This is a genomic window from Xanthomonas cannabis, from assembly GCF_040616535.1.
In the GTDB taxonomy this organism is placed as follows: domain Bacteria; phylum Pseudomonadota; class Gammaproteobacteria; order Xanthomonadales; family Xanthomonadaceae; genus Xanthomonas; species Xanthomonas cannabis.
On sequence record NZ_CP136580.1, the window covers coordinates 1,894,270 to 2,124,955 of the forward strand.

The following is a 230,686-nucleotide window of genomic DNA, read 5'->3' on the forward strand; positions in this document are numbered from 1 at the left end:
CCAAGTACCAGCGTCAGCTGGCCACGGCCGTCAAGCGCTCGCGTTTCCTGGCGCTGATCCCGTACACGGACAACCACGACGTCTAAGCAGTTCCGCGCAGGAGTCCGCAGTCATGCGGCTCCTTGCGCAAGACCCACACGTGTTTTGTGTGAGTCCCTAACCCGCACATCCATGTGCGGGTTATCAAAAATTAGAGGCCGGTCATTCGAGATGCGGTGTTGATCGTTTTCTTGCGATTCCCAAATCCCGATTCCCGAATCCCGTCTTTTCGGACAGCACCCGTTGCGCCCGCCCACCGGCCGGCGCTAACGAATAACGGAGCACCACCATGGATCTGATTCTTCTGCAGAAAGTGACCAACCTGGGCAACCTGGGCGACAAGGTCAGCGTCAAGCCGGGCTACGGCCGTAATTTCCTCGTGCCGCAGGGCAAGGCCGTTCCGGCTACCGCTGCGAACGTCGAGGCGTTTGAAACCAAGCGCGCCGAGTACGAAGCCAAGGCCAACACCATCCTGGCCGACGCACAGAGCCGCGCCACCAAGTTCGAAGGCGCCAGCGTCACCATCGGCGCGCATGCGTCGACCGAAGGCAAGCTGTACGGCTCGGTTGGCCCGCGTGACATCGCCGAGGCGTTCACCGCCGCCGGCCTGCCGCTGGAAAAGAGCGAAGTGATCCTGGGCGAAGGCGCATTCCGCAATGTCGGCGAATACGACGTTGTGCTGCACCTGCACGCCGATGTGGAAACCTCGGTCAAGGTCATCGTCGAATCCGACGCCTGATCCAGGCCGTCAGTGTCACCCGAAGGGCGCCTTGTTAGGCGCCCTTTGTTTTTGGGGCGCCGCCGCCAGCGCAGGCATGCCCGTTATACTCATGCCCCATTGCCGGTTCCACGGCCCGCAGATCTTATGGATCAAGGGCTTGGGCGCTGGCTTCACAGGAAAAGTACCTACCGGCTTCGTCCGCGCGGTGCCCGGAATCTCCAGTCCCCATGCGCCTGTCCACGATCAAACTGTCTGGTTTCAAGTCGTTCGTCGACCCGACCACGTTGCACCTGCCCACCAACATGACCGGCATCGTCGGCCCCAACGGTTGCGGCAAGTCCAACATCATCGATGCGGTGCGCTGGGTGATGGGCGAAAGCTCGGCCAGCCGCCTGCGCGGCGACTCGCTGACCGACGTGATCTTCTCCGGCTCCTCGGCGCGCAAGCCGGTGTCGCAGGCGACGGTGGAGCTGATCTTCGACAATTCCGATCACACCATCACCGGTGAGTTCGCCTCGTTCAACGAGATTTCGGTCAAGCGCCTGGTCAGCCGCGACGGCAACAGCGCCTATTACCTCAACGGCACCAAATGCCGGCGCCGCGACATCACCGACCTGTTCCTGGGGACCGGTCTGGGCCCGCGCAGCTACTCGATCATCGAGCAGGGCATGATCAGCCAGATCATCGAGGCGCGCCCGGAAGACCTGCGCGTGTATCTGGAAGAGGCCGCCGGCATTTCCAAGTACAAGGAGCGCCGCAAGGAAACCGAAACGCGCATCCGCCACACGCGCGAAAATCTCGACCGGTTGGGCGACCTGCGCGAGGAAATCACCAAGCAGCTGGCGCATCTGCAGCGCCAGGCGCGTCAGGCCGAGCAATACCAGGCCCTGCAGGAAGAGCGCCGGATCAAGGATGCCGAGTGGAAGGCGCTGGAATACCGCGGCCTGGACGGGCAGTTGCAGGGCCTGCGCGAAAAATTGAATCAGGAAGAAACCCGCCTGCAGCAACTGATCGCCGATCAGCGCGATGCCGAAGCGCGCATCGAAACCGGGCGCGTACGCCGCGAGGAGGCCGCCGAGGCGGTGGCCAAGGCGCAGGCCGACGTGTACCAGGTGGGCAGCGCGCTGGCGCGCATCGAACAGCAGATCCAGCATCAGCGCGAGCTCTCGCACCGCCTGCACAAGGCGCGCGACGAGGCGCAGAGCCAGCTGCAGGAATTGACCCAGCACATCAGTGGCGATTCGGCCAAATTGGCCGTGCTGCGCGAGGCGGTGGCCAATGCCGAGCCGCAGCTGGAACAACTGCGCGAAGACCACGAATTCCGTCAGGAAGCGCTGCGTGAAGCCGAGGCGCGGCTAGCCGACTGGCAGCAGCGTTGGGAAGCCCATAACCGCGACACCGGCGAAGCCTCGCGTGCCGGCGAAGTGGAGCGTACGCGCGTCGATTACCTGGACCGCCAATCGCTGGAAGCCGACCGCCGCCGCGAAGCGCTGGTCAACGAGCGTGCCGGGCTGGATCTGGATGCGCTGGCCGAAGCGTTCGAGCAGATCGAACTGCGCCACGAAACGCAAAAGGCGTCGCTGGATGGGCTGACCGAGCAGGTGGAAGCGCGCAAGCACGCACTCGGCGGCCTGCAGGAACAGCAGCGGGCAAGCCAGGGCGAGCTGGCGGAAGTACGCAAGCAGGCGCAGGCCGCGCGCGGCCGGCTGTCCTCGCTGGAAACCCTGCAACAGGCCGCGCTCGGCCAGGAGCAGGGCGCGGCGGTGGCGTGGCTGAAGTCGCGTGGGCTGGACTCGGCGGCGCGGGTAGGCGAGCGCATCAGCGTGGAAAGCGGTTGGGAAAACACCGTCGAAAGCGCGCTGGGGCAATTGATCGAAGGCGTGCTGGTGGAGGCGCCCGAGCAGCTGGTGGACGCCCTGGGCGAGTTGGGCGAAGGCCGCATCGCGCTGGTGTCCGATGCCACCGACACCGCCACGTTCGCGCCGACCTCCCTGGCCGCCAAGGTGCAGGGGCCGATCGCGATCCGTCGCCTGCTGGCGCGCCTGCACGTCGCCGACGATCTGGCGGCCGCGCGCGCGCTGCAGCGCAGCCTGCCCGAGGGCGACTCGGTCATCACCCGCAATGGCGAGCGGCTGGGCGAGGGCTGGGTGCGCGTGTCGCGCTCCGGCGCCGCCAAGCAGGGCGCCTTGCTGCGCGAGCGCGAAATTCAGGACCTGCGCACCCAGATCGAAACCCTGCAGGAGCGCGAAGCCGAGCTCGAACACCAACTCACCAGCTTCCGCGAGCAATCGCTGGCGGCCGAGCAGCAGCGCGAAGATGCGCAGCGCCAGTTGTACATGGCGCACCGCAGCGTGTCCGAGCTGGCCGGCCAGTTACAGAGCCAGCAGGGCAAGGTCGACGCGGCGCGCACGCGCATCGACCGCATCGAAAGCGAACTGGCGCAATTGCTGGAAACGCTCGATACCAGCCGCGAGCAGGCCCGCGAAGCGCGCGCAAAACTCGAAGATGCGGTCACCTTGATGGGCGATCTGCAGGGCACGCGCGAAGCTTTGGAAAACGAGCGCCGCCAGCTCACCGACGCGCGCGACCAGGCCCGCGACGCTGCGCGCGGCGTGCGCGATGCGATGCATGCCCTGGCGCTGACGCTGGAGTCGCAACGCACCCAGATCACCTCGCTCAGCCAGACGCTGGAGCGCATGGACAGCCAGCGCGGCCAGCTCGACACGCGCCTGGAAGATCTGGTCGCCCAGCTCAGCGACGGCGATTCGCCGGTGGAAACGCTGGAACACGAACATCAGGCCGCATTGAGCGAGCGCGTGCGCACCGAGCGCGCGCTGGGCGAGGCGCGCACCCTGCTCGACAGCATCGACAGCGAACTCCGCAGCTTCGAACAAACCCGTCAGCAGCGCGACGAACAGGCGCTGGCGCAGCGCGAACGTATTTCGCAGCGCAAGCTCGATCAGCAGGCGCTGGTGCTCAGTGCCGAACAGTTGTCGGCTGCCGTGGTCAAGGCCGGCTTCGTGCTCGAAGACGTGGTCAACGGCCTGCCCGAGGCGGCAAATGCGGCCGAATGGGAAGCAGCGGTGGGCCAGATCGATGGGCGCATGCGGCGCCTGGAGCCGGTGAATCTGGCCGCCATCCAGGAATACGGCGAAGCTGCGCAGCGTTCGGAATATCTGGACGCGCAGAACCTGGACCTCAATACCGCGCTGGAAACGCTGGAAGAAGCCATCCGCAAGATCGACCGCGAAACCCGCGGCCGTTTCAAGGACACCTTCGACCGCGTCAACTCGGGCGTGCAGGCGCTGTATCCGCGCCTGTTCGGCGGCGGTCACGCCTATCTGGAACTCACCGGCGAAGACCTGCTCGACACCGGCGTGACCATCATGGCGCGCCCGCCGGGCAAGCGTGTGTCCAGCATTTCGCTGCTCTCCGGCGGCGAAAAGGCGATGACCGCCGTGGCGCTGGTGTTTGCGATCTTCCAGCTCAACCCCGCGCCGTTCTGCCTGCTGGACGAGGTGGACGCGCCGCTGGACGAGGCCAACGTCGGCCGCCTGGCCAACATGGTGCGCGAGATGAGCGAGAAGGTGCAGTTCCTGTTCGTCAGCCACAACAAGGCCACGATGGAAGCGGCGCGTCAGCTCTCCGGCGTGACCATGCGCGAACCGGGTGTCAGCCGCCTGGTCAGCGTGGACCTGGAAGAAGCCGCACGTTTGGCGGGTGCGGCATGACGTGCCATGCTTGTTGGAATGATTCCACCCGTCACTTTTACGCGGAGGCACGCTGAATGTCCGACATGGCCATGATCCGGATCGGGATCCTGATCGCTGGACTGCTGCTGGTCGCGGCCATCTTCCTGTTCGGCCGCCCGAAGAAATCGCCGCAGGGCCGTCGCGTCGACAAGGACGAGGGCCAGCCGCGCGAGCGGCGCGAGCCGGTGATTTCCGGCGATGCAGATGTCGACGGTGCTGCCTTCGAGCGCAGCGAGGGCAGTGCCGAACAGAGCGAGCTGTCGCTGGATGCGCAGGACGCGGCCGGCGGTAACGATGTCGGCAAGCGCCCGAACCAGGATTTCGACAAGATCGTGTCGCTGTTCGTGGCCGCCAAGGCCGGGCAGATCCTGCGTGGCGAGGATGTGGTGGTGGCCGCGGAAAAGACCGGGCTGGTGTTCGGCCACATGAATGTCTTTCACCGTCTGGTGGAAGGGCACCCCGAGCGCGGGCCGATCTTCAGCATGGCCAGCATCCTCAAGCCCGGCAGCTTCGACATGGCCAACATCCGCGAGATGCAGACGCCGGCGATCGCGTTCTTCCTGACCCTGCCGGCGCCGATGACGGCGCTGGATGCCTGGGAAAAGATGCTGCCGACCGTGCAGCGCATGGCCGAGCTGCTGGACGGCGTGGTGCTGGATGACAGCCGCAACGCATTGGGCCGGCAGCGTGTGGCGCATATCCGCGATGAGCTGCGCGCCTACGACCGTCAGCACCAGGCACCGCCGCTGACCAAATCGCCGCGCTGGTGAGTTGAGCGATGTTGAGCCTGCAGGGCGTGTTGGCAGTGGCGCTACTGCTGGTGCTGTGGGCAATCCTGGCGATGCCGCTGCTGTGGGTCTTTAGCAGAATCGCCGCACGGCTGCGCAAGCGCCCGCGCAACTCGCCGGGGGTGATTGGCGGTTTTGCAGCCGCCATCACCTTGCTGGTGGCGCCGGTACCGACGCCCTTCATCAGCGTGTTCCTGCCGCATGCGATCGCGCTGTTCGACCGCCGTTACTACACGCACATCCTGCAAGGCTCGCCGATGCTGCGCGAGCTGCTGCTATGGAACGCCGGCTCGATGGCACTGACCTTCGTCATCAGCTACCTGTGGATCCGGCACACGTTACGCGCACCGCAGAGCGAGGCGTCGGAGCAGTAGTTCTAAGCCCATCTCCCGCCGGGAGAGGGGTTGGGGTGAGGGTACGTGGCGAAGCCACTTGTGGCGTCTCATTTCTGAAGGCGCGTAGCGACGCGCTTGACCTCCGAGGCGGTGACCACTTCGCGATGCGCCCCTCATCCGCCCCTGGCGGGGCACCTTCTCCCCCATAAAGGAGGACAATGTCCCGATGGGAGAAGGGTCCGCGTGGGCTTTATCGAACGCTTTGCGTGTTAGCGCTTGGCTTTGCCGAATGCTTCGCGAAACCGGACCATTTCCGCCTCGGTGCCTACGCTGACACGCACGCGCTTGGGCCAGATCGGCCAGCTGCGGCCGACGATGACGCCCTGCTTCTGCATCGAATCGGCGAACACGCCAGCGTCACGTTTGACGTCCAGCAGGAAGCAGTTGGCTTGCGAGGGCAGGCAGGTGTAGCCCTTGCCCTTGAGCCAGGCGATGGTTTCGTCGCGCACGCGGGCGTTGTCTGCACGGCGGGTCTGCACCAGCAGTGGGTCGCGCAGGCTGGCGATGCCGGCGGCCATCGCCGGTACCGACAACGGGTTGCTGCCGAACGCGGCAAGTTTGGTCTGCAGGCCCGGCGGGGCCAGGGCGGCGCCCAGACGCAGGCCGGCCATGCCGTAGAGCTTGGAGAAGCTGCGCAGCACGATCAGGTCCTGGCGCTGCCGCACCAGATCGGCCACCGAGGGCTCGTTGCTGTAATGGATATACGCCTCGTCGACCACCAGCACCGCGCTGGACGGCTTGTTGGCCAGCAGCCACTCGATGTCGGCGCGCGGGGTGATGGAACCGGTGACATTGCCGGGGTTGCACATATAGATCAGACCGGCGGTCGGGTCCGCCTTGGCCATCGCCTTGACGTCGTGCGCGCCATCGGCACGCAGCGGCACCTTGCGCACGGCCACGCCTCGGGCAGTGGCGCTTTCGATCAGCGGGTCGAAGCTCGGGTCGGCCACCACCAGCCCGGCGCGCGCGGAGGTGAACAGGCTGCCGGCCCGGTTCAGCGCGTCGCGCGAGCCGGGAAACAACGACAGATGATCGTTGGGCAACTGCAGCTCGCCGGTCATCAGGTTGCGCAGGTCCTGCTCCATCTCGAACAGGTAGCGGCCCGAGCGCGCCAGCGAACGCGTGGCAGCGTCAACCGCCGCCGGGGCAGGCCCAAGCGGGTGCTCGTTGAGGTTGAGGTACACGGTGCCGGCCGCGGCGGCCACGCCCGGCGTTGCCGGCGCCGCGGCGCGCTTGCGGGCCGCCTCGGCCGCGGGTGCCAGCCCCAGTGCGGAAACCGCCACGCCGGTGGTGGCGAGGCTGAGAAACGAGCGGCGCGAAACGGGCAACGACACGGGTGAGCTCCAGAGGCGGCGGGCAAAGAGGGCGCCACGCTAGCCGGTTTGGGCGTGTCTGCCTATCGGGAAATACCCGCAGGGCCGGTCGCGCAGGTGCGCGCGCTGCAATCAGGTGGCAGCGACGGTGGTGTTTCCCGCGTTTGCGTACATAGGTCAGGTAACCGCCGGGCCCGCTTCTAACGGGCTCCGGGCTGTGGCTGAAGCACCTGCTTCGCTCCGATGCCGACACCCTGGCAAGGTGCGGGTTACACATGGCCACCGCGGCCGACGCCGCCAATGCCAACGACTTCATCCATCGATTAATTCGCGCGACCGAAGGCGCTGCCGCCAACGCTTGGCATCGGCACGGCCCGTTAGAATGGGCGGCCCAGAGCCAGCCCCGCGATCATGACTGCCAGCCCGGATCCCGCTCAGCGCATCGCTGCCTTGCGTCGCCGCATCGACGATGCCAACTACCGCTATCACGTGCTCGACGAGCCGCAGCTGGCCGACGTCGACTACGACCGTCTGATGCGGGAGCTGGAGGCGCTGGAAGCCGAGCACCCGTCGTTGGCCAGTGCCGATTCGCCAACGCAGCGGGTTGGCTATCTGGCCGCCTCGCGCTTTGCCGAGGTACGGCATGCCTTGCCGATGTTGTCGCTGGGCAATGCCTTCAGCGACGAGGAAGTGCGTGAGTTCGTGCGGCGCATCAGCGAGCGCCTGGAGATCAAGCAACCGGTCTTCTCGGCCGAGCCCAAGCTGGATGGGCTGGCGATCAGCCTGCGCTACGAAAACGGCGAGTTCGTGCAGGGTGCCACGCGCGGCGATGGCGCCACCGGCGAGGATGTCAGCGCCAATCTGCGCACGGTCAAGGCGATTCCGCTGCGCCTGCGCGGCCAGGGCTGGCCGCAGGTGCTGGAAGTGCGCGGTGAGGTCTACATGCCGCGCGCCGCGTTCGAAGCCTACAACGCGCAGATGCGCGCGCAGGGCGGCAAGGTGCTGGCCAATCCGCGCAACGGCGCGGCCGGTTCGTTGCGCCAGCTGGACGCGCGCATCACGGCACAGCGCCCGCTGAGTTTCTTTGCCTACGGCGTCGGCGAGGTGAGCGAAGGCGCATTGCCGCAGACGCATTCGGCCATCCTGGCGCAGCTGCGCGACTGGGGCTTTCCGGTCAGCCAGCTGGTCGAGGTGGTGCAGGGCAGTGAGGGCCTGTTGGCGTACTACCAACGCATCGGCGAAGCGCGCGATGGATTGCCATTCGATATCGATGGCGTGGTCTACAAGCTCGACGATCTTGCCGGGCAACGCGAGATGGGCTTCGTGTCGCGCGCGCCGCGTTGGGCGATTGCGCACAAGTTCCCGGCGCAGGAGCAATCCACCACGGTGGAGGCGATCGAGATCCAGATCGGCCGCACCGGTGCGGCGACGCCGGTCGCACGTCTGAAGCCGGTACACGTGGCCGGCGTCGTGGTCACCAATGCGACCTTGCACAACGCCGACCAGATCGCGCGGCTGGATGTGCGCGTGGGCGACACGGTCATCGTGCGCCGCGCCGGCGATGTGATTCCCGAAGTGGCCGGTGTGGTCGCCGACCAGCGACCGGCCGGCACGCAGGAATGGCGCATGCCCACGCAGTGCCCGGTGTGCGGTTCGGAGATCGTGCGCGAGGAAGGCCAGGCGGTGTGGCGTTGCTCGGGTGAGTTGACCTGCCCGGCGCAGCGCAAGGAAGCGTTCCGGCATTTCGTTTCGCGTCGTGCGATGGACGTCGATGGTCTCGGCGAAAAATTCATCGAGGTGCTGGTCGACAGCGGGCTGGTGCAGGGCGTGGCCGATCTGTATCTGCTCACCGTGGATCAGTTGTTGCAGCTGCGCCTGATCAGCAACGCCGAGAGCCCGCATGCGTTCCTGCGCGAGGCGCGCGAGCATCTGGCCAGCGGTGCGTATGCGCAGCTGGAAACCCGTGTGGTCGGCATCGGCGTGGACCTGGCCGGGGAGCGCGAGGTGCCGCAGACCTGGCAGGCCGATCTGCTGCGCGCAGGCCTGCCGAGCTTTGACTGGAACCGCAGGAAGATCGCCACCAAGTGGGCCGAGAACCTGATCGAGGCGATCGAGACATCGCGCGACACCACGCTGGAGCGCTTCCTGTTTGCGCTGGGCATCGAACATGTGGGCGAGAGCACGGCCAAGGCCTTGTCGGCCTGGTTCGGCGATCTGGAACTGATCCGCCATCTGCCGTGGCCGCTGTTCAAGCGCGTGCCGGATATCGGTGGCGAAGTGGCGCGTTCGCTCGGGCACTTCCTCGACCAGCCCGGTAATCAGCAGGCCATCGACGACCTGCTGCAACGTGGCGTGCGTATCGGCGATGCGCATCCGCCATCGCCCAAGCTGCGCGAGGCGTTGAGTTTTGCCAGCGTGCTGGAAGACATGGACATCCCCAAGGTGACCCCGGTGCGTGCGCAGCAGCTTGCTGCCGCGGTGCCGTCGTTCGCTGCGTTGCGCACGGCAGGCGCCGATGCCTTGCAACAGGCCGGCGTTCCCGCGCCCGTGGTGGCCGCGTTGCTGCAATGGCTGGATCGCCCGGAAAACGCCGCGTTGGCAAGCGCGGCGCAACAGGCGATGGAAACGGTGCTGACGCGGCTGCCGGAGGCCGAGGCCGTGCAGGCCGGTCCACTCGACGGCCAGACGGTGGTGATCACCGGCACCCTGGCCGCGTTGACGCGCGATGCCGCCAAGCAACGCCTCGAAGCATTGGGCGCCAAGGTCGCCGGCAGCGTCTCCAAGAAGACTGCGTTCCTGGTGGCCGGCGAAGAAGCCGGTTCCAAGCTCGACAAGGCGCAATCGCTGGGCGTGGAGATCTGGGACGAAGCACGGCTGCTGGCCTTCCTGGGTGAACACGGGCAGCAGCCGTGACGGCAGCGACACTGGATCTGGCTGCACTGCAACTGCGCGCGCAGCTCAACGCGGCGATTCGTGCGTTTTTTGCCGAGCGCGGCGTGCTGGAAGTGGAAACGCCGGTGCTCTCGCAGGCCGGCAATACCGAGCCGAACATCGAGAGTTTCAGCACCCGCTTCAGCGGGCACGTGGATGCCGGCCCGCCCGTGCGCTGGTTGCGCACCTCGCCGGAATACCCGCTCAAGCGCCTGCTTGCCGCCGGCCTGGGCGATTGCTACGAGCTGGGGCGTGTGTTTCGCAATGGCGAGGCCGGCGGCCGGCACAACCCGGAATTCAGCATGCTCGAGTGGTACCGGGTGGGCTGGGACGACCGCGCGCTGGCGCAGGAAACCGTTGCGCTGGTGCAGCGGGCGCTTGCGTTGGTCGGGCGTGCGGCTGCGGTGCAGGTGCTCAGCTACCGCGAGCTGTTCGTGCAGCGGCTGGGCATCGACCCGCTGCTGGCGCCGGAACAGGCGTTGCGTGCGCCGCTGCACGACATCGCCATCGACCCGCAGGGGCTCACGCGCGATGACTGGCTGGACCTGCTGATGACCCATCGCCTGCAGCCGGGGTTTTCCGGCGACACGCTCACCGTGGTGCACGACTGGCCGGCCAGCCAGTGCGCGCTGGCGCGGATCCGCCACGACAACCCGCCGGTGGCCGAACGGTTCGAGCTGTATCTGGGCGCCTACGAGGTCGCCAACGGCTACCACGAGTTGAACGACCCGCAGGAGCAACGCGCGCGTTTCCTGCGCGACAACGCGCGGCGCGTGTCGCGCGGTTTGCCGCAGCTGCCGCTGGACGAGGAGCTGCTTGCGGTGTTGTCGCAGCTGCCGGACTGCGCGGGAGTGGCGGTGGGCGTGGACCGTTTGTTGATGGCCTTGCGCGGCACCGCGCAGATCGCCGACGTGCTGGCCTTCGAGTTCGCGCGTGCCTGAGGACGGGGGCGGCCGGCGTCGCGCTGGATCGCACCACGCAGATCGCGGACGTGCTGACGTTCGAGTTCGCGCGCCTGAGCCTCGGCGCGGCGGGCATTGCGCTTGACCGCCAAGGCGTTCCCGAACGCAGGTGCTCCGCCGCAGCTTGCTGCGCACCAGGCCGGCGCGGCGCATCACAGACGTGGCGGATCCGTCAACGACACCGCTCCACGCGTACCGCGCGACAGTGCGCGTGCAGCGCGCTGCCATGCCGCTGTCACCTGCGCCGTATTGCTATCTTCACATCGATGATGCTCTCATCTTCACGTCCACGGGGGCGCGACGTAGATCGTTTCGGGGTGAGGATTGTTGGCATGAAGTGGCTGATCAGCTTATGCGGTTTGTGGTGCCTGCCGCTGCTGATGTTCGCCGATGCGCGTGCTTCCGAGCGTGCGGCCGGTGTGGTGCGCTGCGAGTCCAAGGACATGGCGCGCGTGCATTGCGCGATGAACATTGCCAATGGCGTTCAGCTGGTGCGCCAGCTCTCCGAGACCAGCTGTATCCGCGGCAGCGAATGGGACGTCGAAGACGATGGCGTGTGGGTCGAACAGGGCTGCCGCGCCGAATTCGCCGCGTCCCGCGTGCAGACCGCAACGGTGATGCGCCGCGTGGTGCGCTGCGATTCCAATGGCGGCAAGGTGGCGTGCCCGGTGGTGTTGCGTGGCGCGCCGGTGCGGCTGCTGCGGCAACGTTCGATGTGGCCGTGCAAGGAAGGCCGCACCTGGGGCGTTCGCCGTAACGAGATCTGGGTGTCGCGTGGGTGCGATGGCGAGTTCGAAGTGGGTGCCGAAGACGGCTCCGGCTTCGTGACGGTGCCGCGCATGGTCACCTGCGAATCCAAGAAAAGCGCGCGCCGCACCTGCGGGGTGTCGGTGGAGCGTGCGGTACGGCTGGGCCGGCAGATGTCCAGGACGCCTTGCGTGGAAGGCCAGACCTGGGGCTGGAGCCGCGACGGTGTCTGGGTGAACGACGGTTGCCGCGCCGAGTTCATCGTCGACTGAGCGGTTATCAGGACTGCTGCGCGATTGCGTGCTGGTCTAGTGCTGGCGGGAGGATTTAGGTCGTCGTGCGCGGCGGCTGCCCTGCGGTCGGGCTGCAGGGCCCTTGCACGCCCACCGTCGCGGGATACGCTGCAAGTACATCATGGCTCGCTACGGACAGATCAGGCGCAGAGCGGATCATCTGCTACTTTGCTGCAGGGCCCTTGCCCGCCCACCATCGCGGGACACGCTGCAAGTACGTCCATGTAGCTCCTTGGCGGCATCCATGCCGCCAAGGGTCCCGCGACGGTGGGCGGGCAAGGACCAGTCTAGATGGTCGGTGTGCAGAGCTATCAGCAGAGCAACCAGCAACCCATGCGATGCGGTGTCTTCGCTCTTCAGTAAAACCACCAGCCAACTGTCTGGCGTGGTGTCCTCGCCGATTGCGGGACCGTGTGGCGGCATGGATGCCGCCACCGAGCCTCCACGGACGGATTCACGGCGTGTCCCGCGAGCGGTGAGGGCACCGCGCCCTCGACCGGACTTGAAGACAGCCAAGCGCTCGCGACACGCACGATGCAGGCGTCGCTACCTGATTGCTCAATACTGGTAGATCAGGCGAAAAGCGGATCATCTGCGCCTTTGCTGCAGAGCCCTTGCCCGCCCACCATCGCAGGACCCGCTGCAAGTGCGTCCATGTAGCTCCGTGTCGGCATCCATTCCGCCAAGGGTCCCGTGACGGTGGGCAGGCAAGGACCAGTCAAGTTGGTCAGTGCGCAGGGTTTTCAATCAGCAACGGCAAGCTGCGCGACGCGGCATTTTCGTTTTCAGCAAGACCGCCAGCCAACCGTCTGGGATGAGGGTGCCGCGATCTCGACCAACCGGGCGGTTGCGCCTGATGCATTGCTGCGCGGTCTGCGATCTGGGCGACGCCTTCCACTGACTGCACCGCCCCTGCGCCTTACAATGGACGCATGAACGACAGCGCCCATATCGATTACGCCCGCTACGACCACATCCGGCCGCTACTGTGGACCGGCGATGCCCTGGAATTGCTCGACCAACGCAAGCTGCCCTTCGTGGTGGAGCATGTGCGTTGCGACACCAGCGACGCGGTGGCCGACGCGATCCATTCGCTGGCCGTGCGTGGGGCGCCGGCGATCGGCATTGCGGCCGGGTGGGGCGTGGTGCTGGCCGCGCGCGACATCGACGCCGATGACGGCAGCGCCGCGCTGCAGAAGCTCGAACCGGCGCTGCTGCGGCTCAATGCCGCACGCCCGACCGCGGTCAACCTGGCCTGGGCGCTGATGCGCATGCGTCGGGTGTTGGGCGCGGCCGGCGCGGACTGGCGCGAGGTGATCGCGCGCGAGGCGCAGGCAATCGCGGATGAGGATCTGGCGGCCAACCGCCATATGGGTGCGCTCGGCGCCGACCTGATCGCCCCCGGCAGTGGCGTGCTGACCCACTGCAATACCGGCTCGCTGGCCACTGCGGGCTTCGGCACGGCCCTAGGCGTGATTCGCGCCGGCATGGCGCAGCAACGCATCGCCAAGGTGTTTGCCGGCGAAACCCGGCCCTGGCTGCAGGGCGCGCGCCTGACCGTGTGGGAGCTGCAGCAGGACGGCATCGACGCCACCCTCATCGCCGATTCGGCGGCCTCGCATCTGATGAAGTCCGGCCTGGTGCAGTGGGTGATCGTCGGCGCTGATCGCATCTGCGCCAATGGCGATACCGCCAACAAGATCGGCACCTATCAGCTGGCCATTGCCGCGCGCCACCACGGGGTCAAGTTCATGGTGGTGGCGCCGTCGTCGACCGTGGACATGGCCACCGCCAGTGGCGACCAGATCGAGATCGAGCAGCGCGATCCGGGCGAATTGTTCGGTGTGGGCGGGGTGCGTACGGTGGCCGACGGCATCCATGCCTGGAACCCGGTATTCGACGTCACCCCCGGCAGCCTGATCGATGCCATCGTCACCGAGCGCGGGGTAATCGTGCAGCCGGACCTGGCGCGGATGCAGGCAGCCTTCGGCGCCTGAGCCCGGCGCGGCGCACCTGCGCCGCAAACGTCCGGCAAAGTCCTGCAAGTGCTTGTTTCTGGCTGGTAAACCGGAGGCGTCGGGCTGCCCCTTCGTGGTACAATCCGGGGCTTGAATCGATCGGCGGGAGCGTGGGGTCGGCAGCCTGTGGGTAAGGCGCCCCCGACGCGGCTTTCCGGCTCGCCCGCCACCTCACTTACGGAACCCGAATGGCAGAAACCGCCAAGGAAATCATCCAGGTCAACCTGGAAGACGAGATGCGCAAGAGCTATCTCGATTACGCGATGAGCGTGATCGTGGGCCGCGCACTCCCCGATGCCCGTGATGGCCTCAAGCCTGTGCACCGTCGCGTGTTGTTCGCGATGCACGAGCTGGGCGCCCACAGCAACAAGGCCTACTTCAAGTCGGCGCGTATCGTCGGCGACGTCATCGGTAAGTACCACCCGCACGGCGACCAGTCGGTGTACGACACGCTGGTGCGCATGGCGCAGCCGTTCTCGCTGCGCTACATGATGGTGGACGGCCAGGGTAACTTCGGTTCGGTCGACGGCGACTCCGCGGCGGCGATGCGTTACACCGAGTCGCGCATGTCGCGGCTGGCGCATGAGTTGATGGCCGACATCGACAAGGAAACCGTCGATTTCCAGCCCAATTACGACGAAAAGGAACTGGAACCGACGGTCATGCCGACCCGGTTCCCGAGCCTGCTGGTCAACGGTTCGGCCGGTATCGCGGTGGGCATGGCCACCAACATCCCGCCGCATAACCTGACCGAGGCGATCAACGCCTGCATCGCGCTGATCGACACCCCGGAGCTGGATGTCGAAGGCCTGATGGAATACATCCCGGGCCCGGATTTCCCCACCGCGGGCATCATCAACGGCACCGCCGGCATCGCCGCCGGTTATCGCACCGGCCGTGGCCGCGTGCGCATCCGTGCCAAGGCCGATGTGGAAGTGGCCGACAACGGCCGCGAGGCGATCGTCGTCACCGAGATCCCGTACCAGGTGAACAAGGCGCGGTTGATCGAAAAGATCGCCGAGCTGGTCAAGGAAAAGAAGCTCGAAGGCATCAGCGAGCTGCGCGATGAGTCCGACAAGGACGGCATGCGCATCTATATCGAAATCAAGCGCGGCGAGTCGGCCGAGGTTGTGCTCAACAACCTGTATCAGCAGACCCAGATGGAGTCGGTGTTCGGTATCAACATGGTGGCGTTGATCGACGGCCGCCCGCAGTTGATGAACCTCAAGCAGATGCTGGAGGCGTTCATCCGCCACCGCCGCGAGGTGGTCACCCGCCGCACCATCTACGAACTGCGCAAGGCGCGTGCGCGTGCGCACGTGCTGGAAGGCCTGACCGTTGCATTGGCCAACATCGATGAAATGATCGAGTTGATCAAGACCTCGGCCAACCCGCAGGAAGCGCGCGAGCGCATGCTGGCCAAGACCTGGCAACCGGGTCTGGTGGGCGCGCTGCTGGGCGCGGCCGGTGCCGAGGCGTCCAAGCCGGAAGATCTGCCGCCGGGCGTGGGCCTGATCAAGGGCTTTTACCAGCTCAGCGAAGTGCAGGCGTCGCAGATCCTGGAAATGCGTCTGCATCGCCTGACCGGCCTGGAACAGGAAAAGCTGACCGACGAGTACAAGCAGTTGCTCGGCGTCATCGAAGGCCTGATCCGCATCCTGGAAAACCCGGACGTGCTGCTGCAGGTGATCCGCGACGAGCTGATCAATATCCGCGAAGAGTACGGCGACGAACGCCGCACCGAAATCCGTCACAGCGAAGAAGATCTGGACATCCTGGATCTGATCGCGCCGGAAGACGTGGTGGTGACGTTGTCGCATGCCGGCTATGCCAAGCGCCAGCCGGTGAGCGCTTATCGTGCGCAGCGCCGTGGCGGCCGTGGCCGGTCTGCCGCCGCGACCAAGGAAGAAGATTTCATCGACCAGCTGTGGCTGGTCAACACGCACGATACGCTGTTGACCTTCACCAGCAGCGGCAAGGTGTTCTGGCTGCCGGTGCATCAGCTGCCTGAAGCCGGCTCCAATGCGCGTGGCCGCCCGATCATCAACTGGATTCCGCTGGAATCCGGCGAGCGCGTGCAGGCGGTGCTGCCGGTGCGCGAGTACGCCGACAACCGCTATGTGTTCTTCGCTACCCGCAACGGTACGGTCAAGAAGACGCCGCTGAGCGAATTCGCCTTCCGTCTGGCGCGCGGCAAGATCGCGATCAATCTGGACGAAGGCGATGCGCTGGTGGGCGTGGCGTTGACCGATGGCGACCGCGACGTGTTGCTGTTCGCCTCCAACGGCAAGACCGTGCGCTTTGGCGAATCCACCGTGCGTTCGATGGGCCGTACCGCCACCGGTGTGCGCGGTATCCGCCTGACCAAGGGCGAGGAAGTGGTCAGCCTGATCGTGGCCGAGCGTGCCGGCGGTGTCGAAGAAGAGATCGAAGGCGACGAGGTCGATGACGTGGTGGAAGCCACCGATGGCGGCGAGCCTGCCGTGATCGAGGTCGCCGACGACGGCAACGTGGCCTACATCCTGACCGCCACCGAGAACGGCTACGGCAAGCGCACCCCGCTGGCCGAATATCCGCGCAAGGGGCGTGGCACCCAGGGCGTGATCGGCATCCAGACCACCGAGCGCAACGGCAAGCTGGTGCGTGCAGTGCTGCTGGGCGCCACCGACGAAGTGTTGCTGATTTCCGATGGCGGCACGCTGGTGCGCACACGCGGTTCGGAAATCTCGCGCGTGGGCCGCAACACCCAGGGCGTGACGCTGATCCGTCTGTCCAAGGGCGAAAAGCTGCAGGCGGTCGAACGCCTGGATGCATCGCTGGATGAAGTGGACGATGTGGTGGAAGACGCAGCTGCGCAGGCCACCGTAGTGCCGCCGGCAACCGAAGAATGATCGGTTGATCGTGCAGCGGCATTGCTGCAGCTGACCAAAAACGCCGGCGGAAGCCGGCGTTTTTTTTATGCCCGTCATGGTTGCAGGCCATGACATCTGCAACGCAGTGTCCTCGACCGATTGTCGCGAAAAAGGCGGCTCTTTCACCCGCGCGGGCCGAAGGTGGTTGGCGGTGCGGCGGCGTTGCGTTGCCGCTGAGTCGAAGAGGAACAAGTGATGACGATTCTGGATCGTCCTTCCGGTCGCGGCCATTGGGCGCTGGCGATATTGGGAGGTGTGATTGCCGTGCTGGGCGCAGTACTGCTGGCCGGTGGCGTGTGGTTGGCCGCGCTGGGTGGCTCCTGGTATTACCTGCCGGCCGGTGCGGCAATGGTGATTGCCGGCGTCTTGCTGGTGTGGGGCCGCAATGCGGGCGCATGGTGGTTTGCTGCGGTGGTGGTGGGTTCGCTGCTGTGGACATGGTGGGAATCGGGCAGCGATTACTGGCGCTGGGTGCCGCGCCTGGGCCTGATCGTCGGCCTGGCATTCGTGCTCGCGCTGTTGCTCCCGAAATTGCAACGCCCGGTGTCGCGCGCGGTCTCGCGCAGCGTGGCGGGCGCGTTGGCGGCAGTGTTCGTGGTCGCCTTCGTGCTGGCCTTCGTGCCGCACGGCGTTACCGAAGCCGATGGCGCGCTGGCGCAGGCGGCCGGCATGGTGGGTGGTCTGCTCAATCGCACTGCATCCGCCCCGGGTGCGGCACCTGGCGCACAGCCGGCGAACGCACCTGCCGACGGCGACTGGGCTGCCTACGGGCGCAGCCAGGCCGGGCAACGTTACTCGCCGCTGCAGCAGATCAATCGCGACAATGTGGCGCAGTTGCAGCAGGCGTGGGTATTCCATACCGGCGATCTGCCGAGCAAGCGCTGGGGCGCGGAGACCACGCCGCTGAAGGTAGGCGACAGCCTGTACCTGTGCACCGCGCGCAACCAGGTGATCGCACTGGATGCCGCCAGCGGCAAGCAACGCTGGCGCTACGATCCCAAGGTCAAGGACGAGGCGATTCCATACACCGCGGCCTGCCGTGGGGTGTCGTATTACGAAGTGCCGGCAGCCGCCAACACTGCAGACGCAACGGCAACGGCAACGGCAGCGCTGTGCCGCACGCGGGTGATCGAAGGCACGCTGGACGGCCGCTTGATCGCACTGGATGCACGCAGCGGTACGCCATGCCCGGACTTCGGCAGCAATGGGCAGGTCGATATCACCGTCGGCATGGGGCAGACGCCGCCGGGCTATGTGTCGATCAATTCGCCACCGGCCATCGTGCGTGGCGTGGTGGTCACCGGCCATCAGGTGCTCGACGGGCAGAGGCGTTACGAGCCTTCCGGTGTGATCGAAGGCTTCGATGCAGTGACCGGCAAGTTGCGCTGGGCCTGGGATATGACGCATCCGGACTGGAACGGTGCACCGCCGCCGGGCCAGAGCTGGACGCGTGGCACACCCAACATGTGGACCACGGCGGCCGCCGATGAGCAGCTGGGCTATGTGTATTTGCCGATGGGCAATTCCACCGCAGATTACTGGAGCAGCTCGCGCACGCCGCAGGAGAATCGCTACGCGACCTCGCTGGTGGCGCTGGATGTGACCACGGGCAAGCCGGCGTGGAATTTCCAGACCACCCACATCGATGCCTGGGATTACGACCTTGGCTCGCAGCCAAGCCTGATCGATTTCCCCAAGGACGGCGTCAACGTGCCGGCGGTCTTGCTGCCGAGCAAGCAGGGCGAGTTGTATGTGCTGGACCGGCGCACCGGCAAGCCGCTGGTGGGCGTGCAAGAACGTGCGGTGCCGGGCGGCGGCGTGGAGCCGCAGATGCGCGCCAAGACCCAGCCGTTTTCGCTGTATCACACGCTGCGCAAGCCGGATCTGACCGAGCGCGACATGTGGGGCATGACCCCGATCGACCAGCTGGTTTGTCGCATCCAGTTCCGCACCGCCAGCTACAAGGGCATCTACACGCCGCCGGAAGCGGAGCGCCATTCGATCGAATACCCCGGCTATAACGGCGGTTCGGATTGGGGTAGCGTGGCGGTCGACCCGCAGCGCGGCGTGATCGTGGCCAACTACAACGACATGCCCAATTACAACCTGCTGGTGCCGCGCGCCAAGGCCGACAAACTGGGCTGGGCACCGCGCGACGAGGTACGTGGCGATGCCGGTGGCGCAGAAGGCGCGGGCGACCCGCAGGCGGGTACGCCGTATGCGATCAACGTCAACGCCGGCTGGCGGCTGCCGTTCACCAAATTGCTGTGCAAGGAACCGCCGTACGGCGGCATCCGCGCCATCGATCTGGCCAGCGGCAAGACGCTGTGGGACCGCCCGTTCGGCAGCGCACGCGGCAATGGCCCGTTCGGCATCCGCTCCGGGTTGCCGATCGAGATCGGCACGCCCAACAACGGCGGCGCTGTGGTGACGGCAGGCGGTTTGATCTTCATCGCCGCCGCCACCGACGACCTGATCCGCGCCATCGATCTGGCCACCGGCAAGGAGCTGTGGCATGCCAAGTTGCCAGCCGGCGGCCAGGCCAACCCGATGGTGTACGCGTATGGCGGCCGCGAATATCTGGTCATCATGGCCGGCGGGCATCATTTCATGGAGACCCCGGCAGGCGATGCGTTGGTGGCCTACGCGCTACCGCAGCAGGCGCCATGATGCTGGGGGCGATCGAAGATCGCTGGTAAAGCCGGCGATGACACGGCTGCGTGGCTGCCGAGCCGCGCGGCCGGTGTCTGAAATCGGAATGCGCCGATGCATATATGGCGCGACCAGGCGCACGGCCGCCCGCAACCACGCTCGTCTGCATCACTCGTCGGCTGCTCCAGAATGCCCAAGCATGAAACAAAGAAAGCGCACCGCAAGCGGTGCGCTTTTTGCAGAAAATCACGGGGGCTAAAACGCTTGATTCGCTCGAGACGCCATCCTCGTGGAGAGGCGCAACGCCACATCAGCGATGCATCAGGCCGTACGCTCCTGCGATTCCCGATTCACTGTTAATTCGCACGGTACGCATCCTCGGCAATAGGCGTAACGCCACATCGGGATGCATCAGGCCGTACGCTCTTACGATTCCCGATTCCCGATTCCCGATTCCCGATTCCCGATTCAGCCAACGTTCGCCGCCACCTCATCGTCCCGCACCGCATCGCGCACATCCTGCGCCAGCGTCGCCTTGACGATGATGGAACGGATGGCATCGGTGGCTTCGGAGAGTGGTACATCGCTGCTCAGGCGCTGGAAGGTGTCACGGCTGTTGTAGCCGGAGCCGTCCTTCAAATAATGGTCGTACATCGACAGCAGATCCTGGCACGCGGTGATCAAGGCCGCCACATTGCCGCGTACCAGCGCGTGGCCGATCTGATCGAAGCTGTGCAGGCAGTCCGCCAGCCAGTGCAGGTCGTAGCGCGCGGTGCTCGGCTCCGGCGCGCTGTGGCCGCGGCTGTAGGCGCTGTAGCGACGCAGGCTGCGTGCCACGCGGGCGACATGCGCAAACAGGGTGCCGATCTCGTTGGCGATATCCAGCCGCTGCACCATCACCATCGGGATCACCTCGGTGGCCGCGGCGTCCTGCTGCCCGGCTGCGTTCTGCTCCTGCTGGTCCAGCGACTGCTTGAGCACAGCGTAGCTGCGCTGCAGCGATTCCAGCTCCAGCGCGCTGGCCGCCGCACGCGCCTTCAGCTGCGACAGCGCTGCCTGGTAGCGGCCAAGGCTGTCCTGGGTGCTGGCAAGCTGGCCGGACTCGGCGCGCAGCTGGCGGCCGCGGACGAATGCCAGTGCCGTGGCGATCAGGGCCCAGAGTGCGAATGCAGGCACCAGGTAGATCAAGATGCCCATGGAGATTCCTCGAAACGTTGCATACCTTGTCGGCCAGGCAGCGGCGTTCTTGAGGGCAATCGCCGGGAGTGTGATGCGGTGGTCAGGCGTGAGGTCGGCCTTGCCCACGCCGAGCGCGTTCAGCCCCGCCCGCGAGGGGCGAGGGATCAGTCGACGCCGGTGCGGCCATAACCCCCCGTGGGAAGGGCGGCGGCTCCATGCCCGGCCGCTGGCGCAATCCGTGGCTATTCAAACGATCGCAGATCTCATTGACCTCTTTTGCCCGTAATCCCGGGCAAATCCAGTCCCTGTGCGTCTGCGCAATCCCGTGCAATCGCATAACCGGCGTCGGCGTGCCGCATCACGCCGGTGGCGGGGTCGTTCCAGAGCACGCGCTCCAGGCGCTTGTCGGCCGCCTCGCTGCCGTCGCAGACAATGACCATGCCGGCATGCTGCGAAAAGCCCATGCCGACGCCGCCGCCATGGTGCAGCGACACCCAGGTGGCGCCGCTGGCAGTGTTGAGCAGGGCATTGAGTAAGGGCCAGTCGGACACGGCATCGGAGCCGTCGGCCATCGCCTCGGTTTCGCGGTTGGGCGAGGCCACGCTGCCCGAATCCAGATGGTCGCGGCCGATCACCACCGGCGCCTTGAGCTCGCCAGTGCGCACCATCGCATTGAAGGCCAGCCCCAGCCGATGGCGGTCGCCCAGCCCGACCCAGCAGATGCGCGCGGGCAAGCCCTGGAAGGCGATCTTGTCGGCCGCCATGTCCAGCCAGCGATGCAGGTGCGCATCGTTGGGGATGAGTTCCTTGACCTTGGCATCGGTCCTGGCAATGTCTTCCGGGTCGCCGGACAGCGCGACCCAGCGGAACGGGCCGATGCCGCGACAGAACAGCGGGCGGATGTAGGCGGGGACGAAGCCGGGGAAGTCGAACGCATCGTCGACCCCTTGTTCCAGCGCCATCTGGCGCAGGTTGTTGCCGTAGTCCACGGTGGGCACACCGAGCGCGTGGAAGGTGAGCATGGCGCGGATGTGGTTGGCCATCGTCTCGCGCGCGGCGGCTTCCACCTCCTTCGGTGCGCTCACGCGCTTTGCGTCCCACTCTTCCACGCTCCAGCCTTGCGGCAGGTAGCCGTTGACCGGGTCGTGTGCGGAGGTCTGGTCGGTCAGCAGGTCCGGCTTGATCCCGCGCAGCAGCAGTTCGTCCAGGACGTCGGCGACATTGCCGAGCAGGCCGACCGACAGCGGCGTCTTCGCTGTGCACGATTCCTCGATCAGCCTTAGCGCTTCGTCCAGCGAATCGGTCCAGGTATCCAGATACCCGGTGCGCAGGCGCATGTCGATGCTGGAACGGCGGCATTCCACGGCCAGGCAGGACGCGCCGGCCATCACCGCCGCCAGCGGTTGCGCGCCGCCCATGCCGCCCAGGCCACCGGTAAACAGCCACTTGCCGGCCAGGCTGCCGCCGTAGTGCTGGCGGCCCATTTCCACGAAGGTTTCGTAGGTGCCCTGCACGATGCCCTGCGCGCCGATGTAGATCCAGCTGCCGGCGGTCATCTGCCCGTACATCGCCAGGCCTTTTTGATCCAGCGCGTTGAAGTGGTCCCAATTGGCCCAGCGCGGTACCAGATTGGAGTTGGCGATCAGCACGCGCGGCGCATCGGCGTGGGTGCGGAACACGCCGACCGGTTTGCCCGATTGCACCAGCAGGGTTTGATCATCTTCCAGTCGCGTGAGCGCAGCCACGATCGCATCGAAGGATTCCCAGTCGCGCGCGGCGCGGCCGATGCCGCCGTACACCACCAGTTCCTGCGGGCGCTCGGCCACGTCCGGGTCCAGGTTGTTCATCAGCATGCGCAGCGGGGCTTCGGTGAGCCAGCTCCTGGCGGTGAGCGTGGTGCCGGTGGCAGCGCGGATGACGCGGGTAGCATCGTGACGGGTCATGCCGGGTTCCTTGCAATCAACGGTGGGCCGCGTGCGGCGTGGTGTCGGTTCGGGGTGCGTTGGCGAATGCCAGACAGGCCAGCAGCACGTGCCGCAATACCGCGCGCAAGGCAGCGGCGTGCACCGGCTGCCACGGAGTGGGCCAGTTGTCCGGGGTGATGGTGTCGGGTTCGCGCATGTAGCCGCGGCAGGCCAGCTCCATCTGCAGGGCGTGCACGCCTTGGTCGGGTTGCCCGTAATGGCGGGTGATCCAGCCGCCCTTGAAACGCCCGTTGCGTACCGTACTGGAGCCGCTGCTGCGGCACAGTTGCTCCACCGCGTCGGCCAGCGCCTGGTCGCAGCTGCGGTCGTCGTTGCTGCCGATGTTGAACTGCGGCAATTCGCCGTCGAACAGGTGCGGGATGAAGGAGCGAATCGAATGCGCGTCGTACACCACGATGCTTGCGTGCTGCTGGCGCAGGCGCGCAATCTCGTCGGCTAGCGCGGCGTGGTACGGGTCGAACCAGCGGGTGCGGCGCAGGTCGATCTGTGCCTGATCCGGCGCCTGGCCTTCGGCATAGAGCGGTTGATTGTCGAAGGTGGTCAGCGGACACAGGCCGGTGGTGTTCTGGCCCGGATACAACGAAACGCCGCTGGGGTCGCGATTGACGTCGATCACCGAGCGGCTGATCGTGGTGCGCACCGTAGTGGCGCCCAGCGACTGCGCAAAATCGTAGAGCTGATGCACCCACCAGTCTGCATCGCGGCGCGCCAGCCACGGCGAGGCAAACTGGCCGGCAACCAGATCGGGTAACTCGGTTCCGGTGTGCGGGAAACTGATCAGCAGGGGGGCGTTGCCGCGGTGGATCTCCAGCCAGCCGGGCAGGGCACTCATCGTTGCGCTCCGGTGATGCGCGCAGCGGCGAGCGAGTGCGGCCGGCGGCAGCAATCAGTGGCATGCAGGCCGGCTTCGCGCTGGACGCAGCAGCCAAACGCAGTGCCCGCAGATCCTGCGCATGCGCGCGCGGCTGCATCGCATGGCGCCGGAATGTTGCACAGGTAAGCTGCAACGCGCCGCATCATGCCTGCGGCTCCACACCCGGCAACGCAATCGCCACCGCCTCGGCCAGGGCGCCCGACCGCACCAGTGCGCTGGCGGCCAGCATGTCCGGGTGGAAGTAGCGATCGTCCTGCAACGTGGGCACCTGCGCCCGCAGCAATGCGCGTGCCGCTTCCAGTGCGTCACTGGAGCGCAGCGGCGCATGGAAGTCGCAGCCTTGCACCGCCGCCAGCAGCTCGATGCCGATCACGTGCGCGGCGTTTTCCGCCATGGCCAGCAGACGGCGCGCACCATGCGCGGCCATCGACACATGATCTTCCTGGTTGGCGGAGGTTGGAATCGAATCCACGCTGGCCGGGTAGGCGCGCTGTTTGTTCTCCGACACCAGGGCCGCGGCGGTGACCTGCGGAATCATGAAGCCGGAGTTCAAACCCGGGCGCGGGGTGAGAAACGCCGGCAGACCGGACAAGGCCGGATCGACCAGCATCGCGGTGCGGCGCTCGCTGATCGAGCCGATCTCGCACACCGCCATCGCCAGCATGTCGGCGGCAAAGGCCACCGGCTCGGCATGGAAGTTGCCGCCCGACAGCGCCTCGCCGGTGTCGCTGAATACCAACGGATTATCGGACACGCCGTTGGCTTCGATTTCCAGCGTGCGCGCGGCCTGCCGCATGATGTCCAGCGCTGCCCCCATCACCTGCGGCTGGCAGCGCAGGCAATACGGGTCCTGCACGCGCACATCGCCGCGCCGGTGCGATTCGCGGATCGCCGAATCGGCCATCAATGCGCGCAACGCCGCGGCGGTCGCGATCTGCCCCGGCTGCCCGCGCAGTGCGTGGATGCGTGCATCGAACGGCGTATCCGAGCCCTTGGCCGCTTCCACCGACAGCGCACCGGTCACCAGTGCGGCCTGCAACACGGTTTCGATCTCGAACAGGCCGGCCAGCGCGCAGGCGGTGGAGAATTGCGTGCCGTTGAGCAGCGCCAGGCCTTCCTTTGCGCCAAGCACGCGCGGTTGCAGTTGCGCGTGTGCAAGCGCGTCGGCAGCAGGTAACCGTTGCCCGCCGACGAAGGCTTCGCCAACGCCGATCATCACTGCCGCCAGATGCGACAGCGGCGCCAGATCGCCGGACGCCCCGACCGACCCCTGGCACGGCACCACCGGAGTGATGCCCGCATGCAGCATCGCGTCCAGCAATGCCAGCGTGCCCGGTTGCACGCCGGACGCACCCTGCGCCAGGCTGGTGAGCTTGAGCGCCATCATCAGCCGCACCACCGGCACCGGCGTGGGCTCGCCGACGCCGGCCGCATGCGACAGCACGATATTGCGCTGCAGGGTCTGCAGGTCGTCGCGCTCGATGCGCACGCTGGCCAGCTTGCCGAAGCCGGTGTTGACGCCATAGACCGGCTCGCCACGCGCGACGATGGCCTCCACCGTCTGTGCGCTGCGCAGCACCGCAGCCGCGCAGGCGTCGTCCATCCTCACCTCGGCGCCGCGATACAGCGCACGCCACTGCGCCAGCGTCACGTGGCCGGGTTGCAAGACAACAGAAGCACTCATGACAACTCCAGTGAATCAGGTCGAATGCCCGCGCCAGACGCGGGCGTGAAGCGGGTTGAAGCCCATGCGATAGACCAGGTCGGCCGGCGCATCGATGTCCCAGATCGCCAGGTCGCAGTCCAGGCCGGCGCGCAACCGGCCCAACCGCGCGCTGCGGCCGAGCGCACGCGCAGCCTCGCGGGTGAAGCCGGCGATGCATTCGTCCACGGTCATGCGGAACAACGTGGCCGCCATGTTCATCGCCAGCAGCGGGCTGGTCAGCGGCGAAGTGCCGGGGTTGCAGTCGGTGGCCAGGGCCAGTGGCACCCCCGCCGTGCGCAGGGCGTCGATCGGCGGCAACTGGGTGTCGCGGGTGAAATAGAACGCACCGGGCAGCAGTACCGCCACGGTGCCGGCAGCGGCCATGGCGGCCACGCCGTCCTGGTCCAGGTATTCGATGTGGTCGGCCGACAACGCCCCATGGCGCGCGGCCAGCGCCGCGCCATGCTGGTTACTCAGCTGCTCGGCATGGATCTTGATGCCCAGCCCGTGCGCCTGCGCGGCGATAAAGACCTGTTCGGCCTGGGCAGGCGTGAACGCCAGGTGCTCGCAGAACACGTCGACCGCTTCGGCCAGGCCATGCGCGGCAATCGCCGGAATCATCCGGGTGCAGACCGCATCGATGTAAGGCTGCGCATCGCTGCCCGGCGGCACCGCATGCGCACCGAGAAACGTCGGTACCACCTCGACCTGACGCAGGCCGGCGAGCGCGCGCGCCACGCGCAGTTGCTTGGTTTCGTCCTCCAGCGTCAGCCCGTAGCCGGATTTGATTTCCAGCGTGGTCACTCCTTCGGAAAGCAGTGCATCCAGGCGCGGCAGGCTGGCAGCGAGCAGGGCGGCATCGTCGGCAGCGCGGGTGGCCCGCACGGTCGCCACGATGCCACCACCGGCTGCGGCGATATCGGCGTAGCTGGCGCCGCGCAGACGTTGCTCGAATTCGTTGGCGCGGTTGCCGGCATACACCAGGTGCGTGTGGCAATCGATCAGGCCCGGGCTGATCCAGCGTCGTTGGCAGTCGTGCGTGGTGGCCGCTGCGAACCCCGGCGCCTGCGCGGCCGGGCCGGCATACACGATGCGGCCGTCCAGGCAGGCGACCACGCCATCGTCCACCCGCCCCAGACCGCCGCCTGGAGCATCCAGGGTCATCAGCTGCGCGTTGTGCCAGAGAACGTCGCAATGCATGGCGCAGGCTCGTGGTGTCTGATATGTATATACAATAAGTTCGTCAATCGAGGGTGTCCAGTGGCAGACCAGCCGGTACAAGCGTTGTGGGCAGCGCGGGCCCTGTTGCCAGGCGGCTGGGCCAGCGGTGTGCGCATCGGCCTGGCGCAGGGGCGCATCGTGTCGGTGCAGGCCGATACCGCGGTGGCTGCCACCGATACACGCGCCGGGGCGCTGCTGCCCGGCCTGGGCAACCTGCACAGCCACGCCTTCCAGCGCGGCATGGCCGGCCTGACCGAAGTGGGTGGGCGTCGCGGTGACAGCTTCTGGAGCTGGCGCGAGCTGATGTACCGCTTTGTCGACCGGCTCGACCCGGACAGCCTGCAGGCGATCGCCGAGCAGGCGTATGTGGAGATGCTGGAAAGCGGCTTCACCCGCGTCGGCGAATTCCATTACCTGCACCACAGCCCCGGCGGCGCGCCTTACGCGCATGCCGGCGAAATGTCCGGGCGCATCGTCGCTGCCGCTGCCAGTACCGGCATCGGGCTGAGCCTGCTGCCGGTGTTCTACGCGCACTCGGATTTTGGCGGCGCCGCACCCAGCGCGGCGCAGAAGCGCCTGATCCACGACATCGACGGCTTCGCACGGCTGCTCGACGATTGCAGGCAAAGCCTCACTGCGCTGCCCGACGGCGTGCTCGGCCTGGCGCCGCACAGCCTGCGCGCGGTCACGCCGCACCAGCTGATGGCACTGCTGCCGCTGACCGATGGCCCGGTGCACATCCACATTGCCGAGCAGCAGCGCGAGGTCGATGCCTGCCTGGCCTGGTCGGGCCAGCGCCCGGTTGACTGGTTGCTGGCCAATGCGCCGGTGGACGCGCGCTGGTGCCTGGTGCACGCCACGCATGTCACCGGCAGTGAAGTGCAGGCCATTGCCGATCGCGGCGCGGTGGTCGGGCTATGCCCGATCACCGAGGCGAATCTGGGTGATGGGATCTTCCCGATGCAGGTGTTCGCCGCCGCAGGTGGCCGCTTCGGTGTGGGTTCGGATTCCAATGTGCTGATCGATGCCGCCGAAGAGCTGCGCCTGCTCGAATATGGCCAGCGGCTCAGCGTGCAGGCGCGCAACGTGCTGGCGCCCGCCGATGTGTCGAGCGGGCGCTGGTTGTACGACCAGGCCGGCAGGGGTGCGGCACAGGCACTGGGCAGCGCGGTGCACGGAATCCAGACAGGCGCCGCGGCCGATCTGGTGGAGCTGGAGACCTCGCACCCGGCCTTGCTCGCGCGCGACGACGACGCGCTGTTGGACAGCTGGGTGTTCGCCACGCGCGCGGGGGCGGTCCGTACCGTCTGGCGCGCCGGGCGTGCGGTGGTGCGCGATGGCCGGCATATCGACCGCGCACGCATCGCCGCGCGGTTTGCACAGGTGTTGCGCACAGTGCTGGGCAAGGGAGCCGATGCGCGCACAATGCAGGTCTGACCGGAGACCTCCGCTTTGACCGCCACCCCCATCGCCGCGCCCGGCACCTTGCATCACCGCATCCGGCAGGATCTGGAGCAACGCATTCATAGCGGCGACTGGCCACCCGGGCACCGCATCCCGCCCGAGCATGAACTGATGGCGCAGTACGGCTGCTCGCGCATGACCGTCAACAAGGTGCTCGGCCTGCTGGCCGACGCCGGCATGATCGAGCGTCGCCGCCGCACCGGCTCGTTCGTGGCGCGCCCGCATCCGCATCTGGAGCAGGTGGCGCTCTCGATCCCGGATATTGAAGTGGAGATGACCACGCGCGGACATCGCTACGCGTTTTCGCTGTTGTCGCGGCGGCTGCGCACTGTGCGCCGGCGCGTGCCGCAGGAGCGCGCGCTGGGCAGCACCGGCAAGCTGCTCGCGCTGGACAGCCTGCATCTGGCCGATGGCAGCCCTTTTGCGCTGGAACAGCGCGTGATCGATGTCACCACCGTCCCCGAGGCCCTGCATGAGCCATTCACCACGCTCGCTCCCGGCAGCTGGCTGTTGCGCAACGTACCGTGGACGCGTGCCGAACACCGCATCAGCGCAGTCAGCGCCGATGCCGCGCAGGCACGCAGCCTGCAGGTGGACGAAGGCGCGGCCTGTCTGGTGATCGACCGCCACACCTGGCGTGGCGAGCAACCGGTGACCTATGTGCGCCAGCTGTTTCTGGGCGGCTCCTACGATCTGGTGGCGCGGTTTGCGCCGGGCATGCGCTGACGCTGTACTGGAGCCTCGCGCGCGGCTCCCGCGTAGGGCCTATCGCGTTGCAGAACGCAGTCGCTGCAACGCCGGTGTGCACGGCGGCATCGAGAGCCCGGCTCGCCTGGCCCAGCTGTCGTAAATGGCAGGCCGCTGCATGCGCAATGACGGGAGGCGCGTCGCAGTCATCGCCCAGCCGCGCCCACAGATCAGCGCGGGATCGACTGGACTCGCGCGTGCCCACATCCGACGTCCCGATATGTTTACCGGCGGGTTGGCAGACCATCGCGGTGCACCCGCATCAGATCGTGGTGCATTGCCGCCAGCGCACCGGCTCGTCCACGCCCGGTCGGGGGTTGAGCTGCACGCGCACCGTGCGCAGATAGGGGTAACGCTGCAGTTCGCGGCAGATCAGCGGCCATGCCGCGCCATCGTCCACCGCGCGATCCACCGCAAGCGTCGCCTGGGTGATCCAGATCCCGCGCACCAGGCCCGGCGTCTGCGCCAATGCCCTCGACACCTCGCGCCGATAGCCTTGCAGGGTGTCGGCATCCGGCTCTGCGCTGGTTGCCGTCGCGGCGCCGACTGGCGCTGCCGTCGCTGCGGGCTGTGCAGCGTTCATGGCGGCTGCAACGGGAGGGCTCGGCGGCGTTGCGCCCGCCCGCGAGGCCGCAACGGGCGGTGCCGGCTGTGGCTCGGGCGGGTGCAGTGCCAGCACCGCCACCAGGGCAAGCGTGGCCAGGGCGGCACCGGCAATGACGCTGTGGCGGAGCGCGCGGCGCCGCGCCAGGGTCACCACGCGGGTCTCCACATCGCCTGGCAGATAGGGTTTGAGCAAGGGCCACAGGCGCGTGCCGTCCAGCACTTCGATGGATTGCTTGTCTGCCGCAGCCAGGCCTTCGCGCTCCATGCGGCCTTCGGTCACCATCACCCCGCCGCCAGCGCCGGCCAGCCGTGCCATCGCCCCGAGTTCGTTCACTGCAGCCACGCCGATGCGATAGCCGCGGCCATGCTTGCAGGCCACCAGGCGGGTGCCGTGATCGGTCTGCATCATGAAATCGGCGGTGGGCAGGCCGTCCTGCGGTAGCTGGGTCGGTTGCCAGCCACGTTGGTCCTGCAGCACCCGCAGCACCACTGCGGAGAAGTCGCGCCAATGCAGGGCGGCCAGCGCACGGATGCCTTCGTCGGTTTCGTTGGCGCGACGCCGCACCAGCCAGAAGTAAGCGCACACCGCCAACCACAGCAGCAGTGCAGCCAGGAGCGCCAGAATCCAGGAAGGCATAAGCATCAAGCGAAGGGATGGCGCGTATTACGAGTCGATGCGCCTAGAAGAATCCTTCGTACCGGATTCGTCAATGGATCGCGGGCGGCGATGTCACGAGCCGTGACCCAGGCAACGAAAGACCCGCCAGTCTGAAGCCGTGAGGGGAGGGGAGCAAACGGACTTCGTAATACAGGACTGGCGGGTCGTCCCCGATTGTCTGTAAAACCATGCTGCTTTGCAACACGGTGGCGGCGCGGCTATCGCTTGACCCCGGTGCGGTCCGGGGCGACCCGGCTCCGCATGACGTCGGCCGTGGACGGGCGTCTGTGCGACGCCCTGCATGTAGTTCTCCAGGCCAACCCCTTCCCGCAGTTCACTCCCCGTCGAAAGCCGCCGAATTGCCGGTCTGCGAGGTGCCGGCGGTGGTGCCTGCGCTGGTCGTCTCGCTGCTGGCAGCCTGCGCGGCCTGGTTGGCCGTGCGGTTGGCCCGCTTGGTCGCGGCGGTATTGGCCCGCACCTGTGCCTTCAGCGACTCCACTTCACGGCGAAGTGTTTCCAGTTCTTCCTGCTCGGGGATGTTGAGCGTGCGCAGCACGCCCTTGACGCGCTCGTCGAAGGCCTTGCCCAACTTGTCCCAGCCGCGCACCGCAGTGTCGCGTGCCTGCTCGAACTGGGTCTCCACTTCTTCGCGCAGCTCGTCCACGCCTTCGGCCGCCTTGCGCTGGCCGGTGCGCTCGTAGGCAGCGCCCTCGCGGACCAGCGAGTCGAACAATTTACCGCCTTCGCTCTGCACGCGGCCCAGCGCGCCGAGTCCCGCCAGCCACACGGTCTGCGCCGATTCGCCGAGCCGGCGCGAGATCTGTTCTGCCTGGGCCTGGAAGCCCGACGCCGTGTGGTCGCGATTGCCGTTCTGGTCGTATCCGGTCGTCATGGAATGCTCCTGTCGATTGCCAAAGTGACGTTGCGTTCACCCTAGTGCCGGTCCTGCATCGGGCAGGTGAAGCGCCACCCGATCAGGCCTGGCCCAAGCATCCGCCCATCGCATGCTGGGCGGGTGACTTGTCGCTGAAGCGGCAAACCTGCGCGAAGCGCTGGCTCAGGCGAGTTTTTCCGCCAGCAGGCGGCGGATTTCCGATTCCACCATCGGCTGCACGGCAGACAGCAGGAAGCCGAGCTCGGCCGTCACGTGCACCTGCTGCGGCAGCAAGGTGATCGCACCATCCACACCGGCGCGGGCGATGCGCAAGGTGTCGCCTTCCCAATGCGAGGCGACGCCGTAGCGATCGGTCAGCTTGCGCGCCGCCTCGTCGATCGCCGCGCGGGCCTGGGCCGGCGGCAGGGAATGGTCGTGGCGGATATCGATGCTGGACATGAGCTGCCTGGGTGAGACGAAAGTAGGCGCGCATTGTGCGCATGCGCGCGTCCGGCTCCAAGTGCGACCGCTCGCGCCGCGCTTCAGGCGGCATCGTGGAGACATATGCGTCGGTGCCGATGCGCGCATTTCCAGCGCGTACGCTTCGCTGCACAACAGCCTGACGCCGCCCTCCGGCGGTGTGCAAGGTGCCGGGTTGGCCGCTGCTGGCGGCAAACCTGCTAGGCTGCGGCGGGTGCGCGACCTGCAAGTTCATTTCACCCACCGGCAGCAGCCGGATCATTCCCTCACGCCCGGCGTCCACCGGATCGTCCGTCATGCCTCCGGCAGCGTGCGGGTGGTCGCCGATGCGCAGGGTGCGCTGCTGTTGGCGCAGTTCTGCCTGGACCAGCGTGGCCTGTGGCTGCAGGTGGCCAATGGCATCCGCGGCATCCACGTCAACGGACGCCCGGTGCGGCGCATGGCCTTGCTGCGTCCCGGCGATGCGATCTACGCCGACGGTGTGGAGATGCTGTTGCGCAGCGCGCCGTCGAGCGCGCCGGCCAACGATGCGCCGGAGGACAATGCCGGCCTGAGCGAGGTCTGCCTGCTGCTGCGCGGGTTGGGCGGGCGTCACCACGGACGCAGCTTCACCCTGGACCGCTCACGCCTGGTCGGCAGCGACCCGGCGTCGGACATCGTCATCGACGACCCCGCGTTCGCCGCCCAGCACGCGCGCCTGGAACGCCATGGCGACCGCGTGCTGATGCGCGACCTGGGGTCGGAAGAGGGCAGCTGGATCAATGGCGTGCAGGTGCGCGATGGTTGGTTGCAGGCCGGCGACCAGGTCGTGTTCGATGCGCGTCACCGCTTCGTGGTGGAAGTCCCGCGCATCCATCACGGCACCACCTGGGACATTCCCGATTCCGAACCGCCGCCGCCGCCGCGTGCCACCGCCGCGCCGGCGCGCGCACCGATGAAGGTCGCACGCTGGCCCTGGCTGCTGCTCAGCGCGGTGTTGCTGGCGGCGGCGCTGAGCGCCTTGCTGTGGTTCGGCGCGCGCTGAGCTTTTTCCAGATCCGCCAGCCCAGCAGCACGGTCAGGATGCCGGCATACAGTGCCGGTTCGCGGATGTCGGACTTCACCAGCCACCAGAAATGCAGCACCGCCAGCACGCCGATCGGATAGATCAACTGGTGCAGGCGGCCCCAGTTGCGCTTGAGCCGGCGCATCCAGCCCTGGGTCGAGGTGATCGCCAGCGGCAGCAACAGCAGCCAGGCCGCAAACCCCACCGTGATGTAGGGACGCTTGAGAATCTCTTCGAAGATCTGCGTCCAGAAGCCGCGCAGGTCCAGGGTCAGGTATACCAGCAGATGCACGCTGGCGTAGAAGAATGCGTAGAGCCCCAGCATGCGGCGGAAGCGGATCACCACCGCCTGGCCGGTGAGCTGGCGCAACGGCGTGAGTGCCAGCGTGAGCAGAAGAAACCGTAATGCCCACAGGCCGGTGCGGTGCTCGATCTCGGCCACCGGGTCGGCGCCCAGTGCATCGCTGCCGTTCTGCCACACCTGCCAGAACTGCCAACAGAGCAGCGCCATCGGCGCCAGTGCGGCAACGTGTACCGCAGTCTTTGCGGCGATCAATGCAATGGAGGTCTTGGCCATGCCATCTCGAAGAAGGGGAGCGACGCCGCGTGGGCATGAAGCGTAGGAGCGCGTCCGGGCGCGACGGGCCTTACCGGTAAGGCCTGTCGCGCCCGGGTGCGCTCCTACGACCGGTCGATACCGGAGTGCGTGTTGCCTAGAACCACTTCTTCAGATCCATGCCTGCGTACAACGACGCCACCTGATCGGCATAGCCATTGAACGGCTTGGTCGCGATGCGTTCGGCAAACAGCTTGCTGGCAGTGCCGGCGATGCGGCGCTCGGTCTTCTGGCTCCAGCGCGGATGATCCACCGCCGGGTTGACGTTGGAAAAGAAGCCGTATTCGGAGGGTTGCAGTTCGTGCCAGGCGGTCTCGGGCATCTTCTCGACGAAGCGGATTTCCACGATCGACTTGATGCTCTTGAAGCCGTACTTCCATGGCACCACCAGGCGCAGCGGCGCCCCGTTCTGCTGCGGCAACGGCTTGCCGTACAGGCCGGTGGCCAGCAAGGTCAGCGGGTGCATCGCTTCGTCGATCCGCAGGCCCTCGCGATACGGCCAGTTGATCGAGCGATAGCGCACACCCGGCATCTGCTGCGGGTCGGCCAGCGTGGTGAACGCCACATACTTGGCCTTGGAGGTCGGCGCGAAACGCTTGAGCACCTCGCCCAGCGGCACGCCGGTCCACGGGATCACCATCGACCAGCCTTCCACGCAACGCAGCCGGTAGATGCGTTCTTCCGGCGTGACGCCCTTGAGCAATTCATCCAGCGACAGGCTGCCGGGCTTTTCGCATTCGCCGCCCACCTTCACCGACCACGGCGACAGCTTCAGTGTCTTGGCGGCCTTCGACGGGTCGGTCTTGTCGGTACCGAATTCGTAGAAATTGTTGTAGCTGGTGACATCTTCAAGCTTGGTCAACTCCTCGGCGGTGCGAAATCCGCTGCGCGCCTGCGCCGGGGTCACCACCGTCTTGGGCGGTGGCGGCGGGTCGGCCTCGGCGCAGCCGGCCACGCCCAGTGCCGGCGTCAGCGCAAGCAGTTGCAGCAGCCGACGACGGTCGCGGTAAACGGCCTCATCGGTGATCTCGCTGGACGGCAGATTGAAAGCAGTGCGAAACGACATGGCAGGCTCCGGCAATGGCTGCAGCGTGAGAGTAGCCGACCGGGGCAGAAGTTCGTCCCGCGGCTGTCACCACGTTACGTCAGGCTCAGTCAAAAGGATGCAGCTGCAACTTTTTTGCCCGCTGCCAAGGCCGATGCGCTGCGGCATACTAGAAGGCTAGCTCGACAAGGTGTGCCATGACACGCGCGTTCAATTTCAGTGCCGGCCCTGCGACATTGCCGGAATCGGTCCTGCGGCAGGCGCAGGCGGAGATGGTCGAGTGGAACGGCGCTGGTGCCTCGATCGTTGAAATCAGCCATCGCAGCGCAGATTTCATGGCGGTCGCGGCCGCGGCCGAAGCCGATCTGCGCACCTTGCTGTCGATCCCTGACGACTATGCGGTGCTGTTCACGGCCGGTGGCGCCACCACCATCCAGGCGCTGCTGCCGCTGAACTTCGCCGCGCCCGGCCAGGCGGCCGACTATGTGCTCAGCGGCCACTGGGGCAAGACCGCGATCAAGCAGGCGGCACCTTACGTGGACGCACGCATTGCCGCCGATGCACAGGCGGGCGGTTTTACCGAGATTCCGCCGGTAGCCAGCTGGACCTTGTCGCCGCACTCGGCCTATGTGCACATCACCGCCAACGAAACCATCCACGGTGTCGAATTCCGTGAGACACCGGATGTGGGCACACTGCCGTTGTTTGCCGATTTCAGCTCATCCATTGCGTCCGAGCCGCTGGATATCTCGCGTTACGGGCTGATCTATGCCGGTGCGCAGAAGAACCTGGGGCCGGTGGGGATTTCGGTGCTGATCGTGCGGCGCGACCTGCTCGAGCGCGCCGGGCAGCCGCGTGCGGACATCTTCAATTACGCCTCGCATGCGGCACGCGATTCGATGCTCAACACGCCGCCAACCTGGAACTGGTATCTGCTCGGGCTGACCGTGAAGTGGATGCTGGAGCAGGGCGGGGTGACCGAATTTGCGCGGCGCAATGCGGAAAAGGCCGGCCTGGTGTATGCGGCCATCGATCGTTCCGGCGGCTTCTATCGCAACCTGGTCACACCGGCGGTGCGCTCGCGCATGAACATCCCGTTCTTCCTGCCGGACGAGCAGCTGGATGCGTTGTTCGTGAGCGAATCCAAGGCCGCCGGGTTGCTTGCGTTGAAGGGCCACAAAGCCGTCGGCGGTATCCGTGCATCGCTGTACAACGCGATGCCGGTGGCCGGTGCGCAGGCACTGGTGGCCTTCATGCACGACTTCCAGCAGCGTCACGGCTGAGTCCAACTTCGACCGCGGCGCATGCCGCGCAGGCGCGTGCGCCGTCTTTTCAAGGAATGCCCAGCGATGGCACCCAAGTCCAACAAGCCCAAGGCCGCCAATGGCGGCAAACACAGCCCGGCGAGCACGTCTGCCGACACGTCTGCACGTGCGCCCGGCAGCAAACCTGCCAAGGTGGCCGCCAAATCCGTCGCCAAGCCGGCCAAGGCCGTCGCCAAGCCTGTCGCGGCCGCACCGGTGCTGGCCGATGTGCGCGCCAAGATCGACGAGATCGACCGCAACATCCAGGCATTGATCGCCGAGCGGGCCAACTTCGCGCACCAGGTCGGCAAGGCCAAGGGCAAACTGGCAGCGGCGGTGGACTACTACCGCCCCGAGCGCGAAGCGCAGGTGCTGCGCATGGTGGTGGACCGCAACGAGGGCCCGCTCAGCGATGAAGTGCTGGTGCACGTGTATCGCGAAATCATGTCTGCGTGTCTGGCCCAGCAGGAGCCATTGAAGATCGGTTACCTGGGGCCGGAAGGCACCTTCAGCCAGCAGGCCGTGCTCAAGCATTTCGGGCGCTCGGCGGTGGGTCTGCCGATGGCGACCATCGAGGAAGTGTTCCAGGAAGTGGAAGCCGGCAATGCCGATTTCGGCGTGGTGCCGGTGGAGAATTCCGGGCAGGGCACCATCCAGGTCACGCTGGACATGTTCCTGACCTCCAACCTGAAAATCTGCGGCGAAGTCGAACTGCGCGTGCATCAGTATCTGCTCTCGCGCAACGGCCGGCTGGACGACATCGAGCGCATCTACGCGCATTCGCAGTCCTTCGCGCAGACCGCCGGCTGGTTGCGGTCGCATCTGCCCAAGGTGGAGAAGATTGCCGTTTCCAGCAACGCCGAGGGTGCACGGCGCGCGCGTAACGCCGAAGACGCTGCGGCGATCGGCGGCGAGAGCGCGGCGCACGTGTATGGCCTGAAGAAGGTCATCATGAAGTCGATCGAAGACGACGACGACAACACCACGCGCTTCCTGGTGATCGGCCGGCAGATCTTTCCCTCGTCCGGGCACGACCGCACCTCGGTGCTGGTGTTCATCCATGACAAGCCGGGTGCGTTGTTCGATGTGCTCAGCCCGTTCGCACGCCACGGCATCAGCATGAACCGCATCGAGTCGCGGCCCTCGCACCAGGCCAAGTGGGAGTACGGCTTCTTCATCGATCTGGTCGGCCATGTGGAAGACGAGGCGATGAAGCAGGCACTCGCCGAGCTGGAAGCGCATTCGGCACAGATCAAGGTGCTGGGGTCGTATCCGGTCGCGATTCCCTAAGCGCACGAACAGCCGCCGCCATCGGCGCGTTGCGTTGGTGTCGGCAACGCGGCCCCTCTTTCAAAGCGCATCGCCACCGCCTGTGGCGATGCGCAGCATTCGGATCATTCGCATGAGCAACAGCACGCAACACTGGATCGCCCGGCAAGGCAGCGCCTTGCGTGGCACCTTGGCCATTCCCGGCGACAAGTCGGTCTCGCACCGTGCGGTGATGTTTGCCGCGCTCGCCGATGGCGTCTCGCAGATCGACGGCTTCCTCGAAGGTGAAGACACGCGCTCCACCGCGGCCATTTTCGCCAAGCTCGGCGTGCGTATCGAAACGCCATCGGCGTCGCAGCGCATCGTGCATGGCGTCGGTGTGGATGGCTTGCAGCCGCCGTCCGAGGCGCTGGACTGCGGCAATGCCGGCACCGGCATGCGTCTGCTGGCCGGCGTGCTTGCCGCGCAGCGCTTCGACAGCGTGCTGGTCGGTGATGACTCGTTGTCCAAGCGGCCGATGCGGCGGGTGACCGGCCCGTTGGCGCAGATGGGCGCCAGGATCGACACCCAGGATGACGGCACGCCGCCGCTGCGGGTGCACGGTGGCCAGACATTGCAGGGCATTGCATTCGTTTCGCCGGTGGCCAGCGCCCAGGTCAAGTCGGCGGTGCTGCTGGCCGGTCTGTACGCACAGGGTGAGACCTCGGTGACCGAGCCGCATCCCACACGCGATTACACCGAGCGGATGTTGTCGGCGTTCGGCGTGGAGATCGATTTCGCTCCCGGCACCGCGCGTCTGCGCGGCGGCCAGCGACTGCGCGCCACCGATATCGCGGTGCCTGCCGACTTTTCGTCGGCGGCGTTCTTCATCGTGGCTGCCAGCATCATCCCCGGCTCGGAGGTCGTATTGCGCGCGGTGGGATTGAACCCGCGGCGCACCGGGCTGCTGGCGGCGCTCCGCCTGATGGGCGCCGACATCATCGAAGAACGTCATGCCGAACACGGCGGCGAACCGGTGGCCGACCTGCGCGTGCGTTACGCGCCGTTGCAGGGCGCACACATCCCCGAAGCATTGGTGCCGGACATGATCGACGAGTTTCCGGCCTTGTTCGTGGCTGCGGCTGCGGCAAGCGGACAGACCGTGGTCACCGGCGCTGCCGAATTGCGGGTCAAGGAATCGGATCGGCTGGCCGCCATGGCCACTGGCCTGCGCACCTTGGGCGTGCAGGTCGATGAAACGCCGGATGGCGCCACCATCCACGGCGGCAGCATCGGCAGTGGCGTGATTGAAAGCCATGGCGACCACCGCATTGCCATGGCGTTCGCCATCGCCGGCCAGCTGTCCAACGGCAGCGTGCAGGTCAACGATGTAGCGAATGTCGCGACCTCGTTCCCGTGTTTCGACACCCTGGCGCGGGATGCCGGTTTCGGGCTCAGCGCGCTGCGCTGAAGTCCACCGGCACCTGCACGCTGCTGATCACGGCATGGCCATCACGCGTGGCCGGCGCGAAGCGCCACTGGCGCAGGCTGTCGGTCACCGCCGCATCCAGGCGCGGGTCGTTGCTGCCGGTGCGTTCGACAATGACTACCTCGCGCACCCGGCCCTGCACATCCAGCTGCAGGCGCACGGTACGGCTGCCCTGGATGCCGGCGCGCGCCAGTTCGGCGGGATAGCTGGGCATTGCATTGCCGGGTAACGGTTGGGCCTCGATGCTGGTGGTGGCCGCGCGTGCCGGTGCATGCGCCACCATCGTCATCGCGCGGGGGCCATCGGCACTGGGCAGAATCTGGCGGCTCGCGACGGGAGCGGGGCCGGTATCGGTCGCAAACGACTCGTCGCTATGCCGGTTCCACCACCAGGCAGGGATTACCACCAGCAGAGCCAGCAGCGTCGCCCACAGCCATGGCGAGGCGCCATCGTCTGCCGCATCCGGCCCCCGGCCCTTAACAGGCGGAGTGCCGCGCGACATCGCTGGCGCCTGGGGCGTTGAAGGGTTCGAGATGAAGGACATGGCCGACCTCCTGGCGCATCTTTGGGATGACGCGGCCAGTCTGGTCGGCACTGCCTGAGGCGCAGCTAAGGCGCGGGGCCTGGCGGCGGTTGCCGGCGTGCAGATGTTCAGGTTAGTGACGGTGGCGGCCGTTGCAACCGGGCGAATCGATGGCCGTGTACGGGCTCGATCAGTGCATATCGACGGCTGCCGTCTGCCCGATCGGCAGCACCGGGCGATGCCGATCAGCGCTGCCGTCAGTGGCGCTTACTGACCAGGCTTGAACTCGAACGGAACATCCAGACTGCCCGCCACCGGCTGGCCATTGCGCTGTGCCGGGTGGAAGCGCCAGTGGCGGACCGCCTCCATCGCTGCGCGGTCCAGATCCCGCGAACCACTGCGCTGCACCAGGGTGACGCCGCCGGGATTGCCGGCGGCATCCACGTCCACGCGCACCACCACATCGCCCGCATCGCCACGGCGCAACGCAGCGGAGGGGTAGCGCGGCGGCGGCATCTGGCCCTGGATCGGCACCGGGCGGTTGCCGCCGGCCACCGGGGCCGGGGCCGGCGCTGCGGTTCCTGGTGCACCGGGGACGGCCTCTTCCGGGAGTGGCGCAGGCGCGGGCGGAGCCGCCGGCGCGGTGTCGACCAACGTGGGCGCTTCTTCCTGCGGCTTGGCCTGTGGCATGTCGCTGGCGCCATCCTGGGCGGGCAGCGGCGCTGGCAGCGGTTGAATGGCGTCGTCCGCCGCCGGCGTGCCGGCGCTCGGTTGGGTGGGGGAGGCCTTGTAGAAATCGTCCTTGCGGCCGGTCGCCCACACCAACAGGAACAGCAGCAGGCCGGCAGCGAACGCGATACCGGCAATTTTCAGCGTGTGGCGGGGCAGGCGCAAAACGATCTGGCGGTCGGACGCAGGGCGGGGCGCGGGCATAGGGCTCACCTGAAGGATCGCCATAATTCTTGCATAGCCCCGGTGAATCGATCGCAGCAGGTGGCGGAACAGGCGATAATCCCGCGCTCCTCACCGACACACAGACTTCCGATGCTAGATCCGGCCCTGCTTCGCCAACATCCCGCCGACCTTGCCGAGCGCCTGCGCAGCACCCGCAGTTTCTCGCTGGACACTGCGGAACTGGAGTCGCTGGAAAGCGAGCGCAAGCGCATCCAGGTGCGTACGCAGGAACTGCAGAGCCAGCGCAATGCCAAGTCCAAGGCGATCGGGCAGGCCAAGGCGAAAGGCGAGGATGTCGCCGCGCTGATGGCCGAAGTGGCCGGGTTCGGCGATGAGCTCAAGGCGTCGGAAGAGGCGCTGGATGCGATTCGCGCCAAGCTCGACACCATTGCGTTGGGGTTGCCCAATCTGCCGGCAAGCGACGTGCCGCTGGGCAAGGACGAAGGCGACAACGTCGAGCAGTCGCGCTGGGGCACGCCGCGGCAGTTCGACTTTGCGGTCAAGGACCATGTGGAACTTGGCGCGCCGCACGGCTGGCTGGATGGCGAGACGGCGGCCAAGTTGTCGGGCGCGCGCTTCACCGTGCTGCGCGGGCCGATCGCGCGCCTGCATCGCGCACTGGCGCAGTTCATGCTGGACCTGCATGTGGGTGCGCACGGCTACGAAGAAACCAACGTGCCGCTGCTGGTCAATGCCGATTCGATGCGCGGCACCGGGCAGCTGCCGAAGTTCGAAGACGATTTGTTCCAGACCGAAGTGGGTGAGTCGCGCCGCTATCTGATCCCCACCTCGGAAGTGCCGCTGACCAATATCGTGCGCGACGAGATCATCGATGCCGAGCGCCTGCCGCTGCGCATGACGGCGCATTCGATGTGCTTCCGTGCCGAGGCCGGCAGCGGTGGTCGCGATACGCGCGGCATGATCCGTCAGCACCAGTTCGAAAAAGTGGAGTTGGTCACCGCCTGCGCGCCGGAGGACAGCGATGCCGAACACCAGCGCATGACGCGCTGTGCCGAGGTGGTGCTGGAACAACTCGGCCTGCCCTATCGCAAGGTACTGCTGTGTACCGGCGACATGGGCTTTTCGGCGATCAAGACCTACGACCTGGAGGTCTGGCTGCCGTCGCAGAACACCTATCGTGAAATCTCCTCGTGCTCCAATTGCGGCGACTTCCAGGCGCGGCGCATGCAGGCACGCTGGCGCAACCCGGCCAGCGGCAAGCCGGAATTGCTGCATACGCTCAACGGCTCCGGTACTGCAGTGGGCCGCGCCATGATTGCGGTGATGGAGAACTACCAGAACGCCGACGGCTCGATCGATGTGCCGCAGGTGTTGCGCCCGTATATGGGTGGGCTGGAAAAGATCGGTTGACGTCGGCGTGGCCGGTGCAGCCGGCGAGCGCTGTGCAGCGGCGGAGAGACGTCGAGTGATCTCGGCATACACGCGCGCAGTCTGGAGTGGTCGTTGGACCGGCAGCACGTACGCACTTGCGCGAGCAAGTGCAGTGTCTCTTGCAGACTAACGGTGCAGGTTCAACACGCAAACGGGGCCAGCAGTGGCCCCGTTTCGCGTTGTACGCGGCTGGCTGGTCGTATGGCGTAGTGCGTGGCGCGAGTCACGGGATGACGCAGCACGCTCAGGATTGCAGCGCGTTGCGCCCACCCAGCACGTCGCTATCGCTCTTGTGGCGCAGGCGAGGGCACTGGCCTGCGTTTGGTGCCGCGCGCTTATGCCACTGCGTCTGCGGTTTGCTGCAGGCCGGCCAGCGCCTGCGCAATCGCGTCGCTGCGGTGCTGCGGCGAATAGGCCAGGCCTTCGGCGCGTACAAAGCTGACATCGTCCACGCCCAGGAAGCCGAACAGCTGACGCAGGTAGGGCTCCTGGAAATCATTGGTCGGGTCGGGGTAGATGCCGCCGCGCGCGCTGGCGACGATGACGCGCTTGCCGCCGGCCAGGCCTTCCGGGCCGGATGCGGTGTAGCGGAAGGTACGCCCGGCAACCGCGATGCGGTCGATCCATGCCTTGAGCGTGGAAGGGATGCCGAAGTTGTACATCGGTGCGCCGATCACGATGACATCGGCCTCCAGGAACTGCTGCATCGCCTGCTCGGCCACGGCCGCTTCGGCGGCGTCCGCCTGCGCCAACGACCTGCCGCTGAGGTGGGGGATTGGCTCCTGATCCAGATCGCGGTACGTCACCTGCAGCCCCGGGTGCAGCCGCTGCTGCGCAACGGCGGCGGCACTGAGTTCCCGGCTGACGGAATTGGCGCCCAGGGCGCTGGAGTCGATGTGGAGCAGCTTCATGGCGAAGACCTGTGGCAAGCGGCAGCGCCGCGGAGATGCGCAGACTAGGTCGTTGCCCTGTTGGGATAAAGATGGTTAAATATCACTTATCGTTCTATCCATGGATACCTGCGCCATGCACGACCTGAATGACCTGTACTACTTCGCGATGGTGGTTGACCACGGCGGCTTTGCCGCGGCCGAGCGTGCGCTTGGTATCCCCAAGTCGCGCCTGAGCCGGCGTATCAGCCAGCTTGAAACCGACCTGGGCGTGCGCCTGCTGCAGCGCTCCACACGCCGCTTCGCGGTTACCGACGTCGGCACCAGCGTTCACCGGCATGCCCAGACCATGCTGGCCGAGGCCCAGGCCGCGCGCGAGGTGGTGGATCGTCTCAGCGCCGAGCCGCGCGGTCTTGTACGTGTGAGCGTTCCTGTCTCGCTCGCGCAGATCCAGTTGCCCAAGCTGTTGCCGGAATTTCTGGCCAAGTACCCCAAGGTGCGGCTGCAGCTCAACATCAGCAACCGCCGCGTCGATGTGATCAACGAGGGCTACGACATCGCCCTGCGTGTGCGTTCGCGCCTGGACGACGACGGCAGCCTGGTGATGCGCAGCTTCGGCCAGGTGCAGGAGCTGCTGGTGGCCAGCCCCAAATATCTGGACCGCGCCGGCCGTCCCAAGGACCCGAGCGAGCTGGCCAACCACACCACCATGAGCACCAGCGAAGACGAAGCGCACCAGCGCTGGGAGCTGCATGGGCCCAACGGCGAGATGCGCCGCGTGGACCTGCAGCCGCGCCTGGCCGGCTTCGACTTCCCGCTGCTGCAATCGATGGCGCGCGACGGCTTCGGCATCACCATGCTGCCGGAGACCGTGTGCGCCGAAGCGGTGCGCAGCGGCGAACTGGAAGTGGTGCTGCCGCACTGGTCGCTGCCGCAGGGCATCTGCCATGCGGTGTTCGCCTCGCGCCGCGGCCTGCTGCCGGCGGTGCGCGTGTTCATCGACTTCCTGGCCGAGCACCTGCCGCAGGAAATCGAACGCTCGCGCCTGGATTGCGGCGGCAACTGCGCCGAGCTTGCGGAAAAGCTCAAGCGTGCTGCCGGCACTGCGCCGCGCTTGGCGGTGGCCGAGGCCGGCTGAGTGGTGGTGGTCAAAGCCGGCTGAGGGCTGCGTCTGGCCGCCGCGGCTGGCTGGCAAGTTGGCTGGCAGCCAGCGAGCTGCTCGGCAGTCGGTTCGCTGCAGACGTTCGGCAGGCCGCATCCATGCTTGGGTGCATCCCGCCGACCACGACATGCAGCGGCCGGCCACGAGTAGCGCCGCACGACGCTGTGCCAGCCAGAAGCGAGTGGTGCCACCAAGCAAAACGCGCCCGGGCATGCGAGAATGCGCGCCCGGGAGCGATCCCGGGAATGGTGAATCCGCACAAGATGTCCCTGCGGCCACCGTCAGGCGCCACCCGCGCAATGCGGGTCGCTAGCGTGACAGCCGATGCCTTCGGCGGTCACGCGCAGCAGCATCGGAGAGATGGCCGAGCGGTTTAAGGCACCGGTCTTGAAAACCGGCGAAGGGTCAAACCTTCCGTGGGTTCGAATCCCACTCTCTCCGCCACTTTGGTCCCGCGCGCTGACGGCAGCTTGACTCTTGATCCGACCCCCGGTTTCCGCGAGCCCGTCGCTGCGCGGAGTGCAACCCCGTGCGAGCAGCGCGCCTTGGCCTGCCTCAGCCATTCATGAAGCGCGAAAGGATGCCCTGGTGTAGCCAGCGTGGGGTGGCCCAGATCATGACGGCGGCGGCCTTATTACTGAAGCCTGGGACCACGCTGATGCGGCCGCGATCGAGTGCGCGGATACCTGCGCGAACCACCGGTGCCGGCTGCATCATCATCAGCTTCAGCCCAAACGTGATCTTTTGTTTTGCAGCCTGCGCAAAGCCTGTGTCCGACATGCCCGGGCAGAGCGAGGTGACGGTAACGCCGTCGTGTTTGAATTCGCGGTGCAGTGCGTCGCCCAGGCGCAAGACATAGGCCTTTGCGGCGCCGTAGACGGCCATGTTCACTACGCCGAAATGCGACAACAGACTGGCGACGAGCAGGATCTTTCCGTGGCCGCGCGCGCGCATGTCTGCGCCGAACAGCTGGGTCATGACAGTCAGGCTGGCGATATCCAGCTGCACCATGTTCAGTGCGCTCTGTGTGGACGTTTCGAGGAAGGCGCCCTGCAGGCCGTGACCGGCGTTGTTGATGAGGATTTCCACCGCAATGCCACGCTCGCGAAGTGTTCGGTGCAGGGCTGTGACCGCATCGATGTCTGCGAGATCGACCGGCTCAACGACAACCTCGTTGCCGAACTGTTGGCGCAGCGTGGTGGCCAAGGCGTTCAGCCGATCCAGCCGACGCGCGACAAGAATCAGGGGGTGGCCTTTGGCAGCGTATTGCCTTGCAAATTCTTCGCCAAAGCCGCTGGAGGCGCCGGTGATGAGAACCCAGCCATTGCGATTGTTGGTCATGTTCGTGCCCGTTGCGGATGAGAGGGGTGGCCACAATCCTTACGTACAGGCAAGATTGAAGACCGATGGTCTTTAATCTAAGAGACCGCTGGTCCTTTATCAAGCTCAATAGCAGACCCGTTATGAATTCCTTCATATCCTCCTACTCCCGTGCCCGCTCGCCCGAGCAGAAAGAAGAGCGCCGGCGGCACCTGCTGGCGACCGCACGCGCGATGTTGACGGACAGTCCGTCAGCGCTCGATCTGGGCATCAACGAGTTGGCGCGGCAGGCGCAGATGACCAAGTCCAATGTCTATCGCTACTTCGAAAGCAGCGAGGCGGTGTTGATGGACGTGCTGGTGGAAGAATTTGCCCTTTGGCAGGACGCGCTGACCGCAGCGCTTGCGCGGACAGGGGAAAAAGGGGCGACGGTCGAACACATCGCGCGCGCGTTTTCCTCCACTCTGTGCGCCCGGCCGCTGCTGTGCAGGCTGATCAGCATCATGCCGTCCATCCTTGAGCGCAAGGTGTCGTTCGAGCGCATGGTGGAGTTCAAAGGCACGCTGTTGGCGATCAGGCAGCAGGCTGCAGAGGCGTTTCATGCGCATTGCCCCGCGCTTACGGCGAACGCATTCGATCATGTGATCAAACATGCGTTGCCGCTGATCATTGGCCTATGGCCGCTCAGCAACCCCGTCGACAGTGCGGCGCAAGTTGTCGAATTGCAGGAGTTTGCATCGCTACGCTACCGCTTTCGGGACGATCTGGAGCATGCACTGCTCACCTTGATGCGAGGAATTGTGCGCGTGTAAACGCAGGCAAGCTCGCGCTACGCGCGGGCATTTGCGCGTGCGTGCATCACTTGGCATGGGCGCTCGCGATGATAGTTCTCTGTTGCCACTGGCTTGATCTACTGCTGAGGTGCATGACGCCTCACCCACGGCCAGCGCCAACGCGCCTTCGCAGCAGACCGGCTTCGTCCCGGGCCTGGAGCGGGTCACGGCTGTTGCGAGGGAGCGGCGCAAGGCGCTGAGGTGTGCCGAGGCGTTGTGTGGGAGCGCCATCGCCGATCGATCGCGGATTTGTTACTCCATCGCGGCTGGCAGCCTCTGTATATCCGGGGCGAGACCTGCCGCAGCCACATCGGCTGAATCGCGATGCGCACTCCGTGGCACCGATCTCACCAAGCCGCTGCCAGTCCGGCCTATTTCTGACGAGCCGGGTGCCTACGCTGAACGACTCGACTCGACTCGACTCGACTCGACTCGACTCGACTCGACTCTACTCGGCGCGACGGCACGGCGCCTCGCGCATGTGCGTTAGCGCGATTACCTGAAGTCACAGCACCGTTGCATTGACCTTGAAGACTTCCACTGCGCGGGTGAGTTGCGTGGAGTGCTCCTCCAACGCATGCGCGGCGGTGCTGGCGGCTTCGACGAGGCGCACGTTTTGCTGGGTGGTTTCGTCCATCTGGGCGATGGTGTGGTTGACCTGTTCGATGCCGCCTGCCTGTTCCTGCGAGGCGGCGGAAATATGCCCGATGATGTCGGTGACATGCTGGACGCTGGTGACGACTTCGCCCATGGTGGTGCCGGCCTGATGCACCAGGGTCGAGCCATCGGCCACGCGCTGTACGGAATCGTCGATCAGGCGTTTGATCTCCTTCGCTGCATCCGATGAGCGGTGCGAGAGCGTGCGCACTTCCGACGCGACCACCGCAAAACCGCGGCCTTGTTCGCCCGCGCGCGCGGCTTCGACAGCGGCGTTCAACGCCAGAATGTTGGTCTGGAAGGCAATGCCGTCGATGACGGAAATGATGTCGGCGATGCGTTTGGAGGAGGCTTCGATACCGGACATCTGCTCGATGACCTGGCCGACCACATCGCGACCTTGCGAGGCGATGGTGGCCGCGCCGAGCGCGAGCTGGTTGGCGCGGCCTGCATGCTCGGCGTTCTGCTTGACGGTGGAGGTCAGCTCTTCCATCGAGGCGGCGGTTTCTTCCAGGCTGGCTGCCTGCTGTTCGCTGCGACGGGTCAGTTCCTGGTTGCCACCGGTGATGTCTTCGGCGGCGAATCCGATGCTGTTGGACGTGGTCTGGATGCGCGTCACGATATCGGTGAGGCGGTGCACGGTGCTGTTGGCGTCGTCGCGCATGGACGCAAACACGCCGTGGAAGTTGCCGGACATGCGCACGGTCAGGTCGCCGTCGGCGATGGCGCGCAGCAGTTCGGAGAACTTGGCCAGGTTGGTGTCGGAGGTGGCCATCATGGTGTTGAGGTTCTCCACCATCAGGCGGAAATCGTGTTCGAACTTGTCCGGCTGGCCGCGAAGTGCGAAGTCGCCCGCGCAGGCAGCCTGGGTCAGGGCGTGGATCTGCGCGTTGATCGCGCGCAGGTTCTGCTTGACCTGCTGCATGGTGGCGGTGATGGCGGCCTTTTCGCCGGGATACTGTTCGATCTCCGGAGCCAGGTCGCCGACTGCATAGCGGCCCATGACCTCGGTCATGCGCAACTGCGTCTGCACATGTGCGTGCACCAATGCGTTGGTGTCCTGCACCATGTGGCCGTACTCGCCGGGGAAGCGCTGCGCATCGGTGCGATAGCTGATCTCGCCGGCATCGTGGCGCGACGCCATGGTGCGTTGTGCGGAGATCACCTCCTGCAGGCGATGCTGCATATGCTGCATGGCGCGCAGCAGTTGGCCGGATTCGTCGCTGCCGGTCGGGGCGTCCTGGCTGCGCAGGTCGCCTTCGTTGATGCGCTGGGCCAGCTGCAGCGACTGACGCAGCGGCAGCACCACGCTGCGGGTGAGCAGGAAGGCAATGGTTGCGCCGAGCAGCAGCGCGACGACGGTGGAGATCACCATCAACATCGCAAAGCCACGCGCGGTGGCGACGGCTTGCCTGGCCGCTGCGCGGTTCTTGGCTTCCTGCAGGTCGATGAAGGCGTTGATGCTGGCCAGCCAGTCGATGAAGGCCGGGCGTGCTTGCTGCAGCAATTGTTGCTCGGCGTGCAACCGGTCCGATGCATCGCGGAACGAGCGCACCTGCGTGATCAGCGGCATGGTGCGCTGCTCGATGGACTTGATCTGCTGAAGGATGGCTTTTTCTTTTGCGTCGGTCGAAGCCGCGATCATGTCGTCGAGCGGTTGTGCGGAACGGGCGTAGTCGGCGGCGAGCTTGTCGATCAATTGCTCGGCCGCGTGGCGGTCGGCCGGCGCGTCCATCAGGACAACATCGCGCAAGGCGATCGCGCGATCATGCACGCTGCCGCGAAAGTTGATGGCGTAACGCTGCTTGACGCTATTGACCTCGTTGATGGCGGTCAGTTGCTGGTCGATGCTTCGTACGCGCTGGATGCCAACCACGGTCAGGATCACCATCAGCACGATGATGGACAGAAAGCCGAGCGCCAGGCGCTGACCAATGCGCAGATTCGAAAGGAGATGCATAGGGTTCGATCGGTGATCCGACAGCGGGATGGCAGGAGTCCCCGCGGCAATGGCGAGGCGAAAGGCGCGATACGGCCGTGGGCAGCGCAAGGCCGCTGCGTTGGGTGTGTCTCGACCTATCCGTTAGCGGCCTCGGCCAGTAGAACTGAACTTTGCAGCCTGGAGGATTCAGGTGCGGTTGCTGCGTCCGGGGCGGCGTCGAGCCGCCAGCCAGCTCGCCCGGATGGCGCTGGCGATGCGTGGGCGCGCGAAGCCCGAGCCAGGCCCCGGAGCGGAGCTGGCATGACCCACATCGTCCGGTGCAGGCGTCATGCCCGCCGTGTAAGCCCGTTCTGCCAAGGGGGCCTGTCTCCATCCACTCCCGGCCGGAGCGCGGCAGCCGGCGAACAACCACTGCCGAGCTGGCAGGTAATCGATTCAGTGGCATGTCGCCCGTCCGCTGGACGGCGTCGGTCGCAGGCAAGATGATAGGCGCCCGGCGTGGGTGTCGCCTGTCACCCACGCGCCGATTCCTGAGTCTTCCCGATGGTCACAACGATGCTTCCATGGTCGACAGGTCACCTGGCCCCCCGTAGTGCTGCACTTGCGCGGTGCGCTGCGCGGTGCGGCGCGCGCAGTGGCGCGCCATGGTCGTGCGCTGCATGAGCGCGGCATTCCCGCATGGCGATAGCGCGATGGCACAGGCGGTCCGTGCCCATGACTGGAGCGGCACGCCACTGGGGCTGCCCGCGCAGTGGCCGTTGCCGTTACGAAATACCGTCGATCTGATGCTCGCCTCGCCCGAAAGCATGTATGTGGTCTGGGGGCAGGCGCTGACGTTCTTCTACAACGATGCCTATGCGCCGATCCTGGGGCCGCGTCAGGCACAGGCATTGGGTGCGCCGCTGCGCGAGTTGTGGGCCGATGCCTGGGATGCCGTGCGTGCGCCGATCGAGGCGGCGTTTGCCGGGCGCGCGTCGCGCTTCGAAGAAGTGCCGATCGCGATGAACCGTTATGGCACGCCCGAAGACACCTGGTGGACGTTCTCGTTCTCGCCGATCTATCTCGACGATGGCAGCGTGGGTGGCGCGTTCTGCGTGACCAACGAGGTGACCGCACGCAAGGTGGCGCAGGCGCGGTTGGCCGACGAGCACGAACGCCTGATCCGCCTGTTCGAGCAGGCGCCAATGTTCATGGCGTTCTTGAGCGGGCCGCAGCATGTCGTCGAGTTCGTCAATCCGTGTTACTCGCGCCTGATCGGTCACCGCGACGTGATTGGCCGCCCGTTGGCCGAGGCGTTGCCGGACGTAGTGGCGCAAGGACACCTGGCGCGGCTGGATGAGGTGTTTCAATCCGGACGTGCGTATTCGGCCACGGCGCTCGCCTACGATGTGCAGGCCGTGCCGGGCGGGCCGACCGAGCGCCGGCTGCTGGATCTGGTCTATCAGCCGATCGCCGGTGCCGACGGCACGGTGTCGGGCATCTTTGTGCAGGGTCTGGACATTACCGACCGCATCAGCCTGGAACGCGCGGTGCGCGAGGCCGAAGTGCGCAACCGGCAGATACTGGACAGCGTCATGGACTACGCGATCATTGCCACCGACATGCGCGGCCGGGTGACCTCATGGAACGAGGGCGCACGCCGCATTCTGGGATGGAGCGAGAGCGAGATGCTCGGGCAATCGCTGGAGCGCACGTTCACACCGGAAGACGTGGAAAGGCGGCAGATCCTCATCGAGGCTGCCGCCGCGCTGGAAAGCGGCAGCGGCATGGACGAACGCTGGCACGTGCGCAAGACCGGCGAGCTGTTCTGGGCCAATGGGTCGTTGATGGTGTTGCGCGAAGAAACCGGCACGGCGATCGGTTTCGTCAAGGTCCTGCGCGACCGTACTGCCGAGCGTCTGGCCAGCGAAGCCTTGATCAGGAGCGAGCGCCGCCTGGATGCGCTGGTGCGCGCCTCGTCGCAATCGATCTTCTCTGCGGCTGCCGACTGGAGCGCATTGCGCCAGCACGTGCGCGACGGGCTGCTCAACGACAGCCTGCCGGCGAACGCGCGCTGGCAACAGGACTGGGTGTACCCGGACGATCGCGCGCTGTTGTCGAGCGCCATCGGTGCTGCGATCGCCGACAAATCTGGGCTGGAGCTGGAGCTGCGGGTGCTGGATGCCAGCCAGCGCGTGCGCTGGACCCTGCTGCGCGCAGTGCCGCTGCTGGATGCGCACGGCGCGATCGAAGAATGGTTCGGCACTGCATCGGACGTCACCGACAGACGCCAGGCCGAAGAGCAATTGCGCCTGCTGACCGAAACCCTGGAAGAACGCGTGCGCGAGCGCAGCGCGGCACTGCTGCTGGCTGAAGAAAAATTGCGTCAGAGCCAGAAGATGGAAGCCGTTGGGCAGCTGACCGGCGGCCTGGCGCATGATTTCAACAACCTGCTGACCGCCATCACGGTGGGGCTGGAGCTGCTGCAAGCGCGTGTGCAGCAAGGCAAGTACGACCGGCTGGAACGCTACGTGGAGATGGCGCAGACCAGCGCCGCGCGCGCGGCGGCGTTGACGCAGCGTCTGCTGGCGTTTTCGCGTCGGCAGACCCTGGCGCCGAGCGCACTGGAAGTGGAGGCACTGGTGCATGGCATGCGCGAGATCATCGCGCGCACCCTGGGGCCGTCGATCAGTTTGCAGGTGATTCCGGCGGCCGACGCCTGGAAGGTGCTGGTGGATGCGCCGCAGCTTGAAAATGCCTTGCTCAACCTGTGCATCAATGCGCGCGATGCCATGCCCGATGGTGGCGAGCTCACCATCAGCCTGCATAACCGCTCGCTGGATCACGCTGCGGCCCAGCTGCTCGATTTGCCGCCCGGCGACTATGTGTGCCTGAGCGTGCAGGACACCGGCACCGGCATGAGCGAAGAGATCATGTCCAAGGTTTTCGAGCCGTTCTTCACGACCAAGCCCATCGGTCAGGGCACCGGGCTGGGCCTGTCGATGATCTATGGGTTTACCCGCCAATCCGGCGGGCATGTGCGTATCGAATCGGACGTTGGAGTGGGCACCACCATGGCGCTGTATCTGCCGCGCTTCATGGGCGAGCAGGTGCATGACGAAGGGCCGGCCACGCAGGATGATCCGCAGCGGGCGACGATGCACAGTTGCACGGTGTTGCTGGTCGAAGATGAAACCGCGATCCGTGTGCTGATTTCCGAAGTGCTCACGGACGCCGGGTATCGGGTCATCGAGACGGCCGAGGGAAGCGCGGCAGTGGAGCGCCTGCGGTCAGCGGAAACGATCGATGTGCTGGTAACCGATGTCGGTCTGACGGGCGGTTTGAACGGGCGCCAGGTGGCGGATGCGGGCCGGCAATATCGCCCGATGCTGCCGGTCTTGTTTGTCACCGGCTACGCGGCGACCGCGGCCGTGGGAGCAGGGCAGTTGGATGACGGCATGGAAGTGCTGACCAAGCCCTTCCTGGCGGCTGACCTGGAACGGCGCGTGGCGCAGTTGCTGGAGCGGCGCCCGTAGTGATTCAGGGCGATGTGCGGTCACGGGTGGAGACACGACGTGACCGCGAGACGAGGCGCTTCAGGCGTTGTGTTCTCCACCTCCCAGCAGGAGCAAACAGACAGCATCTTCTGAGGTTCACTCCAGCGCAGCGGCTGCGCGTGGCACCACGCGACGCGTTACAACGCTTTCTGGACGATACCCAGCAGTTCGCGCAACGAAAATGGTTTTGGCAACAGACGCATGCCGGTATCCAGAAAGTCCGCGCGCTTGGAAATTTCACCGGCATAGCCGGTCATGAAGACGATCGGTAGCGCGGGATACAGGCGCCGCGCATTGTCGGCAAGGTCGCGTCCGTTCATGCCGGGCAGGCAGATATCCGAAAGCAGCAAGTCGAACGGACATGCCGTGGTGAGTTGTTGCATCGCCTGCTCGGCGTCAGCGGACACAACGACCTGATAGCCCTCGTCACCCAGAATGTCTGCGGCCATCGCGCGGATGGCATCGTCGTCTTCGACCAACAGAATGCGTGCATTGCTTGATGCGTCGTTCACTGCTGTCCTTAAGCGATCACAACAGTGCGTCCGCTTCCATCAGGCACGCTAAGCCACTTCGTGTGACGGCTGTGTCGGGTTGCCGTAAACACGGCAGCGAAGGCAAGCAAGACCCTTGCAAGTTTTGCGCGATTCATCGCAGGAGTAGAAACGGTAGCGGTGTCACAGCAAAAAGGGGGGATAAAACACACAGCGCGTCAAGCCAAACAAGCTGATCAATTCAGTCCCTAACGCGGCTGTATCACCGGCGCGTGATAAATTCTGCGGCATGGAAAACGTAAAGCCGATGATCGCAAACCGTATAACCACCGGGACGACGGGGCTTGACACCATCCTCCGCGGTGGCCTGCCCGCCAACCGGTTGTATCTGCTCGAAGGCCAGCCGGGCTCCGGCAAGACCACGATGGCGTTGCAGTTCCTGCTCGATGGCGCGGCCAGGGGCGAAAGCTGCCTGTATGTGACCTTGTCGGAAACCATCGACGAGCTCACCGAAGTGGCCGCCTCGCATGAGTGGTCGCTGGAGCCGCTGCATATTTTCGAGCTGGCCTCGGCCGAAGCGTTCCTGGGCGACGGGCGTCAGCAGTCCATCCTGCATCCCTGGGAAATGGAACTGGATGGCACGATCAAGCTCATCCAGGCCGAGGTCGAACGGGTCAAGCCCACGCGGGTGGTATTCGATTCGTTGTCCGAGTTGCGATTGCTGGCGCAGGATTCGCTGCGCTACCGGCGCCAGGTGCTGGCGCTCAAGCAATTCTTTGCGCCACGCAATATCACCGTGTTCCTGGTGGACGACCTGACCGGTGAACATGGCGAGCGCGATGCCCATCTTCACAGCCTCTGCCACGGCGTGGTGTCGCTGGAGCGCATGACGCTGGATTTCGGCGCTGCGCGGCGGCGCATGCAGGTCCAAAAGCTGCGCGGGGTCAATTTCATCGCCGGCTACCACGATCTGACGATCGCCACCGGTGGCATGCATATCTATCCGCGTCTGATTGCCTCCAACCATCACGTGCCGTTCGTTGGCGAAGCAGTGTCCAGTGGCGTGGAGCGGATCGATGCGCTGCTGCATGGCGGCCCGCTGCGCGGTACCAGCACGCTGCTGACCGGGCCTGCCGGCTCGGGCAAGACCAACGTGGCGCTGCAATATGTCAACGCGGCCTGCGAGCGTGGCGAGCACTGCTGCGTGCTGGAGTTCGATGAGCGCACCGGCACCCTGCTGACGCGCGCGCATAGCCTGGGCATGGATTTACGCAAGCATCTGCAGTCGGGTTTGCTGGAGCTGCATCAGATGGATCCGGCCGAGCTGACGCCCGGCGAGTTCGCCTGGGCCGTGCGCGAAAGCGTGGAAAAGCGCAACTGCCGTGTGCTGGTGATCGACAGCCTCAACGGGTACCTGTCGTCGATGCCGCAGGAAAAGCAGTTGATGTTGCAGATACACGAGCTGCTGTCTTATCTCAATCAGAGCGGCGTGACCACCTTCCTGATCAATCCGCAGCATGGCCTGGTGGGGACGATGTCCACCGGCAACCTCAATGTGTCCTACATGGCCGACACCGTCATCCTGTTCCGCTTCTTCGAAGCGCAGGGCCGCATCCGCAAGGCCTTGTCGGTGATCAAGAACCGCAGCGGCGCGCACGAAGACGCGATCCGCGAGCTGCAGATCGGCACGGGCGGTCTGCAGCTGAGCGAGCCGCTGCAAAAATTCCACGGCGTGCTGACCGGCACTCCGCAGTTCGTCGGAGACGATGCGCCGTTACTGGGGCGTCCCATTGACCAGTTGTGAGGCAGACGGCTCGATCGTTCACATCATCGCGCCGTTCGGCCGCGATGCCCAAAGTATCGCCGGCATCGTTGGCGAGCACGGGCTGACCCAGAAGGTGTACGGCACGCTGGCCGCGCTGGCCGGCGACCTGCTCGACAGTTCCGGGGTGGTGGTCCTGACCGAAGAGGCGGTGGCTGGCGATCTGCAACAGCTGCAGCAGATCCTGCAGGCCCAGGCGGCCTGGTCGGACGTCCCATTCGTGCTGCTGCGTGCGCCGCGCGGCAGCCACGCCGGGCGGCGGGCAAGCCTGCCGCCGGAGATGACCAATGTCATCGAGCTGGAGCGGCCACTGAGTTCGTCGTCGTTGCTGAGTGCGATTTCCACCGCGCTGCGCTCGCGCCAGAAGCAGTTCGTGATCCGCGATCAGATGGCCCAGCTGGCCGAAAGCAGGGCGGCGCTGGCGCTCAGCGAAGCCGAACTGCGTCGCGTCACCGATGCCCTACCGGTCTTGATCGCGTTCATCGACAAGCACCTGGTCTACCGCTTCGCCAACCGTTCGTATGAAGACTGGATCGGGATTCCGCCGCAGGAGGTGATCGGGCGGCCGCTGGTGGACGTGGTGGGGCCAGCGGTGGTGGCCGAGCGTCGCGCGTGGATCGAGGCGGCACTGGCCGGGCGCGCGCTCACGGTGGAAACCAGCTGGCCGCATGCCGATGGGCGTCGCCGCGATGCCGAGATCCGCTACATGCCGCGTTTCGATGCGAACGGTCAGGTGGACGGGTTCCATGTGTTCGCGACCGATGTCACCGCGCGGGCGCTGGCGATGGAATCGATCCAGCAGCAAGCCACCGTGCTGGAGGCCAAGGTGGCCGAGCGCACGGCCGAGCTGCAGCAGCAGATGCAGGCGCGCGAGTCCAGCGAGGCGGCGCTGCGCCAGGCGCAGAAGATGGAAGCGGTGGGCCAGCTGACCGGCGGCATCGCGCACGATTTCAACAACATGCTGACCGGCATCCTGTCTGCGCTGGATCTGGCGCGCCTGCGCATCGATCAGGGGCGCACCGAAGGGCTGGGGCGGTTCCTGGATGTGGCGTCGGCCTCGGCGCTGCGTGCGGCCGCGTTGACCCAGCGGCTGCTGGCGTTTTCGCGCCGGCAATCGCTGGAAGCGCGGCATCTGCAATTGAACGATCTGGTGGTGTCGCTGCAGGATCTGCTGGCGCGCACGCTGGGCGAATCGGTACGCCTGGAAACCGATCTGTGCAGTGCATTGCCGCAGGCCTACGTCGACGAAAACCAGCTGGAAAGCGCGCTGCTCAACCTGGCCATCAATGCACGCGATGCAATGCCCAATGGTGGGTTGTTGCGCATCGCCACGCGGCATCTGCAGGTCCAGGCGCAAGGGCTGGAGCTTGGACGTGGCATCAGCCTGGCGCCGGGCGACTATGCGGTGGTGTCGGTCACCGACACCGGCACCGGCATGCCGACCGATGTGCTGGAGCGGGTGTTCGAGCCGTTCTACACCACCAAGCCGATCGGGCAGGGTACCGGCCTGGGCATGTCGATGATCTACGGCTTCATGCAGCAGTCCAACGGGCAGGTGTGGGTGGAGTCGCAGATTGGTGCGGGCACCACGGTCAGCTTGTATCTGCCGACCGGTGTGTCCGTGCCGGGTGCGGTGTCGGAGCTCCAGAGCGGCGCGGTGGTGGCCGGGCAGGGGCAGCAGGTGCTGGTGGTGGAGGACGACGAACAGGTGCGCCTGCTGGTGACCGAGTTGCTGGGCGAATTGGGCTACCAGGCCGAAGTGGTGGCCGATGCCGATGCCGCGTTGCCGATCCTGGCGTCGCCACGGCGGATCGACCTGCTGGTCACCGACGTCGGCCTGCCCGGCCTCAACGGCCGCCAGCTGGCGGAAATCGCGCGGCAGTCGCGCCGCGATCTGCCGGTGATCTTCATGACCGGCTACGCCGAAACCGCGCGCGACCGTGGCGAGTTTCTGGCCGAGGGCATGAGCATGATCGCCAAGCCTTTCACGCTGGGCGAGTTCAGCGGCAAATTGCACGAGGTGCTCGGGCCATCGCCGTGATCCCGTTGCGCGCAGCCTGGCGCGCTGTTGCTGGCGGTGACCGCAATCGCGGTGTCGTGCCGCTGCGCTCCGCGGCACACACAAGCGCCGCAGTAGGGCTTGCGGCGGTGGCGGGTGAGACGCGTCGCGCGAGCCGGCCGCCGTGGGCGATACGTTGCGGTGGAGGTCTAGCGCGCAGCGCGCCCGGATTGCCGCTCGGTGGCCAGCGCTTGCGCCACGGCAATCTTGTCTGCCACCGCCTTCTGCATGGGCGAGCCGGTCTCCAGCAAACCGTGCAGGTGACGCCAGTGCGTGGTGGCGGCCGCGTAGTCGTGCTGCTGGAAATCACTGATGCCAAGCAGCCACAGCCCGCGCTGGTTGTCCGGCTCGCGCACGATCACCTGTTGCAGGCGCGTGCGTGCGGCCGCGTCGATCGCAAAATCGTCATGCGTGGCCATGTCGGCAGCAATCCAGCCGACGATGGCTGCGCTGGTGTCCGGCGCAAGCTTCAGGGCCTGTGCGTACGCGTCGCGCGCCTCGGCGGGGCGGTTGTTCTGTTCGTGATCCTTGGCCTGCTGCATCCATGCATCGAGCGCCTGCAGTTGGGCGTCGTCGGCAACCGGGGCCTGTGCCTGTGGGCGGTCGGCAACGGCGGTGTGCGTGTTCTGGGGCGGCGCGGCGTCGATGCGCGGCGCGATCGCATCGGGTGTGCCCACCAGCCGATACAGCCCGGCAGTGGCGAGCGGCAGCCCCAGCGCCAGCAGCACCGGCAGCGTGTAGTGCGCGGCGCCGTTGCGCGTGGGCTTGCGCAACAGCGGCAGCAGCAAGAGCAGCAGCGCAACGAGCACCAGTGCGGCGCTTGCGAGATAGAAGCCTGTCATCACCAGTCGTCCTCCGGCCGCGGCGCTACCGGCGTGCCGGCGCGTGCGCGCTGGCGCACGGTACGGGCCACCACCACCGCGCCGGCGACCAACATCAGCGCCGGCCCGAACCACAGCAACCAGGTGCTGCGCTTGACCGGCGGGTCGTACAGCACGAAGTCCGAATAGCGGTCGACCATGTACTGCTTGATCTGCGCATCGCTGCTGCCGGCCTGCAGCTGCGCAAAGACCTGGTGGCGCAGGTCGCGCGCCAGGCTGGCGTTGGAATCGGCCAGGTTCTCGTTCTGGCACACCAGGCAACGCAGCTGCGCGGTCAGCCGCTGATAACGCGCTTGTTCGGCGGCATTCTTGAACGGCAGCGGGTCCACTGCCTGCGCCTGGAGACCGGGCGCAAGCAGCAGGCCCAGCAGCAACACCAGCAACAGCCGCAGCTGCCGCGCTTGTTGCTGCCGATGCCCCTGCAGCCCGCGGTAACGCCCGATCACCGCGCCCCCCTGGGCAGCGCAGCAATGGCCGGCAGCAGCTCGTCGTTGATGACATCCGGGGTCAGCACGCCGATGTGCTTGTAGCGGATCATGCCGTGCGCATCGATCAGGAAACTTTCCGGTGCGCCGTAGACGCCGAAGTCGATTGCGGTCTGGCCGGTTTCGTCGGCAAGCACCACGGCATACGGATTGCCCAGGCGTGCAAGCCAGGCGCTGGCATCGGCGGGCGCGTCCTTGTAGTTGTAGCCGATCAACGGCACGCCAAGGCGTTGGGCCTGCGCCATCAGCACGGGGTGCTCGTGCACGCACTCGGCGCACCAGCTGCCGAACACGTTGAGCACGTACGGCTTGCCCAGCAGCTGGTCACGGGTGACGTGCCGCGCGGGCTGATCCAGCTGCGGCAGCGAGAACGCCGGGGCCGGTTTGCCGATCAGCGGCGAGGGCACCTCGCGCGGGTTGTGTTGCATCGTCCAGTAGATGCCGAAGCCGAACAGGGCGGCCACCACCAAAAACCCCAGCAGGGGCAGCATGCGATTCACGGGTGCGACTCCTGCGCGATGACCAGGCCATCGTGTGCGGGGACTGCGGCAGGCCTGGCGGCGCTGGCCGGTGCACGAAAGCGCCGTGCGCAGGCGCTGACGAAACCGCCCAGCATCATCAGCAGGCCGCCGGCCCAGATCCAGCGGATAAAGGGCTTGTAGTACAGCCGTAGCGTCCAGTCGTATTCGATGTGTTGATCGTCCAGCGGCTCGCCGAGTGCCACATACAGGTCGCGGGTGATGCCGGGGTCGATCGCCGATTCGGTCTGGATGCGCTCGCTGCTGTACAGGCGTTTTTGCGGATGCAGTTGCGCCACCACCTGGCCATCGCGACTGACCTGCACGCTGCCTTGTTCGGCCTTCCAGTTGGGACCATCGATCAATTGCACGCCGTCGAAGCGGAAGCTGTAGCCGGCGATCTCGGCGGTTTGCCCAGGTGCCAGGCGCACGTCGCGTTCGACCGACAGGCTTTCGGACACCAGCACGCCGGCAACGAAGACCGCCACGCCGGCATGCGCGATCAGCATGCCGGCCATTTCAGCCGGGAAACGCCGGCCGCGCGGCAGCTCGCGCCAGCGCTTGTAACCGTACAGCGCGGTACCGGCGGCCACCCAGGTCGCCACGCCGATGCCGGCGATGGCCTTGGCCTGTCCATCGGCAACGATGCTGCCGACCAGCGCGCAGGCAATCGCCGCGATGCCGGCACGGGTGCCGAGCGCCTTCAATGGCGCGGCATCGGCCTGGCCCCAGCGCAGGTAGGGGCCGAACGGCAGCAACAGCACCACCGGCAGCATCAACAACGGGAACAACAGGCCGAAGTAGGGCGGCCCTACCGAGATCTTGCCCAGGCCGAAGGCATCGGCAATCAGCGGGAACAAGGTGCCCAGCAGCACCATGGCGGCGGCCACGGTGAGCAGCAGATTGCCGATCAGGATCGCGGTCTCGCGCGAGGCCGCAGCGAACGGTTTGCCGCTGGCGATCCTGGGCGCGCGCAGCGCGTACAGCAGCAACGAGCCGCCGACCACCGCGACCAGGAAGATCAGGATGTAGAGCCCACGGCGCGGATCGGCCGCGAATGCGTGCACCGAGGTCAGCACGCCGGAGCGCACCAGGAAGGTACCCAGCAGCGACAACGAAAACGCCAGGATCGACAACAGGATGGTCCAGGCGCGCAGGCTGCCGCGTTTCTCGGTGACCGCCTGGGTGTGGATCAGCGCGGTGCCGACCAGCCACGGCATGAAGCTGGCGTTTTCCACCGGGTCCCAGAACCACCAGCCGCCCCAGCCCAGCTCCGCATAAGCCCACCAGCTGCCGGCGACGATGCCGGCGGTGAGGCAGGCCCAGGCCACGTTGGTCCACGGCCGCGCCCAGCGCACCCAGGCCTGTTCCAGCTCGCCGCCCAGCAGCGCGGCGACCGCAAACGCGAACGCCACCGAGAAGCCGACGTAGCCGGTGTACAGCACCGGCGGGTGGAAGGTCATGCCCGGGTCCTGCAGCACCGGATTGAGCTCGTTGCCATCCAGCGGGATCGGCGACAGCCGCCCGAACGGGTTGGAGGTCAGCAGGATGAAGGCCAGGAAGCCCACCGACACCAGCCCCAGCACCGCCAGCACGCGGGCGGCGAAGTGCTGCGGCAGATGTCGGCTGAAGGCGGCCAGCAGCACCGTCCAGGTGGCGAGGATGGCGATCCACAGCAGCAACGAGCCTTCATGCGCACCCCACACCGCGGCGAAACGGTAGTACCAGGGCAGGGCGATGTTGGCGTTGGCGGCGACATAGGCCACCGAAAAATCCAGCGACAGCAGCGACCAGGCCAGCAGGCCGAAGGCCAGCCACACGAATACCGCCTGCCCGGCGGCGGCAGGACGTGCGATGGCCATCAATGCGGGATTACCGCGCCAGGCTCCGATCAGTGGCAACACGCCCTGTGCAAGCGACAGCAGTAACGCCAGGATCAATGCGATCTGGCCGAGTTCAGGCGTCATGGATAGGTCGCTGGGTGTAACCAAGAAGAGTCATTGCAGTGCCTTGCGCCAGCCGACAACGCATCAGCGCGGCGCAGATAGCGGCACGGCGGTAGCAGCAATCGGCTTGCCGACATGGCCTTCGTCCATCGCGTCTTTCAGTTCTTTGGGCATGTAGGTTTCGTCGTGCTTGGCCAGCACTTCGTTGGCGACAAAGTGCCCGCCCTGCATGCGCCCGTTGGCGATCACCGATTGGTTGTCGCGAAACAGGTCCGGCAGGATGCCGGTGTACTCGACCTGGGTGGCTGCGTGTTTATCGATGACGGTGAAGCTGACGTTCAACGAGTCGCTGGCGCGCCGGATCGAGCCGGCCTTGACCATGCCGCCCAACCGGAATTGCTGGTAACCGGCCGCTTCGCCGGCGTGTACCTGGCTGGGAGTGAACAGATAGCTCATGTTCCGCTGCAATGCGAACACGATCAGCGTGCCGGCCAGTGCAGCGGCGGCCAGTGCGCCGATGACCAGCCACAGGCGCTGTTTGCGGGTAGCATTCATGGTGCGTCGCGCTCCAGTGTCGGCAAGGGCACATTGCGCTGGCGGCGCGGCGTCTGCCGCTGCAGTTGACCGCGCAGCTCGCGCGGCAGGCGCCGGCGCCGCAACCACGGCGATGCCAGATCGGCCAGCAGCACCAGCACGAACACCGCATAAGAAGTCCACACGTAGTGGCCATAGCCACCCATCGCCAGAAAGCTGCTCATGCGGTGCGCTCCGCCAGCACGATGCGGCGTGCCCAGTCCTTGCCGCCGTCCAGTGCCAGCAGCTCCACCCGTACCCGCCCGAACAGGCTGGCGATGTAATAGCACTTGGTGGCCAGCATCATGGTCAGCAGCGGCCATAGCATGTCTGCGCCCATCTTGGAGGGGCCGAGCAGGCGCACGGTGGAGCCCTGGTGCAGCGTGTTCCACCACACCACCGAGTAATGCACGATGGGAAGGTTGATCAGGCCCACCAATGCGAGCAGGCCGGCCGCGCGCATCGCCTGGCGGCGGTCTTCCACCGCGTAGTACAGGCCCAGCACGCCCAGATACAGAAACAGCAGCAGCAACTCCGAGGTCAGTCGCGCGTCCCAGGTCCACCAGGTGCCCCACATCGGCTTGCCCCACAGCGCGCCGGTGCACAGGGTGATGAAGGTAAAGGCCGCGCCGATCGGTGCCGACGCCATGGTCACCACCTCGGCCAGTTTGATCCGCCACACCAGCGCGATAAAGGCCGACACGCCCATCGCCGCATAGATGAAGAGGCTCATCCAGGCGCTGGGCACGTGGATGAAGATGATGCGGTAAGCGTCGTGCTGTTGATAATCCGGCGGCGCCAGCACCAGCCCGCCATAAGCGGCCACTGCGCCCAGCAGCAGCGCCAGTGCCAGCGCCCACGGACGCACGCGCCCGGCAAAGCGGTAAAACAGCGGCGGTGAGCTCAGCTTGTGCAGCCACAACGGGATCCACTTGGCCATGCCGGTGTCGTCAGTTGGAATGTTTGGAAGGCGACAACGCGTCGACCGCCGCGCCGGCATTGACCTGCAGCTGGCCATCGGAGACCTTGCTGGTGCGCTGCAAGAGCTCGCGCAGCGCGCTGGCGTCCATCGACGGCGACAGCGACAACAACAGCGCGGCCATGCCGCTGACGTGCGCGGTGGCCATCGACGAGCCGGAGGTGAAGTCGTAACGGCCGTTGGGCTGGGTGGTCAGGATGTCCTTGCCGGGTGCGCTGAGCACCCCGGGCATCGCCGCGCTGGCACTGCTGCTGCGCACCACCAGCACGCCCGGCACGTCGTTGGGAAACCCATCCAGCCGGCCGTTGGGCGGCATGGCGGCCACCACGATGCGGCCTTGCTGCACCAGGTGCAGCAGCATCTTGCTCAGCAGCGGGTCGGCCGGGCCGCCCAGGCTCAGGTTGACCACCCGCGCGGAGCTGTTGTTGATCGCCGCCAGCGCCTTGGCCAGGGTGAAGGTGTTGCAGCGGGCGGTGGCGCCGACCGTGGGCGCATACCAGCAGGCCTTATAGATGCTCAGCATGGCCTTGGGCGCCATGCCGACGATGCCTTGATGGTTGTTGCTGCCGGCGGCGATGATGCCGGCCACTTCGGTGCCGTGCGAATCGGTGCTGGTCATGACCGGCGTGTCGTCGACCAGATCGTGCACGTCGCGGATGCGCGTCTTCAGGTCGGGGTGGCTGGTATCCACGCCGGTATCGATCACGGCCACCACCACGCCACGGCCCTGGGTGACGGTCTGCGCGCTGGCGGCATCGGTGTCGATGAAGCCGCGCTGCATGTCCACGTACGGGTCGTTGTAGCCCGACAGCGGGGTGCTCTTTTCGGCGGCATCGGCAGAAAACACCGAGAAATCCTGCACCGGCTGCACCAGCTCCACGCCGTCGTCGTGGGACAGCGTGCTGACCAGTGCATCGCGCGACACGCCTTCTGGCGGCTGCAGCACCGCGCAGTACAGCCCCAGCGAGGTGATCGGCCAGCCGGAGACCTCGCGCAGTTTGTAGCGCCGCTTGATGGCTTCCATGCGCACGGCGGCCTTCTGCCCGGCACCGTAGTAACTGGAGGCGTAGCCGATCAGGCTGGAGCCGGCACGCGCCGGTGGTGCGCTGAGCGGATTGGCCACCGCCAGCAGGATGTCGCGGCTGGCATCGGGCGTATGCGCATCGGCCGGGGCGGATGCCGCGGCGATGGCGGCCATGTTCGCAGGGTCCTGCGTGGGCGCGGCAGCGTGCGCGCTGCCCTGCAGGCCCAGGCCGATGAGGGTGACGCACAGGCCGATGGCGAGAAGACGGCTCATGGGGCGGAGACGATCTCGGCCAGCCGGATGGCCGGATTGGCGCGCAGTTGCTGCACGGTCTGCTGCGGCTGCGGCTGCGGCGCGGCCGGCACCACGGTGTAGGCGCCCAGGTCGTTGGGTCCGGCGATGACCTGCAACTGCTGCGCGCGCAGCAGGCGATCCCAGTCGGCCACGGTCATCCTGGCATCGGGCACCACGCGGATGGCGCCCTGCGGCACCGGCAACGCGGTTGCGCTGCTCAGCGTGCGGTAGTCATGCGTGGGGGCCGGCGAGGCCAGCTTGACGCCCATGACGCCCAGGCCAATGGCCTGCACCAACGCGGCGGCGGCCAGTGCGCGCACCGTCCAGCTGCCGGAGCGGCGTACTGCCGGTGCCGGCGCGGTGCGCTGTTCCGGGGCATCCAGGCGGCCGAGCAGGCGTTGCAGCCCGGCATTGGGGTCCAGCGTGACGGCCGACGGCAGCGCCAGCGCCTGGCGCAGACGATTTTGCTGCGCGAACTCGGCGCTGCATGAGGCGCACTTGGCCACGTGCGCAATCAGCCAGCTGTGTTCTTCCTCGGTGGCGCTGTCCAGCAGGACGGCTGGCATCAGCTCCCACGCGTGCGAGCATTCCTTGCCAGGCGCGATGAAAAACGTCTTCATTGCATGGTCTCCGTGTAAGGCGCGCTGCCGGCCAGGCCGGGCAGCACGTTGCGTAATTTGACCCGTGCATGGAACAGCCGGGCTTTGATCGTGCCCACCGGGCACTGCATGATGTCGGCGACTTCTTCCAGCTTGTGGCCGACGCCGTAGACCAGTTCGATCACCAGGCGCTGATCCGGCGACAGGCGCTCCATGCCCTTGTCCAGCCAGTCGCGCAGCTCGCGGTCGTCGTTGTCGTCTGCACTGGGGGCGTGCTCTTCCACCACCGCGGTGTCGTCGATGGCCTCGCCGTCATGCTGGCGCAGGCACTTGAGCCCGCAGCGGTAGGCGATGCCCATGATCCAGGTCGACACCTGCGAATCGCCGCGGAAGTCGCCGGCTTTCTGCCAGGCGATCCAGAAGCAGTCGTTGATGGCCTCCTCGATGATGTCGGGGCGGCGGGTCAGGCGCGACAGAAACCGGCACAACCGCCCGTGATAACTGGTGTACATGCTGGCCAACGCGTCGCGATCGCCCGCCGCCATGCGGCGCAATAGCATGCGATCGGTGGCATCGCCCAGGGTGTCGGTGTCATTCATCGAGGCAGGCATGGCGTAGGACACCTTTGAGTGCCCGCAGGCGGGCAAAAGGTTGCGGGTGGATCAGAACGCGCGCGAGACCATGCCCACCCAGGGCGTTTCGCCGGGGCCCCCCTGCGCGCGCGGGGTGTTGCTGCTGGTCAGGATCCGGTCCAGCTTCACGGTCCATGCGGCGTGGTTCCACTTCAGGCCCAGTTGGCCATACCGATAGCGGCCGGAACTGGCGGCGCCGTAGGTCATCGCCGGAAAATCGGAGATGCCGGCACCGGCGGAGAGACTGAAACTGGACGACAGCGGCACGCTGGCGGTGACGTCGATCACCTTGTTCCAGGGCGAGCGCTGCGCGCGCGGGAAATTGAAGGTGGACAGCGAAAAGGTCAGCATGTCGCGGTAGGACCAGGCCAGGCTCGCTTCCTGGCGGTCGAAGGTGCGCGACTGGCGGTCGGCCGGGTAGGCGTAGTACAGCAGGCTGGCCTGCATCTGCCAGCGATCGTCCAGCATCCAGGCGCGCGCGCCCTGGATGGTGAATGCCACCGGCTTGCTCAGCGACGGCGACTGCAGTGCGGCAGAGACCGAGGTCGACCAGCCCGGCGACGGCAGCCAGTAGCCGGCGGTCTGCAGGGTGACGCGGTTGGGCGCAATCGCGATGCCGCGATCGATCAGGGAGGAGGCGACTGCGACCGCACCGCCGACATTATCGGCCAGTGCATTGCGGCAGGGGCTCAGGAGCAGGGCGAGCATGACTGCATGGCGCAGCTGTAAGCGCTGGGGCTGCGGTGCCGGCGTTCTGCAATGCGCGTGCAGGCAGGGCACGCGTCGAGGCGACGAGGAGGACGACGGTGCACGGCCGTGCGATGCCGCCCACGGCCGCCCCCCGCAGGCGCAATGGCGTCGCGGTGGGTACGGAGACTGCTTGGCGGACAGCAGGTTGGGCAAGGGCGTAGGGCATGGACACGAAGCGGGGCGCGATAGTGACCCATCACGCAGGACGAGACCGCCCCGGCTGTGGCGGTTCCGTCCGTATACGCGAAGGTGTCGGCTCAGGCAACGCGATCCCGTGCACCCGTCCTGGTGCGGCATGTGATCGGCTGCCGGCCGCGGAGACTGCGGCCGGCAGGCTGTACCGGGCTTGAAGCATGTCTGGGCAATGGGCGATGTCCGCACCTCCCCGCAGGGAGCGCTGAATCCGTCCATCGCTGCGTTGCCTGCTTCCGCCTTGCCATCGACGCTGCTCCGGCCTCGCAGCGCTGCCCTGCGCGGTACGGCTCAGTTCAGGGTGTTGAGGTAGGCGATCAGGGCGTCCAGTTCCTTTTCGTCATCCAGGCCCTCGTATTTCATCTTGGTGCCGGGCAGTGCCTTCTTGGAGTCCTGCTTCAGGAAGGCCTTCAGGTTGTTTGAATCCCAAGCCCCCTTGCTTATCTCCGGGTTCGCCGAGCGGGCCTTGAGGATCGCCGAGTAGGCTTTGAGCTCGGGCGAGTAGCCATTGAAATCGACCACGCTGCCGGGGAGGCGATTGACGATGCCGAACAGGGACGGGCCCTTCTTGTTCTTGCCCTGCGTGGCGCTATGGCATTCGGCGCATTCGGTCGCAAAGACGCTCTTGCCATCAGCGGCGCGCGCCGGCGTGGCCAGGGTTGCGCCGGCCAGCAACAGGCCGGCCAGCGGTGCGCATAACAACGTTTTGTGGAATGGGTGCATATGAGTCCGTACGGTTGCGTGCAACGGTGGGGGATCAGAACGCCAGGTTGACCGACAGCGAGAAGCTGTCGAGATCGCGCGGATTGGTGATCGGCGGGCCACGGAACACGTTGGAGGTGCTGCCGTTGAATTTGTCGAACCGGAACCAGCCAGCGGAAACGCGCAGGTTGGCGTTGGTGGTGTAGGTGCCTTCGCGGCCGAACGGGCTCCAGTACAGCAGTATCAGATTGCTGGTGGTGTCGGGGATGCCCACCGGCGAATAGCGCGCCGCATCGAACGAGCCGGTGTTGATCATGTGCGCGGCCAGCACGCCATAGGTCTGCTTGAAGGCGTAGTTCACGCTGAAGGTCTGATCGCGCACGCTGCCGCGGTCCAGCGCCGGCATGGTCGGGTCGGACGGAATCAGCGGGCTGCCGTATTTGCGGCGCTCGTAGATGTTGACGTAGGCCAGCGACGCCACGTGCTCGCGCGTGCCGAGGAACTGGTAGGTGAGGTCGTAGCCGAAGTCGGTGAGGTCGTCGCTGGGCCCGTTGCGCGGGCGCTGGCGACGCGTGTTGAGCGCGGTCAGGCCCACAGAGAAGAACTGCCGCTTCATGTCCTTCATGTAGGCCGCGCGCGCGTAGGTGGTGTCGCTGAGCTTGCCCGGGTCGCCGTTGATCGGCCAGCCGAGGCGGTCCTGCGCGGACGGCGACAAGGCGCTGTAGCTGCCCACTTCGCCGTACCAGTTCTTGTCGTACAGCCCGTACACGCTGGCACCGATGACGCGGTTGGACAGCGACGAGGAGCTGAGCATGGTGGAGGCGCCGCCGTTGGACGCCGGGGTCAGCGTGGAGGCATTGGGCAACACGTGGATCGGGTCGGAGATCCCCGGATTGTTGTTGACGCTGACACCGACCATGGTGTCCTTGCCGGCCAGCTGGAACGGCTTGGTCACAAAGCGCAGATCGACGTCGTCGAGGCGGGTATCGAAGGTGGCATTGCCGCTGTTGTTGGAGCGGATCTTGGAGTAGCCGCCGACGTTGTCGCTGACGCGGCCGGCCAGATACAGGTCGGCCTGGGTCAGGCGTGCGGTGCTGTCGCCACGGCTGGGATTGTTGCGCGACCAGGTGAGCTGGCCGGACACCGGGATCTTGGTGCCGTTGCCGTCGGTATCGGTGAAACCGCCGAGCTTGAAGCGCATGCCATACGGCGTGAGCGAGGGGCCGTACGAGCCGATGTGGCAATCGGCGCAGGACGAACCGGTCTGGCGTGCAAAGGCGGCAACCGCTTGCGCCTGGTTGCTCGCCATCAGCAGCAACGGGCCGGTGACGCACAGCAACGACGTCAGGGAGGCGGCACGCGAGGCGGTGGCGCGGCGCGGAGCGGGCTGGGAGTTAGGCATGGAGAGTCCTTGTTCGGCGGGACGGAATGCAACGGAGTGGATGCGTGCGGAGAACGGGCGAGGGCTCATGCGTGCTTGCCCGGCAACACGCGGCGCAACAGGCCATCGCGCAACACCAGGTGATGCCAGAGCGCGGCACCGATGTGCAGCAGCACCAGCGCCAGCAGCGCCCAGGCCGCGTTCAGATGCCAGGTGCCCAGGGTGTCGCCGAGATCCGCGTCCACCTCGATCAGGTTCGGCAGCGGCAGGCCGAACAGATACACCGTCTTGCCGAAGGCGTTGCTCAGCGACCAGCCGATCAGCGGCAGTGCGAGCATCAGGCCGTACATGGCCAGGTGGGTGGCACCGGCCAGCAAGCGGGTGATCAGCGGGGAGGGCGGGCCGGGCGGCAGCTTGCGCAGACGCAGGCGCAGGCCGACGCGCAACACGAACAGCAGCAACACCATCAGGCCGAAGTGACGGTGGCCTTCCAGCAGCCACTGACGCAATGCGCGACCATCGAGTTCGGCGCGCAGCAGGATCAGGCTGGCCGCCATCACCAGGCACAGCACCGTGAGCCAGTGCAGCACGCGCATCGGTTTAGGGAGCGGAATGACGCGCGTGGCCGGCGCGGTGTCTGGCGCCGATGGCAGCGCGGTGGCATCGGCGCTGGCCGCCGAGTCGGAAGCCTGAGGGGAAGAACGCATCTGGTCGGTGTCCTCACCGGTGGTGGTCGTTGGTTCCGGCAATGCGTGTCGCGCTGCCAGGCCTGGCTCCCCACGCCGGCCAAGCTGCGGCCAGGTGAACGTGCACCGATATGTGCGGCGATGCCGATGAAAGGTTGCATCGCCACAACGAATTTTTATCGCGGCGGCGGGACATCGGCGCTGCGCCACGCGTGCTGCTGCGCTTGCGCGCACGCCGCTTCGCAGGGACCCGGCGTGGCGCAACCTTTCGCGCATCGCGGCGCACTCAGGCATGTCGCACTACGTGCAGTCAGCGGTAACGCCCCCGGATCATGGCCTTCGAACCCATCCAGTTGCATACCCACGGTGATGATCGCGGCCTGCTCGTGTCGTTGGAGCAGCAGCGCAATGTCCCGTTCGAGATACGCCGCGTGTACTACCTGTTCGGCACCCGCAGTGGCGTGCACCGTGGACAGCACGCGCACCGCCAGCTCAACCAGCTTGCGGTGGCCTTGCACGGCTCGGTGAGGATCCTGCTGGACGAAGGCAAGGGCGACGGCCCGACCGAAGTGGTCCTGGACGACCCGGCGCAAGGCCTGCTGCTGGGCCGCATGGTGTGGCGCGACCTGCATCACTTCAGCCCCGACTGCGTGCTGATGGTGCTGGCCGACCAGCTCTACGACCCCGGCGACTACATCCTGGACTACGACCAATTCCTGAGCGAAGTGCGTGGTGGCAAAGATCCGATGAATACACATCAGGTTCCTTCCGAACGGCGTGCCTTGCTGGGAGTGCAGTCGTAGATGATCGGTTCTATGGAAGTGCCTTTCCTGGATTTGCGCGCGGTCAATGCGCGGTATGCGGACGAACTCAAGGCCGCCGCCGCGCGGGTGATCGATGCCGGCTGGTACGTGCTGGGCCAGGAGCTGGCCGGGTTTGAAGAAGAGTTTGCCAGTTACTGTGGCACCGCCCATGCCGTGGGCGTGGGCAATGGCCTGGATGCGCTGTCGTTGATCCTGCGTGGCTATCGGGAGCTGGGCGCGCTGCGCGAGGGCGATGAGATCATCGTGCCTGCCAACACCTTCATTGCCACCTTTCTGGCGATCAGCCAGAACCATCTGGTGCTGGTGCCGGTGGAGCCGGATCCGGCCACCTTCAACATGGATCCGGCCAGTGTGGAAAAGGCGATCGGGCCACGCACCCGCGCCATCATGGCAGTGCACCTGTACGGTCAGCTGGCCGATATGGCGGCGTTGCAGACGCTGGCGCACCGCTACGGGCTGCTGTTGATCGAAGATGCGGCGCAGGCGCACGGTGCGATGGCGCACGGCCGGCGCGCCGGTGCCTTCGGCGATGCCGCCGCTTTCAGTTTTTTTCCGACCAAGAATCTTGGTGCGCTGGGCGACGGCGGCGCGGTGGTCACCGCCGATACCCATCTGGCCGAGCGCATTCGCGCGCTGCGCAACTACGGCTCGGAGGTGAAGTATCACCATCTGTATCAGGGCGTGAACTCGCGCCTGGATGAGCTGCAGGCCGCCTTGCTGCGGGTCAAGCTTGGCTATCTGGACGAAGAGATAGCGCTGCGGCGCGAGGTGGCGCAGCGCTATCTGCAGGGGATCGACAACCCCTTGATCACGCTGCCGGCCGTGGTCAGCGACGAGCAGCATGTCTGGCATCTGTTCGTGGTGCGCAGCCCGCAGCGCGATGCGTTGCAGGCGCATCTGCTGCGCCATGGCATCCACACCCAGATTCATTACCCGGTGCCGCCGCATCGGCAGCCGGCCTACGCCACGCTGGGCGATGCCTGCCTGCCGGTCAGCGAGCGCCTGCATGCGGAGGTGCTCAGTCTGCCGATGAGCCCGACGCTGGACGCGGCGTCGGTGCAGCGGGTGATTGACGCATGCCAATCCTTCGGCGCCCGCACATGAATCTGCTGCGCAGCGGCGCCTACACCGGCGTTGCGACGTTGGCCAAGCTGCTCGCTGCACTGGTGGTGGTCAAGCTGGTGGCCATCCATGCCGGGCCGCAAGGGGTGGGCCGGCTCGGGCAGTTCCTCAATCTGATGTCGGTGCTGGCGGTGCTGGCCGGTGGCGGCATCAGCGCCGGGATCGTCAAGTATGTGGCCGAATATCGCGGCGACCCGCAGGCCCAGGCACGCCTGCTGGGCACGGCGCTGTGGTATGCGTTTTGCGCCTCCTGCGTGCTGGCCGTGCTGGCACTGCTGTTCAGTCAGGCGCTCGCCGAACGTCTGCTGGGCGATGCCGGCTACCGGCCGCTGATCTGCGTGCTGGCGATCGCGCAGCTGGGCATTGCAGTGGTCAATTACATTCTTGCCGTGATCAACGGCTTCATGGACGTGCGCCGGCTGGCCGTGGTGCAGGTGAGCGGTGCGGTATTGAGTGTGGCCTTGGTGGCGTGGTTGTCCAGCCGGGCCCAGTTGCAGGGCGCGCTACTGGCGCTGGTGCTGGGACAGGTGCTGTGGCTGCTGGCCGGCGTGCCGGCCTTGCGGGCCAGCCCCTACTTTCGACGCGAGATGCTGCGCATGCGCTTCGATGCGCCGATGGCGCGCCGTCTGGCCGCGTTTTCGGTGATGACGCTGACCTCCACGCTGGTGCCGCAAATGGTGGTCATGCTGGTGCGTGACCATCTGGTCGCACAGTTCGGCTGGCAGCAGGTCGGCTACTGGCAGGCCGTGAGCCGGGTGTCGGATGCGTACCTGCTGTTCTTCACCACCGCCATCAATGTGTACTACCTGCCCAAGCTGGCCTCGTTGCACGAGCGTGCCGCGCTGGGGCGCGAGCTGCGCGCCGCGTACCGCTACGTGATGCCTGCGGTGATCGGCATGGCCCTGGGCGTCTATGTCTGCCGCGACTGGGTGACCTGGGTGCTGTTCGACCCAGGGTTTTCCGCGGCCAGGGCGTTGTATGCGCCGCAGCTGATCGGCGACGTGGTCAAGATTGCCGCCTTCGTGTTGTCGTATGTGATGCTGGCCAAGGCGATGACGCGCGTGTTCGTGCTGTCCGAATGCGTATTTGCGGCCAGTTACCTGGGGTTGGTGTACCTGTGCACCGCGCACTTCGGCCTGGTCGGTGCGATGTACGCGTTCGTCGCCAACTACGTGCTGTACCTGCTGTTCAACATCGTGGTGGTGCGTCGCTACCTGGTGCAACCGGCGTGAGCGAACGAATGCCCCTGTCGGAGCGTGCACACTGGCCGCTGGTGTCGGTGCTGATCCCGGCATTCAACCACGCGCGCTTCGTCCAGCGTTGCCTGGACAGCGTGCTGGAAGAACCTTACCCGTGCAAGGAGATCGTCATCATTGACGATGGCTCCAGCGATGCGACCGCAGAGAAGATCGGTGAGTGGGTCGCGCAGCACGGGCACCGGCTGCCGGTGCAATTTGTGCAGCGGGAGAACCGTGGTGTTGCAGGCACACTGAATGAGGCTGGGCGGATCGCGCGTGGCGAGTACATGCGGGTGGTCGCAAGCGACGATTATTTGATCCCCGGCGGAATCGCGGCACAGGTGGCCTATCTCGATGCCACACCCCATAAATTCGCAGTGATTGGCGATGCATCCGTTGTCGATAGCGAGGGCAGACTGCTGCATGCAAGCGCCATGTGCGACCTTCATCGCGCCGATAAGCGGTTTTACGCATCCGACCCGGGCATCCGTCGCGCTGTCATCTGCAACTGGGCTGTCAGCGGTGCGGTCACCATGCTCAGGCGTAGTGCCTTTGACAGGGGGATGACGTGGGACGAGGCGCTCAGGATCGAGGACTGGGACTTATTCCTACGATTGGTTGCTAGTAATTCTCTTGGTTTCATTGATGTCAAGGTCTGTGCGTATCGGCTGCATGGAACGAATGTCAGTAAGACACGAGATGTGCAAAGACGGTTGGCGAATCTCAGCGAATTCGCTCGGGTGGCCGAACGCAGCTGTGCTTTTTTTTCCGGTGTCGAATATTGGCTGTTGCAGGCTCGGTTGAGCCTGATACGCGCAAAGATCGCGTTTCTAGAAAAAAACTACGTTGTTGTGGCGTGGCATTTGTCGATGTATCTAAAAAAGAGTGTTGTTGCGTTGGCGTGTTCCACCATCAGGAGAGCGTCCTGATGCCTTCGCTCATGACGTGGGTGCGAAGGCCATGTGTCTATCTATCACCTTCAATGGCCGTTAGCTGCTTTATTACGGTTGCCACTTATGAGCTGCCAGCGGGATACGCGCAAGGGCTTGTATGGCTGGTTGCAGGAGCGGCGGCGATCTTTGTCCTGGACATGCTCACTGGGACGAAAATACCGACCTCTGAGCACTTCCGCCGCTACCGCTACGCCGGCACCCGCGACGCTTTCCTGGCACTGACCCTGGCGGCGGTAGTCACCGTGTTCTGCATCGCCGATGTGGTGCTGTTTCCGATTCCGCTGTTCAGCGATCCCGCGTCTTATGCAACCTTGAGCCCGGCGCGCTCGCATGTGCGGCACATCTCCAATATGTGCTGGATCCTGCCGCCGATCGCGCTGCTGTGTGTGCGCCACCGCGGCCTGCGCGCGGCGATGGTGACGCTGGGGTTTGTCTTCCCGATCGTGGTGATCGACCGCAACCGCATCTTCGCCGGGCTGTTTTCCTTCGTGCTGGTGATGCTGCTGCGCCGCGATGCGGCGCGTCGCTTGCCGTGGAAGACCATCGGCCTGTTGCTGCTGGCGGGCGGCGGCGTGTTCTCGGTGCTTGGCGCCTTGCGGTCCGGCTCGCTGGCCACGGTGGCGCTGCCGTTCAGTGCGTTCTACCGCGCCATGCCGCAGGGGCTGCAGTGGCTGCTGCTGTACATCAGCGCCGGGCCCTACAACTTCGGCGCGATGCTCGCCAAGGGTTACGTCAACGCCAGCTTCCTGATCAACCAGCTGGTGCCCTTCAGCGGCTCGATTGCCACTGCCGGCACCGGCATTCCGCTGGACGCGCCCAACATCAACGTGGGCACCGAGTTCTTCCCGTTTCTGATGGCCTGGGGCGCCCCCGGTGCCTTGCTGGCGTTGCTGGCGTTGTATGCGGGCCTGGTGTGGAGCGTGCGCCGGCTCAACCGGTCGTTGTCGATCTTCCATGTGCTGATCTTTCTGCGCATCGCCTATGCCTGCGTGATGTCGCCCTTTGCACCGCAGGCGTTTACCTGGACCAACTTCGGCTTCATTGCGCTGTGCCTGGTGTTGCATGCCTGCACCGTGCTGCTGCCCAACCGCCATGCCCCATGCCCGTCTGCCGTGTAAGTACACCGCCACGTCCTCTCTCACGTTTCAGAGTCTGCGCACCATGAATCAACACGACGAAATCTATCTGATCGACCTGTGGCGCATCCTCCGGCGCGAATGGCGCTGGGCGCTGGCTGCGTTGGTGCTGGTGCTTGGCCTGGCTTTCGTTTTCCTGCGCGTGGCCACACCGCAATGGGAAGCCACCGCATGGATCCAGGTGGGCGAGATCGGCCCGACCCCGGCGGGCCGCGACCCCAAGGTGGAGCCGTTCCAGCGGGTGATCGACCGCATGAAGACGCGGCTGTTTCAGGATGCGGTGCTGCGCCAGGCCGGCGTGCCGCTCAAGAGCCGCGCCGCGCAGGTGTACCGCGGCAGCCTCAAGCCGGATCCGGACCCGTACGCCAACCTGATCGGCATCACCGTCCGTGCCGGATCGGCGCAGCAGGCGCGCACCCTGGCCATGGCAACCGTGACAGTCCTCCAGACCTTGCACGGCGACACCAACACCGCCGCGCTCGCGCTGGCACGTACCCGTCTGCAGGGGCTGAGCGAAGACCTGCGTGTTGCCACGCTCACCCGCCAGCAGCTGCAGCAGCAGCTGCATGCGGGGCAGGGCGGGTCCGGTGCGACACCTGCGCAGGTGCTGGCCGGGGTGCTGTTGACCGAGAACACCACTGCCATCCGCGCGATCAAGGCCGAGCGCGACGATCTGATCGCGCGGCTGACCGCACGGTATACCTACCAGACCTCGCTGGCGTGGCCGCTGTACGTGCCAGAACAGCGGGCGTTCCCGAATGCCGTGATGGTGTGGGCAGTCGCCCTGCTGGGCGGTGCCGGGCTGGGCACGGTGGTGGCGGTGCTGCGCAATGCGTGGCGTCGCCATCGCATGGCAGGCGTCTCTGGGGCCGGCTGAGTGTTGGGCATCCACGCCCCACAACGCGTCGCAGCGCAGACCGATCGCAGCATTGCCAGCTCCAGGTCTTGTGCGCCGCGCGCGTAAGCGCATCCCCGTTCGGTCCTTGGTCACGGCACGCGGGCGTTGCCCCGGCCCGGCGCGTGGTTGGCAGGCGGCGCGACTGCAACCAAACCGGCAGCCGGACGCACTCACGGGTCTATCAAGCGATGCCGCGCTGGCGGCACTGCGTCCGGAGAGTGCCGTGGAATCAGCAGGACAGGTGTGGGAGGCGATGCATGTCGTTGGTCAATGAGCATGCTGCGCGCGGCGGCACGGTCGCGCCGGAACAGTTGCTGGAAACGCAGCGTGCATTCGACAGCGTCGCGTCCGACTATGACGGCCCGCGCGGCAACAATGCGCTGATCCAGCGCATGCGCACCACCTTGTGGGACACGGTCGCTGCCGAGTTGCCGCAAGGCGCGCGGCTGGTGGATCTGGGCTGCGGTACCGGTCTGGATGCCGGCGAGTTCGCCCGGCGCGGCTATCGCGTGCTGGCCACCGACTGGTCGCCGGCCATGGTCGAGCGCACCCGCCAGCGTGCGGCCACCCAGGGCCTGGAAGAACGCCTGGCGGCCGCGCATGTCGGCATCCAGCAGCTGGATCAGTTGCAGGGCACCTTCGATGGCATGTACTCCAACTTCGGCCCGCTCAACTGCGCACCGGACCTGCCGGCGGTAGCCGCCCAGTGCGCACGTCTGTTGCGGGCCGATGGCTGCCTGGTGTTTTCGGTGATCGGGCGGATCTGCCCGTGGGAAATCGGCCATTACGCCTTGCGTGGGCGCTTCAGGCGCGCGGCGGTGCGTGCGGCAACGGGCGCCACGGCGGTGGGCATGAACGGGCACACCATCTGGACCTGGTACCACCTGCCGCGCGAGTTCTATCGCGCGTTCGAACCACACTTCGTGCTGGACCGCTATCGTGCGCTGAGCCTGTTTCTGCCACCGCCCTATCTGGTGGATGTCTGCCAGCGGCACCCGCGCCTGGCCGAGCGACTGGGGCGGCTGGACGACCGGTTCGGCGGCCTGCCGCTGCTGCGCGACATGGGCGATCACTTCCTCATCGTGATGCGCAAGCGCTGAGTGGAGACGCCCATGTCCATGGCCGACGTCTGTCTGCAGGGTGCGCGCTCGATCACGCTGGCCGGCCCGTCGCGCGCGGCGCTGAACCTGCACGCAGGCCGCTTCGGCGGCACCGTGGGCACCGCGACCCTGCGCCTGGATCTGTCCGGCCATGTGCTGGCGCCGGGGCTGGTCAATGCGCACGAGCATCTGCAGGTGAACTGCGTGCCGCCGCTGCCGCAGCGTGCGCCTTTCCCCAACAGCTACGCCTGGATCGAAGCATTTCAGGCGCATTTCCAGCATCCGGCCGTCGCTGCGGCGCTGCGCGTGCCCAAGGCGGTGCGGCTGCGCCACGGCGGGCTGAAGAACCTGCTGGCCGGCGTCACCTGCGTGGCCCAGCACGATCCCTGGCACGCCACCCTGGATGAGACGGATTTCCCGGTCGGCGTGCTCAACGAATTCGGCTGGAGTTACGCACTCGGCTGGACCGGCTATGGCCCGCCGGTGCAAGCCAGTTTCGCCGCCACGCCCTCCACGCATCCGTGGATGATCCACCTGGCAGAAGGCACCGATGCGGTGGCACGGGCGGAGCTGGACGACCTGGACCGCCTCGGTTGCCTGGCTGCCAACACGGTGTTGATCCACGGCGTGGGCCTGGGCGAGCAGGCGATCGAACGGGTGATTGCGCGCGGTGCGGCGGTGGTGTGGTGCCCGTCGAGCAATCTGGCGTTGCTGGGTCGCACGCTCGACCCCTGGCGGCTGTGCATGGCCGGGCGGCTGGCGCTGGGCAGCGACTCGCGCGTCAGCGGCGCGCGCGATCTGCTCGAAGAACTCCGCATCGCCGCCGACAGCGGGCTGGCGCCCGACCTGCTGCTGGGCCTGGTCACAGACCGGTCCGCGCGCATCCTGCGCATGCCACGGCGCGGGCGCATCGCGCCGGGCGTCGCTGCGGATCTGGTGATCGTGCGCGACCGCGGCGGCGAGCCCGCCGACAGCGTCATCGGTTGTCAACGCAGCGAGCTGCGTGCGGTGATCCGCGACGGCAAGCCGCGCATTGCAGACCCGGATTTTGCGCCGTGGTTCGCGGCAGCCGGTGTTCCGGCCGTGCCGGTGGTGCTGGATGGCCGGCCCAAGCTGCTGGATGCGGCGCTCGCCGATCCCGCCGTGCTGGCGCTGGAGCCCGGTCTGCACCGTGTGCAGCCGCTCGCACCTGCGAGCACCAGGGCAATGAGCGCAGTGAGCGCGATGGGAGTGGCGTCGTGAATGCCGTTCCGGTGCTCGAACCCGCTGCCGCATACGCGCTGTGGGCACAGGCGTATCCGCCGCATGCGCATAACCCGGTGATGCTGGCCGAAGAACGCGCCATGCTGGGCCTGATGCCGGCCAGCCTGCAGGGCCAGCACGTGCTGGACGCCGGCTGTGGCAGCGGCCGTTACATGCAGCACGTATTGCGCCGCGGCGCACGGCATGTGACCGGTGTCGACCTGTCGCCGCAGATGTTGCAGCGCGCCGGTACCGAACTGGCACAGCATTGGCCGCCCGCGCGCGTGAGCCTGCAGCAGGGCAGCCTGGACCAGTTGCCGCTGGCCGCTGCGGTGGCCGACCTCAGTGTCTGCGGCCTGGTGGTGGGCCACCTGCAGCGCCTGTGGCCGGCGCTGGAAGAACTGCATCGGGTGACCCGTCCCGATGGCCTGGTGATGTGCAGTGACGTACATCCGATCGGCCATGCGCTGGGGTGGCGTCGTGATTTCAAGGCCGATGGCCGGCACTACGCCGTGCGCCACACCCAGCATCTGTACAGTCACTGGCATGCGGCCTGCGCCGCGCTGGGCTTTGCGATCGAAGCGGTGGCCGAGCCGATGCTGGACCCGGCCGACATTCCTGCCGGCGCAAACTTCGACCGCACCGCGTTGCAGGTACCGGTGGCGCTGGTGCTGCGCCTGCGTCGCGTCGCGTGACCGGTGCGGTTGCGGTGGCCGTGTACGGCCGCGCGCTGAGTGGCCAGACCAGGCTGCACTGCGCCCACGTCGCCTCCTGCGCGGCTGCGGGCTGCCGCCGCACGCATCATTCGACACGGGCGATCTGCGCGTCATGAGCCTGCACGTGGCCCAGCTCAATCTGGTTCCTACTCCGCACGGTCTGAGCGCGGCGCAGGTGTTCGCGCAATGGCCGTCGCTGGCCGACATTGCCGAGGCCGTCGCCAGTGCCGGCGTGCGGGTCACGGTGATCCAGGCCTCGGCGCTGGATCGGCACATCGTCCAGGGCGGCATCGACTATCGCTTCGCGCCACTTGGCCCGCGGGGCAGCGCCGCACGGGCGCGCACGTTATGCGCGCTGCTACGCGAGATCGACGCCGACGTGATCCACGTGCACGGGCTGGAATTTGCCGGCGATGCACGGCGGCTGGCGCGCCAGCTGCCGCACGTGCCACTGCTGCTGCAGGACCATGCCAATCGTCCGCCGCGTTGGTGGAGCAGGCTGCTGTGGCGCGCGCGCTACAGCGCCGCTGCCGGGATTGCGTTCACCTCGCTGCAGCTGGCGCAGCCCTTCGTGCGCGCGCGCCTGTTTCGCCCGCAGACGCAGCTGGTTGCCATTCCCGAATCCAGCAGCCGCTTTACTCCCGGCGATCGCCTGCTGGCACGCGAACAAACCCGACTGCAGGGCGACCCCTGCGTGCTCTGGGTCGGCCATTTGAGCGCCGCCAAGGACCCGTTATGCGTGCTCGACGCGGTGGCCATGGCCGCGCACATGCTGCCCGGCTTGCGGCTGTATTGCGTCTTCGATCAGGCGCCGTTGATGGACCAGGTCCGCCAGCGCCTGCGCGACGACCCGCGGCTGGCGCGCTGCGTGCAGTTGTTGGGCAAGGTCGATCATGCACAGGTGCAGGACTTGCTGCGGGCCAGCGACCTGTTCGTCTCGGCCAGCCATACGGAGAGCTGCGGCTACGCCGCGCTGGAGGCCTACGCCTGTGGAACGCTGCCATTGCTGACCGACATTCCCGCATTCCGCGCGCTCAGCGATGCCGGCAGCATGGGCGAACTGTGGCCGGTGGGCGATGCCAGTGCGCTGTCGGAGCTGTTGTTGCGCGTGTCGCGGCAGCGGCCCGCCCGTGCGCAGGTGCGGGCGCATTTCGATGCGCGGCTGTCGTTTGCCGCAGTCGGGCAGCGCTGGGCGCAGGCGTACGCCAGCCTGCTCGAACCTCTGCGCGGGAGCGCGGCATGAAACTGGCGCTGGTGGTGCCCGGTGGGGTGGACCGCAGCGGCGAGGTGCGGGTGATCCCGGTGTTCCTGACCCTGATCGACTGGCTGGCGCGCAATCACCAGGTGCATGTATTCGTGCTGCACCAGGAGCCCTTGCCGGATACCTGGATGCTGCGCGGTGCCACGGTGCACAACATCGGCGCGCGGCGCACGCGCCTGCGTGCGGTCGCAGCCATCGTGGCGGAGCATCGTCGCGCCCCGTTCGATGTGATCCAGGCGGTTTTTTCCGGCTACTGCAGCCTCATCGCGGTGGCGGCGGCGCGCCTGTTGCGGCGTCCCAGCGCGGTGCACATCGCCGGTGGCGAGCTGGTGGCGCTGCACGCCATCGGCTACGGCGGCCGTCGCAAATGGCGCGGCCGCCTGCGCGAGGCGGTGATCCTGCGGCTGGCCGATCGGGTCACTGCGGCCAGCGAACCCATCATCGTCTCGCTGCAGGCACTGGGCATCGCTGCCACACGCGTGCCGCTGGGCGTGGATCTGCGTGCCTGGCCGGTGGCGCCACCGCGTGTCCGCCAGGGTGCGGTTGCGCGCCTGCTGCACGTGGCCAGCCTCAACCCGGTCAAGGACCAGCGCACCCTGCTGCAGGCGATGGCCGCGCTCAAGCGCGCCGGGGTCGCCTTTACCCTGGACATGGTCGGCGTGGACACCCTGGATGGCGCCATGCAGCGCCTGGTGCAGGCGTTGGGCCTGCAGGATCAGGTGCGCTTTCTGGGCTTCAAGACCCAGCGCGAGCTGCGCCCGATCATGCTGGCGGCCGATCTGTTGCTGCTGTCCTCGTTACACGAAGCCGGGCCCATGGTGCTGCTGGAAGCGGCCGTGGCCGGTGTGCCGACGGTCGGCACGGCGGTCGGCCATCTGGTCGAATGGGCGCCGGTTTCGGCACTGGCGGTGCCGCCCGGCGATTGGGCCGGAATGGCCGAGGCGGTCCGGCAGGTGCTCGGCGATGACCAATTGCGCCTGCGCCTGGCTTGGGCAGCGCAGTGCCGCGCAGTGCGCGAAGATGCCGCGTTCACCACCCGCCTGTTCGAGCAGCTCTATCGGCAGGTATGCGACGCACGACCGTTGTCTTGACGGGTCGGGTGCAACGCCGTAGCGCGGAACGGCGGTCGGCGTTGGGCGTGCCCAACCCGTGGCGCAGCTGCGAAGTGCGCCCTGCACCTGGCCGACGGGCCATCGCGCCTGACCGCGGTAGTGGCGCAGCGCGTGGCAGCCGGCACGCGGCGGTAACGGCCCGACCGGCGCGTACAACGCCTCGCCGCTGAGCCGCACCTTCGGCCGCAGCAGACGCCGCGCAGACGTCGCGCGGCATGGCACACATGCAATCGCTTTGCTGCTACGCCGGCTGCAGATAGCCCTCCAGCGCCGCACGCACCACATACAGCATGTCGGTGCGGGGCACCGGCCGGGTCAGTCGCGTCATCAGGCGGCGTGCCTGGGTCTGGCGCACCCATGGCTGGTCCTGCAGCCACAACTGCGTCTGCAGCATGTCCGCGCGCTCCTTGCGGCTCTCGGCCGAGGGCACCACGCGCTCGCGCAGATACTGCCGCGCTTCGCGCAAGGAGCCGGACCATTCGATCCCCGGCAGTGCGGACAACCACAGGTTGGAGCACGACGCGGTGGTCAGGGTCTGTCGCGCGGCGCGTCTGCGCAGCAGTCGCGGGCATTCCGCATGCAGGCGGGCCATCACCGCAGGCGGCACCACCGTGCGGTAGTAGCGTTGCAGCAACAACAACGGCGGCAATGCCCACCAGGGCGACACCGCCGGGTCTTCCCACAGTTCCTGCCAATCGCGCGGCCCCATGCGGGTGGCCAGCAACGCAAGATCGTGCAGATGCATCAGGCGGATGCTGCGATGGCAGATGCCGCCAGCGGCATGCAGCAGCAGGTGGCTCATCAGCGCGCCAGTCGACGGATACGGGTTCAGGCCCGGCTGCGCATGCTCCGGCCAGATGCGTGCGGTGATGTCCACGCCGCGCACCGGCAGGCGCTCCTGGATACGCGTATGCAGCTCGATGTTGATCGGAGCATCGCGATGCTCGCCCAGTCCGGCCACCGCATTGCCGCGGATGGGTTTGAACACCTGGTGCTTCCACTGTTCGAACGAGGCGGTGTAGCCCAGCTCGCACAGCACCGCTGCAACTGCGGGTGCAGCGTCCGGCTCCACCAGTAGATCGATATCGGCCATCGGGCGATCGCCGGGCAGGTACACCCCCAACCGGTGCAAGGCGGTGCCCTTCAATCCCACCAGGGCAATGCCGGCACTGCGGGCGGCGCTGTCGATACGGGCCAGCAGCACGGCAATGCGCCGGTGGCGGTCTTCGACATGGCGGCGTTGCTCGGTGAGAAAGGCCATCCATTGCGCGTCCTGCCACAACGAGCGGCGCTGCAGCAACGGGGAGACGCCATGTGCCGCCGCCGCGGCCGCCGCCAGTTGCCACTGCAGCCGGTCCCACTGCGGCGCGCTGTCGCCCGGCTGTGCCAGCTCGTGCGCCAGCTGCTCGGTGGCGGTGTGCAAGCCGTGTTTGATGGTACGGAGCGAAGGCTGCATGCGGGCGTGATCCGGAAGGTCGAAGGGAGGTGTCGCGACGCGTCGTTGTCTGAAACGCGTCGCGGAGTTGGTGCGGTCAAGCGGCTCGCAGGGTGCCGCGATGAAGCTGGCTACATGGCGTGCACAGCGAACTCGCGCCACGGATGTGCTCAGCCCACCAGCACGGTGGCCAACGCCCGTGGTTGTCGCGCGGCCAGCGTGGCAAGCGGTTCGGTCCGGTGGCGATGTTCAACGGCGATCAGCGCAGACCAGCGTGCTTCCAGCGCCTCGGCCGCGCGTGCAAATGCGGCGGCGGCCATGCCGGCGCGTGCCTGTTGCAGATCGACCTGGGTGTGCAGCAGGTCGCGCACGCTGCGATAGAACTCCGAGTCGTACGCACCATGGAACATCATCGCCAGATCGTCGCTGTCCTGCCAATGCGTCTTGCCGCCCAGCTGGTTTTTGACATCTTCGTAGAACTTGGTGCCGGGCAGGGGATAAGACACGCTGACGCCGATGATGTCTGGGTTGGCCTGCGTCACCAGCGCACGCGTGGCCAGGATGTCGTCGAGGTCTTCGCCCAGATATCCCAACTGGATGAAAAATCCCACGCGGATGCCCTGTGCTCCCAGGCGTCGGCGCGCCGCGATCACCTCGGCGACCTGCGTGCCCTTGGTCATCCGGTCCAGCACGCGTTGGCTGCCACTTTCTGCGCCGATCCAGGCTTCCGCGCATCCGGCCCGCGCCAGGGCCGCAGCCATGCGTTCGCTGGCCAGGTCGGCGCGGGTCTGGATGGTGAACGGGATGGCGCCATCGGCCTCGGTCAGGCGTTGCGCAAAGGTTTCCACCCAGTCGACGTGGAAGCCGAAAATATCGTCGGCCATCCACAGGTGGTCGGGCTGGAAGCTGCGTTTGAGATGGATCATCTCGGCGGCCACGTCCTCGGCGCCGCGGCGTTTGTAATGGTTGCCCCAGATCGGCTTGGCGCACCAGTTGCACCGGAACGGGCAACCGCGCGAGGCCGCCATGTTCAGGCTGAAATAGCCATGGCGCTGCTGCCAGAACTGCCGATAGCGCGGCATGTCGACCAGGTCCCAGGCGGGCAGGCCACTCAGGCGCGCGTCCGGCGGCTGTGCGCCCGGATGCGCGCGTACCACGGCAGGATCACGGGTGGCGATGCGCGCAACGCCGGCCAGCCACTCGCTCGTGGCGATCTGCGGGTCGGCCTCGAGGCGTTCGATCAGTTCGATCAGTGGCGCGATGCCTTCGCCAATCAGCACTGCGTGCGCGCCGGCAGCCAGAAAGACATCCGGGTTGTCGGACGCATCGGAGCCCGCCACCAGCACGCGGCAGCCGGCTGCATGCGCCTGCCCGATCATGCGGCAGGCTGCCTCGCGCATCCGGCTCAGGCACATCTTGGTGAGAAAGTTGAAGTTGTCCTCGTAGAACACCACCAGCTGCGGTTGCGCGTCCTGCAGCGCACCGGCGTACTCCTCGACATCGTCGGCCAGCATGGCATCGAACAGGCTCAACGCATGGCCACGTTCGCGCAGCAGCGCGGCAATCTGCAGCGTCGCCAAGGGCGGGTACGGTTTGCCGCGCTCCCATTGCTTGGGGTCGTAACGCAGGAAATACGAATGACTGACCTGGATCTTTAGCATCTGCACAAGGCTCTCGTTCTGTCGCCAGGTGGCGCGCAGCGGCGGCGTGCGCAGGCACCGGCATTCGGCTCGGCAGTAGGTGCGCATGCAGGCGTCTTTGGTTGCGCTGTCGCGCTGCCAGCGGCGGTACGGCGGCGCGGCGATGCATCACCCGTGTCGATGCAACCTTTGTCTAGCGAATCGGCACCCACCGGCTGATCGATGCAATGGATGGACAGGCATGCCGCAGTCGGCTGCATTGGCGCAACACATGCCGCCGGGCGAGCACGCAGCCCTGGCCACGCCGGGCGTGCTGGCCGCCGATCCGTTTGGCGAGCAGCGGCCGCGTCGTTTCAGCGTGCAGCGGCAGATTCTCGGTGCGCTGTTCCACTTCAGCAGCGACAGTCACGCGCTGCTGGCGCTGGTCGATGCCGCGTATGCCGGGTTGCCGGCGCATCACCTGCCCGGTGCGCCGCAGTTCCACATCAGCCTGGATCTGCTGCCGCGCGTATCGCACGGCAGTGTTGCCGTGCCGCCGCCGGTGCGCACGCACGCCGTCGGCGGGCTGGTGTGCGGGGTCATGGATGCCTGCAACTATCTGATGCTCTCGGTGCCCGAGCGCCGCGCGATGCTGGTGGTCTCCGAGGACATGCTGGCGCACGCCTATCACGTGCGATACGAGCTGATCGAGTTCGCCGTGTTCCTGCTGGCCGCGCGTGGCATGGGGCTGGTGCCGTTGCATGGGGCCTGCGTCGGCCGTCGTGGGCGCAGCGTGCTGTTGTTGGGCGCCAGCGGCGCGGGGAAATCCACGCTCGCGTTGCATTGCCTGCTGCATGGGCTGGAGTTCGTTGCCGAAGACGGCGTGTTCGTCGCCCCGGACAGCCTGCTGACCACCGGCGTGGCCAACTTTCTGCATCTGCGGCCCGAGGCGCTTGCGCTGATCGATGCGCGCACGCGCGCCTGGATCAGTGCCTCGCCCACCATTGTCCGTCGCAGCGGCGTGGAGAAGTTCGAAGTGGATATCCGTCATGGCCAGGCCACGCTGGCGCCCACGCCCTTGCAGCTGTGTGCGGTGGTGATGCTCTCCCCGCTATCGGCCGGCACGGCCGCGCCGGGCCTGGTTCCGGTATCCACCGCGCAGATCGCCGAGTGCCTGGCACGCGACCAGCCCTATGCGGCCGGGCAGCCGGGGTGGCAACGGTTTGTCGCTCAGGTGCAGCGTATCGGCATGTCGACCCTGCGTCGTGGCGCGCGGCCGCAGGCCTCGCTGGAGGCGGTGCTGCAGGTGTTGCGATGAACCCACCGCCGCAATGGCCGTGCGCAGACCGCGCGCGGCCCGCCCCGGCATGTCGCAGTGCTGTGGACGCGGCGCTGCACTGCGTTGCGCGCTGCTGATGCATAAGGCCATCGCTCGCCATGACGTCGTGGCCGTGCTGCGCCGCTTCGCCGGCACGCTGGTGCCGGCAGATGTGCCATCGATGATCACGTACGTGGCGTTGTCGCTGGCGGCCGCCTGCGTCGGCAGCATCGTGGCGGTGTGTCTGGTTCCGCTGGTCCAGCCCGGTCATGGCGTGCAGCTGGCCGGCTATCGACTCACCGTGCCGGGTGGTTTGCCGGTGCAGGCCGGCCTGTTTGTGGTGGTGAGCCTGGTGTTCGCCGCGTTGCGCTGGCAGGGCGCCCGGCTGGCGGCGCGGTTGACCAGCCGCTATGCGCTGGGCCTGCGCCGACGTGTGCATACCGCCTTGATCGATGCGCCGCTGCCCGCGCTGGCGGGTACCAGCTCCGCCGAAATCGCCAACGTGCTGACCTATAACATCGAGATCGCAACGCAGGGCTTCAGTGCCGTGCTGCAGTTGCTGGTGGCCGGCATTACGGCCGCCGTGAGCCTGTGCATTGCGGTGTTGATCGCACCATCGTTGCTGCTTGCCACGCCGCTATTGGCATTGCTGGCGTGGCTGGGTCTGCGCCTTTCCAGCAGCGCGGCGCAGGCGCGCATCAGCCGCGACTACGTGGCCGACATGACGCAGTTGTTCTGGTTGAGCGAGGACTTTCCACGGCGTCTGCGCCACGTGCGTTCGTTTCAGCGCGAGGACGTGGAAACCGGGCATTACGAGCGCATCTCTGCGCGCCTGGGCCAGGGCTATGCACAACAGCAGGCACTGGTGGCCAGCAGCCGACTGGTGCTCGAAGTCACGGCAGTGGCCGCCATCGCCGGCATTCTGGTGCTGGCCAATCTATGGCAAGGCGGCGAGCGTGCCGCGCTGATCACGGTCAGCCTGCTGCTGGGGCGGCTGCTGCCTTATCTGGTCACCACGCGGCAAAGCGTGCAGCAACTGCGCTCTGCCTGGCCGGCCCTGCAACTGTGGCAGCGCCATGTGGATCTGGGCGCCGCGCGTGCCCCGGCTGCTGCCGTTGCCGCCTGTTCGCTACCCGCCGCGCTGCAGATCGAGCGCATTGCGCTGGCGCCGCCGCTGGCCCGGCTGGAGATCGCTGCGTTGGTGCTGGTGCCGGGTGAAATGACCCTGGTCGTGGGCCCGTCCGGCATCGGCAAGAGCAGCCTGATGGACGTGCTGTCCGGGCAGACGTCACCGCAGCTGTTCGATGCGCACATGGGCGGGCGTCGGCTGGATTTTGCCGCCTACCGGCAGCTGGTCCGGCATGGCGCCTACCTCGGGCAGGGCGTGCGGCCGTGGCAGCGCAGCGTGCGCGATTGCCTGGACTGGGCGCTGCCGGGTGTGCCGGAGGCGCGCATGTGGGACGCGTTGAGCGACGTCGGTTTGCGCGCACGCCTGCAGCGTGAGGGGCAGGGGCTTGAGACCGTCATCCATGGGCAAGCCAGCCGTCTGTCCGGGGGCGAGGTACAGCGGTTGTTATTGGCGCAGGTGTTGCTGCGTCAGCCCGCCCTGGCGGTGCTGGATGAAGCCACCAGCGCGCTGGATGCAGATGCCGAGCACCAGGTGCTGTGCATGCTGCGGCAGCGTCTGCCGCAGACCGCGCTGGTCGTGGTCTCGCACCGCACCAGCCTGGCCGCGGTGGCCGACCGCACGGTGGCCTTGGGCGCCGCGCCTGACGCGCAGGCGCGGGGCAGGGCGGCGCTCGCCACCACGCGCGGCGCATGATGCGCGCAGCGCCACTGCGCACCCGCTAACCGGCGAGGTCTTCCAGCGCACGATTGCGCGTGCGCGGGCCGAACACGGCGATCACGCTCGCCACGATCGACATACTGATCACGATGAAGCCCAGCACGCCGTCGCTGCCGACCCGGCTCAGCAACCAGCCGATCAATACGCTGCTGCACGCGGTGGACAGGCGACTGAACGAATAGCAGAAGCCCACCGCACGCGCGCGCAGTGTGGTGGGGAACAGCTCGGCCTGGTACCCGTGATAGGCAAAACTCATCCAGGCATTGCAGAACGCGATCATGGCGCCGCACAACACCATGCCGATGGCCTGCTGCTGCAGCGAGAACGCCACCCCGAACACCACCGCGCCCAGCGCCGATGCGGTGATCTGCCACTTGTTTTCCCAGCGCTGCGCAACGCGCAGCAACAACAGCGGCGCCAGCGGGTAGGCCAGCGAGATCGCAAACGAATATCCCAGGCTCCTGCTCACCCCGTTGCCCTGGGCGGCAATCAGCGCCGGCAGCCAGTTGCCGAAGCCGAAGAAGCCAATGGCCTGAAAAACATGGAACACCACCAGCATGCCGATGCGGCCGCGATACGGCGCGCGCCACAACCGCAAGACCTCTGCCTGGCCGGTCGGCCGTGCGGCGGCCGCCTGCGGTGCCGGCAACGGCGCGCCGAGATCGCGCATGCAGCGGGCTTCCAGTTGCGCCAGCACCGCGTCCGCTTCGGCGTGGCGGCCCTGCGCGGCCAGCCAGCGCGCCGATTCCGGCAGGCGGCTGCGCAACCACCAGATCGCCAACGCAAACACGCCGCTCAGCAGCACTACCCAGCGCCAGCCGCTGACGCCCAGCGGCGCGTGCGGAACAAGCAGCCAGGCGGCCAGGGCGACGGCGGGCACCGCCAGAAACTGCACGAAGAACGCGAATGCGAACGCCGCGCTGCGCATGTGCCGCGGCACCAGCTCTGACAGGTAGGTATCGATGGTGACCAGCTCGATGCCCAGCCCGATGCCAACCAGAAGGCGCAGCACGATCACGCCGGTGGCGGTGTCTTGCAGCCCCATCGCCACGGTCGCGGCGGTATACCAGACCAGCGCAAAGGTGAATACCGGGCGGCGCCCGAAGCGATCGGCAAACGGGCTCAGCAGCGCAGCACCGACAAACAGGCCCAGGAAGGTCGCTGCCGCGAACGCGGCCTGATCGGACATGCCGAACGCGCCGTCGGCACCGCTGGCAAAGATGCCGTCGGCGATCAGCCCGGGGCTGATGTAGGCGGTCTGGAACAGGTCGTACAGCTCGAAGAAGCCGCCCAGCGCCAGCAGGCCAACCAGCCGCCACAGCGTGGCGCTGGCCGGCAAGCGATCGATCCTCGCTGCGATCTGTGCAGAAGGCGAGGGCGGTACAAGGGCAGGCGCGGCAATCGGAGACATGTGCAGCCAGTCGTAGACGGAGCGGCGCCATCATAGGCAGTGCCCAGATCCCACAGCGGCCACGCTTCGCGGCGCAGTCAAGGCGTTCGCCTGCAAGCAAGGTGGCGCTGGGCATACGGACACCAGCGGACAGCACGACAAGCGTGCATCCAAGGTCCACCAGGCTTCGCCCTTACCCTGATCCGGCGCTACGCGCCACCTTCTCCCGGCGGGAGAAGGAATAGCCGCTCTCCCGCCGGAGAATGGTTGGGTGAGGGCCCCTGTGTCGAGAGTCGGGCAGGCCACGAAGCACTCCGCTTCGCTGCATACTTGTCACTGCTCGGTCCCACAACCCCACCCGTTGTCCGACTGCTGGAATGCTGTAATCCCCTCAGCGCTCATGAAACCGCTGGCAATCCCCCCGGGCAGCCCCATTTCCTGCACATCATTCTTCCCGGAGCCGTCCGATGACGCCCATTTCCGTGCTCGACCTGGCGCCCGTCTGCGAAGGCAGCGACACCACCCACGCTTTCGCCAACATGCTCGATCTGGCGCAACACGCCGAGCGCTGGGGCTACCAGCGTTACTGGCTGGCCGAGCACCACAACATGCCCGGGATCGCCAGCGCGGCCACCGCCGTGCTGATCGGTCATGTGGCCGGGGGCACCAAGACCATTCGTGTCGGTGCCGGCGGCATCATGTTGCCCAACCACGCGCCGCTGCAGGTGGCCGAGCAATTCGGCACGCTGGCCTCGCTGTATCCGCAGCGCATCGACCTGGGGCTGGGGCGCGCGCCCGGCACCGACCAGCCCACCGCGCGTGCCTTGCGCCGTTATTTCGATAGCGCCGACCAGTTCCCGCAGGATGTGGCGGAGTTGTTGCGTTACTTCGCGCCCGCCGTGCCGGGACAGCTGGTGCAGGCGGTTCCCGGTGCCGGCCTGGACGTGCCGGTGTGGCTGCTGGGGTCCAGCCTGTTCAGTGCGCGGCTGGCGGCGGCGATGGGCTTGTCGTTCGCATTTGCCTCGCACTTCGCGCCCGACGCGATGGACGAAGCGGTGGCGATCTACCGCCGCGAATTCCGCCCGTCCGCACAGCTGGCCAAGCCGCACGCGATGCTTGCGCTGAACGTGGTGGCGGCCGACACCGAGGCGCAGGCGCGGCGCCTGTTCACCACCCAGCAGCAGAGTTTCGTCAATCTGCGACGCGGCAGGCCCGGCAAGATTCCGCCGCCGATCGATGACATCGACGCCTTCTGGCAGCCGCACGAGCGCGCCGGCGTGGAGCGTGCGCTTGCATGCACGGTGCTGGGCGATGCGGAGCAGGTGGCGCACGGCGTGGCGGCCTTCATCGAGCGGCATGCGCCCGATGAGTTGTTGTTCACTGCCAACATCTACGACCACAGCGCACGTCTGCGCTCGTTCGAACTCGCGGCCGCCGCCTGCCGCGAGCTGGACGTGACCACTGCGTGATTCACGTCGCTTTGCGCGGCGATCCGCTCAGATGCGTGCATCTCCATCAGGAAGGCAGGCATGCAATTTCAGGATCGCAGCGACAGCATCAAGCAATTGGCGGAATTGATTCGCGGCGTGGACATCGCGATGTTCACCACCGTGTCGGCGGACGGAAAGCTGGTCAGCCGTCCGCTGGGCACGCAGGAAGTGGAATTCGATGGCGACCTGTGGTTTGCCACCGCAGCCGACAGCCCGAAGGTGGCCGAGATCGCCGCCGACCCGCGCGTCAACGTGGCCTACGCGTCGGCATCCAGGAACACCTATGTGTCGGTCGCCGGAACTGCGCGTGTCGTCCACGACCGCGCCAAGATCGATGCATTGTGGTCGCCGGCAATGAAGGTGTTTTTCCCCGGTGGCAAGGACGACCCCAACCTGCGCCTGATCCATGTGCGTGCCGAATCGGCCGAATACTGGGACGGCCCGAGCGGCCTGCTCGGCAAGGCCTTGTACTTCGTCATGACCGCCGTGACCGACGACACCGCCAGCCTTTCGGACAACCGCGTGGTCGATCTGAAGTGAGCAAGACCTGAGCTGGTGTAGCGACGACGATCAGCCCATTGCCAGACAAGAGACGATCAGCCCTTGCCGGGCAAGAGCGAGGTGGCGTGCAGGTTCCCGGCGCGCGTGTAGCGCAACACCGCGCGCGGGGCGTGTAAGCCCCTCTCTTGCGGGAGAGGGGTTGAGGTGAGGGTAAGGTCGCTCGCATCACCTCAGCGCGCCGGAAACAGATCGGCGCTGCGGAGATCCGTCAGGAAAGTTTCCACCAAGCCAGCTCAGCCAATACCGTCACCAAACCATCGCGGGCCAGCACACCGCACGCTCCACCACCGACACACGCGCAGCCAAGCTCCATCAGCGAGGCACACCGACGCCCGCCGGTGACCGCAGCCTCAACGCCAGGCCACCGGCCACCAGCCGCGAATCAGGTCCACCAACTGATCCGAGGTCACGCCAAACACGGCGATCGAAATCAATGCCGCCGCCCAGCCCGCCAGCATCAGGGCGCCATCGCGCTCCAGCAGGGCCAGCGCAAACAACAGCAGAATCAGCCCGAACAGATAGTTGGTGAACGGGATCGGCAGCGTCAGCAGGACGCCAACCAGCACCAGCAGCGCCCCGGTGAACACCTGCGCCGGCATGCGGTCCAGCACACCATGCAGGCGTGGCCTGAGTAGACGGTCCAGCCGCTGCAGGGTCGGCGCCAGCTTCGCCACGAAGCGCTGGCTGGTGCGCCGCTTCGGGCCACGGTCGCCGATGAAGTCCGGCACCCAGGGCTTGCGCAGGCAACACATCATCTGCAGGCCGATCAATACCGTCAGCGGGCCGCTGATGCCGCCGGCCACGCCGGGAATGGGAATGAAGGACGGCAGGATCGCCAGGAACAGGAACACGCCGAACGCGCTCTGCTGCAGATCGGCCAGGATCTCGCGCACGCGCAGCACGTGCTCCGGGTCGCCGTCGCTGAAGGCCGCCAGCAGGCTGCGAATGCCTTCGTTGCGGTAACGCATCTGTTCGCTGCCGGCGTCCTCCGAAGGCGGCGCGCCGTTATCCGACGATGTCATCGCTGCCCTCGTCGCCGACGCGGCTCAGCAACAACTTGTCCACGCGCGCACCGTCCAGATCCACGATCTCGATCCGCCAGCCCGCCCAGTCGAAGAATTCGCCGGCCTGCGGAATCCGGCCGAAGTAATAAATGCAGAGCCCGGCCAGCGTGTGGTAGTCGCCTTCGTCGGCATCCGGCAGTTCGGCACCCAGCACCTCGCGCAGCTCTTCCACCGGCAGCGAGCCGTCGATCAGCAGCGAGCCATCCGCGCGCGTCACCACCAGCGCATCTTCGTCGGTGTTTTCCACCGCCTGCAGACGGCCGACCACCGCACCCATCAGGTCGCTGATGGTCACCAGGCCGCGGATCTCGCCGTATTCGTCGACCACCAGGGCCATCGACTGCTGTTCTTCGCGAAAGATCTCCAGCAGCTTCATCGCGTGCGTGGATTCGGAGACGAACAAGGTCTCGCGCAGCGCCTGGAACAGGTTCTCGCCGTGCCCGCCCATGCGCGTGACCAGCGATTTGACTTCCAGTACCCCGGCAATGTCCTGGTCGCTGCCGCGATACACGGGGTAACGCGAGAATTCGTGCTCGCGCATCACCGCAAAGTTACGTTCCGGCTCGGCGTTGGCATCCAGCCAGGCGATGCGGTTGCGCGGGGTCATCAAACTGTCGGCGGTACGGTCGCCCAGCCGCATCACGCGATTCATCATGTCGCGCTCGTGCGCGTCGATCACGCCGGCCTCGTGGCTTTCGGCCACCAGCATGCGGATCTCTTCTTCGGTCACCGATGCCGATTCGTCCTTGCCCATGCCCAGCATGCGCAGCACCAGCCGGGTCGAGCGTGCCAGTATCCACACGCCGGGCGCGGCGATCCTGGCCAGCCAGGTCATCGGCACCGCGACCACCCCGGCGATGTCTTCGGAGTTGCGCAGCGCCAGCCGCTTGGGCACCAGCTCGCCGAAGATCAACGTCAGGAAGGTGATCAGCGCCACGGCCAGGGTGCTGCCGATCACCACCGAGTAGGGGCGCGGCTTGCCGACCAGCTCGAACGAGGCAGACAACGCGGGGAACACGCCCTGCAGCCAGCTGCTGATCGCCTCGCCGATGGCCTCGCCGCCGAACACGCCGGTCAGGATGCCGATCAGGGTGATGCCGATCTGGACCGTGGACAGAAAGTTCTCGGGGCTTTCGGCCAGGGCCAGCGCCCGAGCGGCGCGCTTGCTGGAGCCGGCCATCTGCTTCAGGCGGCTCTTGCGCGAGGTCATCAGCGACATCTCCGACATGGCGAAGAAGCCGTTCAACAGGATCAGGGCGATGACAATCAGAAACTCAACCACGGGCGTCTTCCCCGGTCAGTGAAGGGGAGGGCGGGCAAGCACGGGGTTGGCCGGCGCGCGCAAGGGCGGGGCGGCAACGGGGAAATATAGGGTCGTCTTCCATAGGGTGCGCCCGAAGGCGCGCAAGCATGGTAGCAAACCACAGGGTGGTTCGAGCCGGGAAATGCCGGCGTGAAGGCCGCAGGCGGCGTCGATATACCCAGACAGGTCATGGACCGGTCATAATTCGCCCCTGGTGCCGTCCTCCCTCGACGGCAGGAAGTTCTCCACCCATGTTCTCGTTGCAGACCATCTTCGGTTCCGGCAAGCAGTTCTATTCGCTCCTGAACGAAGCGGCGCAGGCCGCCTACGACAGCACCAAGGCGTTGCACGCCATGATGCGCGAGTCCGACCGGCAGCCCGCACTGGACGCCTTCAAGCTCGCCCGCCTGCGCGAACGCGCTGCCTCCGACAAGATCGGCCAGGCCTTGGTGGACAGCTTCATGACCCCGATCGAGCGCGAAGACATCGAAGCGCTGGGTTCGGCGTTGTACAAGATTCCCAAGCAGGTCGAAAAATTCGCCGACCGCTATTCGCTGGCCACCCAGCACCTGGAACACATCGACTTCGCCCCGCGCGCGGCGATGCTGGAGCAGGCTGCCGCGGTGGTGGTGGAGATGGTCGACGACCTTCCACGCATGAACATCGATCGCATGACCGCGCTCAACGACAAGCTGCGCATGCTCGAGAACGAGGCCGACCGTCTGATGCTCGAGCTGTATCGCGACATCTATTCCGGCCGCCTGGATACGCTGCAGATGTTCCTGCTCAAGGAGTTCTTCGAGATCCTGGAAAAAGCCATCGACCGTTGCCGCGAGGCAGGGGTGGTGGTGTACCAGATCGTGTTGAAGAACAGCTGAGGTCGCCGCGTGCTTACCCTTGTTCTGGTGGTGATCCTGGCCGCGTTGGTGTTCGAGTTCATCAACGGCTTCCACGACACCGCCAACTCCATCGCCACCGTGGTCGCCACCAAGGTGCTGTCGCCGGGCTGGGCGGTGATGCTGGCGGCCGGCATGAACCTGATCGGCGCCCTCACCGGTACCGCAGTGGCGCTGACCATTGCCTCCGGCCTGCTCAACACCAACGTGGTGGATGTCACCCCGCAGGTGATCCTGTGCGCACTGCTGGGCGGCATCATCTGGAACCTGATCACCTGGTGGAAGGGCCTGCCGTCGTCGTCCTCGCACGCGCTGATCGGTGGCCTGTGCGGCGCCGGCCTGGCCGCGGCACACAACAACTGGGACGCGCTGATCTGGTCGGAGAACATCGGCAACTGGGCCAAGAACAAGGGCCTGTTGTGGAAGGTGTTCGTGCCGATGATCACCTCGCCGATCGCCGGCTTCCTGCTCGGCATCGTGGTAATGGTGCTGCTGTGGGCGATCATCGCCGGCATGTCCAGGCTTGGCGGTCCGATCGGGCGGCTGGCGCGGCCGCGCTGGGTCAATGCGTTCTTCGGCAAGGCGCAGATCGCCTCGGCTGCGTACATGGGCTACGCGCACGGTCACAACGACGCGCAGAAGACCATGGGCATCATCGCCATGACCCTGATCGGCGCGCAGTCGGCCGGCGCACTGGATGACCTGCCCAGCTGGCTGTCGTTCCTGCACCCGGGCACCGGCCTGGCCGCCGGTGCCGGTATCCCGATGTGGATCGTGCTGACCTGCGCGGTGGTGATGGCGGCCGGCACGGCGTCCGGCGGCTGGAAGATCATCAAGACGCTCGGTCACAAGATGGTCAAGCTGCATCCCATCCACGGCTTTGCCGCCGAAACCAGCTCGGCCACGGTGCTCACCGTGGCCGCGCACTTCGGCATGCCGGTATCCACCACGCACAGCATCTCCACCGCCATCATGGGCGTGGGCTTTGCCAAGAACCCGCGCTCGCTGCGGCTGGGCGTGATCGAGCGCATCGTCTGGGCCTGGATCCTCACCATTCCCGCAGCCGGCGGTGTGGCGTATCTGATCCTGCGCGTGTTCGAGCAGTTCGGCTGGACCTGACACGGTGTCGCGGTGCGGTCACGCACCGCGACCACGATGCGGCCCTTGCGCAAGCCATCTGCCACCGGCGGTGTGCCTGCGCGTTCTGAGTGAGACCTTGCCTCGATGATGCTTGCCCTGGTGTGCGTATTGTTCGGGTTTGCCTGGTTGATCGATCGCCGCGGCCTGCGGCGATTTTCGCGTGTGCTGGGCGGCATCAGCCTGGCGCTGGTGTTTGCCGTGGGCTGCGGCCCGTTGCCGTCGTGGATGCTGCAACACCTGCAGCGCACCGGGGTCAACGACTTCAACGCGTGGGGCGCGCGCAACGTGATCGTGCTGCTCGGCGCCGGCACGGTGCGCCCGGAGGGGCGTGACGCGGTGGCCGAGGCCAACATGTTCGCCTACGGGCGCATTGTCGAATCGGCGCGGCTGTACCAGCAGTGCCGCCGCAGCGGCGGCGATTGCAAGATCGAGATCAGCGGTGGCGACGCGCGCGGCCTGGGCCTGTCCGAGGCGGTGGTCTATCAGCGCGTGTTGATCGGGCTGGGGATCGAGCGGGCGGATCTGATCATGGAGCCCTCCAGCATGAACACCTGGCAGAACGCGCAGTTCAGCCAGCCGCTGCTGCGCGCGCGCCGGCCCGACCGCATCGTGCTGGTGTCTTCGGCCACGCATCTGCGCCGCGCCGAGCTGTACTTCCGCCACTTCGGCATCGACGCCGTGCCGGTGCGTGCGGACTGGCTGACCGCCTCCTGGTCGGTGCTGCCGCAGAGCTACAACTTCACCCTGGCCGATGTAGCCCTGCACGAATACCTGGGCATCGCGCGCTACCGCGTCTACCAGTGGCTGGGCTGGAACGTCAAAGCCACCGAGCCCGGCGCGGTCTGAGCGCAGTGCGGCGCGGCTGCTTCACCGCCGGACCTCGCACGCCCGGCGATGGCTGCACTCAGCGCGCCTGGTATATCGCCTTGACGTCGTTGCGGAACGCGGCCTGGCTGTCGGCGCGGTTGTAGAACATGTGGCCGCCCGGGTATTCGCGCACCTGCACGCGGTTCGGGTCGCTGCCCATTGCTGGCATCTGGTCCACGGTCAGGATCGACCCCATGAACGGGCAGGAGAGGTCGTTCCAACCGTGCGCGATCAACACACGCAACTTGGGGTCGATCGCCACCGACTGGCGCAGCTGCGTCACCGCACCCTTGCGCAACTCGTCACCCCAGTCCCATAGCGCGTTGACCTCCATATTGATCGCGTGATAACGCGCATCGACCTTCCAGCCGACCACGCGGGTGACGAAGTCCACCATCGCGGTGGTGGTCGGCGCGATGATGCTGTCCAGCAGCGGGTCGTTGGCGCGTTGTTCGGCATCGTTAGGGAACGGGTCGAAGGCGGTCACGTTGGAGTCGTAACGGCTGCCCAGCTCGCCCTTGTCGCGAAACACCTCGCGCAGATACGCCTGGGTTTCCAGGCGTCCACCGGAACGCCGCACGTACGCCGGGTCCAGCCCGGTCATGCGGGTCACCTGCTGCAGCATCGCTTCGGTCGCCTGCGGGTCGGTGCGTCCTTTCATCAACGCCACTGCGTAGTCGCCGCGCGTGTAGTCGATCACCTGGCGCATGGCGCTGTCGCTGAGCTGGCCCTGGCGCTCCAGATGCGCAGCAGCGATGGAGGGCAGTGTCAGCATCCACGCCAGCGGGGAGACATCGCCGTTGTCGTCCAGGGTGGGATTGAGATACGGCGACACCAGCACCACGCCGTTCATCGCCACACCCAGCCGCGTCTGCAGGAAATGGGTGATGCGCGGGCCGCGGAAGCCGCCGTAGCTTTCGCCCACCAGATACTTGCGCGCCTGCAGGCGGCGGTTCTTGAGCAGCCAGTCGTAGATCACGCGCGAGAGATATTCCACATCCGCCTGCGGGTTGTAGAACTGTTTCTTGGCATCGTCGTCGCCGATCAAGGCGCGGCTGAAGCCGGTGCCCACCGGGTCGATGAACACCAGGTCGGTGAAGTCCAGCCAGGTGCCCGGGTTGTCGCGCAGCGTTGCCGGTGCCGACGCGCTGTCGCCTTCAGCGCCGAAACCGACGATCTTGGGCCCGATCGCGCCCATGTTGAGATACACCGATGAGGCGCCGGGCCCGCCATTCAATGCGAAGGTCACCGGACGGTCCTTGCCATCGACGGTGTAGGCGGTGAACACCACTTCGCCGGTGGTCTTGCCCTGCGCATCGCGCACCGGCAGCGTGCCGACCGTGGCGGTATAGCTCAGGCTGCGGCCGGCCACCCGCGTGCTCTGGCGCACGCTGATGTCGGCCGGCAGCGGCGCAGGTCTGGACGCCGACGCATCGGCTTTCGCCTCGCTGGGGTCGCTTTTACGATCGTCTTTATCTGGTGCAGCCGCCAGTGCCGCCCCGCTGAGCAGGAAGCAGGCCAGCAGGCTGGCACGGAAGAACAAGGGCATGAGCATCGACGCCGGAACAGGGGAGCGCTGATGCTAGGCCGCTGCAGAGCCCGGTGGATGTGCAGGAAGGCATAGGTGGCGCGTTGACCGATGCCTCTCAACTGCAGAGAAAGATTCGGAATGAAGTGTGATGAAAATACCCGTCATTCGGAAAAATGGGCGCCACACCCTTCTCCCCTCGGGAGAAGGTGCCCCGCAGGGGCGGATGAGGGTACGGGCGAAGCTCTCGCAATGTTTAATCGCATGAGGCTTCGCCCGTACCCTCACCCCAACCCCTCTCCCGGCGGGAGAGGGGCTTTAACTTCCGAAGTTTTTTAAGTTTCCAGCGGTTTCAAACTTCCAACGAAGCCAGATCACCCTTGCTCTCAAGCCACTGCTTGCGGTCGCCGGCGCGCTTTTTCGCCAGCAACATGTCCATCAACGAACGGGTCTGTTCGCCATCGTCGATGGTGAGCTGCACCAGCCGGCGGGTATCCGGATGGATGGTGGACTCGCGCAGCTGCTGCGGGTTCATCTCGCCCAGGCCCTTGAAGCGGGTGACGCTGATCTGGCCCTTCATCTTCTCGCGCGCAATCTTGTCCAGCAGCGTGGTCTTTTCTTCTTCGTCCAGCGCATAGAACACCTGCTTGCCCACGTCCACGCGGAACAACGGCGGCATCGCCACGAACACGTGGCCAGCGGCCACCAGTGCAGGGAAGTGCTGCAGGAACAGCGCCGTCAGCAGCGTGGCGATATGCAGGCCGTCGGAGTCGGCGTCGGCCAGGATCACCACCTTGCCGTAGCGCAGCCCGGTGATGTCGTCCTTGCCCGGGTCGCAGCCGATCGCGATCGCCAGGTTATGCACTTCCTCGGAGGCCAGCACGCTGCCGGACGCCACCTCCCAGGTGTTGAGGATCTTGCCGCGCAGCGGCAGGATCGCCTGGAAATCCTTGTCGCGCGCCTGCTTGGCCGAGCCGCCGGCCGAATCGCCTTCGACCAGGAACAGCTCGGTACGCGACAGGTCCTGGCTGATGCAATCGGCCAGCTTGCCGGGCAGGGCCGGGCCCTGGGTCACCTTCTTGCGGACGATCTGCTTTTCGGTCTTCAGCCGTGCGCTGGCACGGTCGATGGCGATCTGCGCGATCTTCTCGCCGATCTCCACGTTCTGGTTGAGATACAGGCTGAAAGCGTCATGCGCGGCGCCCTCGATGAAGCCGGCGGCCTGACGCGACGACAGGCGTTCCTTGGTCTGCCCGGAGAACTGCGGGTCGGTCATCTTCAGGCTGAGCACGAAGGTGACCCGGTCCCACACATCTTCCGGCGCCAGCTTGACGCCGCGCGGCAGCAGGTTGCGGAAATCGCAGAACTCGCGCAACGCATCGGTCAGGCCCGAACGCAGACCGTTGACGTGGGTACCGTGCTGCGCGGTGGGGATCAGGTTGACGTAGCTTTCCTGCACCAGCTCGCCTTCCGGCACCCAGGCCGCGGCCCAGTCCACGATCTCGGTGTCCTTCTTCAGGCTGCCCACGAACAGCTCGGCCGGCAGCAGTTCGTGCTCGGCCATCTCGCCTTTCAGATAGTCGCGCAGGCCGTTTTCGAAGTACCAGCTGTCCTGCTCGCCGGTGGCTTCGTCATGCAGCTTGACGGTCAGGCCGGGGCACAGCACCGCCTTGGCGCGCAGCAGGTGGCGCAGTGCGCGCACATTGAATTTGGGCGTGTCGAAATACTTCGGGTCGGCCCAGAAGCGCAGCCGCGTACCGGTGTTCTTCTTGCCGACGGTGCCGACCACTTCGAGCTTGGAAGCGGCGTTGCCGTCGCGGAACTCCATGCGGTGCTCGCTGCCTTCGCGCTTGATGAACAGCTCGACTTTAGTCGAGAGCGCGTTGACCACGCTCACGCCCACGCCGTGCAGGCCGCCGGAGAAGGTGTAGTTGCGGTTGCTGAACTTGCCGCCGGCGTGCAGGCGGGTCAGGATCAGTTCCACGCCCGGAATCTTCTCTTCCGGGTGGATGTCCACCGGCATGCCGCGGCCGTCGTCGGACACCTCGCAGCTGCCGTCTTTGTACAGCGTGACTTCGACCTGCTTGGCGTGACCGGCCAACGCCTCGTCGACCGAGTTGTCGATCACTTCCTGCGCCAGGTGGTTCGGGCGCGCGGTGTCGGTGTACATGCCCGGGCGGCGTTTGACCGGGTCCAGGCCCGACAGCACTTCAATATCGGCGGCGTTATAACGGGTGTTCATGCATCTCGTTGGCACGTGAAACGACGCGCAAGTGTGGGGGCTGAGGCAACTTTTTGCACGTGGCAGGCGTTCAGTGCGGGGCGGGGTGCCGGTGGCTACCCTGGTGTTGGTTTCGGAACCAAACGTCCCCACCTGAGGATGTCACCGAACCGGAGGACACCATGAAGTTCAAGCATATTCTGATGCTCACCCTGGGTGCGGCCGCCGTAGCGGCACTTCCCGCCATGGCGCAGGCGGCCCCGCAGCAGGCCGGGCAGGGCGCCAGCGCGCAGAAGAGCGACGACGCCAAGGCCAAGACCGAAGCCGAGCGCAAGGCCGAGCGCCGCGCCGCCGCTGCCGCGCAGAAGCCCAAGGCCGACAGCGCTCCGCGCGAGGAAGAGGAAGAAGAAAAGCCCTCGCGCTGAGTCTTCTGCCAGGTCACCGCGTGACACAGACGCCCCGGCTTCGGCCGGGGCGTCTGCATTTGCAGATGCGTAGCCGAATTTTCCGTGCTGGATGGCCTCGCCGTCACGCAACCCTTGGGCATTCGCCCGTCACCCGTTAAACTATGGCTTTCCGGGAGGCCTTGAGCCCCATGACTCCCCTGATTTTCGTAACAGGCGGTGTAGTGTCCTCGCTAGGCAAGGGCATCGCCGCAGCTTCGCTTGCGTCCATTCTTGAAGCGCGTGGCCTGAAGGTCACGATGATGAAGCTGGACCCGTACATCAATGTGGACCCGGGCACGATGAGCCCGTTCCAGCACGGTGAGGTGTACGTCACCGACGACGGTGCCGAAACCGACCTGGACCTTGGCCACTACGAGCGCTACGTGCGCACGCGGCTGTCGCGCAAGAACTCGGTGACCACCGGGCGGATCTACGAGAACGTGATCCGCAAGGAACGTCGCGGTGATTATCTGGGCGCCACCGTGCAGGTGATCCCGCATATCACAGACGAAATCCGCCGTTGCATCGACGAGGCCACGGCCGGCTTCGATGTGGCGCTGATCGAGATCGGCGGCACCGTGGGCGATATCGAATCGCTGCCGTTCCTGGAAGCGATCCGTCAGGTACGCACCGAGCGCGGCGCCGAAAAGGCCATGTTCATGCACCTCACCCTGGTGCCGTACATCGCGGCTGCCGGTGAGTTGAAGACCAAGCCGACCCAGCATTCGGTCAAGGAACTGCGCTCGATCGGCATCCAGCCGGACGTGCTGCTGTGCCGCTCCGAGCAGGCGGTGCCGGATTCGGAGCGTCGCAAGATCGCGCTGTTCACCAATGTCTCCGAGCGCGCGGTGATCAGCTGCCCGGATATCGACGTGCTGTACGGCATGCCGCTGGAGTTGCTGCGCCAGGGACTGGACGAATTGGTCATCGACCAGTTCAAGCTGCGCGACAAGGTCGCTGCCGCCGATCTGTCCGAGTGGGCGGCGGTCGTGGATGCGGTTAAGCATCCGCTGGACGAGGTCAACATCGCCGTGGTCGGCAAGTATGTCGATCACCAGGACGCCTACAAGTCGGTGGCCGAAGCGTTGCGTCACGGCGGCCTGCGTCAGCGCACCAAGGTCAACCTGAAGTGGCTGGAGGCGCAGGATCTGGAGGGCAGCGACATGTCTGCCTTGCAGGATATCGACGGCATTCTGGTACCGGGCGGTTTCGGCGACCGCGGTTTCGAAGGCAAAGTGCAGACCTCCAAGTTCGCGCGCGAGCACAAGGTGCCGTACTTCGGCATCTGCTACGGCATGCAGGCGGCGGTGGTGGACTATGCGCGCCACGTGGCCGACCTGGACGCGGCCAACAGCACCGAGAACGATCGCCAGTCGCCGCATCCGGTGATCGGCCTGATCACCGAATGGCGCACCGCCACCGGCGAAGTCGAAAAGCGCGACGAAAAATCCGACCTAGGCGGCACCATGCGCCTGGGCTTGCAGGAGCAGCGGCTCAAGCCGGGCACGCTGGCACGCGAGGTCTATGGCAAGGACGTGGTGGCCGAGCGTCATCGTCACCGCTATGAGTTCAACAACCGCTACCGCACCCAGCTGGAAGACGCCGGTCTGGTGATTTCCGGCAAGTCGATGGACGACACGCTGGTGGAAGTGGTGGAACTGCCGCGCGATGCGCACCCGTGGTTCCTGGCCTGCCAGGCGCACCCGGAATTCCTGTCCACGCCGCGCGACGGACACCCGTTGTTCATCGGCTTCGTGCGCGCCGCGCGCGAAAAAAAAGCTGGCGGCAAGTTGCTCAAGGAAGCGCGTGCGTGAGTTGTGCCTTCTCCCCTTGGGAGAAGGTGCCCTGAAGGGGCGGATGAGGGTGCGCCGCAAAGCACTGGAAGGTGGCAGCCATGACGAGCGCGTCGCTGCGCGCCAGTCAGGCAAACCATCATGCTTCAGCAGTGCTTCGCAACCGCACCCTCACCCCAACCCCTCTCCCGACGGGAGAGGGGCTCAGATCATGGCGACTCCCTTCTCCCGTCGGGAGAAGGTGGCGCGAAGCGCCGGATGAGGGTACGGGCGAAGTCTCATGCACCCAATCACTCAATTACCACGCGCAAGCCTTACCCTCACCCCAACCCCTTTCCCGATGGAGAGGGGCTTTAATCAATAGGTGACCTGATGAAACTGTGTGACTTCGAAGTTGGTCTGGATCAGCCGTTGTTCCTGATCGCCGGCCCCTGCGTAATCGAGTCGATGCAGCTGCAGCTCGACGTGGCCGGCAAGCTCAAGGAAATCACCGGCAAGCTCGGGGTCAACTTCATCTTCAAGTCGAGCTTCGACAAGGCCAACCGCACCTCCGGCACCAGCTTCCGCGGCCCGGGCCTGGAGGAAGGCCTGAAGGTGCTGGACGCAGTGAAAAAGCAGATCGGCGTGCCGGTGCTCACCGACGTACACGAATACACCCCGATGAACGAGGTCGCCGCCGTCGTCGACGTGCTGCAGACTCCGGCATTTTTGGTACGCCAGACCGACTTCATCAAGAACGTCTGCGCCGCCGGCAAGCCGGTCAATATCAAGAAGGGCCAGTTCCTGGCGCCGTGGGACATGAAGCCGGTGGTGGACAAGGCCAAGTCGACCGGCAACGAGCAGATCATGGTCTGCGAGCGTGGCGCCTCGTTCGGCTACAACAACCTGGTCAGCGACATGCGCTCGCTGAGCGTCATGCGCGATACCGGGTGCCCGGTGGTGTTCGATGCCACCCATTCGGTGCAGTTGCCGGGCGGGCAGGGCAGCAGCTCCGGCGGCCAGCGCGAGTTCGTGCCGGTGCTGGCACGCGCCGCGGTGGCGGTCGGCATTTCCGGCCTGTTCGCCGAAACCCATCCGGATCCGTCCAAGGCGCTGTCCGACGGCCCCAATGCGTGGCCGCTGGACCGCATGGAAGAGCTGCTGGAAACGCTGATGGAACTGGACGCCGTCACCAAGAAGCACGGGTTCGCGCGCTTCGCATGAGTTCCGATCCGTGGGCGTTGGCGGCATCGCGTCGCCAACGCCGGCACTGGCGGCACTGGCCCTGGGGCTGGATGGCGTTGGGTTTGTCGCTTGCTGCATGGGCCTGTCTGGCCGTCATGGCCTTCCTGGTAACCGCCAGCATCGGCATGCCGGGCGACGGCAACCATGCGATGCAGGCCACGCGCGTTCCGATGTTTGTCACGCTGTTGGTGGGCGCGCTGGTGGCGATCGGCGGGTGTGTCGCCAGCCCGGTCGCGTTCTCGCTGCGTCGCCATCCGGGCGCTGCAGCAATGGGCTTGGCGTTGCTGCTGCTCTTGCTACTGCTGTCTTGTTTGTCGCTGCTGGGACTGAAGGCCTAGCTGCACAGTCTTGCCGGTCAGGCACTCATCGGGCCAATGCGATTTGGCAATGGACCGGTGTGCAGCGATAATCCGGCAGCTTGTTTCCGGTGTACTTCCCCCTTACTGGTAACCGATCGACCTATGACCACTATCGCCAAGATCCTCGCCCGCGAAATCCTCGATTCCCGCGGCAATCCCACGCTGGAGGCCGAAGTCACGCTGGACGACGGCTCGTTCGGCCGCGCGGCCGTGCCCTCGGGCGCCTCGACCGGCACCAAGGAAGCGGTGGAGCTGCGCGATGGCGACAAGACCCGCTACCTGGGCAAGGGCGTGCGCCACGCGGTGGACAACGTCAACGGCACCATCGCCGAGACGCTGAAGAACTTCGATGCGGCCGACCAGCAGGGTCTGGACCGTCGCCTGATCGATCTGGATGGCACCGAGAACAAGGGCCGCCTGGGTGCCAACGCACTGCTGGGTGTCTCGCTGGCCGCCGCGCATGCCGTGGCCGCCTCGCGCAAGCAGCCGCTGTGGCAGTACCTGTCCATCATCACCGAGGCCGATGTCAGGCTGCCGGTGCCGATGATGAACATCATCAACGGTGGCGCGCATGCCGACAACAACGTCGACTTCCAGGAGTTCATGGTGCTGCCGGTGGGCTGCAGCTCGTTCTCCGAAGCGCTGCGCGCCGGTACCGAAATCTTCCATTCGCTCAAGTCGGTGCTCAAGGGCCACGGCCTGAGCACGGCGGTGGGCGATGAAGGCGGCTTTGCGCCGGACTTCCGCAGCAACGTCGAAGCGCTGGACACCATCCTCGAGGCGATCGGCAAGGCCGGTTACACCGCCGGCGAAGACGTGCTGCTGGGCCTGGACGTGGCCTCCAGCGAGTTCTACGACAACGGCAAGTACAACCTGGTCGGCGAGAACAAGCGCCTGACCAGCGAGCAGTTCGTCGACTTCCTGGCCGACTGGGTCGCGCAGTACCCGATCATCAGCATCGAAGACGGCCTGGCCGAAGACGACTGGGCCGGCTGGAAGCTGCTGACCGACCGCGTCGGCAAGAAGGTGCAGCTGGTGGGCGACGATCTGTTCGTCACCAACCCGAAGATCTTCAAGCAGGGCATCGACTCGGGTACCGCCAATGCGATTTTGATCAAGGTCAACCAGATCGGCACGCTGACCGAAACGCTGGAAGCCATCGCCATGGCGCATGCGGCCAATTACGCCTCGATCGTATCGCACCGCTCGGGCGAAACCGAAGACACCACCATCGCCGACATCGCCGTGGCCACCACCGCCACGCAGATCAAGACCGGCTCGCTGTGCCGCAGCGACCGCGTCGCCAAGTACAACCAGCTGCTGCGCATCGAGCAGGCACTGGGGTCCGGCGCGCGTTACGCCGGCCGCGACGCGTTCGTCTCGATCAAGCGATAAGCCGTGCGCAACTGGCGCTGGCTACTGCTGGTGCTGGCGGTGCTGCTGGCTTGGCTGCAGTACCGCTTCTGGTTCGGGCCTGGGAATTCCGGCGAAGTCATGATGCTGGAAGCCCAGGTCGCGCATCAGACACAGGACAACGAAGGTCTGCGCCAACGCAACCAGGCGTTGGCAGCAGAGGTGAAGGATTTGAAGGACGGCGAAGCGGCAATCGAGGAACGCGCACGCAGCGAGCTGGGCATGATCAAGCCGGGCGAGACGTTTTATCGCGTGGTCGAAGATGCGCCGTTGCCGTCACCCGCAGCCACTGATGCAACGGTCCCCGCACAGCAAGCGCCCGACGCCTCCGATCCGGTGGATCACCCATGACCGGCTCCATTTGGGCCATCGTGCCGGCCGCGGGGCGCGGCACGCGGTTTGGCGGGCCGGTGCCCAAACAATATCTGCCTGCCGGCGGTCAGCCGTTGATGGCGTATACGCTGGCCGCGCTGGCCGCGCATCCGGCCGTGGCCGGCATCCTGGTGGCGATCGCCCCCGGCGATGCCGACTGGCCCGGCTGGACCGCGGTGGAATCCACACCGGTGCTGACCTGCGTCGGCGGCGCCACGCGTGCGGCCTCCGTACTGGCCGGATTGCTGGCCTTGCCCGAGAGCGTGCGCGCAGACGACTTCGTGCTGGTGCACGACGCCGCACGGCCAAACCTGGCGCTGGCCGATCTGGAACGGCTGCTGGAAATCGGCCGCGGCGACCCGGTCGGCGCGATCCTGGCCGCACCGGTACGCGACACGCTCAAGCGTGCCGGCGACGATGGTGGCATCGACGGCACCGAGCCGCGCGAACGCCTGTGGCGTGCGCTCACGCCGCAGCTGTTTCGGCGTCACCAACTCATCCGCGGCCTCACCGAAGCGTCGGCGGCCGGGGTGGAGGTGACCGACGAGGCAATGGCGATGGAGCGCCTGGGGCTGCGCCCCCTGTTGGTGGAAGGCGCCGAAGACAACTTCAAGGTCACCACGCCGACGGATCTGGCGCGCTTCGAATTCGAATTGGCGAGGCGGGGCCCGGAGCCCTGGAGCCGGGACCCGGACAGCCTCGGTCCACAGTCTACTGTCTTGGCATCTGCCGTCCTGGGTCCCGGTTCCCGGGTTCCCGGTCCCGAAGAGGTTTGATCCATGTCCTTCAATTTCCGAATCGGCCAGGGCTACGACGTACATGCGTTCGGCGATGGCGATCACGTGATGCTTGGCGGTGTGCGCGTGGCGCACAGCCAGGGCGTTCTGGCGCACAGCGATGGCGATGTGGTGCTGCATGCGCTGTGCGATGCCATGTTGGGCGCGCTGGCCCTGGGCGATATCGGCGTGCATTTCCCGCCCTCCGACGCGCGTTGGAAGGACGCTGACAGCGCGCAGTTCCTGCAGCATTGCGATCAGTTGCTGCGCGAGCGCGGCTGGCGCGTGGGCAACGCGGACATCACGGTGATCTGCGAACGGCCCAAGGTCGGCCCGCATGCACTGGCGATGCGCGAACGCATCGCCGGGCTGCTGGCGATCGAGCTGGATGCGGTCAGCGTCAAGGCCACCACCAGCGAAAAGCTCGGCTTCACCGGTCGCAGCGAAGGCATCGCGGCGCAGGCGGCGGTGCTGCTGGGCAAGATCGCCGTCTAGACGCGCTCCTGCATGCCGCGCATCGGCATGCGTCCTCACATTCCGCGCCGAGAGCTCGGCACACCGCGCGCGATGGGTCGGCGCAAAGGCGAACACCACCATGAGCGAAACCTCCCAGCTTCCACGCGCACACGGGCCTGCAGTGCTGAGCGCGGCAATGCGCAGCACCCCGGAAGACTTCCAGGTCGACGAGTTACCGTCGTTCGAGCCATCCGGCGAAGGCGAACACTTGCTGCTCACCATTCGCAAGCGCGGCCAGAACACCGCCTACGTCGCCAAGCAACTGGCGCACTGGGCAGGCATCGCCGAGATGGGCGTCAGCTACGCCGGCCTGAAGGATCGCCATGCGGTGACCACCCAGCGCTTCAGCGTGCATCTGCCAAAACGCATCGCGCCGGATTTAGCAACGCTCGACGATGCGCAGATGCAGGTGGTCGAAAGCACATGGCATCACCGCAAGCTGCAGCGCGGCGCGCTGCTCGGGAACCGCTTCGTGCTGACATTGCGACAGGTGCAAGGTGAGCGCGAGGCCATCGAACGACGTCTGCAGGCGATTGCGGCGCGTGGCATTCCCAACTGGTTCGGCGAACAGCGCTTCGGCCGCGACGGCGGCAATGTCGCCTCCGCGCTGGCGATGTTCGGCTACACGCAGGATGCCGACGGCACGTTGGCCCCGGCTCCGAAGCGACGCCTGCGCAACGATCAACGCTCGATCCTGCTGTCGGCCGCGCGTTCGTCGCTGTTCAATCGCGTGCTGGGCGCACGTGTGGAGCAGGGCAACTGGGATATCGGCCTGGACGGCGAGGCGTGGATGCTCGACGGCTCGCGCAGCGTGTTTGGTCCGGAGCCGTGGAGCGAGGTGCTGGCCGAACGGCTGGCGCGGTTCGATATCCATCCCAGCGGCCCGTTGTGGGGCGCGGGCGAACTGCGCTCGACCGGGCAGGCTGCAGCGGTGGAGCAGGGCGCCCTGTCGGATCCGCAGTCGGAAGTCTTGCGTCAGGGCCTTGAAGCGGCAGGATTGAAGCAGGAGCGCCGCGCATTGCGGTTGCGTCCGCAAGGCCTGGATTACCGCTGGCCGGAAGCGCAGACCCTGCAGGTGGAATTCGCACTGCCGCCGGGCTGCTACGCCACCGCGGTGCTTTGGGAATTGGGAGAAGTCGGCGACGCCGGCCGTGCCGCGCCGCAGCTGCGTACCGACGCCTGACCGTCGTTTTCGTAGGAGCGGCCCCGGCCGCGACAGGCATTCCTCCGGCGCTCCGCGCGCCAGGACCGCTCGTGCACGGCCTCGCCAAGTTGCGACTACTTCCGCGCCAGCAACACCAGCAAGGCCCCGGTGCCACCCTGGGTGGGCGGCGCCGAATGGAACGCCAGCACATCGTTGCGCTGGCGCAGCAGGCGGTCCATCAGGTTCTTCAGCACCGGCGTGCCGTTGTCCGACTGCAGGCCCTTGCCGTGGATGATGCGCACGCAGCCATGTTCGTGTGCATGCGCCTCGAGCAGGAACTGGCGTAGCAACGCCTCGGCCTGCGCTGCGGTGGCGCCATGCAGATCCAGTTCGTCCTGCACCGAAAACTGGCCGCGCTTGAGTCGCTGGAACAGGCGGGCCGGAAGCGTGTCGCGGCGGTAGCTGGCAGTGTCGCCCGCCTCCAGTGGCCCGCTGTCGCGCAGCAGGCGGGCAAATTCCGAGTGCGCGTCGGCCTCGTCGCGCTCGGCCATGCGCGCGCGCGGTTTCGGTCGCGGCTTGGCGTTGGCCGGTGGCGCGACCTCGCGGATCGGCTTGACCGTGCCGATCGCCGCGCGAAACAGCGCGGCGTCGTCTTCGTCTTCAGGGTGCGACATGGCAACAGCGTAACCGTTCCAACCTCAGACGTCCGCGAAGATCAAGCGCGAAGCCCAGGGACGCATCCGGTATCATGGCCCGGTTTTCCGAGGAGTCCCATGCGCGTACTGGTTAGCAACGACGACGGTGTCGACGCCCCCGGCATCCAGGTATTGGCCGAGGCGCTACGCCATGCCGGTCATGAAGTGATGGTGGTCGCGCCCGACCGCGACCGCTCCGGCGCCAGCAATTCGCTGACCCTGGATGTACCCATCCGCACCCGCCGCATCGATGCGCAGACCTGCGCGGTGGCCGGTACCCCGACCGATTGCGTGCATCTGGCCCTGACCGGGATGCTGGATTACGACCCGGACATCGTGGTGTCGGGCATCAACAACTCGGCCAATCTGGGCGACGACGTGATCTATTCGGGCACCGTCTCCGCCGCGATGGAAGGCCGGTTCCTCGGCCTGCCTGCGGTTGCGGTGTCCTTGGTCACCCACAACCACCAGGCGCACAACTATGCGACCGCCGCGCGCGCTGCGGTGGAAATCGTCGCTCGCCTGAAGGCCGACCCGTTGCCCGCCGACACCATCCTCAACGTCAACGTGCCGGATCTGCCCTGGTCGGATGTGCTTGGTTTCGAGGTCACCCGGTTGGGCAACCGTCACCGGTCCGAGCCCTGCGTGGAGCAGCGCGATCCGCGCGGCCGCACCGTGTACTGGATCGGCCCGGCCGGTCCCGAGCAGGATGCCGGCGCCGGCACCGATTTCCATGCGGTGCGTACCGGGCATATCTCGATCACGCCGATCCACGTCGATCTCACCCGCTACCAGGCGCTGGACACCGTGGCTGGCTGGGTGGGCGGATTGACCGCTGCGCTGGATGGACCGGCATGACGCCGAGGCTGCGCCTGCAACCGGAATCGGTAGGCATTGGCATGACCTCGCAGCGCGTGCGCGACCGCCTGGTCGAGCGCCTGCGCGAGGCCGGCATCCAGGACGAGGCCACGCTCAACGCCATGCGCACCGTGCCGCGGCATCTGTTCATCGATGAAGCGCTGGCCTCACGTGCCTATGAAGACACCGCGCTGCCGATCGGCCATGGCCAGACCATCTCCCAGCCCTGGGTGGTGGCGCGCATGACCGAGGCGGTGCTGCAGGTGGCGCCGACCAAGGTGCTCGAAGTGGGCACCGGCTCCGGCTACCAGGGCGCGATCCTCGCGGCGCTGGGCCTGGAGGTCTACACGGTCGAGCGTATCGGCGACCTGCTGCGGCAGGCGCGCAAGCGCTTCCGCCATCTGGGCATGAACGTGCGCAGCAAACATGACGATGGCCGCATCGGCTGGCCCGAGCATGGCCCGTATGACGCCATCGTGGTCACTGCCGCTGCGCCGGCATTGGTCGATGCCTTGGTCGATCAGCTGGCGGTCGGCGGACGTCTGGTCGCACCGGTGGGCGGTGCGTCCTCGCAGTCGCTGGTGCAACTCACCCGTGATGCCGACGGCGCCATCGCACAACAGGTTCTGGCCCCGGTCACGTTCGTCCCGCTGTTGTCGGGCATGCTGGATTGACCCCATGAGAGTTCCTCGATGAAGATTTTCGGGCCGTTGTACGACGTGGCCATCCGTTGGTCGCGCCACCGCCGCGCTCCGGCGCTGCTGACCGGCCTCAGTTTCGTGGAGGGCTTCATCTTTCCGGTGCCGCCGGAGGTGATGCTGGCGCCGATGTCGCTGGCCGAGCCCAAGCGCGCGCTGTGGTTCGCCACGCTGAGCCTGATCGGCTCGCTCAGTGGCGCGCTGGTGGGCTATCTGCTCGGCCACTTCGCCTTCGCCGCGCTGCAGCCGCTGATTGAATGGCTGGGCTGGAGCGCAAAGATCCAGGCGCAGATCGAAACCCTGCGCGCGCTGGTGGCCGAGTCGCCGTGGAAGGCATTCTGGGCCCTGGTGCTGGTCGGCTTCACGCCGATCCCGCTGAAGATCTTTACCTGGGCTTCGGGCGTGGTCGGCGTGCCGATCCTGCCGTTCATCGCCAGCATGCTGGTCGGTCGCGGCAAGCGCGTGTATCTGGTGGCCGGCGCGATCCGGCTGGGCGGCGCGCGCGCCGAAGCCGCGCTGCATCGCTGGATCGAGCCGCTGGGCTGGGTGGCGATGGCCGTGCTGGCGGTGGGAGCAGGGTGGCTGGTGTGGAAGACAACCAACGGATGAGCAAGTTGCAGATGAATTCGGTACGCAAGACAGCAGTCCTGCTCCTGGTGGCGGCCGGGCTGGCCGCCTGCAGCAGCGCCACGGTGGTGCGATCGCCGGGAGCCGGTGGTGGTTCTTCGTCCGCACGTCCATCTGCGGCGCCGCGTCCGTCGGTGCCGCGCCCCGGTGCAACGGTGACCGTCCAGCGTGGCGACACCCTGTATGCCATCTCGCGCCGCACCAACATCACCGCGCCGGATCTGGCCGCGTGGAACGGCCTGTCCTCGCCCAATACGATCTATCCCGGCCAGACCCTCAAGCTGTATCCGCCAGGTGCCAGCAAGCCCGGCAGCAGCAGCGCCCCGGTTGCCGGCACCGTGGTCCCGCCACGGCCGGCGGCCCCGGTCGCCGCACCGGTCAGCAGCGGGTTTCCGTGGCGCTGGCCGGCCGACGGCGTGGTGGTCGGCACCTTTGTCACCGGCGAAACCACCAAGCAGGGCGTGGACATCGCCGGTGCCAGCGGCCAGGCCGTGCGTGCTGCTGCCGATGGCGTGGTGGTGTATTCCGGCGCCGGCCTGGTCGGTTACGGCGAGTTGATCATCATCAAGCACAACGACCAGTGGCTGTCGGCCTACGGCCACAACCGCAAGCGCCTGCTCAACGAGGGCCAGAGCGTCAAGGCCGGCCAGCAGATCGCCGAAATGGGCCGCAGCGGCGCCGCCCGCGACATGCTGCACTTCGAGATCCGCTACAACGGCAAGCCGGTGGATCCGTTGCTGTATCTGCCAAAGAAGTGATTGGGGAGTTGGGATTCGGGATTCGCAACTGCCGTGGGCTGTTCATGCCCGGGCATCGGGTGCGTTTTTTGCCTTGGCACCTGGCGACCAGGTGACGCATTGGTCCGGGGTAGGCGATTAAACGCGCCGCTCGCTACAGCCCGCTCTTACGAATCCCCAATCCCGACTCCCAAATCCCGCCTCAACCGATTAGCCCGGCAACACCATCGCCAACGCGACCCGGCGGCCTTCGCTGGCCAGCACGTTATAGGTGCGCGCGGCGGCGGCGTTGGTCATCGCTTCCAGCCCGATGCCGCGGGTCAGGCAGGCGGCCAGCACCTGCGCGTCGGGGAAACGTTGCTGATCGCCGGTGCCCAGCAGGATCACGGCGGGGTTCATTGCCAGCACCGCCTCCATGTGGCTGACCTGTAGCTGCGCCAGGTCCTGTACCGGCCAGCGCTCCACCAGCGCATCGGGCATCAGGATGAAGCTCTGCTGCAGGATCTGGTCGTTGACCTTGGCATGGCGGCCATCGGCCGCGCGCAGCGCATAGGCGTAATCGGGATGTTCCTGGCTCAGGGGCATAACGAACTCGTCTGGCTCAGCCGCGCGGCAGCACGATCTGGCGCTTTTCCTTGCTGGGGCGATACAGGATGGCAACGTGGCCGATCCGCTGCACAAGGGCACTGCCGGTCTGCCCGACCAGCTCGGCGATCAATGCATCGCGCGTCTCACGATCCTCGGAGGCGACCTTCACCTTGATCAGTTCATGCCGCTCGAGCACTTCCTCGAGTTCGGCCAGAAATGCCGGTGTGACCCCTTTGCCGCCGGTCTGCAGCAGTGCCTTGAGGTCGTGGGCCTGGCCGCGCAGGAAACGGTTCTGGGCGGAGGTGAGAACAATGGACATGCAGGATCGAAGGGAAGCAAAGGGTGTTCAGGGTATCATGGCGGCCCGTTCGGACCCCTTTGCCAATGCCTTCCCGCAGTAAAAGCAGCCAGCGCTGGCTCAAGGAACACTTCGCCGACCCTTATGTGAAGAAGGCCCAGGCCGAAGGCATGCGCTCGCGCGCGGCCTACAAGCTGGAAGAGCTGCTGCAGCGCGACCGGCTACTCAAGCCGGGCATGGTCGTGGTCGATCTGGGCGCCGCGCCCGGCGGCTGGTCCCAGCAGGTGCGCAAGTCCATGGGCGACAGCGGCCGGGTGCTGGCGCTGGACATCCTGGACATGCCGGCGCTAGCCGGGGTGGACTTCCTTCACGGCGACTTCAGGGAACAGGCCGTCCTATCGCAATTCGAAGCGATGTTGGGCGATGTGCCGGTGGACCTTGTTCTGTCCGACATGGCCCCCAATAAGAGTGGCATGGATGCGGTCGACCAACCGCGGATGATGCACCTGGCGGAACTGGCGATGGACTTTGCCGACACCCACCTCAAACCGGGCGGGGCGTTCCTGATCAAGCTGTTCCAGGGTGTGGGGTCCGACGACTACATTCGCGAGCTTCGCCGCCGCTATGACAAGGTGACGATCCGCAAGCCGGCGGCCTCGCGCAAGCGCTCCCCGGAAGTTTATGCGCTCGGTCAGGGCAAGCGTGTCCAGATCAAGTAAGCTGCCAATGACCACCGTATTTCAAGCATAAGAGTAGAGGGCACCGGAGCCAATGAGGATGAACGACTTGACCAAGAATCTGCTGCTGTGGGTGGTCGTCGCAGTTGTGCTGATGGTTGTCTTCCAGAGCTTCTCGCCGCGGATGGCGGGTGGCGTCGGTGCCGACTCGATCACCTACACCCAGTTTCTGAAAGAAGTTGACTCCGGGCGCGTCAAGTCGGTGGATTACACCGACGAGACCAATCTCGCCGTCAATGCGATCCGCTTCAAGCGCACCGACGGCAGCGAAGCCACCGTGTACGGTCCGCGCGACGACAAGCTGGTCGACGTGCTCTATAGCAAGAACATCGAAATGACCCGCCAGAAGCCGGCCACCGGGCCGGGCTTCTGGTCTCTGGTGCTCAACTTCCTGCCGGTCATCCTCATCATCGGCTTCTGGCTGTTCATCATGCGCCAGATGCAGGGCGGCGGTGGTGGCGCCAAGGGCGCGATGAGCTTCGGCAAGTCGCGCGCCAAGCTGCAGGGCGAAGACCAGATCAAGATCACCTTTGCCGACGTTGCCGGTTGCGACGAGGCCAAGGAAGAGGTCGGCGAGCTGGTCGACTTCCTGCGTGATCCGACCAAGTTCACCAAGCTGGGCGGCAAGATTCCGCGTGGCGTCCTGATGGTGGGCCCGCCGGGTACCGGCAAGACGCTGCTCGCCAAGGCGATCGCCGGTGAGGCCAAGGTGCCGTTCTTCAGCATCTCCGGCTCCGATTTTGTCGAAATGTTCGTCGGCGTCGGCGCCAGCCGCGTGCGCGACATGTTCGAGCAGGCCAAGAAGCACGCGCCGTGCATCATCTTCATCGACGAAATCGATGCAGTGGGCCGTCATCGCGGTGCTGGCCTGGGTGGCGGCCACGACGAGCGCGAGCAGACCTTGAACCAGTTGCTGGTCGAGATGGATGGCTTCGAGGGCGGCGAAGGCGTGATCGTGATCGCGGCCACCAACCGCCCCGACGTGCTGGACCCGGCGCTGCTGCGTCCGGGCCGCTTCGACCGCCAGGTCGTGGTCGGTCTGCCGGACGTCAAGGGTCGCGAGCAGATCCTGCGCGTGCACATGCGCAAGCTGCCGCTGGCCGACGACGTGGTGCCGATGGTCATCGCACGCGGCACCCCGGGGTTCTCCGGTGCCGATCTGGCCAACCTGTGCAACGAAGCGGCGCTGTTTGCCGCGCGCGGCAGCGAGAAGGAAGTCCGTATGGACCACTTCGACCGTGCCCGCGACAAGATCCTGATGGGCGCCGAACGTCGTTCGATGGCCATGAGCGAAGACGAAAAGACGCTCACCGCGTATCACGAGGCGGGCCACGCCATCGTCGGGCGCCTGGTGCCGGAGCACGACCCGGTTTACAAGGTCACTATCATTCCGCGCGGCCGCGCACTCGGCGTGACGATGTATCTGCCGGAAGGCGACCGTTACTCGATGAACCGTGTCGCCATCGAATCGCAGCTGTGCTCGCTGTACGGTGGTCGCGTTGCCGAAGAGCTGATTTTCGGCGGCGATAAGGTCACCACCGGTGCGTCCAACGACATCGAGCGGGCCACCAAGATGGCGCGCAACATGGTCACCAAGTGGGGCCTGTCCGACGAGCTCGGCCCGGTGGCCTACGGCGAGGAAGAGGACGAGGTATTCCTGGGTCGTTCGGTGACCCAGCACAAGAACGTCTCCGACGAGACCGCGCGCAAGATCGATGAAGTGGTGCGTTCGATCCTGGACAAGGCCTACAGCAAGACCAAGACCATCCTCACCGAGAATCTGGACAAGCTGCATGCCATGTCGCAGTTGCTGCTGCAGTACGAAACCATCGACGTACCGCAGATCGACGCCATCATGGAAGGCCGCGAGCCGCCGCCGCCGGCCGGTTGGGGCAAGTCCGACAAGGACGGTGGCAACAACAACGACAAGGGCAGCCCGCGTCCGTTGCCGCCGATCGCCGGACCCGCCGAGCAGATCTAAGCCGGTCAAACGCCGATCTGCAGATGCATCCATCAAGGCCGGGAAGCGATTCCCGGCCTTGATGCGTTATCGGGCTGCATCAAGGCCCATGTGCGAGCGATCGCAGCCACCCCACGGAGACACCGCCCGATGTTCGATACCGCCCTCAAACTGGATTGCGCCGGCCGCAGCCTGCGACTGGATGCGCCGCAGGTGATGGGGATCGTCAATGTCACGCCCGACTCGTTCTCCGACGGCGGCCAGCATGCGACCTGCGAAGCGGCAATCGCGCATGGGTTGTTGCTGGTGGAACAGGGCGCTGCGGTGCTGGATATCGGCGGCGAATCCACCCGCCCGGGTGCTACAGCGGTGTCGGTGGAAGAGGAACTGCAGCGGGTGATTCCGGTGATCGAGGCGCTGGCGCAGCGCACCGGCGTGCCGATCAGCGTGGACACCTCCAAACCGGAGGTCATGCGCGCAGCAGTCGCGGCCGGCGCCGGCATGATCAACGACGTTCATGCGTTGCGTTCGCCCGGAGCATTGGAAGCGGCCTCGGACCTGCGCGTCCCCGTGGTGCTGATGCATGCGCGCAGCGCGCCACATGCGATGCAGGACACGCCGCACTATGACGATGTGGTCGGTGAGGTGCACCGGTTTCTGGCCGAACGCATCTTCGCTGCCGAGATGGCGGGCATCGACAAGCGACGGCTGATCCTGGACCCGGGTTTCGGCTTCGACAAGACCACTGCACATAACCTCACCTTGCTGGCGCAGCTACAGCGACTGCAGGAATTCGGCCTGCCGGTGCTGGCGGGGCTGTCGCGCAAGCGCAGCATCGGCGAGTTGACCGGGCGCGAGATCGCCCCCGAACGCATCCACGGCTCGGTGGCGGCACATCTGATCGCCGCACAGCACGGTGCGCTGCTGCTGCGCGTGCACGATGTGGCGGCGACCGTGGATGCGTTGAAGGTGTGGAACGCAATGGCGGCCATTCCCGTCCCGCGCGTCAGTGCACCGGCCGCGCCGACGATCCGTTGGCCGGACGAGGACTGATGCCTGCCGACCAACGCCCATTGGCGATCGCCCTGATGGGCCCCACTGCCAGCGGCAAGACTGCGCTGGCGCTGGAGGCTGCACAGCGCTGGGATGGGGAAATCGTCAGCGTCGATTCGGCGCTGGTGTACCGCGGGCTGGACATCGGCGCGGCCAAGCCCGATGCCGGCATGCGCGCAGCGGTGCCGCATCACCTGATCGATCTGCGTGATCCCTGGCAGGTCTATTCGGCCGCCGAATTCGCCGCCGATGCGCGCAAGGCGATCGACGACATCGTGGCGCGCGGCAAGTTGCCGATTCTCGCCGGTGGCACCGGGCTGTATTTCCGTGCGTTGCTGGAAGGCCTGTCGCAATTGCCGGAGGCCGACCCGGCGGTGCGCGCGTCCATCGCGGCCGAGGCCGAGCAGCTCGGTTGGGCCGGCTTGCACGCGCAGCTGGCACACGTGGACCCGGTCGCGGCGGCACGCATCCACGCTACCGATCCGCAGCGGATCCAGCGGGCGCTGGAGGTCTACCGCGTCAGCGGGCGGCCCATCAGTTATTGGCAGGCGCTACCGTCGGGGCCGCGGCTGCCGGTTCGGGTGTTGAAGGTGGTACTGGCGCCATGCGAGCGTGCGGTGCTGCATGCACGCATCGAACACCGCCTGGACGCGATGCTGGCGCAGGATTTTCTGGCAGAGGTGCGGCGGTTGCGGGCGTTACCACAGATGCAGGCGGTGGCCGCACCGCTGGATCTGCCCGCAGTGCGCGCGGTGGGCTATCGCCAGGCCTGGGAGTATCTGGATGGGGCCGGCAGCCTGGCCGAGTTCCGCGACAAGGCGGTCCAGGCGACCCGACAGCTGGCCAAGCGGCAGCTCACCTGGCTCCGTGGCGAGCTCGACGCGCGCTGGTTCGACCCGGAGCGTGATCGGCATCGATTGGACGACGCACTTGTCGGCTTCCTCGCTCATCGTCCCGCTGTGCAGTCGCCTTCAGGCGTGTAACATCCCGTTTCCGGGGCCGGCTGGGGATGGCGGGTGTCGACCGGGACAATAAGAACAAGAACGACGAGGAGTTTTCGATGGCTAAGGGGCAATCTTTACAGGATCCATTCCTCAATGCGCTGCGGCGCGAGCGAGTGCCGGTCTCTGTGTATCTGGTCAACGGCATCAAGCTGCAGGGCACGATCGAATCGTTCGATCAATTCGTGGTCCTGTTGCGCAACACGGTGAGTCAGATGGTCTACAAGCACGCCATCTCCACGGTCGTGCCGGCGCGCAATGTGCGCGTGGGGCCGGGTGGTGGGTACGTGCAATCCAATGAAGGTAATCAAGCGGAAGATGACGACGTCGAGCAGTAATGGAGTAGTGCGTGTTTGATCGCTCACGCAAGGGTGAACACGCGCTGTTGATTCAGACCCACTCCGGTGGGCCTGCCGAGGACGATGTGCTGGAGGAGTTCGCCGACCTTGCAAAGTCGGCGGGCGCCACGGTGGCGGCAACGCTCACCGCGCGCATCGACAAACCCAGCCCGTCGACCTTGATCGGCAGCGGCAAGCTGGAAGAGGTCAAGGCGGCGGCCGAGGCCACCGGCGCGGATCTGGTGTTGGTCAATCACACCTTGTCGCCCGGGCAGGAGCGCAACCTGGAGCGCTACCTGGAGCGGCGCGTGATCGACCGCACCGGGCTGATCCTGGACATCTTCGCGCAACGCGCGCGCAGCCACGAAGGCAAGCTGCAGGTGGAGTTGGCGCAATTGCGTCACATGGCGACCCGCCTGGTCCGCGGCTGGACCCACCTGGAGCGTCAGCGCGGCGGCTCGATCGGCTTGCGCGGCCCCGGCGAAACCCAGCTGGAAACCGATCGTCGCCTGCTGCAAAAGCGCGTGGAGCAGTTGCAGAAGCGGCTGGAAAAGGTCGAGGTGCAGCGCAATCAGATGCGCCGCGCGCGTCTGCGCAGTGAATTGCCGCGCATCGCACTGGTGGGCTACACCAATGCCGGCAAGTCGACGCTGTTCAACGCCCTGACCGGCGCCGACGCCTACGCGGCCGACCAGCTGTTCGCGACCTTGGACCCCACCGTGCGCCGCATTGCGTTGCCGGGCGGCAGTGCGATCCTGGCCGATACGGTCGGCTTCGTGCGCGATCTGCCGCATGAACTGGTGGCCGCGTTCCGGTCGACCCTGTCGGAGGCGCGCGAGGCCGATCTGCTGCTGCATATCGTCGATGCGGCCGACCCGCTGCGCGAAGAGCGCATCCTGCAGGTCGACGAAGTGCTGCATGCCGTGGGTGCGGGCGATCTGCCGCAGCTGCTGGTGTTCAACAAGATCGACAGGATCGACGGCGCCGAAGTGCGCCACGACGCGCAGGACGGGATTCCCGACCCGGCGCGCCGCGAGCGCGTGTGGATCTCCGCGCGCGACGGCCGCGGTCTGGAAGAGCTGCAGCACGCGCTCGGCCAACGCCTGGATCTGCGTCATGTGACCGGGCAACTGCGGCTGCCGCCGTCGGCCGGCCGCCTGCGTTCCAAGCTGCACCAGCTGGAAGTGGTCCGCGGCGAGCAGGCTGACGAGGACGGCTGGTTGCTCGACGTCGACCTGCCGATGGTCGAAGCCGAGCGGCTTGCCGCAGGCGACGATGGCGCGCCGCTGCGCGCGATGCTGCCGGACCGCCGGGAAGACTGGGAAACCTAGGTCCTTCGTGTACGGCGGCCTGCGCAAGCCGCGTTGCCAGGTCATCGCCCGTGCGCTGATGGGTGAGCCGCGCACCAGTCACCGCCGGCGTGGCTGCGGCTCACCCCGTGGTGGGCTGCAGCGGCGGCGCAAGCTGGAGCAGGGCGGGCCGGAAAGGATTGGCGTGGCGGCGACGAATGGACGTCATATCGCCGCAGCGGCGGCGCAGTGAGCGAGCGCCGTTGTGCACGCCATGCCCTCGCTTCCGCTGCCATGCAACACAGTGCGACTGAATCGCGGCTACGCCGCCGGGGCCGGCGCGCCGGGCCAGCCGCAGACAGGGGCGGCGAATTGGGCTAAAACGTCCGCTGCCTTCCTTCATCGCCGTGCCCATGTCCTTGTCCGCCGATTCCGAGTTGCAGCAGCTGGCCGAAACCCTGGGTCAGCAACTGCTTGCTGCGCGCGAGCGACTGGTCACGGCCGAGAGCTGCACCGGCGGCTGGATCGCCAAGGCAGTGACCGATGTTGCCGGCTCGTCGCACTGGTTCGATTGCGGCATGGCCGCCTACAGCTACGAGGCCAAGCAGGCCTTGCTGGGCGTGCGACCACAGACGCTGGAAGTGCACGGTGCGGTCAGCCGCGAAACCGTGATCGAAATGGTCTCCGGCGCGCTGGTCAACTCCGGTGCAAGCATCGCAGTCGCAGTGACCGGCATCGCCGGACCGGGCGGCGGTAGCGACGACAAGCCGGTCGGCACGGTGTGGATCGGCTGGAAGCGGCGCGGCGGCTACGCCACGGCGCAGCTGTTCCAGTTCGCTGGCGATCGCGATGCGGTACGGCGCCAGACCGTGGTGGCCGCGTTGCGTGGGCTGAGTGCACTGCTTTGATTCTGCGGGCGGGCATCTCGCGCGGCGGATCGCAGGCATTTCGATTCTAGTGTGAGCGTAGGCACTCCCGTTCTCCACTGCCGATGAGTCCTGCCGCTGGCGGCGCATGGCTTGCATGCATCCTGCGTGCGGCCCGCGTTCGTCGGACGCTCCGCGCATTCCGCTGGTGGCACGCGACAGGGCGTCGAACCCGGTAAGGTGGCACCGCGCGCATAGCTGCGGCACTGGCTGCAGGCAGCGCACGCGATCTCGTCGGGGGACACTCATGGATATGCAACGGCACCACCGCACCGTGCTGGCGCTTGCCCTGTTGGCAGCGCTGCCCGCACGGCCTCTCTCTGCGCAGACCGCGCCTGATGAGCCGGCGACCCTGGGGACGCTCAAGGTGACCGCGCAAAAGCGCGAGGAATCGCTACAGGATGTGCCGGTGGTCGTGTCGGTCTTGCCCGAACAACTGCTGCAGGACAGCGGCGTGCACGACATCAAGGAACTGCAGGTGCTGGTGCCGGGCTTGATCGTGACCAGCAGCCAGAGCGCAGCGCAGACCACTGCACGCATCCGCGGCATCGGCACGGTGGGCGACAACGCAGGGCTCGAATCTTCGGTCGGCGTGGTCATCGATGGGGTGGCGCGTGCACGCAATGGCGTGAGCTTCGCCGACCTGGGCGAGCTGGAACGCATCGAAGTGCTGAAAGGACCGCAGGGCACCGTCTTCGGCAAGAACACCTCTGCCGGCGTCATCAACGTGGTCACACGTCGCCCCAGTTTCACCCGCAGTGCCGATGCCGAGATCACCGCGGGCAATTACGGTGCGCTCGGCGTGGCGGGCGCGTTCAACGACGCGCTGGGCGAGACCAGTGCGTTGCGCGTGTATGCAGCCAGACGTCGTCGCGACGGCTTCGACCAGGTGGTGACCGGGGCCGGCCCACGTACCGCAACCGATGATGGCGACCAGAACTTGCGTACTGCGCGGGTGCAGTGGTTGTGGGAGCCCAGCGATGATGTGGACATCAATCTTGCCGCCGATGCCACCAGCCGCAAGGAAAACTGCTGCGTCACCGTGACCACCGAGCGTGGTCCCACCGCCGCCCTGATCGACGCGCTGGCGCCTGGCGGTCAGGGCACCAGCCCGCGTGCAGAGCCGCAACGCAGGCGCGCCTACAGCAACCGCAGCACGGCGCAGGACATCCGGGACAAGGGCGTGTCGGCTCAGGTCGACTGGACCACGCCCTGGCTGAACGATGCAGTGCTGACCTCGATCACCGCGTTGCGCGACTGGAAGTCGGTCAACGGCCTGGATTTCGACTATGGCGCTGCCGACATCCTCTACCGCCAGGCGCGCGAGAACGAGATGCTCACCAAGTTCAGGACCTTCAGCCAGGAACTGCGCCTGGCTGGGTCTACCGAGCGCGTCGACTGGCTGGTCGGCGCGTTTTATGCCGACGAAACCCTGCACCGTAACGAGTCCTACCGGTTTGGCAGCGCCTACGAGCCCTACCTATCCAGCGTGCTGCTTGCACGCATCAATCCGGCATTGGCAGCACGCCCCGACGCAACGCGTTTTCTCGCCGATACGACCGGCCTGCCCGCCGGCAGCCTGTTTCGCGGGCAGGGCAGCCAGGACCGGTTTCGGCAGGACGGCACCAGCGCCGCGCTGTTCACCAACAACACCTGGCATGCCACCGATGCGCTGGATGTGGTGGTCGGCCTGCGCTACACCTACGAGCACAAGGCCTTGCGCTCGGCGTTTGAAAACCCCGATGGGAGCCCGGCCTGCGCGAGTTATTTTGCCGCCGACGGGCAGGTGAATCCGGCCGCGTTGCGGCGCATCGGCGCTGCGCTCGTTTCGCGTGGGGTGCCCGCAGCTGCAGTGCCTTCCATTGCGCCGCAGGTCATCGGCTTCAGCTGTCTGCCCTGGACCAATATCGCGCACGCCGGCCGCCTGACCGAACAGCGCCGCACCGAACGCGAGTGGTCCGGCACCGCCAAGCTGGCGTATCGCTGGAACGCATCACTGATGACCTACGCGTCGGCGGCGCGCGGCTACAAGGCCGGTGGTTTCAATCTCGACCGCGTGCAATCTTCCGACGGCCTGTCCAGCGGCGTGCAAGGCATCCTGCCGGTGGACGACACCTCGTTTCCGGGCGAATTCGTCGACAGCTACGAACTCGGCGCCAAGACCACCTGGCTCGGCGGCAACCTGCTGGTGAACGCAGCGCTGTTCTACCAGGACTTCAGCGACTTCCAGCTCAACAATTTTCTCGGCACCAGTTTCGTGGTTCGCGCCATTCCCACCGTGGTGTCGCGCGGCATCGATACCGAAGTGCTCTGGCAGGGCGCCTTGCCCGGGCTGATGGTGCAGGGCGGGCTCAGCTATGCAGACACCACCTATGGCGATGATGTGTTGCCCGATGCAGAGCTGGCGTTGCTGCCCGGCAGCCGAGCGAGCTTTGCACCGCGCTGGTCGGCCAACCTGTCGGTGACCTACGAGCACGCGCTGGGCAACCGCTTGACCGGTCGCGCCAACGTCGGAGCCAAATACAGCTCCGAGTACAACGCCGGCTCCGATCTGGATCCGCAAAAAGCGCAACCCGGTTACACCTTGCTCAATGCGCGGGTGGGCATCGGTGCAGACGACAAGCGTTGGCTGCTGGAAGCCTGGGCGGAGAATCTGGGCAACGAAACCTATCGACAGATCGTCATCGATACACCGTTGCAGGCCGGCTCCTGGAACGCGTTCCTGGGCGCGCCGCGGACCTATGGGGTGACCTTGCGGCTGCGTTATTGAGCGCGTCGCTCTCACCGCACGCGGTAGTCGGTGCACACGCGCAGTCCTGCCTGCCCGGAGCGACAGCAGACCGCTGTGTTGCCGTCGAGCGGGCGCGGGCGCGGCCCCCGAATGGGCCGAACCGGTTGCATCCGGCGGTCTGCGCTGTCCAGATCCGCCTGGCTGCTGCCTGCCGCGGTTTGTGAGTCGCGCCAAACCTGGCTCGGCCAAAGACGCGACAGCGTCGCCGAGATCGGCTACAAACAGGGTCTGCCTGCCGACCTGCGTGCCGATGTTGCTGCTGCTTTCCAATGCCGTTGCTGATGCATGGCCGTCCGTTTTTTCTGGCGGCTGTGCGGCCGCTGCGCTGTGTTCTGTTGCGTTGCACGCACGCGGATGCAGCGACCGTTCCGATGTCGCCCTGCAGGCATGCGTTCCTGACGCGTGCTGCGTGCGTCCAGCGCCGGCGGAGACATGCTGGCGATGGCATCGACCGCAGGCGCATAGACCGGATGCCCGCAGGTCGCCTGCACCGCCGCCGTTCCGCGCGCACGGTTACGCAGCCCGCTACATGCAGGCGGTGCACTGATGTGGGAAGCGCTGGGCACCGTCCGTGACCTCGGGCGTCTGCAGGAAATCGCCGCGGTCCTGATCCGGTATGGCTTCGGCGATGTGGTGCGCCGGATCGGACTGGCCGATGTGCTCGAACGTGCCGGCCGGTTGCTGCACTGGAACAACGCCGAAGGTCGCTTGCGCATGTCTGCGGCGGTGCGCGTACGGCGCGCACTGGAAGAACTCGGGCCCACCTTCGTCAAGCTAGGCCAGGTGCTGGCCACGCGCGTGGACCTGTTGCCGCCGGAGTGGATCGACGAGCTGAGCGAGCTGCAGAACGCGGTGCCCGCATTGCCGTTCGAGCAGGTCCGCCCCCAGCTGGTGGCCGCGCTGGGCGCCGAACCGGACACCGTCTTCGCGCGCCTGGACGAACACCCGCTGGCCGCCGCATCGCTGGCGCAGACCCACCGCGCCTGGTTGGCCGATGGCACGCCGGTGGTGTTGAAGATCCGTCGCCCCGGCATCGGCGACACCATCGATGCGGATCTGCGCCTGCTCGCGCGGCTGGCCGATATCGTCGAGACACGCGCACCGGATCTCAAGCGCTATCGCCCGACCGAAGTGGTGCAGCAGTTCACCGTGTCGCTGCGGCGCGAGCTCGACTTCGCCGCCGAGTGCCGCAATGCCGAGCGCATCGCCGCCAACTTCGCGCACGACCCGCAGGTGGTGGTACCGGCGGTGTACTGGCAGTGGACCTGCGAGTCGCTCAATGTGCAGGAATTCATCGACGGCATCCCCGGGCGCGACCTGCAGGCAGTCGATGCGGCGGGACTGGACCGCCGTGCGCTGGCGCGGGCCGGTGCCGGCATCGTGCTCAAGATGGTGTTGCAGCACGGCTGCTTCCACGCCGACCCGCATCCGGGCAACATTTTCTACCTGCGCGATGGCCGGATCGCGGTCATCGATTTCGGCATGGTCGGGCGGGTGTCCGAGCAGCGTCGGTTTCAGGTCGCACAGCTGCTGCATGGCATGGTCAGCTACGACGCCGACGCGGTCATCGACGTGTTGCTGGAGTGGGCAGGGACCAGTCTGGATATCGACGAGGCGCGTTTGCAGCAGGACATCGGAGCCTTCGTCGACGAGTACCGCGGCGTGCCGCTCAAGGAGTTGCGCATCGGCGCGATGCTGGGCGACGTCACCGCGATCCTGCGCGATCACGGCCTGACGCTGCCGTCGGATCTGGCGCTGATGATCAAGGCCTTCCTCACCCTCGAAGGCATGGGGCGCCAGCTCGACCCGGACTTCGACATGGCCACCGAAGCGCGGCCCTATCTGGAGCGTGTGGTGTTGCAGCGTTATGCACCACGCGCCATGTTGCGGCGCAGCCGTCGCACCGTGACTGGCGCGATCGACCTGATCGGCGATCTCCCGCGCGATCTCAAGCGGCTGATCCAGGCCGCGCGGCGCGGCAAGCTGCAGTTGCAGGTAGAAACGCGCGCCTTGCGCGAGTTCGGCGACCAGGTCGACCGCGCTGCCAATCGCCTCACCATGGGCATCGTCACCGCCGCACTGGTGATCGGCTCGTCGATCGTCATGAACAGCGTTGGCGGTAGCGCCAGCCGCTGGCTGCTCGGGCTGGGCGTCGGTGGGTTCATCGGTGCCGGCCTGTGCGGCATCTGGATCCTGTTTTCGATCTGGCGCAGCCGGCGATAGCAGAGCCGGTCATCGCAGCCGAACGACCGCTGCTTCTGGGTATTGCGTCGCGTGCCGTTAGTAGTAATACTACTAATCATGGACCTGACCGATACCCAGCAAGCCATCCTGGCCTTGATCGCCGAACGCATCGAGACCGACGGCGTTCCGCCCTCGCAGACCGAAATCGCCCGCGCTTTCGGCTTCAGGGGCGTGCGCGCCGCGCAATATCACCTGGAGGCCCTGGAGCAGGCGGGGGCGATCCGCCGCGTGCCGGGACAGGCGCGCGGGATTCGGCTGGCCGGGCAGGGCGCGCAGCCGCGCACGCCGCCGGTGAGCGAGCTGGCGCGCGACGACGTGCTGCGCTTGCCCGTCCTGGGCCGCGTGGCGGCGGGCTTGCCGATTGGTGCCGATATCGGCTCGGACGACTTCGTCGTGCTCGACCGGGTGTTCTTCTCGCCTTCGCCGGACTATCTGCTCAAGGTACAGGGCGACTCCATGCGCGACGAGGGCATTTTCGACGGCGACCTGATTGGCGTGCACCGCACCCGCGACGCCCGCTCCGGGCAGATCGTGGTGGCCCGGATCGAAGAAGAGATCACAGTCAAGTTGCTCAAGATCGGCAAGGACCGGATCCGGCTGCTGCCGCGCAACCCGGACTATGCGCCGATCGAAGTGCTGCCGGATCAGGATTTCGCCATCGAAGGCCTGTATTGCGGGCTGCTGAGGCCCAATCGCTAAGGATTGCGCCGATGTGTGCGCTGGCTTTTTTCTCAGCCGGTAGCGCAGGATTCACCGCTGCCAGCGCAGGGTCTGCATCGTTAATCTGAGTGTGTCGCCGCCAGTCTCAGCCTGTGCGATACACCGCCGCTACATTAGCTCCACACCGAAATCACTGACAAGGATCACCCAGATGGATGAGAACAAGAAGCGCGCCCTTTCCGCCGCACTGAGCCAGATCGAAAAGCAATTCGGCAAGGGCTCCGTGATGCGCATGGGCGACCGCGTGATCGAAGCGGTCGAGATCATTCCGACCGGTTCGCTGATGTTGGACATCGCACTGGGGATCGGCGGCCTGCCGAAGGGCCGCGTCGTGGAAATCTACGGCCCGGAATCCTCGGGCAAGACCACGCTGACCCTGCAGGCCATTGCCGAGTGCCAGAAGAAGGGCGGGACGGCTGCCTTCATCGATGCCGAGCATGCGCTGGATCCGATCTATGCCGCCAAGCTGGGCGTCAACGTCGACGACCTGCTGCTGTCGCAGCCCGATACCGGTGAGCAGGCGCTGGAAATCGCCGACATGCTGGTGCGCTCGGGCTCGGTGGACATCGTGGTGGTCGACTCGGTGGCCGCACTGACCCCGAAGGCGGAAATCGAAGGCGAAATGGGCGACCAGTTGCCGGGCCTGCAGGCGCGCCTGATGAGCCAGGCCCTGCGCAAGCTGACCGGCAACATCAAGCGATCCAACACGCTGGTGGTCTTCATCAACCAGCTGCGCATGAAGATCGGCGTGATGATGCCGGGCCAGAGCCCGGAAGTGACCACCGGCGGTAACGCATTGAAGTTCTATGCCTCCGTGCGCCTGGACATCCGTCGTATCGGCGCGATCAAGAAGGGTGACGAGATCATCGGCAACCAGACCAAGATCAAGGTGGTCAAGAACAAGCTGGCACCTCCGTTCAAGCAGATCGTGACCGAAATCCTCTACGGTGAAGGCATCAGCCGCGAAGGCGAACTGATCGACATGGGTGTGGAAGCCAAGCTGGTGGACAAGGCAGGTGCCTGGTACAGCTACGGCGACGAGCGTATCGGTCAGGGCAAGGACAATGCGCGTGGCTACCTGCGCGACAACCCGCAGGTCGCTGCCAAGCTCGAAGCAGAGCTGCGCGAGAAGTTCCAGCCCGCCGAAGCGCCCCGCGAAGCAGGCGACGACGCCGAGAAGGAATAAGCGCAACCGCTGGTGGCCGGCTGCGACAGGTGCGTTGGCACTGCAGACGGCCCGCCGGGTCCGGTGATGGACTCGGCGGACTCAAGCGCTATCGATCGGTTTGTTGGCCAGCTGCAGGTGACGCGCCAAGTTTTTCTATCGCGAGGACGGCGGAGTCAGTGCCGTTGCTTCTCGCGGTAGATCTATCGAAGGCCAGGAGGGCAGGCGCCACGGAGGGCGCATTGATTCAGCGTTAGGGGGACACGTCACGATGGACGAGCAAGAACCCGCACCGAAGCGGGGACGCCGGTTCAAGGAGCAGACGCCGGTCCAGCGCGCACTCGGCCTGCTGGTGCGACGCGAGCATTCACGCAAGGAATTGAACCGAAAGCTACTGGCGCGCGGGATCGAGCCGGAGGCCGCACAGGCCGCGGTCGAGCGGCTCGCGGGCGAAGGCTGGCAGGATGACGCCCGGTTTGCCGCGGCGGTGGTCCGTAACCGCGCCGGCTCGGGCTATGGCCCGCTGCACATTCGTGCCGAACTGGGAACCCATGGCCTGGATAGCGATGCCGTCAGTGCTGCCATGGCCACGTTTGAAGGCGATTGGATCGAGAACGCACGTGATCTGATCCGTCGCCGGTTTGGTGAAGAAGGGCCGGTCGATCTGCCGCAGCGGCGCAAGGCCGCCGATCTATTGGCCAGGCGCGGTTTCGACGGCGACTGCATTCGTCGCGCCACCCGCTTCGACCTTGAGGACTGAGGGCGTCAGGCCTGCTACCCTTCGTGGTTTCAGGTTGTTCCGCTCCTCTGCGCCCACATTTCATTGGGTGACCGGGACTGCCGCCCGCCCAATGCCAGCTCATGAACGCACCTGCCAAATTCAGCACTTCCCAGATCCGTAGTGACTTCCTCGCGTTTTTCGAGGGGAAGGGCCACACCATCGTGCCATCCGCTCCGCTGGTGCCGGGTAACGACCCGACCTTGCTTTTCACCAACTCCGGCATGGTCCAGTTCAAGGACGTCTTCCTTGGCGCGGAAAAGCGCAGCTACGTGCGCGCCGCGGACGTCCAGCGCTGCCTGCGCGCCGGCGGCAAGCACAACGACCTGGACTCGGTGGGCTATACCGCGCGCCACCACACCTTCTTCGAAATGCTGGGCAACTGGTCATTCGGCGACTACTTCAAGAAGGACGCCATCGCCTGGGCGTGGGAGCTGTTGACCCAGGTCTGGAAGCTGCCGGCCGACCGCCTGTTGGTCACGGTGTATCACACCGACGAAGAGGCATTCGCCCTGTGGCGCGACATGATCGGCATTCCGGAAAGCCGCATCGTGCGCATCGGCGACAACAAGGGTGCGCCGTACGCGTCGGATAACTTCTGGCAGATGGCTGACACCGGTCCGTGCGGTCCGTGTACCGAGATCTTCTTCGACCACGGCGATCACATCGCCGGCGGCCCGCCCGGCTCGCCCGACGAAGATGGCGACCGCTTCATCGAAATCTGGAACCTGGTCTTCATGCAGTTCGACCGCCAGCCCGACGGCACCCTGGTGCCGCTGCCGGCACCGTGCGTGGACACCGGCATGGGGCTGGAGCGTCTGGCCGCGATCCTGCAGCACGTCCATACCAATTACGAAATCGATCTGTTCCAGGCCTTGATCGGCAAGGCCAGCGCGCTGACCGGCATCACCGATCTTGAAAACAAGTCGTTGCGTGTGATCGCCGATCACATCCGCGCCTGTTCGTTCCTGATCGTCGATGGCGTGCTGCCTTCCAACGAAGGGCGCGGCTATGTGCTGCGGCGGATCATCCGGCGTGCGCTGCGCCATGGCTGGATGCTGGGTGTGCGCCAGCCGTTCTTCAGCAAGATGGTGCCGACGCTGGTCGAGCTGATGGGCGAGGCCTACCCGGAGTTGGCCGCCGCGCAGGAAACCGTGGCACGCGCCCTGTTGGCGGAAGAGGAACGTTTTGCCGAGACGCTGGACGCCGGCATGAAGATCTTCGACGACGTGGCGGCACGCTCGCAGGAGGTGATTCCCGGCGCCGATGCCTTCCGTCTGTACGACACCTACGGGTTCCCGGTCGACCTGACCGCCGACATCGCACGTGAGCGCGGCATGCGGGTCGATATGGAGGGTTTCGAGTTTGCGATGGAGCGGCAGCGCGAAACCGCGCGCGCGGCAGGCAAGTTCGGCGGCGGCGTCGCGCTACCCGCCGATCTGGTCGCCACCATGTCGCCGACCGTGTTCCTGGGTTATGAGGCGCACGACGCCGACGCGCTCAAGGTTGTCGCGCTGCTCAAGCAGGGCCGTCCGGTCGAGCGTGCCGAGGCTGGTGATGAGGTCATCGTGTTCACCGACCGTACCCCGTTCTATGCAGAATCCGGTGGACAGGTCGGCGATAGCGGGCAGTTGAGCAATACCGATGTATCGATCGAGGTTGCAGACACCCAGAAATTTGCCGGCCAGTTCCACGGCCATGTGGGACGCATCACCGAAGGCACGCTCGCGCTGGGCGATGTGCTGGCCGGAGGCATCGACGTGCAGCGCCGCGGCAAGACCATCCTCAACCATTCGGCGACGCACCTGCTGCACGCCGCGCTGCGCGAAGTACTGGGCACGCATGTACAGCAGAAGGGTTCGCTGGTGGCGCCCGATCGCCTGCGTTTCGACTTCTCGCACTTCCAGCCCATTACTGCGGAAGAGCTGGCGGTAATCGAGCGCAAGGTCAACGCCGAAGTGCGTACCAACCACAGCGTCGAAGTGCACAACATGGCCATGCAGGAGGCACTGGATTTCGGCGCGATGGCCTTGTTCGGCGAGAAGTACGGCGAAAACGTGCGCGTCCTGAAGATGGGCGGCTATTCGACCGAATTGTGTGGCGGCACCCATGTCACCCGCACCGGTGACATCGGTCTGTTCAAGATCACCTCCGAGGGCGGCGTGTCCTCTGGCGTGCGCCGCATCGAGGCGGTGACCGGGCAGGGCGCCCTGGACTACGTGGCCGACGAAGAGCGCCGTTTGTCCGACGCGGCCAGTCTGCTCGGCGGCAACACCACCGAGGTAGTCGACAAGGTGCGCGCGCTGACCGAGCGTCAGAAGCGCCTTGAGCGCGAGCTGGAATCGCTCAAGGCCAAGCTGGCCTCCGGCGCGACGGCCGACCTCGGTGCCGGTGCGATCGACGTCGCCGGGGTCAAGGTGGTTGCCGTGCGCCTGGAAGGTTTCGACGCAAAGGCACTGCGCGATGCGATGGACCGTTTGAAGCAGCAGCTGGGCGATTCGGTGATCGTGTTGGCCGGTGCATCGGCCGGCAAGGTTGCGCTCGTTGCCGGCGTGAATGGCAGCCCAACTGGCAAGGTGAAGGCGGGGGAACTCCTCGGCCATATCGCCAGTCAGATCGGGGGCAAGGGCGGTGGCCGTCCGGATCTCGCCCAGGGTGGTGGCGAGGACGGGCCCGCCCTTGCGACCGCACTCGACGGTGTGCCCTCCTGGGTCAAGCAACACTTGGGCTGAACACTTGTCCTGCTATGCCTTGATGGCTGGCAGGATGTCCCGCTACCATTTCTGGTCTATTCCCTTTACCTAGGGCGCGTCTCACTCAGGAGGCCGTCGATGCCGGTGGGAAACCCACCGGTTCCAGGAGATTTGCAAAATGTTGATCCTCACTCGCCGGGTAGGCGAAACCTTGATGATCGGCGACTCGGTCACTGTTACCGTGCTCGGCGTCAAGGGTAATCAGGTGCGTATCGGTATCACCGCACCGAAAGATGTGGCTGTGCATCGCGAAGAGATCTATCAGCGCATCCAACGTGGGGACGAGCCGGTCGCCTCTGGCGCGCATCACGGCGACGATTCTTCGAATTGATCGTCATAAAGGGTTTACGTTAGCCCCTGTTACCCGGTATTCTTCGCGGCCTGCCACGGACATCCCGGCAGGACGCAAAAACTGGAGCGATGCCCGAGCGGCTGAAGGGGCTCCCCTGCTAAGGGAGTATAGGGTCAAAAGCTCTATCGAGGGTTCGAATCCCTCTCGCTCCGCCAGTGTTCCGAACGCCTGCAAATCATTGATTTGCAGGCGTTTTTGTTTCTGGTCTGGGTGAAGCGCGTTCCGGCGTGCGATTGTCTGCTAAGCAGCACGTGGTAAGGCGGCCAATGGCAGATCGCGGATGAAGGCGCATCGATTTCTTCTGCGTTCCGTCCAATTGGGCATCCCCGATCGATTCCCGTTGCTTTGCGCCTGCAACGTGGATTTCGTGTCAGTCATCGCAGCGAATGCATGATCTGGTCATCCGGGGTGCCACTTTTCTCACTACTGCCATGCCGAACGCCGATCGCGCACAGCGACGACGTGCATTGCACTCACGTATCGTTCTTGTGCGTCCAACCCGATGAGTGAGCACGCAATGCGATGCTGTGCTGCGAAAAGCGCAGTTACGTCGCCGGGCGTGCATGCGGCCCGCGTCTGGAAGTGACGGCCAACCAGTGATCCCAGGTGCCGGGTATCGACCGTTGTGAGCTTCACTGCGGCTGGGTGCGGCAAACCAGACTCCGTGTGCGCGCAGTGCTCATCGCTGGGATGCGTGCAACACAGGCAATGGCTGATCTGACGCGGCGAGCTGCCCCTGCGCACATGCAGTGCATCCGAGATCCAGCTCGTGGGCGCGATCGCCTCTGGATCCGGAGCTCATGGCATCGCCCGTACATGCCAGTTGTTGAAGCGCGTTTACTTGTCGATTGAGGCAGTGACGCCGGCAGCCAAGACGGCCGTCTGATGTCCCCCACGGTGAACCTGCCTGGCTGTGGTCGGCTCGCAGCTTGGCTGCATCTGAACCGCGCGAGACGCCGGTTGCAATTGCGGTCAAGTAACCGGTGCGCAGGTCGTTAAGGGGGTGACCCATATCTCGGATGTCGATGTGATGCGCCTATCGTTGCTTGGACGCCTGTTCTCTTCCTGGAGCCGTGGGCTGCAGCACAAGGCCAACGCGGTGGACCGGGTGATGGCGGTGATCGAATTCGATCTGGATGGCCGCATTCTCGAAGTCAACCAGAACTTCCTGTCGTTGATGGGGTACCGGCGCGACGAGGTCGTCGGCCAGCATCACCGCATGTTCGTGACCAAGAGCGATCGCGACAGCGAAAGCTATCGCCAGTTCTGGGCGGGGCTGCGGCGCGGCGATTTCAACGCAGGGCGTTTCTGCCGCCTGGACAAGCACGGCCGCGAGGTCTGGATCAATGCTTCCTACAATCCGTTGCTGGACCGAGCGGGCAAGGCCTACCGCGTGGTGAAGTACGCCACCGACATTACCGAGCAGGTGCGGCAGACCGCCGATTTCGAAGGGCGGATCGACGCGATCGACAAGGTCATGGCAGTCATCGAATTTTCGCTGGATGGCACGGTACTCGATGCCAACCAGAACTTCCTGCAGGTGATGGGCTATCGGCTCGATGAGATCCGTGGCAAACACCACGGCATGTTCGTGGATGCGCAAACGCGTCAGTCGGCGTCCTATCGTGCGTTCTGGGGCGCGCTTGGTCGCGGGGAATTCGATGCCGGTCGCTACAAGCGCATCGGCAAGGACGGTGCCGAGGTATGGATCCAGGCGTCCTACAACCCCGTCCTCGATGCACTGGGTCGACCATACAAGGTCGTCAAGTACGCCACCGATGTGACGCGCCAGGTGATCGATTCTGCCGATGCGGATGGCCGCATGCGCGCCATCGACAAGGTGATGGGGGTCATCGAGTTCGATCTCGACGGCCGCGTGCTGGCTGCCAACGACAACTTTCTGGCGATTCTCGGGTATGCGGCGGAAGAGGCGATCGGCAAGCACCATGGCGTATTTGTCGATGCCGCCTACCGCGCGTCCGACGAGTACCGCCACTTCTGGGCGAAGCTGGCGCGCGGCCAGTTCGATGTGGGCCGGTATCGCCGCCTGCACAAGGACGGCAGTGCGGTGTGGATCCAGGCGTCCTACAACCCGATCCTGGATGTGTCCGGACGCCCGTACAAGGTTGTCAAGTACGCCACCGACGTGACCGACCAGGTGCGCTCGGCCGAACGCATGCGTGACCTCATGCGGCAGACCATGAGCATCGCGCAGAACGTGCAGCGCGAGTCGCATCATATTTCCGCCAGCAACCAGGACCTGGTCAACCGCGTGTCCACGCAGTCCAGCGCGGTGGCGCAGACGTCCTGCACGATCGATCAGCTGGCCGCGACGGTGCGCGCCAATTCCGACAATGCCGGCTCGGCGCGACGCATGGCCGAGGAGTCGGCTGCCGTGGCGCGGCGCGGTGCGGACGTGATTGCCGACGTGGTCAAGACCACGGCCGGGATCCGTTCGGCCACCGACCGGATCGGCCAGATCATCGAGGTCATCGACGGCATCGCCTTCCAGACCAATATCCTGGCGCTCAATGCCGCTGTGGAAGCGGCGCGGGCGGGCGAGCAGGGCCGTGGCTTTGCCGTGGTGGCGACCGAAGTGCGCAGTCTGGCGCAGCGCTGCAGCGTTTCGGCCAAGGAAATCCGCTCGCTGATCGACAACGCGACCGACCAGGTCGGCGATGGCTCGCGCCTGGCCGAACAGGCTGGTGTCGTGATGCAGGATGTGGTGACCTCGGTGCTGCGCGTCACCGCGACCGTGGAGCAGATCGCGGCGGCCAGCCAGGAGCAGGCGCAGGACATTTCGACCGCGAACACGGCGCTGCAATCGATCGGCGTGCAGGCGCGCGACCAGGCACAGATGGTCGATGATCTGGCGCGATCGGCGCGCGTGCTTGAAGCCGATGCCGACGCATTGTTCGCGCTGGTCAATGGTGACGATCCCGGCGCTGCGGCAGCCGGCGCACCGGCCGCTGCGGACATGAAGCCGCAGGCGGCCTAGGCACAAGGCGGTACATGGAGGCATCAGCGCGGCATGATGTCTGCCAGGGGCGTCAGACGTGGATGACAGGACGAGCACACCCGCATACGACACAAAGCCCGCAGACGCGGGCTTTGTGTTTTGACGTGTGCCCCCGTCCGCTGCAGGCCGCGCAAGCCTGCGCGTGCCGCAGTGGCGTATCGGCACTTACTTGGGCAGATCGAAGACCAGTACTTCTGCATCGCGGGCATCGGCCAGCACGATCTCCGGCTCGCCGATGATCTGCACGGCGTCGCCGGCCGACAACGCCTGCCCATTGATGCTCAGGCTGCCGCGCGCCACCTGCACGTAGCCGATGCGCCCTTCGGCCAGCGGTTGTTGCAGGCGTGCGTCGCCGTCCAGGATCGAGGCATACAGGCGTGCATCCTGGTGCAACCGGAGCGAACCGTCTTCGCCGCCGGGCGAGGCAATCAGGCGCAGTTGGTTGCGCTTGCTGTCGGCATCGAAGTGCTTTTCTTCGTAGCTCGGTTCGATGCCGTTGCGCTCGGGCATCACCCAGATCTGCAGGAAGTGCACCGGCTCGCTGGACGAGTGATTGAACTCGCTATGGGTCACGCCGCTGCCCGCGCTCATGCGCTGCACATCGCCGTAGTGCAGCACCGAACCGGTGCCCATGCTGTCCTTGTGCTCCAGCGCGCCGCCCAGGACGTAGGAAATGATCTCCATGTCGCGGTGGGCGTGGGTGCCGAAGCCTTCGCCCGGAACCACCTTGTCTTCGTTGATCACCCGCAGCGGGCCGATGCCCATATGGCGCGGATCGTGGTAGCTGGCAAAGGAGAAGGTATGGCGCGAGGACAGCCAGCCATGTTCGGCGCGGCCACGGGTTTCGCTCTTGCGGACATTCAACATGATGCTGCTCCTTGAAAGATTCGAATTGGCGCTGGGGCTGAATCGCTGTCCCAGCGGCTTGATACGTAGTCTCTGCCTGTACGCGCGGGAGAAAAAGCGAGTAGATTTGGTCGCTATCATCGAAAAATTCGAACAATGAAAATCAGCCTCGAGGCCTTGCAGATCCTGGATGCGATCGACCGCCGTGGCTCCTTTGCCGCAGCGGCCAAGGTGTTGTTCAAGGTGCCCTCGACCATCTCCTACACGGTGTCCAAGCTGGAAGAGGACCTGGGAGTGCAGCTGTTCGAGCGGGTCGGCCCCAAGGCGACGCCGACGCAGGCCGGACGCGAGCTATTGCGCGAAGGGCGGCACCTGTTGCGCGCCGCGCAGGAGCTTGAGGTGCGGGTGCGGCGAGTAGCCTCGGGTTGGGAGTCGGATTTCGCGATCGGGCTGGACGCAGTCCTGCCGGCGGCGTTGTTGCAACCGCAGATCCTGGACTTCTACACGGTGGCCGACAGCACCCGGCTGCGCGTGCTCAGCGAATCGCTGTCCGGCAGTTGGGAGGCCTTGCTGGATCGGCGTGTGGACCTAATCGTGGCGGCCGGCGAGGGGCCGAGCGGGGGCGGCTATGTCGCCGAGCCGATCGGTACCTTGCGCTTCGTGTTCGCGGTGGCGGCCGCGCATCCTCTGGCGGGCGCGCAACGACTGGGCGTGGCCGAGCTGGCCGAGCATCGGGCGATTGCCGTGGCGGACTCGGCGCGGCGTCTGCTGCCGCGTACCGTCGGCCTATTGTCCGGGCGCGATGTGCTGACTGTGCCGGACATGCACACCAAGCTGCTGCTGCAGCTTGGCGGTGCCGGCTACGGTTTCCTGCCCGAGCCGTACGCACGCGGCGCGCTGCACGACGGCCTGCTGGTCGAAGTGCCCGTGGAAACCCCCAAAGCCGACGAGACGTTCTACCTGGCGTGGCGGCCGGGCGAGGAGGGCGAAGCGCTGGGGTGGTGGCGGCGTGCCCTGCGCCGCGACCACTTGTTCGCGCACTGGTTGCAGTCGCTTGCCGAAACGTATCGTTTCGTTGCTGCCAGGCAGCCGGTGGCATGACCGAGAGCGGATAATGGCCGCTCGCCGTCGCGCAGGGTCCTCGCATGCAAGGCTTGATCGAACAGTACGGACTGGCGCTGGTATTCGCCAACGTACTGGCATTGTCGCTCGGGCTGCCGGTTCCGGCGTTGCCGACACTGGTGCTGGTTGGGGCCGGTTACGCGCTGCGCGGTGGTAGCGATGCGTGGCTGGCCGGTCTGGCGGCGTGGGGCGTGTCGGTATTGGCCAGCCTGCTGGGCGATCTGGCCTGGTATTTGGCCGGCCGTCGTTTCGGTAACCGCACCTTGCAGTCGCTGTGCCGGTTGTCGCTGTCGCGCGATACCTGCATGAAGCAGACCGAGCGGTTTTTCTCGCGCTGGGGTGTGCGGGTGCTGGCGGTGGCCAAGTTCGTGCCGGGCCTGTCGATGGTGTCGGTGCCCATGGCCGGCGCGATGCGGGTACGGCCCGGCGCCTTCCTGCGCTACGACGCGTTCGGTGCCTCGCTGTGGGCCCTGGTCGGGCTGGGCCTGGGGGCCGTGTTCGCCGATCAGGTGCAGGATGTGCTCGGCTTCCTGTCGGAGCTGGGCTCCGGAGCCGTGGCGGTGCTCGTAGCGCTGTTGGCGGGCTACGTCGGCTGGCGCTGGTGGCGCCGCCACAGCCTGCTGCGGTCGCTGGACCATGCGCGCATCGCGGTGGACGAGCTGGTGCCGTTGCTGGATGGCGATGAAAGCCTGCGGCCCACCGTGCTGGATATCCGGGCACCGGGGTATCGCGACCTGCAGCCCTACACGATCCCTGGCGCGGTATTTGCCGACGAGCGTCAGCTTGCGCAGATCCTGGCCAGCGTGCCGCGCGAGCGCAGTGTGGTGATTTATTGCGCATGCCCGGACGAAGTGTCTGCGGCCTGGTTGGCGGGGCGGATGCGTGAGCGCGGCTATCGCGATGTGCGCCCGCTGCGCGGCGGGCTGGATGCATGGCGCGACGCCGGCCATCCGGTGACCTCGTTGTTGCCGGTCGTGGTGGTGGGCGACGCGGAAGCGGTGCGCGCCACGGCTTGATCGTCGTGTGCAGGCGTTCGACGTGCGCGGTGAAAGCCGCTTGCGTCGGCAGCGCGACCATTCGCACTGCACGGCGATGCGCGCGGCCATCCATGTCCCGGGTGTTGAACGCAACGGCGATCTTGTCCTGGTTTCCAGCGTCATGCCGCGGCTCGCCCTTGCGTGGTTGCAATACCGGACGTGCAGGGCAGGGAGCAAACGACGGGCAAAAAAAAGACCAGCAAGCTGGTCGTTTTCTTCAAGATTGGTGCGCCCGGAGAGATTCGAACTCCCGACCGCCTGGTTCGTAGCCAGGTACTCTATCCAACTGAGCTACGGGCGCATATCTTGTTTTTGACTTGCCATCCGCTGCAACACAGCTGGACGTTCAACTGAAAAGACAGCGGTTCAATGCTGTCTTTTGTGGTTCCTGAAGATGGTGCGCCCGGAGAGATTCGAACTCCCGACCGCCTGGTTCGTAGCCAGGTACTCTATCCAACTGAGCTACGGGCGCCTCGTCAGGAGCGGAATTATGCGGATGCCTGACGTACTCGTCAATCCCTTTGTGAACTTCGATTGCCGTTGACCTCGACATCAAGGCTGCCAACGAGCGCGGCAGCCACTGCAGCGGGCGCCTTCATCCATGCGAAGTGATCGCTGCGCACGCCCAGCTGCGCATCCTGCAGGTGCTGCAGCCGGGCATGTGCCTGCGGCATCTTGCCCAGCAGTGCGTGCAACGCCGCCGGCGGGCCGAAGTTGTCGCGTGCGAAGGTCAGCGCAGTGATCGGAGTGGTCAATGCACCCAGTGCATGTTCCAGGTCCCAGGTCGCGCCGGCGGCGCGATAGCGGTTGCTGCGGCCCACCTGTGCCCAGTCGGCGATCAGGCCGCGCGCTTCGGTCCCGCCGAAGCCAAGCCTGCGCCCATGCAGCACGCCTTGCAGCTTTGCCAGCCACGGCAGGGCGCGAAACGCCAACGGCAGGCCATAGCGCATGGGACGCGGGAAATGGCGCCAGTAGGGCGAGCCGCTGGCCACCAGCCACAGCTGTGCAAGCGGAGAGGCGTGCGTCGCCGGCGTGAGCCGCAGCGCGGCGTGGCAGCAGGCCAGTTGGCCGCCCAGGCTATGGCCGCCCAGGATGCGTGGAAGTTGCGGGTCGTACCGATCCAGCAAGGCGTGGCTGGCCGGAAGATCCTCGGCCAGCAGCGTGCGGTAACCCCAATCGTGCTCGCGCGACGGGCGCAGGCTGCTGCTGCCATGGCCACGCCATTCGTGCAGATACACCGCGATGCCCGCCGATGCGAGCACCTGCGCGAACGGTTGATAATGCCGCGCCGCCACGCCCAAGGCCGGCAGCCATAGCAGCGCGGCCAGTGGCTGTGCCGGCGCGTGGCGCATCACCTGCCAGCGGTGCCCGTCGGCGGCGCTCGCGCTCATGGTGGTGAGGTGTACGCTCATGCGCCGTGCGCAGCGCCGAAGTGGTCGAGCACCAGCACATCGCTGTGCCCGGGGCGTTGGCCGAGGTGGATTGCGCGTGCCACGTAGTCGATGGCCGCTTCGCAGGCATTGAGGAGCGACAGGCCCTGGCACAGTTGTGCGGCGATCGCGGCCGACAGACTACAGCCGGTGCCATGCGCGTCGACCTGCACACGTGGATGCATGAAGACATCCTGGGTGACGCCGTCATCGAAGCGATCGAACACACGTGCGCCTTCGTGCAGATGGCCGCCCTTGAGCAGCACCGCGTTGGCGCCCAGATCGAGCAGCGCGGCGGTGGCGTGCTCGGCGGCATCGGCGTCGTCGATGCGGCGGCCGGTCAATAGCTCCGCTTCGGGCGTGTTGGGGGTGACCAGCGTGGCCAGCGGCAGCAGACGGGTGCGCAAGGCGTCCAGCGCGGCGTCTTCAAGCAGGCGCGCACCGCTGGTGGACACCATCACCGGATCGAGCACCACGAATGGTGGGCGATGCCGTTCGAGCAGGTCGGCCACGCAATGGATGACGTCGGCATTGGCCAGCATGCCGAGCTTGACGGCCTGGATCTGGAAATCGGCAAAGCAGGCATCCACCTGCGCCTGCAGAAACGACAGCGGCGGGATGTGCACGGCGGTGACGGCGCGGGTATGTTGCGCAGTCAAGGCGGTGATCGCCGATAACCCGTGCACGCGATGCGCGGCGAAGGTCTTGAGGTCGGCCTGGATGCCGGCACCACCGCCGGAATCGGAGCCGGCGATGGTCAATGCGGACAGCGTGCTGGGCGTGGTCATGCGCCGATTCTGCACGGTCCGATTGCAGCTGTGCAGAACCGGTGTCTGAACGCTGCCTGCGCCTGCCAGTGCTTACCGCAGGATCACGGCGGTGCCCCGTTCACCGCGATCTGCGAGAACGCGCCGGTCTGCGGGTCGTACAACGCACCCCAGAACATGTTGCCGCCATCGCAGGCCTGGATCGCCTCGGTGGCCGGTTTCATCTGCGGCGTGTTCGGCAGCTTGAAGGCGTTGATGTAGATCAGCTGCTGGCCCCCGATCACCACACCCACGTACTGGCGGTCGAACTCGCGCGGCTCGGCGATGGTGGGCGTCAACGCGTCCTGCCGGGATTCGAGCTGTTCGATCTGCTGATGGTTCGGTGCCCAGTAGCCGGTGATCTGGTCCGGATGACGCGCCGGGCTGTCGCGCGAGCAGGTCTGCAGCACCTGCTCGGCCACGCCCTGCCGGGTGATGATCCACGACTGCCCGTTCTTGAGATTGGTCGGCACGCTGGATGGCCCCTGCGTGGTGGCGCAGCCGGCCAGCGCGAGCACGGCCAGCGCCACCGCGCCGCGAAGTGCGCGCATCACAACACCTCCGAGGCGAAGTCGGCCAGGCGCGATCGCTCGCCGCGCCGTAGCGTGATGTGCGCGCTGTGCGGCCAGGCCTTGAAGCGATCCACCGCGTAGGTCAGGCCCGAGGTCGTTTCGGTGAGGTAGGGCGTGTCGATCTGTTCGACGTTGCCCAGGCACACGATCTTGGTGCCGGGGCCGGCACGGGTGATCAGCGTCTTCATCTGCTTCGGCGTGAGGTTCTGCGCCTCGTCCAGGATCAGGTACCGCGACAGGAAGGTACGGCCGCGCATGAAGTTCATCGAACGGATCTTGATGCGGCTTGCCAGCAGGTCGTTGGTGGCGGCACGCCCCCATGCGCCGCCTTCCTGGTTGTGCGTGAGCACTTCCAGGTTGTCGGTCAGCGCGCCCATCCACGGCGTCATCTTTTCTTCTTCGGTACCGGGCAAAAAGCCGATGTCTTCGCCCACGCTGACGGTGGCGCGGGTCATGATGATTTCGCGGTAACGCTGCTGGTCCATGGTCTGCGCCAGGCCGGCGGCGAGCGCGAGAAGGGTCTTGCCGGTGCCGGCGGTGCCGAGCAGGGTGACGAAATCGATCTCCGGGTCCATCAAGGCATTGAGCGCGAAATTCTGCTCGCGGTTGCGCGCCACGATGCCCCACACCGCATGCTGGCCGCTACGGAAGTCGTCCACCAGACACAGCGTGGCCTTGCCGCCGCCGACCTTGGCCACACGCAGTTCCACTTCGTCTTCGCCAGGCAAATACAGGTACTGGTTGGGGTACCAGTCTTCGTCCTCGGCCAGCACGATCTCGTAGTGCGTGCGGCCGCGTTCGTTCCAGCTGCGCAGGTCTTCGTTGTGCTTCTGCCAGAAGTCTTCCGGCAGCTCGATGGCGCCGGTGAACAGCAGGCTGAAATCGTCCAGCGCGCGGTCGTTCTGATAGTCCTCCGCCACCAGGCCGCTGATGTAGGCCTTGATGCGCAGGTTGATGTCCTTGGACACCAGAATGACCGGCACGTCCGGATGTTCTTCGCGCAGCGCCAGCACCGAGGCCAGGATCTTGTTGTCCGGCAGCATGGCGCCGAAGGTGCGGCCCGGGTCGATCGGTTTGATCTGAAAAAACAGACGGCCGATCGCGGCCTGGCCCTTGAGCTGGATGCCCTGCGGGTGGCTGAGCAGGATGCCGGCCTGGATCTGCTCGGCGTTGGTGTTTTCCAGCAATTCGTCCAGGAACCGGCTGACCTGCCGCGCATTGCGGCTGACTTCGGAGGTGCCCTTCTTGGCGTTGTCGAGCTCCTCGATCACCTGCATCGGCAGGAACACATCGTGTTCTTCGAACTTGAACAGCGCGGTGGGATCGTGCATCAGCACGTTGGTGTCCAGCACGTAGATGCGCTTGCCTCGGGTCATTGGGTCTTCCAAGTGATGGAGCAGGGGCGAGCCATCACGCCTGCAGGTGCAGGGTGATGGAGGACGCGGGAGGCGAGGGGTGTCACTGTTTGGCGTGCGCCTTCACTGCAGTCAGCACGGCCTCGGCATGGCCGGCGACCTTGACCTTGCGCCAGGCCTGCACGACATGCCCCTCGGGCGACAGCAGGAAGGTGCTGCGCTCGATGCCGAGCACCTGTTTGCCGTACATGTTCTTTTCCTTGATCACGTCGAAGGCGCGGCACAGCGCTTCATCGCTGTCGCTGATCAACGGGAAGGTGAAGCCTTGCTTGGCGCAGAAGTTGTCGTGCGACTTCACCGAATCGCGCGAGACGCCGAACACCACGGCGCCGGCTTTTTTGAACTGCGGCAGCAGCGCGTTGAAGTCCAGGCCTTCGGTGGTGCAGCCGGGGGTGCTGTCCTTAGGGTAGAAGTACAGCACCAGCCACTTGCCGGCATAGTCGCGCAGGCTGGCCTGGGCGCTGCCGGAGAGCGACAGCGGCAGGTCGAAGGTTGCGGCGGGCAGTTGCAGTACGGCGTCGGTCATCGTTGCTCAGCCTCAGCGGGAGGGGCGTGCGGCGCGGTCAGGCCGGGCCGACATCCATCCCATCATAAGCAGCCACATGGAAACGTTTGGCGAGTGCGTCGAACTGCGCATTGCGCTGATTCAGCGACTCGATGGTGTGGTGCTCTTTCTTGTCCACATGCAGGAAATACGACTCCTCGTCGTCGCCATCGTCTTCGTCGCGTTCGCCGAGAAAGATATCGATGACGCGGTAGCCATCCTGGGTCAATTGCTCGGCGAGTTTCTGCAGCGGTTCCTGCGCCGGATCGGCAAAAAAATATTCCCAGCGCAGCGGGCCATCGAGGTTCCAGTCGGTCTCGGAGCGGATGTGGTCGAACATCTGTTTCAGCGCGTATTGGGCGATGGCCATGGTGCGTCTGCCTTAGAACTTCATCGGGTCCATGATCGCGTCGAGATTGAGGTGATCACAGAATTCCAGGAAATCATCGCGCAATGCGGCGATGTGCATGTTGGCCGGCACCCCGATCGTCACCTGCGCAGAGAACATCTCCGCGCCGGTCTGCATGGCGCGGTAGCGCGTGCTCTGCAGGTTTTCGATGGTGATGCCCTGGCGGTCGAAGAAGTCGGCCAGCTGAAACAGGATGCCGGGCTTGTCGGCGGCGATCACTTCGACGATGTAGGGCAGCAGGTTGGACTGGGTCTGCTTGGGGCCGGTGCGGTACCACACCAGCTTGAGGCCTTCCTCGCGTTCCAGCCGGGTCAGCATCGCCTCGAGCTTGGCGACCGAATCCCAGGAGCCGGTGGCCAGTGCAGTGACCGAGACATCGCGCCCCACCGTGGCCAGACGGGCGTCCACGAGATTGCAGCCGCTGTCGGCGATGCGGCGGGTGACGGGCAACAGGGGGGACTCCGGATGCGTCGTGTAGGCGTTGATCAGGAGGTGGTTTTCGGTCGGCAAAGGCCGGGGTGTCGAGTCGGTCAAAGGGGCTTCCGGCATTGCATCAGGCTGAATGGCCGCCCGGGCAGGCGCCCTGGCGGTGACCAGCATACTTGCCCGTGGTTTCGCGCCGCAAGTAACATGCGGGTGGTCTCAACCCGCGCCCGCGCGGGCCTTCCCTGTCACGTAAGAGCAGCAGAATCTTGTCCCTTTCCGGCATCATCACCGCGCTGGCGACCCCTTTCGGTCCGGATGGCGCACTCGACCTGGATGCCTGGCGGCGACTGCTGGAGCAGCAGCTGCACGGTGGCGTGCAGGGAATCGTGGTCGCCGGCTCCACCGGCGAAGCCGCCGCGCTGAGCGACGACGAATACGACACGCTGCTGCGCGCTGCGGTGGCGCAGGTGGCCGGCCGAGTGCCGGTGCTGGCCGGCACCGGGTTGTCCGGTACCGCCAAGACCATTGCGCAGACACGCCGCGCCGCCGCGCTGGGCGCGCAGTACGCGTTGGTGGTCACGCCGCCGTACGTGCGTCCGACCCAGGCCGGGCTGAAAGCACACTTCCTGGCGGTGGCCGACAACGGCGGCTTGCCGGTGGTGCTGTACAACGTGCCTGGCCGCACCGGCTGCGACCTGCTGCCTGAGACGGTGGCCGAGCTGGTCGGGCACCCCAGCATCGTCGGCATCAAGGAGGCCCGTAGCGAGCCCGAGCGCATTGCCGCACTGGTGGCACTGCGCAGCGATAGCTTCGTGGTGCTCAGCGGCGATGACGGCAGCGCGGCGCACGCGATGCTGTCCGGCGCCGCGGGGCTGGTGTCGGTGGCATCCAATGCCTTGCCGGCAGCCTACCGTCGCCTGTGCGATCTGGCCCGCGATGGCCAGCACGAGGCTGCCACCGCCTGGGATGCGCGCCTGAGCGAATATCACAGCTTCTGCGGGATCGAATCCAATCCCATCCCGGTCAAGGCGTTGCTGCAGCGCGCCGGGATCGGGCATGGCCTGCGCTTGCCGCTGCTGCCACTTTCCGCGGCGCACCAGCCTGCCGCCGACCGCCTTGCCGCCGACGCCATTGCGTTGGAAGCGCTTTCCAGCCGCGAAATGCTCGCGGCCTGACCCAGGAGATCTATCGATGCGTCATTCCGTTTCCCCCGTCCGCGTGCTGTCGCTCGCGTTGCTGGCGACCGCCACCGTCGCTGCCACGAGCGGTTGCAGCTGGTTTCACAAGGGCGCGCGCGGCGACTATGCGCTGGCCCCGGAAGCCCGGCCGCTGGAAGTGCCGCCGGACCTGAACCTGCCCGACACCTCGGGTGCGATGAAGGTGCCGACCCTGGCCTCCACCACGCAACAGAACACCAACACGCCGCCGTCGGCGAGCGCCAACAGCGGTTTCACCGTGGCCGGCGAGCGCGATGAGGTGTTCGCCAAGGTCGGCACGGCTCTGGCCGAGATTCCGGGCCTGACCATCGCCAGCAAGGCGCAGATGCTGGGTTCCTACGATGTGAGCTACGAAGGCTCCAGCTTCCTGGTGCGCGTGGTCAAGGTCGATGCGGGCAGCTACGTCTCGGCAGTTGATCCGCGCGGCATGCCGGCCACGGCAGCGGCACCGGTGGCGGTGATCAGCTCGCTCAAGAGCAAGCTTGGCGGCTGAGGCCGGTTCAGTTGGTTGGATAGCAAAACGGGCGCCCCTGGCGCCCGTTTTGCGTTATGCGGTGTCGGGTTGCGGCTGCGCCGTGGGCGCGGCGGCGCATCTGATTGCGGCGATCAGCGCTGCAGCAGCGGCAGCTTGTTCGGCTTGCCATCCCATTCGGCCGCATCGGGAAGCGGTTCCTGACGCACGGTCAGCACCGGCCAGGCCTTGGCCAGCTCGGCATTGAGCGCGACGAAGGCTTCCTGACCTGCTGGCACGTCGTCTTCCGGGTAGATCGCATTGGCCGGACACTCGGGCTCGCACAGAGTGCAGTCGATGCACTCGTCCGGATCGATCACCAGAAAGTTCGGGCCAACGTGGAAGCAATCCACCGGGCAGACCTCGACGCAGTCGGTGTATTTGCACTTGATGCAGTTTTCGGTGACAACAAAAGGCATGGCGGAATCCGGCGTTTAGCCTGTCAATTCTAAAGCAGTCGGGGGACGGGTGTGGAGTGGATGATCTTTAGGGGTAGCGTGCGATTTTTGCTGCGGCAGCTGCGTACCGTCCTGCGCAAGTAGTGCCTGTCGCTTAGTCAGGTTGGCTGACGGCGGTGCTCGCTTTGGGCAGTGTTGGGTGAGTTCGTCGAGTTGGCTGTCTGCCGCCGTACCCTCACCCCAACCCCTCTCCCGTAGGAGAGGGGCTTCTTGCTCCTGCGTTTTTTCGGTCAAACCAGTCCGCGCTGCCTGGCCAGCGCGAACAACCCTGCCGCTGCCAGGTCTTCCGGATGCAGCTGGCTTTGGACGCCCAGATGCTGCAGCGCCAGGGCATACCGCTGGGCCAGCGCCGGGCTGCCGACCAGATGCACGATGGCGTGATCGCCGCGGTGCTCACGCAGTTCGTGGCCGATCAACAGGCCCGAGAGGTAGGACGGCAGTGCCGCAGAGGACAGGCGTTCGAACAGGCCGAGCGTGCGGGTGCCGAACAGGTGGTGGCTGAGGCCGCCAGCGTCGGCGCTGCGGTCGACACCTTGCAGGAATGCAGCGGCGTCCAGTTCGGCGTGATCGTCGTCCATCAGCTTGCCGAGGATGCTGTGTTGACGCAGCACGGCATACAGCTCGCCGGTCATGACGGTGGCGAAGTCGGTCAGCTGGCCGTTGGCGATCCGCGCCCACTTGCTGTGCGTGCCGGGCAGGCAGGCGACATGCTCACCGTCGCCAAGTGCGGCGATCAGGCCGACCAGCTGGGTTTCTTCGCCACGCATCACGTCCGGCACGCCGTCGTGTTCGCCGGTGCTCACGCCCGGCACGAACCACAACGTGCGGCCGGGCAGCAGGTCGTCTTCGCTGCGCATCGCCTGGGCGAGCGCGGCGGTGCCGGCCGGGCAGGGCAGATAGGGTTGTTCGACCCAGCCGTTGCGGCTGCCGATCATGCCCGACAGCAGCAGCGGGCCGTCCCAGCCGGCGATCAACCTGGTGAGTACCTCGGCGAAGCGGCCCTGGCAGGCCAGGATGCCGTCGCTGCCGCGGCGTTGCTCCAGCACGGCGCCGGTGGCGTCGAGCAGATAGGCGCGCAGGCTGCTGGTGCCCCAATCGACGGCGATCATGCGCTGGCCACCCGGCTCTCGGGCAGGCCGGCGATGGCGACATCGCAGACGAACAGGCCGCCGGCGTCGGGCATGCGCGCGAGTTCATCGGCGCTGTGGTCCAGGCGCGAAGAGATCACGTGCAGGCGGTCCAGCGCCGCGCCGCCGAACGCGCCGCAGGTGGGGTGCTTGATCGGCAGGTGCACGACCCGGTCAACACTCCCGTCGGGGCGGTAGCGCACCACGCGGCAGGCACGCCATTGCGCGTTCCACAGGTGGCCTTCGCTGTCGATGATGGAGCCATCCGGCTCGGCGTCGTCGCGATCCAGGGTGGCGAACACGCGCGTGTTGCTGGTCTGCGCCGTCTCCGCGTCGTAGTCGCAGCACAGGATCTGCGGGCGCACGGAGTCGCAGTAGTACAGCGTGCGGCCGTCCAGGCTGAAGCAGATCGAGTTGGGGATCGACACGCCCGGCAACGGCAGCGCACGCAGGCCGTGCCGCAGTGAAAACTGATAGAACGCACCACGTGCGGCCTTGCTGTCGTGTTCGTCCATGGTGCCGAACACCAGATTGCCATGCCGGTCGACGCGGCCATCGTTGCTGCGCGTGAGCGGGTTGTCGGCTTCGATATCGGCCAGTTTTTCGAATGGCAGCAGGTCGGCGTCGGTGTTGTCCGGATCGACCACGCCAATCGCCTTGGCCAAGGCGACCAGCACGCGGCCGTCGTCCATCAGGCCCAGGCAGCCCGGGCGATCGGGCAGCGTCCAGTAGCGCGATTGCGCCGTGGCCGGATGATGCCGCCACAGGCGCTTTTCAACGATGTCGACCCAGTACAGCGCCTGGCGCTGCTCGCACCACAGCACGCCTTCGCCATGCGTGCAGCGGCTATCGACCGCCAGTACCGCGGTGTGCTCGGGCGTGCTCACCATTCGGCGATGCTGCCATCGGCATGGCGCCACACCGGGTTGCGCCAGTCCGGCGGGTTTTCGTTTGCGCGCTTGAGCATGTCTTCGTCGATCTCCACACCGAGCCCGGGCTTGGGCAGGGCGGCGATACTGCCATCGACACACTGAAAATCGTCTTTATTGATGACGTAATCGAGCAGGTCGGCGCCTTCGTTGTAATGGATGCCGATGCTCTGTTCCTGCAGCACCGCGTTGTGCGAGACGAAGTCCACGTGCAGGCAGGCGGCGAGTGCGATCGGGCCGAGCGGGCAGTGCGGGGCGAAGCCGACGTCGTAGGCTTCGGCCATCGCGGCGATCTTGACGCATTCGGTGATGCCGCCGGCATGCGAGAGATCAGGCTGCACCATGCCGATGCCGCCGGCACACAGCACGTTCTTGAATTCGAAGCGCGAGAACATGCGCTCACCGGCCGCCAGCGGAATCGAGGTGCTTGCGGCCAGGCGCGGGTAGTACTCGGCCTGTTCGGCCAGCACCGGTTCTTCGACGAACAGCGGCTTGAACGGTTCGAGCTCGCGCAGCAACGCCTTGGCCATCGGCGCGCCGACGCGCCCGTGGAAGTCGATACCGAAGTCGATGGTGTTGCCGAAGGCTTCGCGGATTTCGGCCACCTTGACCACGGCTGCGTCGACCGCGCGCGCGCTGTCGATCAGCTTCATTTCTTCGGTGCCGTTGAACTTGAAGGTGTCAAAACCCAGCGCGCGGTAGTCGGTGATCTGCTGGATGATGGCGCCGGGGCGGTCGCCGCCGACCCAACGGTAGGTCTTCATGCGGTCGCGCACCAGCCCGCCCAGCAGCTCGTACACCGGTACGCCCAGCGCCTTGCCCTTGATGTCCCACAACGCCTGGTCGATGCCGGCGATGGCGCTCATCAGGATGGCGCCGCCGCGATAGAAGCCGGCGCGGTACATGGTCTGCCACAGGTCATTGATGCGTGCCGGGTCCTTGCCGACGACATAGCCGGCCAGTTCGTGCACGGCAGCTTCCACCGAGCGCGCGCGGCCTTCGATGACCGGCTCGCCCCAACCGGTGATGCCCTCGTCGGTTTCGACCTTGAGGAACAGCCAGCGTGGTGCGGCGTGGTAGGTGGTGAGGCGGGTGATCTTCATCCTTGCAGTTCCTGGTAGGCCTGCACGAAGGCGCGTGCATGCGTCTGGGTTGTTTCGAGCGATTGCGCGGGTTTGTACAGTTCGCCGCCGATGCCGGCGCCGGCCGCGCCCTGGGCGATGAAGCCGGCCAGGGTCTGCGGGCTGACGCCGCCGACCACGTAGACCGGGATGTGCTTGGGCAGCACCGAGCGCAATGCGCGCACATGCGCGGCGCCATAGGTCGCTGCCGGGAACAGCTTGAGAATGATGGCGCCCGCATCGATGGCGTCGAACGCCTCGCTGGCGGTGGCGAAGCCGGCCACCACGGTCAGCCCGCGCGACACCGCATGACGGATCAGCGACGGGCGCGTGTTGGGAGTGACGATGAAGCGCGCGCCGATCTCTGCCAGGGTGTCGACGTCTTCATTGCGCAGCACGGTGCCGGCACCGATCCAGGCGCGTTCGCCATAGGTCTGCTGGGCCAGCGCGATGCTCTGCTCCCAGCGCGGCGAATTGAGCGGGATCTCGATCGCGTCGAAGCCGGCGTCGATCAGCGCGCCGACGTGGTCAAGCGTTTCTTCCGGCGTGATGCCGCGCAGGATGGCGACCAGGGGCAGGGCAAACAGGCTGGCGGTGGTATCTGAGGTCATGCGGTTACTCGCGATAGAGCGGAAAGCGGCCATTGGCGACCCGGTGGCCGGCAACGTCGGGGGAACTTGCGCACTGCGCGCGGCAACTGGCCGTCGCCGCTGCGCAATGCAGCAGAAAAACGCAGGGCGGGGAAGAGACGCCGCAACGCACCGGAGGCGGCGTGGCGCGCGTAGCACGCCTGGAGCTACGGCCCGCAAGTGGCCGGCAAGATGCCGTCATCGTCGTCCACCTCCGCGGTCATGGCGTGCGTGTTGCCACCTTGTCGAAGATGGGTCACGTCTGTTCTGGCCGCGCCCGGGAGGTAGGGGCTCCTGCTGCGGCGAGCGCTAGCCTCGCGCGGGGAGATATGTGCTGCAAATGAAATTTTCGGCATATTCTATTCCTCCGACGAATACACGGCCGCAACCGCACCTCATGGCAAATTCCGGTACCCCCTGGTTCAACGCAGCCCGGCTCAAGACGCGCCAACTCCTGCTGCTGCTGCATCTGCACGAACAACGCTCGGTGCTGCGTGCGGCCGAGGCCGCCAGCATGACCCAGCCGGCCGCCTCCAAGCTGCTGGCGGAAATGGAGGACATGCTGGGGGTGAAATTGTTCGAGCGGCATGCCCGCGGTGTCGAACCGACCTGGTACGGCCACGTGCTGATCCGGCGCGCCCGCGCGGCGATGTCGGAGATCGGCCGGGCGCAGGAAGAGATCGCCGCGTTGCGCGCCGGCCGCATGGGCCAGGCCTCGATCGGAACCGTGGTCAATCCGGGCACCAATCTGGTACCGCAGGCCATTGCCGAGGTGAAGCGCGAGTTCCCGGACATCCTGGTGCGGGTGGAGATGGACTATAGCCGCCCGCTGGTGGCCAAGTTGCTGGATGGGCAGCTGGACATCGTGATCGGGCGCATCCTCGGCCCGGAGGGCGTGGGCGAACTGGAGTTCGAGCCGCTGGCCGACGAGCCGCATTCGGTGATCGCGCGGGCCGGCCACCCGCTGGCCAGCCGGGCCGGCCTGCAGCATGCGGATCTGGTGCGGCATGGCTGGATCCTGCCGCCGGCCGACAGCGTGCTGCGCGCACGCCTGGATTCGATGTTCATGGAGCACGGCGTGCAGACGCCGACCAATGCCATCGAGACCTCGTCACTTCCGGTCACCTCGACCCTGCTGCGTGGCACCGACATGCTGACGGCCTTGCCGGTGGAGTCGGTGGCGCCGCTGATCCAGGCCAAATTGCTGACCGTGCTGCCGATCGAACTGGGCGTGCGGATGGAATCGTTCGGCATCATCCGTCGGCGCGATTACATCCTTCCGCCGGGTGCCGAACGCATCCTGCAGGCGTTGCGCACCACGGCGCGCCGGCTGTATCCGGGATTGCGCGGGCCAGAATCCCTTACCTAACAAGCTCTTCCATTTGTATTCCTTGGAGTAATACCAGCCTGTGAATTTTTCATTGGCTGGCGCTAGACCGCGCGCCTATATCTGTGCGTCAGATCGCACGCTGAAGCGCACGTGAAGTCGGGCAGGTGATCGGCGGCAAAGCCGCCATGCAGCGAAAGCGGGACTGGCCTCGGCGCCGGTCCCGATACGATCACGCGGGGCGTCTTGCGTCGCGACAACCAGTCTTCAGTCGTCTTGCGTCCTGGGAGGGATTCAGATGTCCAAGTTTTCAAGCCATGCCTCGGCAGGCACGGGCGTGCGCGCGTGCCGTACCCCACGTTTGCGTCATTCGGCCATGGCCGTCAGCATCGGGCTGCTGCTCGCTGCGCCGGTATACGCACAGCAGGCGCCGGCGGCCAGGGGCGCGCCTTCAGGCACCGCCGGTGCCAGCGCGGTGGACCTGGACACGGTGGAAGTGCGCGGCGTGCGCGCCAGCCTGATCAAGTCGCAGGTGATCAAGCGCGATTCCACCCAGATCGTGGATTCGGTCAGCGCCGAAGACATCGGCGCGCTGCCCGACCGCAGCGTCACCGAAACCCTGCAGCGCGTCAGCGGCGTGACCATCGACCACTTCGCCGCGCGCAGCGACCCGGATCACTTCTCCGCCGAAGGCAGTGGTGTGATGATCCGCGGCCTGACCCAGGTGCGTGGCGAGCTCAATGGACGCGACATCTTCAGCGCCGCCAGCGGCCGTGGCCTGAGTTTCGAAGACGTGCCGGCCGAGCTGATGGCCGGCGTGGATGTCTACAAGAATCCGTCGGCCGAAATCATCGAGGGCGGCCTGGGCGGCACGGTCAACCTGCGCACGCGCATGCCGTTCGACAACCCGGGCCGGATCGTCGGCGGCAACGTCGACGTCAACTGGGGCGACATGAGCAAGAAGTACAAGCCGTCGGCCTCGTTCCTGTTCAGCGATCGCTGGGACACCGGCGTCGGCGAAATGGGCTTCATGATCGATATCGCCCATTCGGAACTGGCGACCCGCTCGGACGGCATCCAGGTCGAGCCGTACGTGCGTCGGACCGACGATGCGGTGCTGGCCGGCAGCGGGCGCAGAGAGGTGTTTGTGCCGGGCGGGGTGAACTGGCGCCAGCTGGATTTCGAGCGCAAGCGCGACGGTATCGCCGCAGCCTTCCAGTGGAAGCCCAGTGACCAGACCGAGATCTACGCGCAGTACCTGCGTTCGCGCTACGACATGAACTGGCAGGAGCGCGCCGCGTTCTTCAACGACAGCAACAACAGCATCAGCCCGGCGCCGGGCACCACCTTCCAGTACGACCAGGACGGCGTGTTCCAGCGCGGCTCGCCGGTGTCCAACTCCTGGCGCGGCCTGCTGACCGGCGATGGCGTGCGCTTCAATACCGACAACCGCTATTCCGAGCAGCGCACGACCACCTCGGACCTGTCGGTGGGCTTCAGCCATTACTTCAACGACAACCTGCAGATCAAGGGCGACGTGCAGCTGGTGCAGTCGGAGAACGACCAGCTCGACTTCACGGTATTCAGCGCGACCTATCTGCCGGGGCTGACCTATGACGTGTCGGGCAAGTATCCGACCGTGCAGATCGCCAACCAAGGTTTCACGCAGGACCCGTCCAATTATTTCTGGGCGGCGGCGATGGATCACCTGGGGCATAACCGCGGGCGCCAGCTGTCCACCCGCGTGGACCTGGAATACACCTTCCAGGACAGCAGCTGGCTGCGCTTCGCGCGCTTCGGCATGCGTGCCACCGACCGCAATCAGACCAACAAGAACTCCGGCTACAACTGGGGCGTTCTGTCGGACAACTGGGCAGCCATCCCCGGCAGCGCCAATGGCCTGGCCAACATGTCGCAGTACCTGCCCAACGAGTCGTCGCTGTTCACCTTCTCCGATTTCTTCCGCGGCGGGGTGAACGTGCCGACCACGCTGGTGGTGCCCAATGGCGGGCTGGTCAAGAACTACCGTCGCGCCTCGGAACTGCTGCAACAGCAGATCGTGGCCCTGCGCGGCTTTGGCTGGGCACCGGACACCTACCAGCCGCAGGACACCAACCGCCAGTTCGAGCGCACCCAGGCCGCCTACGCGGCGCTGTACTTCGGTAACGACGAGGCCTGGGGCGTGCCGGTGGACGGCAATATCGGTGTGCGCATCGTGCAGACCAAGACCCAGGCCGAAGGCTTCGGCCAGTTCCAGGACCTGTCGGGCCTGAACGTCTCGCCCGAGCTGCAGGCCCGCTACACCGGGCAATACTTCGACAACAACTCGCAGGGCAGCTACACCAACGTGCTGCCGAGCCTGAACATGCGTTTCCGTTTCACCGACAGCCTGCAGTGGCGTATCGCCGCCTCCAAGGCGATGGCGCGCCCGGACTACACCCAGCTGCAGCCGTACGTGCTGCTCAACGTGGAGACCGACGACGCCGGCAATGCGACCAACTTCGTCGGTACCGCAGGCAATCCGACCCTCAAGCCGATGACCGCCAACCAGTTCGACACCGCACTGGAGTGGTATTTCGACAACAGCGACATGCTGTACACCACGCTGTTCTACAAGAAGGTCAAGGACTATTTCTCCACCCAGACCCGCAGCGAGACCTACGATAACCGCGAGTGGCTGGTGACCCGGCCCTACAATACCGACGAGGGCACCATTCGCGGTGCCGAGGTGGGCTACACGCAATTCTTCGACGAATTGCCGGGCTGGATGAGCGGGTTCGGCATCAATGCCAACTTCACCTTCGTCGACAGCAAGGGCGGCACCAACACCGCCATCGACCCGTACACCCGCACCACGGTGGAAGGCGTGGAGCTGCCGTTGGAAGGTCTGTCGCGGCGCAGCTACAACCTGGCCGGCATCTACGAGAAGGGCCCGCTGTCGCTGCGGCTGGCCTACAACTGGCGCTCGCGCTACCTGCTGACCACCAGCGACGCGGCCACCCGGTTGCCGACCTGGGCCGACGACTACGGCCAGCTGGATGGCTCGTTCTTCTACCGCTTCAACGAACACCTGCAGTTGGGGATCCAGGCCAACAACCTGACCAATACCGAGACCAAGGTGTTGATGGGGCCCACCTCCTACGAGGGGGGCGAGGTGGATACGCGGCTGTACACCCGCAGCCAGTTCGTCAACGACCGGCGCTACTCGCTGGTGCTGCGCATGAATTGGTAAGTGCGCACGGTCACGGCCCGACTGTGCAGCGATCTGCACAGTCGGGTCCGTCAGGTATGAGTCCGCAGGTTCGGGCCGTGATGCCGGACCTGCCGGGTTTTCCGGTGTTGCTATAGTTTTAACGAATAGCTTTCCAGGAATATTTCATTGGTGTGGCATGACGGCCGCGCCCTATGCTCCCGCCGCAGCCGCAGGTCCGCCCGCCAGGGCAAACCGCGCATCCGCCTACCCGGTGTCCCGGGCGCAGATACGGGCCAGCAACAACGACGGGCAGGGCGTTCGCGCACCGGCCCGCTAAAAACAAGCAGTACATGCGTCCTGGGAGGGAGCACCATGTCAGTGCAACATCGCCACATTCCGGCAGGCCGGGCTGTGGGTCAGCGTTCGATCCGTGATTTCCGCCGCTCCGTGATGGCCATCAGTGTGGCCACCTTGTTGAGCGCGCAGGCCTATGCGCAGGATGCGACCACCACTGCCGCACCGGCATCGGATGCGACCACCCAGCAGCTGGACACGGTGCAGGTCACCGGTACCCGCAGCAGCGTCACCAAGGCGCAGCTGGTCAAGCAGAACGCCGAGCAGATCGTCGATTCCATCGTTGCCGAAGACATCGGCAAGCTGCCCGACAACAACGTCGCCGAAGCGCTGCAGCGCATCTCCGGCATCCAGATTTCGCGCAACTACGGCGAAGGCAGCTCGATCGCCATCCGCGGCCTGACCCAGGTGCGCACCGAGCTCAATGGCCGCGACATCTTCACCGCCAACGACGGCCGTGGCCTGAGCTTCGAAGACGTGTCGGCCGAGTTGCTCGGCGGCGTCAACGTGTACAAGAACCCGTCGGCCGACATGATCGAAGGTGGCCTGGGCGGCACCGTCGACCTGCGCACGCGCCTGCCATTCGACTATGAAGGCCGCAAGATCGCCGGCAGCGTCCAGTACAACTATTACGACCTGGCCGACGACGGCAAGCCGGCGTTCTCGGGCCTGTTCAGCGACCGCTGGCAGACCGGCATCGGCGAGATCGGCATCCTGGTGAACTATTCGCAGCAGAAGAGCCCGTTCCGTCAGGACACCATCTCGATCGAGCCGTGGTACACCCAGACCGATCTGCCGGGCTACGAAGGGCAGGGCGTGTCGGTACCGCACGGTGCCGGCATCAACACCACCGTCGGTGAGCGCGAGCGCAAGACCGGCGCGTTTGCGATGCAGTGGCGCCCGAACGATTCGGTGGAGGTCTACACGCAGGTGCTGCGTTCGGACTACGACTTCAGCTGGCACGATTATTCGTTCTTCGCGTTGACCGGCGCCAACAACATGCAGGGCTTGCCCGGCATCCAGGTCAACAGCCGCAACGAGTTCGTCAATGGCTCGTTCCAGAATGTGCCGACCGAATCCAATACCAGCCTGACCGAGCGTCACTCGGTGACCACCGATTACTCGCTGGGCGCCAAGTGGACGGTCAACGAAAAGCTGACCCTGAGCACCGACTTCCAGTACGTCGATGCCACCACCAAGGGCACGCGCTACATCATCGCCACCGGGCAGGACACCAGCCCGCAGTTCAACGTCGACTTCCGTGGCGATCTGCCGCGCCTGTCGGTGACCGATGCCAGCGGCGCGGAAGGCTACCTGGCCGACGTCAACAACTACGACGGCTGGCGCTGGCACCTGGACAACAAGGACGACAACACCGGTACCGAGTTTGCCTGGCGTTCGGACATGGATCTGGCGTTCGACAGCGACTTCGTGCGCAGCTTCAAGGCCGGTGTGCGTTATACCGACCGCGATGCCGAGACCAAGGGCAACGTGTGGCGCTTCATGTGCATCAACGATTGCTCGGGCACGCCGTTCTCGCAGTTCCCCAGCATCGGTCTGGTGGCCAACCCCATCACCGACTTCTTCCGCGGTGAGAGCAGCACCTTCGGTCGCACGCTGACCGCGTCGGATGCAGCGGTGGCCAATTACGAGCAGAGCCTAGCCACCTTTGGTGCCAGCCCGCTGGAATTTGCCCCGAACAACATCAACACCCAGAACGAGAAGACCTACGCGGCGTACGGCGTGTTGCGCTTCGGCGTGGATGGCGACATCCCGTTCGACGGCAACATCGGCGTTCGCGTGGTGCGGACCGAAGTCGGCTCGCGCGGCGTGCGCACCGGTACCGACGCCGAAGGCGGCGGTCTGATTCCGGTGGATGCACAGCAGACCTACACCGACGCGCTGCCGAGCTTGAACCTGCGCTGGATGCTGAGCGATCAGCTGCAGTGGCGTTTTGCGGCATCGCGCGGCATTTCGCGCCCGACCTTCGACCGCCTGAACCCGAACCTGAGCCTGAGCACCGGCACCTCGTCCAGCGGCGCCTCGACCTTCACCGGCACCGCGGGCAACCCGAGCCTGGAAGCGGTCAAGGCCGACCAGTTCGACACCGCGCTGGAGTGGTACTTCGGCCAGGGCTCGATGATGTACGGCACCCTGTTCTACAAGAAGGTGGAAGGCTTCATCGCCAACGCCGTCTTCAACGAGGTGTACGACGGACAGGTGTGGCAGATCACCCGCCCGGTCAACGGCGATGCCGGCAAGATCCGTGGTGCTGAGCTGGGCTATACGCAGTTCTTCGACTTCCTGCCGGGCTGGCTGAGCGGCTTCGGCCTGCAGACCAACTACACCTACGTCGACAGCGAGGCGCCGAGCCCCACTGCCACCGACACCAACGGCCAGGCGCTGACCGTGCCGCTGGAAGGCCTGTCCAAGAACAGCTACAACGCGATCCTCAGCTACGAAACCTCGCGCTTCCAGGGCCGTGTGGCCTACAACTGGCGCAGCGACTGGCTGGTGACCACTGCGGGCAACGGTACCGGCAACCTGCCGGTCTACAACAAGGGCTTCGGCCAGCTGGATGCCTCGCTGCGTTTCAACATCAATGATGTGTGGTCGATTTCGCTGGATGGCGTGAATCTGCTCGATACCCGTCGCGAAAGCTACCTGGGTAACGAGTCGCGCTATCGCGACTTCGTGATCAACGATCGTCGGTATGGCCTGACGTTGCGGGCCAGCCTGTAGAACGCGCCGTAGGAAGTGCGTCTCCGGTCCGGCGAGCTGTGCAGGCAGCTCGTTGGACCGGTGTTTTTCCTATCGATGGCCACGCCATCGATCGCGAGGGGAGCCGGAGGAATGATCGCCGTGATCGATCCGCCTACTAAGCGCCGCCTTTTCGCAGCACACGCGTGGCTGACTGCTGTTTGCCTGACGCTGGTGTTGCTCTTCATGACGTCCACCGTGGCTGCGGCCGAGCCCGCCACACCAGGACCCTATCAGTGGCGTAGCGTCGCCATTGGCGGTGGCGGTTTTGTCACCGGCGTGCTGTTTCATCCCGCCGAGCGCGATCTTGCCTATGCCCGTACCGATGTCGGCGGTGCGTACCGCTGGGACGCGCGAACGCAGCAGTGGGTGGCACTGACCGACTGGTTGGGCGCCGACGACTGGAACCTGATGGGGATCGATGCCTTCGCCATCGATCCTGCCAACCCCGAGGCCATCTACCTGGCTGCCGGGACCTACATGCACGAGCGTGCCGGCAATGCAGCCGTGCTGCGCTCGTTCGACCGCGGCCGCAGCTTCGCGCGCGCCGACCTGCCGTTCAAGCTCGGCGGCAATCAACTGGGGCGCGCCAACGGCGAGCGGCTGGCGGTGGACCCGCACGATGGCCGTGTGCTGTTGCTGGGCTCGCGTGATGCCGGCCTATGGCGCAGCACCGATCGCGGCGCGCACTGGGCGCGGGTGGAGGGATTTCCGGCCGAGGCGTTGGCCGGCGCCACGGCGCGCAACCATGTCGGGCGCGAACAGGCGGTGGGGATCGCCTTTGTGGTGTTCGACGCCGCCAGCGGCCGCGCCGGTGCTCCCACGCCGCGGATCTACGTCGGCGTGTCCACCGCGCAGACCAGTCTGTATGTGTCCGAGGATGCCGGCCGCAGCTGGTCGGCAGTGCCCGGGCAACCGCAGGGGCTGCGTCCCAGCCATATGGAAGGCGGCCGCGACGGGCACTGGTATCTGAGCTATGGCGATCAGCCCGGCCCGGATTTGATGGCCGGTGGTGCGCTATGGAAATACACCCCCGCGCAGGCGCGCTGGAGCGAGATCAGCCCGATCGCGCAACCGGCCAATGGCGACGGCTTCGGCTGGGGCGCGGTGGCGGTGGATCCGCAACAGCCGCAGGTGCTACTGGCCAGCACCTTCCGTCGCCGCACGCCGCGCGATGAGCTGTTTCGCAGTGTCGATGGCGGCAAGCACTGGACGCCGCTATTGGCCGAGGCGGTGTTCGATCACAGCGCCGCGCCGTGGACCTCGCATGCGCGTCCGCACTGGATGGGCGCGTTGGCCGTCGATCCGTTCGACAGCAACCACGCCCTGTTCGTCACCGGTTACGGCATCTGGGCCTCGCGCAACCTGCAGGACTTCAGCAGCACGCACCAGCCACTGCAGTGGTGGTTCCAGGACCGCGGGCTGGAAGAAACCGTGCCGCTGGATCTGCTCAGCCCGATGGCCGGTGCCCATCTGCTCAGCGCGCTCGGCGATATCGATGGATTTCGCCACGACGACCTGGACAGCGCGCAGCTGCAATACGCAGGCCCGCGTCTGACCAATGGCGAAAGCATCGACGCCGCCGGGCAGGTTCCGATGACAGTGGTGCGCAGCGGCACGGTGCGCGACCGTCGCAACAACGAGATCCGCGCGCTGATCTCGCGCGACGGTGGCGCGCACTGGGAGGCGTTCGCCAGTGAACCGCCGGCCGGGCAGGGCGCAGGCACCATCGCGATTGCGGCAGACGCCTCGCAGGTGATCTGGGCGCCGCAGGGCGGCGGCAACTGGCGCACGGCCACGATGGGCAAGCAGTGGCAGCGCGTGCAGGGGCTGCCGGACACTGCGGTCGTGGCGGCCGACCGCGTCGATGCGCAGCGCTGGTATGCCGTCGACACCGCCAGCGGGGGCCTGTATGCAAGTACCGATGGCGGGGCCAGCTTCCGCAACACCGGGCAGCAGGTCGGCAATCCGGCACGCGATGAGCGCGCCCGCCCGCAACTGCGGCCCGATCCATGGCGTGCCGGCGTGGTGTATCTGGCCAGCCCGTCGCTGGGCGTGATGCGGTGGCAGGACGGACGCCTGCAGACCCTGTCCAGGCCCGACGAAGCGCGCTCGCTGGGCATCGGCAAGCCGCTGCGTGACGGTGCGCCGCCGGCGCTCTACCTGGCCGGCCGCGTGGACGGCGTGGATGGCGTGTTCCGTTCCGACGACGAAGGCGCGCATTGGCTGCGCATCAACGACGACGCGCACCGCTTCGGCAAGCCCTATAGCGTCACGGGCGACCCAAGACTTCCCGGTCGGGTGTATTTCGCCACCGGTGGGCGTGGCATTTTCTACGGCGACCCACGATGAGCGCTGCATGCCTGCGCGCGTCATCGCGCTGTCGTACCGTGACCGCCTTCATCCCCCGCCGAACCGTTGCGCGCCGACCGGCCGCGCCGACCCTGGAGATCACCGCATGACCGTTCCTTTCGTCCGCCGCGCATGCCTGCTGGGTCTGGTCCTGGCCAGCCCGCTCGCGCTGGCCCAGCCGACGCTGCCCTTGCTGTTTGCCGATGGCGCGGTGTTGCAGCGCGACCAGCCGATGCCGGTGTGGGGATGGGCGACGCCGAAGGCGACCATCACCGTCAGCTTCGACGGCAAGCGCGCCACCGCCAAGGCCGATGAGAGCGGGCAGTGGAAGGTCCGGCTGCCCGCGCACACCGCCGGTGGCCCCTACGTGCTGCGTGTGCAGGGCGATGGCGGCGAGTTGCAGGTGCGCGATGTGCAGGTGGGCGACGTGTGGCTGGCCAGCGGGCAATCGAACATGGAATGGCCGCTGGCCCAGGCCAGCGATGGCGCACAGGCGGTGGCCGCGGCCAACGATGCGCAGCTGCGGCATTTCAAGGTGCCCAAGTCGTGGTCGGTGCAGCCGGAGGCACGCCTGACCGGCGGCGACTGGAAGGCGGCCACGCCGGCCAATGCCGGTGAGTTCACTGCGGTTGGTTACTTTTTCGCCAAGGAGCTGCGTGCCAGCACCGGCGTGCCGATCGGCATCGTCAACAGCACCTGGGGCGGCAGTGCCATCGAAGCATGGATGGATGCGGCGTCGCTTGGTTTGAATGCCGACCAGAACCAGGGCGCGATCGAGGCGATCAAGCAACGCGACGCCGCCGCGCAGGCCGCCACCGGCAAGCGCATTGCGCGCTGGCCCAAGGTCGACGGCGAGATGCCGCAGTGGCGCGAATCCGATGTCGACGACAGCGACTGGGACAGCATCCCGACCACCCAGCAATGGGAAGCCAGCGGCTATGACGGCATGGACGGCATCGCCTGGTATCGCACCACGGTGACCCTGAGCGCTGCCGAGGCCAAGGCCGGTGTATCGCTGGGCGTGGGCCAGATCGACGACTCGGACATCACCTACGTCAACGGCCAGCAGGTCGGTACCACCGAGAAGCAGTGGAACCTGCCGCGCGTCTACCGCGTGCCGGCGTCCGCATTGCATGCCGGCATCAACCACATCGCGGTGCGCGTGGAAGACCTCAGCGGCGGTGGCGGCATGCATGGCCCGGATGAGCAGCGCTTCGTGCAGACCAACGCGGGCGCCAAACGCGCGTTGAGCGGCTGGAAATTCCGACCCGCCGCGGTGCGGGTGTCCTTGACCGACAACAAGAACCAGCTGCCCACGCTGCTGTACAACCAGATGATCCACCCGCTGCAGCCGTTCCCGGTCAAGGGCGTGATCTGGTACCAGGGGGAGACCAATGCCACCGACAGCGGCGCGGTGAAGTACCGCGAGCAGTTCGCCGCGATGATCCAGCAGTGGCGCGCCGAGCGTGGCGACAAGACGCTGCCGTTCCTGTGGGTGCAGCTGGCCAACTTCAAGGCCGGCGGCGACAAGGGCGAGCTGAGTCCGTGGGCGCTGCTGCGCGAGTCGCAGTCCAAGACCTTGGCGCTGCCGGCGACCGGGCAGGCGGTGATCATCGATATCGGCAACCCCACCGACATCCATCCCACCAACAAGCGCGATGTGGGGCATCGCCTGGCGCTGGCCGCGCGGCATGTGGCCTATGGCCAGACGCTGGTGTACAGCGCGCCGGTGTTCAAGCGGGCGAGCTTTGACGGCGGCAAGGCGGTGCTGAGTTTCGACCTGCAGGGCAGTGCGTTGCAGGTGCGCGGCGGCGGTGCAGTGCAGGGCTTTCGTATCGCCGGTGCGGATCAGCGCTTCCATCCGGCCACTGCGCAGATCGACGGCGACCGCGTGACCGTGCGCAGCGATGCGGTGCCTGCACCGGTGGCGGTGCGCTACGGCTGGAGCGAGAACCCCGACGACGCCAACCTGGTCAATCGCGACGCCCTTCCTGTTTCCCCCTTCCGCACCGATACCTGGTGACACGGAGTCTTATGTCCATGCATTCCCCCGTTACGCGTGTGATCTCTTCTTCCACTGCACGCCGTTGTCTGCGTCCGCTGCTGCTGTCTGTGTTGACGCTGGCGTTGGCGGCCTGTCAGTCCGGCGAGCAGGACACCAGCGCAAAGTCCGGCGCCGCCACACCGGCCGCCAACACCGCCGCCGCGCCGGCAGGCGGCGCAGCAGCGCCGGCCACGCAGACGCCGATGCCGCAGTTCGTCAGCAAGGACGGCAAGCATGCGTTGATGGTCGATGGCGCGCCGTTTTTGATCCTCGGCGCGCAGGTCAACAACTCCAGCAACTATCCCGGCGTGATGGACAAGGTGTGGCCGGCGATCCAGGTGCTGGGCCCCAACACCGTGCAGGTGCCGATCGCCTGGGAACAGGTGGAGCCGGAAGAAGGCAAGTTCGATTTCTCCTTCGTCGATACGCTGCTCACCCAGGCGCGCGAACACAAGGTGCGCCTGGTGCTGCTGTGGTTTGCAACCTGGAAGAACAACGGCCCGCAATACGCGCCGCATTGGGTCAAGACCGACAACCAGCGTTTCCCGCGCGTGGTGACGCGCGAAGGCAAGTCGATCGGCTCGCTGTCGCCGCATGCGCAGGCCACCCTGGATGCCGACCGCAAGGCGTTCGTCGCCTTCATGCAGCATCTGAAGAAAGTTGACCCGCAACACACCGTGATCATGATCCAGCCGGAGAACGAGGCGGGCACCTATGGCAGCGTGCGCGACTTCTCGCCGATGGCGCAGAAGCTGTTCGACGGCCCGGTGCCGGAGGAGCTGCTCAAGCGCCTGAACAAGCAGCCCGGCAGCTGGGCGCAGGTGTTCGGTGCCGATGCCGATGAGTTCTTCCATGCCTGGTCGATCGGCCGTTACATCGACCAGGTGACCGAAGCCGGCAAGGCCGAATATCCGTTGCCGATGTACGTCAACGCCGCGCTGCGTGGCCCGTTCAATCCCGGCCAGCCCGGCCAGTACGCCAGCGGTGGCCCCACCGACAACGTGCTGGATGTGTGGAAGGCCGCCGGCCCGCATATCGACCTGCTGGCGCCGGACATCTACATGCCCGAATACCGCATGTACACCACGGTGCTGGAGCGTTACGCGCGGCCGGACAATGCCTTGTTCGTCGCCGAAACCGGTAACCGCCCCGAGTACGCGCGCTACCTGTTCCCGACGCTGGGCCATGACGGCATCGGCTGGTCGGCATTTGGCATGGATTACACGCGCTATTCCAACTACCCGTTGGGTGCCAAGCACGTCAACGAAGAAACCCTGGCGCCGTTCGCGCTGGGCTTTGACCTGGTCAAGCGCGGCATGCGTCCGTTCGCCAAGGCCGCGTCGGAAGGCAAGCTGCACGGCACCGCCGAAGAACCCGGCCAGGCCGTGCAGGAGCTCAAGCTCAACGACCGCTGGAGCGCCACCATCACTTACGGTGTGCCGCAGTTCTGGTTCAAGGGCGAGCCGCCGGGCAACCCGGAGCCGATCGGTGCTGCGCTGATCGCCGAGCTGGGCCCGGACGAGTTCCTGGTCACCGGCTACCACGCGCGCGTCACCCTGCACCCGGCTAGCGAAGCGACTGCCAACATGATTTACGACCGCGTCGAAGAGGGCGTCTACGAAGGCACGGACTGGAAGTTCGAGCGCAACTGGAATGGCGACCAGACCGATTACGGCGTCAATTTCTCCAGCGCGCCGCAGCTGCTCAAGATCAAGCTCGCCACCTTCAAGTAAGCGTGGGTGACACCCGCTGCGCCGGCCTCATGCCGGCGTAGCAGATGCGACCAACGCGGCATGGTGCACCGATGCACCTGGCCGCTACCACGCCCACCGGACGACTGCCTACAACGCGGTTGACCACACCATCATCAAGACCACGCAGCGCTGCCCCCGCAGCCTGTTTCGCAATTCAAAGGGAGTGACCATGCAAACCACCATCCATTCCGCCGGCACCGTGCCTGCCAACCGGCGTACACCGCTGGCCCATTGCCTGGCGTTGTCGCTGGCCCTGCTGGCCAATGCCGCGCATGCGCAGGAAGTGCGCAAGGCCGCCGATGGCGTCACCGTGGTGCCGAGCGCCAAGGGCGCTGCGCCGGTGCGCCTGCAGGTGGTCGATAGCGGCATCATCCGTGTCAGCGCGGACCCGGACGGCGACTTCGCCCGTAGCCCCAGCCTGATGCGCGTGCCGGTGCAGGGCGACACCGCCTTCCAGGTAGCCGAGCAGGGCGACAACGTGCAGCTGAAGACCGGCAAGGTCACCGCCACTGTCTCCACCGTCGATGGCCATGTCAGCTTTGCCGATGCCAACGGCAAGCCGGTGCTGTCGGAAGTGGCCGGCGGGCGCAGCTTTGCCCCGCTGAAGGTGGAAGGCAAGCAGTACCTGAGCGTGCGTCAGCGCTTCCAGTCGCCTGACGACGAAGCGCTGTACGGATTCGGCCAGCACCAGCAGGGCTGGATGAACCAGAAGGGCCGCAACGTCGAGTTGCAGCAGAACAACCTCGACATGGCGGTGCCGTACCTGGTCTCCAGCCGCAACTACGGCCTGCTGTGGGACAACAACTCGATCAGCCGCCTGGGCGACCCGCGTGGCCTGCAGCCGCTGTCCCAGACGCTCAAGTTGTACGACGCCAAGGGCAAGCCGGGCGGCCTGACCGCGCGCTACGCGATCGATGGCAAGCAGGTGCTGGAGCGCCGCGAAAGCGAGGTGAACTACCAATACCTCAGCAACCTGGCCAAGTTCCCCAAGAAGGCGATGTCCAAGGACAAGAACAGCCGCATGCAGGTCACCTGGGAGGGCGAGATCGAGGCGCTCACCGCTGGCGAGCACACGTTCTCGCTGTACCTGAGCGAGTACGGCAAGGTCTACGTGGACGGCAAGCTGGTCATCGATCGCTGGCGCCAGAACTGGAACCCGTGGAATCACGAGTTCACCCTCGACCTGGAGCCGGGCACGCGCCACTCCGTCAAGGTCGAATGGGACATGATCGACCCCAGCTACATCGCGTTGCTGCATCGCGACCCGCTGCCCGCGACCGAGGCGAAAGACCTGTCGCTGTGGTCCGAAGCCGGCCAGATGATCGATTATTACTTCGTGTCCGCCGATTCGTACGACCAGGCCGTGGCCGGCTATCGCGAGCTCACCGGCAAGTCGGTGATGCTGCCCAAGTGGGCCTATGGGTTCTGGCAGAGCCGTGAGCGCTACAAGAGCCAGGACGAGCTGGTCGGCGCGGTGGCCGAATACCGCAAGCGCAAGCTGTCGCTGGACAACATCGTGCTCGACTGGTCGTACTGGCCGGAAAATGCCTGGGGCTCGCATGATTTCGACCCCAAGCACTTCCCGGACCCGGATGGGATGGTCAAGGCCGTGCACGACATGCACGCGCAGATCATGATTTCGATCTGGCCCAAGTTCTATCCCACCACCGCCAACTACAAGGAACTGGATGCCGCCGGTTTCATGTTCAAGCGCAACGTGGAAGTGGGCGAGCTGGACTGGATCGGCAAGGGCTACAAGAACTCCTTCTACGACCCGTACTCGGAAAAGGCGCAGGCCATCTACTGGCGCCAGGTCAATGAAAAGCTCAACAGCAAGGGCTTCGATGCCTGGTGGATGGACGCCGACGAGCCGGACGTGCATTCCAACCTGGACATCGCCGAGCGCAAGGCACGCACCACGCCCAATGCACTGGGCTCGTCCACCGAGTACTTCAACTCCTATCCGCTGCCGCACACCCACGGGGTGTACGTCGGCGATCGTGCGGCCGACGACAAGCGCGTGTTCATCCTCTCGCGCAAGGGCTATGCGGGGACCCAGCGCAATGCGGTGGCGGTGTGGAGCGGCGACATCGTCTCGCGTTGGGACGACATGCGCGAGCAGATTTCCGGTGGCGTGAACATGGCGCTGTCGGGCCTGCCCAACTGGACCTTCGACATCGGCGGATTTTCGGTGGAGAAGCGCTACGAGAACCAGGACCCGGCGCATCTGCCTGAGTGGCGCGAGCTCAACACGCGCTGGTTCCAGTTCGGTGCGTTCGTGCCGATCTTCCGCTCGCACGGCCAGTTCCCGTACCGCGAAATCTGGAACATCGCCCCGGAAGGCACGCCGTTCTACGAGAGCATGGCGTACTACAACCGCCTGCGTTACGCGTTGCTGCCGTACATCTACAGCCTGGCCGGCGATACCTACCAGCGCGATGGCGTGATCATGCGCGGCATGATGATGGACTTCCCCAACGACGCGAAGGCGCGCGACATCAACGACCAGTACCTGTTCGGCCCGGCATTCCTGGTCGCACCGGTCACCAGCTTCGGCGCCACCTCGCGGCAGGTGTATCTGCCGGCTGGCACCAGCTGGCTGGATTTCGCCACCGGCAAGCGCTACGAGGGCGGCCAGAGCATCGAAGCCGCCGCGCCGATCGAACGCATGCCGCTGTTCGTGCGTGCCGGCTCCATCGTGCCGACCGGCCCGGTGCAGGAATACGTGGACCAGATCCCGGATGCGCCGCTCACCGTGGTGGTTTACACCGGCGCCGATGGCCAGTTCTCGCTGTATGAGGACGATGGCAAGGGCTATGGCTACGAGAAGGGCGAGTTCAGCCGTATTCCGCTGGTCTGGAACCAGGCCAAGGGCGAGCTGAGCATCGGCAAGCGCGAAGGCAGCTGGACCGGCATGCAGGCTAAACGCACCATCAATGTGCGCTTCGTCGATGGCCCACGCGACGACGCCGGCGCACTCGCGTCCAAGACCGATACCACCATCCAGTACGACGGCAAGCCGGTCAGCGTGTTGCAGCGCAAGATTGCGTCCGGCAAAGCGCGTCGTCGATGATCGCAGGCTGTCTTCAGTCGATGAGCAAGCAGATGCCGGAACGCCGCAAGGCAGTCGCGGGCGGTTCCGGTGATGCAGCACGGCGGTGGCCGTGCTGACCCGTCGCGAACTGTGCAAGGCAACCGGGGCCGCGCTTGCGGTCCTGAGCGCCGCACCGGTGGCTGCACAGGCGGCGCGTGCTGCAACGGCCGGCGGCTTGCCAGCGGTGGCTCCCGCTGGTGCATTGCAGCTGTGGTATCGCGAACCGGCCAGTGAATGGGTGGAGGCCTTGCCGGTGGGCAATGGCCGTCTGGGTGCGATGGTGTGGGGCGGTATCGCCCACGAGCGTCTGCAACTCAACGAAGACACCTTGTATGCGGGCGGCCCCTACGATTCCACCAGCCCGGACGGATTGGCGGCGTTGCCGCAGGTGCGCGCGCTGATCTTCGCCGGGCGCTATGCCCAGGCCGAACAACTGGCCGATGCCAAGCTGCTCTCGCGCCCGCTCAAGCAGATGCCGTATCAACCGCTGGGCGATCTGCTGCTGGATTTCGATCGTGCCGACGGCATCAGCGAGTACCGGCGTCAGCTCGATCTGGACACCGCCGTGGCCACCACCACATTCCGCTCCGGCGGCGCGGTGCACACGCGCGAGGTGTTCGTTTCGGCGCAATCGCAGTGCATCGTGGTGCGTTTGTCGTGCGACCGGCCACGCGGCATTTCCCTGCGCGTGGGCATCGACAGCCCGCAAAGCGGCGAGGTCACCGCGGAGCAGGGCGGTTTGCTGTTCAGTGGCCGCAACGGCAGCTTCGCCGGCATCGAAGGCAAGCTGCGGTTTGCATTGCGGGTATTGCCGCAGGTGAAGGGCGGCACGGTCACCGCGTTGCGCGACCGTCTGCGCATCGAAGCGGCCGATGAAGTGGTGCTGCTGCTCACCGCCGCCACCAGTTACCAACGCTTCGATGCGGTCGATGGCGATCCGCTTGCATTGACCGCAGCAAGTTTGAAAAACGCAGCCAAGCTGGATTTCCCGGCGCTATTGCGTGCGCATCTGGCCGATCATCAACGCCTGTTCCGGCGTGTGGCAATCGACCTGGGCACCAGCGACGCGGCAAGCCTGCCCACCGGCGAACGCGTGCAACGCTTCGCAGGCGGCAATGATCCGGCACTGGCCGCGCTGTATCACCAGTACGGCCGTTACCTGTTGATCTGCAGCTCGCGGCCCGGCACCCAGCCGGCCAACCTGCAGGGCATCTGGAACGACCTGATGCAGCCGCCGTGGGAAAGCAAGTACACCATCAACATCAACACCGAGATGAACTACTGGCCCAGCGAGGCCAACGCGCTGCACGAGTGCGTTGAACCGCTGGAATCCATGCTGTTCGATCTGGCCAAGACCGGCGCGCATACCGCCAAGGCGCTCTACGACGCGCCCGGTTGGGTGGTGCACAACAACACCGATCTGTGGCGCCAGGCCGGCCCGATCGATGGCGCCAAGTGGAGCCTGTGGCCGATGGGCGGGGTGTGGTTGCTGCAGCAGCTGTGGGACCGCTGGGATTACGGCCGCGACCGCGCGTACCTCGGCAAGATCTATCCGCTGTTCAAGGGCGCGGCGGAGTTCTTCGTTGCCACCCTGGTGCGCGACCCGCAGACCGGTGCGATGGTCACCAACCCCTCGATCTCGCCGGAAAACCAGCACCCGTTCGGCGCGGCGGTGTGTGCCGGGCCGACCATGGATGCGCAGCTGTTGCGTGACCTGTTCGCGCAGTGCATCGCCATGAGCAAGCTGCTCGATGTGGATGCGGATTTCGCCCGGCAGTTGACCACGCTGCGCGAGCAGTTGCCGCCCAACCGCATCGGCAAGGCCGGCCAACTGCAGGAGTGGCAGCAGGATTGGGACATGCAGGCGCCGGAGATGCAGCACCGGCATGTTTCGCATCTGTATGCCCTGCATCCGTCCAGCCAGATCAACCTGCGCGATACGCCCGAGCTGGCCGCCGCAGCCAGGCGTACGCTGGAAATCCGTGGCGACAACACCACCGGCTGGGGCATCGGCTGGCGCTTGAACCTGTGGGCGCGGCTGGCCGATGGCGAGCATGCGTATCGCATCCTGCAATTGCTGATCTCGCCCGAACGCACGTATCCGAATCTGTTCGACGCGCATCCGCCGTTCCAGATCGACGGCAATTTCGGCGGCACCGCCGGCATCACCGAAATGCTGTTGCAAAGCTGGGGCGGCAGCGTGTTTTTGCTGCCCGCATTGCCCAGCGCCTGGCCGCGCGGCAGCGTGCGCGGCCTGCGTGTGCGCGGCGGTGCCAGCGTCGATCTGGAATGGGACGCCGGTCGCTTGCAGCAGGCACGGGTGCACAGCGATCGTGGCGGGCGTTATCAACTGTCCTACGCCGGGCAGACCCTGGACCTGGAACTGGGCGCAGGCCGCACCCAGCAGGTGGGACTCAACAACAACCGATTGGTGAAGCAATGAGCTTGTACGTAGGACTGGACGTGGGCACGCAGAGCGTCAAGCTGGTGGCCTACGACGCGCAGGACCGCGCCGTGGTCGCCACCATCGCAGCGCCGATGGAGCTGATCAGCCGCGACGACGGCACCCGCGAGCAACAGGCGCAGTGGTGGATCGATGGCATCGTGCATTGCTTTGCGCAGCTCGATGGCGAGCAGCGTGCGCGCGTGCGCGGCATTTCCGTCTCCGGCCAGCAGCACGGCTTTGTGCCGGTGGCTGCCGATGGCAGCGTCACCGCACCGGTCAAACTGTGGTGCGACACCAGCACCGCGCTGGAATGCGACGAGATCATGGATGCGGTCGGTGGCGCGGCAGGCAGTGTCGCAACCGCCGGCAACCCGATCATGGCCGGCTACACCGCCTCCAAGTTGCCGTGGACGCGCAAGCACCGTCCCGAGGCATACGCCGCAATGACCACGGTGATGCTGCCGCACGACTACATCAACTTCTGGCTCACCGGCGAGCGCTTTGCCGAGGTCGGCGATGCCTCCGGCACCGGCTGGCTGGACGTGCGCACGCGCCAGTGGTCCGAGCGCATGCTCGGCGCGGTGGATGCGCAGCGCGACCTGCGTGACGCGTTGCCGCCGCTGGTGGAAACCGGCGCGGTCTACCCATTGTCCGATGCCGCGGCCGAGGCGTTGAATTTGCCGGCCGGCGTACGCGTCACCACTGGCGGTGGCGACAACATGATGGCTGCCATCGGCACCGGCAACGTGGTGCCGGGCCGCCTGACCATGAGCCTGGGCACCAGTGGCACCTTGTTCGCCTACGCCGATCACCCGGTGGTGGACGACGAGGCGCGCTGGGCGGCGTTCTGCTCGTCCAGTGGCGGCTGGCTGCCGCTGATCTGCACGATGAACTGCACCGTCGCCACCGAAGCGGTGATGCGCATGTTCGCCATCACCCGCGACCAGACCGAAGCGATGATCGCCGACACTGCGCCGGGCGCCGACGGCCTGGTGTTGCTGCCGTTCTTCAACGGCGAGCGCACGCCCAACTTGCCCGATGCACGCGGTTGCCTGTTCGGCATGGACCTGCACAACACCACTGCCGCGCATTTCTATCGCGCCGCGATGGAAGGGGCGACCTACAGCCTGCGCAACGGCTTCGACGCCTTCGTGGCGGCCGGCCTGCAGTTCGACACCATCCTGCTCACCGGCGGCGGCAGCAAGAGCGCGCAGTGGCGGCAGATGGTGGCCGACGTGTTCAACCTGCAGGTCGTGGTGCCAACCCAGCCCGAAGGCGCGGCCTTCGGTGCCGCGCTGCAGGCCCTGTGGGCGTGCGACCGCGACGATGGTGGCGACGCCGCGCTGTCGGACGTGGTGCTGGAGCACCTGCAGGTGGACGATGCGCTTGCCGCGCAGCCCGACCCGCAGCGCGTGGCCCAGTACCAGCAGCACTACCAGACCTTTCTCAAGCACCTGCAGGTCGTCAGCCCGCTCTACGCCGGCTGAGCGACACGCCTTTTTCTACAACTCCCCCAGCAGCAAGGACATCACACCCCATGAGCAACACCGTTTTCATCGGCGCGAAGGAATATTTCCCCGGCATCGGCAAGATCGGCTTCGAAGGCCGCGACTCCGACAACCCGCTCGCGTTCAAGGTCTATGACGCCAACAAGAAAATCGGCGACAAGACCATGGCCGAGCATCTGCGCTTTGCCGTGGCCTACTGGCACAGCTTCTGCGGCAACGGCGCCGATCCGTTTGGCCCGGGTACGCGCGCGTATCCGTGGGATATCGGCAACAGCGCGCTCGATCGTGCCGAGGCCAAGGCCGATGCCGCATTCGAATTCTTCACCAAGCTCGGCGTGCCGTATTACTGCTTCCACGATATCGACCTGTCGCCGGATGCGGACGATATCGGCGAGTACGAAAGCAACCTCAAGCACATGGTGGGCATCGCCAAGCAGCGCCAGGCCGCCACCGGCATCAAGCTGCTGTGGGGCACCGCCAACCTGTTCTCGCACCCGCGCTACATGAATGGTGCATCCACCAACCCCGACTTCAACGTGGTGGCGCGTGCCGCCGTGCAGGTCAAGGCCGCGATCGATGCCACGGTGGAGCTGGGCGGCGAAAACTATGTGTTCTGGGGCGGCCGCGAAGGCTATGCCTGCCTGCACAACACCCAGATGAAGCGCGAGCAGGACAACATGGCGCGCTTCCTGACCCTGGCACGTGATTACGGTCGCGCGATCGGCTTCAAGGGCAACTTCCTGATCGAGCCCAAGCCCATGGAGCCGATGAAGCACCAGTACGACTTCGACAGCGCCACCGTGATCGGCTTCCTGCGTCAGCATGGCCTGGACCAGGATTTCAAGCTCAATATCGAGGCCAACCACGCCACGCTCTCGGGTCACAGCTTCGAGCACGATCTGCAGGTTGCCAGCGATGCCGGCCTGCTCGGCAGCATCGATGCCAACCGCGGCAATCCGCAGAACGGCTGGGACACCGACCAGTTCCCGACCGACCTGTACGACACCGTCGGCGCGATGCTGGTGGTGCTGCGCCAGGGCGGGCTGGCACCGGGCGGCCTGAATTTCGATGCCAAGGTGCGTCGCGAATCGTCCGATCCGCAGGACCTGTTCCTGGCGCACATCGGTGGCATGGATGCGTTCGCACGTGGTCTTGAGGTTGCCAACGCATTGCTGACGTCTTCGCCGCTGGAGACCTGGCGCGCCGAGCGTTACGCCAGCTTCGACAGCGGCGCCGGTGCCGACTTTGCCAACGGCACCAGCACGCTGGCGGATCTGGCCAAGTACGCCGCCGGCAATGCGCCCAAGCAGATCAGCGGCCGTCAGGAAGCCTACGAAAACCTGATCAATCAGTATCTGACGCGTTGATGTCCCGTGGCCGGCGGCGCACTGCGCGTCGCCGGCCGATGTCGGCCACCCCCGTGGCCGCTCCTTTGCATGCTTCCAGGTGAACCCATGTCCAGTGTCTCCGTAAACGGCGCCCCCGATGCCGGTGAGAACACCCGTTTTATCGTCCTGATCAGTTGCGTAGCCACGATCGGCGGATTCTTGTTCGGTTTCGATAGCGGCGTGATCAACGGCACTGTCGATGGCCTGAAGCAGACCTTCAATTCCAGTGCTGCCGAGACCGGGTTCGAAGTCGCCTCGATGCTGCTGGGTTGCGCCATCGGCGCCTTCTTTGCCGGCCGCCTGGCCGACCGCTGGGGCCGCCGCGCGGTCCTGATCATTTCTGCGGCGCTGTTCCTGCTCTCGGCCATCGGTGCCGGTGCCTCGCACAGCTCCGGCTTCTTCATCTTTGCGCGCGTGATGGGCGGCTTTGCCGTCGGCGCGGCGAGTGTCATTTCACCGGCGTATATCGCCGAGGTTGCCTCGGCCCGTTATCGCGGCCGGCTGGCGACGATGCAGCAGATCGCCATCATCAGCGGACTGTTCTGCGCGTTCCTGAGCAATTACCTGCTGGCCAACGCTGCCGGTGCCTCCACCGAGCCGTTGTGGGCCGGGCAGGCCGCCTGGCGCTGGATGTTCTGGATGCAAGCGGTTCCCTCGATCCTGTTCCTGTTGCTGCTGCTGGTCATCCCCGAAAGCCCGCGCTTCCTGGTGGTCAAGGGCCGCCGTGAGCAAGCGCTGGTAGTGCTCAAGCGCCTGTACGGCAATGCCGCCGCGCAGACCAAGCTGAGCGAGATTTCCGCCTCGATGTCGGCCGACCAGCACAAGCCCAAGTTCTCCGACCTGATCAACAAGACCACCGGCAAGATCCGCCCGATCGTCTGGATCGGTATTGGCCTGGCGGTGTTCCAGCAGTTGGTCGGCATCAACGTGGTGTTCTACTATGGCGCGGTGCTGTGGCAGGCGGTGGGCTTCTCCGAGCAGGACGCGCTGCTGATCAACGTGCTCTCCGGCGGCCTCAGCATCGGCGCCTGCCTGGTCACGGTGATGCTGGTCGACAAGATCGGCCGCAAGCCGCTGTTGTGGATCGGCTCGGCCGGCATGGCCGTGTCGCTGGCGCTGGTGACCTACGCGTTCGCCACCGCTTCGCTGGACGCCAATGGCAAGCTGGCCATGTCCGATGCCATGGGCATGCTCGCGCTGGTGGCCGCCAACGTCTACGTGGTGTTCTTCAATGCCTCCTGGGGTCCGGTGATGTGGGTGATGTTGGGCGAGATGTTCCCCAACCAGATCCGCGGCTCGGGCCTGGCGATCGCCGGCGCCGCGCAGTGGACCTCCAACTTCGCCATCACCGTCAGCTTCCCGATCCTGCTCGGCAGTATTGGTTTGGCCGGCGCCTACGGCATCTACACCGTCGCCGCCTTCATCTCGGTGTTCTTCGTCCTCAAATATGTCTACGAGACCAAGGGCAAGGAACTGGAACAAATGGAGGGCTGATCGCCTCTGTATGCCGATATCGGCACGGAAAACGAAGAAGGCCGCGCAGTGCGCGGCCTTTTTTGTTGGGCGATGCAGCATTGCTGCTATCACCATCGCTGAGAGATCGCACCACCTTAGTGCAAGCGATGGTCTATCTGAGAATCGGCAAAGTCATACCGCGTTACGCATTCTTGCGATCTGTGCGCTCCAGCTATACGCGGCATGCCAGTTAGCTTCACACTAGCGAAAATTCGTCGACGAGCCAGGGAGTGGTTGTATGGCAGTTGCTAGAGAGCTTGCGGAAGGACTTCTGCTAAGTCTGGGTTATTGCGTCGTCTATCTGCTTGTTTGGCATCTGTCTGCTGACCAGTGGTATCTGCCAGCTGGTTTGAGAGCAGTGTCGCTCTTGTTCATGTCCTATCGCCGTTGGCCATTCTTGTTGGCAGGTGACGCCGCTGCCGTGCTCTGGTTACGCGTACCGATGTTGGAAACAAGAGATTACGCACCACTGTGGGCATACCTGAGCCCGTTCTTGTTTGCACCTGCGGTTGCGCTGGCTGTGTCTGCAATTCGTCGGCATTCCCCTGATGTGATCCTGCGCAACGCAATCCTTCCACTGATGGCGCTACTTGCCTTGTGGAGCACCCTGTGTGGCATGGCATTAAACGCCACCCTTGGCGGCCCAATTGCCAGTTCGCCCGTTGAGATTCTATTGAGAACATGGCTGGGTTCGTATCTGGGCATTTTGATGTTTTTGTTGCCGGGTCTGCTCTGGTATCGACGTACAGAAAGCTATCTTCGTGACGACTTGGTGCGTGACAGCGCACTTGCAGGTCTTGCGATGGCAGCATTGTTCTGTGCTGCGAACGTCGTCCCAGAGCCACTGCTGCGACAAGTTTTGATGGTGTCCCTGGTAGGGCCCGCAATCATCCTGACGCTTCGCCATGGTTGGCGTGGAGCGGCAGCTGGGGGATTGCTGGCGAATCTCATTACAGCCTTGTCCCGTTCGAAATATGGGATTGCTGCCTACGACGCAGAGCTATTTAGCGTTCAACTTCTGATTGCGGTGATCGCCACCGGACTGTTTGTTCTCGGTTCGCGGCTCGCTTTTGCTTATTCGCAAGCTGGCGACCAGCATCAGGTGCAACTTGAAGCATTGCAGTTTGCCCAGGCTGGTTACCTTGCTGCCGAGCGAACGCTGCGTAATTGCGTCGTCGACTATTCCGATATCAATGTCCATCTCAATCGGCTACGCAAAGACTGTGTCGCTCAGTTACGTGAGCGCGGCCATCATGCTGCGGCCATGGAAATGACTAGAGCAGGAATCATCGAGTCTCAGTTGTTACACGAATATATTGCCGGCCTGTATCCGCTCGAGATCGAAACCCATGGTGTATATCAGGCGCTGCGCTCACCTGCATTGGCGCGGTTTTATGGCACGCAGATCCACCATGCACTGCGAGGAAACTGCGGCGATCTGTCGTTAGGGCTGCAGTTGGCTGCATATCGATGTGCACTAAACGCGTTCGAGATGCTTCCGCAAGCCAACCGGCATCTGGTGCAGGCACGTACATGGAAAAGCCGTGATGCGCAGGGCGTGGTCATCAGGATCTTTGCTGATGTTTCAGTACTGGAAGTGACAAATCGCGATGCATCTGAAGCTGACGCAGAGTTGCGAACGCGGCTGAAGGCGCATGGCGGTAGGTTTCGCCGCCGCCATGCGTTGGTCATCAGCTTTCTCATTGCCGAAAAGACTTCGGTTATTTCGTCCGCCTAACGATCCAGTGGTCCCCAGCTGTACTTGTTTCAAGGTGCACAGTGAAGCTGTCGGTTCGGTAGACCAGCTGTGCTCTTGTTGGAATCACCAGGGTGGAAACTGTCAACCGGCTGACGTCCTTGCCCATGGGTAACACCCAAAGAACTTCGCCCGCGCGGCCAACCGCACCGCGAACGATGCCAGTTGCATCGTTGATCTGTAGGTACAACATTCCTTCTCGTTGAAACTCGTAGATCCGCCAAGTTGGATCTACGGCCAGATTTGTAGCGCGTGGTGCCGATTCACCCAGCCCCGTCGTTGCCATTGTGGAGATTGTCCCGTCGCCCGGACAGCATGCAGAGGCTGATCCGACTCCAACCAGCATTGCGCCGGCAAGGGTACCAAGAGCCTTGACTGCGAGCTTTGCCTTCATTTCCATGACTTAGCCTTTTCCCTCAGTCGGGAAATATTCGCCTGCGATTCAGGCCCGTCTAAGGTACGTGTTTCCTTGCAATTTCGTGAGTGACCGGGTCAAAAATCTTTGGGGAGGCCGTGTTGTGTCAATGCATTGACGCAACGACATGTCGCTTGATCTGAGTACGTCAATGGATCTCGGATTTATCCGGCTCATGGTGCTTTTTTCGTTGTAAGGCTCGCTGCTTTCTTCTTAAAAATGATCGTCGCAGACTAACTTTGCTAAAGGCGTCATGTTGCTAAAAGCCAAGTTCTTAGCCTAGGGCGAGGGGTTTGCCGTGCTCTCGATTTTTCTGTGGATTTCTTTAGATCCGCATACTGTCTCTCAATTTAATAAATAACCCGAGCTTCTTGTAAGTCATGTTTCCATGTAAGTTATATTTTAGTTATCTAAAGTCGTAAAGCTTATTTATTTATTAATTTAGATAAGTGAGGTTTTATGACGCCTGGATCTATCCATCCTTAAATCCATCCAAGCACACTCAGACAATTCAATCACCTGTTGCAGATGCTGATTGCCCATCAGCGCAGAAACTTTGCAGGCTGGTGGGGCGTTCGGCGATAGGGCGGTCAGGGCTGGGCGCAGTCGATCTCAATGCAGCGACGCCAGGCGTCGTAGGTCTGGGGATATGGTGGGACATGGGCGGCTTCTGGACGAGGAGATGAACGCGAAGGCGCAGGACGATAGCGACAGGCTTGCTTTTGCTGAATTAATGTTACTTTATAACACTTCGTCTTTGCCGCGCAGTCTTGCCTCCCGTGTCCTGCCTGCTTTCATTTTTTTGCTGCCGTCCGGAATCGCACTGCGCTCTGCGCTGCCGTTTGCTGTGGCGGGTCGATTGCCTGAGTTGTGAGGGCAGGGCGTGATGCAGCGTCGGCATCTATTACGGGGTGGAGCTGCTGCCTTGATGCTTGCGCCGACGTTCGGGGCTGCGCAGGGGCTCCCGGCCTTGCGGGGGTGCCGCGTGCAACAGCAGGGCGAGTTGCTTCACGTGCGGCTGGAGCTGGGCGCGCAGGTGGCCTACCGCAATTTCAGGTTGTCCGATCCTGAGCGTGCGGTCATCGATCTTTCTGGCGTGTCGCCGCAGTCGCCTCCTATCGATCCGATGCCCGCCGGCGTTGCGGTGACCCGCATACGCAGCGCGCCGCATCTCGATGGTCTGCGCGTCGTGCTGGATCTGCGGCAGCCCTGTACGGTCAACGTGCGCCGGGATGGCAGTGCGTTGGTGCTGGAGCTTGCCGCCATGCCCGGCGGCACGGCCCTGGCCGTCAGCGGCCATGCTGCAGCGACAGCGCCCGTAGACCCGGCCCGCTCGCGCCTGCATTCCTACATCATCGCCATCGATGCCGGCCACGGCGGCAAGGATCCGGGTGCGGTCAGTGCCGATGCGCGTTACGAAAAACATGTCGCCATGGCGGTGGCCGGACGGCTGCACCAGCGCCTGGCCGCCGATGCACGCTACCGGCCCACCATGATCCGCAGCGACGATCGCTTCGTGCCGTTGCATGAGCGCGTCTTGATTGCGCATCGCCACAACGCGGATCTGTTCGTCTCCATCCATGCCGATGCCGCGCCAACACGCGAAGCGCGCGGCGCTTCGGTGTTTGCGCTCTCGCAGACCGGTGCCAGTTCGGCACTGGCGCACTGGATCGCCGATAGCGAGAACGCTGCCGACGACATGGGCGACACCGCGCGCCGGCTGCGGGTGCCGAGCAACCCGGTGCTGTCGCAGGTACTGGCCGACCTGTCGCTGAGCGGCACCATCGCCAGCAGCCTTGCGTTTGGCACGTTGATGCTGGCGCGCCTGCAGCAGGTGACGCACCTGCACCAACACCAGGTCGGGCAGGCCGGCTTTGCAGTGCTGAAATCGCCGGATATTCCCTCGTTGCTGGTAGAAACCGGCTTCATGAGCAATCGCGACGATTGCCGGCGCCTGTGTGGCGATACGCATCAGGACGAACTGGCGCAGACGCTGCATGCGGGTATCGACGACTACTTCGCTGCCTTTCCCGGTCGCGCCTGAGCCGCGATCGCCACCTTTACCCTTCGACGAGCACCCGATGTCCGCCACGCTTCCCGATGTTGCCGTTACCGAACTCTCCGCCCTGAGTGCGCCCTTGCGCTGGGTGGGCATGCAGGACATCGCCATCCCCGTGCATCTGCAAGCTGGCGGCGCCAGGCTTGCCGCGCGCGCCAGCGTGCAGGTCGATCTGCCACGGCCAGAGCTCAAGGGCATCCACATGTCGCGGCTGTATCGCCTGCTGGACCTGCACCTGCAGCATCCGGTGTCGCCGGCCATGCTGTCGCAGCTGCTGCAGGCGCTGGTCGCCAGTCATGCCGATTGCGGGAGCCGCGCGGCGCGGCTGACGCTGCGCTTTGAAATGCTGCTGCGCATGCCGGCTCTGCGCAGCGAAGGGCTGAGCGGCTGGCGTGCCTATCCGGTGCACGTCGTCGCGCACTGCAGGGCAGGGCACACCACAATCCAGCTACAGGTCGATGTGCTGTACGCGTCCACCTGCCCATGTTCGGCGGCGTTGTCGCGGCAGTTGTTGAGCGATGCGTTCGTGCAACAGCACGCCGGGCGCGACGCGCTGCCGCTGCAGGAGGTTGCGCAATGGCTGCAGGAGCACGGTTCCTATGCCACCCCGCATAGCCAACGCAGCGTGGCGCAGGTGCGCGTTGAGCTGGGCGCGGAGACGCAGCGCTTTGCGATCCGTGAGCTGCTCGATCTCTGCGAGCGGGCGCTGGCAACGCCGGTGCAGGCCGCGGTGCGGCGGACCGACGAGCAGGAATTTGCGCGTTTGAATGGCGCAAACCTGATGTATGTCGAAGACGCAGCGCGACGCCTGCGCAAGGCGCTGGCAGAGCACTACGCGACCTTTCATGTGGCAGTACGCCATCTGGAGAGCCTGCATGCCCACGACGCCGTCGCCGAAACCGGCAGCGACGACGACTCACCTTCTCTAGCTGCCGTGTGAACTGAGACCATGTACTGCAAATTGCCGAGGCGCCCGGCACTAACGGTGCGCACATCACGTGTCGCGACCGCTCCAGCAAGGCGCGACAAACGCGGCATGCGTGACGCATTGCTGTTCGACCCGTCTGTGTGTTTTGTGTTGTTGTGGCTGATGTGAGCGACGCGACGGTGACCGATGTGGCGTCTGGTATCTGCAGTGCGAGGCCTGTGAAGCGCGCATGCGCTTGAACCACATTGCGGTGGTGGTCGCGGCGCATCACATATCGATCAGCACGGCCGCACGGGGCTCACGTTCAACGCGACCAATCCGGCAGCGCAGGGCGGCAACCAACCTCGACCACATGGTGCCTCGGGGCCACGTCGTCCGGATCCGGGCATGCACGCGAAGGCCGTCGCTGCCTGCCGCGCAGCGGCGCAATCCACACCCCATGCAGACTGCTTGCACCACAACGCAAAAACCCCGCAATGCGGGGTCTTGGCGTGATCTGCAGCAGGACCAACGTGGTGCTCCCTAGGGGACTCGAACCCCTGTTTTAGCCTTGAGAGGGCCACGTCCTAACCATTAGACGAAGGGAGCGTTTTTGTCGCGTCTTGTGCAGCGCGCTAGTATAGTGAGGTAATAGCCGTTGGGCAATCCTGCAACACAAGACGGAAGCGCCATCATCGAACCCTCAGTTACATCCCCGTTCACGCTGCGCGTCATCCCACGCGATCAGCACACCATTTCGCGCAAGGACATCAGCCCCAACGCGCTGCGCGTGTTGTACCGCCTGCGCGAATCGGGCTTTGGCGCCTATCTGGTCGGCGGCGCGGTCCGCGACCTGCTGGTCGGCGGCCACCCGAAAGATTTCGACGTCGCCACCAGCGCCACGCCGGAAGAGGTCAAGGCGCTGTTTCGCAACTGTCGCCTGATCGGCCGCCGTTTTCGGCTGGCGCATGTGGTGTTCGGCCGCGAGATCATCGAGGTTGCCACCTTCCGCGCCAACGTCGACGACGGCAGCGGCGACCGCGAGCTGGATAACGGCCGCCTGGTGCGCGACAACGTCTACGGCACCATTGAAGACGACGCGATCCGCCGCGACTTCACCTGCAACGCCCTGTACTACGCGATCGAGGATTTTTCGGTGCGTGATTACTGCGGCGGATTCGAAGACGTGCAGGCACGGCTGATGAAGTTGATCGGCGACCCGGAGCTGCGCTACCAGGAAGACCCGGTGCGCATGCTGCGCGCGGTGCGGCTGGCGGCCAAGTTGAATTTCGACATCGAAGCCAGCACTGCCGAGCCGATCCCGCGCCTGGCCGGTCTGTTGTCCGAGGCAGCGCCGGCGCGCCTGTTCGAAGAGATCCTCAAGCTGTTCCTGTCCGGGCACGGCGTGGCCAGTTTCCAGGGCCTGGAGCGTTACGGCCTGCTCGGCGCCTTGTTCCCCGAGAGTGCGGCTGCGCTGAAATCCAACCGCAGCGGCGCGTTGCGCGCGATGGTGCTGGAAGGCCTGCGCAATACCGACGCGCGCGTGGCCAACGACGAGCCGGTGTCGCCGGCATTCCTGTTCGCGCTGTTGCTGTGGCCGGCGTTCTGCCGCACCTTGATGGGGCTGCAGGCGCAGGGCGTGCAACCGGAAGATGCGCAGCGCCGTGCCGCCGACCGCGTCACCTTGCATCAGTTGGAGCGCGTGGCATTGCCGCGCCGGTTCTCGCTGCCGATGCAGGAAATCTGGTTGTTGCAGGCGCGCTTCTCCTCGCGTCAGCGCAAGCGCGTGTTCCGCACCCTGTCGCATCCGCGCTTCCGTGCGGCGTTCGATTTCCTGGTGCTGCGTCAATTTGCATCGCCCGATCATGCTGCCGACGTCGAGTTCTGGCGCGAGGTGCAGAAGTCCTCCGGCCAGGAGCTGGTGGATGCGATCGAATCGGCGCAGTCCGACCACGAGGGCGAAGAGGGCGCGCCACGCAAGCGTCGCCGCCGCCGCCGCCGCCCCGGCGCCCCGGCAGGCGAATAAGCCATGCAGAACGCCTTTGTCGGCCTGGGTGCCAACCTGGGCCCGGCCGAGGCCAGCGTGCGCGCGGCCATTGCCGCGCTGGACGCGCTGCCGCAGACCACCCTGGTGGCCGCCTCGCGTCTGTACCGCACGCCCGCCTGGGGCCGCGAAGACCAGCCGGACTTCATCAACGCCGTCGCGCAGCTGCGCACCGATCTTGCGCCACTGCCGCTGCTGGAGGCCTTGCTTGGCATCGAACAGGCCTTCGGCCGTGAGCGTCGGGCCGGCGAGCGCTGGGGCCCGCGCACGCTGGATCTGGACCTGCTGCTGTATGCCGATCAGGTGATCGACCTGCCACGCCTGCAGGTGCCGCACCCGCATCTGCACGTGCGCGGCTTTGCGTTGCTGCCGCTGGCCGAGCTGGCGCCGGACGCCATCATTCCAGGCCATGGAACAGTGCGGCACGCCCTGCAAGCGATCGATCGCTGCGGGCTGGAGCCGATTGGGTAGATAATGGCCGGCTTATCACCCCACGTAATGAGTTCATGAGCAGCCATAGCGACAGCAAGCCCTGGACCGTGCCCGCCCTGGCCGAGGCCAAGCGGGCGGGTCGAAAACTGGTCATGTTGACCGCCTACGACGCCGGCTTTGCGCGCACCTTCGATGCCAACGGCGTGGACCTGATCCTGGTCGGCGACTCGCTGGGCATGGTGGTACAGGGGCACGATTCCACCTTGCCGGTGACCACCGCCGACATGGTCTACCACACCGCCTCGGTGGCGCGGGCGCTGCAGCAGGCCTTGCTGGTGGCCGACCTGTCGTTCCAGGCCGATGCCACGCCGGCACGCGCGCTCGATGCCGCCACGCAGCTGCTGCAGGCCGGTGCGGAAATGGTCAAGATCGAAGGCGCCGGGCACAAGCTCGAGGTCATCCGTTACCTGGTCGAGCGCGAAATCCCGGTGTGTTCGCACCTGGGGCTGACCCCGCAGTCGGTGCTGCGGTTCGGTGGCTACAAGGTGCAGGGCCGCGGCGAAGCCGGTGAGCAGCTGCGCCGCGATGCACAGGCGGTGGTCGAGGCCGGCGCCAGCCTGGTGGTGCTGGAGTGCGTGCCCACGCCGATCGCCGCACAGATCAGTGCCGAACTCAGCGTGCCCACCATCGGCATTGGCGCGGGCCCCGGCTGCGACGGCCAGGTGCTGGTGATGCACGACATGCTGGGCCTGGACAGCGGCCACCGCCGGCCGAAGTTCGTCAAGGATTTCCTGGCTGAAGGCGGCTCGGTCGCCGGCGCAGTGCGCGCCTACGCGCAGGCCGTGCGCGATGGCAGCTTCCCCGATGCAGAGCACGCGTACGCCGCATGATCCAGACCCTGACCGATCTTTCCGCGTTGCGCGCCCTGGTTGCTGGCTGGAAGCGCGAAGGCCTGCGTGTGGCGTTGGTGCCCACCATGGGCAACCTGCACGCCGGGCATTACTCGCTGGTGATGCTGGCGCGCCAGTACGCCGACCGCGTGGTGTCCAGCGTGTTCGTCAACCCGACCCAGTTTGGCCCCAACGAAGACTTCGCGCGCTACCCGCGCACACCCGAGGCCGACCTGCGCGGCCTGGAGGATGCCGGGTGCGACGCGTTGTGGCTGCCGGACGTGGAGACCATGTATCCACTCGGCACCGCGCTGGCCACGCCGGTCCATGCGCCCGGCGTCAGCGACGTGCTGGAAGGCGTGTGCCGGCCGGGGCATTTCGATGGGGTCTGCACGGTGGTGGCGCGGCTGTTCAATCAGGTGCAGCCGGACGTGGCGGCCTTCGGCAAGAAGGATTACCAGCAGCTGGCGGTGATCCGGCAGATGGCGGCCGACCTGGCGTTTCCGATCGAGATCCTCGGCGGCAGCATCGTGCGCGAGGCCGATGGCCTGGCGATGAGTTCGCGCAACCAGTATCTGTCGGCAGACGATCGCCCGATCGCCGCGCAGATCCGCAAGGTGCTGCTGCAGATGCGCGACAGCTACGCGGCTGGCACGCCGCGTGCGCAGGTCGAACAGGCCGCGAGTCAGGCGCTGGAGCAGGCGGGGTTCCGTGTCGACTACGCGGTGGTGCGGTTGCCCGACCTGAACGAGCCGGGCGAGAGCCATGCCGGTGCCCGCGTGGCGCTGGTCGCCGCGCGGCTAGGCACGACGCGTCTGATCGACAATCTGGAATTCTGAGCCGCCGCATCGCGCCGAACAGCTGGATCGACGCCGGCGCCGGGCATGCGCGACTAGCATGCGGGCGCTGGCGTCGCGGCCGGCCTGAAGCCCTCACGACCGGGCGTGCGGCAAACCGGTGGGCGCTGACGCTTTCCGCTAAAATGCCGGCTTTCCTTTCGTTGTTGCCTGCGTCCATGCACCTGTCCCTGCTCAAAGCCAAGATCCACCGCGCCACCGTCACCCACTCCGAGCTCAACTACGAAGGCTCGATCGCCATCGACGGCCTGCTGCTGGAAGCGACCGGCATCCGCGAATTCGAACAGGTGCATATCTGGGACGTCACCAACGGTGCGCGTTTCAGCACCTATGCCATCCGCGCCGAGGACGGCAGCGGCATCATGTCGCTCAACGGTGGCGCTGCGCGTCACGTGCAGGTGGGCGATCTGATCATCGTGGCGGCGTTCGCCAGCATGAGCGAAGACGAAGCCAAGACCTTCAAGCCCAATCTGGTATACGTGAACGCGCACAACGCGATCTCCCACACCAACCACAGCATCCCCACCCAGGCCGCATGACACAGACCAACGGATTCGACGCGCTTCACGCCCACGCCCAGCGCCTGCGCGGCGCTGCCATCCCCGCATTGCTTGCCGCCGAGCCGGAACGGCCGACGCAGTACGCCAGGCAAGTCGGTCCGTTGTATTTCAATTTCGCGCGCCAGAAGTACGACCGCGCCGCGCTCGACGCGCTGTTCGCCATCGCGCGCGAGCGCGATCTGGCCGGTGCGTTCCAGCGCCTGTTCCGTGGCGAGCAGGTCAATGTCACCGAACAGCGCGCCGCATTGCATACCGCGTTGCGCGGTGATCTGACCGATGCGCCGGTTGCCTCCGAGGCGTATGCCACCGCTGCGCAAGTGCGCCAGCGCATGGGCGAGCTGATCCAGCAACTGGAAGCCACCGATGTGACCGACATCGTCAGTGTCGGCATCGGTGGTTCCGACCTTGGCCCGCGCCTGGTGGCCGATGCGCTGCGCCCGGTCACCGGTGCGCGTTTCCGCGTGCATTTTGTGTCCAACGTCGATGGCGCGGCGATGCAGCGCACCTTGGCGACGCTGGACCCGGCACGCACCGCCGGCATCCTGATTTCCAAGACTTTCGGCACCCAGGAAACGCTGCTCAATGGCGGCATCCTGCATGCCTGGCTCGGTGGCAGCGAGCGCCTGTATGCGGTGAGCGCCAACCCCGAACGCGCCGCCAAGGCCTTCGATATCGCGCCCGGCCGCGTGCTGCCGATGTGGGATTGGGTGGGTGGGCGTTATTCGCTGTGGTCGGCGGTCGGTTTCCCGATTGCATTGGCGATTGGCTTTGAGCGTTTCGAACAATTGCTGGAAGGTGCCGCGCAGTTCGATGCGCACGTGCTTAATACCCCGCTGGAAGAAAACGTCGCGGTGCTGCACGGGCTGACCGCGGTGTGGAACCGCAACCTGCTCGGTAGCGCTACGCACGCAGTGATGACCTACGACCAGCGCCTGGCACTGCTGCCGGCGTATCTGCAGCAGCTGGTGATGGAGAGCCTGGGCAAGCGGGTCAAACTCGACGGCTCGGCGGTGGACAGCGACACCGTGGCGGTTTGGTGGGGCGGTGCGGGCACCGATGTGCAGCACAGCTTCTTCCAGGCGCTGCACCAGGGCACCAGCGTGGTACCGGCCGATTTCATCGGCACCGTGCACAACGACGACCCGTATGCGGAAAACCATGTCGCACTGATGGCCAACGTGCTGGCGCAGACCGAGGCGCTGGCCAACGGCCAGGACAGCAGCGACCCGCACCGCAGCTACCCGGGCGGCCGCCCGAGCACGGTGATCCTGCTCGATGCGCTCACCCCGCAGGCGCTGGGCGCGCTGATCTCGATGTACGAGCACAGCGTGTACGTGCAGTCGGTGATGTGGGGCATCAACGCGTTCGACCAGTTCGGCGTGGAGTTGGGCAAGCAGCTGGCGAGCCAGTTGCTGCCGGCGCTGAAGGGCGAAGCGGCCGAGGTGGCCGACCCGGTGACGCGCGAGCTGCTGGGTAAGCTGCGCGGCTGAGCCTGTCGCAGCGTACGTGACAAGCAACGGGGCCTGCGGGCCCCGTTTCCGTTTGGAGCAGCCCAACGAAACGAGTGCGCTCACCCCAAGCGGGCGAGGCCGATGCTTGGGGCGGCATGCACCAGGTGTGCGTTTGGGTCTGAGAGCGTCTGCGTCCATCTGACAGCTGTCTGCTGCGTATCAATCAGCCGTACTTGGTTCGGCACCTTTTTTCACTACGTCTAAAATGGATAAATTTCCCAAAATGGACGTTCTGGCGTAGGCTGACGTCACCCACATCGCAGGACCGCCCCATGTCCCGTCATCAGGACTTGCCCGAGCTTGAAAAAGCGCCAGCGGCCGACATCAAGATCAAGGGTTGGCCCAGCCTGATGCGCAAGGTGCGCACCCACGGCGCGGTGGTCATCACCAATCACAATCACCCCGAAGCGGTGGTGGTGGATGCAGAGGAATACCGGCATCTCGTGCGGCAGGCCAGTGCGCTTGCCGATGCGGCCACGCGCGCGCAGTCGCTGCAGGCCTTGCAGGCCAAATTCGACGCGCATCTTGCCGCGGTCACCGATGGCGCGGTGCTGGCCCAGGTGATCGCCAAGCCTGCACGCCGTGGCCGCAAGATCGCCTTGGGCCCGTCGCTCTGATCGATGGGAAATATCCTGGTACTGGCTGGCGTCAACGGCGCCGGCAAAAGTTCATTGCTGGGCACCTTGCTGCAGGAAGACGGCGCCAGCTGGTTCAACCCGGACGCCTTCACCCGGCAACTGGTGGAGCAGGGCTGGACACTGGAAGAGGCCAATGCCCAGGCTTGGCAGGAAGGCGTGCGACGGCTGCGCCAGGCGATGGCCTACGGCAGCGATTTCGCGTTCGAAACGACGTTGGGTGCCAGCACCATTCCGCGCCTGCTGCGCGAGGCCGGCGCGCAGCACACGGTGGCGGTCTGGTTCTGCGGGTTGGCAACGGTGGACCTGCACGTCCAGCGCGTGGCAGCACGGGTCGCTGCCGGCGGCCATGCCATTCCCGAGCACAAGATCCGCGGGCGTTACGACACATCGCGTGCCAACCTGATCGCGTTGCTGCCGCATCTGGCAGTGCTGCATGTCTACGACAACAGCGCGCCGGCCGACGCGGCGGGTCAGGCGGCGCCGATGTTGGTGCTGGAACTGGACCGCGGCGGCCTGCACTACCCGCAAACACCTGCAGAATTGGCGCAGGTGCCCGATTGGGCCAAGCCGATCGTGATGGCGGCATTGGAGACGCGCCGCGTGTCTTGAGCTGCACATCCGGGCTGGCCTACGGGAGTCGCCTGCCTGATTCGCACCGCGTTGGGAACAAGATCGGCTAGTAAAACGACGTCATGCCGACCTATCGCAGACCGGGTGTGCATCGCTTTAACCAGAACGGCCAGCCAATTGTCTGGTGCGGTGTCCAACTTCCGGGGGGCACTTCATGGACGGGTACACGGTGTGTCCCGTGAGCGGTGAGGGCACCGCGCCCTCGGCCGGACTTGAAGATCGTCAAACGCTCTCGACGCACGATGCAGGCCTCGCTACCTGATTGCTCAATCCTGGCAGATCAGGCGGAGAGCGGATCATCTGCGCCTTTGCTGCAGGGCCCTTGCCCGCCCACCATCGCGGGACACGCCGTGAATCCGTCCCTGGAGGCTCTGGCGCGGCATCCATGCCGCTCAAGGTCCCGCGACGGTGAGCGGGCAAGGACCAGTCAAGTTGGTCGGTGCACAGAGCTCTCAATCAAATAGTCGGCAAACTGTCCGGTGCGCTGATTCGTTCTTCAAGAAGCCACCAGCCAACGGTCTGCTGCGGTGTCCTTACCGATTGCGGGACCGTTGGCGGCATGGATGCCGCCACCGAGCCCCCATGGACGGGTTAACGGCGTGTCCCGCGAGCGGTGAGGGCGCCGCGCCCTCGACCGAGGCTGCGCGTTTGCTGCAGGGCCCTTGCCCGCCCACCATCGCGGGACACGCCGTGAATCCGTCCCTGGAGGCTCTGGCGCGGCATCCATGCCGCTCAAGGTCCCGCGACGGTGAGCGGGCAAGGGCCAGTCGAGTTGGTCGGTGCGCAGAGCTCTCAATCAAACAGCCGGCAACTTTTCTGCTGCGCTGATTCCGTTCTTCAATGAAGGCACCAGCCAACTGTCTGGTGAGGGCACCGCGCACTCCACGCTGCGCGATGGCCATACATCAACGCGCTCTCATGCAAGCGACTGTCGTGCAGTCGATGTGACCGACGGACGAAGATGCCGACCGCAGCGCGTTGCCTGCGCTGCGAGCGACGACACCTTGCGCTCACGCCTTGCCCAGCTGCACGGCCACCGGGTCGCCGGTGAGATAGCCCACCGCGGCGCCGAAGCGATTTTTGTAGTTGGCGCGGATCAGCGGGTCCAGCACCGGCTTGACGGTGTCGTGCAGCGGGCTTTCCCAATCGCCGGCGTGCTGGAAATTGCTCATCACGTAGGTCCAACCGTGAATCTCGTCGACCGCATGCAGGCCGGTCGATTCCGCACCCGCCGGCACCGACAGCACCCGCGTCAGCGCGCCGCTGTCCACGTTGTAGGCCCACAGGAAATTGTTGACGTGCAGGCTGCTGTCTTCGCCGATAAACAAGGTGCGCAGCGATTCGGAGAACTTGAGGTTGTCCGGGTTGGCCAGGCGCTCGGGGTCGGCAAGATTGCCGAGCGCGTCGGGCGTGGCCAGATCGTGGCCGGTGAGCGCGGCCGGGGCGGCCATGTCGATCGGCACCCAGTCGCTATGGATCGGCGCGCCGTGACTGTCGCGTTGGCCGCCGCGCAGGTTCAAGGCGTACACCGCGCCAGCATCCGGGCCTTCCACCTTCACGTCGCCCGAGCCATTGCGCATGCTGGTGACGATGTAGGACATGGCCATGTAGGCGACCTTGTCCTTGGCATTGACCGTGGTGCCTTCGAGCTTGGTGAAGCCCAGGCTTCCGCCGGCCAGCGCGGCATAGCGATGGGTTTCCAGATAGGTGGCGGCCTTTTCCATGCCTGGTTTGATGCGGATCCAGTTGAAGGTGCCGTTGAACGGGATCTTGGTGAACGAGGCATCGCCCGGGTCGCTCAGATGCACGTCGAGGATGTCGGCAGCGGTGAGGCGGTCGGCCATGGCCTGGACCTCGGCACTGGTGGCGTGGCCCAGCTTGATCCAGCGCAGCGTGGCCGCGCCCGGGCCGATGCCCGAGGTCTGCTGCCACTTGCCGACGTACAAGGTGCCGGCCGACAGGTCGGCCTTGCGATCGGCAATGAACATGAAAAGACCGCCGTTGGTGGCGTCGTCGCCCATCAGCACGGTGCGCTGGTCGGGCATCACCTGCACCAGTTCGTGCGAGATGCGGCCCAGGCAATAGTGCTTGCGCACGCTCCCGGTTCCGTCCGGGTGTACGGTGATTTCGGGTAGATGGCCATAGTGATACGGGTTGGCCTTTTCCGGGTCGCCATACAGATGCGTGCTATAGCTGCGGAACTGGGTATTGCCGGCCAGCGCGGTGGCGTCGGGCTCGTACTCTTCGCTGGACAGATGGGTATTCCACGGCGACAGGCTGGCGCCGCAGGTGGTCCACAGCCCGTGCACCGGCGCGGTGTCGACATTGTGGTACTTCACCAACGACAGCTTGCCGGTGGCCGGGTCCTGATCCAGCGTCAGCACGGCGATTGGCGCGGGCAGGTGGCGGTTGGTGTCGTTGCCGGCCTGGTCGCGGGTCGTGTATTCGAACTGCACCACCGCGAAGACGTGGTTGCCCTTGACGCCGGGCACCTTGGCATCGGGCAGGGTCAGCAGCGAAGAGCCGTCCGGGCAGTCGGAAAAGAACGGCCGCTCGGCACCGGGTTTCGAACGGTCAATGATCGGGCGATGCTGGATGTCGTAGTAACCGCCGGCCAGCACGGTGCCACCCTTGCCGTCGGGCACCTGGTCGCCAGTGACGAAGAACGGGTGATACGCCAATGCGTAGCGCTGCGTGCTGCCGTCGCTGCGCGCCACGGTGAGTGCCGAGCCGACCGTGGTGGTGGCCATCGCCGCCGGGTTGGCCAGGCTGGGCGCGGGCATGCCATGGAAGGTGGCCGAGACCAGACGGGTCGGGGTGTCCGATGGCCGCAACGGGCGCGCGGCCAGTGCGGCGCTGCCAAGTTGCTGGAACGCGGCGGCACTGACATTGGCGAGCGGCAACAGGGGAACGGCCGCCAGCAATTGCATGAGGCGACGGCGAGAGGGATCGGGGGAGGCGGACATCGAAACTCCAGGCAAAGGCAACGATCAACGATGGCGATGGCACATCGGCAAGCCGGTCACGCTAGGCCGGTGGTATGACAGTTGTTTGACGGCGAGCTCACCCGTTGCCCTGTGTTCGGACGTGCATGCACAAGCGAACGCTGCAGCAGGGCACGCACAGGCAGGGGCTGCGCACTGCCCGGGCCTGCGGGTGGTGCATTGCAGCAAAGTGCGCCTGCCCGCAATGCCAGGCGCGGCAGCGGATATGGCAGTTTTCCGTGGTTTCACAGGTGCTGTCGGTATTCCAACGCTATAGCCCTGGTCAATAAGTTGGCCGTCATTTGGCATACGGTCGCGCGTTGTTGACAGGGTAGGGGAATCACGCAAGCGTACGCCGCCTAATGGCCTGCGGCGCAACGCATCGCCGTGGGAGAACCACCCTGGAGACTCGAATCTTGGACATGCTGCTTCGCCGTACCGCCGCGCCCGTCGCGCGGCGTGCCCTCTCTCTGGCAACCGCCGCGGCGGTGCTGATGCTGGCCGCCTGCCAAGGCAAGGACACCACCGCTGCCGAGGCGAGCAAGACCGCCCCGGCCACCGCGCCTGCGGAGTCTTCCACCACCATCCATCCGGACCAGTGGCCCTCGCCGAAGTGGCCATTCGCGCAGGACGCGGCGCTGGAGCAGCGCATCACCGACGTGATGGCCAAGATGAGCGTGGAAGAAAAGGTCGCCCAGACCGTCCAGGGCGACATCGCCAGCCTGACCCCGGACGACGTGCGCAAGTACCGTATCGGCTCGGTGCTGGCCGGCGGCAATTCCGACCCGGGCGGCAAGTACAACGCCAGCCCGGCCGAATGGCTGAAGCTGGCCGACGCGTTCTATGAAGCGTCGATGGACACCTCCAAGGGCGGCAACGCGATTCCGATCATCTTCGGCATCGATGCGGTGCACGGCCAGAGCAACATCGTCGGCGCCACGCTGTTTCCGCACAACATCGGCTTAGGGGCCACGCGCAACCCCGACCTGATCAAGAAGATCGGCGAAGTCACCGCTGCCGAAACCCGCGTCACCGGCATGGAGTGGACCTTCGCGCCCACCGTGGCAGTGCCGCAGGACGACCGTTGGGGCCGCAGCTACGAAGGCTATTCCGAGTCGCCGGATGTGGTGGCCAGCTTCGCCGGCAAGATGGTCGAAGGTGTGCAGGGCACCCCGGGTACGCCGCAGTTCCTGGACGGAAGCCACGTGATTTCTTCGGTGAAGCATTTCGTCGGCGACGGCGGCACCACCGACGGCAAGGACCAGGGCGACACCAAGGTGTCCGAAGCCACCATGCGCGACATCCACGCCGCCGGTTACCCGCCGGCGATCGCGGCCGGTGCGCAGACGGTGATGGCCTCGTTCAACAGCTTCAACGGCGAGAAGATGCACGGCAACAAGGTCATGCTGACCGACGTGCTGAAGGGCCGCATGAACTTCGGCGGCTTCGTGGTCGGCGACTGGAACGGCCAGGGCCAGGTCAAGGGCTGCACCAACGACAACTGCCCGGCCTCGTTCATTGCCGGCGTCGACATGGCGATGGCCGCCGATAGCTGGAAGGGCATCTACGAAACCGAACTGGCAGCAGTGAAGTCCGGCCAGATTTCGGCCGAGCGCCTGGACGATGCGGTGCGCCGCATCCTGCGCGTCAAGCTGCGTCTGGGCCTGTTCGAGGCCGGCAAGCCGTCCAAGCGTCCGCTCGGTGGCAAATACGAATTGCTGGGCGCACCGGAACACCGCGCCATCGCCCGCCAGGCGGTGCGCGAATCGCTGGTACTGCTGAAGAACCAGGCTGGCATCCTGCCGCTGGATCCGAAAAAGCGCGTGCTGGTGCTGGGCGATGGTGCCAACGACATGGGCAAGCAGTCCGGTGGCTGGACGCTGAACTGGCAGGGCACCGGCACCAAGCGCAGCGACTACCCCAATGGCAACACCATCTGGGAAGGCCTGGACAAGCAGATCAAGGCGGCCGGCGGCAGCGCCGAGCTGGCCGTGGACGGCGCCTACAAGACCAAGCCCGACGTTGCGGTGGTGGTGTTCGGTGAAAACCCGTACGCCGAGTTCCAGGGCGATATCGCCACCCTGCTGTACAAGCCGGGCGACGAGAGCGAGCTGGCGCTGATCAAGAAGCTCAAGGCCGAAGGCATCCCGGTGGTGGCGGTGTTCCTGAGCGGCCGTCCGCTGTGGATGAATCAGTACATCAACGCCTCCGACGCGTTCGTTGCTGCGTGGTTGCCGGGTTCGGAAGGCGAAGGCATTGCCGATGTGCTGCTGCGCAAGGCAGATGGCAGCGTGCAGAACGACTTCAAGGGCAAGCTGAGCTTCTCCTGGCCCAAGAACGCGATGCAGTTCGCCAACAACGTGGGTCAGAAGGATTACGACCCGCAGTTCAAGTTCGGCTTCGGCCTGACCTATGCCGACAAGGGTGACCTGGCGGCACTGCCGGAAGAATCGGGCGTGTCCGGCGAGCAGTCGGTGGGCGGGGTGTACTTCGTGCGCGGCAAGCCGGCACTGGGGATTGCCATGCAGCTGTCCAATGCGGGCCAGGCCAACATGCCGGCGACCACCTTGCCGGTGGGCCTGTCCGACGGCAGCCTGAAGATGAGCGCGGTCGATCACAAGGCGCAGGAAGATGCACGCCGCCTGGTGTGGTCCGGCGACAAGGCCGCCAGCGTGCTGCTGGTGTCCGGCAAGCCGGTGGATGTGTCGCGTGAGAGCAACGGCGACGTGCAGCTGCAGCTGACCGTGCGCCGCGACAGCGCCGTGACCGCGCCGGTGTGGCTGGGCGTGGGCTGCGGCGACAAGTGCGGTGGCCGGGTCGATGCACAGAAGACCCTGGCCGCACTGCCGCAGGGTCAGTGGAAGGTGGTGGGGGTTCCGCTCAAGTGCTTCGCCGTGGCCGGTGCCGACGTGACCAAGCTGACCCAGGTGGCCAGCATCGAAAGCGCTGCGGCACTGAACCTGTCGGTGTCCAGGGTGGCGTTGGGCGCGCTCAACGAAGCCGAAGCCACGGTGGACTGCCCGGTCAAGTAATGCGCATGCCTGGCGGCAGGCCGCCGGGCATGACGTGACGCAAGCAAACAAGCGCGTTGCCGCCATCGGCAACGCATTACAGCGGCCACCGATCGCGGTGGTGTCATCAGCCGCCGCGGGGGCGGTGTTGTCGATCGGCCGGGATGGCCTGCAGCTGCGGTTCGCCGCGCTGCCATCGCGCACCCGGTGCGCGGCGGTGGCTCTCTGCAGTCCTGCCCGACCGTCGGCGCATACCCCAGAGCCAGACAGGAGAGTGCAGTGGGTTTGGCGACGTTGGATATCGTGATTGTGCTGGTCTACCTGACCGGCATCTTCGTACTTGCGCAGTGGGTCTCGCGCGAGAAGGCAGGCCACAGCAAGAGCGCCGAGGATTACTTCCTGGCCAGCAAGTCGTTGCCGTGGTGGGCGATCGGCGCATCGCTGATTGCCGCGAACATTTCGGCCGAGCAGATCATCGGCATGGCCGGTTCTGGTTATGCCATTGGTCTTGCGATTGCCTCCTACGAATGGATGGCGGCGCTGACGCTGCTGATCGTGGGCAAGTTCTTCCTGCCGATCTTCCTGCGCAACGGCATCTACACCATGCCGCAGTTCCTGGAGCAGCGTTACGGCAAGTGGATCCGTACGTTGATGGCGGTGTTCTGGCTGCTGTTGTACGTGTTCGTCAATCTCACCTCGATCCTGTGGCTGGGGTCGATTGCAGTGAGCCAGGTCACCGGCATGGACCAGACCCTGGCGCTGGCGCTGATCGGCGTGTTCGCGCTGGTCTATCAGCTGTACGGCGGTCTCAAAGCTGTCGCGCTGACCGACATCGTGCAGGTCACGCTGCTGGTGCTGGGCGGTCTGCTGGTGGCCGGGTTGACCCTGGCGCGGATCGGCGATGGCGCCGGCGTGCTGGCCGGCTTCAAGCACCTGTGGAGCGCGCACCCGGAGCACTTCCACATGATCCTGACCAAGGACAACCCGTTCTACAAGGATCTGCCCGGCCTGAGCGTGCTGCTGGGCGGGCTGTGGATCATGAACATCAGCTACTGGGGCTTCAACCAGTACATCATCCAGCGCGCACTGGCGGCCAAGAACATCGGCGAGGCGCAGAAGGGCATGGTGTTTGCGGCGTTCCTGAAACTGCTGATGCCGTTGGTGATCGTGGTGCCGGGCATTGCCGCGGTGGTGCTGGCGCCGGACCTGGCCAAGCCCGACCAGGCCTATCCGACCATGATGCAGTTGTTGCCGACCGGTATTTTGGGGTTGGTGTTTGCGGCGCTGGTGGCGGCGATCGTGGCCTCGCTGGCGTCGAAGATCAATTCGGTGGCGACGATCTTCACCCTGGATTTCTACGCCAAGTTCCGCCCCCACACCGAGCAGAAGCAGCTGGTGCGCGTGGGCCGCATCGTGGCGGCGGTGTCGGTGCTGATCGGCATCCTCACCGCGCGGCCGCTGCTGGGCAACTTCGATCAGGGCTTTCAGTTCATCCAGGAATTCACCGGCTTCTTTACGCCGGGCGTGGTGGTGATCTTCATGCTCGGCCTGTTCTGGAAGCGCGCCAACGAAGCCGGCGCACTGACCGCGGCGATCGGTTCGGTGGTGTTGTCGTTCGCACTCAAGTTCGCCTGGCCGGAACTGCCGTTCATGGACCGCATCGGCGTGGTGTTCCTGGCTGCGCTGGTGCTGGCGGTCCTGGTGTCGTTGATGACGCCGGCCACCCAGGCACGCGATCTGATCCGCACCGACGATGTGGCCTATGGCACCACGCTGGGCTTCAAGGTCGGCGCCGCCGGCGTGATCGCGATCCTGGTCGTGCTGTACGCGGTGTTCTGGTAAGCGGCAGTTGCAGAAGTGGCTGACGCCGCGTGCGTCAGCCGCTCACTCCATATACGCAGTGCGGCGCGGCACCCCGGTGTCGCGCCGCACTGCGTTTCAGCGTTGCAGAGCAGCGCGCGGTCGCCTCAGCTCCCATCGATTCCCGATTCCCACCAACGACATCGTCATTGTCGATGGCCGTGCCTCAGACCCGCGCTGCAGCCAGGCTGGCTGCGAGCAGATCCCCCGGTGCCGCGAGTGGTTCGTGCCACGGGGTCTGCAGCCAGGTTTCCAGTGCGGCGGCCGGCATCGGCTTGGCGATCCAGTAGCCCTGGCCTTCGTCGCAGCCCCAGGCGCGCAGCTGCGCATAGGCCTCGGCCGACTCAATGCCTTCTGCCACCACGCGCTGGCCCAGGCTGTGGCCGAGCTGGATCATTGCCGGCACCAGCGTGCGGTCGGTGCGGTTGTCGGGCAGCGAGCGGATGAACGATTGATCGATCTTCAACGAGCTGGCCGGCAACTGCTTGAGATAGCTGAAATTGCTGTAGCCGGTGCCGAAGTCGTCGATGGCGATGTGCACGCCCAACGCGGCCACCGCCGCCAGCTCCTCGGCCAGGTGGTCGGGGTGGCGGATCATCGCGCTTTCGGTGAATTCGATCTCCAGCCGGCGCGGGTCCAGCTTGTGGCGTTCCAGGCCGCGCCGCAACAGGCCGGCAAACCCGCGGCGGTCCAGGTCGGCCGCCGACACGTTCAGGGCGAGATTGAAATCCAGCCCCTGCTGCTGCCAGCGCGCGGCCTGGGCGATGCCGTTGTCGATGACCCAGGCGGTGATGCGGTTGATCAGGGCGGTCTTTTCGGCCATCGGCACGAAGTCGGACGGCAACACCGGGCCGATCATCGGGTGCTGCCAGCGCAGCAGGGCTTCCACCGCCACGCAGCGGTGGTCGTGCAGGTCCACGCGTGGCTGGTAGTGCAGGCGCAGCTGGCTGGCGCTGTCCAGTGCGGCGGGCAGGGCGGCAAGCAGGCGGAAGGTATTGCGTTGCGCCACGTCATGCTTGCGCTCGTACATGCTCCACGCCAGCCCGCGCTCGCGCGAGACGTCCACAGCGGTGGTGAGCGAGCGGATGGTGTCGGCGGCGCCGTAGCTGGTCTGCAGCGATACCGCGCCGATCGAAGCCACCGCGGTATGCGGGATGCCCTGATGATCCAGCGGTTCGGCAAAGGCCTTGGAGACCTTGTTGCACAGGCTGGACAGCCGCTGGTTCTCGGTGGGTGTCATGAACCCGAAAGTGGTCGGGTCCAGCCGGTACAGCAGGGTGCCGCCGGGCAGGTAGGCGGCCAGGCGACGCTGTGCCAGCGCGACATAGCCATCGGCGTAGTCCCAGCCCAGTGCCTTGACCATGTCGCGAAAATAATCGCTGCCGCAGACATCGATGGCCACCGCGGTGGTGGCCGGTGCGGTGTCGCGCTGCGACAGCCAGGTATCCAGGTCTTCGCTGAAACGCGAACGGTTCGGCAGGCCGGTGGCGCCATCACGGTAGGTGGTGCTGCGCAGGTTTTCCACCCGCAGTACGGCCAGGTCGCGCAGACCTTCCAAACGGGTCAATGCCTCTGCATCCAGGCCATCGCGCGGGCTGGTGCCGATCACGCACAGCGTGCCGATGCTGTGGCCCTCGCGCAATTTCAGCGGTGCGCCGGCGTAGAAGCGGATATACGGCGGGCCCAGCACCAGCGGGTTGTCGCAAAAGCGCGGGTCCAGCTGTGCATCCGGTACCACCATCACCTCGTCGGAGCGGATCGCGTGGGCGCAGAACGCCTGGTCGCGCGGGGTCTCCGACGCGTCCAGGCCGACGCGTGCCTTGAACCACTGGCGATGTTCGTCCACCAGCGACACCAGCGCGATTTCCGCGCCCAGGCTGCGCGAGGCCATCGCGGCAATGGTCTCGAATACCGGGTCCGGCGGCGAATCCAGCAGGCAGAGACCGCGCAAGACGGCCAGACGGGTGGCTTCGTCGGTCATGGAGGACGGCAGGGAGTTGGGGGCGGGCGAGGGTTGCATGTGCCTCTATCGGCCCAGGCCGCCACCTCTTGACGTGCGCGCTCCGGCTTATTCAGCTGGCAGCAGCGCTGTGGCGTGTTGCAGCGCAAGGCGTGGCGCGTGCATGGCCCCGGCGCCGGCCCGCATGCTGCCGGTGGTTTCGCGCTGCAGCACCGTAGTGCGCAGCGCGGCAGGCCGCGCGCGCCTCATTCTGCAAGGCTGGATGCGCCTTGCAGAAGACACCGGCAACTGCCGGGAACGCACGGAAGTTAACGTTACCAGCGGCCGGCGTCGCGGTCTGCGCGCTCAGTCCGCATCTGCGGTTTTTGTCGGTTCTGTGACCTGGCCGCCGATTGCACATGCCCATGGTGGGCACGGTGGCCGCACGTGGGCCGGGCATGCGACTGCGTGCCGAGGCGTCCACGGCACCCACCTTGGAGCGACCATGAAGATCTTCACTCGTCTGGCGCAGCGCGCCCTGCTGCTGGTGGCCGGCCTTGCGCTGGCGTCCGCCGCACATGCTGGTTTATCCGTGTCCGGGACGCAGTTGCGCGAGAGCAACGGCAACGCACTGGTCCTGCGCGGCATCAACCTGCCACATGCCTGGTTTGCCGACCGTACCGATGTGGCGCTGGCGCAGATTGCCGCCACCGGCGCCAACAGCGTGCGCGTGGTGCTGAGCAGCGGGCATCGCTGGAACCGCACGCCCGAATCGGAGGTGGCGCGCATCATCGCGCGCTGCAAGAGCCTGGGCCTGATCGCCGTGCTGGAAGTGCACGACACCACCGGTTACGGCGAGGACGGCGCCGCCGGCACCCTGGCCGACGCGGCCAACTACTGGACCAGCATCCGTGGCGCGCTGGTGGGACAGGAGAACTACGTCATCATCAATGTCGGCAACGAGCCGTACGGCAACCGCCTCAGTGCCAGCGAGTGGGTCAACGGCCATGCCCGTGCGATCGCCACCTTGCGCAACGCCGGTTTGACCCACGCGCTGATGGTGGACGCGCCCAACTGGGGCCAGGACTGGCAGTTCTACATGCGCGACAACGCGGCTGCGTTACTGGCGCTCGACAGCCGTCGCAACCTGGTCTTCAGCGTGCACATGTACGAAGTGTTCGGCAACGATGCCACGGTGGATGCGTACCTGCGTGCATTCCAGGGCAACCGCCTGGCGCTGGTGGTGGGCGAATTCGGTGCCGACCATCGCGGCGCGCAGGTGGACGAGGCGGCCATCATGCGGCGCGCGCGCCAGTACAACGTGGGCTACATGGGCTGGTCGTGGTCGGGCAACGACAGCAGCACCCAGTCGCTGGATATCGTGCTTGGCTGGGACCCGACGCGTCTGAGCAGCTGGGGCCGCACATTGATTGAAGGCTCCGACGGCATCCGTGCCACCTCGCGCCGGGCCAGCGTGTTTGCTGCCCGACCGCGTTGACGTAGCGGGGAGGCTGACCAGACGTGCGTGCGACCCGGGTGCGATCAGCGCCCTGGTTCGCGCAATGGACCCGGGCTGGGGCGCTTGGTCAGCTTGCGCTGCAGCGAGCGCCGATGCATGCCGAGCAGGCGTGCGGCCGCCGAGACGTTGCCACCGGTCTCGTGCAGGGCCTGCTGGATGTGCTCCCACTGCAGGCGGCTGAGCGGGGTCATCATTTCCTGCGCGGTTTCTTCTTCGTCCGGCTCGGGAAGGTCGTCGTCCTCTTCGCCCAGCGCCCGCATGATGGTGGGGATATTGGCCGGCTTGGGCAGGTAGTCGTCGGCGCCAAGTTTGATCGCTTCCACCGCAGTGGCGATGCTGGCATAGCCGGTGACCAGCAGGATGCGCATGTCGGCGCGGATCTCGCGCAGCGGCTGGATCAGGCTCAGGCCGGAATCGTGACCGAGCTTGAGATCGATCAAGGCGAAATCCGGCAGGGCGCTACGCGCGGTGGACAGCGCGCTGGCCGCGTCGGTGGCGGTCAGCGTTTCCACCCCGCGCCGCGCCAGGCTGCGCTGCAGCGTGCGCAGGTACAAGGTGTCGTCGTCGACCAGCAGGCCGGTGCGGATGGGAGTGCTTGTCATGCGAGTGCCTCGTGTTCGGAGAGCGGCAGACGGAAACCGACGCGGGCGCCGCTGCCTTCGGCGGGCAGCATCCACAATTCGCCTTGCAGGCGTTCGACGGTGGCATGCGACAGCGCCAGGCCCACGCCCATGCCGTCGTGTTTGCCGCTGTTGAACAAGGTGCCCGGCAACATGGCCTGCGCGGTGTCGAAGCCGGGGCCGTAATCGCGCACTTCGCCGCTGAGATGGTCGTGCTCCACGCGCAAGGTGAGGTCGATCTGCGGGCGCCCGGCCCGTTCGCCGGCATCGGCGGCGTTATTGAGCAGCACCATCAGCAGGTGGCTGACGCCCGGCTGCAGCATCAGCCGCATCGGTGCGTCGTCGTTGCGGCGCAGCTCGATGGTGGGGCGCACCAGCCGCCATTGCTCCAGCACGTCCTTGACTGCCACTTCGCGGCTCAGGTGGCCGTTGTCGGCTGGCGCGGCCAGGGCCAGCACGCGCTCGTGGCATTGCACCAGCAGCTCGCGCAAGGTGTCCAGGTCTTCGCGCAGTTCGGCCTGGTCGCACTGGTCGGCAATGTCGTCCACCAGCAGGGTCATCGTCGCCAACGGCGTATTCAATTCATGCGCCACCGAGGCCGCATGCGTGGCCAGCGCGACGATGCCTTCATTACGGGCGAAGCGCTCGCGCAGGGTGGAGATCTCGCGCTCGCGTTCGCGCATGGACAACGCCAGCCGGGTGGCGAACGCCAGCACCACCACCGTGGAGAGCAGGAAGTTGGCCGCCATGCCCCACATGTGCAGGCTGAGCGGGTCGAAGCTGCCGTAGGGCAGCGGCAGCCCGAACGCCGCGCTGATCACGTAGCCGGCTACGCACGACGCCGCCACCGCCATCGCCCAGCCCAGCGGCAGCGCCAACGCGGCCAGCGCGATCAGCACCAGGAACAGCGAGCCGAACGGATTGGCGATGCCGCCGCTCCAGCCCACCATCCAGGTCAGCACCGTCACATCGACCAGGATGTGGCCGAATTCGGTGGCCGGGCTCACCGCGCCACGGTGGGCCACACGCAGCTGGGCGTACAGGTTGAACACCGCCAGTGCGGCGACACCGGCCCACAGCGGCCATTGCGGCAGGTTCAAGCCCATCAGGCCGGTGGCGACCAGGATGGTGGCGGCCTGGCCGGCGGTGGCGAGCCAGCGCAGGCTGCACAGGGTCCGCAGGAAGGAGGCGTCGGAGCTGTTCATCACGGCAATGCTATGCGCTCAGGGGAATGGTGGCCTGCGACAAACCGTCGCATCGGCGCCGGCGGCGGCCCGCGCGTCGCTTCAGCTGTGAGCCGACGGCGGACAGGCTAAAATAGCGCGATGCATGACGCCGTGACCCGCCCAACCCCTCCCGCCGACGCCACCGCCTGGCCGCGTCGCATCACCCAGGCCGTCAAGATCGGCAGCGTGATCGTGGGCGGAGGCCACCCGGTGGTCGTCCAGTCGATGACCAACACCGACACCGCCGACATCGCCGGCAGCGTCAAACAGGTGTCCGAACTGTGGCGCGCCGGCTCGGAGATGGTACGGCTGACCGTCAACAACGCCGAGTCCGCTGCCGCCATTCCGCGCATCGTGGACAAGCTGCGCATGATGGGGATTGAAGTCCCGTTGATCGGCGACTTCCATTACAACGGCCACCAATTGCTTGCCGCCGAGCCGGCTTGTGCCGAGGCGCTGGCCAAATACCGCATCAATCCGGGCAATGTCGGCTTCGGCAAGAAGAAGGATCTGCAGTTCGGTCAGCTGATCGAGTTCGCCATCAAGTACGACAAGCCGGTACGCATCGGCGCCAACTGGGGCTCGCTGGACCAGTCGCTGGCGGCGCAGCTGATGGATGAAAACTCGCAGCGCGAAACGCCCTGGGATGCCGGCCGGGTGTTGCGCGAGGCCTTGATCCGCTCTGCGGTGGATTCGGCCGAGCGTGCGGTGGAACTGGGCTTGCCGCGCGAGCGCATCATCCTGTCGGCCAAGGTGTCCGGTGTGCAGGAACTGATCGCGGTGTATCGCGACATGGCCAGCCGCTGCGACTTTGCGCTGCACCTGGGCCTGACCGAAGCCGGCATCGGCAGCAAGGGCATCGTCGCCTCGGCTGCGGCGCTGAGCGTGCTGCTGCAGGAGGGCATCGGCGACACCATCCGCATCTCGCTGACGCCGGAGCCCGGCCAGTCGCGCACGCAGGAAGTGGTGGTCGCGCAGGAGCTGCTGCAGACCACCGGGCAACGCGCGTTCACCCCGATGGTCACCGCATGCCCCGGCTGCGGGCGCACCACTTCCGAGTTCTTCCAGGAACTGGCTGGCGTGGTGCAGAACCATGTGCGCGCCAAGATGCCGGAGTGGAAGATCTCCAACCCCGGTGCCGAGAACATGACCCTGGCGGTGATGGGGTGCGTGGTCAACGGCCCGGGCGAGTCGCGCCACGCCAATATCGGTATCTCGCTGCCGGGCACGGGCGAGGCGCCGTCCGCGCCGGTGTTCATCGATGGCGAAAAAAGCGTCACCTTGCGCGGTGAGAACATCGCTTACGAATTCATCGACCTGATCGACCAGTACGTCGAACGCACCTATGTCCGCCGCGCCGGCTGAGTCGCCGGCCGGGTTCAAGGCGTGGTTGCGCAGCAATGCGTGGCGCATGGGACTGTTGTTCGTCGGGGTGCTGCTGCCGCTGGGCCTGTTCGTGGACCTGGCCGATGAAGTGCACGAGCTGGAAAATTTCTATTTCGACGAGCCATTGCTGTGGAGCATGCGCAGCATCGCCACCCCGACGCTGGATGCGCTGTTCGGCGTGATATCGAAGGTGGGCTACCAGTACGGCGTGATTCCGGCGGATATCGCGATCGTGCTGGTGCTGCTGGTCTTACGGCGCTGGCGTGAGGGCACCTTTGCCGCGCTCGGCTTCGGCGGCTCGGCGCTGTTGAACATGGGCGCCAAGCAGTTCTTTCAGCGCAACCGGCCGAGCCTGTGGGAATCGATCGCGCCGGAGAGCACCTTCAGTTTTCCCAGTGGTCATGCGATGGGCTCGATGACGCTCGCGGCGGTGGTCATCGCGCTGGCCTGGCGCACCCGTTGGCGCTGGCCGGTGACGGTTGCGGCCAGCACATTCGCGCTGCTGGTCGGGGTCTCGCGTATCTACCTGGGCGTGCATTACCCCTCCGACATCCTCGGTGGCTGGTCGGCCGCGCTGGTGTGGGTGGTCGGCCTGTATCTGGTGATGTTTCGCGGCGCACGGCGGCCGCATTGGCGTCGCCGCATCGCCTCCGCCTGAGTGGCGGTTCGCGGCTTGTCCTGAGTCCCGCGCAGCGGCACGGCAGGTGCCGGCGGCGGCGCGGTCTGCGCCATGCGTGGTCTGCCGTACCGCCAGCGGCTGGCGCCTGGGCATTTCGGTTTGACGATGCCGGGTTCGCATTCGTGTGGGAAGACATCGTTCCCCTGGACTATCGTCGCTGCCTGCGCCGCGCCGTCGTGCCGATCAGGCAGGACGCGCGGCGCACCGACCCGGCGACTGCGCAGGCCACTTTGCAAGCTGATGGCTGAGAACATGCACGTGGATGTGGTGTTACCCAATGCTGGCCCAGCGGCAAGCTGCCGGGTCTTGCGCGCAAGCGACGTCACGCTGGCGGAGCAGGGTGTCCAGTACGCGATGGGTATCTGTGCGCAAAGCGTGGGCGCAACGCATCTCAGCCTGCACATGGTCACCATTGCACCAGGCGCGCGTGCCAAACCGCATCTGCATGCGGCGCACGAAACCGCCATCTACGCGCTGACCGGCGTGTCCAAGGTCTGGTACGGCGCGGCGCTGCAGCATCACGAGGTAGTGGAGCCGGGCGATTTTCTCTACATCCCGGCCGGCATGCCGCACCAGCCCTACAACGACTGTGCGCAACCCGCGGTGGTGCTGGTGGCCAGAACCGACCCCGACACCCACGAAAGCGTGGTGCTGCTGCCCGAACTCGATGGGCTGCACACAGGCTAGGCCGGCAGGTTGCACGAAGCCTCTCGCCAATGCCCGTGATTGGGTGCGCGTGCGTTGCCGGCCTCGCCCGTCGTCACAGCGCTGCACTCACAGCCTGCGTGTGCGTTCACCGCCCCACAGCCGCAGCCCGATCACGCCACCGATCATCGCCAGCAGGATCACGTAATACGCCGGTCCCATCGGATGCTGCTTGAGCAGCATCACCACCACCAGCGGGGTCAGGCCGCCAAACACGGCGTAGCCCAGGTTGTAGGCGAACGACACGCCAGACAGGCGGATCACCGGCGGAAACGCTTCGACCATGACGCGCGGGATTGCGCCCAGCACGCCAAGCGCTGCGCCCAACAGCGCATACAGCGGGAACAGCAACTGCGGGTCGCCGGCGAAGCGATAGAACAGCCATGCGCTCACGCCCAGGAGCACGCTCCCACCCAGCAGCACGCGGCCGTTGCTCCAGCGGTCCGACAGCGCGCCGGCCACCACCGAGCCGATGGCCTGCAGCAGCACCGCCAGCAGGTTGGCCTGCAAGGCGACCGCCGCTGGATAGCCATAGGCGCTCTGCAGCAGGGTGGGGGTCATCAGCGACACCACCAGCACCGCCGCTGCCACCACCCAGGTCAGCCATAACGACAGCGCCAGGCTGCGCGGATGGTCGCGCACCACCACCTTCAGTGGCGTTTCGCGCGCCAATGCACGCATCGCCACCATCTCGGCAAACACCGGGGTCTCGTGCAGCCAGCGCCGCAGATATACCGACAACAGGCCGAAGACCCCGCCCGCCAGGAACGGCAGACGCCAGGCGTAGTCGGCGATCTCCTGCGGCGTGTAGACGCGATTGATCGCCCCGGCGCTGAGCGAGCCGAGCAGCACGCCGGCAGCCAGGCCGGCAGTCAATGTGCCGCAGGCCAGGCCCCTGCGCTGCGCAGGCACGTGTTCTGCGACGAACACCCAGGCACTGGGCACCTCGCCACCGATCGCCGCGCCCTGTAGCAGGCGCATCGTCAACAGCAACAATGGCGCGGCCAGGCCGATCTGCGCGTAGGTCGGCAGCACACCGATGGCCAGCGTGGGCAATGCCATCAGGCCGATGCTGAGCGCGAACATGCGCTTGCGGCCGAGCAGATCGCCGAAGTGCGCCATCACGATTCCGCCCAACGGACGGATCAGATAACCGGCCGCAAAAATGCCGAAGGTCTGCAGCTGCCGCGTCCATTCCGGAATGCCTGGAGGAAAGAACAGTTCGCCCAGCACCTTCGCGAAAAAGATGAAGATGATGAAGTCGTAGAACTCCAGCGCGCCACCCAGCGCGGCCAGGGTCAGCGTCCTGTAGTCGCGGCGCGTCAGGTGGTGTGGGGCGGCGGTGCCGAGAGCGTCATGCGTGTTCATGCAGCTGCGTCCTGTTGCGGGTGGTGGCGCGCCTGCCAGTCACGGCGGTCGCGGCGTGCCATCCCATGCTAGCGCGACCTGCAGCCTGGACCGGTATGCCGATTCTGTGTCGCGGTGATCGCCGATAGGATGCTTCGGTGGTCCGGACATGCCTGCGCGTCTGCGCCGGGTGGACTCATTCGCCGGGTTTTGCGCCTTCCACCGGCGCATGCGTGGCGGCTCGACGTGCCAGTACCGCTTCGCGATGCGCGATGTAGACGTTGGCGCCGATGATGATGGCCGCCCCGATCACGGTATGCCGCTCGATCGCCTCGCCGAACAGCCACCAGCCCAGCAGTGCCACCAGCGGCAGCTGCATGAAGCTGATCGGCTGCAGCGCCGAGACTTCGCCCAGCTTGAGCGCGCGCGTCCAGAACAACTGTCCGGCGGTGCCGAAGATGCCGGTGGCCACCAGCCACAGCCAGTCGATGCCCTGCGGCCAGGTCCACTGGAACAGCGCCGGTATCAGCGACATCGGCACCCAGAACACGTAGGTGTAGAACACCACCGTGTCCGAATCGTCGTTGCGCGAAAGCTGCTTGATCTGGATTGCCACGATGGCACTGATCACTGCCGCGAGCAGCGCAATCAGCAGTCCCGGGCTGAAGGTGGACGAGCCCGGGCGCAGGATCACCAGCACCCCGATAAACCCGGCTGCCACTGCCAGCCAGCGGCGCATGCGCACCTGTTCGTGCAGCCAGATCACGGCCAGCACGGTGACGAACAACGGCGTGGAATAGGAGAGCGAGATCGCCTGCGACAACGGCAGATGGCCGATCGCCCAGAACCCGCACAGCATCGAAGCCAGGCCAATCAGCGTGCGTGCGAAATAGTGCGGCAACTGACGGGTACGCGGCAGCGTCTTGCCGGGGCCAATGAGCAGCGGCAGCAACGCCAGCAGGCCGAATGCATTGCGGAAGAACGCGATCTCGGTGGTGGCGACGGTCTTGGATGCCAGCCGGATGGTGATGGCCATCAGACCGAAGGCGAGCGTGCTGATCAGCATCCAGGCAGCGGCGCGCATGGACGCCGAGGGTGCAGTCACCAATGCGCTCCGATGATGCGTGGTTCCGGCTCCAGGATCACCGAGTAGCGCTCGCGCACCGATTCGGCGATGCGTCGCGCAACGTCCAGCAGCTGTGCACCGGTTGCGCTGCCGTAATTGACCAGCACCAAGGCATGCGCCGGCGACACGCCCGCGTCGCCTTCGCGCTGGCCCTTCCAGCCGCACTGTTCGATCAACCAGGCGGCCGACAACTTGCCCTGGCCAGGCTGCTCGCCCGGATACACCGGCATGTCGGCGAAGGTGGCCTGCAACGCGGCAATCTGTTCGCTCGGCAGCAGCGGGTTCTTGAAGAAGCTGCCGGCATTGCCGAGCACGTCCGGGTCCGGCAACTTGCGGCGGCGGATGTTGATCACCGCCTGCGCCACATCGGCCGCGCCCGCCAGCTCGGCGCCCATGCTGGCCAGCTCCTCGCGGATGCCGGCGTAGTCCAGCCGCAGCTCGTGCAGCAGCGGCAGATTGAATTCTACTGCCACGATCAGGTAACGCTCGGGCTGCTGCTTGAACACGCTGTCGCGGTAGCCGAACGCGCAGTCTGCTGCCTCCAGCCGCACGAACTGCTGGCTGTGCCGGTCGAAGGCTTCCACCACCTGGATGAAGTCGCCCACCTGCGCGCCATAGGCGCCGATGTTCTGGATCGGGCAGGCGCCGACGGTGCCGGGAATCAGCGCCAGATTCTCTAGCCCCGACAGCCCCTGCTGCAGCGAATACAGCACCAGCGCATGCCAGTTCACGCCGGCACCGGCGCGGACGATGGCGTGGTCGGCGTGGTGCGCAATGATCGCAATGTCGCGGTTCTCGAAACACAGCACGCAGCCGGGCGGGTCGCCGGCCAGCAGCACATTGCTGCCGCTGCCCAGCACCAGCAGCGGTTCGCCCGCGATCTGCGGCGCTGCCAGCGCCTGTGGCAAGGCTTCGGGGGTGTGGATGCGCAGCAGCCAGCGCGCGCAGGCATCGACGTGAAAGGTGTTGAGCGCACGCAATGGCGCGTGTTCGCTCAACTGCCAGCCCGTTTGCACAGCCTCGCTCATAACGGCGACACCGCACCGCCGCTCGGCGCTTCGCGGCGGCGACGGATGGCGTCCACGCATTCGCCGATCAACGGCGGCCCGCGATACACCAGGCCGCTGTAGCACTGCACCAGGCTCGCACCGGCGGCCATCTTGGCCACCGCGTCGGCGCCGGAGCTGATGCCACCCACGCCGATCAACGGGATCGACTCGGGCAGCCGCGCGCGTAGCCGGCGCAGCACCAGGGTGGATTGCCCCAGCAATGGCGCGCCCGACAAACCGCCGGCTTCGGCGGCCAGCGGGTGATTGGCGATCAAGGTGCGGGTCACCGTGGTATTGGTGGCGATCACACCATCTACGGCCAGATCGGCCAACACGCGTGCGGCGGCATCGATGTCGCGGTCGTTGAGGTCCGGCGCCACCTTCACCAGCATCGGTACCCGCTTGCCGTGCTGGGCGGCGAGCGCTTCCTGGGTCTCGCGCAGGTCGGCGATCAAGCGGCGCAGCGATTGTTCTTCCTGCAGCTCGCGCAGGCCGGCGGTATTGGGCGAAGAGATGTTGACGGTGATGTAGTCGGCCAGTGGGTACACGCGCTCCATGCAGTAGCGGTAGTCGCTGGTGGCATCCTCGTTGGGCGTGTCCTTGTTCTTGCCGATGTTGATGCCCAGCAGGCCACCCCGCCGCCGCGCGCGCTGCACATTGGCCACCAGCGCATCCACGCCCAGGTTGTTGAAGCCCATGCGGTTGATCACCGCCTGGTACTCGGGCAACCGGAACATGCGCGGCTTCGGGTTGCCCTCCTGCGGGCGCGGGGTCACCGTGCCGATCTCGACAAAGCCGAACCCCAACGCCAGCAGGGCGTCGATGTGCTCGCCATTCTTGTCCAGCCCGGCGCCCAGTCCGACCGGGTTGGGGAACATCAGGCCGAAGGCAGGGGTCGGCAGCGGCACCGGGCGCTTGGCCAGCAGCGACGTGGTGCCGGTGCGGTAGGCGGTATCGATGGAGCGCAGCGCCAGCGCGTGGGCGCGCTCGGCATCGAGGGAAAACAGGAAGGGGCGGGCAAGCGAATACATGCGGGTCAGTTCAAACTCCCGGCAAAAATGCGGGTCTGGTAATGGAAGTCGATCAGTCCGTCGCGGGCGTGCGCATCGAACAGGGCGCGCAACGCGGCCAGCATTGGCGCGTGGCGCGGGTCGTGTGCCAGCGGCGCATACGAAGACGACAGCAACCGGCCGCGCAGCGCATCGAAGTCCAGCCGCTGGACATTGGGAAAGCGCGCCATCGCGCGAAACCCGTCGCCGAACCAGGCCTGCATGGTGGCATCGTCCTGGTAGCGTTCGGCCACGGCCGAATAATCGGTGCCGTACTCCAGCAGCAGCTGCTCGTAGCCGCGCAGGAACGCGGTGCTGTCCAGTTCGCGCGAATTCCAGTACACCGCCGCCAGGCCGCCGGGCTGCAGGATGCGTGCCCATTCGCGGCGCACTGCCTGCGTGTCGAACCAGTGGAAGGCCTGCGCCGCCGACACCAGACCCACGCTGGCATCAGCCAGGCCGGTAGCTTCGGCAGTGCCGTCGGTGGCCTGGAAGGCCGGAAACTCCGCCAGCCATTGCTGGGCCGCCGCACGCATGGCCGGATTCGGCTCTACCGCAGTGACCGCGTAGCCGGCTTCAAGAAACAGGCGGCTGGAAATGCCGGTGCCGGCGCCGATGTCGGCCACCGGCGTGGCGGGGGTGACGCCCAGGTCGTCATGCAGCCAACGCAACACCTGCGGCGGGTAGCTGGGCCGGTAGCGCACGTAAGCGGCCACACGGTCGTTGAAGCGCTGGGCAGAGGAGGGCGCAGCCATGCTCAACTGCTGGAGGCCGCCAGCCATGCCATGCCACCGAAGAACAGGATGAAGATGACGATGCCGACCAGCCACATCGCCACTGCCAGCCAGCCAAGAATCAGCCCGCCGATCGCCAGCCCGTCGCCTTCCAGGCCTTGCGGATTGCGCCGGATTTCGGCGCGCGCCAGATGGCCGGTGATGATGGCGCAGATGCTGCCGAGAAAGGGGATCAGCGTCCAGCCGAGAATGCCTGCGACCAGGCTGACGATGGCCATGGCGCTGGTCTGTCGAACGACAACGTTCATCATGAACTCCGTGAGAGTGAGCCGGCAGCCGGTCTCTGGTGACGCGATTATCCCAGAGCGGCCGCCGAAAAGGCGTGCCGTGTGCGGTGGGAACCCCTGCGCGGCCGGTCATTGGGATGTCCTGACGTGCCGAAGAGCAGGCCGGGCCGCCGCGGTGCCTTGCTAGAGCAGGGCGTGTCGGAGCAGGGCAGCCAGCCGCCTGGCATTGCCGCGATGCTGTTGTCAGTGGCGTGTCCGGCGTCGCCGCAGATGCCGAGCAGGCTGCGGCTGCGCTCACATCGCTGCGTCGCAAGCGCGCCGGACCACCGCCGGCGCACCTTGCCGCATCGATCAGAGATCGAACTTGATGCCTTGCGCCAGCGGCAGCGAATCGGAGTAGTTGATGGTGTTGGTCTGGCGACGCATGTAGACCTTCCACGCGTCCGAGCCGGATTCGCGGCCACCGCCGGTGTCCTTCTCGCCGCCAAAGGCGCCACCGATCTCCGCACCCGAGGTGCCGATGTTGACGTTGGCAATGCCGCAATCGCTGCCTGCCGCCGACAGGAACTTTTCGGCCGCTTTCAGGTTCTGGGTGAAGATCGACGAGGACAGGCCTTGCGGCACGCCGTTCTGCAGGTCGATGGCCTCATCCAGCGTGCGGTACTTCATCACGTACAGGATCGGCGCGAAGGTCTCATGCTGCACGACCTCATCGCTGTTCTGCAGCCCGGTGACGATCGCCGGCAACACGAAGTTGCCGGGGCGATCGATCGCAGTGCCGCCCACTTCGACGGTGCCACCGGCGGCCTTGGCCTTGGCGATCGACTCCAGGAATTGCTCCACCGCAGCACGGCTGTTGAGCGGGCCCATCAGGTTTGCCGGGTCGGTGGGGTTGCCGATCTTGCTGTCGAGCTGCCTGTACGCCTTGACCAGGGTGGCCAGCACGTTCTCATAGATGGATTCGTGCACGATCAGCCGGCGCGTAGTGGTGCAGCGCTGCCCGGCCGTGCCGACTGCGCCGAACACGATGCCCGGGATGGCCAGCTTCAGGTCGGCGGTTTCATCCAGGATGATCGCGTTATTGCCGCCCAGCTCCAGCAGGCAGCGGCCCAGGCGGTGGGCGACCTTTTCGGCGACCACGCGGCCGATCTGGGTCGAGCCGGTGAAGCTGATCAGCGGCACGCGCCGGTCTTCGACCAGCGTCTGCGACAGCGCCGTGCCGGCATCGTTGATCAGGAAGAAGATGTCCGGGAAGCCGGCGTCCTTCAACGCCGCATTGCAGATCTTCATCGTCGCGATTGCGGTCAGCGGCGTCTTGTTGGACGGCTTCCAGATGCAGATATCGCCGCAGATGGCCGCAAGGAACGCATTCCACGCCCACACCGCCACCGGGAAGTTGAACGCGCTGATGATGCCCACCAGCCCCAGCGGCTGGTACTGCTCATACATGCGGTGGCCGGGACGCTCCGAATGCATGGTGTAGCCGTAGAGCATGCGGCTCTGGCCCACGGCGAAGTCGGCGATGTCGATCATCTCCTGCACTTCGCCATCGCCTTCCGGCTTGCTCTTGCCCATCTCCAATGCCACCAGCGAGCCCAGTGCATCCTTGTGCGCACGCAGCGCCTCGCCACACAGGCGCACCGCCTCGCCGCGACGCGGGGCAGGCGTGGTCCGCCACACCTTGAAGGCGGCCTGCGCGCGCTGGATGATCAGCTCGTAATCTTCCGGCGTGGTCGCCTGTACATCGGCGATGACGGCGTTGGTCGTCGGATTGAGCGGTTGCAGCACGCCCGCACCGGTGGCCGACGACCAGGTCGCCTCGCCGAGGTAAGTGCCGGAATTGGACGCGGCGAGGTCGAGCGCCTTGAGCAGGTCAGCGGACATGGAATCTCCTGGAGGTCGGGACGGTCGCCCGACGGCCAAGGCCAGCCAGCGACACGGGTAGCCGCCGATTTTAGCAGGCTCCACCCGCCGCCCGCCGGCTTGGCAAGCCGGCTGAACATGCGACAATGCCGCCCTTGGCCCCGTAGCTCAGCTGGATAGAGCGTCCCCCTCCTAAGGGGAAGGTCGCCCGTTCGAATCGGGCCGGGGTCACCAGGACGGCATTGCGGTTCTAGTGGCCGGTGACGCTCGCCTCGTCCGCAATGCTGTTGAGCACCGCAAGCTGTTGTGCGGACAGGTGCAGCCCGGAGGCGGCAAGGTTTTCGCGCAGGTGGGGCACCGACGAGGTGCCTGCGATGACGAGAATATTGGGCGAGCGCTGCAGCAGCCAGGCGAGGGCGACCTGCTTGGGTGTGGCGCCTGCGTCCTTGGCAACCTGCGACAGCGCGTCCGATTGCACCGGTGAGAAACCCCCCAGCGGGAAGAACGGGACATAGGCCACGCCCTGGTCGTTGAGTGCGTCGATAAAGGCGTCGTCGTCGCGTTTGACCAGGTTGTAGTGATTCTGGACGCAGACGATCTTGGCCAGCTTTTCGGCTTCCTGATACTGGGCGGGCGTGATATTGCTCAGGCCGATGTGGCGCACCAGTCCTTCGCGTTGCAGCTCGGCCAGACAGGCCACCGGTTCGGCGATCGCGCTGGTGTCGGTGTCCATCATCGCGCCCAGGCGCAGGTTCACCACGTCCAGCGTTTCCAGGCCAAGACTGACCAGGTTGTCCTGCACCTGGCGTCTGAGGCTTGCAGGAGACCGATCGGCATTCCAGGAGGCGTCGCTGCCACGGCCGATGCCGATCTTGGTGACGATCCGCAACCCGTCGGCGTATGGGTGAAGTGCTTCGCGAATCAGCTGGTTGGACACATGCGGGCCGTAAAATTCGGCGGTGTCGATGTGGTCGACGCCCAGCGCAACCGCCTCCTTCAACACGGCCAGCGCTGCGGCCTTATCGCGGGGTGGCCCCCACACATGCGCTCCCGGCAGCTGCATCGTGCCGTAGCCCATCCGCTTGATGGAGATGCCGGTGCCGGGCAGGGTAAAGGTGCCGCCAAGACGTGTGTCGTTGTTCATTGCTGTTCCTAGAGGGGATGGGTGACGGGTCGCTGCGGTGAAACGTGGAGATGCCGCGGCGTGCGCGCGCTGGTAGTGCAGGTGACTTGATCTGACAGCCCGGAAGCGGTGCGCTGGGGACTGCCGTCTGACCGTGTGTGCAATCTAGGGCGGCCGGTGCTGTGCGACAATCCGGTACAAAGCGAACGGCTTGTACGGAAATTCGAACAATGAGCGGTCGGCTGAGCGATATGGAGAGCTTTGTCCGGGTTGCGCGGGCAGGCGGCTTCCGCGAGGCGGCGAAAAGCGCCGACGTGAGCGCATCCAACCTGAGCGATGCGGTGAAGCGGATGGAGGCGTGGCTGGGCGTACGGCTGTTCAACCGCACCACGCGCAGCGTGGTCTTGACCGATGCGGGGAAGGCACTGTTGGCGCGCATCGAGCCTGCGCTGATCGAACTCGATAGCGCAACGGAGGTCATCAGCGCTTTCCGGGACACGCCGGCCGGCACCTTGCGGCTCAACGTGCCGGTCAGTGCTGCGCGCCTGGTCCTGCCGCGGATTCTGCCGGCTTTCATGGCGGCCTATCCGGATATCAGCGTGGAAATCCTGACCGAAGAAAATTTCGTCGACGTGATCGCCGCAGGTTGCGATGCGGGCATCCGTTATGGCGAGCGTCTGCAGCAGGACATGGTGGCCATGCCGATCGGCCCGCGCGTGCAACGCATCGCAACCGGGGCGTCGCCGCAGTATCTGGCGCGCCACGGACGGCCACACCATCCGCGTGAGTTGCTCGACCACGATTGCATCCGTGGCCGCTTCCCCAGCGGCGCCATGGCGGACTGGGAATTCGAGCGGGACGGTGAGGTGGTCACCATCATCCCGCAGGGGCAGTTGCTGGTGGAGATCGGCGGCGGCAGCGATCTGGCCGTGCAATCAGCGGTGGCGGGGCAGGGAATCGTCCACCTGTTCGAGGAATGGCTGCAGCCCCACTTCGATGCCGGCACCCTGGAACCAGTATTGCAGCCCTGGTGGCAGCCGTTCCAGGGCCCCTACCTGTATTACCCGAATCGCAACCTGTCGCCGCCGGCGCTCAGGGCATTCATCGATTTTGTCAGGACGTTCGAAAACGGCCCGGCGGTTGGGGCAGTGCATGCTGCTCCGCTACCTACAGCCAGTGCAACGAAGCGGAGCGCGCAAGCTGCGCAGCGCAAGGCGCGCGACAAGCCGCCGTCCTGAACAAGGCGGCGTCGCATCGTTCGCATCGGCGGCGGTGGCCATCGGGCACGTCGCAAAGGCTGCAATGGCCAGCATGCAGCGTGGCTGGCATCAGCGATGCCGTAGCACGCGGACACCGACCGGCTTGGCGGACTTGTCCATCGAGACGCTGGAGATGCGGCTGTGCCGAAGCAGGCTGCCCAACTGTTCGGTGGCGCCCAGGCGCTGGTCGACTTCCGGCTCGGCCACGGTGCGCGGGCGCTTGCGCTTGTCGGCGTTGGCAAAGCGCAGGCGGTTGTACTCGGCCCAGCCGACCGTGGTGACGGCGGCCATCAGCGCGATCACCGGCAGCGCGCCCAGCGCGAACGGGTCGATGGCGTTGTGGCGCAGATACAGCTCGGTATAGGCACTGCGCAGGCCAAAGAACCAGGCAAGCAGCGTTGCCAGCGGTGCCCACAGGTAGAAATAGACCATCCACGCGCCGGCGGTGGCGGCACCGTAGGCGAGACGGCGCGAGCGGCCCAGACGTTGCGGCAGGTTGATGATGGGCGGTGTCATTGAATTCCTCGGTCGGGGCTTTTCCAGCGGGCACGCGTATTGCGGCGTGCAATGAGGGCGCGGGGGAAGGCGATGACTGCAGTCATCATGCCGATCATCCAGAACGCAGCGGGGTACCAGATCACCCAGAAGAACTGGCGTGCCAGTCCTTTTTCGTAACGGCGTTCGATCATCAGGCTGGTGCCGAACTGCAGCAGGCAGACCACCGCCAGCACCAGGCCATGCCAGCGCGGCAGGATGGTGTCGACATACAGCGCAGGCGGCATCGCGATGAATTTGCCCAAGGCCCACAGCACGATGATGAAGAGCATCACATAGGCCCAGATCAGGCTCAGCGCGTACTCCAGCAGGACTGCCCACATGCGACGGCTGCGCCAGGCCAGCGCGCGACGGCCATGGCTGAGCAGCACTTCGACGCCGCCGCGGGCCCAGCGCAGGCGCTGCATCCACAGGCCGCGGAAGGTTTCCGGCATCAGGATCCAGCACAGTGCGTTGGGTTCGTAGCGGATATCCCAGCCGTCCAGCTGCAGGCGCCAGGAGATGTCGATGTCTTCGGTGACCATGTTGTCGGACCAGAAGCCAACGTGGTGCAGGGCCGAGCGACGGAACGCGCAGATCACACCGGAAACGGTGAACAGGCGGCCATACACGCGTTGCGCGCGCTTGATCAGCCCGACGATCGCGGAGAACTCGCCCACCTGCATGCGGCCCATCAAGGTGGTGCGGTTACGCACACGCGGGTTGCCGGTGACCCCGCCCACGCGTGGGCCGGACACCAGGTGACCCACCATCCAGCGCGTGGCATTCGGGTCCAGGATCGCATCGGCATCCACGCACACCAGATAGTCCGAGCGCGCTGCCAGCGTGCCCACGCGCAGTGCGTTGGCCTTGCCGTGGTTCTGTTCCAGGTGCACCACCCGCAGGCGCGGATACTGGTGAGTGAGGTCGTCGAGCACTTCGGCGGTGCGATCGGTGCTGCCGTCGTTGATCGCGATGATCTCGAAGTCCGCATACTGCTGCGCGCTCATCGCCGCGATGGTTTCGGCCACGTGCTTGGCCTCGTTGTAGCAAGGCATCAGCAGCGATACGAACGGTTCGCTGGCCATCGGCGGCGGCTTGGACGGGCCCGGCGTGCCGCGTTCGCGCCGCAGGTAGTAGTAGATCCCGCCGATCATCCAGAAGAACGCCATGATGATCGGGTAGAAGAACGCAAAGTTGAACAGGGCGGCCAGTAAGAGGCTGGTCGTCATCGGTCATCGCTCGAGATAGGGGAATTGGCGGGCCGACATGGCTTCGCGCGCTTCGGGCAGAGACGGATGGCCGCCAATGAAATCGTCCGGGTAATACGCCAGGTGACGCACGCCTGCCGCCAGCAGCAGTCTGGTCTGCGCCAGCAGCACGCCCTCGGGCAACGGTTTGCCGGTGCGCCAATCGACGGTCTGCAGTTCGAACATGGTTTTGTCGAAGCCGCGTGGCTGTTGTCCGACGCGCCTGGCCAGCTCGCTCAGCCACTGCTGCGGGTCGTCGGCATTTTCCATGTATGGCATCGCCATCAGCGCGGTGTAGTCGTAGGCGGCTGCAAAGGCATCCAGGCGCTGCGCAAACCAGGCCTCGCTGTGCGGCTCCAGCACCGGCTGCGCAAACAGGTTGCGCACCGTCACCAGCTTCGGGCGCCAACGTTCTGCGGCTGTCTTCAGCTGCTGGGTGAAGCCGATCAGCGCCTGGGTGCGTCGTGCCGGATCGCCGCCGCCATAGGCCGGCAGCTCGTCATCGCGCAGGTAGGCATCGTCATGGAACAGCAGGCCTTCGAAGTAGGCATTGGCAGCGAGGTCTTCGTAGATGTCGGCCACCAGTGCGCGCGTGCGCGGGTTGCTCGGATCCAGCCGCGGCACGTCCTTGGGGTCGTTGCCGCGGACCTGCAATGCGGCCTGTTGCTGCGCATCGGGCAGGTGGAAGCCAAGCACCGGCAACCAGGCGAACACACGCACGCCGGCGCGGGTGCGCAGCTGCCAGGCGACGCGCCCGAACAGGTCCGCGCGCATCGGCAGATGCCGGTTGGGGAAATACAGCGCATCGGCGGCGCCATCGCCATCCGGGTCGGCGAAGGCCTGCAGGAACACATGACTTGGCCCGATGTCCTTGACGCGCTGAACCAGGATGTCGAGGTTGCGCGCCAGCTGTGCGGGGTCCGGGTCGTAGACGTAGTCCAGATCGATCTGCATGGCGCGCAGGCCATCGCGCGACAGGTCGCGGCGCAATTCGCCGGCCAGGTCGCGCACATCGGGGTTGTTGAACAGCAACAAGCGCCCGAGGCTGGCCAGCGACTGGCCATCCACGCGGTCGCGCCCCTGCTGGCCGATATCGGCTTCGTGCGAGCGGCCTTCCAGGTCGAAACTGAGCGTCATGCCCAACTGCGCGGCAATGGCGTTGCTGGCGCGGTTGTAGGCGGCATACGGCCACACCATCGCCCGCGGCGGCTTGCCCAGATGCGCCACGATGGCATCGCGGCTATGGCGCAGGTCGGTCTCGATGCGCCGGCGATAGTCGGCTTCGTTTTCATAGCCGCTGTCTGCATGCCACTCGCGCGTCACCGCAGCAGGCGTCTGATTGCCGAACGGGTTGCCGGCGATGCCCTTGTGCAGGTCATCGCTGTGCGAGCCGATTTCGACCAGGCCGCTGTCCTGCATTTCGCGCAGTTGCGCCCAGGTCACGAAATCGTCGCCGGTGAAATCGCGTGGGCCGTAGGGCACGACCTTGCCTGCAGGCAGTTCGACCCAACTGGTCACCGGCGCAACGAGCGCGGGGTAGCCGTAGGCCTGCAACAACGGAAACACGCGGGTGTAGACGCTGCGCAAGCCATCGTCGAAGGTGAGCAACACCGGCCGCGACGGCAATGCGCGACGGCCGGCACGTGCGTCCAGCACCTGCTGCACGCTCACCGGGTGATAAGCGTGCGAGCGCAGCCAGTCCAGATGCGCAGCAAAGTTGCTGGTGGATACCGCGTAGCGATCAGGGTCGCCCTTGGCCGCGACGTCGTCGCGAATGTCGTGGTAGCTGAGCACCAGCAGACCCGCGTGTGCCGACGACGCAAACGTCATCAGCAGCAACGCGAGCAGCAATAGCGGCAGGCGGATCAAGGCGTACCTCCCCATCGGAAATCCAGGTCCAATCCAAGTTGGTGTTCGCGCCGGCCGTCGTAGACCGGGCGCGACCAGCTCACGCCATACGTCAGTGCGCTGCCATCGCCCAGCGACCATAGATGCCGGTACGCCACGGCAGGAACCCATTGGCTGCCGAAGCCGGACTGGTAGGTCGGGCCGGCGGTCACGTCCAGGCGTTGCCGGAAGGCTGCGTCGTAGCGGCGCCAGCCGATCTGTTCGACACGCACCCCTGCGGCCACGCCCATGCTTCGACGTGGGTTGAAGTAGTCGACCACGCGGTCGTCGTGCGCACGCCCGGCCGAGGCGGCAAACAGCCCGTCGACCAGCACATGCGGGCTGGCCCACAGGCGTTGGCTGCCCGAAAGATCGAGCTGATCGCGCCGGTTGCCGTCGCTGTAGCGCAGCTGGCGCGCCTGCAGCTCCCAGCGTGTTTCATCGCTTGGCGTCCAGCGCAACGTGGCGCCGATGCTGTCGCCGGTGATACCCAGGCGACGGGCCTGCAACGAGGCGTCCGGATCGCGTGTGCGCCAGGCCACGCTGCCGTACCAGGCATCGGAAAAGCGCCAACCCGCATCCAGCGTCCAGGCGGTGCCATCGCGATCGAAATCGTCCAGCGCCCGGCCGCCGTACGCGCTGAGGTCCAGGCGGTCGTAGCCGTAATGCGTGCCCAGCCAGAAACTGCGGTAGCGCACACGGGTGTCCTGAAAATCGGCCCAGTCGTCGCGCGCGCGCAGGCCCACTCGCCAGCGCTCGCCGAGCAGGGGCGATTCGGCTTCCAGCAGCGAACTGCCGAAATGGTTGCCGAGCGGCGAAATTGCCGTGGCGCTGTTGTCGTTATCGCTGCGTCCCCAGGCATGGCTCAGATGGACCTGCCACCCGCGCTGACGTTCCAGCGATGCCCCCAGCCGCTGCAGGCCGACATCGTCGGGATACTCGGCGCGCAAGGCGGTGAACTGGGTATCGGCCAGGTCCAGGCGATCGAGGTCGCGCTGGTTTTCGACCATGCCACCGCGTGCCTGCTTTTGATGCGGGTCCAGCGTCAACGCCATCTGATTGCGCTGCAGCGCCTGCGTGGTATGGCCGCGGCGCGATTCGATGGATGCCAGCGCGGCCTGCAGTTCGGCATTGTCCGGCCCGATGGCCACGCGTTCGCGCAGCAGCTGCTCCGCGCCGCGGTTGTCGTTGGCTGCCGAGCGCGCGGTTGCCAGCGCAACATCGGCGCTGAAGCGGTCCCAGTTTTCATAGCCGCTGGACGCACCGGCACGCCGTGGCCACGGCGCCTGGCTGGCCGCCAATCGTTCGAACAGCGGCATCGCCTGATCGAAGCGTTCCTGCTCCAGCAATGCATACCCCAGCAATACCTGCGTGCCGAAGTCGTCGGGCGTGTGCTTGAGTGCTTCGCGCAGTACGCCCTCTGCCTCGGCGGGGCGGCGCAAGCCCATCAGCGAGTCGCCCACGGTAGGCAGCACGTAGCTCGGGACATCGACGCCGTCTGCGCGCAGCGCCTGGTAGTTTGCAACCACATCGCGGTGGCGCTGACGCTGGTTGAGGGCGACCAGGCTGTCCACGCGCAGGCGCGTGGCTTCCCAGGCGACCTGCGGCGGCGCATCGCGTTGGATACGCGCCACATTGGCCAGCGCCTGGTCGGTCTCCGCGTAGCGGTGCGCGGCATCGACCGGCTCGGCACTGGCCCAACCAATCATGCGCGCCACGCGATCATTGTCGAGGCGCTCGCGCTCCTGCGGCGAAAACCAGTCCGGATGACGCCACACCGCTTCGGCGGCCAGCTGCGCGCTGCCCAGATCGGCGAGGGTGAGCGCACGCATCGTGTACGCCCCCTTGTCGCGCGGGTCGTTGCGCAGCACGCGTTCGTAGATGGCCAACGCGTCCGCATAGCGCTGCTGGCCGCGCAGTTGCTCGGCCTGCTGCATGGGTGTCGGGGCGATGGAGGCGTCAGTCACAGCTGCCGGCCGCACTTCTCCGCTGTGCGCCAGGGGCACACATGCGGCAAACAGAGCGAGGCTGAGCAGGGGAGTGAGTGCGCCTGTGTGGTCAGGACGACCGCGCTGCACGTGTCGGTGCAAACAGGGAAAGGGGGAGATTCACAAGCAGTCCTGGCTATGAAGAGCGGCGATACTGCGTATGCCCATGTAAAGCAAATGTCATCACGATGTTTACGCGATGTTCATCGCATGGGTTCGCTTGATCTAAGTGCGCAAGTCAGCACACTTACGGCGCGTCCGGAAATTCGGATGCAGCGACGATGTGATCGGGGTTCTGTTGGGTGTCGTCAGCGCTGCGGATGTGCATCGGAGCCGTGCACCGAGGGCGGCGTTCTCGCCCTATGTGCTGAAAGGCATTCCTCGAATTTGCTTTATAACGGCGCGTTGCCGGAAGTTAGTCTCAAGAGAGTGTCCGTTGACGCGCGGGCGCACCTGCACCGCGCCGTTGAACTGCACTTTTTAAGTGACTTTGATCACATAACGAGATTTGTCGGGATTTCCTTACAGGGTGGCCCCTACACGGCGCGTTGACCTGTTCTTAACACTGCATCACAGTTGCGCCGCACTCACTGGTCCGACGGGTTGTGCCGCCGTTTTGGCGGCCAGGACGGTGGTGCGAGCGACGGCGTGTCGAGGCGTGGCCGTTGCACGGGGGCATGACTGATGTGGACGCGATCGGCGGCGTTGGCGCTGGCGGCTTGCCTATGGGCGATCGCCGGGCCGGCGGCTGCACAACAATCGGCACCGACCAGCCTGGACCGGCAGGAGCAGCTGCGCCAGGCCGAAGAGATCCAGCGTCGGCAGGAGCAGGAGCGCCAGGCGCCCTTCGCCGGGCCGCGCGACGACGCCGAGCGTGTCGATGCGCGCAGCACGCTGCTGCCGGCGGAAGAGCTGTGCTTTTCGATCACCCGCGTGCGTTTGTCTGGTGCGGGCGACGACGCTGCGCGCTTCGCGTGGCTGTGGAAATCGCTGCGCCGTTATGAGGGACGTTGCATCGGCCGCGCCGGGGTCGACATCATTCGCCGCCGCGCACTGGACCAACTGGTCGCGCGCGGCCTTGTCACCACCCGCATCGGCATCCCCGAGCAGGACCTGTCGCGCGGCGAATTGCGCCTCGAACTGATGCCCGGGCGTCTGCGTGCGGTGCGCGTGGTCTCCGATACCGGTGGCGCGCACTGGAAAACGGCCTTGCCGTTGCGCAGTGGTGACCTGCTGGACCTGCGCGCGATCGAACAGGCGGTAGAACAGTTCAAGCGCCTCCCATCACAGGATGCCAAGATCGACATCGCCCCGGGCGACGCACCGGGCGAATCGGATCTGGTGATCACCTTGCAACATGGGCGACGCTGGCGCGGTGTGGTCAACGCCGAGGATTCGGGCGTGGAAGCCACAGGGCGCGTGCAGGGCGGGCTGGATGTGTCGCTGGACAATCCGCTGGGTCTCAACGACCTGCTGAGCATCGGCTACAGCCACGATCTGGCCACCCGCGACGAAGAGCGCGGCACGCGTGGCAACAGCCTGAGCTACAACCTGCCGTGGGGATGGTGGACGCTGGCGTTGTCGGCATCGTCCTATCGCTATCACCAGCGCGTCGATGGCTTCTTGCAGACCTTCCAGTCCAGCGGCGAATCGAGTAACGCGCAACTGGATATCCAGCGCGTGCTGCACCGTGATGGCACCAGCAAGACCTCGGCCGGGGTCACCATCGGCCGCCGGCGGGCGCGCAGCTATCTGGATGGCGTGGAAATCGGCATCCAGCGGCGTGACACAAGCAGCGCGGAGTTCTACTTCACCCATCGGCGCTATCTGGGCGCGATGCAGCTGGACGTACGCCTCGCGCATCGGCGCGGTACGCCGTGGTTCAACAGCCAGTGGACCGGGTACGACCCGCAGATCGGCTTCCCCACGTTTCGTTATGGCGTCACCACGCTGGATGTCAGCACCGCATTACCGTTCAAGCTGGGCCCGGTGCCGATGGCATGGGAAAGCAGTCTGCGCGCGCAGACCGCCGGCGAACTGTTGCTTGGCTCCGAGTTCGTCACCATCGGCGGCCGTTACAGCGTGCGCGGATTCGATGGTGAAGCGACGCTGGGTGCGGAAAAAGGCGCGTACTGGCGCAATACCCTGAGTTTTCCGGTGCAACGGATCGGCCTCACGCCTTACCTGGGGCTGGATGCGGGCCGCATCGATGGCACCAGTGCCAGCGGGCTGCGCGGTCGCAGTCTGGTGGGCGGGGCATTGGGTCTGCGTGGCGGCTGGTTCGGCGCCAGTGTCGATGCATTTGCCGGCTGGGCGATCCATCGCCCCGACGGCTTTGGAAGTGCGCAGCCGGCCTACGGCGCGCGGGTGATCTACCAGTTCTGACATGGATCGTGCTGCCAGCCGGCAGTGCGCGAGTTGATTGATGCCGTCGACAGGCGGCGAGAGAGAAATGATGGACAGCGAAGCGATGAGCGTGCGTGGTTACATGGCCGAATACAGCAAGCGCGCTCTGGCGCTGATGCTGTGCGTCACCGTGACCTGGACATCGTTTCCGGCGTGGGCGCAGGTCGCCCCCACCCCCAATCCCGGCGGGCAGACGCCTGGCCAGCAGGTGGCAGCCAACGGCGTGCCGGTGGTGGACATCGTCGCACCCAACGCGCGCGGCATTTCGCACAATCGCTACAGCAATTTCAATGTCGGCCCGAACGGGCTGATCCTCAACAACAGCGCGCAGATCTCAAAGACCGAGCTGGGCGGTTACGTTGCCGGCAACAACAATCTGCAGCGCAGCGGTGCTGCTTCGTTGATCCTCAACGAGGTCACATCGGCGAGCAGCCGGCTGCAGGGGTACACCGAAATTGCCGGCGCCAAGGCGCAGTTGGTGATCGCCAACCCTAACGGCATTTCCTGCGATGGCTGCGGGTTCCTCAATACCTCGCGCGTCACGCTCACCACCGGTACGCCGAACCTTGGAAGCGATGGCGGCTTGAATGGTTTCACCATCACCGGTGGCGCGCTCAGCATTGGTAGCAACGGCCTGGACGCATTCAATGTGGATCGTCTGGATCTGCTCTCGCGGCAACTCGGTGTCGACGGCTCGATCTGGACCAAGGAACTGGTGGCCAGCGCAGGTGCCGGGCGTATCAATGTCGACGGCATGCTGTTGGATGTGTTGCCCGGCACCTATGGCGCAGCACCGTCGATCGGCATCGACGTGGCGCAGCTGGGCGGCATGTATGCCGACCGCATCCGCCTGATCGCCACCGAAGCCGGCGTTGGTGTGGTCAGTCGCGGCACCCTGGCGGCACAGAGCGGCGATCTACAGATCGATAGTGCCGGCCATGTGAGCCTGAGCGGCACCAGCGTGGCGCGCGATGGCGTGAACGTGCGTGCGTCCGGCGGTCTGGATCAACGCGGTGTGCTCGGCTCACAGCAAGGCGATGTGACCCTGCGGGCTGCGCGCATGAATCTTGCGGGAGACCTGGTGGCCGCTGGCGCACTGGATGCGCAGGCCAGCGGTGCCCTGAGTCATGTTGGCCGTAGCAGCGCAGGAGCGATCCGTCTGTTCGGTTCTGAACTGGCCGCCGATGGCAGCCTGCATGCCACCGGCACACTGGAGCTGGGCGCCGACGGCGTGTTGAGCAGCGCCGGCGTGGCTTACGGCGGCGCGGGCGTTACCGCACGTGCCAACCGGATCGGACTGTCGGGCATCCTGCAGAGTGGTGGCGCGATTGCGTTGAATGCCGGCGCGGTCGATGCACTCGGTACGCTGGATGCGGCAACCGCATTGCGCGTTGTCGGTAGCGACGCCGTGCGCCTGGGCGGGCTGGCACAAGCCGGGCAGGGCGCGGACGTGCAGGCCGGTGGTCGCCTGGAGGTGCAGGGGCAGTTGATCGCTGCGGAGACGGTTGCACTGAACGCTGGCGTGATCGACATCGCGCAACGTGGCGCCGTCTCTGCGGGCGGCGACCTGGATCTGCGGGCCGGCGCGTTGAACACCAACGGTAGCGGCCATGCAGGGCGCGATCTGCGTCTTCAGGCCAGCACGGTGACCGCGGCCGGCAGTCTGTCCGCCGCGCGCGATGTGCAGGCGACCGTGACAGGCAGCCTGCTCAACAGCGGCACGCTGGTCGCGGGCAATGCGCTGACCGTGGATGCGGCGCAGCTGGAGAGCCGCGGGGACCTGGGCAGCCAACGCGGTGATGCCACGTTACGCAGCCGCGGCGCCATGCGGCTGGCCGGCAATACCGTGGCGGCAGGGGCATTGGCAGTGGACGCCGGTGCCGATGCGCAGGTGTCAGGGACCCTCAATGCCGCAAGCGTGAGCCTGCGCAGCGGCGGCGATGCCAGTGTGTCCGGCACCCTGCAGGCCACGCGTGGCGCGCTGAGCGTGACCTCCGGCGGGGTGCTGGCCAGCGATGCCATCATGCAGTCGACGGGCGCCTTGGATCTCGCGGCAGGCGGCGCACTGCGCCAGCGCGGCCAATTGCGCAGTGCCGGCGCGCTGCAGATGCGTGGCGCGGCGATCGATCACGACGGAGTGATCGACGCGGGCGGCGATCTGCGCATCGCAAGCAACGGCGACCTGTCGCTCGGTGGCACCGTACAGAGCGCAGGTGACGCAGCGCTGCGGGCCGGCGCTTCGCTGGACAATCGTGCCAACGTGGTCGCCACTGGCGGACTGCAGGTAGACGCGGGCGCCTTGCGCAATGGCCAGGGTGCGGTGTTCTCGTCCGACACCGATATGCGTGTTGCCACCGCCGGCGCGTTGGACAACGCGGGCAGCCTGTACGCGGGCAACGCCCTGCAGATCACTGCCGACACAGTGACCCAGAGCGGCCGCCTCGGTGCCGGCAATACGCTCTCGGCGTCGGTTGCCGGGGCGCTCGTCAACACCGGGAATGTTGTGGCCGCCAACGCCTTGCAGATCGAAGCGGGCAGTCTGCGCAGCACTGGGCAGCTTGGCAGCCAGGCGGCCCAGGTGCGCCTGGCGAGCCAAGGTGACATGGCCTTGCAAGGGGTGACGGCTGCGGGAACCACGTTGCAGGCCACTGCTGGCGGAGACCTGCAGCAGGCCGGTTCGACGACGGCACAGGCGATCGTCCTGGCGGCCGGGCGTGACCTCAGCGCCACCGGCTCGCTGCAATCGGCGTCCACGCTGGACGTGCAGGCCCAGGGTGCATTGGCGTTTGCCGGACAAGGCCGTGCAGGGAGCGACGCGTCCTTGCGCGCCGGCACCTTGAGCACGAGCCAGGGCGCGGTGCTGCAGGGCGGTGGTGCCATCACGGTACAAGCGGCGGCAATCGACAGCCGCGGCACGCTGGACGCCGGCGGCGACCTGCAGATGCGTAGCGATGGCGATCTGCAGTTGGCCGGCGTGGTACAGGGCGGCCGCGATGTCGGTCTGGCCGCTGGCGCTACGGTCAGCAATGCCGCACGCATCGTTGCCAGTCGCGACCTGGCGCTGCGGGCGCAGCGTCTGGACAACCTGTCCGCTGGCGTGCTGGCGGGCGAGGGCGATGTAGCCGTGACCACAGCTGGCCAGCTCAGCACCGCCGGGCGCATACAGGCGGGTGGCGATGTGCAGCTCACTGCTGCGGCGCTGGACCAGAGCGGCAGCGTGTCTGCCGGCAAGCGCATGCATGTCGGGGTCGCCGGCACGCTGGACAATCGCGGGACGTTGATCGCCAAGGACGCGATGCAGGTCGACGCAGCCATCTTGCGCAGCAGCGGTCAGCTGGGCAGCGAGCGTGCCGATGTTGCGTTGACCAGCCAGGGCCTCATGCAGCTCGATGGCGTCGTTTCGGCAGCAACGGCATTGCGTGCTGCTGCCGGTAGCGATTTCCAGCAGGCCGGCTCGCTCAATGGGCAGTCCGTGTCGGTGCAGGCTGGTCGCGATATCACCGTCGATGGCACCTTGACGTCGGCCTCCGTGCTGGATCTTCAGGCACAGCGTGCACTCGCGTTGCATGGGCAGGCCTCGGCTGCGGGACCTGCCGCGCTGGCCGGTACTACCGTGACGACTGGAAACGCCTCCATCCTCAAGAGCGGGGCCGGCATCACCCTGGATGGCGGTGCCATCGACAGCCGTGGCGCGCTCGATGCCGCCACCGATCTGAGCGTGCGCAGTGCAGGCGATCTGACCCTGGCCGGCGTTGCCCAGGCCGGGCGCGATGTAACGCTGACCGCCAACGGCGCGTTGCGCAATGGCGCGCAAGTGGTGGCAGCCCGCGACCTCAGCGTGCAGGCCGCCAGCGCTGAAAACATGGCCGATGCCACGCTTGGCGCGCTGCGCGATTTGCGCGTTGATGTCGCCGGCGTGCTGGACAACGCCGGCAGCCTGCATGGGGAACGCGGGCTTGCGCTGTCGGCAGGCTCGCTCTTGCAGCGCGGTCGCCTGTACAGCGGTGACGCAGTGTCCATTGCATCGACCGGCGCCTTCGACAATCGCGGCCAGCTGGTTTCGGGCCAGGATCTGACCATCGCCGCTGGCAGCATCACCAGTACTGGCCAGCTAGGATCGGTGAATGGCGCACTGACGCTCACCAGCCAGAACGGCATTGATCTGCAAGGCGTGGTGTCGGCAGCGACCGCGCTGCAGGCCACGGCGGGCGGTGACCTGGTGCAATCCGGTTCGCTTAGCGCGCAAACCATCGGCCTGCAGGCTGGTCGCGACCTTACCGCTGGCGGCACCCTGCAGGCGACATCCACGCTGGATCTGCAAGCGCAGCGTGCCCTGGTGTTGAACGGCCAGGCGCAGGCGGGCAGCGATGCCGCGTTGCGCGGCGCCAGCATCGCCACCGGCAACGCCGCCATCGTGAAAAGCGCTGGGCTGATCACCCTGGACGGTGCTGCCATCGATAGCCGTGGCGCGCTCGATGCGGGCAGTGACCTGCGCATGCGCAGCACCGGAGGGCTTACCCTGGCGGGTGTGGCGCAAGCCAATCGCGATGTCGTGCTCAGCGCCGATGGCGTGTTGAGTAACGCCAGCCAGGTCGTTGCAGGCCGCGATCTTTCGGTACAGGGTGGCGCGATCGCCAACGCGGCGACGGGTGCGCTGGCTGGCACGGGCAGCGTCACACTGGTCACCGGCGCACTTCAGAATGCGGGGAGCGTGCAGAGCGGTGACGACCTTCGCATCACTGCCGCCAGCATCGATCAGAGCGGTTCTGCAGTGGCGGGCAAGGCGTTGAACGCAACCGTCACCGGGCTTGTCGACAACCGCGGCAGCCTGGTCGCCAAGAACGCCCTGCTGATCGACGCGGGTGGTCTGCGAAGCAGTGGCCAGCTTGGCAGTGAAACCTCCACCGTCACCCTGACCAGCCGCGGCAACATCGGCTTGCAAGGTGTGGTGGCCGCGGCAACCACGCTGCAGGCAACCGCAGCAGGCGATCTGCAGCAGGGCGGTTCGCTCAAGGCGCAATCGGTCACGTTGCACGCCGGCCGCGACCTCGTCGCAGCGGGAACGCTGCAGTCGGCCGCGCAACTCGATCTGCAGGCGCAGCGCACCCTGGCATTCAACGCACAGGCCGCCACCGGCGGCGACGCAACGCTGCGCGGCGCCACCGTCACTACCGGACAGGGCGCCGTGCTGCAGAGTGGTGGCGCGATCAGCCTGGACGGCGCGGCGATCGACAGCCGCGGCGCACTGGATGCGGCGACAAATATCGCTCTGCGCAGTACCGGCAACCTGGCAGTTGCCGGAGTGGCCCAGGCCGATCGTGCGGTGCTGCTGAGCGCGGCAGGCGCACTGACCAATGCAGCACAGGTGGTCGCCGGCCAAAGCCTGAGCGTCACCGCTGCCAGCGCAAGCAATACAGCTACCGGCGTGTTGCTCGCGCAAGGCGATACCACGCTGACCATTGCAGGGTTGCTCGACAATGCCGGCGCACTACGTGCAGGCAATCAACTGACGCTCGGCGTCGGCGCGCTGCGCCAGACCGGCCAGGCCTACGGCCTGCAGCGCCTGGGGTTGACTGCATCGGGTGCGGTGGATAACCGCGGCGATCTGATCGGCGGCAACGGCCTGCGGGTGGAAGCCGGCCAGCTGAGCAGTAGCGGCCAGCTGGGCAGCGAGCGTGGCGATGTCGCCTTGATCAGCCGCGGTAACCTGCAGCTCGGCGGCAGTCTTGCCGCGGCTGGCGCATTCTCCGCACAGACCGATGGGACGTTGGCGCAGAGCGGCACATTCAGTGCGGGCAGCGTCCTGGATCTGCGCGCGAAGAACGACCTCACCGTTGCAGGCCAGCTATCGGGTCAACAGATCACGCTGGCAAGCGAGACGGTGCTGCGTCAGCAAGGCGTCGTCACCGGCGCCACAGTGGGCCTGCAGGGTGCACGTATCGAGAACGCGGGCCAGACCACGGCAGCAGGCAACTTGAGCCTGCGCGCAGGCGAGATCAGCATCGCCGGCACCGTGGGTGCGGGCATCGCCAGCGATGGCAATCTGGGTGCCGGGAGCACCTTGAGCCTGATCGCCGATCGCCAGCTGAGCGCCTCCGGCCGGCTGCTGGCAGGTGGCAATCTGGTTGCGCAGGGCGCTGGGCTGCAGTTGGCAGGTGCCAGCACGCGCGCAACCGGCAACGTGGCCCTCACCACTGCCGGAAGCCTCGATCATCGCGGCGGCGATCTGCTTGCAGGCGGCACCTTGACCGTGCAGGCCGGGGGGGCCATCGATAACGGCCGCCTCAATGGTGTCGGCGGCCAATTGCAGGCCACGCAACTCGGTGTCGATGGCGGCAGCTTGAACAATGCGGGCGGCCGCATGGTGCAGAGCGGCAGCGCTGCGACCCGCGTCAGCATCGGCGGCGCATTCGACAACACCGGCGGAACCCTGGCCAGCAACGGTCAGGACCTCACGGTCACGGCCGCCAGCCTGGAGAATGCGCAGGGGCGGATCGAGCACGCCGGCACCGGCACCGCAGCGGTGACCAGCCGCGGCGCGTTGGGAAATGTCGGCGGGCGCATCGTCACCCAGGGCGTGCTCAACATCGGCGCCAGCGGTGGCTTGAACAATCAGAACGGCACGGTTGCCGCTGCTGGCGATGCAACGCTGACCGCAGCCAGCCTCAATAACATCGGTGGCTCGGTCGCCGCACGCGGATTGAGCGTGCAGAGCGGGGGGACTGTCGACAACCGTAGCGGCCTGCTGCAGGCCAGCGGCGGCGCGTTGACAGTGCGTGCCGACAGCCTCAGCAACAGCGGCGGCACGGCGCAGGCAGTGACCAGCGGCGGCATGGGCGGCAGCGTGCGCGTCGAGCTCAATCGTGGCCTGGACAACGGCAGCGGCATCATCGGTGCCAGCACCGACGCGGTGATCACTGCAGAAAACATAAGCAGTACCGGTAGCCTGCAGGCAGGGCGCGATCTCGGCATTACCGCGCGCGGCCAACTGGACAATCATCAAGGCGGCAAGCTCAGTGCGGGCCGCGACCTCAACGTGGCCGTCACCGGTGCGCTGCTCAACAGCGGCGGCCAGCTGGATGCCGGCAACACGCTGGCCGCCTCCGGCGGGCTGATCGACAACACCCAAGGCAGTATCGTCAGCAATGGCGGTGGCCTGACCCGTATCACTACTGGTGGTGCGTTGACCAACACCGGCGGCAATCTGGGTGGCCGTGGCAGCGTGGTGATCGATGCGGCCAGCATCGCCAACACCGGCGGCCAACTGGTTGCCGGCGGCGACCTGATTGCGGGCACCAATGCACTGAACAATCAGGGCGGCAGGGTCTATGCCGGTGCCAACTTCCTGCTGCAGCGTGCGGGCGCCTCGCTGGATAACCGCAACGGCACTATCAAGGCCGAACAGGCGGTCCGCCTGAATCTGCAAAGCCTCAGCAATGCTGGCGGCCAGATCGGCGCCGGCAGCACGACGGGAGGTGTTGGCGATGTGGTGATCGATACCGTGGGCTTCGACGGCGGCGGCAGCATCCTGGCGCAGAACCTGCTCGACCTGACCCTGCGCAGCGACTACACGCATCGCGCTGGCGCGGACCTGGTCAGCAACGGAAACTTCAACCTGCGCGTGGGCGGCAATCTGGTCAACGAGTCCACGCTCAAGGCCGCACGCACGCTGGATATCACCGCCGGCAGCATCACCAATCGCGCCGGTGCCAACATCCTGTCCAGCGACACCCGTCTCAACGGCGGCAACGTCATCGACAACGCTGGCAGCATTTCCGGCAACAGCGCGTTGTCGCTCGTCGCCAACAGCGTTTACAACACCGGCAGCATCGTCGGCGGCAATGTCTCGGTAAATACCGGCACGCTGGTCAACGGCGCCGATTTCGGCGGTGCGACCGACAACGCCGCCTATGGTTCGGCCCTGCTGGGTTCCACCGGCAACATGAACCTGATCGTGCGCGATCAGCTACTCAACCGCGATGCCCGCATTTTCAGCCTGGGCAATATCGCGATTGGTGGTGCGCAGGATGGTGGTGGCACGCTGGTAGCGCGGACTGGGGTGGTGAATAACCTGTCGGGCAGTATTGAGGCTGATGGGAGTATTTTGATTGCGGCGAGTCAGCTGAATAACAGGCGCCGAGTACTGACTGCAGCCCTTGGTGCATTGAGCGATCAAGAAAAAGCTGCCGCTAATGCATCAATGCCTGAGGAACTGATTGAGTCACGTGGGATCGTCTACCCAAGGCAGTCTTATTTTATTCGATCTCCCTACACCGGGAAAAATCCAGGGGTCTATCGTTCCTATTCGGTCGAGCAGCAGGAGCGCCTGATAGCGGCAAGCTCCGAGGGGCGAATTGCCGCTGGCGGGAATATTGGAATTTCGGGCAGCGTGACCAATAACGCCTCAACGATTGCGGCAGCAGGTGCGCTGCAGGTGAATCAGCGCGGTGTCAGTGGTTTGAATGACGGACTCTTGGTCGTTGGAGATTCAATTCTGAATGAGGCGCTTGCTCTGAATCGGCAGGTTCTTCAGAGGGATTACGAGTACACGGTAACCGCGGTCATCGATGATTGCGCCCTAAATCAAGGGAATCGCCGCCCTATTTGCACGTACGATACCGAATCAAAAACGCTCTCTTCTTCTACTAGTAATACAAGCTACGTTGCACTGGGCGCCAGCATGACCGGCGGCCAAGGCGTCAGCATCAATGGCGCCACTATCAGCAACGGCGCTGTCGGCATAGATGGGCGGGCGGTCAGCGCTGCATCCCTCGCTGCAGTTGGTAGCCAGAGCGGCCTAAGCGGTCGTGGCATGCAGACCGTTCAAAACATCGGCGGACAGACGGTCGCCGGTCGGGCAAATAGCGGCGCGAGCAGCATCCGTGTCGCGACCAACACTAGCGGCAGCACAGGCACGCAAGTCGGTGCCAACACGCAGGACGCCACGCTGGGCACGTCGAGCGGCATCGTCAAGATGTCGGTCGCACCGGTCATGTCCAATGACAGCGGCCTGGTGCGCAGCACCGTCGACCAGACGAATGTGCAGACCACCGCCGCCGGCACCGGTGTCGCAGCGGGTGGAAACGAAACCCGTACGCGTGTCGATCCCGCCACCATTCCCGTGACCAACATCGTTGGTGGCGGGCAGACCTCGTTGACGCAGATCGATCTGCCCATCGGTGGGCTGTATCGCCTGTCCAACGGCACGGCAACCGATCGCACGGCGATGGGCCGCGCAGCCACCGGCTTGGGCGGCATCAACGCCTGGCGCAGCAATGGCCCGGGCCGTCGTTACCTGATCGAGACCGATCCGCGCTTCGTCAACTACGACAACTTCATCAGCAGCGACTTCCTGCTCGACAAGCTGGGTGTGGACCCGGAGTGGACCCAGACCCGCCTGGGCGATGGCTTCTATGAGCAGCGCCTGGTGCTGGACCAGATCACCCAGCTCACGGGCCGCCGTTACCTGGGCAACTACGCCGACGGCGTGGCGCAGTACCGCGCCTTGCTCGAGTCCGGTGTGGCTGCTGCAGGCCAGCTGCAGCTGAGCATGGGCGTGGGCCTCACCGCCGCGCAGGCTGCTGCGCTCACGCAAGACATCGTGTGGATGGTGGAGCAGGACTACCAGGGCCAGAAGGTGCTGGTGCCGGTGGTCTACCTGGCCTCCAACTCGCTGCAGCTGCGTGGCAATGGTGCCTTGATTGCCGGCGGCAACGTCGAGCTCAACGCCAGCAATTCCATGAGCAACCAAGGCGTCATTGCCGGCGCCGACGTCAGCATCACCGCCGGCAATCTGCTCAACCAGGGCCGCATCAGCGGCACCGGTAGCGTGGCGCTGGAAGCACGTAACGACCTGCTCAACCAAGGGCAGATCCAGGGCCGCGACGTGGCACTGCTGGCAGGCAACAACTTGGTCAGCGAAGCGGCCAAGGCCGTCAATGGCGTGGGCATCCTGTCCGGCATCACCGCCAGCAACACCGTGCAAATGATGGCCGGCAACGACATGACGTTGACCGGCACCCGCGTGCAGGCGGGCGGCAGTGCGGCGCTGATTGCAGGCAATAACCTGAGCCTCACACCTAGTGCCTTGCGCGACGACAATGGTCTGCTGCGTGGCGGCGATGCCGTGTCACTCGTCACGGGTAAAGACCTGATCGTGTCCGCAGGCAACGACCTGCAACTGCATGGCGTCAGCATCAACGCGGGCGGCAGCGCCGCCTTGCAGGCAGGCAACAATCTCTCGCTGACCCCGACCACCGGCCTGGACGGCAAGGTCGCCACCCGCACCAGCATCAGCACCGGCGACAGCCTGCAGCTGACCGCCGGCAACGACCTGACCATCCGTCAGGCCGAGGTCAAGGCGGGCGGTGATCTGATCGCCGCAGCCGGCAACAACCTCACTGTTGAGTCGGTGCTCAACGACAGCGAGACCACCAGCTACAACTCGCGCAACGGCAAGACGCGCGTCACTACCACGACCACTACGCAAACCATCGACCAACAGGCGCTCACCGCCGGCGGCAACCTGATCCTCAGCGCCGGCAACGACGTCAATCTGGTCGCTGCCAAGCTCAATGCAGGCAAGGGCTTGGGGATCAGCGCCGGCAACGACATCAACGCCAGCACGCTGACCACGGTGGATACCAGCGATGTTCTGGAGACGCGCAAGCGCTTCAAGCAGACCACCAGCACCCGCGACGAAACCGTCCAGGGCACCGAGTTCACCGCCGGTGGCAACCTCGCCATGCAGGCGGGCAACGACATCAGCCTGACTGCCGCATCGGCTGCGACCAAGGAAGGCGGCATCACCCTGGCGGCCGGCAACGACGTCAACCTGCTCGCCGCCAGCGAGCAGCACGATGCCGTGCAGGACATGACCAGGAAGAAGAAGGGCACGTTCAGCAGCAAGACCACGACGACGCATGACGAGTGGCAGGACACCGTGGCGGTCACCACCACGCTCAGTGGCGATACGGTGCAGATCGCGGCGGGTAACGATCTGCTGTCGCAAGGCGCACAGGTCGCCAGCACCGGCGATGTGGTGTTGGCCGCTGGCAACAACCTCACGTTGGACACGGTGCAGAACACGCACAGCGAAGAGCATGAGAAGACCGTCAAGAAGTCCGGCCTCTACGGCGGCGGCGGATTCAGCGTCGCTTTGGGCGTCACCAAGAAAACCGACGGCTTGGACGTCACCGAGGTCACCAACAGCGGTAGCCTGATCGGCAGCACCGACGGCTCGGTGACGATGACTGCTGGCAACAAGGTCGTCATCACCGGTAGCGATGTGCTGAGTGCCACCAGCACCACCATCGTGGGCAAAGAGGTCACCATTGCCGCAGCGGAACACACCGTGGACACGGTGCAAACGTCCAAGCAGCAGAGTGCAGGCATTACGTTGGGTTTGACCGGTGGGGTAGTAGCTGCGGCGGAAGCGGCCTATAGCGCGACCAAACGTGGTTCGGAGGTAGAAGACGATCGTCTAAAGGCACTTTACTCCGCCAAAGCAGGATATGCAGTCAGCGATGGCGTGGCCGAGTATCAGGCCGCTGCGGCCGCTGGCAGCAGTATGGGGGGGGTGAGTCTACGCATCGGGATCGGCGCAAGCAGTGCGTCGAGCAAGACGACCACGCATGAGGAAACCACTGGCGGTAGCCGCATCCTGAGTGATGGAAACGTCACCATCGCAGCGACGGGCGGTGACCTGAATGTCATCGGTAGCAAGATCAATGGTGAAAATGTCGCGCTCTCTGCAGCGAACGACCTCAACTTGCTGAGCAATTTGGAGACCAACACCAACAAGTCGGAGAACAAGAACGCGGGTGGCGAGATCGGTGTCAGCGTTGGTACGACCACAGGTGTGTATCTCACTGCTTATGCGGGCAAAGGTAGTGCCAAGGGCAATAGTGACTTACACGCTGAGAGCGTGGTGACCGCCAACGACAGTTTGACGTTGATCAGTGGCAACGACACCACGATCAAGGGCGCACAAGCAATCGGCGACAAAGTGCTGGCCGATGTCGGCGGTGACCTGCTGATACAAAGTGAGCAAGACACCAGCGACTACAAAAGCAAGCAGCAACAGGCGGGCATGACGTTGGTGTGGGGCTTTAGCGGCAGTAGCGCGAATTACAGTCAGCAGAAGGTCAATAGTAGCTACACGAGTGTCAACGAACAGAGCGGCATTCAGGCCGGCAATGGTGGGTTCGACATCAGTGTTGGCGGCAATACGCACCTCGTTGGCGGCGCCATTGCAAGCACGGCGGATGCGGTGCTCAATCGCCTGTCCACGGAAAGCTTGACGGTAGATGCTCTTCAAAACGAAGCCAAGGCAAAGGCGTCTAACATCGGTGTGGGCGCGGGAACCAGTGGTGCCGGGTTAGCGCAATCGGCCGCCAGTGCAGGGCTTAGCGCTCTGGGTAGCGCCAACAGTAATGCAACAAGTACTACTCGTAGTGATATTGCTGCTGGTGCTATTGACATACGTAGCAAGGATTTCAGCGCCCTGGAAGGCTTGGAACGCAGCGCTTCAGTGCTCGAGGGCAATAGTGTCAAGGCGATCGATACGAACAAGTTGCAGGAACAGATCGAGCTGAGCCAGGTTGCAGGGGAAGTCGGATTCCGTACTGCCAAGGAAGTGATTGCTGCACGACGTGACGCGGCAACAGAAGAGCTAAGAGCCGCAGCCGATGACTATCAGGCTGCCACAACCGATGAAGAGCGTGCGGCAGCAATGGCGCGGCGTGATTCCGCTCAATCCAGCCTTAAACAGTGGTCCGATGGCGGTAACGCCAAGATGGCAACGCAGGTACTAGCAGGCGTGTTCCAAGCGAGCCTTGGCGGGGGCAGTGCCCTCAGTGCTGCAGCTGGTGTGGCTGCCAACGAAGGATTCCTGACCAAGCTATCAGCAAGCATCAACAAAGGTGTGGATGGCGATGGTATTGCCCACGAAGGGGCGATGAACCTGGCCAGCATTGGCTTGGGTCTGATCGCCGGTGGTCTGTTGGGCGATGCCACGTCGGGTGCCATCGCTGCCAACACCTCTCAGCAGTATGGCTATTACGACTACCGGGACGGTAAGCGACAGCTGCTGGCCTCCGACGCTCTGCGCGCGATGGCCGGCGGTGACGAAGCCCTGTTGCAAGGCATGCGTACGCTGATCAACGAGGCAATCAAGAATGGTGCAGATCCGGCCAGCCTTGCGGCGGCGCTGACAACGCCTGGCGTCGCCAACAACATGGCCGGTATGGCGCTGGTTGAAGCATCGGCGCAGAGGGAATTCGGCAAGAGTTTCAGTGCGCTGGACATGGTGGATCAGAAGTCGGTTCTCGGGCTGCTGGGTAAGGTCTATGTTGAAGGCGCGCAAAGCATCGATCTTGATGGACAGCCTCTCGCTGCTATTGGAAGTGCCGAGAAGCTTCCAGCAGTAGAGGTAGTCGGTAAATCGTCCGGGGGGCTACTGCACGCCGGTCAGCTGGTCAGTGGGGTCATCGAGAGTGGTGGGCGAGGCGTTGAGAAAGCAAGCAACTGGCTGGGCCAAGACACAGCATTGGCGCTCGCTTACGTCGCGATGGCGGCAGCTGGCGGCCCGGTCAAGACCGTTGCGAGTACGCTGTTCGAAAACTCTGCGCCAGGCGAGTTCTTGCTGAACAAGAAACAGCAGTATCTCGTTGATCCGTTTGGAAATTTTATTGGGACTTATGGCTTAGGGGCTCAGGGCGAGCAGCAGCTGCAATCGGTACGGCCTGCTACCAGTCTGATGGCAGGCATGGGCGTCGATTCGATGGCGTCTGTTATCGGCGTTATCAGTACAGGGAAGGCAGCCAATAGCCTTCTTGAGAGTGCGCAGGGCATCGGTGGAAAGATAGATTCAGCCAAAGATGCGAAGAGCGCGCTTAATGATATCTCCAATAATACGCAAAGTATCAGGATTAATTCCAATGGCGCAGTTAAGGGGACGGCTGAGTTCGATATTCTGAATAATCCGGCAGCAAGAAGTCCTAATACTCACTATGTTCTCGATAACGGAAATTCGTTCAAGACAAACGCTGCCGGCCAAGTTGAGGAGTTGACATTTACGCCTTCCAATGTAAAGGTCCCACGTGATTCAAGGCAGACAGCAGCAGGTAGGGAAGGTCGTGATACTGACGTTGGAGGACATGCCCAGGCTTGTAGCCAGGGTGGATCGTGTGACGGATATAATCTCTTCCCGCAGAATGCTAATTTTAATAACTCGGCTTATAAAGTGTTTTATGAAAATGAAATAAAAAAAGCGTTGAACGATCCCGGGAAAGTGGTTGGGCCGACGACAATAAAGTTTGAAAGAGCTAATCCTAATTCATCCCGGCCAGATACTTTGAGCGTCACATACACGATTGATGGTAAAGTTAAAACAAGGGTTTTCGAAAACGAGCCGAATAAAATTCCTCTAGATAAATAAGCATGATTACTAAAGATATAGAGTTGTTAAATAAGTTATTCAACGTGGTTCGGGATGGGATGTTAGGAGATTACGATCAATTAGAATATGAGGTTATCCTCGGCGATGGATACATCGATACGTCTCTCGTTGTTAAGTTAAATGGC

At 65.8% G+C, this 230,686-nt stretch carries 174 protein-coding genes, 6 tRNA genes and 3 pseudogenes (2 of these 183 running past the window's edge); 109 read left to right on the plus strand and 74 right to left on the minus strand.

From position 1 onward, the window contains the following. From rpsR to RZV17_RS08215, 5 genes are all read left to right on the plus strand, one after another. Window positions 1-86, plus strand: partial view of a 30S ribosomal protein S18 gene (rpsR, locus tag RZV17_RS08195; protein WP_005991243.1) — the 3' end only. It extends 145 nt beyond the left edge of the window; the window shows 86 of its 231 coding nt (coding positions 146-231); its start codon lies beyond the left edge, outside the window; it ends in the stop codon at window positions 84-86. A 242-nt stretch (window positions 87-328) separates the two neighbouring features. Further along, entirely contained in the window at window positions 329-778 is a 450-nt protein-coding gene (rplI, locus tag RZV17_RS08200; protein WP_039411457.1) for a 50S ribosomal protein L9, read from the plus strand. Window positions 779-987: 209 nt separating this feature from the next. Further along, complete coding sequence (gene smc, locus RZV17_RS08205) at window positions 988-4,491, plus strand: chromosome segregation protein SMC (RefSeq protein ID WP_355608502.1); 3,504 nt, start codon at window positions 988-990, stop codon at window positions 4,489-4,491. Between the two features lie 56 nt (window positions 4,492-4,547). Further along, entirely contained in the window at window positions 4,548-5,282 is a 735-nt protein-coding gene (zipA, locus tag RZV17_RS08210) for a cell division protein ZipA (protein WP_047696589.1), read from the plus strand. A gap of 8 nt (window positions 5,283-5,290) precedes the next feature. Beyond that, window positions 5,291-5,674, plus strand: a complete 384-nt coding sequence (locus RZV17_RS08215) for a hypothetical protein (protein ID WP_123137374.1) — start codon at window positions 5,291-5,293, stop codon at window positions 5,672-5,674. A gap of 230 nt (window positions 5,675-5,904) precedes the next feature. Here the strand turns inward: RZV17_RS08215 and RZV17_RS08220 are convergent, their stop codons facing one another. Continuing rightward, window positions 5,905-7,029 (minus strand): pyridoxal phosphate-dependent aminotransferase, encoded by a 1,125-nt coding sequence (locus RZV17_RS08220; RefSeq protein WP_123137373.1) that lies wholly within the window; start codon window positions 7,027-7,029, stop codon window positions 5,905-5,907. Window positions 7,030-7,419: 390 nt separating this feature from the next. On the opposite strand from RZV17_RS08220, the gene ligA reads away from it, so the two are divergent. The 6 genes from ligA (at window position 7,420) to RZV17_RS08250 (ending at window position 19,541) form a co-directional block, all read left to right on the plus strand. Then, entirely contained in the window at window positions 7,420-9,921 is a 2,502-nt protein-coding gene (gene ligA, locus RZV17_RS08225) for an NAD-dependent DNA ligase LigA (RefSeq protein ID WP_355608507.1), read from the plus strand. Further along, complete coding sequence (gene epmA, locus RZV17_RS08230) at window positions 9,918-10,880, plus strand: EF-P lysine aminoacylase EpmA (RefSeq protein ID WP_123137371.1); 963 nt, start codon at window positions 9,918-9,920, stop codon at window positions 10,878-10,880. Before ligA ends, epmA begins: the two co-directional genes overlap by 4 nt. Before the next feature lie 353 nt (window positions 10,881-11,233). Continuing rightward, the gene (locus RZV17_RS08235; protein ID WP_123137370.1) at window positions 11,234-11,920 is read left to right on the plus strand and encodes a DUF3011 domain-containing protein; all 687 of its coding nucleotides are present in this window, start codon (window positions 11,234-11,236) and stop codon (window positions 11,918-11,920) included. Between the two features lie 953 nt (window positions 11,921-12,873). Beyond that, window positions 12,874-13,938, plus strand: coding sequence for an S-methyl-5-thioribose-1-phosphate isomerase (gene mtnA, locus RZV17_RS08240; protein WP_184442263.1), 1,065 nt, complete (start codon window positions 12,874-12,876; stop codon window positions 13,936-13,938). A gap of 209 nt (window positions 13,939-14,147) precedes the next feature. After that, window positions 14,148-16,850: a DNA gyrase subunit A gene (gene gyrA / locus RZV17_RS08245; protein WP_355608511.1), complete on the plus strand. Its 2,703-nt coding sequence runs from the start codon at window positions 14,148-14,150 to the stop codon at window positions 16,848-16,850. Window positions 16,851-17,066: 216 nt separating this feature from the next. After that, window positions 17,067-19,541 (plus strand): membrane-bound PQQ-dependent dehydrogenase, glucose/quinate/shikimate family, encoded by a 2,475-nt coding sequence (locus RZV17_RS08250; RefSeq protein ID WP_355608514.1) that lies wholly within the window; start codon window positions 17,067-17,069, stop codon window positions 19,539-19,541. Window positions 19,542-19,991: 450 nt separating this feature from the next. Here RZV17_RS08250 and RZV17_RS08255 read toward each other — a convergent pair whose 3' ends face one another. From RZV17_RS08255 to hutI, 5 genes are all read right to left on the minus strand, one after another. After that, on the minus strand, window positions 19,992-20,720 hold the full coding sequence (locus RZV17_RS08255) for a hypothetical protein (protein ID WP_355608517.1): 729 nt from the start codon (window positions 20,718-20,720) through the stop codon (window positions 19,992-19,994). Between the two features lie 245 nt (window positions 20,721-20,965). Then, window positions 20,966-22,645: a urocanate hydratase gene (gene hutU, locus RZV17_RS08260; protein WP_355608520.1), complete on the minus strand. Its 1,680-nt coding sequence runs from the start codon at window positions 22,643-22,645 to the stop codon at window positions 20,966-20,968. Window positions 22,646-22,661: 16 nt separating this feature from the next. Further along, window positions 22,662-23,519, minus strand: coding sequence for an N-formylglutamate deformylase (hutG, locus tag RZV17_RS08265; RefSeq protein ID WP_355608523.1), 858 nt, complete (start codon window positions 23,517-23,519; stop codon window positions 22,662-22,664). 184 nt (window positions 23,520-23,703) lie between these two features. After that, the gene (hutH, locus tag RZV17_RS08270; protein ID WP_355608526.1) at window positions 23,704-25,245 is read right to left on the minus strand and encodes a histidine ammonia-lyase; all 1,542 of its coding nucleotides are present in this window, start codon (window positions 25,243-25,245) and stop codon (window positions 23,704-23,706) included. Window positions 25,246-25,260: 15 nt separating this feature from the next. Beyond that, complete coding sequence (hutI, locus tag RZV17_RS08275; protein ID WP_104580079.1) at window positions 25,261-26,466, minus strand: imidazolonepropionase; 1,206 nt, start codon at window positions 26,464-26,466, stop codon at window positions 25,261-25,263. Between the two features lie 60 nt (window positions 26,467-26,526). Here hutI and RZV17_RS08280 point away from each other — a divergent pair, with 60 nt between their 5' ends. Both RZV17_RS08280 and hutC read left to right on the plus strand, forming a co-directional pair. Next, window positions 26,527-27,924, plus strand: a complete 1,398-nt coding sequence (locus tag RZV17_RS08280) for a formimidoylglutamate deiminase (RefSeq protein ID WP_355608530.1) — start codon at window positions 26,527-26,529, stop codon at window positions 27,922-27,924. 15 nt (window positions 27,925-27,939) lie between these two features. After that, the gene (hutC, locus tag RZV17_RS08285; protein WP_179455096.1) at window positions 27,940-28,677 is read left to right on the plus strand and encodes a histidine utilization repressor; all 738 of its coding nucleotides are present in this window, start codon (window positions 27,940-27,942) and stop codon (window positions 28,675-28,677) included. Between the two features lie 283 nt (window positions 28,678-28,960). Here the strand turns inward: hutC and RZV17_RS08290 are convergent, their stop codons facing one another. The 3 genes from RZV17_RS08290 to RZV17_RS08300 form a co-directional block, all read right to left on the minus strand. Next, the gene (locus RZV17_RS08290; RefSeq protein ID WP_355608533.1) at window positions 28,961-29,947 is read right to left on the minus strand and encodes a restriction endonuclease; all 987 of its coding nucleotides are present in this window, start codon (window positions 29,945-29,947) and stop codon (window positions 28,961-28,963) included. A 349-nt stretch (window positions 29,948-30,296) separates the two neighbouring features. Beyond that, window positions 30,297-30,854: a phasin family protein gene (locus RZV17_RS08295; RefSeq protein ID WP_047696562.1), complete on the minus strand. Its 558-nt coding sequence runs from the start codon at window positions 30,852-30,854 to the stop codon at window positions 30,297-30,299. Between the two features lie 165 nt (window positions 30,855-31,019). Then, window positions 31,020-31,295: a polyhydroxyalkanoic acid system family protein gene (locus tag RZV17_RS08300; protein ID WP_039412646.1), complete on the minus strand. Its 276-nt coding sequence runs from the start codon at window positions 31,293-31,295 to the stop codon at window positions 31,020-31,022. A 235-nt stretch (window positions 31,296-31,530) separates the two neighbouring features. On the opposite strand from RZV17_RS08300, the gene RZV17_RS08305 reads away from it, so the two are divergent. Continuing rightward, complete coding sequence (locus RZV17_RS08305; protein WP_166743192.1) at window positions 31,531-32,340, plus strand: FHA domain-containing protein; 810 nt, start codon at window positions 31,531-31,533, stop codon at window positions 32,338-32,340. On the opposite strand, the gene msrQ is transcribed toward RZV17_RS08305, so the two are convergent. Further along, window positions 32,282-32,938 (minus strand): protein-methionine-sulfoxide reductase heme-binding subunit MsrQ, encoded by a 657-nt coding sequence (msrQ, locus tag RZV17_RS08310; protein ID WP_355608537.1) that lies wholly within the window; start codon window positions 32,936-32,938, stop codon window positions 32,282-32,284. The two genes, RZV17_RS08305 and msrQ, sit on opposite strands and share 59 nt — an antisense overlap. Before the next feature lie 136 nt (window positions 32,939-33,074). After that, on the minus strand, window positions 33,075-34,043 hold the full coding sequence (gene msrP / locus RZV17_RS08315) for a protein-methionine-sulfoxide reductase catalytic subunit MsrP (RefSeq protein WP_184370065.1): 969 nt from the start codon (window positions 34,041-34,043) through the stop codon (window positions 33,075-33,077). A 176-nt stretch (window positions 34,044-34,219) separates the two neighbouring features. On the opposite strand from msrP, the gene serC reads away from it, so the two are divergent. The 3 genes from serC (at window position 34,220) to aroA (ending at window position 38,045) form a co-directional block, all read left to right on the plus strand. Next, window positions 34,220-35,305, plus strand: a complete 1,086-nt coding sequence (serC, locus tag RZV17_RS08320) for a 3-phosphoserine/phosphohydroxythreonine transaminase (protein WP_184370067.1) — start codon at window positions 34,220-34,222, stop codon at window positions 35,303-35,305. A 66-nt stretch (window positions 35,306-35,371) separates the two neighbouring features. Then, window positions 35,372-36,616 carry a prephenate dehydratase gene (gene pheA, locus RZV17_RS08325; protein ID WP_166750427.1) on the plus strand — a complete coding sequence of 415 codons (1,245 nt, stop codon included), beginning with the start codon at window positions 35,372-35,374 and terminating at the stop codon, window positions 36,614-36,616. Window positions 36,617-36,728: 112 nt separating this feature from the next. After that, a complete protein-coding gene (aroA, locus tag RZV17_RS08330; RefSeq protein ID WP_355608542.1) occupies window positions 36,729-38,045 on the plus strand; it encodes a 3-phosphoshikimate 1-carboxyvinyltransferase in 1,317 nt (438 codons plus the stop codon). Here the strand turns inward: aroA and RZV17_RS08335 are convergent. Both RZV17_RS08335 and RZV17_RS08340 read right to left on the minus strand, forming a co-directional pair. After that, window positions 38,029-38,496 (minus strand): energy transducer TonB, encoded by a 468-nt coding sequence (locus tag RZV17_RS08335; RefSeq protein ID WP_047696771.1) that lies wholly within the window; start codon window positions 38,494-38,496, stop codon window positions 38,029-38,031. The two genes, aroA and RZV17_RS08335, sit on opposite strands and share 17 nt — an antisense overlap. Window positions 38,497-38,853: 357 nt before the next feature. Next, the gene (locus RZV17_RS08340) at window positions 38,854-39,519 is read right to left on the minus strand and encodes an energy transducer TonB (RefSeq protein ID WP_355608545.1); all 666 of its coding nucleotides are present in this window, start codon (window positions 39,517-39,519) and stop codon (window positions 38,854-38,856) included. A 111-nt stretch (window positions 39,520-39,630) separates the two neighbouring features. Between RZV17_RS08340 and serS the strand changes: the two genes are divergently transcribed. Next, a complete protein-coding gene (gene serS / locus RZV17_RS08345) occupies window positions 39,631-40,911 on the plus strand; it encodes a serine--tRNA ligase (protein ID WP_047695816.1) in 1,281 nt (426 codons plus the stop codon). A 356-nt stretch (window positions 40,912-41,267) separates the two neighbouring features. Here serS and RZV17_RS08350 read toward each other — a convergent pair whose 3' ends face one another. Continuing rightward, window positions 41,268-41,843: an FMN-dependent NADH-azoreductase gene (locus RZV17_RS08350; RefSeq protein ID WP_355608547.1), complete on the minus strand. Its 576-nt coding sequence runs from the start codon at window positions 41,841-41,843 to the stop codon at window positions 41,268-41,270. Between the two features lie 100 nt (window positions 41,844-41,943). Here RZV17_RS08350 and RZV17_RS08355 point away from each other — a divergent pair, with 100 nt between their 5' ends. Next, complete coding sequence (locus tag RZV17_RS08355) at window positions 41,944-42,960, plus strand: LysR family transcriptional regulator (RefSeq protein WP_007964080.1); 1,017 nt, start codon at window positions 41,944-41,946, stop codon at window positions 42,958-42,960. 378 nt (window positions 42,961-43,338) lie between these two features. After that, window positions 43,339-43,428: transfer RNA gene (locus RZV17_RS08360), tRNA-Ser, on the plus strand. 111 nt (window positions 43,429-43,539) lie between these two features. On the opposite strand, the gene RZV17_RS08365 is transcribed toward RZV17_RS08360, so the two are convergent. Then, a complete protein-coding gene (locus RZV17_RS08365; RefSeq protein WP_355608551.1) occupies window positions 43,540-44,325 on the minus strand; it encodes an SDR family oxidoreductase in 786 nt (261 codons plus the stop codon). Window positions 44,326-44,447: 122 nt separating this feature from the next. Here RZV17_RS08365 and RZV17_RS08370 point away from each other — a divergent pair, with 122 nt between their 5' ends. Continuing rightward, window positions 44,448-45,116 carry a hypothetical protein gene (locus tag RZV17_RS08370; RefSeq protein WP_355608554.1) on the plus strand — a complete coding sequence of 223 codons (669 nt, stop codon included), beginning with the start codon at window positions 44,448-44,450 and terminating at the stop codon, window positions 45,114-45,116. 526 nt (window positions 45,117-45,642) lie between these two features. On the opposite strand, the gene RZV17_RS08375 is transcribed toward RZV17_RS08370, so the two are convergent. Then, entirely contained in the window at window positions 45,643-47,754 is a 2,112-nt protein-coding gene (locus RZV17_RS08375; protein ID WP_355608557.1) for a methyl-accepting chemotaxis protein, read from the minus strand. 641 nt (window positions 47,755-48,395) lie between these two features. Between RZV17_RS08375 and RZV17_RS08380 the strand changes: the two genes are divergently transcribed. Next, on the plus strand, window positions 48,396-51,251 hold the full coding sequence (locus RZV17_RS08380) for a PAS domain-containing protein (RefSeq protein WP_355608560.1): 2,856 nt from the start codon (window positions 48,396-48,398) through the stop codon (window positions 51,249-51,251). Window positions 51,252-51,409: 158 nt separating this feature from the next. Here RZV17_RS08380 and RZV17_RS08385 read toward each other — a convergent pair whose 3' ends face one another. Then, window positions 51,410-51,754, minus strand: a complete 345-nt coding sequence (locus tag RZV17_RS08385; RefSeq protein ID WP_355609260.1) for a response regulator — start codon at window positions 51,752-51,754, stop codon at window positions 51,410-51,412. Between the two features lie 298 nt (window positions 51,755-52,052). Here RZV17_RS08385 and RZV17_RS08390 point away from each other — a divergent pair, with 298 nt between their 5' ends. Beyond that, on the plus strand, window positions 52,053-53,567 hold the full coding sequence (locus tag RZV17_RS08390) for an ATPase domain-containing protein (RefSeq protein ID WP_355608563.1): 1,515 nt from the start codon (window positions 52,053-52,055) through the stop codon (window positions 53,565-53,567). Continuing rightward, window positions 53,554-55,626 (plus strand): PAS domain-containing protein, encoded by a 2,073-nt coding sequence (locus tag RZV17_RS08395; protein WP_355608566.1) that lies wholly within the window; start codon window positions 53,554-53,556, stop codon window positions 55,624-55,626. Before RZV17_RS08390 ends, RZV17_RS08395 begins: the two co-directional genes overlap by 14 nt. 167 nt (window positions 55,627-55,793) lie before the next feature. On the opposite strand, the gene RZV17_RS08400 is transcribed toward RZV17_RS08395, so the two are convergent. The 14 genes from RZV17_RS08400 to RZV17_RS08465 form a co-directional block, all read right to left on the minus strand. Next, window positions 55,794-56,492 carry a tetratricopeptide repeat protein gene (locus tag RZV17_RS08400; protein ID WP_355609263.1) on the minus strand — a complete coding sequence of 233 codons (699 nt, stop codon included), beginning with the start codon at window positions 56,490-56,492 and terminating at the stop codon, window positions 55,794-55,796. Beyond that, a complete protein-coding gene (locus RZV17_RS08405) occupies window positions 56,486-56,971 on the minus strand; it encodes a cytochrome c-type biogenesis protein (RefSeq protein WP_355608569.1) in 486 nt (161 codons plus the stop codon). Before RZV17_RS08405 ends, RZV17_RS08400 begins: the two co-directional genes overlap by 7 nt. Continuing rightward, the gene (locus tag RZV17_RS08410; RefSeq protein WP_355608572.1) at window positions 56,968-57,510 is read right to left on the minus strand and encodes a DsbE family thiol:disulfide interchange protein; all 543 of its coding nucleotides are present in this window, start codon (window positions 57,508-57,510) and stop codon (window positions 56,968-56,970) included. Before RZV17_RS08410 ends, RZV17_RS08405 begins: the two co-directional genes overlap by 4 nt. Beyond that, complete coding sequence (locus tag RZV17_RS08415; protein ID WP_355608575.1) at window positions 57,507-59,495, minus strand: heme lyase CcmF/NrfE family subunit; 1,989 nt, start codon at window positions 59,493-59,495, stop codon at window positions 57,507-57,509. The genes RZV17_RS08410 and RZV17_RS08415 overlap by 4 nt, the downstream gene beginning before the upstream one ends. A 63-nt stretch (window positions 59,496-59,558) precedes the next feature. Beyond that, window positions 59,559-60,029 (minus strand): cytochrome c maturation protein CcmE, encoded by a 471-nt coding sequence (gene ccmE, locus RZV17_RS08420; RefSeq protein ID WP_166743158.1) that lies wholly within the window; start codon window positions 60,027-60,029, stop codon window positions 59,559-59,561. After that, complete coding sequence (ccmD, locus tag RZV17_RS08425; RefSeq protein WP_228313806.1) at window positions 60,026-60,232, minus strand: heme exporter protein CcmD; 207 nt, start codon at window positions 60,230-60,232, stop codon at window positions 60,026-60,028. Before ccmD ends, ccmE begins: the two co-directional genes overlap by 4 nt. Further along, complete coding sequence (ccmC, locus tag RZV17_RS08430; protein ID WP_184557130.1) at window positions 60,229-60,987, minus strand: heme ABC transporter permease CcmC; 759 nt, start codon at window positions 60,985-60,987, stop codon at window positions 60,229-60,231. The genes ccmD and ccmC overlap by 4 nt, the downstream gene beginning before the upstream one ends. A gap of 10 nt (window positions 60,988-60,997) precedes the next feature. Then, window positions 60,998-62,323 carry a S8 family serine peptidase gene (locus tag RZV17_RS08435; RefSeq protein WP_355608579.1) on the minus strand — a complete coding sequence of 442 codons (1,326 nt, stop codon included), beginning with the start codon at window positions 62,321-62,323 and terminating at the stop codon, window positions 60,998-61,000. Then, window positions 62,320-62,964, minus strand: a complete 645-nt coding sequence (locus tag RZV17_RS08440; protein WP_047696831.1) for a zf-HC2 domain-containing protein — start codon at window positions 62,962-62,964, stop codon at window positions 62,320-62,322. Before RZV17_RS08440 ends, RZV17_RS08435 begins: the two co-directional genes overlap by 4 nt. Continuing rightward, the gene (locus RZV17_RS08445) at window positions 62,961-63,554 is read right to left on the minus strand and encodes an RNA polymerase sigma factor (RefSeq protein ID WP_179455132.1); all 594 of its coding nucleotides are present in this window, start codon (window positions 63,552-63,554) and stop codon (window positions 62,961-62,963) included. The genes RZV17_RS08440 and RZV17_RS08445 overlap by 4 nt, the downstream gene beginning before the upstream one ends. Before the next feature lie 51 nt (window positions 63,555-63,605). After that, a complete protein-coding gene (locus tag RZV17_RS08450; RefSeq protein ID WP_355608582.1) occupies window positions 63,606-64,283 on the minus strand; it encodes a hypothetical protein in 678 nt (225 codons plus the stop codon). Between the two features lie 525 nt (window positions 64,284-64,808). Further along, complete coding sequence (locus RZV17_RS08455) at window positions 64,809-65,240, minus strand: c-type cytochrome (protein ID WP_355608585.1); 432 nt, start codon at window positions 65,238-65,240, stop codon at window positions 64,809-64,811. Window positions 65,241-65,274: 34 nt separating this feature from the next. After that, window positions 65,275-66,621: a cytochrome C gene (locus RZV17_RS08460; protein ID WP_355608588.1), complete on the minus strand. Its 1,347-nt coding sequence runs from the start codon at window positions 66,619-66,621 to the stop codon at window positions 65,275-65,277. Between the two features lie 65 nt (window positions 66,622-66,686). Continuing rightward, on the minus strand, window positions 66,687-67,307 hold the full coding sequence (locus RZV17_RS08465) for a cytochrome b/b6 domain-containing protein (RefSeq protein WP_355608591.1): 621 nt from the start codon (window positions 67,305-67,307) through the stop codon (window positions 66,687-66,689). A 311-nt stretch (window positions 67,308-67,618) separates the two neighbouring features. Between RZV17_RS08465 and RZV17_RS08470 the strand changes: the two genes are divergently transcribed. From RZV17_RS08470 to RZV17_RS08520, 11 genes are all read left to right on the plus strand, one after another. Next, a complete protein-coding gene (locus RZV17_RS08470; protein ID WP_166743152.1) occupies window positions 67,619-68,089 on the plus strand; it encodes an FdtA/QdtA family cupin domain-containing protein in 471 nt (156 codons plus the stop codon). Continuing rightward, window positions 68,090-69,214 carry a DegT/DnrJ/EryC1/StrS family aminotransferase gene (locus tag RZV17_RS08475; protein ID WP_355608595.1) on the plus strand — a complete coding sequence of 375 codons (1,125 nt, stop codon included), beginning with the start codon at window positions 68,090-68,092 and terminating at the stop codon, window positions 69,212-69,214. Then, entirely contained in the window at window positions 69,211-70,464 is a 1,254-nt protein-coding gene (locus tag RZV17_RS08480) for an O-antigen translocase (RefSeq protein WP_355608598.1), read from the plus strand. Before RZV17_RS08475 ends, RZV17_RS08480 begins: the two co-directional genes overlap by 4 nt. Next, entirely contained in the window at window positions 70,461-71,399 is a 939-nt protein-coding gene (locus RZV17_RS08485; RefSeq protein WP_355608601.1) for a glycosyltransferase, read from the plus strand. The genes RZV17_RS08480 and RZV17_RS08485 overlap by 4 nt, the downstream gene beginning before the upstream one ends. Next, window positions 71,399-72,541 (plus strand): hypothetical protein, encoded by a 1,143-nt coding sequence (locus tag RZV17_RS08490; RefSeq protein ID WP_355609266.1) that lies wholly within the window; start codon window positions 71,399-71,401, stop codon window positions 72,539-72,541. Before RZV17_RS08485 ends, RZV17_RS08490 begins: the two co-directional genes overlap by 1 nt. Window positions 72,542-72,584: 43 nt before the next feature. Then, the gene (locus RZV17_RS08495; protein ID WP_355608604.1) at window positions 72,585-73,436 is read left to right on the plus strand and encodes a Wzz/FepE/Etk N-terminal domain-containing protein; all 852 of its coding nucleotides are present in this window, start codon (window positions 72,585-72,587) and stop codon (window positions 73,434-73,436) included. 278 nt (window positions 73,437-73,714) lie between these two features. After that, window positions 73,715-74,557, plus strand: coding sequence for a class I SAM-dependent methyltransferase (locus RZV17_RS08500; protein WP_355608606.1), 843 nt, complete (start codon window positions 73,715-73,717; stop codon window positions 74,555-74,557). Between the two features lie 12 nt (window positions 74,558-74,569). Then, the gene (locus RZV17_RS08505) at window positions 74,570-75,799 is read left to right on the plus strand and encodes an amidohydrolase family protein (protein WP_355608609.1); all 1,230 of its coding nucleotides are present in this window, start codon (window positions 74,570-74,572) and stop codon (window positions 75,797-75,799) included. Next, complete coding sequence (locus RZV17_RS08510) at window positions 75,796-76,494, plus strand: class I SAM-dependent methyltransferase (protein ID WP_355608613.1); 699 nt, start codon at window positions 75,796-75,798, stop codon at window positions 76,492-76,494. The genes RZV17_RS08505 and RZV17_RS08510 overlap by 4 nt, the downstream gene beginning before the upstream one ends. Window positions 76,495-76,627: 133 nt before the next feature. Next, window positions 76,628-77,758, plus strand: a complete 1,131-nt coding sequence (locus tag RZV17_RS08515; RefSeq protein ID WP_355608616.1) for a glycosyltransferase family 4 protein — start codon at window positions 76,628-76,630, stop codon at window positions 77,756-77,758. After that, window positions 77,755-78,867 carry a glycosyltransferase family 4 protein gene (locus tag RZV17_RS08520; RefSeq protein WP_166752768.1) on the plus strand — a complete coding sequence of 371 codons (1,113 nt, stop codon included), beginning with the start codon at window positions 77,755-77,757 and terminating at the stop codon, window positions 78,865-78,867. Before RZV17_RS08515 ends, RZV17_RS08520 begins: the two co-directional genes overlap by 4 nt. 262 nt (window positions 78,868-79,129) lie before the next feature. On the opposite strand, the gene RZV17_RS08525 is transcribed toward RZV17_RS08520, so the two are convergent. Together RZV17_RS08525 and RZV17_RS08530 are read right to left on the minus strand one after the other, a co-directional pair. Continuing rightward, entirely contained in the window at window positions 79,130-80,344 is a 1,215-nt protein-coding gene (locus tag RZV17_RS08525) for a nucleotidyltransferase family protein (RefSeq protein ID WP_179455148.1), read from the minus strand. Between the two features lie 149 nt (window positions 80,345-80,493). Next, window positions 80,494-82,048 (minus strand): annotated as a pseudogene (locus tag RZV17_RS08530) (radical SAM protein). A gap of 156 nt (window positions 82,049-82,204) precedes the next feature. On the opposite strand from RZV17_RS08530, the gene RZV17_RS08535 reads away from it, so the two are divergent. Next, entirely contained in the window at window positions 82,205-83,260 is a 1,056-nt protein-coding gene (locus RZV17_RS08535) for a serine kinase (RefSeq protein ID WP_355608621.1), read from the plus strand. Between the two features lie 97 nt (window positions 83,261-83,357). Continuing rightward, on the plus strand, window positions 83,358-85,082 hold the full coding sequence (locus RZV17_RS08540; RefSeq protein WP_355608623.1) for an ABC transporter ATP-binding protein: 1,725 nt from the start codon (window positions 83,358-83,360) through the stop codon (window positions 85,080-85,082). A 25-nt stretch (window positions 85,083-85,107) separates the two neighbouring features. Here RZV17_RS08540 and RZV17_RS08545 read toward each other — a convergent pair whose 3' ends face one another. Further along, window positions 85,108-86,517 carry an MFS transporter gene (locus RZV17_RS08545; RefSeq protein ID WP_355608626.1) on the minus strand — a complete coding sequence of 470 codons (1,410 nt, stop codon included), beginning with the start codon at window positions 86,515-86,517 and terminating at the stop codon, window positions 85,108-85,110. A 446-nt stretch (window positions 86,518-86,963) separates the two neighbouring features. Between RZV17_RS08545 and RZV17_RS08550 the strand changes: the two genes are divergently transcribed. Then, window positions 86,964-87,965, plus strand: coding sequence for an LLM class flavin-dependent oxidoreductase (locus RZV17_RS08550; RefSeq protein WP_039564625.1), 1,002 nt, complete (start codon window positions 86,964-86,966; stop codon window positions 87,963-87,965). 60 nt (window positions 87,966-88,025) lie between these two features. Further along, entirely contained in the window at window positions 88,026-88,526 is a 501-nt protein-coding gene (locus RZV17_RS08555; RefSeq protein ID WP_039409367.1) for a pyridoxamine 5'-phosphate oxidase family protein, read from the plus strand. A gap of 371 nt (window positions 88,527-88,897) precedes the next feature. Here RZV17_RS08555 and RZV17_RS08560 read toward each other — a convergent pair whose 3' ends face one another. Beyond that, entirely contained in the window at window positions 88,898-89,569 is a 672-nt protein-coding gene (locus tag RZV17_RS08560) for an exopolysaccharide biosynthesis protein (RefSeq protein WP_355608629.1), read from the minus strand. Further along, entirely contained in the window at window positions 89,553-90,893 is a 1,341-nt protein-coding gene (locus RZV17_RS08565) for a hemolysin family protein (RefSeq protein ID WP_104580116.1), read from the minus strand. Before RZV17_RS08565 ends, RZV17_RS08560 begins: the two co-directional genes overlap by 17 nt. A 272-nt stretch (window positions 90,894-91,165) precedes the next feature. On the opposite strand from RZV17_RS08565, the gene RZV17_RS08570 reads away from it, so the two are divergent. From RZV17_RS08570 to RZV17_RS08580, 3 genes are all read left to right on the plus strand, one after another. Next, the gene (locus RZV17_RS08570) at window positions 91,166-91,792 is read left to right on the plus strand and encodes a DUF47 domain-containing protein (RefSeq protein ID WP_039412104.1); all 627 of its coding nucleotides are present in this window, start codon (window positions 91,166-91,168) and stop codon (window positions 91,790-91,792) included. A 9-nt stretch (window positions 91,793-91,801) separates the two neighbouring features. Then, entirely contained in the window at window positions 91,802-92,929 is a 1,128-nt protein-coding gene (locus tag RZV17_RS08575; protein WP_166743136.1) for an inorganic phosphate transporter, read from the plus strand. Window positions 92,930-93,034: 105 nt separating this feature from the next. After that, complete coding sequence (locus tag RZV17_RS08580) at window positions 93,035-93,796, plus strand: YdcF family protein (RefSeq protein WP_166743135.1); 762 nt, start codon at window positions 93,035-93,037, stop codon at window positions 93,794-93,796. 58 nt (window positions 93,797-93,854) lie between these two features. Here the strand turns inward: RZV17_RS08580 and RZV17_RS08585 are convergent, their stop codons facing one another. Continuing rightward, on the minus strand, window positions 93,855-95,366 hold the full coding sequence (locus tag RZV17_RS08585) for a S10 family peptidase (RefSeq protein ID WP_355608634.1): 1,512 nt from the start codon (window positions 95,364-95,366) through the stop codon (window positions 93,855-93,857). Window positions 95,367-95,697: 331 nt separating this feature from the next. Then, window positions 95,698-97,587, minus strand: a complete 1,890-nt coding sequence (gene parE, locus RZV17_RS08590) for a DNA topoisomerase IV subunit B (RefSeq protein ID WP_047694065.1) — start codon at window positions 97,585-97,587, stop codon at window positions 95,698-95,700. Window positions 97,588-97,748: 161 nt separating this feature from the next. Here parE and RZV17_RS08595 point away from each other — a divergent pair, with 161 nt between their 5' ends. From RZV17_RS08595 to truD, 9 genes are all read left to right on the plus strand, one after another. Then, window positions 97,749-97,991, plus strand: a complete 243-nt coding sequence (locus tag RZV17_RS08595; protein WP_047694067.1) for a hypothetical protein — start codon at window positions 97,749-97,751, stop codon at window positions 97,989-97,991. A 170-nt stretch (window positions 97,992-98,161) separates the two neighbouring features. Next, window positions 98,162-99,826, plus strand: coding sequence for a CTP synthase (locus tag RZV17_RS08600; protein ID WP_047694069.1), 1,665 nt, complete (start codon window positions 98,162-98,164; stop codon window positions 99,824-99,826). Window positions 99,827-100,177: 351 nt separating this feature from the next. Continuing rightward, on the plus strand, window positions 100,178-101,008 hold the full coding sequence (gene kdsA / locus RZV17_RS08605) for a 3-deoxy-8-phosphooctulonate synthase (protein WP_008571228.1): 831 nt from the start codon (window positions 100,178-100,180) through the stop codon (window positions 101,006-101,008). Then, window positions 101,005-101,367 carry a hypothetical protein gene (locus RZV17_RS08610; protein ID WP_179455156.1) on the plus strand — a complete coding sequence of 121 codons (363 nt, stop codon included), beginning with the start codon at window positions 101,005-101,007 and terminating at the stop codon, window positions 101,365-101,367. Before kdsA ends, RZV17_RS08610 begins: the two co-directional genes overlap by 4 nt. Window positions 101,368-101,490: 123 nt before the next feature. Further along, the gene (gene eno / locus RZV17_RS08615; RefSeq protein WP_184370189.1) at window positions 101,491-102,783 is read left to right on the plus strand and encodes a phosphopyruvate hydratase; all 1,293 of its coding nucleotides are present in this window, start codon (window positions 101,491-101,493) and stop codon (window positions 102,781-102,783) included. A 3-nt stretch (window positions 102,784-102,786) separates the two neighbouring features. Beyond that, entirely contained in the window at window positions 102,787-103,152 is a 366-nt protein-coding gene (ftsB, locus tag RZV17_RS08620; RefSeq protein ID WP_355608640.1) for a cell division protein FtsB, read from the plus strand. Next, on the plus strand, window positions 103,149-103,949 hold the full coding sequence (gene ispD / locus RZV17_RS08625; protein ID WP_184370193.1) for a 2-C-methyl-D-erythritol 4-phosphate cytidylyltransferase: 801 nt from the start codon (window positions 103,149-103,151) through the stop codon (window positions 103,947-103,949). The genes ftsB and ispD overlap by 4 nt, the downstream gene beginning before the upstream one ends. 3 nt (window positions 103,950-103,952) lie before the next feature. After that, window positions 103,953-104,444 (plus strand): 2-C-methyl-D-erythritol 2,4-cyclodiphosphate synthase, encoded by a 492-nt coding sequence (ispF, locus tag RZV17_RS08630; RefSeq protein ID WP_039412074.1) that lies wholly within the window; start codon window positions 103,953-103,955, stop codon window positions 104,442-104,444. A gap of 100 nt (window positions 104,445-104,544) precedes the next feature. Continuing rightward, the gene (truD, locus tag RZV17_RS08635; RefSeq protein WP_355608644.1) at window positions 104,545-105,648 is read left to right on the plus strand and encodes a tRNA pseudouridine(13) synthase TruD; all 1,104 of its coding nucleotides are present in this window, start codon (window positions 104,545-104,547) and stop codon (window positions 105,646-105,648) included. A gap of 95 nt (window positions 105,649-105,743) precedes the next feature. Here truD and RZV17_RS08640 read toward each other — a convergent pair whose 3' ends face one another. Then, window positions 105,744-106,283 carry a Smr/MutS family protein gene (locus RZV17_RS08640; RefSeq protein ID WP_039412067.1) on the minus strand — a complete coding sequence of 180 codons (540 nt, stop codon included), beginning with the start codon at window positions 106,281-106,283 and terminating at the stop codon, window positions 105,744-105,746. Window positions 106,284-106,382: 99 nt separating this feature from the next. Between RZV17_RS08640 and surE the strand changes: the two genes are divergently transcribed. From surE to RZV17_RS08660, 4 genes are read left to right on the plus strand one after another with little or no spacing between them, the layout of a single operon-like run. After that, on the plus strand, window positions 106,383-107,162 hold the full coding sequence (gene surE, locus RZV17_RS08645; protein ID WP_104580124.1) for a 5'/3'-nucleotidase SurE: 780 nt from the start codon (window positions 106,383-106,385) through the stop codon (window positions 107,160-107,162). Continuing rightward, complete coding sequence (locus RZV17_RS08650; protein WP_047694086.1) at window positions 107,159-107,836, plus strand: protein-L-isoaspartate(D-aspartate) O-methyltransferase; 678 nt, start codon at window positions 107,159-107,161, stop codon at window positions 107,834-107,836. The genes surE and RZV17_RS08650 overlap by 4 nt, the downstream gene beginning before the upstream one ends. Window positions 107,837-107,854: 18 nt before the next feature. Beyond that, window positions 107,855-108,469 carry a YqaA family protein gene (locus tag RZV17_RS08655; protein ID WP_047694088.1) on the plus strand — a complete coding sequence of 205 codons (615 nt, stop codon included), beginning with the start codon at window positions 107,855-107,857 and terminating at the stop codon, window positions 108,467-108,469. After that, window positions 108,466-109,245 (plus strand): peptidoglycan DD-metalloendopeptidase family protein, encoded by a 780-nt coding sequence (locus RZV17_RS08660; RefSeq protein ID WP_355608649.1) that lies wholly within the window; start codon window positions 108,466-108,468, stop codon window positions 109,243-109,245. The genes RZV17_RS08655 and RZV17_RS08660 overlap by 4 nt, the downstream gene beginning before the upstream one ends. A 189-nt stretch (window positions 109,246-109,434) precedes the next feature. Here the strand turns inward: RZV17_RS08660 and RZV17_RS08665 are convergent, their stop codons facing one another. Further along, on the minus strand, window positions 109,435-109,809 hold the full coding sequence (locus RZV17_RS08665) for an Mth938-like domain-containing protein (protein WP_104580127.1): 375 nt from the start codon (window positions 109,807-109,809) through the stop codon (window positions 109,435-109,437). 16 nt (window positions 109,810-109,825) lie between these two features. Continuing rightward, window positions 109,826-110,131 (minus strand): ribosome assembly RNA-binding protein YhbY, encoded by a 306-nt coding sequence (yhbY, locus tag RZV17_RS08670; RefSeq protein WP_055844291.1) that lies wholly within the window; start codon window positions 110,129-110,131, stop codon window positions 109,826-109,828. Between the two features lie 65 nt (window positions 110,132-110,196). Between yhbY and rlmE the strand changes: the two genes are divergently transcribed. The 16 genes from rlmE (at window position 110,197) to RZV17_RS08750 (ending at window position 131,215) form a co-directional block, all read left to right on the plus strand. Further along, window positions 110,197-110,829: a 23S rRNA (uridine(2552)-2'-O)-methyltransferase RlmE gene (rlmE, locus tag RZV17_RS08675; RefSeq protein ID WP_047694093.1), complete on the plus strand. Its 633-nt coding sequence runs from the start codon at window positions 110,197-110,199 to the stop codon at window positions 110,827-110,829. Between the two features lie 58 nt (window positions 110,830-110,887). Beyond that, window positions 110,888-112,828, plus strand: coding sequence for an ATP-dependent zinc metalloprotease FtsH (gene ftsH, locus RZV17_RS08680; RefSeq protein WP_355608654.1), 1,941 nt, complete (start codon window positions 110,888-110,890; stop codon window positions 112,826-112,828). Window positions 112,829-112,957: 129 nt separating this feature from the next. Continuing rightward, a complete protein-coding gene (gene folP / locus RZV17_RS08685) occupies window positions 112,958-113,860 on the plus strand; it encodes a dihydropteroate synthase (RefSeq protein WP_355608657.1) in 903 nt (300 codons plus the stop codon). After that, the gene (gene miaA, locus RZV17_RS08690) at window positions 113,860-114,843 is read left to right on the plus strand and encodes a tRNA (adenosine(37)-N6)-dimethylallyltransferase MiaA (protein ID WP_355608660.1); all 984 of its coding nucleotides are present in this window, start codon (window positions 113,860-113,862) and stop codon (window positions 114,841-114,843) included. Before folP ends, miaA begins: the two co-directional genes overlap by 1 nt. Window positions 114,844-114,920: 77 nt before the next feature. Beyond that, complete coding sequence (hfq, locus tag RZV17_RS08695; protein WP_005915027.1) at window positions 114,921-115,199, plus strand: RNA chaperone Hfq; 279 nt, start codon at window positions 114,921-114,923, stop codon at window positions 115,197-115,199. Between the two features lie 11 nt (window positions 115,200-115,210). Continuing rightward, window positions 115,211-116,530, plus strand: coding sequence for a ribosome rescue GTPase HflX (hflX, locus tag RZV17_RS08700; protein WP_179455163.1), 1,320 nt, complete (start codon window positions 115,211-115,213; stop codon window positions 116,528-116,530). A 371-nt stretch (window positions 116,531-116,901) separates the two neighbouring features. Continuing rightward, on the plus strand, window positions 116,902-117,396 hold the full coding sequence (locus RZV17_RS08705) for a CinA family protein (RefSeq protein ID WP_039404219.1): 495 nt from the start codon (window positions 116,902-116,904) through the stop codon (window positions 117,394-117,396). A 265-nt stretch (window positions 117,397-117,661) separates the two neighbouring features. Beyond that, entirely contained in the window at window positions 117,662-120,184 is a 2,523-nt protein-coding gene (locus RZV17_RS08710) for a TonB-dependent receptor (protein ID WP_355608664.1), read from the plus strand. A gap of 567 nt (window positions 120,185-120,751) precedes the next feature. Next, complete coding sequence (gene ubiB, locus RZV17_RS08715; RefSeq protein WP_047694107.1) at window positions 120,752-122,428, plus strand: 2-polyprenylphenol 6-hydroxylase; 1,677 nt, start codon at window positions 120,752-120,754, stop codon at window positions 122,426-122,428. A 78-nt stretch (window positions 122,429-122,506) separates the two neighbouring features. Further along, window positions 122,507-123,148 carry a transcriptional repressor LexA gene (gene lexA / locus RZV17_RS08720; RefSeq protein WP_355608669.1) on the plus strand — a complete coding sequence of 214 codons (642 nt, stop codon included), beginning with the start codon at window positions 122,507-122,509 and terminating at the stop codon, window positions 123,146-123,148. 172 nt (window positions 123,149-123,320) lie between these two features. Further along, window positions 123,321-124,355, plus strand: a complete 1,035-nt coding sequence (recA, locus tag RZV17_RS08725; protein ID WP_039404226.1) for a recombinase RecA — start codon at window positions 123,321-123,323, stop codon at window positions 124,353-124,355. A gap of 250 nt (window positions 124,356-124,605) precedes the next feature. Then, a complete protein-coding gene (recX, locus tag RZV17_RS08730) occupies window positions 124,606-125,094 on the plus strand; it encodes a recombination regulator RecX (protein WP_039563830.1) in 489 nt (162 codons plus the stop codon). A 101-nt stretch (window positions 125,095-125,195) separates the two neighbouring features. Next, complete coding sequence (gene alaS / locus RZV17_RS08735) at window positions 125,196-127,844, plus strand: alanine--tRNA ligase (protein WP_355608673.1); 2,649 nt, start codon at window positions 125,196-125,198, stop codon at window positions 127,842-127,844. Between the two features lie 139 nt (window positions 127,845-127,983). Next, entirely contained in the window at window positions 127,984-128,196 is a 213-nt protein-coding gene (gene csrA, locus RZV17_RS08740; protein ID WP_003481884.1) for a carbon storage regulator CsrA, read from the plus strand. An 83-nt stretch (window positions 128,197-128,279) separates the two neighbouring features. Beyond that, window positions 128,280-128,372, plus strand: a tRNA-Ser gene (locus RZV17_RS08745). A gap of 899 nt (window positions 128,373-129,271) precedes the next feature. Continuing rightward, window positions 129,272-131,215, plus strand: coding sequence for a PAS domain S-box protein (locus tag RZV17_RS08750; RefSeq protein ID WP_355609269.1), 1,944 nt, complete (start codon window positions 129,272-129,274; stop codon window positions 131,213-131,215). A 186-nt stretch (window positions 131,216-131,401) separates the two neighbouring features. Here the strand turns inward: RZV17_RS08750 and RZV17_RS08755 are convergent, their stop codons facing one another. Continuing rightward, complete coding sequence (locus RZV17_RS08755) at window positions 131,402-132,103, minus strand: pirin family protein (protein ID WP_039563828.1); 702 nt, start codon at window positions 132,101-132,103, stop codon at window positions 131,402-131,404. A 135-nt stretch (window positions 132,104-132,238) separates the two neighbouring features. Here RZV17_RS08755 and RZV17_RS08760 point away from each other — a divergent pair, with 135 nt between their 5' ends. Then, window positions 132,239-133,183, plus strand: coding sequence for a LysR substrate-binding domain-containing protein (locus RZV17_RS08760; protein WP_355608676.1), 945 nt, complete (start codon window positions 132,239-132,241; stop codon window positions 133,181-133,183). Between the two features lie 44 nt (window positions 133,184-133,227). Beyond that, window positions 133,228-134,220, plus strand: a complete 993-nt coding sequence (locus RZV17_RS08765) for a DedA family protein/thiosulfate sulfurtransferase GlpE (protein WP_047694125.1) — start codon at window positions 133,228-133,230, stop codon at window positions 134,218-134,220. A gap of 245 nt (window positions 134,221-134,465) precedes the next feature. Here RZV17_RS08765 and RZV17_RS08770 read toward each other — a convergent pair. The 9 genes from RZV17_RS08770 to RZV17_RS08810 form a co-directional block, all read right to left on the minus strand. After that, window positions 134,466-134,542, minus strand: a tRNA-Arg gene (locus RZV17_RS08770). Between the two features lie 94 nt (window positions 134,543-134,636). After that, a tRNA-Arg gene (locus tag RZV17_RS08775) sits at window positions 134,637-134,713 on the minus strand. A gap of 40 nt (window positions 134,714-134,753) precedes the next feature. Next, window positions 134,754-135,653: an alpha/beta fold hydrolase gene (locus RZV17_RS08780; RefSeq protein WP_355608680.1), complete on the minus strand. Its 900-nt coding sequence runs from the start codon at window positions 135,651-135,653 to the stop codon at window positions 134,754-134,756. Next, window positions 135,650-136,459 (minus strand): bifunctional hydroxymethylpyrimidine kinase/phosphomethylpyrimidine kinase, encoded by an 810-nt coding sequence (thiD, locus tag RZV17_RS08785; protein WP_355608683.1) that lies wholly within the window; start codon window positions 136,457-136,459, stop codon window positions 135,650-135,652. The genes RZV17_RS08780 and thiD overlap by 4 nt, the downstream gene beginning before the upstream one ends. Before the next feature lie 83 nt (window positions 136,460-136,542). Further along, window positions 136,543-137,028 carry a hypothetical protein gene (locus RZV17_RS08790; RefSeq protein WP_355608686.1) on the minus strand — a complete coding sequence of 162 codons (486 nt, stop codon included), beginning with the start codon at window positions 137,026-137,028 and terminating at the stop codon, window positions 136,543-136,545. Next, window positions 137,028-138,425 carry a PhoH family protein gene (locus RZV17_RS08795; protein WP_104580138.1) on the minus strand — a complete coding sequence of 466 codons (1,398 nt, stop codon included), beginning with the start codon at window positions 138,423-138,425 and terminating at the stop codon, window positions 137,028-137,030. Before RZV17_RS08795 ends, RZV17_RS08790 begins: the two co-directional genes overlap by 1 nt. An 82-nt stretch (window positions 138,426-138,507) precedes the next feature. Beyond that, window positions 138,508-138,990: a peroxiredoxin gene (locus RZV17_RS08800; RefSeq protein ID WP_104580139.1), complete on the minus strand. Its 483-nt coding sequence runs from the start codon at window positions 138,988-138,990 to the stop codon at window positions 138,508-138,510. A gap of 37 nt (window positions 138,991-139,027) precedes the next feature. Next, window positions 139,028-139,378, minus strand: coding sequence for a ribonuclease E inhibitor RraB (locus RZV17_RS08805; protein WP_104580140.1), 351 nt, complete (start codon window positions 139,376-139,378; stop codon window positions 139,028-139,030). 12 nt (window positions 139,379-139,390) lie between these two features. Then, the gene (locus RZV17_RS08810; RefSeq protein WP_081419256.1) at window positions 139,391-140,017 is read right to left on the minus strand and encodes a glycine cleavage system protein R; all 627 of its coding nucleotides are present in this window, start codon (window positions 140,015-140,017) and stop codon (window positions 139,391-139,393) included. A gap of 92 nt (window positions 140,018-140,109) precedes the next feature. On the opposite strand from RZV17_RS08810, the gene dapA reads away from it, so the two are divergent. Beyond that, window positions 140,110-141,018 carry a 4-hydroxy-tetrahydrodipicolinate synthase gene (dapA, locus tag RZV17_RS08815; protein ID WP_047694139.1) on the plus strand — a complete coding sequence of 303 codons (909 nt, stop codon included), beginning with the start codon at window positions 140,110-140,112 and terminating at the stop codon, window positions 141,016-141,018. Window positions 141,019-141,034: 16 nt separating this feature from the next. Then, entirely contained in the window at window positions 141,035-141,553 is a 519-nt protein-coding gene (locus RZV17_RS08820) for a hypothetical protein (protein WP_047694141.1), read from the plus strand. Between the two features lie 113 nt (window positions 141,554-141,666). On the opposite strand, the gene fdxA is transcribed toward RZV17_RS08820, so the two are convergent. The 5 genes from fdxA to RZV17_RS08845 all read right to left on the minus strand — a co-directional run bounded on the left by fdxA (window position 141,667) and on the right by RZV17_RS08845 (window position 145,817). Continuing rightward, entirely contained in the window at window positions 141,667-141,990 is a 324-nt protein-coding gene (gene fdxA, locus RZV17_RS08825; RefSeq protein ID WP_039404267.1) for a ferredoxin FdxA, read from the minus strand. Window positions 141,991-142,259: 269 nt separating this feature from the next. Continuing rightward, window positions 142,260-143,138, minus strand: coding sequence for a 2-dehydro-3-deoxygalactonokinase (locus RZV17_RS08830; protein ID WP_047694143.1), 879 nt, complete (start codon window positions 143,136-143,138; stop codon window positions 142,260-142,262). After that, window positions 143,135-144,046 (minus strand): SMP-30/gluconolactonase/LRE family protein, encoded by a 912-nt coding sequence (locus tag RZV17_RS08835; RefSeq protein WP_166743062.1) that lies wholly within the window; start codon window positions 144,044-144,046, stop codon window positions 143,135-143,137. Before RZV17_RS08835 ends, RZV17_RS08830 begins: the two co-directional genes overlap by 4 nt. Continuing rightward, window positions 144,040-145,188: a galactonate dehydratase gene (gene dgoD / locus RZV17_RS08840; RefSeq protein WP_039404273.1), complete on the minus strand. Its 1,149-nt coding sequence runs from the start codon at window positions 145,186-145,188 to the stop codon at window positions 144,040-144,042. The genes RZV17_RS08835 and dgoD overlap by 7 nt, the downstream gene beginning before the upstream one ends. Then, on the minus strand, window positions 145,185-145,817 hold the full coding sequence (locus RZV17_RS08845) for a 2-dehydro-3-deoxy-6-phosphogalactonate aldolase (RefSeq protein WP_355608695.1): 633 nt from the start codon (window positions 145,815-145,817) through the stop codon (window positions 145,185-145,187). Before RZV17_RS08845 ends, dgoD begins: the two co-directional genes overlap by 4 nt. A gap of 415 nt (window positions 145,818-146,232) precedes the next feature. Between RZV17_RS08845 and RZV17_RS08850 the strand changes: the two genes are divergently transcribed. The 12 genes from RZV17_RS08850 (at window position 146,233) to RZV17_RS08905 (ending at window position 171,308) form a co-directional block, all read left to right on the plus strand. Further along, window positions 146,233-147,204 carry a LysR family transcriptional regulator gene (locus tag RZV17_RS08850; RefSeq protein ID WP_104580147.1) on the plus strand — a complete coding sequence of 324 codons (972 nt, stop codon included), beginning with the start codon at window positions 146,233-146,235 and terminating at the stop codon, window positions 147,202-147,204. A 256-nt stretch (window positions 147,205-147,460) separates the two neighbouring features. Then, window positions 147,461-150,394: a TonB-dependent receptor gene (locus RZV17_RS08855; RefSeq protein ID WP_355608699.1), complete on the plus strand. Its 2,934-nt coding sequence runs from the start codon at window positions 147,461-147,463 to the stop codon at window positions 150,392-150,394. A 333-nt stretch (window positions 150,395-150,727) separates the two neighbouring features. Continuing rightward, window positions 150,728-153,451, plus strand: a complete 2,724-nt coding sequence (locus RZV17_RS08860) for a TonB-dependent receptor (RefSeq protein WP_355608702.1) — start codon at window positions 150,728-150,730, stop codon at window positions 153,449-153,451. A 111-nt stretch (window positions 153,452-153,562) separates the two neighbouring features. Further along, entirely contained in the window at window positions 153,563-155,821 is a 2,259-nt protein-coding gene (locus RZV17_RS08865) for a cellulase (protein ID WP_355608705.1), read from the plus strand. A 106-nt stretch (window positions 155,822-155,927) separates the two neighbouring features. After that, window positions 155,928-157,844 (plus strand): sialate O-acetylesterase, encoded by a 1,917-nt coding sequence (locus RZV17_RS08870; protein WP_355608708.1) that lies wholly within the window; start codon window positions 155,928-155,930, stop codon window positions 157,842-157,844. A gap of 11 nt (window positions 157,845-157,855) precedes the next feature. Continuing rightward, a complete protein-coding gene (gene galD / locus RZV17_RS08875; RefSeq protein ID WP_355608710.1) occupies window positions 157,856-159,598 on the plus strand; it encodes a GH35 family beta-galactosidase GalD in 1,743 nt (580 codons plus the stop codon). A 190-nt stretch (window positions 159,599-159,788) separates the two neighbouring features. After that, a complete protein-coding gene (locus RZV17_RS08880) occupies window positions 159,789-162,692 on the plus strand; it encodes a TIM-barrel domain-containing protein (protein WP_355608713.1) in 2,904 nt (967 codons plus the stop codon). 91 nt (window positions 162,693-162,783) lie between these two features. Beyond that, on the plus strand, window positions 162,784-165,156 hold the full coding sequence (locus RZV17_RS08885) for a glycoside hydrolase family 95 protein (RefSeq protein WP_355608716.1): 2,373 nt from the start codon (window positions 162,784-162,786) through the stop codon (window positions 165,154-165,156). Further along, window positions 165,153-166,646 carry a xylulokinase gene (xylB, locus tag RZV17_RS08890; protein ID WP_184442396.1) on the plus strand — a complete coding sequence of 498 codons (1,494 nt, stop codon included), beginning with the start codon at window positions 165,153-165,155 and terminating at the stop codon, window positions 166,644-166,646. The genes RZV17_RS08885 and xylB overlap by 4 nt, the downstream gene beginning before the upstream one ends. A gap of 50 nt (window positions 166,647-166,696) precedes the next feature. Next, entirely contained in the window at window positions 166,697-168,034 is a 1,338-nt protein-coding gene (gene xylA, locus RZV17_RS08895; protein WP_355608720.1) for a xylose isomerase, read from the plus strand. 87 nt (window positions 168,035-168,121) lie between these two features. Continuing rightward, the gene (locus tag RZV17_RS08900) at window positions 168,122-169,549 is read left to right on the plus strand and encodes a sugar porter family MFS transporter (RefSeq protein ID WP_039413115.1); all 1,428 of its coding nucleotides are present in this window, start codon (window positions 168,122-168,124) and stop codon (window positions 169,547-169,549) included. Between the two features lie 259 nt (window positions 169,550-169,808). Then, on the plus strand, window positions 169,809-171,308 hold the full coding sequence (locus RZV17_RS08905) for an MASE1 domain-containing protein (protein WP_355608723.1): 1,500 nt from the start codon (window positions 169,809-169,811) through the stop codon (window positions 171,306-171,308). On the opposite strand, the gene RZV17_RS08910 is transcribed toward RZV17_RS08905, so the two are convergent. After that, the gene (locus RZV17_RS08910) at window positions 171,292-171,726 is read right to left on the minus strand and encodes a hypothetical protein (protein ID WP_355608726.1); all 435 of its coding nucleotides are present in this window, start codon (window positions 171,724-171,726) and stop codon (window positions 171,292-171,294) included. The two genes, RZV17_RS08905 and RZV17_RS08910, sit on opposite strands and share 17 nt — an antisense overlap. Before the next feature lie 697 nt (window positions 171,727-172,423). Between RZV17_RS08910 and RZV17_RS08915 the strand changes: the two genes are divergently transcribed. From RZV17_RS08915 to folE2, 3 genes are read left to right on the plus strand one after another with little or no spacing between them, the layout of a single operon-like run. Then, a complete protein-coding gene (locus tag RZV17_RS08915) occupies window positions 172,424-172,615 on the plus strand; it encodes a hypothetical protein (RefSeq protein ID WP_355608729.1) in 192 nt (63 codons plus the stop codon). Between the two features lie 12 nt (window positions 172,616-172,627). Beyond that, window positions 172,628-173,785 carry an N-acetylmuramoyl-L-alanine amidase gene (locus RZV17_RS08920; protein ID WP_355609272.1) on the plus strand — a complete coding sequence of 386 codons (1,158 nt, stop codon included), beginning with the start codon at window positions 172,628-172,630 and terminating at the stop codon, window positions 173,783-173,785. A 37-nt stretch (window positions 173,786-173,822) separates the two neighbouring features. Then, the gene (folE2, locus tag RZV17_RS08925) at window positions 173,823-174,740 is read left to right on the plus strand and encodes a GTP cyclohydrolase FolE2 (protein WP_355609275.1); all 918 of its coding nucleotides are present in this window, start codon (window positions 173,823-173,825) and stop codon (window positions 174,738-174,740) included. A 501-nt stretch (window positions 174,741-175,241) separates the two neighbouring features. Here the strand turns inward: folE2 and RZV17_RS08930 are convergent. Beyond that, window positions 175,242-175,316: transfer RNA gene (locus RZV17_RS08930), tRNA-Glu, on the minus strand. 49 nt (window positions 175,317-175,365) lie between these two features. Between RZV17_RS08930 and pcnB the strand changes: the two genes are divergently transcribed. From pcnB to RZV17_RS08970, 8 genes are all read left to right on the plus strand, one after another. Continuing rightward, window positions 175,366-176,733, plus strand: a complete 1,368-nt coding sequence (gene pcnB, locus RZV17_RS08935) for a polynucleotide adenylyltransferase PcnB (RefSeq protein ID WP_355608731.1) — start codon at window positions 175,366-175,368, stop codon at window positions 176,731-176,733. Window positions 176,734-176,736: 3 nt separating this feature from the next. Beyond that, on the plus strand, window positions 176,737-177,222 hold the full coding sequence (folK, locus tag RZV17_RS08940) for a 2-amino-4-hydroxy-6-hydroxymethyldihydropteridine diphosphokinase (protein WP_184374178.1): 486 nt from the start codon (window positions 176,737-176,739) through the stop codon (window positions 177,220-177,222). A 35-nt stretch (window positions 177,223-177,257) separates the two neighbouring features. Next, a complete protein-coding gene (gene panB, locus RZV17_RS08945) occupies window positions 177,258-178,073 on the plus strand; it encodes a 3-methyl-2-oxobutanoate hydroxymethyltransferase (protein WP_047696111.1) in 816 nt (271 codons plus the stop codon). Then, a complete protein-coding gene (gene panC / locus RZV17_RS08950) occupies window positions 178,070-178,912 on the plus strand; it encodes a pantoate--beta-alanine ligase (RefSeq protein ID WP_355608735.1) in 843 nt (280 codons plus the stop codon). The genes panB and panC overlap by 4 nt, the downstream gene beginning before the upstream one ends. Before the next feature lie 176 nt (window positions 178,913-179,088). Next, window positions 179,089-179,469 carry an aspartate 1-decarboxylase gene (gene panD / locus RZV17_RS08955; protein ID WP_003481969.1) on the plus strand — a complete coding sequence of 127 codons (381 nt, stop codon included), beginning with the start codon at window positions 179,089-179,091 and terminating at the stop codon, window positions 179,467-179,469. Then, window positions 179,466-180,980 (plus strand): glucose-6-phosphate isomerase, encoded by a 1,515-nt coding sequence (gene pgi / locus RZV17_RS08960; RefSeq protein ID WP_355608738.1) that lies wholly within the window; start codon window positions 179,466-179,468, stop codon window positions 180,978-180,980. Before panD ends, pgi begins: the two co-directional genes overlap by 4 nt. Before the next feature lie 293 nt (window positions 180,981-181,273). Further along, window positions 181,274-181,618, plus strand: coding sequence for a type II toxin-antitoxin system prevent-host-death family antitoxin (locus tag RZV17_RS08965; RefSeq protein WP_047696105.1), 345 nt, complete (start codon window positions 181,274-181,276; stop codon window positions 181,616-181,618). Window positions 181,619-181,621: 3 nt separating this feature from the next. Then, window positions 181,622-182,248, plus strand: a complete 627-nt coding sequence (locus RZV17_RS08970) for an AAA family ATPase (protein WP_355608741.1) — start codon at window positions 181,622-181,624, stop codon at window positions 182,246-182,248. A gap of 1,031 nt (window positions 182,249-183,279) precedes the next feature. On the opposite strand, the gene RZV17_RS08975 is transcribed toward RZV17_RS08970, so the two are convergent. Then, complete coding sequence (locus RZV17_RS08975) at window positions 183,280-185,235, minus strand: alkaline phosphatase PhoX (RefSeq protein WP_355608744.1); 1,956 nt, start codon at window positions 185,233-185,235, stop codon at window positions 183,280-183,282. Between the two features lie 434 nt (window positions 185,236-185,669). Between RZV17_RS08975 and RZV17_RS08980 the strand changes: the two genes are divergently transcribed. Continuing rightward, window positions 185,670-188,285, plus strand: coding sequence for an exo 1,3/1,4-beta-D-glucan glucohydrolase (locus RZV17_RS08980; protein ID WP_355608747.1), 2,616 nt, complete (start codon window positions 185,670-185,672; stop codon window positions 188,283-188,285). 258 nt (window positions 188,286-188,543) lie between these two features. Next, window positions 188,544-190,106 carry a sodium/sugar symporter gene (locus RZV17_RS08985; RefSeq protein ID WP_039566338.1) on the plus strand — a complete coding sequence of 521 codons (1,563 nt, stop codon included), beginning with the start codon at window positions 188,544-188,546 and terminating at the stop codon, window positions 190,104-190,106. 184 nt (window positions 190,107-190,290) lie between these two features. Here the strand turns inward: RZV17_RS08985 and RZV17_RS08990 are convergent, their stop codons facing one another. Continuing rightward, the gene (locus RZV17_RS08990; protein WP_355608750.1) at window positions 190,291-192,144 is read right to left on the minus strand and encodes an EAL domain-containing protein; all 1,854 of its coding nucleotides are present in this window, start codon (window positions 192,142-192,144) and stop codon (window positions 190,291-190,293) included. A gap of 424 nt (window positions 192,145-192,568) precedes the next feature. Here RZV17_RS08990 and RZV17_RS08995 point away from each other — a divergent pair, with 424 nt between their 5' ends. Then, the gene (locus RZV17_RS08995) at window positions 192,569-193,561 is read left to right on the plus strand and encodes a glycoside hydrolase family 5 protein (protein WP_355608754.1); all 993 of its coding nucleotides are present in this window, start codon (window positions 192,569-192,571) and stop codon (window positions 193,559-193,561) included. 44 nt (window positions 193,562-193,605) lie between these two features. On the opposite strand, the gene RZV17_RS09000 is transcribed toward RZV17_RS08995, so the two are convergent. After that, the gene (locus RZV17_RS09000; RefSeq protein WP_046962497.1) at window positions 193,606-194,184 is read right to left on the minus strand and encodes a response regulator transcription factor; all 579 of its coding nucleotides are present in this window, start codon (window positions 194,182-194,184) and stop codon (window positions 193,606-193,608) included. Further along, window positions 194,181-195,407, minus strand: coding sequence for an ATP-binding protein (locus tag RZV17_RS09005; RefSeq protein ID WP_355608757.1), 1,227 nt, complete (start codon window positions 195,405-195,407; stop codon window positions 194,181-194,183). The genes RZV17_RS09000 and RZV17_RS09005 overlap by 4 nt, the downstream gene beginning before the upstream one ends. Before the next feature lie 120 nt (window positions 195,408-195,527). On the opposite strand from RZV17_RS09005, the gene ispG reads away from it, so the two are divergent. From ispG to RZV17_RS09020, 3 genes are all read left to right on the plus strand, one after another. Continuing rightward, window positions 195,528-196,793 carry a flavodoxin-dependent (E)-4-hydroxy-3-methylbut-2-enyl-diphosphate synthase gene (gene ispG / locus RZV17_RS09010; protein ID WP_166745220.1) on the plus strand — a complete coding sequence of 422 codons (1,266 nt, stop codon included), beginning with the start codon at window positions 195,528-195,530 and terminating at the stop codon, window positions 196,791-196,793. Beyond that, window positions 196,774-197,472: a phosphatase PAP2 family protein gene (locus RZV17_RS09015; RefSeq protein WP_184370624.1), complete on the plus strand. Its 699-nt coding sequence runs from the start codon at window positions 196,774-196,776 to the stop codon at window positions 197,470-197,472. Before ispG ends, RZV17_RS09015 begins: the two co-directional genes overlap by 20 nt. Before the next feature lie 327 nt (window positions 197,473-197,799). After that, window positions 197,800-198,180 carry a cupin domain-containing protein gene (locus tag RZV17_RS09020; RefSeq protein WP_355608761.1) on the plus strand — a complete coding sequence of 127 codons (381 nt, stop codon included), beginning with the start codon at window positions 197,800-197,802 and terminating at the stop codon, window positions 198,178-198,180. An 87-nt stretch (window positions 198,181-198,267) separates the two neighbouring features. On the opposite strand, the gene RZV17_RS09025 is transcribed toward RZV17_RS09020, so the two are convergent. The 7 genes from RZV17_RS09025 to RZV17_RS09055 form a co-directional block, all read right to left on the minus strand. After that, a complete protein-coding gene (locus RZV17_RS09025) occupies window positions 198,268-199,566 on the minus strand; it encodes an MFS transporter (RefSeq protein WP_355608764.1) in 1,299 nt (432 codons plus the stop codon). Window positions 199,567-199,741: 175 nt separating this feature from the next. Further along, window positions 199,742-200,653: a DMT family transporter gene (locus RZV17_RS09030; protein ID WP_039404409.1), complete on the minus strand. Its 912-nt coding sequence runs from the start codon at window positions 200,651-200,653 to the stop codon at window positions 199,742-199,744. Then, entirely contained in the window at window positions 200,647-201,699 is a 1,053-nt protein-coding gene (gene murB / locus RZV17_RS09035) for a UDP-N-acetylmuramate dehydrogenase (protein WP_166752998.1), read from the minus strand. Before murB ends, RZV17_RS09030 begins: the two co-directional genes overlap by 7 nt. Further along, window positions 201,696-202,751 (minus strand): quinone-dependent dihydroorotate dehydrogenase, encoded by a 1,056-nt coding sequence (locus RZV17_RS09040; protein ID WP_047697863.1) that lies wholly within the window; start codon window positions 202,749-202,751, stop codon window positions 201,696-201,698. Before RZV17_RS09040 ends, murB begins: the two co-directional genes overlap by 4 nt. A 5-nt stretch (window positions 202,752-202,756) precedes the next feature. Continuing rightward, the gene (locus tag RZV17_RS09045) at window positions 202,757-203,524 is read right to left on the minus strand and encodes a class I SAM-dependent methyltransferase (RefSeq protein ID WP_166745215.1); all 768 of its coding nucleotides are present in this window, start codon (window positions 203,522-203,524) and stop codon (window positions 202,757-202,759) included. 2 nt (window positions 203,525-203,526) lie between these two features. Then, entirely contained in the window at window positions 203,527-203,811 is a 285-nt protein-coding gene (locus tag RZV17_RS09050) for a DUF4190 domain-containing protein (RefSeq protein ID WP_039404416.1), read from the minus strand. Window positions 203,812-204,141: 330 nt separating this feature from the next. Continuing rightward, window positions 204,142-205,674 carry an aldehyde dehydrogenase family protein gene (locus RZV17_RS09055; RefSeq protein ID WP_355608768.1) on the minus strand — a complete coding sequence of 511 codons (1,533 nt, stop codon included), beginning with the start codon at window positions 205,672-205,674 and terminating at the stop codon, window positions 204,142-204,144. Window positions 205,675-205,810: 136 nt separating this feature from the next. Between RZV17_RS09055 and RZV17_RS09060 the strand changes: the two genes are divergently transcribed. Next, window positions 205,811-205,887: transfer RNA gene (locus RZV17_RS09060), tRNA-Arg, on the plus strand. A 16-nt stretch (window positions 205,888-205,903) separates the two neighbouring features. Here RZV17_RS09060 and RZV17_RS09065 read toward each other — a convergent pair. Beyond that, window positions 205,904-206,797 carry an oxidoreductase gene (locus tag RZV17_RS09065; protein WP_166745212.1) on the minus strand — a complete coding sequence of 298 codons (894 nt, stop codon included), beginning with the start codon at window positions 206,795-206,797 and terminating at the stop codon, window positions 205,904-205,906. Window positions 206,798-207,027: 230 nt separating this feature from the next. Between RZV17_RS09065 and RZV17_RS09070 the strand changes: the two are divergent. Beyond that, a pseudogene (locus RZV17_RS09070) lies at window positions 207,028-207,906 on the plus strand (LysR family transcriptional regulator); the annotation flags it as partial. A gap of 198 nt (window positions 207,907-208,104) precedes the next feature. On the opposite strand, the gene pgaD reads toward RZV17_RS09070, so the two are convergent. Genes pgaD through pgaA form a run of 4 tightly spaced genes read right to left on the minus strand, consistent with a single transcriptional unit; the run spans window position 208,105 to window position 213,643 of the window. Continuing rightward, window positions 208,105-208,551, minus strand: a complete 447-nt coding sequence (gene pgaD, locus RZV17_RS09075; RefSeq protein WP_047697859.1) for a poly-beta-1,6-N-acetyl-D-glucosamine biosynthesis protein PgaD — start codon at window positions 208,549-208,551, stop codon at window positions 208,105-208,107. Next, window positions 208,548-209,801, minus strand: a complete 1,254-nt coding sequence (gene pgaC / locus RZV17_RS09080; RefSeq protein ID WP_047697858.1) for a poly-beta-1,6-N-acetyl-D-glucosamine synthase — start codon at window positions 209,799-209,801, stop codon at window positions 208,548-208,550. The genes pgaD and pgaC overlap by 4 nt, the downstream gene beginning before the upstream one ends. 3 nt (window positions 209,802-209,804) lie before the next feature. Further along, entirely contained in the window at window positions 209,805-211,703 is a 1,899-nt protein-coding gene (gene pgaB, locus RZV17_RS09085; RefSeq protein ID WP_104581808.1) for a poly-beta-1,6-N-acetyl-D-glucosamine N-deacetylase PgaB, read from the minus strand. After that, complete coding sequence (gene pgaA / locus RZV17_RS09090) at window positions 211,685-213,643, minus strand: poly-beta-1,6 N-acetyl-D-glucosamine export porin PgaA (protein ID WP_355609278.1); 1,959 nt, start codon at window positions 213,641-213,643, stop codon at window positions 211,685-211,687. The genes pgaB and pgaA overlap by 19 nt, the downstream gene beginning before the upstream one ends. 735 nt (window positions 213,644-214,378) lie before the next feature. Here pgaA and RZV17_RS09095 point away from each other — a divergent pair. From RZV17_RS09095 to RZV17_RS09105, 3 genes and pseudogenes are all read left to right on the plus strand, one after another. After that, window positions 214,379-216,079 (plus strand): ShlB/FhaC/HecB family hemolysin secretion/activation protein, encoded by a 1,701-nt coding sequence (locus RZV17_RS09095; RefSeq protein WP_355608773.1) that lies wholly within the window; start codon window positions 214,379-214,381, stop codon window positions 216,077-216,079. Between the two features lie 70 nt (window positions 216,080-216,149). Continuing rightward, window positions 216,150-228,740: pseudogene (locus tag RZV17_RS09100) on the plus strand (hemagglutinin repeat-containing protein); the annotation flags it as partial. A gap of 1,802 nt (window positions 228,741-230,542) precedes the next feature. After that, on the plus strand, window positions 230,543-230,686 hold the beginning of the coding sequence (locus tag RZV17_RS09105) for a hypothetical protein (protein WP_047697854.1). The gene runs 162 nt beyond the window's last position; the window shows 144 of its 306 coding nt (coding positions 1-144); the start codon lies at window positions 230,543-230,545; the stop codon falls past the right edge of the window.

Bases quoted from the DNA above. Each gene is read 5' to 3' on its own strand.
- RZV17_RS08555 (WP_039409367.1), top strand. From the start codon at position 88,026: ATGCAATTTCAGGATCGCAGCGACAGCATCAAGCAATTGGCGGAATTG.
- RZV17_RS08655 (WP_047694088.1), top strand. From the start codon at position 107,855: ATGAAGATTTTCGGGCCGTTGTACGACGTGGCCATCCGTTGGTCGCGC.
- RZV17_RS08970 (WP_355608741.1), top strand. From the start codon at position 181,622: ATGGGAAATATCCTGGTACTGGCTGGCGTCAACGGCGCCGGCAAAAGT.
- dgoD (WP_039404273.1), bottom strand. From the start codon at position 145,188: ATGAAGATCACCCGCCTCACCACCTACCACGCCGCACCACGCTGGCTG.
- RZV17_RS08780 (WP_355608680.1), bottom strand. From the start codon at position 135,653: ATGAGCGTACACCTCACCACCATGAGCGCGAGCGCCGCCGACGGGCAC.
- RZV17_RS08820 (WP_047694141.1), top strand. From the start codon at position 141,035: ATGCGTCATTCCGTTTCCCCCGTCCGCGTGCTGTCGCTCGCGTTGCTG.
- RZV17_RS08570 (WP_039412104.1), top strand. From the start codon at position 91,166: ATGTTCTCGTTGCAGACCATCTTCGGTTCCGGCAAGCAGTTCTATTCG.
- RZV17_RS08390 (WP_355608563.1), top strand. From the start codon at position 52,053: ATGGAAAACGTAAAGCCGATGATCGCAAACCGTATAACCACCGGGACG.
- RZV17_RS08990 (WP_355608750.1), bottom strand. From the start codon at position 192,144: ATGCAACCCTCGCCCGCCCCCAACTCCCTGCCGTCCTCCATGACCGAC.
- pgaA (WP_355609278.1), bottom strand. From the start codon at position 213,643: ATGCAGCAGGCCGAGCAACTGCGCGGCCAGCAGCGCTATGCGGACGCG.
- RZV17_RS08300 (WP_039412646.1), bottom strand. From the start codon at position 31,295: ATGTCCAGCATCGATATCCGCCACGACCATTCCCTGCCGCCGGCCCAG.
- RZV17_RS08705 (WP_039404219.1), top strand. From the start codon at position 116,902: ATGTCCTTGTCCGCCGATTCCGAGTTGCAGCAGCTGGCCGAAACCCTG.
- RZV17_RS09015 (WP_184370624.1), top strand. From the start codon at position 196,774: ATGTCCGCCGCGCCGGCTGAGTCGCCGGCCGGGTTCAAGGCGTGGTTG.
- RZV17_RS08440 (WP_047696831.1), bottom strand. From the start codon at position 62,964: ATGAAGACGTTTTTCATCGCGCCTGGCAAGGAATGCTCGCACGCGTGG.
- mtnA (WP_184442263.1), top strand. From the start codon at position 12,874: ATGAACGACAGCGCCCATATCGATTACGCCCGCTACGACCACATCCGG.
- lexA (WP_355608669.1), top strand. From the start codon at position 122,507: ATGGACCTGACCGATACCCAGCAAGCCATCCTGGCCTTGATCGCCGAA.
- RZV17_RS08800 (WP_104580139.1), bottom strand. From the start codon at position 138,990: ATGACCGACGCCGTACTGCAACTGCCCGCCGCAACCTTCGACCTGCCG.
- RZV17_RS08865 (WP_355608705.1), top strand. From the start codon at position 153,563: ATGATCGCCGTGATCGATCCGCCTACTAAGCGCCGCCTTTTCGCAGCA.
- truD (WP_355608644.1), top strand. From the start codon at position 104,545: ATGAGCGAAACCTCCCAGCTTCCACGCGCACACGGGCCTGCAGTGCTG.
- surE (WP_104580124.1), top strand. From the start codon at position 106,383: ATGCGCGTACTGGTTAGCAACGACGACGGTGTCGACGCCCCCGGCATC.
- RZV17_RS08805 (WP_104580140.1), bottom strand. From the start codon at position 139,378: ATGGCCATCGCCCAATACGCGCTGAAACAGATGTTCGACCACATCCGC.
- RZV17_RS08880 (WP_355608713.1), top strand. From the start codon at position 159,789: ATGCAAACCACCATCCATTCCGCCGGCACCGTGCCTGCCAACCGGCGT.
- RZV17_RS09050 (WP_039404416.1), bottom strand. From the start codon at position 203,811: ATGAACGTTGTCGTTCGACAGACCAGCGCCATGGCCATCGTCAGCCTG.
- smc (WP_355608502.1), top strand. From the start codon at position 988: ATGCGCCTGTCCACGATCAAACTGTCTGGTTTCAAGTCGTTCGTCGAC.
- serC (WP_184370067.1), top strand. From the start codon at position 34,220: ATGACACGCGCGTTCAATTTCAGTGCCGGCCCTGCGACATTGCCGGAA.
- RZV17_RS08465 (WP_355608591.1), bottom strand. From the start codon at position 67,307: ATGCGTTCTTCCCCTCAGGCTTCCGACTCGGCGGCCAGCGCCGATGCC.
- ccmD (WP_228313806.1), bottom strand. From the start codon at position 60,232: ATGAGCAGCTTTCTGGCGATGGGTGGCTATGGCCACTACGTGTGGACT.
- RZV17_RS08975 (WP_355608744.1), bottom strand. From the start codon at position 185,235: ATGTCCGCCTCCCCCGATCCCTCTCGCCGTCGCCTCATGCAATTGCTG.
- RZV17_RS08435 (WP_355608579.1), bottom strand. From the start codon at position 62,323: ATGAGCCGTCTTCTCGCCATCGGCCTGTGCGTCACCCTCATCGGCCTG.
- RZV17_RS08900 (WP_039413115.1), top strand. From the start codon at position 168,122: ATGTCCAGTGTCTCCGTAAACGGCGCCCCCGATGCCGGTGAGAACACC.
- RZV17_RS08905 (WP_355608723.1), top strand. From the start codon at position 169,809: ATGGCAGTTGCTAGAGAGCTTGCGGAAGGACTTCTGCTAAGTCTGGGT.
- RZV17_RS08480 (WP_355608598.1), top strand. From the start codon at position 69,211: ATGAATCTGCTGCGCAGCGGCGCCTACACCGGCGTTGCGACGTTGGCC.
- RZV17_RS08370 (WP_355608554.1), top strand. From the start codon at position 44,448: ATGAATTCCTTCATATCCTCCTACTCCCGTGCCCGCTCGCCCGAGCAG.
- RZV17_RS08640 (WP_039412067.1), bottom strand. From the start codon at position 106,283: ATGTCGCACCCTGAAGACGAAGACGACGCCGCGCTGTTTCGCGCGGCG.
- ispF (WP_039412074.1), top strand. From the start codon at position 103,953: ATGTCCTTCAATTTCCGAATCGGCCAGGGCTACGACGTACATGCGTTC.
- ispG (WP_166745220.1), top strand. From the start codon at position 195,528: ATGCATGACGCCGTGACCCGCCCAACCCCTCCCGCCGACGCCACCGCC.
- RZV17_RS08250 (WP_355608514.1), top strand. From the start codon at position 17,067: ATGACGATTCTGGATCGTCCTTCCGGTCGCGGCCATTGGGCGCTGGCG.
- RZV17_RS08380 (WP_355608560.1), top strand. From the start codon at position 48,396: ATGAGCGCGGCATTCCCGCATGGCGATAGCGCGATGGCACAGGCGGTC.
- RZV17_RS08235 (WP_123137370.1), top strand. From the start codon at position 11,234: ATGAAGTGGCTGATCAGCTTATGCGGTTTGTGGTGCCTGCCGCTGCTG.
- RZV17_RS09040 (WP_047697863.1), bottom strand. From the start codon at position 202,751: ATGTATTCGCTTGCCCGCCCCTTCCTGTTTTCCCTCGATGCCGAGCGC.
- RZV17_RS08915 (WP_355608729.1), top strand. From the start codon at position 172,424: ATGAACGCGAAGGCGCAGGACGATAGCGACAGGCTTGCTTTTGCTGAA.
- ccmC (WP_184557130.1), bottom strand. From the start codon at position 60,987: ATGGCCAAGTGGATCCCGTTGTGGCTGCACAAGCTGAGCTCACCGCCG.
- rlmE (WP_047694093.1), top strand. From the start codon at position 110,197: ATGCCTTCCCGCAGTAAAAGCAGCCAGCGCTGGCTCAAGGAACACTTC.
- gyrA (WP_355608511.1), top strand. From the start codon at position 14,148: ATGGCAGAAACCGCCAAGGAAATCATCCAGGTCAACCTGGAAGACGAG.
- RZV17_RS08755 (WP_039563828.1), bottom strand. From the start codon at position 132,103: ATGTTGAATGTCCGCAAGAGCGAAACCCGTGGCCGCGCCGAACATGGC.
- thiD (WP_355608683.1), bottom strand. From the start codon at position 136,459: ATGACCACGCCCAGCACGCTGTCCGCATTGACCATCGCCGGCTCCGAT.
- RZV17_RS08500 (WP_355608606.1), top strand. From the start codon at position 73,715: ATGTCGTTGGTCAATGAGCATGCTGCGCGCGGCGGCACGGTCGCGCCG.
- RZV17_RS08350 (WP_355608547.1), bottom strand. From the start codon at position 41,843: ATGAAGCTGCTCCACATCGACTCCAGCGCCCTGGGCGCCAATTCCGTC.
- alaS (WP_355608673.1), top strand. From the start codon at position 125,196: ATGAACGCACCTGCCAAATTCAGCACTTCCCAGATCCGTAGTGACTTC.
- RZV17_RS08795 (WP_104580138.1), bottom strand. From the start codon at position 138,425: ATGACCCGAGGCAAGCGCATCTACGTGCTGGACACCAACGTGCTGATG.
- folE2 (WP_355609275.1), top strand. From the start codon at position 173,823: ATGTCCGCCACGCTTCCCGATGTTGCCGTTACCGAACTCTCCGCCCTG.
- ccmE (WP_166743158.1), bottom strand. From the start codon at position 60,029: ATGAATGCTACCCGCAAACAGCGCCTGTGGCTGGTCATCGGCGCACTG.
- RZV17_RS08215 (WP_123137374.1), top strand. From the start codon at position 5,291: ATGTTGAGCCTGCAGGGCGTGTTGGCAGTGGCGCTACTGCTGGTGCTG.
- RZV17_RS08665 (WP_104580127.1), bottom strand. From the start codon at position 109,809: ATGCCCCTGAGCCAGGAACATCCCGATTACGCCTATGCGCTGCGCGCG.
- RZV17_RS08650 (WP_047694086.1), top strand. From the start codon at position 107,159: ATGACGCCGAGGCTGCGCCTGCAACCGGAATCGGTAGGCATTGGCATG.
- csrA (WP_003481884.1), top strand. From the start codon at position 127,984: ATGTTGATCCTCACTCGCCGGGTAGGCGAAACCTTGATGATCGGCGAC.
- RZV17_RS08610 (WP_179455156.1), top strand. From the start codon at position 101,005: ATGAGTTCCGATCCGTGGGCGTTGGCGGCATCGCGTCGCCAACGCCGG.
- RZV17_RS08375 (WP_355608557.1), bottom strand. From the start codon at position 47,754: ATGCATCTCCTTTCGAATCTGCGCATTGGTCAGCGCCTGGCGCTCGGC.
- RZV17_RS08470 (WP_166743152.1), top strand. From the start codon at position 67,619: ATGGCCTTCGAACCCATCCAGTTGCATACCCACGGTGATGATCGCGGC.
- RZV17_RS09095 (WP_355608773.1), top strand. From the start codon at position 214,379: ATGTGGACGCGATCGGCGGCGTTGGCGCTGGCGGCTTGCCTATGGGCG.
- RZV17_RS08525 (WP_179455148.1), bottom strand. From the start codon at position 80,344: ATGCAGCCTTCGCTCCGTACCATCAAACACGGCTTGCACACCGCCACC.
- parE (WP_047694065.1), bottom strand. From the start codon at position 97,587: ATGAACACCCGTTATAACGCCGCCGATATTGAAGTGCTGTCGGGCCTG.
- RZV17_RS08515 (WP_355608616.1), top strand. From the start codon at position 76,628: ATGAGCCTGCACGTGGCCCAGCTCAATCTGGTTCCTACTCCGCACGGT.
- pgi (WP_355608738.1), top strand. From the start codon at position 179,466: ATGACACAGACCAACGGATTCGACGCGCTTCACGCCCACGCCCAGCGC.
- RZV17_RS08870 (WP_355608708.1), top strand. From the start codon at position 155,928: ATGACCGTTCCTTTCGTCCGCCGCGCATGCCTGCTGGGTCTGGTCCTG.
- RZV17_RS09055 (WP_355608768.1), bottom strand. From the start codon at position 205,674: ATGTCCGCTGACCTGCTCAAGGCGCTCGACCTCGCCGCGTCCAATTCC.
- RZV17_RS08920 (WP_355609272.1), top strand. From the start codon at position 172,628: ATGCAGCGTCGGCATCTATTACGGGGTGGAGCTGCTGCCTTGATGCTT.
- RZV17_RS08830 (WP_047694143.1), bottom strand. From the start codon at position 143,138: ATGATCGCCGTCGATTGGGGCACCAGCAGCCTGCGCGCCTATCTGCTC.
- galD (WP_355608710.1), top strand. From the start codon at position 157,856: ATGTCCATGCATTCCCCCGTTACGCGTGTGATCTCTTCTTCCACTGCA.
- RZV17_RS08790 (WP_355608686.1), bottom strand. From the start codon at position 137,028: ATGCGCGCACTTCGCGGCGCGGTGGCGCTGGCCGTGCTCGCGCTGGCC.
- ftsH (WP_355608654.1), top strand. From the start codon at position 110,888: ATGAACGACTTGACCAAGAATCTGCTGCTGTGGGTGGTCGTCGCAGTT.
- recX (WP_039563830.1), top strand. From the start codon at position 124,606: ATGGACGAGCAAGAACCCGCACCGAAGCGGGGACGCCGGTTCAAGGAG.
- RZV17_RS08455 (WP_355608585.1), bottom strand. From the start codon at position 65,240: ATGCACCCATTCCACAAAACGTTGTTATGCGCACCGCTGGCCGGCCTG.
- RZV17_RS08710 (WP_355608664.1), top strand. From the start codon at position 117,662: ATGGATATGCAACGGCACCACCGCACCGTGCTGGCGCTTGCCCTGTTG.
- RZV17_RS08340 (WP_355608545.1), bottom strand. From the start codon at position 39,519: ATGCCCGCGCCCCGCCCTGCGTCCGACCGCCAGATCGTTTTGCGCCTG.
- hutU (WP_355608520.1), bottom strand. From the start codon at position 22,645: ATGACCCGTCACGATGCTACCCGCGTCATCCGCGCTGCCACCGGCACC.
- hfq (WP_005915027.1), top strand. From the start codon at position 114,921: ATGGCTAAGGGGCAATCTTTACAGGATCCATTCCTCAATGCGCTGCGG.
- RZV17_RS08540 (WP_355608623.1), top strand. From the start codon at position 83,358: ATGCATAAGGCCATCGCTCGCCATGACGTCGTGGCCGTGCTGCGCCGC.
- RZV17_RS08810 (WP_081419256.1), bottom strand. From the start codon at position 140,017: ATGCTGGTCACCGCCAGGGCGCCTGCCCGGGCGGCCATTCAGCCTGAT.
- pheA (WP_166750427.1), top strand. From the start codon at position 35,372: ATGGCACCCAAGTCCAACAAGCCCAAGGCCGCCAATGGCGGCAAACAC.
- RZV17_RS08760 (WP_355608676.1), top strand. From the start codon at position 132,239: ATGAAAATCAGCCTCGAGGCCTTGCAGATCCTGGATGCGATCGACCGC.
- ubiB (WP_047694107.1), top strand. From the start codon at position 120,752: ATGTGGGAAGCGCTGGGCACCGTCCGTGACCTCGGGCGTCTGCAGGAA.
- RZV17_RS08860 (WP_355608702.1), top strand. From the start codon at position 150,728: ATGTCAGTGCAACATCGCCACATTCCGGCAGGCCGGGCTGTGGGTCAG.
- RZV17_RS08460 (WP_355608588.1), bottom strand. From the start codon at position 66,621: ATGCCTAACTCCCAGCCCGCTCCGCGCCGCGCCACCGCCTCGCGTGCC.
- RZV17_RS08850 (WP_104580147.1), top strand. From the start codon at position 146,233: ATGGCAAATTCCGGTACCCCCTGGTTCAACGCAGCCCGGCTCAAGACG.
- RZV17_RS08355 (WP_007964080.1), top strand. From the start codon at position 41,944: ATGGATACCTGCGCCATGCACGACCTGAATGACCTGTACTACTTCGCG.
- RZV17_RS08595 (WP_047694067.1), top strand. From the start codon at position 97,749: ATGAAGTTCAAGCATATTCTGATGCTCACCCTGGGTGCGGCCGCCGTA.
- RZV17_RS08965 (WP_047696105.1), top strand. From the start codon at position 181,274: ATGTCCCGTCATCAGGACTTGCCCGAGCTTGAAAAAGCGCCAGCGGCC.
- xylB (WP_184442396.1), top strand. From the start codon at position 165,153: ATGAGCTTGTACGTAGGACTGGACGTGGGCACGCAGAGCGTCAAGCTG.
- msrQ (WP_355608537.1), bottom strand. From the start codon at position 32,938: ATGGCCAAGACCTCCATTGCATTGATCGCCGCAAAGACTGCGGTACAC.
- RZV17_RS09045 (WP_166745215.1), bottom strand. From the start codon at position 203,524: ATGGCTGCGCCCTCCTCTGCCCAGCGCTTCAACGACCGTGTGGCCGCT.
- RZV17_RS08765 (WP_047694125.1), top strand. From the start codon at position 133,228: ATGCAAGGCTTGATCGAACAGTACGGACTGGCGCTGGTATTCGCCAAC.
- msrP (WP_184370065.1), bottom strand. From the start codon at position 34,043: ATGTCGTTTCGCACTGCTTTCAATCTGCCGTCCAGCGAGATCACCGAT.
- RZV17_RS08490 (WP_355609266.1), top strand. From the start codon at position 71,399: ATGCCTTCGCTCATGACGTGGGTGCGAAGGCCATGTGTCTATCTATCA.
- panB (WP_047696111.1), top strand. From the start codon at position 177,258: ATGAGCAGCCATAGCGACAGCAAGCCCTGGACCGTGCCCGCCCTGGCC.
- kdsA (WP_008571228.1), top strand. From the start codon at position 100,178: ATGAAACTGTGTGACTTCGAAGTTGGTCTGGATCAGCCGTTGTTCCTG.
- fdxA (WP_039404267.1), bottom strand. From the start codon at position 141,990: ATGCCTTTTGTTGTCACCGAAAACTGCATCAAGTGCAAATACACCGAC.
- murB (WP_166752998.1), bottom strand. From the start codon at position 201,699: ATGAGCGAGGCTGTGCAAACGGGCTGGCAGTTGAGCGAACACGCGCCA.
- RZV17_RS08845 (WP_355608695.1), bottom strand. From the start codon at position 145,817: ATGACCTCAGATACCACCGCCAGCCTGTTTGCCCTGCCCCTGGTCGCC.
- xylA (WP_355608720.1), top strand. From the start codon at position 166,697: ATGAGCAACACCGTTTTCATCGGCGCGAAGGAATATTTCCCCGGCATC.
- RZV17_RS08660 (WP_355608649.1), top strand. From the start codon at position 108,466: ATGAGCAAGTTGCAGATGAATTCGGTACGCAAGACAGCAGTCCTGCTC.
- RZV17_RS08295 (WP_047696562.1), bottom strand. From the start codon at position 30,854: ATGACGACCGGATACGACCAGAACGGCAATCGCGACCACACGGCGTCG.
- pgaD (WP_047697859.1), bottom strand. From the start codon at position 208,551: ATGACACCGCCCATCATCAACCTGCCGCAACGTCTGGGCCGCTCGCGC.
- RZV17_RS09005 (WP_355608757.1), bottom strand. From the start codon at position 195,407: ATGAACAGCTCCGACGCCTCCTTCCTGCGGACCCTGTGCAGCCTGCGC.
- RZV17_RS08835 (WP_166743062.1), bottom strand. From the start codon at position 144,046: ATGGTGAGCACGCCCGAGCACACCGCGGTACTGGCGGTCGATAGCCGC.
- RZV17_RS08415 (WP_355608575.1), bottom strand. From the start codon at position 59,495: ATGACGCCTGAACTCGGCCAGATCGCATTGATCCTGGCGTTACTGCTG.
- miaA (WP_355608660.1), top strand. From the start codon at position 113,860: ATGCCTGCCGACCAACGCCCATTGGCGATCGCCCTGATGGGCCCCACT.
- RZV17_RS09065 (WP_166745212.1), bottom strand. From the start codon at position 206,797: ATGAACAACGACACACGTCTTGGCGGCACCTTTACCCTGCCCGGCACC.
- RZV17_RS08445 (WP_179455132.1), bottom strand. From the start codon at position 63,554: ATGCCTGCCTCGATGAATGACACCGACACCCTGGGCGATGCCACCGAT.
- pgaB (WP_104581808.1), bottom strand. From the start codon at position 211,703: ATGGGGAGGTACGCCTTGATCCGCCTGCCGCTATTGCTGCTCGCGTTG.
- RZV17_RS08995 (WP_355608754.1), top strand. From the start codon at position 192,569: ATGAAGATCTTCACTCGTCTGGCGCAGCGCGCCCTGCTGCTGGTGGCC.
- RZV17_RS08855 (WP_355608699.1), top strand. From the start codon at position 147,461: ATGTCCAAGTTTTCAAGCCATGCCTCGGCAGGCACGGGCGTGCGCGCG.
- eno (WP_184370189.1), top strand. From the start codon at position 101,491: ATGACCACTATCGCCAAGATCCTCGCCCGCGAAATCCTCGATTCCCGC.
- folK (WP_184374178.1), top strand. From the start codon at position 176,737: ATGCAGAACGCCTTTGTCGGCCTGGGTGCCAACCTGGGCCCGGCCGAG.
- recA (WP_039404226.1), top strand. From the start codon at position 123,321: ATGGATGAGAACAAGAAGCGCGCCCTTTCCGCCGCACTGAGCCAGATC.
- RZV17_RS08535 (WP_355608621.1), top strand. From the start codon at position 82,205: ATGCCGCAGTCGGCTGCATTGGCGCAACACATGCCGCCGGGCGAGCAC.
- RZV17_RS08600 (WP_047694069.1), top strand. From the start codon at position 98,162: ATGACTCCCCTGATTTTCGTAACAGGCGGTGTAGTGTCCTCGCTAGGC.
- ispD (WP_184370193.1), top strand. From the start codon at position 103,149: ATGACCGGCTCCATTTGGGCCATCGTGCCGGCCGCGGGGCGCGGCACG.
- RZV17_RS09025 (WP_355608764.1), bottom strand. From the start codon at position 199,566: ATGAACACGCATGACGCTCTCGGCACCGCCGCCCCACACCACCTGACG.
- RZV17_RS09000 (WP_046962497.1), bottom strand. From the start codon at position 194,184: ATGACAAGCACTCCCATCCGCACCGGCCTGCTGGTCGACGACGACACC.
- zipA (WP_047696589.1), top strand. From the start codon at position 4,548: ATGTCCGACATGGCCATGATCCGGATCGGGATCCTGATCGCTGGACTG.
- RZV17_RS08475 (WP_355608595.1), top strand. From the start codon at position 68,090: ATGATCGGTTCTATGGAAGTGCCTTTCCTGGATTTGCGCGCGGTCAAT.
- RZV17_RS08545 (WP_355608626.1), bottom strand. From the start codon at position 86,517: ATGTCTCCGATTGCCGCGCCTGCCCTTGTACCGCCCTCGCCTTCTGCA.
- RZV17_RS08255 (WP_355608517.1), bottom strand. From the start codon at position 20,720: ATGGGCATCTTGATCTACCTGGTGCCTGCATTCGCACTCTGGGCCCTG.
- hutI (WP_104580079.1), bottom strand. From the start codon at position 26,466: ATGCATTGCGACGTTCTCTGGCACAACGCGCAGCTGATGACCCTGGAT.
- RZV17_RS08290 (WP_355608533.1), bottom strand. From the start codon at position 29,947: ATGCTTATGCCTTCCTGGATTCTGGCGCTCCTGGCTGCACTGCTGCTG.
- serS (WP_047695816.1), top strand. From the start codon at position 39,631: ATGCTAGATCCGGCCCTGCTTCGCCAACATCCCGCCGACCTTGCCGAG.
- aroA (WP_355608542.1), top strand. From the start codon at position 36,729: ATGAGCAACAGCACGCAACACTGGATCGCCCGGCAAGGCAGCGCCTTG.
- rplI (WP_039411457.1), top strand. From the start codon at position 329: ATGGATCTGATTCTTCTGCAGAAAGTGACCAACCTGGGCAACCTGGGC.
- RZV17_RS08560 (WP_355608629.1), bottom strand. From the start codon at position 89,569: ATGACATCGTCGGATAACGGCGCGCCGCCTTCGGAGGACGCCGGCAGC.
- pgaC (WP_047697858.1), bottom strand. From the start codon at position 209,801: ATGACGACCAGCCTCTTACTGGCCGCCCTGTTCAACTTTGCGTTCTTC.
- RZV17_RS08365 (WP_355608551.1), bottom strand. From the start codon at position 44,325: ATGACCAACAATCGCAATGGCTGGGTTCTCATCACCGGCGCCTCCAGC.
- ligA (WP_355608507.1), top strand. From the start codon at position 7,420: ATGACTGCCAGCCCGGATCCCGCTCAGCGCATCGCTGCCTTGCGTCGC.
- RZV17_RS08550 (WP_039564625.1), top strand. From the start codon at position 86,964: ATGACGCCCATTTCCGTGCTCGACCTGGCGCCCGTCTGCGAAGGCAGC.
- RZV17_RS08580 (WP_166743135.1), top strand. From the start codon at position 93,035: ATGATGCTTGCCCTGGTGTGCGTATTGTTCGGGTTTGCCTGGTTGATC.
- panD (WP_003481969.1), top strand. From the start codon at position 179,089: ATGCACCTGTCCCTGCTCAAAGCCAAGATCCACCGCGCCACCGTCACC.
- hutH (WP_355608526.1), bottom strand. From the start codon at position 25,245: ATGAGTGCTTCTGTTGTCTTGCAACCCGGCCACGTGACGCTGGCGCAG.
- RZV17_RS08505 (WP_355608609.1), top strand. From the start codon at position 74,570: ATGTCCATGGCCGACGTCTGTCTGCAGGGTGCGCGCTCGATCACGCTG.
- RZV17_RS08450 (WP_355608582.1), bottom strand. From the start codon at position 64,283: ATGCTCGCCCTGCTCCTGAGCCCCTGCCGCAATGCACTGGCCGATAAT.
- RZV17_RS08585 (WP_355608634.1), bottom strand. From the start codon at position 95,366: ATGCCCTTGTTCTTCCGTGCCAGCCTGCTGGCCTGCTTCCTGCTCAGC.
- RZV17_RS08495 (WP_355608604.1), top strand. From the start codon at position 72,585: ATGAATCAACACGACGAAATCTATCTGATCGACCTGTGGCGCATCCTC.
- RZV17_RS08520 (WP_166752768.1), top strand. From the start codon at position 77,755: ATGAAACTGGCGCTGGTGGTGCCCGGTGGGGTGGACCGCAGCGGCGAG.
- folP (WP_355608657.1), top strand. From the start codon at position 112,958: ATGTTCGATACCGCCCTCAAACTGGATTGCGCCGGCCGCAGCCTGCGA.
- yhbY (WP_055844291.1), bottom strand. From the start codon at position 110,131: ATGTCCATTGTTCTCACCTCCGCCCAGAACCGTTTCCTGCGCGGCCAG.
- RZV17_RS08910 (WP_355608726.1), bottom strand. From the start codon at position 171,726: ATGGAAATGAAGGCAAAGCTCGCAGTCAAGGCTCTTGGTACCCTTGCC.
- hutG (WP_355608523.1), bottom strand. From the start codon at position 23,519: ATGAGTGCCCTGCCCGGCTGGCTGGAGATCCACCGCGGCAACGCCCCC.
- panC (WP_355608735.1), top strand. From the start codon at position 178,070: ATGATCCAGACCCTGACCGATCTTTCCGCGTTGCGCGCCCTGGTTGCT.